Below are 227585 nucleotides of genomic sequence, written 5' to 3'. Positions count from 1 at the left end.
CCACCTGGGCGGCTGGTACTGGAACATCCAGACCGACGATTGCGCCTGGACCGACGAGGCCTATCGCATCTTCGGCTGGGCCCCGCAGGCGTTCAAGGTGACCATGGAGCGCTACCTGGCGTCGATCGTCGAGGAGGACCGCCCGCGCGTGCAGGCCGCGATCCGCGCCGCCATCGTCGACAAGGCGCCGTATCGCGTCGACTACCGCATCCAGCTGCCGGACGGCAGCCATCGCGACATCCACGAGGAAGGCGAGGTCACGCTGGACGAGCACGGCAACGCGCTGACGATGGTGGGGGCGTCGCAGGACGTTACGCCCGGGTAGGGCTGCTAGCACAGGCTGGCCGGCAGCGGCCGGGTCATTGAAAGGCGGCATTGCCGCCCTTTTTCATTGCCGGATGCGCAGGGCGATCTCTGGGTGAGTGTAACGAATGTTGCGTGACGCAGATTGTCTTGCTTGCCGGCCTTTGCTCGCAGGCTGCCCGAATGAATGGCGCATTTGTGAGGTGGTTGAAACAAACGTTGCATTGGCCGCGGCAGTGCCCCTATACTGCAAACGTTTGACCGAGCGCACTGCCACCCACCACCTCATCATGACCCACGTATTCCATCGCAACCCACGCCAGCAATTGCCCGTTGCCGTCGCCGGGCAAGGCATCGAACTGATCGACAGCACCGGCCGGCGCTATCTCGATGCCTCGGGCGGCGCCGCCGTGTCGTGCCTCGGGCACGGCCATCCGCGCGTGATCGAGGCGATCAAGGCGCAGCTCGACACCATCGCCTATGCACACACCTCGTTCTTCACCACCGAGGTGTCGGAGACGCTGGCCCAGACCCTGGCGCAGGCCGCGCCGGGCGATCTCGACCATGTCTATTTCGTCTCGGGCGGGTCCGAGGCGGTGGAATCGGCGCTGAAGCTGGCGCGCCAGTACTTTGTCGAGGTGGGGCAGCCCGCGCGCCGCCACTTCATCGCGCGCCGCCAGAGCTATCACGGCAATACGCTCGGCGCGCTCGCCATCGGCGGCAATGCCTGGCGGCGCGAGCCGTTTCTGCCGCTGCTGGTGCCGGCGCACCACGTGTCGCCTTGCTATGCCTACCGCGAGCGGCTGCCGGGCGAGAGCGATGCGCAATATGCGCAGCGCCTGGCCGAGGAACTGGAAGCGAAGATCGTGGACCTCGGTCCCGAAGGCGTCGCCGCGTTCGTCGCCGAAACCGTGGTGGGCGCCACTGCCGGCGCGGTGCCGCCGGTGGGCGACTACCTGAAGCGCATCCGCGCGGTGTGCGACAAGTATGGCGTGCTGCTGATCCTCGATGAAGTGATGTCGGGCATGGGCCGCACCGGCTACCTGTTCGCGTGCGAAGAGGACGGCGTGGTGCCTGACATCGTCACCATCGCCAAGGGACTCGGCGCCGGCTACCAGCCCATCGGCGCGATGCTGTCGACGCGCCGGATCTATGACGCCATTGTCGGCGGCAGCGGCTTCTTCCAGCATGGCCATACCTATATCGGCCACGCTACCGCCTGCGCCGCGGCCCTGGCGGTGCAGCGCACCATCGCCGAGGACAAGCTGCTGGCCAACGTGCTGGCCCGCGGCGAGCAGCTGCGCACCCGGCTGCGCGAGGCGCTGGGCGACCACCCCAACCTGGGCGATGTGCGGGGGCGCGGCCTGTTCGTCGGCGTGGAATTCGTCGCCGACCGCGACAGCAAGGCCGCGCTCGATCCCGCGCTGAAGACGCACGCGCGGCTGAAATCCGCGGCGATGCAGAACGGGCTGCTGGTTTATCCGATGGGCGGCACCGTCGATGGCGTGCATGGCGACCACGTGCTGTTCGCACCGCCGTTCATTTGCACGCCGCGGGATATCGACAATATCGTCGACCGTTTCGCCGCGGCAGTACAGGCGGTTCTACCGGTGAGCGTCACGGCGTGATTCACTGAAAGCCACCAGCTTGCTGGTGGCTCCCCTCCCGCAAGCGGGAGAGGGAGCACACAAGCGGGCCGGCTATGCCGGCTCCGCATCCAGCCGGAACTCTCCCACCACCTGCTGCAACTCCGTCGCCCGTCCCGCCAGCGCCTGCGATGCGCTGGCTGCCTGCTCCACCAGCGCCGCGTTCTGCTGCGTGACGGTGTCCATCTGTGCGACCGCTTCGTTGACCTGGGCGATGCCGGCGCTTTGCTGTTCCGACGCCGCGGTGATCTCGCCCAGCAGGCCGGTGACGCTGGCCACCGCCTGTACGATTTCCTGCATGGTGGCGCCGGCCTGGCCGACCAGGGCCGAGCCGCTGTCGACCTGCTGCACCGAATCGTCGATCAGCTGCTTGATCTCGCGCGCCGCGGCGGCGCTGCGCTGGGCCAGCGTGCGCACCTCGCCCGCGACCACGGCGAAGCCGCGGCCCTGTTCGCCGGCGCGCGCTGCTTCGACCGCGGCGTTCAGTGCCAGGATATTGGTCTGGAAGGCGATGCCTTCGATCACTTCGATGATGTCGGTGACCTTGCGCGAGCTGGCGCTGATCGCCGACATGGTCTGCACCACGTTGCCGACCACTTCGCCACCGCGCGCGGCGATGCCCGAGGCGCTGGCGGCCATGCCGTTGGCGGCGCGGGCTCGTTCGGTGTTCTGCTGCACCATCGCGGTCAGCTCACCCATGCTCGATGCCGTTTGCTGCAGCGCCGCGGCCTGCTCTTCGGTACGTTGCGACAGGTCGGTATTGCCGGCGGCAATCTGGTGCGAGGCGTCGGTAATGGAGTCGGTGGCGGTGCGGATGCGCGTCACCAGGTCGGTCAGCATGTCCTCCATCTCGCCCAGCCCGCCGAGCAGCCGCCCGAACTCGCCGCCGCGGTCGGTGTTGAACTCCTGGCTGAGGTCGCCTGCCGCCACGGTTTCGGCAATGTGGACGGCTTCGGACAGCGGCGCCTCGATGCTGCGCGACAATCCCCAGACCGCGCCTATCGCCAGGCATAGCGCGGCCGCGGCCAGCGCGATCAGCAGGCGCCGCGCATCGGCGGCGTCCTGCATGCGTGGCATGGCCACCGCGGTCCCGATCGCCATCAGCGACCACATGGCGCCAAACGCCGCGCCCAGGCGTATCCGAATGCCAAGATTCTGCATCTCTGTCTCCCCGTCTCCGTCCCATGCAATGCCATTGCGACCCCATTGCTTAACGGACGGGAGGGGCGAGGGCTTTAGCCTTCTGGCGAGCGGCGCGGCTTACATTTGCAATTGAGTTGCGTTATGATGGCGCCCGTCGAAACCGCCAGCGCCACCTTCAATGCGTCTGCATGCGAACCTCGTGCGTCTCGCCTGGGCCGTGCTCCTGCTCGTTCTCGTGCAGGCGTGGGCCGCGGTGACGCACGTGCACGCAGTGCCGGAAGCGCGGCCGCTCGCGTCTAGCTCGGCCGTGGCCGCGACTGCGGACCCGTCCCACGCCGCCGCCGCCACCGGATCCGAGCGTGCGCCCGCCGACGACGAGACCGAGTGCGATTGCCTGTGGTGTTCGCCCCGGCTGCACCTGTTCCTGTGCATCGCGTTCGCGGCCCAGCTGCTGGGCGTGATCCGGCGCTTGCTGTCGCGGATCCGGCCGGTCGATGTCACCACGCCGCCCTGGCGTACCCGCTTCCTTTCTCCCCCTGCCTTGCGCGCGCCTCCCGCGCTGCCCTGCGCCGCCGGCTGATCGCCGCGGCGCCGCCTTCCGCTTACGTTTGATTCCGCGCCCGCCATGCAGTCGGGCGGCTTGCTCACGTCTGGATTTGGTACGGCCCCCCCGGTGCCCGCAGCGGCTGCCGGTCGCGCCGCCGCAAGGGTTCATGAACAACAACAACGAAAACACGGGTACCGCGCGCGCCTTCGCTTGCGCGCTGTTGCCGCTGGCGGCGGGCGTCGCCAGTCCGGCCGCCTCGGCCGAAGCCGGTCACGCCACGCTGCCCCAAGTCAGCGTGGTGGCGACGCAGGACGAGCGGCCGCACGACCAGCGCAACGTCGTCACTACCGACAGCGCGGGCCTGCCGGCAGCGGTGTCGGTGATCACGGCCGACGAGCTGGCCACCATCAATATCGGCCGGGACATCTCCAACATGTTCCGCCGCGTTCCCGGCGTGGTCGCCAACAATATCGACCAGGGCGATACCGGCAATGGCTTCCGCATGCGCGGCTTTGCCACCCAGGGCACGCACGGTGCCGACACCGCGGTCTATGTCGACGGGGTGCCGCAGAACATGCCGTCCAGCCAGGCGGGGGCGGGGCACGGTCCGGCCTTCCTGGAATGGCTGACGCCGGACATGATCGGGCAGATCGACGTCATCAAGGGGCCGGTGTCGGCGCTGTACGGCGACCAGAACCGCGCGGGCGCGGTGCCGATCCAGACCCAGTCCGGCGAGGTGCCGTCCAGCTTCGGCATCGGGCTGGACCGCTACGACGGCAAGCGCGCCACCCTGGTGCTGTCGGGCCGCCACGCGCTGCGGCCGGAGGCGGAACCGATCCAGTCGCTGTTCGTCGCCGACCTGTACCGCACCCACAGCTACCGCTATGACGGCAGCACCGAGCGCGACAACCTGTTCTGGAAGCTGTCGACCCGCATCGGCGAAGGCCTCTACAGCCTGCGCCTGAATCACTATCGCGCCGAATCGACGGCGGCCGGCTACCTGCTGCTGAGCGACCTGCAGTCGGGCAAGGTGGATCCGCGCTCGACCCAGTACGGCCTGCCTGGCTTTGGCAGCGGCAAGCGCTCGATGTTCGCGCTGAACCGCGCGCCCGCGCACGGCGAGGAAGGCTGGTACGCGACGCTGTACGGCGAAGCCTTCGAGCGCGAGCGCGGCATCGCCACCAGCAGCGTGCAGCATACCGTCGGCTCCGACGACCGCAATATCTTTGGCGGCCGGCTGGCGGGCAACGTTACCTTCGGCGACCGCGCCGCGCTGATGGCCGGCCTCGAAGTGCGCCGCGACCACGGCGACGCGCAACGGCAGATCTGGCTGCGCGGCGTGCCGACCGCCAACTATGTCAATGCCCAGCGGCTGACCCTGCTGACCTACGGGCTGTTCGTGCAGGGGCAGTTCAAGCCGGTCGATTCGGTCAAGCTGAGTGCCGGGCTGCGGCGCGACTGGTTCGACTACGACATCGTCAACCGCAAGCTGCCGGCAGCTAGCACGGATTATTTCAAGGGGGTGACCACGCCGAAGCTCGGCGCGGCCTGGACCGTGCTGCCCGGGCTCGACCTGTTCGCCAATGTCGCCCAGGGCTTCCGCTCGCCGGCCGCCGAGCAGATCAGCAGCAGCGGCGCGCCCGGGCCGCTGGGCGCGCCCGGCGGGTCGGTCTATGACGTATCGCCGTCGAAGGTGAAGTCCTACGACGTGGGCTTCACCGCGACCCCGGCCCGCAACCTGACGGTCACCGCGGCGGCCTATTACACCCTCAACGAGGACGAGATCGTCGGGCAGCCGGACGGCTCGTTCCGCTCGGTGGGCGACACCACCCGCAAGGGCTATGAGGTCGAGGCGCGCTGGCGGCCGGTGCGACCGGTCTCGCTCTATGCCAGCTACGGCCACATCATCCAGGCCGAAGCCAACAACCCGCTGCCCAACACCGGCGCCAGGCTGTCGGTGCCGCGCCACCAGCTCAAGCTGGGGGCGGAGTACCGGCAGCGGCTGCAGGGCGTGCAGCTGACCGTCAATGCCGACGCCTACCTGACCACCGGCATCCCGTACTACATGGGAACGCCGCAGACCCAGCTGCGCTTCATGCCGGCCTACACGCGCTTCGACCTGCGCGGGGTGCTGGACTGGAAGCAATACCAGCTGTCGCTGTTCGCGGTGCTGCAGCCGCACCGGTTCTCGACCGAGGCCGCCTATGGCGCGGCGGCCGGACTGCTGGTGTCGCCGCAGCCGAAATGGCAGTTCGGCATGGCGGCGCGCTACTTCTTCTAACTGCCCGACGGAGATACCAGATGCTTGAAATCCGTGACCTGGTGGTCCTGCGCGACGGCCGTCGCGTGGTCGACGGCCTGCAGCTTTGCGTGCCCACGGGCCGCGTCTATGCCTTGCTGGGCGGCAACGGCGCGGGCAAGACCACCACCATCGACGCGATCCTGGGCTTTGTCCCGGCGGCCGGCGGCATGGTGCGCGTGGACGGGCTGTCGCCGGCGGACGATGCGGTGGCGGTCAGGCGGCGCGTGGCCTACCTGCCGGAGAATGTCGCGCTGTACCCCTATCTGTCCGGCGTGGAGAACCTGGACTATTTCTGCGCGATGGCGGGGATTGCGCTGTCGCGCGCCGACGCCGCCGCGCTGCTGGACCGCGCTGGCCTGGCGCACGAGGCGCAGGGCCGGCGCGTGAGCGGCTATTCGAAGGGCATGCGGCAGAAGGTCGGGCTGGCGATCGCACAGGCCAGGTCGGCGTCGCTGCTGCTGCTCGACGAACCGACTTCGGGGCTGGACCCGGCCGCCGCCGACGACATGGCGCGCAGCGTGCGCGCTGCTGCCGATGCCGGCATGGCGGTGCTGATGGCCACGCATGACCTGTTCAATGCCAGGCAGCTGGCCGACCGCATCGGCATCCTGCGTGCCGGCGTGCTGGTGGCCGAGTTCGACGCGTCCACGCTCGACCACCAGGCGCTGACCGCGGCCTACCTGGCGCATGCACGCGCAGCGGGAGCCGCATCAGGATCGGAGCCGTGCTGCGCAAGGAACTCAAGGCGATGGTCAGGGAAGGGCGGGCCGTGGCGCTGCTGGGCATCGGTGCCGTGGTGCTGGCGATCGCCGTGCTGGTGTCGCTGCAGCGGCATGCCACGGTCGCCGGCGAGATGGCGCAGGCGGCCGCGGCGACGCGCCAGCAGTGGGACGACCAGGGCGACAAGCATCCGCATCGCGGCGCGCACTTTGGCCTGTATGCGTTCCGGCCGGCCTCGGCGCTGGCGGCGATCGAGCCCGGACTGGGCGATTACTTCGGCCAGGCGCTGTGGCTGGAGCCGCACCGGCGCAATCTCGCGCGCTTCGAGCCGGCGCAGGACGCGCTGCCCGCGGCGCGCTTTGGCGACCTGAGCGCCGGCTTCGTGTTCGCTGCGCTGTTGCCGCTGCTGGTGCTGGCGGTCAGCTTCGATGCCGTCAGCGGCGAGCGCCAGCGCGGCACGCTGCGCATGCTGCATGGCGCCGGCATGGCGCCGAAGAGCCTGCTGGCGGGCAAGTTCCTGGCGCTGGCCGCGGGCTTCGCCGGATTTTCGGTCGTGCTGGCGCTGGCGCCGGTGGTGGCCAGCCATGCGCAGGGTACGCTCGATGCCGGGGTGTGGTGGCGCGCCGCCGGCCTCGGCGCCGGCTACCTGCTCTACACGGCGGTCCTGGCGGGCCTGGGGCTGGCGGTGTCGGCGTGGATGGCCGACGGCCGGAGCGCGTTGCTGGCGCTGGCCGGGCTGTGGCTGGCCTTTGTCTTCGTCATCCCCGGCGCGGGCGCGGCGCTGGCACGGCATGCGGTGCCGCTGCCATCGGCGCAAGCGTTCTGGGCCGGGATCCAGCACGACTACCTGGAGGGGCTGCCGGGCGACGGCAACCTGGAGGCACGCACCGCGCGCCATGACGCGGCGCTGCTGGCGCGCTACGGCGTGACGCGCCTGGCAGACTTGCCGGTGGGGGCGGCGCCGCTGCGCCGGCTGCATCGCGACGCCTATGCCGACCGCGTCCACGCCCTGCATTTCGATGCGCTGTGGCAGCGCTACGCGGCGCAGGAGAACGTGATGCGCGCGGCCGCGCTGCTGAGCCCGACGCTGGCGATGCGCAACTTTGCGATGAAGATGGCCGGCACCGACCTGGCGCACCAGCGCCACTACGAGGCCGCCGCGGAACGCTATCGGCAGACCGTCAATACCGCCATCGATAGCTGGGATGCCAGCCATACGCGCGGCCTGACCTCGTTCGACGACAAGTATGCGGGCGCGTCGCTGTGGCGCGCGATCCGGCCCTTTGACTACACCATGCCCCCGGCGGGCTTCGCGCTGCGCGCGGCATGGCCCGAGATCGCCTGCCTGCTGTGGTGGTGTGCGGTGGCGCTGGCCGGGCTTTACGGTTGCCTGCGGAGGATGCGGCCATGAACCAGATCAGACCGACCGGGCGCCTGCTGGCGGCCCAATGGCGCGCCCTGTGGGGCGCGCGTGGCGCCCGCTGGGCGCTGCTGCTGTGCGCTGCCGTGATGTGCGCCTGCGCGGTGGCATCGGGGCTGGGCGCGCGCGCCTGGCATGGCAAGTTCCAGCAGCTGGAAGCCGGCGCGCAGGCAGCGTTGCGCCAGGCCGGCGCGCAGCCGTTGCCGGCCGCGGGGGACCAGGCCGCGATGGCGGCGTTCCGTTTTGCCCGCGCGCACGCGCCTGCGGCGCTGCTGCCCGCCGCCGGCGGCCGCGCGCTGGCCAGCGGCATGCTAGAGCTGCTGCCGCCGGCCATCCGCGTCACCGTGGAAAGCCGCCATACCGACGCCCGCAACGAGGAGAAGCTGGGCAATCCGCTGCTGCAGCGCTACGGCATGGCGGACCTGGCGACGGCACTGGCGCTGCTGGTGCCGCTGCTGCTGGTGTGCCTGTGCGCGGGCATGGTCCAGGGCGAGCGCGAGCACGGCACGTGGCGAATGTCGCTGGCGCAGGGCGCGGCCGGCTGGCGCCTGCTGCTTGCCGGGATGGCGGTGCGGGCGGGTGCGGTGTGGGCGGTGGCGGTGCTGGCTTCGCTGCTGGCGTTCCTGCTGGATCCGGCGGCGACGCTGCGCGCCTTCGGCGCGTGGGTGTTCTGCCTGAGCGCGTTCGTGTTGTTCTGGAGTGCGGCGAGCGCATGGCTGAACCTGCTGCCGGGTTCCGCCGCCACGGCCGTGCTGGCCGGCCTGGGCCTGTGGGCGGTGATCACCTTCGGCGCACCGGCCGTAATCGCGGCGGCGACCGACCGCATGGCGCCGATGCCGTCGCGGCTGGCTGCGATCGTGCAGGTGCGCGCCGCCCAGCAGGAGGCCGAAGCTGCCGCGGCGGACCTGGTGCGGGCGTGGTACCGCGCCAATCCGCAATGGGCGCCGGCCGCGCCGCGCCAGCACAGCTGGCCGGTGTCATTCATGCCGCGCTATCTCGACCAGGCCGCGCGCATCGAGCCGATCGCGGCCGAATTCGAGCGCGTGCGCGCGCAGCGCTTCGAGCGTGCGGAACGCTGGGCCTGGCTGTCGCCGCCGCTGTCACTGCTGCTCGCGGCCGACCGGCTGGCGGGGCACGACGCCCCGCGCTACGCCCGCTTCATGGCGCAGGTGAACCGCTACGAAGCCGAATGGCGCGCGTTCTTCGTGCCGCGCATCATGAGCTATCACGGCGTGGCGCTGCACGACTACGCCAACGCGCCGCGCTTCGCCTGGGTGGACAACCCCCGCTGGCATGCGGTGTGGCGCGCCGGGCTGCAGCAACTGGCACTGGCCGCGGTGCTGCTGGGCCTGCTGTGGCGGTGCCGGGCCCGGCTGGCCCGGCCGTGACACGGCCCTTACGCGGCCTCAGGCCGCTTCCTTCAGCGCCGCCAGCGCCTGCCGCCCCGCGACCAGCTGCTGCGCGACTTCGGCCACGCGCGCACCCAGGTGTTCGGCGGTGCGCAGGTCGGCGGGCGGCGGCGCGACCTCGGCGCTGACATCCGCATCCGACTGCGCGGCCGCGCCGAGGAAGAAGCCGTGGCGGTTCAGCGTATCCTCGGTCGACCTGGAATTGTTGTGGCCCGAAGTCAGGCCCAGGTTGACCCAGTGCATGCCGTGCTGCGCCGCGAAGATCGCGATCTGCTGCAGCGTCGCCAGCTTGTCGCCGGAGCGCGAGGCCGCGTTGGTAAAGCCGGCGGCGACCTTGTTGGCCCACTTGCCGCCCTTGGCGAACACATTGCGCGAGGTCGCGTCCATAAAGCCCTTGAACTGGGCCGAGGCGCTGCCCATGTAGGTCGGCGCGCCGAAGATGATGGCGTCGACCTGTTCCAGCGTATCCCAGTGCTGGTCGATGTCCTCGACCGGGATCAGCAGGCTTTCGGCACCCGCGACGCTGCCGGCGCCGCGCGCGACGGCCTGGGCCTGGCGCGCGGTGTGGCCGTAGCCGCTGTGGTAGACGATGGCAACGCGGGTGGAGGCGGTGGTCATGATTTCGATCCTTTTGATTTCGAAAATCTGAATATCGTTATGCTGCATTGCCTGGGTGGAAGTTTGCGGGCTGCAGCGGCTGGTGGAGGAAGTGTAGGGGCGCGAAGCGGCACCAGCTGGGGCGGTTCCGAAATAAGTTGTTGAAATTTTCTGAATGTTGGATGCGTAGTGTCCCCGGCGCCGGTCCACGGGTTTTCCCCGCGCCTTGGCGCGTAGCCATCGCGCCACGGCCGGGATAAAGTTGCGCCATATCCACCCACGCCCCGGCGCTGCCCGACTTCGCGCCCCCAACCGCTTCCGATTCCCATGAACCCAGGCGGCAGGCAGATCCCGGCGATGCGGCAGCAGCGCCGCTCCCTTCATCGTTTCCCGACCCTTTCGACGCTGGCGTGCGCGGCGATGCTGCTGGCCAGCGCCGCCGCGCGGGCGGCCGACGCGCCCGGCACGGCCGTTGCCGCGGCCACCGGCGAGACCCTGCCGGACGTGGTGGTCAGCGCCACGCGCAGCGAGCAGCGCCGCTTCGACGCGCCCGCCGCGGTCGACAGCGTGCCGGTCGACCCGCTGCGCAGCGCCACGCCGCTGGTGAACCTGTCGGAGGTGCTGGCCGGCGTGCCCGGCGTGGCGGTGCGCGACCGGCAGAACTATTCGCAGGACCTGCAGCTGGCGGTGCGCGGCTTCGGCACGCGCTCGACCTTCGGCGTGCGCGGCGTGCGGCTGTATGTCGACGGCATTCCCGCCACCATGCCGGATGGGCAGGGCCAGGCGTCGACGGCGGATCTCGCCAATGCCAGCCGGGTCGAGGTGCTGCGCGGCCCGTTCGCGCAGCTGTATGGCAATGCCTCGGGCGGGGTGGTGCAGGTGTTTACTCCCGATCCGCCCAAGGACGGGTTCACCGGGCGCGCTTCGACTGGCTTCGGTTCCGACGGCCAGTGGCAGGCCGGCGTGGCGCTGGCCGGCGGCAATGAGCGGCTCGGCGGCTCGCTCGATGCGTGGACCTACCAGACCGACGGCTATCGCGAGCACAGCGCGGCACGCCGCTACCAGCTCAATGCCAGGGTGGTGGCGCAGCCGGCCAGCGGCACGCGCGTGACCGGCCAGTTCAATTACTTCAACCAGCCGCTGGCGCAGGACCCGCTTGGCCTGACCCGCGCGCAGGCCGATGCCAACCCGCGCCAGGCGGTGGCCGCGGCCACGCAGTTCGATACCGGCAAGACCGTCGAACAGGCCCAGGCAGGGGTGGTGGTGGACCACCAGCTCAGCGGCACCGACAGCCTGTCGGCACGGCTGTACGGCGGCACGCGCAACCTGTACCAGCGGCTGGGCTTCAGCGGCGCCGCGCCGACGTCGTCCGGCGGCATCGTCGACCTCGACCGCACCTTCGGCGGTGCGGCGCTGTCGTGGAGCCGGCGCACCACCACGGCTGCGGGTCTGCCCTTGCTGTGGAGCGCCGGACTCGAAGCCAACGGCATGCGCGATGGCCGCAACGGCTACGTGAACCAGAACGGCACGCAGGGGGCGCTGCGCCGCGACGAGACCAATACCGCGACCGACCTCGGCGCCTTCGCGCAGTTCGACTGGAGCTTCCATCCGGCCTGGCAACTGGTGGGCGGCGCGCGCGTGAGCCGGGTGCGGCTGGGCATCGACGACCATTTCATCACCGCGGCCAGCCCCGACGACAGCGGCCACGCCAGCTACAGCAACGTCAGCCCGGTGCTCGGCGTGGTCTGGCATGCGCTGGATTCGCTCAACGTCTACGCCAACCTCGGCCGCGGCTTCGAGACCCCGACGCTGACCGAGGTCGCCTACGGCCCCGGTGGCGTTGGCAGCAACCTGGGTTTGCAGGCATCGACCAGCCGCCAGGGCGAGATCGGCATCAAGTGGCAAGGGTCGGGACAGCGCCTGGAAGCGGCGCTGTTCGATGCCGACAGCCATGACGAGGTGGTGCCGCAATCGAACAACGCCGGGCGCACCGTCTACCAGAACGTCAGCGGCGTGCGCCGGCGCGGCCTGGAGCTGGGCTGGCGCGGGGGCTTTCTCCACCAGGTCGGCACGCCGGGCCAGGGCGGCGGCAGCCGGATCGAGGCGGGGCTGGCCTATACCTGGCTCGATGCGTACTTCGGTGATGGCTTTATCAATGCGCAGGGGCAGGCGGTGGCGGCCGGCAACCGCCTGCCCGGCACCGCGCGCCACAGCCTGGCCGCCGAGCTGTCGTGGCGGCCGCTCGCGCCGCTGACGCTGGGGGCCGAGCTGCGTGTCGACAGCCGGGTCTATGCCGACGACCTCAACACGCAGGCGGCGCCGGGCTATGCCGTGATCAACCTGCGCGCCGGCTATGCCTTCCGCATCGGCCCGACGCGCTTCTACCTGTTCGGCCGCATCGACAACCTGGCCGACCGGCGCTACCTCGGCTCGGTCATCGTCAACGAGGCCAACGGGCGCTACTTCGAGCCGGCACCGGGCCGGCGCTTCTTCATCGGGCTGCGAGCCGCGCTGTAAGCCTGGCGCCGATTGCCTCGGCGGTCGTTGCCCTTTAAGGTGCTAGCTTTGGCCGGCGCGCGGGTCACCGTGGCGCCGGCCGGACCCGGAGCCGCACCATGACCTCGCCCGCGCCCGACGACCGCACCCGCCGCATCATGCTGTGGGTGGTGGCAGTCGGCTTCTTCATGCAGACGCTGGACTCGACCATCGTCAACACCGCGCTGCCGTCGATGGCGCACAGCCTGGGCGAGAGCCCGCTGCGGATGCAGTCGGTGGTGATCGCCTACTCGCTGACGATGGCGGTGATCATCCCGGCCTCGGGCTGGCTGGCCGACCGCTTCGGCACCCGCACCATCTTCCAGACCGCGATCGCGCTGTTCGTGGCCGGCTCATTGCTGTGCGCCTATGCGCCGACGCTGAACTTCCTGATCGGCGCGCGCGTGGTGCAGGGCGTGGGCGGCGCGATGCTGCTGCCGGTGGGGCGGCTCTCGGTGCTGCGCACCTTCCCGCGCGAGCAGTACCTGCAGGCGCTGAGCTTCGTCGCCATCCCCGGCATGATCGGCCCGCTGATCGGCCCCACGCTGGGGGGCTGGCTGACGCAGGCGCTGTCGTGGCACTGGATCTTCCTGATCAACGTGCCGGTCGGCGTGCTGGGCGCGCTCGCCACCGTGCGCTACATGCCCAATGCGCGACTGGCCGGCGTCGGCCGCTTCGACATCGCCGGCTACCTGCTGCTGGCCACCGCCATGCTGGCGCTGTCGTTCTCGCTCGACGGGCTGGCCGGGCTGGGCTTCCAGCACGCCACCGTATTGATGCTGCTGATCGCCAGCATGGCCGCGCTGACCGCCTACGGGCTGCATGCCAACCGCCGCAAGCAGCCACTGTTCCCGTTGCGGCTGTTCCGCATCCACAGCTTCAGCGTCGGGCTGCTGGGCAACCTGTTCGCGCGCATCGGCAACGGCTCGATGCCGTTCCTGATCCCGCTGACGCTGCAGGTCAGCCTGGGCTATGCGCCGCTCGACGCCGGCCTGATGATGCTGCCGGTCACCGCCGCCGGCATGGCGTCCAAGCGGCTTGCCACGCGGCTGATCCAGCGCCATGGCTACCGGCGCGTGCTGGTGTCGAACACCTTCGTGGTAGGCGTGGTGATGGCGGCCTTTGCGCTGATCACGCCGCAGCTGCCGCTGTGGCTGCTGGTGCCGCTGCTGGCGTTGTTCGGCATGGTCAATTCGATCCAGTTCACGGCGATGAACACGGTCACGCTGAAGGATCTGAGCGGCGCCGGCGCCAGCAGCGGCAACAGCATGCTGTCGATGGTACAGATGCTGTCGATGAGCCTGGCGGTGACGGCGGCGGGAGCGTTGCTGGCGACGTTCCAGCACCGTTTTGGCGGGGATCCCGCCGCGGTGCTGCCGGCCTTCCATGCCACCTTTATCTGCATGGGGCTGATCACCTGCGCGTCGGCCTGGATCTTCATGCAGCTGGGCGTGCGCGAGGCCGCGCCGGCGATCCCGGTGCAGCACGGCGAGAAGGAGGTGTAGCACGCATGGGCTGGTCCCGGCGTGGCACATGCGCCGCTTTGCGGCCCGGCGGCGAAACTTACGATGCGCGGCGCGGCTCCTATTTCTAAACATCGGAGCCGGCCGCGGCCGGTACAAGGAGGCGTCCATGCGGCCGACCGGCAAGCCTGATACCGAATCCGCGGTGCCGCCGTCGCCCGCCGCCGCAAGCGGCAGCACGGTGCCGCGCAGCGCCCCGGCCACGCCCGACGGGGCTGGCGCCGTGGCCGGCCCGGCCGCGGCGCCCGGCAAGATCCACAGGGCGGCGCAGCCGCACTTGATCACGCACCGCGACTGCCCGCCGCCGCACACGCTGCCGGGCTGCGCCTGCGCCGACATGCTGTCGCCCGCGGCGCGCTATTGCGAGCTGTTCGTCGACGTCCAGCACAGCGGCCTGTTCGCCGACAGCAAGACCTTCCCGGACTGCATTCCCAACTGCGACCCCGACCTGATCGTGGCGCGCTATCGCGAGGCGCGCGTCACGCCCGGCTTCTCGCTGGCGGATTTCGTGCAGGCGTATTTCACGCGCGCCACGGTGCCGGACAGCCACTACGTGTCCGATCCCGACAGCACCCTGCGCGAGCATATCGACAGCCTGTGGCCGGTGCTGACGCGCGCGCCCGTGGCCCATCCGCCGCTGTCGTCGCTGTTGCCGCTGCCGCACCGCTACGTGGTGCCGGGCGGGCGCTTCGGTGAACTCTATTACTGGGATTCCTACTTCACCATGCAGGGGCTGGCCCGCAGCGGGCTCGGCGACCTGATGGTGGAGATGACGCGGAATTTCGCCTACCTGATCGACACCTACGGCCTGGTGCCGAACGGCACCCGCAACTACTACCTGAGCCGCTCGCAGCCGCCGGTGTTCGCGCTGATGGTGGACCTGCTTGAGCGCGAGCAACTGGCCAGCGCGCTCGATTTCCTGCCGCAGCTGCGCCGCGAATATGCCTTCTGGATGGACGGCGCCGAGCGCCTGTGCCCCGGCCACGCGCACCGCCGCGTGGTGTGCCTGCCCGACGGCGCGCTGCTCAACCGCTACTGGGACGATCGCCCATGGCCGCGCGAGGAGGCCTTCCTGGAAGACATGGAGACCGCGCTGCGCAGTGGCCGCCCGCACCATATGGTGTTCCGCGACCTGCGCGCCGCAGCGGAGTCGGGCTGGGACTTCAGCTCGCGCTGGCTCGATGCACCGGACCCGCGCGCCGGCCAGCCCGCCGACCTGGCCACCATCCGCACCACGGCGATGCTGCCGGTCGACCTCAATGCGCTGCTGTGGCACCTGGAAACGCGGCTCGCCGCGCTGTGCGAGCAGGCCGGCGATGCCGCGTCGGAGGTTTATCGCGCCGCGGCGCAGCGGCGCGAGGCGGCGATCCTGCAATACCTGTGGGACGGCGCCGCGGGCGTCTTCGTCGACTACGACTGGTGCCGTGGCGCACCGCGCCGGTACCTGACCGCGGCCACCGTGATGCCGCTCTATCTCGGCCTGGCCAGTGCGGCGCAGGCGCAAGCGGTGGCGCAGGCGGTGCAGGAGCGGCTGCTGGTCGACGGCGGCCTGGCCACCACGGAGTGCACCTCGGGCCAGCAATGGGACCAGCCCAATGGCTGGGCGCCGCTGCAGTGGCTGGCGGTATGCGGCCTGGAGCGCTATGGGCACGAGGCCCTGGCGCGCGAGATCGCGCAACGCTGGCTGGCCACAGTGGCCAGCCTGTACACCCACGAATGCAAGTTGGTCGAGAAATACCGCATCCGGCGTATCGAAGGCGCTGCACAGGGCGGCGGCGGCGGCGAGTATCCGCTGCAGGACGGGTTTGGGTGGACCAATGCGGTGGCCGGGGCGATGATGGCACGCTACGGCGAGGTGCCGGCAACGTGCCGCGCGGATGATGTGGGGGCTTCGAGGTGAGGGTACCGTGCCCCAAACCTCAAAACCCCATCATTCAAAACTTGACCGCCACGCTCATCCAGTAGCGTCGGCCGTCCTCGACATAGCCGTAGTCGGTGTAGTTCACCTGCTTGTCGAACAGGTTATAGATGCCGGCGAACACCGACACGTTCCTGGTCAGCGCATAGGTCGCGCCCAGGTCGACGAAGGTGTATGACCGCGCCACCACGGTGCTGGAAGATGGCCCGGTGATGGGCTGGCTTTCCTTGCCGCGATAGTTGACGCGGGCCCAGGCGTTGATCTTTTCCGACGGGCGCCAGTTCAGCGTGGCCACCAGCAGGTGCATCGGCAACTGGTTCAGCGGCTGGCCCTGGTACTGCCCGGACTTCTGTTCCGAGCGGGTGTAGGTATAGCTGCCGGTCAGCGACCACGCCTGCGCGATGGGCCAGCGCAGGCTGGCTTCGACGCCGCGCGAGTAGGCGCGGTCGACGTTCATGTACGTGGTCGGGGCGGCGCCGAACTTGTTGGGCCCGTCGGTGCATTGCGTGGGCGGGCAGGCCACGCGCGTGATCTTGTCCTTGAAGTCATTGTTGAACAGCGTCACGCCGGCCTGCAGGCCGTTGCCCTTGTCGTAGAGCAGGCCCAGCTCCTGCGACACCATGGTCTCGGGCTTCAGGTCCGGATTGCCGTACATATTGCCGCCGCGGCTGGTCTGGCCCCAGCCGGCCACGGTCTGGCGCAGGTCCGGCGCGCGGAAGCCGGTGGACACGCCGCCCTTGACGGTCCAGCGCTCGGCCGCGTGCCAGACGCCGTACAGGCGCGGGCTGTAGTGCTGGCCGAAGTTCTGGTCATGGTCCATGCGCACGCCGCCGGTCAGCGCAAAGCTCTTTGCGAGGCGCCATTCGTCCTCGGCAAACAGCGCCCACTGGTAGCGCTCGACCCGGTTCGGGCCGCCCGCGATCTGGTTGCCGGTCTGGTCGTTCAGGCGCTGGTTCAGGTATTCGGCGCCGACCGACAGCATGTGGTTGCCCAGCGGCATGGCCCAGCTGGTGCGCGCATCCAGGTTCTTGATCTTCATCTGCCGGCTGCGGTTGTCGAACTCCTCCTGCTGGATATAGCTGTCGGAGACGCCGAAGCCCCAGCGGCCGGTGTGCGACAACGCGTATTTCTCGCTGCGGTAGTCGGTCTCGGACGACGCGGGGCAGCCGGTGCGCGGGCACGGCGTGCCCGGCGGCAGCGGCGGCACGGTCTTGCCCAGGGTCTCGCTGCGTTGCTGGCGCATGCCGGTGGCTTCGAACACGATGTCGTGCTGGCGCGTGGGCGTCAGCGCCAGCTTGGCGGTCAGGCTCTCGGCGCGGCGGCCGCGGAAGCCGTGGTCGATCTCGTCCTCGATGCGGTGCGTGCTCTGGCCGTACAGCTGCAGCCCGAGCAGGTCGCTCTTGAGCGGCCCGGCCAGGTAGAAGTTGCCCTGGTACTGGTTGCCCGAGTCGCTGTGCTGCTGCAGCGTGGCATCGCCGCGCAGCTCGCCGGTCCATTGCTTCGGCACCTTGCGCGTGATGATGTTGACCACGCCGCCCATGGCATCGGACCCATACAGCGACGACATCGGGCCGCGCACCACCTCGATCCGCTCGATCGCGGCCAGCGGCGGGGTCCAGCTGCTTTCGACGCCGGACGAGTCGGAATTGGTGCGGGTCTCGCGCGAACTCTGGCGCTTGCCGTCGATCAGCACCTGGGTGTACTTGGCGCCCATGCCGCGCAGGCTGATATCGGTGCGGTCGCCGCCGCCGCTGACGATCACGCCCGGCACTTCGACCAGCGCGTCGTTGATGTCGCGGTAAGCCTTGTTTTCCAGTTCCGAGCGCGTGACCACGCTGATCGACGCGGGTGCATCGCGGATATCCTGCGCACTGCCCGCCGCGGTCACCACCACGGTGGCGAGGGTGGCTTCCGTCTTGGGGTCCTGCGCCTGGGCCCACGCCCCGGTCATGCCCGAGGCCGCGCATATTGCCGCCAGGCCGGTCACCCATTGACCCCTCGGCGTGCCCCCCGTTGCTGCCGTCCCAACCACTGCCCGTGCTGCCGCCTTCAATGCCCACCCGCTTCCGGCGGCCTGCCTGTCCTTCATTATTTTCCCCGCTGTATGCAAATAACAATCATTCTCATATTAGAATCGGGGATGCAAATTGCTAACCAGTCACTTTGGAAAGCTTTTGTTTTCTTGACGTTTCTTGACGGAACCGGAGGCCGGCGGCCCGCTCCTTGCCCGCCAGGGCCCCGGCAAGCTGCATGCTGATGTGCTCTCACACGCCGCCCGCGCGCGTGCTGCTGATCGACGACGACCTGGAACTGGCGCAGATGCTGCGCGAATACCTGGAGCCCGACCACTGCACCGTCACGCTGGCGCACACCCGCGAGCAGGGCGAGACCCTGCTGGCCCGCAACGACTACGACGTCGCGCTGCTCGACCTGATGCTGCCCGACGGCAACGGCCTGGAGCTGCTGCGGCTGCACCGCGCGCGCTCGCAGCGCCCGGTGATCATGTTTACCGCGCATGGCGACGAGACCGACCGCGTGCTCGGGCTGGAACTCGGTGCCGACGACTACCTGAGCAAGCCCTTCAGCCCGCGCGAACTGCGCGCACGCATGCACGCGGTGCTGCGCCGGTTCCAGTGCGCCACGCCGGCCACCGGCGCCAGCCCGTGGCTGGAGGCCGGCGCGCTGCGCCTGAACCTGGCCTCCGGCGAAGCCATGCACGGACCGGCGCAGGCCACGCTGACCGGCGCGGAACAGCGCGTACTGGAAATCCTGATGCGTTCGGCGGGCCGCGTGGTCACGCGGGAAGAGATCGGGCGCTTCGCGCTGGGACGCGCTCCCGAGCGCTACGACCGCAGCCTCGACACCCACGTCAGCGCGCTGCGCCGCAAGCTGGCGCTGGACGGCACGGCCTCGCCGCTGCGGATCCGCAACCTGCGCGGCCAGGGCTACCTGCTGGTGCAGGCGCCGTGAACGGCTGGCGCCGCGTGCGCGCGCTGTTTCCGCTGCCGCTGTTCTGGCGCAACTTCCTGGCGTTCTGGCTGGGCATGGCCGCGATCGTCGGCATCGGCATGGCGCTGACGGCGGCGGTGGCCTGGTACCGCTTCGCGGCGCTCGACGGCCTGAGCCCCGCCGCGCTCACCGAAGACGCGGTCGAGGTGGCGCGGACCCAGGGGCGCCCCGGACTGCGGCGCTGGCTGCGGGCGATGGATTCGTACGCGTCGGCGCTGGATGTCTATATCGTCGACCATGCGCTGAACGACATGCTGGGCCGGCAGTTGCCGGCGCGGCTGCGCAACCATCTGGCCGACCGCATCGTGCCGATGTGGGGCGCGGGCATGATCGGCCATGCGGCCGCGCATGTGCCGCGGCCCGGCGCGCGCGTGTCGTGGTGGGACCCGCAACCGATCGCGCTGCCGGACGGCGGCGAGGTGCTGCTGCTGTTCCTGCCGTTCGACTCGTCGCGCTGGGAGGTGCTGCACCTGTCGCCGGTGGCGCTGGCGCTGGGCCTGTTCGCGCTGGCGGTGTCGGCGCCGCTGTGCTGGGCCCTGACGCGGCACGTGACCGGCCCGGTGCGGCGCCTGCGCGAAGCCACGCAGGCGCTCGCCGAAGGGCAGCTGGCCACGCGCACGCCACCGGTGCTGGCCCGCCGCGCCGACGAGCTTGGCCAGCTGGCGCGCGATTTCGATGCCATGGCCGATCGGCTGCAGCGCCTGGTGGACTGGCGCGAGCAGTTGCTGCGCAATATTGCGCATGAGCTGCGCTCGCCGCTGGGGCGGTTGCGCCTGTCGCTGGAGCTGGCGCGCCGCCGCGATGCCACGCTAGCGCTGCAGCTTGACCGCATCGAGCGCGAGACCGGGCGGCTCGATGCCCTGGTCGAGCGCACGCTGCAACTGGCGCGACTGCATGCGATGACGCCGGTGCGCAGCCCCATCGACCTTGCCGGACTGGTCGACGTGATCGTCGCCGATGCCCGCTTCGAGGCCGCGGCCCGCGGCGTGGCGATCCACTGGAGCACGCCCGAAGAACTGGTCTTCGACGCCGATGCCGCGGCGCTGGGCAGCGCCATCGAGAACATCCTGCGCAACGCCATCCGCTACACCGACCCGGCGGCGCCGGTCAGCGTGACGCTGCGGGCCGACGCGCACGAGATCCGCCTCGATATCGTCGACGGCGGCCCCGGCGTGCCGGCCGAAGCGCTGGCGAGCCTGTTCGAGCCGTTCTATCGCGTGCGCAGCGGCCCGGGCCATCCGGCCGGCGCCGGGCTCGGGCTCAGCATCGCGCATGCGGGCATCGCGGCGCATGGCGGCACGGTATCGGCCCGCAACGCGCAGCCGCGCGGGCTGGCGGTATCGGTGCGCCTGCCGCGCCAGGCCTGACGCGCGCAGCGGCGGCCCTGCAACGGGGCTGCCGGTGGTGTCAACGCATCATGGCGTGATGCTGGCATGTCAAAGGGAAAATTCCGAACAAGATCTAAGGCTTGCCTGATTGGTGGCATTAAGCCCCATCCCTATATTCCACCTTGTCCCCGGGGCGGCCGGAACTGCACAAGCTGATCGGCAGTTGCACGCGGCACGGGGCAGGCGGGATCCGCCGGATCCGCAAGCCATTGACCTACCAACCTCTGAATCACCCCATCATGACCAAAAACAAGCTTCTCGCCGCTCTGATCGTCGCCGGTACCACCATGGGCGTGCAGTCTGCGCATGCCGTCGATGGCACCATTACTTTCAATGGCAATGTCATCGGCCAGTCCTGCAAGATCAACGGCAACGGCAAAGGCCCCGGCGAAGCCAGCTTTGCTGTACAGTTGCCGACGGTCTCGACCTCGACCCTGAACGCGCCCGGCAACACAGCCGGACAGACGCCCTTCTACATCGAGCTGACCGACTGCACGCCGGACAGCGGTAGCGTGCATACGTTCTTCGAGGCAGGCCCGACCACCGATGCCACCACCGGCAACCTGATCCTGGAGGCGGGCGGCGCAGAGAACGTGCAGATCCGGCTGCTGAACGGCGGCACCGCCAACACCGCGATCAAGGCCGGCTTCACCGATTCGGCGCAGAACTCGAAATCTGTTCCCATTTCCAACGGCGCGGCCACGCTGTGGTACTACGCGCAGTACTACGCTACCGGCAAGGCCACTCCTGGTGCCGCCAACTCCAGCGTGATGTACTCCATCGCCTACGAGTAAGCCTCGTGCCCCAGGCGCGGAGCGTGATACCGGCGCGCTCCGCGCCTTGCACTAGCTGACGTCGCGCCGGTAAATCAATTTGGCGGCCGATCCGGCTGCCGGTTCACCCGAGCTGGCGACCGCTGCCAGCAAGAACATGACGATCAAGTCCCTGATTTACGCCGGCGTTGTTGCGCTGGGACTCCTGAATGCAGTGCAAGCGCAGGCCTCCGTGGTCATCGCCGGTACGCGGGTCATCTATCGCGCGCAGGAGAGCGAGACCACCATCAAGCTGACCAACGAAGGCAAGGTTCCTGCATTGACGCAGGCATGGATCGACAAGGGCGATGCCAAGGCCGCGCCCGCAGCCATCGAGGTGCCGTTCACCGTGACGCCGCCGGTGTCGCGCATCGACCCGGGCAAGGGCCAGACGCTCCGCATCCTCTACACCGGCGAGCCGCTGGCGCAGAACCGCGAATCCGTGTTCTGGCTCAACGTGCTCGAGATCCCGCCCAAGCCGGGCGCGGACCAGGCCGATACCAACAAGCTGCAACTGGCGTTTCGCTCGCGCATCAAGCTGTTCTTCCGTCCCGCCGGCCTGAAGGGCAGGGCCGAGGAAGCGCCGGCCATGATCCGCTGGCGCCTGGTCCAGGCCGACGGCAAGCCTGCGCTGGAAGGCAGCAACCCGAGCGCGTATCACGTTTCCTTTTCAAAGATCGAACTGGTCGGCGGCGGCAGGACCGCCCGCTTTGAAGACGGCGGCATGATCGGTCCGGGCGAAACCAGGAGCTTTCCGCTGACCGGCGAGGTGCCGCAAGGCCCCGACGCCAGGGTCCGCTTCAACACCATCAACGATTACGGCGGTGCCGCCCGCGGCGAAGCCGCGCTCGACAGCGGCACCGCCCAGGCCGCTTCACGCTGACCTCGCGCCGGGCCGCGCCCGGCGATCTCCCAGGCTGAATGCCTTCGATTGACGATGCCGCGCAGGCGGCAGGGGCAAGTCTTGCCAGCGCAGTGCCAGTTATCCGGCATAAACCATGAAAACCCAGAAGACCTCGTCGTTCCCGTCGCGGCTGCGTCCGGCCAGCGCGGTGGTGTTGTCCTTGTTTGCCAGTGTGAATGCGTGGGGTGCGCCGGGCAGTGCCGGCGCCTCGACCATGCTCGCCGAAGTCGAGTTCAACGACACCTTCCTGCAGCAGCCGGGCGGGGTCCGCATCGACGTGAGCCGCTTCAACAAGGGCAACGTGGCCTTGCCGGGCACCTATCGCGCAGAACTCTATGTGAACGATGTCTGGCTGGGACGGGCCGAGGCAACGCTGCGCCAGGTCGGCGATGACGCCCGCAATGTGCAGCCCTGCTTCGACCGCGCCGGGATCGAGCGCATCGGCATCGACCTGTCGAAACTCTCGCCCGAGGCCTCGGCTAAGCTGGTGGCGGGCTACGTGGCACTGCCGGAGCTGGTGCCCGATGCCACCGCCAGCTTCGACAACGGCGAGCAGCGCCTGGACGTGTCGGTGCCGCAGATCGCCATGTCGCGCACGGCGCGCGGCTATGTCGATCCCAAGTACTGGGACGAGGGCGTGACCGCGGCGCGGCTGCAGTACAACGCCAACGTCTACCACTCGGATGCGGCCGGATTTTCGACCACGCAGAGCTACGTCGGGCTGAATGCCGGCTTCAACTTCGGCGGCTGGCGCTTCCGCCATGTCGGCAACCTGACCCATGGCGATTTCGGGGGCAGCCGCTACCAGAGCGTGCAGACCAGCCTGCAGCGCTCGCTGGCACCGATCCGCAGCCAGCTGGTGATCGGCGAGGCCTATACCGACGGCGCGCTGTTCGACAGCTTCGGGTTTCGCGGCGTGCAGATCGCCAGCGACGACCGCATGTATCCTGAATCGCAACGCGGCTATGCGCCGGTGGTGCGCGGCATTGCCAACAGCAATGCCCGGGTGCAGGTGCGCCAGAGCGGCAGCATCATCTACGAAACCACGGTCGCGCCCGGCGCGTTCGAGATCACCGACCTGTATCCGACCGGATACGGGGGCGACCTGGAACTGGTGATCACCGAAGCCGACGGCAGCGTGCGCACCTCGCGCCTGCCCTTTGCCGCGGCCGTCAACGCGCTGCGCCCGGGCATCACGCGCTACAGCCTTACCGTCGGGCAGTACCGTAATGTGTCGCTCAACAGCCGGCCGATGATGATGCAGGCCACGGTCCAGCACGGCATCAACAATATGGTGACCGGCTACGGCGGCTTTATCGTGGCGCAGGACTACACCGCGGTGATGGGCGGCGGCGCGCTGAACACGGACCTGGGCGCCTTCGGCGCCGATATCACGCAAGCCTGGACCACGCTGCAGGACGCGGGCAGCCGCGACGGCCAGAGCGTGCGGCTGTCGTACAGCAAGCTGGTGGCGCCGACCAACACCAACCTGACGCTGGCCGCGTACCGCTACTCCAGCAGCGGCTATCTCAGCATGGCCGATGCCATGGCGCTGCGCGACCTGGAACAGCGCGGCATGGCCGCGGGCATGTTCATGGGCGGGATCCAGCGTGGCCGGCTGCAGGTGACCATCAACCAGATGCTGCCGCAGGGCTACGGCTCGTTCTACCTGACCGGCTCCACGCAAAACTACTGGAACCGCAGCGGCAGCGACACCCAGTTCCAGGCCGGCTACAACAACAGCTACAAGCGCATCAACTACGGGATCTCGGCGTCGCGCCAGTTCAATATCAACGCCGGCAAATGGGATAACCGGGTGATGCTGACGGTAGGCATCCCGCTCGGCACCGGCCAGCACGCGCCGTACTCGATGACCAGCCTGTCGCACGACACCAGCGGCGGCACTTCGCTGCAGGAATCGGTGACCGGCACGCTCGGCGACGACAACGCCTTCACTTACGGCATCAACGCCGGCTACAGCGGCGGCGGCAACAGCGCCGACACCGCCACCGTCGGCGCCAACATCGGCTATGTGTCGCCCTTTGCCACCGTCACCGCCAGCGCCAGCAAGGGCCGCAACTACTCGCAGGCCGGTCTTGGCATCAGCGGCGGCATCGTCGCCTATGCCGGCGGCGTGGCGTTCACGCCGATGCCGGGCGATACCATGGCCATCATCGAGGCCGCGGACGCCGCCGGCGCGCGCGTGACCAATGGCAGCGGGCTGCGCGTGGATCCGTGGGGCCACGCCATCGTGCCGAGCCTGACGCCGTTCTCGACCAACCAGGTCGAGATCGATCCCAAGGGGCTGCCGATCAGCGTGGCGCTGAAGACCACGCAGCAGAACACGGCACCCACCGCCGGTGCCATCGTGAAGATGAAGTTCGAGACCGAGAACCCGGGGCGCGCCGCGATCCTGCGGGTGATGGGCCCGGATGGGGCGCCGCTGCCGTTCGGGGCCGAAGTCACCGACGCGCAGGGCCAGGCGGCCGGCACCGTGGGACAGGGCGGGCGCATCATCGTGCGCGGGCTGAAGCAGGACAGCGGCGAACTGCTGGTGAAGTGGGGCAGCGATGCGAAATCCTCGTGCGCGCTGCGTTATGCGCTGCCGCCGGAATCGGCGCGCCCGGCCAACCCGCTGGCGGTGCTCGACGCGGCGTGCGTGGCAGCGGCGGCGCGCTGACCCGCGACCACGACCTCGTCCATGGTGCCAGCCGTCGCGACACGGCGGCGTGACTGGGACAGCCGGGATGTTGATGCATAATCCATGGGCAGATCGCCGGCCGTCGGGCGCCGGTCGACGCCCGGTTCCCGAACAGCGTTACCGCGCAGCGCCGGGCAGGTTGCTGAGAAGGAGCTTCGCCAATGCCCAATTGGCTGTCTCGCGCAAACAGGCAGTTCCCCGGTCGCCTTCTCGCCGTGGTTGCCGCCTTGCTGATCGTGGTCATCAGCGGCTGCCTCGCCTTGTTTCTGCACAGCAGGTTCCAGCGCCTCGTATGGGAACAGGCGTGGGCCGCGCGCCAGCACTTTGGCGCGGTGATGGCGGCCAAGGCCACCCACGAGTACTTTATCCGGCGCATGGCCGAGATCACCGGGCCCGAGTACCGGCTGGTGCGCAGCGACCGGCCCGCGACCCAGCTGGAAGCGGCGCTGATGGCGGTGCCCGCGGGCAGTGCGCGCGCGGTCGACCTGCCCGGTCTGATCAATCCCGCGACGCTGATGCGCGGCGCGCCGGTGCCGGGCGCGGACCGGTCCGCGGCGGTGTCGCACATCATCCGCTTTGCCATGTTCGAGCGCGCGTACTGGGGCACGGCGCCGCAAGGCGTGCGCTCGGTGTTTCTGATGGCGGACGGCAGCGAGGCGCTGCTGACCCCCGCGCTGCCGGCGGCGCTGTCGCTGAGCGGGCCGCTGGTTGCCGATGCCGTCAGCAACTGGGCCAAGGCGCTGGCGCGCCGGTCGCGCGAGGCGCGCGCCTCAACGTCTCCCGGCACGTCTCCCGGCACGTCTCCCGGCACGTCTCCCGGCACGTCTCCCGGCACGCCGCCCGGCACGCCGCCCGGCACGCCGCTGTGGGCCGGCCCCTATCCGGGCCTGGCCGGGCAGGAGCCGATGCTGAGCTGCTTCCTCCCGGTTCGCACCGCCACGGGAACGCTGCTGGGCTACGCCGCGACCGCGATTCCGATCCGTGCGTTGATGGGTGATGTCAGCCTGCCGGGCGCAACCCAGGCGGCGCAGCGGGTATCGGGCAATCGTGCCGTGTTTTTCGATGAGCGCGGCAAGCTGCTGTTCCAGGGCCGCGATGCTGGCTGGCTGCACACGCAGGCCATGGGCCAACGGGTCGCGCGCGAGCTGGCTGCCGGCGAGCAGGACGCGGCCTACTGGTTCGAGCAAGGCAGCCTGATGATCGGCAGCATGGCGCGCGACCAGAGCTGGCGCGCGGCCTATGCCTACCCGCTGTCGCAAGCCCTGGCCGACCACGGGCTGGCGCTGGGGGTGGCGCTGCTGCTCTACGGCCTCGGCATCGCCGCGGTGCTGCAAGGCGCGCGCATGGTCCGGCGCCGGGTGCTGGTGCCGATGCGGCGCAACGCCGAACGCATCGAGGACAGCGAGCGCTTCAACCGCACCGTGATGCAGGCCGCGCCGGTGGGCCTGCGGGTGGTGCGCACCGCCGACGCGCATGTGCGCGCCGAGAACGCGCTGGCCGCGCAATGGCTGCCGCTCGATGCGCGCACGCAAGGCCGGCCCTGGCTGGATGCCATCCTGGCGCGGCGCGGCGAGACCCCGGTGCGGCTCGAGGTGCGGGTGCCGGCGGGCGCCGGCGGCGCGCGCGACGTGCTGGTGGTCGGCCGCCGTACCCGCTTCGAAGGCGAGGACGTGTTGCTGTGCGCGATCCATGACGTCACGGAAGAACGCGAGGCGCACCGCGAGCTCGCCCGCGCGCGCCAGCTTGCCGACGAGGCCAGCGCCGCCAAGCTGCGCTTCCTGGCCACCATGAGCCATGAGATCCGCACGCCGTTGTACGGCATGCTGGGCACGCTGGAACTGCTGTCGCTGACCAGCCTTGCGCACAGCCAGCGCGAGATGCTGTCGACCATCCAGTCGTCGTCGCAGGTGCTGCTGCAGATCCTGGACGACCTGCTCGACTACTCGCGCGCGGAAGCGGGCCAGATGCAGCTGGACAGCGTGCCGTTCGATCCGGTCGACCTGCTCGAGTCGACGGTGCGGGCGCATGCGCCGATCGCGCTGCAAAAGGGGATTGCGCTGTCGTGCTATCCGGAGCCGGGCCTGCCGTGCCTGGCCGGCGACCCGGTGCGCGTGCGCCAGATCATCGGCAACCTGATTGGCAATGCGCTGAAGTTTACTGCCGAAGGCCATGTCATCGTGCGCCTGGGCCGGGCGCCGCAGGCAGAGGTGGCCGCTGTCCCGGAGACTGCCGATGCGGCCGGCAGGATCACGATCCAGCTCGAGGTGGCGGATACCGGGCCGGGCATCGCGCCCGAGGTACAGGAGAAGCTGTTCGAGCCCTTCGTGCAGGCCGACCCGTCCACCGCCAGGCGCTATGGCGGCACGGGCCTGGGCTTGTCGATCTGCCGGCGCCTGGCCGCGCTGATGGATGGCAGCGTTTCCGTGCACAGCGAGCCTGGCAAGGGGAGCGTGTTCCGGGTCTTGCTGCGCTTGCCGCAGGCAGGGCCGCGCACGGCACTGGAGCCGGTGCTGCCGCCGGTGGCCGTGCTGACCGAGGACGACGAGATCCGCAACCATGCCATCGACACCCTGCGCGCGACGGGGTGCAAGGCGATCGCCTGCGAGGGGCCGGCGCCGGGACCCGGCATGGTGCTGTTCGTCGCTACCCGACGTATCGCGGCGATTCCGCCCGGCTATGCCGGCGTGGTGTTCGGGCGTGCCGATGGCCCGGCCGAACCGCAGCTGGTCGGCGGCAGCTGGCTGGTCAGCGCCTACCACCAGGCCGGCATCCTGCGCGCACTATGCCTGGCCGCCGGCATGACGCCGGCCAGCGCGCCGCCGATGGCGACCGCAGCCGATCCCGTGCCGCAGCTGGGCCTGGAAATCCTGGTGGTCGACGACCACCCCTACAACCGGCTGCTGATGCAGCAGCAGCTTGGCCGCCTTGGCTGCCGCGCCACGCTGGCGAGTGGCGGCGAGGAAGCGCTGGCGCTGTGGCAGCAGCGCAAGTTCGACCTGGTGCTCACCGACGTCCACATGCCCGGCATGGACGGTAACGAACTTTGCCGCAGGCTGCGCGCGCAAGGCGTGACCGTGCCGATCGTCGGGCTGACCGCCAGCATCGCGCAGGGCGAGGCCGAGCGCTGCCTGGAAGCCGGCATGGACCGCTACCTGTCCAAGCCCGTCCTGCTCGGCCCCCTGGCCGAGTGCCTGCGGGCGGTGCTGCCGGAGCATGCGCCGGGGCCGATGCCACCGGCCGCCGACGAAGCCGGGTTGGCCCGCATCCCCGACAGCGCCGCCAGCCTGGCGCTGCTGGCGCATACCATGCGCGAAGATTTCGCGGCGCTGTCCGCCGCCGCGCGCAGCGGGGAATGGAAGGCGATCCGCCACCACGCCCATCGGATGCGCGGCGCCATGGCGATGGCCGAAGACGGCGAGGAGATCGTGGCGTTGTGCCGGGAACTGGAACTGGATGTGGCACAGGCGCAGCAGGCCGTGCAGGCCCATGTCGACAATCTGGCCTTGTATCTTGCAGCGTACTTTGAGGAGCCCGATGCGTCGGCAAGCGCCCGGAACGACAGCCAGGACGGCAGTCAGGGGAACCATCCTGGTGATTGGCGGAGTACTATTTAAGGAATGTCTTAATTCGGGTTTTTCGGAATACTCCTAATATTCAAGTCAGCAAAGATGACCGGTACTGAAATACCGGCTCGGTTCCACGGCACGCCGCTGCGTGGCCACGGAGCCGAAGAATCAGGGGGTAAGAATGATCAAGATAATCATTGCCGATGACCACCCCGTCGTCCTGGACGGCATGAGTCGTGTGCTGGCGCTCGAAGTAGGCATGCAGGTCGTGGGCAGCGCGACCAATTCGACGCAACTGGTGGCGTTGCTCGAAAGCACCGACTGCGACGTCATCGTCACCGATTACTCCATGCCAGGCGGGCAGTTTGGCGACGGCCTGCCGATGCTGCAGATGCTGCGGCGCCGCTATCCCACCACGCGCATCGTGGTGATGACCATGCTCGATAATCCGGCGCTGATCCGCAATATCCAGAAGGTCGGCATTTCGGTGATCCTCAACAAGACCGATCCGGTCCAGGAACTGATTCCCGCGGTGCGTGCCGCGTTTAGCGGCCTGAGCTACCAGCCGGCCTCGGTGCGCGCCATCCTCGCCTCGGGCGGGCTCGATGAACTGTCGCGCCGCCCGATCCTGACGCGGCGTGAGCTCGAAGTGATCCGCCAATGCGCGGCCGGCGTGCCGGTCATCGAGATTGCGCGCCAGGCCAATCGCAGCAGCAAGACCATCAGCGCGCAAAAAAGCATTGCCATGAAAAAACTGGGCCTGGCAAACGATTATGAGCTTTACGAATATGCCCGCACCAACGGCCTGCTGGGTGGAGCGGGATAATCGCGGCCGCGTGAGCATTTGGGTTTAGGCTTCGCTTCTTCCGTTTCTCCTTCCCTCTCACATTTTCCCTGCCGATTTGCACCGGGCGCTGACCCGCGCCGTTATAGCGGGCCTGCACCCGACGCGCAGCCCCTCGGCAGCTGCTGATCAGAAAATACCGCGGACATTTCAGGCTTGGCTGATTTCGAAAGCCCGGCGCATGGCCCATGCTGAGACCGGGACAACGCTGGAGCGTAAAGCGGTCATGGAAAAAATCCGGGTGATCGTCGCGGACTCGCAACCTGTGGCGCGGCGGCTGTTGGGTCGGCGGCTCGCGGCCAACGCCTGCATCGAGGTGTCGGGCCTGGTTTCGGACGAACGCGGCCTGGTGCAGGCGCTGGGTCAGGGCGGTTGCGATGTGGTGGCGCTGCGGTTCCCGCTCGGCAAAGGCCACGAGACGCGTTCCGGCGGCTACGCGCGCCTGGGCGGGCGGCTGGCCTCGCTGGGGCGGCAACGCGTGGTCGCCATCGCCAACATCGCGGATCGCGCCGGCGTGCTGCAGCTGATCAAGGATGGCTGCCGCAATGTCGTGACCGCCCGCGACCACTCCGACGAGGTCGTGAAGGCGGTGCGGATGGCGCACCTGGATCTCGCCTCGGTTTCGGAGATCGCCTGCGACCTGATCTGGGGCCGGCGCTGCCGCGGCCTGGGCGATTACGACGACTGGGCCGAACTGCTCACCACCCGCGAAAGCGAAGTGCTGCGGCTCTACCTGTCCGGCCTGTCCGTGACCGAAATCGCGGTGCGCACCGGGCGCACCGTCAAGACCATCAGCACGCAGAAGCAGAGCGTCATGCGCAAGGTCGGCGCCGACAACGACGTCGAGCTTGCCGCCTTCGCCATCCAGCGCGGCATGTTGTGAGCAGCCCGCGCGCAACTCGCGCCCGCGCCCGGCGGTTCGACGTGAATACGAGGTAATCAATGAAAAGGCTGATGCCGGCCGACAGCAGCGCCGCATTGCCGTTGAGCATTCGCCAGATCCGCTATCTGGTTTATCTGTTCTCGGCCTGCGTGGTGGGGCTGACCGTATTGTCCTGGGGCGTGCTGCTCCATTACCGCCTGCGCGAGGCGATCGACCGGCAAGGCATGGTGCTGCGCGCACAATCCGAAGACCTGCAGTCGACGCTGCACCGGGCCGAAGCGCTGACCGTGCGCGCGCAGGGATCGCTGACGCGGCTGTCCGATATCGGCCTGGCCGACGATGTCGCGGCGGTCCGCGACACGCAGTGGACCGACCGCCTGCAGCGCCGCGGCGACCGGCCCTACATCGCGTTGCTGGTGCCACCCGCGAGCGCCGGCGTGCCGCGCAAACGGCTGAAGGAACTGGCCGAGGTGATGACGTTCACCTTCCGCCTCAACAACCTGCAATACCGCGAGGTGCAGAACGCCTACCTGATCGACCTGCAGGCCGACCAGCTGTACGTCATCCCGCGCCGGCTCGATCCGGCGCGCATGCTGTTGCAGCGCGACGACGCGCGCCAGGCCTTCCTGCGCGACACCCTGCAGCGGCTGCGCAGCGAGGCGCTGCTGGCGCGCCTGCTTGCCCATCCGGGCCAGGCGGTGATGCTGCCGCCGGCGCAGGACTGGATCAGCGGCATCCGCACGGTGACCTTTGCCACGCTGGTGCAGGACGGTGGCGAGCCGGCCGCGGTGCTCGCCATGGAGTTCCCGCTGTCACCGATGCTGCCCGACGGCCAGGCCGTGGATGGCGACTTCATGCTGGTGACCGATGCCGGCATGGTGCTGGGCCCCGGCGGCATGCCGGCCGGCCCGCTGGCGGCGCCCGTGGCCGCGGCGCTTGCGGCGGACGGCGCACGGCCGGGTACGGTGCGATCGTCGCTGGTGCGGCACGGGCTGCTGCAGCATGACGTGGTGCTGGAGTATCCGCTCGACGCCTGGGGCTGGCGCACCGTGGCCGTGGTCGAGCTCGGCCGCGTGTGGGGGCAGTTCCGGGACAACACCTTGTGGATGCTGGGGCTGACCAGCTCGGTGTCGTTGCTGATCTTCGCGTGGATCTGGCTGGTCGACCGGCGCATCATGCGCCCGGCGCAGCGCCAGTCCCAGCGCCTGCAGGAGAGCGATGCGCTGGGCCGCTTCGTGATCGAGGTGGCGGGGGTGGGGCTGATGATCGTCGAGCGCAGCACGCGCCAGGTACTGCGGTCCAATGCCGCGGCGCAGTCGCTGATCGACCAGGCTACGCCCGCCGGGCTGGCGCAGCTGCAGGACGCGTGCGAGGCCCGCCTGGCCAGCAGCGGTGCCAACGCCGAAGGACCGCCGCAGGTGCTGCCTTGCTTCGATGTCGACATGGCCTGCCGCAACGGCGAGACGCGCTACCTGGAAGTGCGCCTGGTGCAGATCACCTACGAAGTGCGCGCGGCACTGCTGTGCGCGCTCAACGACGTCACCGAGGCACGCCGCGGCGAAGCACGCCTGCGCGAGGCGATCCGCGCGGCCGACGCCGCCAACCGGGCCAAGTCCGCGTTCCTGGCCACCATGAGCCATGAAATCCGCACGCCGCTGAACGGCATGCTGGGCAGCATCGAACTGCTGAGCCTGACCCGGCTCGAGCCGCGCCAGCGCGACCAGCTGGCCGTGATGCAGCACGCCTCGCAATCGCTGATCGACATCATCAACGACGTGCTCGACTTCAGCAAGATCGAGGCCGGGCAGATGTCGCTGCAGCCGCGGCCGTGCCGGCTCGACGAGGTGGTCGAGGAAGTGACGCGGGGCTTTGCCGCCGAAGCCGCGCGCAAGCACCTGCGCCTGCTGTGCATCAACGATCCGTCGCTGTCCGAGCCGGTGATGGCCGACGTGGTCAAGCTGGAGCAGATCCTGAACAACCTGGTCAGCAACGCGGTCAAGTTCACCGAGCAGGGCAAGGTGATCGTCACGGCCAGGCGCCTGCGCTCTGCCCAGGGCGGCGGCGCCGAAGGCGTCGAGATCCGCGTGGTCGATACCGGCATCGGCATTGCGGCGCACGACCAGCGCCGCCTGTTCGAGCCGTTCGTGCAGGCCGAGCAGCCCGATACGCGCCACTATGGCGGCACCGGGCTGGGCTTGTCGATCTGCAGGCGGCTGGTCGAGCTGATGCGCGGCGAGATCCGCGTGGTCAGCGAGCCGGGCCTGGGCAGCTGCTTTATCGTGAGCCTGCCGCTGGCCAGCGCCGGCATCCCAGCGCCCGCGGAGCCCTGGCCGCAGGCCGCGTTGCGCGGGCTGACCGTCGGCCTGAACGTCACCTTGCAGGAGCTCTACCAGGGCGTCGAGCAGCTGCTGCGGTACTACGGCGCACGCGCGGTCAGGTTCGATCCCGGCGCGCCCCCGGTGACGCCGGTCGACGTGCTGGTCTGCGACGAAGAAGCATTGTCCCAATGCCCGGATGCCGATGTCGTGATTTCCGCGCTGGCGCCGATCGCACCGGACCTGACCCAGACCCCCGTGGTGGCCTCGCCTTACGCCTGGCAAGGCCTGGTCGCGGCCATCGCGGCCGCCGCGGGCGCGGAGGTTGAGGCGGTGCCCGCCTGCGCGCCGGCACGTGCCGAGGCGCCCGCTGCGCAGCTGGCCTTGCTGCTGGTGGAGGACCATCCCATCAACCAGGTGGTCATGCGCGAGCAGCTGGAAAGCCTGGGGCAATCGGTCGACCTGGCCGGCGACGGTCCCGAGGCGCTGTCGCTGGCGTCGGGCCGGCACTACGACCTGATCCTGACCGACCTGCAGATGCCCGGCATGGATGGCTTCACCTTGGCGCGGCGCCTGCGCGAGGCGGGACATGGCATGCCCATCGTCGCCATTACGGCCAGCGTGGGGCCCGATGTGGCCGAGCGCTGCCGGCACGCCGGCATCGATCGCTGCCTGACCAAGCCGGTCGGCCTGGCCACGCTGCGCGAGCTGCTCGAAGACTTCTCCGGCACCCGCGTGACCGCACGCACGGTGCCCGACCTGCACGCCGGCGGCGCCGTGCTGCATGCCGATGCGCTGCGCAGCGACCAGCGCGCGCTGGCCGAGGCGCTGCGCGCCGGCGATGCCGAAACCTTCGCCCAGCGCCTGCACGGGCTCGCCGGCGCGCTGTCGGTGATGGGCCATCCGGTGCAAAGCCAGGCCTGCCGCTGGCTGGAACAGACCGTGCGGCGCGCCGGGCTGGGCGCAGTCGGCGCCGACTGGCAAGCCATCGATGCCGAACTCGAGCAACTGGCGGAGCGGCTGGAGGCGCAGTGCGGCAGCCATGCCGCCTGAGGAAGTCGCCGCAGCCGTGTCCCCGTTACAGCAGACCGGCCAGGCGCTGGCGACACAGGCTGACGAACTGCTGTGCCGCGGTCGATTGTCCCAGGCCCGGATGGAAGGCCAGGATGGCGCGGAACCGAACCGGAGCGGTCAGCGGTACGCTACGCAGGCCGAGCGCCACATAGGTACGGGCGACCAGCGGATTGGTGATCGCCAGGCCGGCACCGGCCAGCGCCAGCGAGCATTGCGTATGGCTGTACGGGGTCGTTGTCACGAAGCGCGGCGCGATGCCGAGTTCGGCAAAGCACGCCTGCAGCCGGCGTTGGGCGGGGTCGGCGGCGTCTAGCCCGATCAGCGGTACGTCGGCGAGGTCCTCGATGCCGATCTTCGTGCGCGCCGCGAACGGATGCGTTGCCGGCGCGACGCAGACGGCGTGCACGGCGTAGAACTCGGAAGCGGTCAGTCCGCTGGTGTCCGCTTCATCGCCCATGAAGGCGATATCGAGTTCGCGTTGCAGCAAGCGCTCGCGCAGGCCGCGCGAGCTGTCGACCTCCAGCTGGCAACGCACGCGTGGATAGCTGTGGATGAAGTCCGCCACCGCCGCCGGCATTACGCTGGATGCCATGGCGTGCAACACCCCCACGCGCAGCACCGTATCCTCATGCGCGCGCAGTTGATCGATCCGGCGCTGCACGGCGTCGAGGCCGACATAGACCCGTTCGACTTCATCCATCAGGGACGCCGCCTCGGGCGTCGGCACCATGCGCCCCTTGCTGCGGTCGAACAGCCTCAGCCGCGCCGCCTTTTCCAGCTGCAGCACGATCTGGGTCACGGCGGGCTGGCTGATATGCAGCGCTTCGGCGGCACGGCGCGCCGAGCCCAGGCGCATGACCATGCGGAACACTTCGACCTGGCGGGCGCTGATACCTGAATCGTCGGCGGCTGTCTCCATCTCTACCCTATAAGTTTTACTTAAGTCGATCATCGGCACGCCTGCGCAATGGCGTCGTGGGCTGGCATAGACTCGAGCCACTTTCACTCCGGCCATCAGTCTTTACCATGCGCGCCAGCGGCAATCCGCCTCCGACCCAACCGCTCATCAACCCGGCCATGCAGGCGCTGCGATGCATCACCTGCCACGCGCGCTATCCGCTCGACGACATGCCGGAAGGCTGCCCGGCCTGCGCCGCCGCCGGCCAGCCAAGCAGCCTTGAAGCGGTCTACGACGCCCAGGCACTGGATTTTGCACCGAAAAGCGGAAGTTATACATGGGGCCACTGGCAGCCCTACCTGGACGGCGTGTCCCTGGGGGAGGGCGCCACGCCCTGCATTCCGGTGCCGGCGCTGGCGTTGCTGGCCGACGTGGCGTCGGTCTGGATCAAGAACGAAGGCGCGAACCCGACCGGCTCGCACAAGGACCGCATGTCGGCGCAGGCCGTCAGCCGGGCCCTCGATACCGGCGCGCGCGAGGTGGTGCTGGCATCCAGCGGCAACGCCGCGGTTTCGGCGGCGGCCTATTGCGCCGCCGCGGGGCTGGACTGCGAAGTCGCGACCTACCAGGCGCTGCCCGCCGTGTTCGACGCGGCGTTACGCCATTACGGCGCACGGCGCGTCGTTTGCGATAACGGCCATGCGCGCTGGGCGCATGTGCGCCGGCGCGTCCGGGACGACGGCGCCTTCGCGCTGACCAACTACAGCGTGCCCGCGGTGGGCAGTCCGGTATTCGGCGTGGAAGGCTACCGGGCCGTTGCGCTGGAATGGGTGGCGCAAGGGTGCCGGCCCGACCATGTGATCGTGCCGACCGCGCGCGGCGACCTGCTGTGGGGCATCTACAGCGCACTGCGGGACCTGGTTGCGCTGGGGCACCTGCCGAAGCTGCCGCGCCTGTGGGCGGTCGAGCCGTTTCCACGGCTGTCGCGGGTGCTGGCGGGCGCGTCGCAGCAGGCCGACTTCGCCGGCACGACGCTTCAGTTCTCCACCGCCGGCTCCACCGTGACCGCCCAGCAGGTCCTTGCCGTCAGGCGCTCGGGCGGCGGTGCGGTGGTGGTCGACGACGCGGCGGCACGCAACGGCACCCGCCATCTTTCAGCCGCGGGATTCTGGGTCGAACTGTGCGCCGGCGCGGGCCTTGCCGCGGCACAGGCGCTACGCGCCGACGGGCGCATCGACCGGACCGAAGCCGTGATGCTGATGCTGACCGCGCGCGGCGACCGCGATCCGGGCCAGGCATAAATTCAAACACCTTGGGGAGACACTCATGAAGCTGCGTTACCTGCTGACTGCCATCACCTGCTGCCTCGCGGCGCATATGCCGGCGGCGCTGGCGGCCTATCCGGAAAAGTCGATCCGCCTGATCGTGCCCTGGGCCGCCGGCGGCAGTACCGATGCGCTGGCGCGTGCGGTGGCGCAGCGCATGAGCGAATCGATGGGCCAGCCGGTGGTAGTCGACAACCGCGCCGGCGCCTCCGGCCGCATCGGCGCCGACACGCTGGCCAAGTCCGCGCCGGACGGCTACACGCTGGGCGTGATCGAACTGGCGCACACCGTTGCGCCGTCGGTATTCCGCCAGATGCCCTACGACGTGTTGCGCGACTTCACGCCGGTCTCGCTGCTGGGCGAGGCGCCGCTGGTGCTGTTCGCGGACAGCACGCAGTACCGCGCCGGAGAGATCCAGCGCTTCCTGGCGGATTCGCGCAAGGCGGGAACGCCGCTGCAGCTTGCCACCAGCGGCAACGGCTCGATCAGCCACCTGGCCGCCAAGATGCTGGAAAGCCAGGCCGGCATCCCGGTCGACCCGGTGCCGTACCGGGGCTCGGCGCCGGCGCTGACCGATGTCTCCGCACAACTGGTCAAGGGGCATTTCGCCACGCTGGCAAGCGGCAGCAGCCTGCTTGGCGGCAACAAGATCTCGGCGCTGATGGTGACCGGCCCGGCGCGCGCGGCCGCGCTGCCCGGCGTGCCGACTGCCGCCGAGGCCAGGTTGCCCGGCATGCAGGTCAGCCAGTGGTGGGCCCTGGTCGCGCCGGCGCGGACACCGACGGCGGTGGTGAACCGGCTTGCCGACGAAGTCCGCGCGGCGCTGGCGAGCCCGCAGACCAAGGCGCGGCTGGACAGCCAGGGCATCGACCTGAAGGCGTCGACGCCCGCCCAACTCGGTGACCGGCTGCGCGCGGAGGTAGAGCGCTGGGGGAGTCTAGTGAAGCAATCCGGAATCCAGCCAGAATAGTGTCTACGTCCAGTCCGTCCGGCTCAGGCGATAGATGCGCACGCTGTGGATCGCCAGCGCAAGCGGGAACAGCATCAGCGCTGCCACGGCAACGAACCAGACGAAATCGGCGACGATGGTTGGCCGGATCTGTTCCAGGTACTCCGCCGAAGCGCCGCCTGCCGCCGAAGCGGCGATATAGAGCCCGACCACCAGCAGCCCGGGCGCACCGGCCAGCCAGGCGCAAACGCACAGCAATACCAGGATCCAGCACAATTTGTACCACCACAGGCACTTCCGCATCGGTGCAGGCATGGCGACCTCCGTTTGCGGGGATGGTACATCACCACGCTATGGAAAGCCGAGCGCACATGCTGGCGCAGATCGCGCCTTGACTTCGCCCTGCTGCACACTAGATTCAAGCCAGACTGCCCATCGTGCGGGGACGATAAGCAGGCGCTCTAGACGTCAAGCGCAAGGAGGACTGCCATGACCCCCTGGGAAATCCAAGGCACCGAGCTGATCAACTGCAATTGCTCCTACGGTTGCCCCTGCCAATTCAACGCACTGCCAACCAGGGGCTTCTGCGAAGCCATGGGCGCGATCTCGATCCACGATGGCTACTACGGCGACGTGCGGCTCGACGGCCTCAACATCGCGGTGGTGTTCCAGTGGCCCGGCCCGATCCACGAAGGGAGGGGCAAGTGCCAGCCGATCGTCGATGAACGGGCTACCCCGGACCAGCGCGAAGCCGTGCTGAAGATCATGACAGGGCAGGACACCGAGCCGTTCGCGACCATGTTCGCGGTATTCGCGTCGACGCTCGAGCAAGCCTTCGATCCGATCTTCACGAAGATCGATTTCGACGTCGATGTCGATGCCCGCCGCGGCCGGATCCATGTCGAAGGCGTGTTCGACACCGTCGGCGAACCGATCCGCAACCCGGTGACGGGCGCCGAACATCGTGCCCGGATCGAGCTACCGCACGGCTTCGAGTACGAGCTTGCCGAGATCGGCTCGGGCACCAGCCGCTCGCAAGGCAATATCGCAGTGGACCTAAACGGCACCTACGCGCAATTCGCACGATTGCACATGAATAACAAGGGACTGATCCGGCATCGCACTACGGCATGAGCAGTTTCGGATGATCAGTCTTGAATACGTCCTCGTACGCGAGCGCGCCATCACGTCGCTCGCCATCGTTGCCATTGTCGCGTTGTCGTGGGGTTATCTGTGGACGGGGGCGGGCACCGGCATGTCTGCGCTCGACATGACGGCAGTCACGCTTTTCCCGCATCGGCTGGCGGGTGGCATGGGTGGCATGGATACGCCGTTGTCCACCGTCATCCTGATGTGGTGGGTGATGATGATCGCGATGATGACGCCCAGCGCGGCGCCGGTCGTCTTGCTGTATCGGCGGGTATTGCGGCATCACGATGCTTCCGTGGGCGGGTCTGCTGCCGCGTCGATGCTTCTGCTGGCCGGTTACCTCACCGCATGGCTCGCGTTCGCCATCGGCGCGGCATCGCTGCAGCTGGCGCTGCAACCGACCGGCCTCATTTCAGCAATGATGCTGTGGTCGAAGAGCGCTCTGCTTTCCGCAACCGTGCTGCTCGCGGCGGGCGTCTACCAGTTTTTGCCGCTCAAGCGAGCCTGCCTGGCGCAGTGCCGCGCGCCGGCAGCGTTCCTCGTGGCGCACTGGCGTCCCGGCGCTGCCGGCAGCTTCGTGCTCGGACTGCGCCACGGCGCTTACTGCGTCGGCTGCTGCTGGGTGCTGATGGCGCTGCTGTTCGTCGGCGGCATCATGAACGTCGTGTGGATCGCCGCGTTGTCCCTGGTGGTCTTTGTTGAAAAAGTCCTGCCTGGCGGCGAGCGCGCGGGCCGTGTGCTGGGTGTCGTGCTGATCGTCTGGGCGGGCGCCACCTTGTTGGTGTAGTGGGGCCTCTGCGAGCTTATTGCGGCGCTCGCCGGCATGACGACCGAGCCTGAGACAGCAGAGCAAGGCCGCGCAAGTTGCCCTATAATTCTTGACAATGCAACGATTGATCGAGCAATAAAATGACCTCCGAACCACATAGTCCCCAGCCCGCCGGCCAGGTGCTGCCGTTTCGCGAATCGTTGCTGGCCATGCTGGGGGTGGCGTTCGTGGTGATGCTGGTGGCGCTGGACCAGACGGTGGTCGGCACGGCGCTGCCCACGGTGGTGGCGGAGCTGCAGGGGTTCGAATACTACGCGTGGGTGGCCACGGCCTACCTGCTCACCTCGGTGATCACCGTGCCGGTGTTCGGCCGGCTGGGTGACTACTACGGACGCAAGCCGTTCGTGCTGGCGTCGATCGTGGTGTTCTCGGTGGCCTCGGCCCTGTGCGGCATGGCGCCGAACATGCCGTTCCTGGTGGCGGCGCGCGCGCTGCAGGGCATCGGCGGCGGCATGCTGGTCGGTACGGCGTTTGCCTGCATCGCCGACCTGTTTCCGGATTCGCACGTGCGGCTGCGCTGGCAGGTGATGCTGAGCGCGGCGTTCGGCATTGCCAATGCGGTCGGACCGTCGCTCGGCGGCCTGCTGACGGAGTGGTATGGCTGGCGCGCGGTGTTCTACGTCAACCTGCCGGTGGGCGTGCTCGGGCTGTGGTTTGCGTGGCGCTACCTGCCGCACCTGCGCCAGCAGGCGCATCGCGGGCCGATCCGCGTGGACTGGCTGGGGGCGCTGCTGATCGCGGCGGGGCTTGGCAGTCTGCAGATGAGCGTGGAATTGTTGCCGGCGCGCGGCCTCGACGCCTATACCGCGGGCCTGCTCGTGCTGGCGGCGGTGGCGCTGGTGGCACTGTGGCAGTGGGAGCGGCGCTGCGCCAATCCGATCCTGCCCGTCGAGATGTTCCGCGATCCGGGGCTGGCGCCGCTGTTCAGGCTCTCGGTGTTCGCCGGTTTCACCATGTTTGCGCTGCTGCTGTATGCGCCGCTGCTGTTCCAGGGCGGCTTCGGCTACTCGCCGAAGGAGGCCGGGGTATTGATCACGCCGCTGGTGGTCTGCATCACCATCGGCAGCATCCTGAACGGCCGCATCGTGACGCGCATCCGCCGGCCGAACACCATGCTCTATGCCGGCTTCGGCATGCTGGCGCTGTCATGCCTGGGGCTGTCGCAGGCCACGCGCGGCATGCCGCATGGCGTGCTGATGGTCATCATGCTGATCGGCGGCCTGGGTCTTGGCTTTATCATGCCGAACCTGACGGTGTTCGCGCAGCAGACCGCGGGGCGCGAGCACCTTGGCATCGCCACGGCCATGCTGCAGTCGCTGCGCATGGTGGGCGGCATGGTCGGCACCGCGATCGTGGGCACGCTGGTGACGCGCAGCTATACCGGCGGCGTTGAACAGGCGCTGTCCGGCGCCAATGCGACCCAGTGGGTGTCGCGCATGGCGGACCCGCAGGTGCTGATCGACAAGGCGTCGCAGCTGGCGCTGCTCGGCCAGCTGGAGCAGGCCGGGCACAATGGCGCATTGCTGCTGGAGCAGGCGCGCGTGTCGCTGGTGGGGTCTATCCATCTCGGCCTGGTGGTGGCGGGCGCGGCGGCCGCGCTGGGCGTGTGGTGCGCGCGCCAGGTGCCGTCGATCAAGCTGACCCGCAGCCCCGCGCCGGCGATGGCGGCGGAGTGAAGCCCGGCGGCAACTTACCCTGAGGAGAATGGATGGAACTGGAGCGACAGAGCGTGGCCGTATTGCAGCAGTTCGGCCGAACCTACCGCGCCTATGCGGGGGCGTTCGAGCAGCGCATGGGACTGCCCTTGCCGCGCTGGCGCATCCTGCATGCGCTGCATCACCAGGAGGGCGCCATCGGCCAGAAGGCGCTGGCCGACCTCGTCGTCATGGACCCCGGTGCGCTGACGCGCCAGCTCAAGGCGATGCAGGAACTTGGCTGGGTCGAGCGCACCACGTCCGAGCGCGACAACCGCGTGACCCATGTCACGCTGTCGCCGGCCGGACGCGAGGTAGTGGCACGCGCCATGCCGCTGCGCTCCGCCTTTCTCGAGGACGTGCTGTCCGAGGTCTCGCCCACCACCATGCGCGAACTGTCGCGCGGCCTGGCGCGCCTGGAGGCGGGAATCGCCCACGCACAGGCCCGCGCGGCGGAGCAGGCCGACGCGGCCTGATGTCGGGGCAGCGTTGCGCTCAGCCGCTCAGCCGCTCAGCCGCTCAGCCGCTCAGCAGCAGCCCGTTGAGCGCGGCAAACTCGAACAGCTCGCGGTCGTTGGTGACGCCGAGCTTCTGCATGGCGCAGTTCTTCTGCCGGCTGATGGTCTTGACGCTGCGGCACAGCTGGATTGCGATCTCGCTGACCGAGCGCCCGGTCAGGTATAGCCGCAGGACTTCCATTTCACGCCGCGACAGGCGTTCCGCGCCAGCCCGGCCCGCGCCCACCAGGCTGCCGGGGTCAGCCTGCGACAGTACTTCCATGGCCGACTTGCCGATGTAATGAAAACCGCGCTGGATGCGGTACACCACCGTGACCAGTTCGGTCAGCGGGGCGTCCTTCAGCACCAGTCCGTGCACCTGGGTGTCGAGGATCGAGCGCAGCACCAGCGGGTTGGTGATCATGGTCAGCACGATCACCGCCAGCGACGGATACCGCCGCCGCAGGCTTGCCAGCAGCCGCAGTCCGTCGCTGTTGCGTTCGCCTTGCGCGGGCATGTGGTAGTCCGTGATGACGACATCGGGGCGCAGGCTGTCGATGCTGTTGAGCAGCGCCATCGCGCTGGTCACGCTGCCGCAGACTTCCCAGCCGGTCTGGGTATGCAATCGGTCGGCGACGGCCGCCGCGACCAGCGGGTGGTCGTCGGCAAGCAGGATCCTCAATGCCATCAGGTTGCTCCTCGGTTCTGGTTCACGCGGCGCAGCCTTTGGCAACGTCAAGAAAACGCCGCACGCCTGGGCGACGTGCGGCGCAAAAATGACGCCAGACTTGGAGGCGCCGGACAACTGCTCGCATGACCGCCGGTCCGGGCCAGACGGGAGATGACCGGACTGCGGCAATGCCATGGCAGCATAGCGGCGAGTGCGTGCGGCGGAACTAGGAGGATTCGTAAATCGCGCGCCGAAAAGATCCTTGCGCCTTCCAGCGCGCGCGCGCGTGTAGCGCGGGCGGTCAGTCCAGAAAACTCATCTCGGCAATCGGATAAGCGACATGGCTGTCGCCGATCCGTGACAACGGCCGGTGATAACAAAGAGCGCTGCCGCCTTGCGGCGAGCAGCGCTCGTTGGCACGCGGGTGATTGCGTCTTGCTTCAGGTCGTCGCGGCCTCGGCCGGGACTGCGGGACGCCCGTTGCGGCGCCCGTCGATGGCCTTGAGCGGGTCGCGCAGCACCGCGCTGCCGACTTCCATGACATCGCGCAGCACGCCCTGGTCGCGGCTGCGCTCCGGCCCCCAGAAATGCAGCGCGGCCCATTCGGGGAAGCTGCTTGGCGGTGCCAGCAGCCGGGTCTTGCGCTCGCGCGTGACCAGCGGCACGTTGAAATCCAGCACCGGGCAGATACCGCCGGCGGAATGCAGCAGCGTGATCTGCGTATGCCAGGACGGCACCACCGTCTCGCGATGCCCGGGCGTGCTGGCCTGCCGGCTCAGGAACGCTCGCAGCGGGCTGCCGGCCTCGCTGTCTTCCTGCAACAGGATCCACGCGCTCTCGCTTTCATCCGGGCTGCCGCCGCGCGTGGCGCTGACCAGCCGGCGCGGCGTGGCCATGATGTTGTGCTGGCGCACGCGTTCGGGATCATGGCCGCTGTCGACGACGAAGGCGCAGTCGAGTTCGCCATCACCCAGTTGCCCGGCGAGGGCGGCGTCGGCAATCACCGGGCGCGTGACAAAGCTGTCTTGCGGAAACTGCTCGCACAGCGCGGTCAGGATTTCGGTGATGACGGGATCGCCGATCGATGAGGAAAAGCCGATGGAAACGCGCCTGCCGCCTTCGCGGCGTTTGCTCAGGCCCGGTTCGCCGGGCCGTACCAGGTGGTTCCACTTGGCCAGGATCTGGCGCGCCGTCTGTTCCAGGCGCAGCGCGTGCGGCGTGGGCTCGAGCATGCCGTTGCGCTTGACGAACAGCGGGTCGCCGGTGATCTCGCGCAAGCGCGCCAGGCTGTACGCCACCGTGGGCACGCGTCCCTGGGTGCAAGCCGCAACCGCGCTCAGGTCACGGTACTCCATGACCAGGACAAAGACATGCAATAACTTTGTGCTGACATGACGCATTCCGACTTCTCCCGATACATGACTTCGCGTTCTTCGTTGTCGGCCTGATGCAAACAGCGATGCGCCAGTGATGGCGCGCATGAAACCAGGGCGCATCGCGGCGCATTCGCCACGGTTGCTCGCGGATCGGTGCCACGCCATGTGAGCCCGTGGGCCAGCATGAGGTCCCGCGCCGAGGGCTCTTGCAGGATGTTTCACTGCACGCGTGACACGCCAGTGCCCACAGTGGCAGGGTCCACAGTGTAGCTACGCTTCGATTCACTAAATCCCGCGCATGCCGACGGCCGGGATGGGTACCGGCATGCAGGGCGATATCTGGGTGGTGCGCTACCGGACCGCGCTTCTGCCGGCACCGCATGGGCGTCGTGCGAACGCGTGTGAAATTTAGTTATGCCGGGGAATCTTAATACATGCTTAGAGAAAGTCCTAGAAACTTGAATTGATGACAGACCTGTCAATTCTTTTTTGACGCTCTTGTATCGCTGCGCAGACATGGCTTGGCATCAGTGTTTGCGGGCCGGGCTGGCGTCAAATGCCGGTACGGGAAACGGTATTCCATCCCCCGCTTGGGTGACCTTTGCATGCAATCAGTTCATGCAATTTCCAAATTGGAATAACGAAATTTGGTGACGCCTGCCAAGCGGTAGTACCGGTGCGTCGCGATAATTTTCTTAACTCGCACTGCGAAGACACTGAATTGCCTTTTGCGGCGGGGCTGGGCTAACTTACGGCGAGAGTCGGCACGGTTGGCGTCGCGGCTGTGCGACGCCTGGGCCCCCGCCGTTGCGAAGCGGAGAGATCGTGAATAGACGCTATTCGGAAGAACAGATCCGCGGTTATCTCGCCGAGGCGGCCAGCGGCGTGCCGGTGCGCGAGTTGTGCGCGCGCTATGGCTTCAGCGATGCATCGTTCTACGGATGGCGCAGCCGCTACGGCCAGCCAGGCAACGGCGAGGCGCGCGATGGTCGCAAGCTGCGCGAACTGCAGGAAGAGAATGCCAGGCTGAAGAGTATGCTTGCGGATGCGCTGCTCAAGCTTGAGTTGATGCGCAACCGTACCGGCCGCCGCGGCGGCAACAGCAAGGACCGCTAGCGACGGACGGTTCCCGCAACATGCCCACGGCGAGACCTTGCCGTGGTTGGCTCTGGAGTCATGGGTTTGATGAAGTTTCTGTTCAAGGCGGGCGTGCTGGCATGCGCCGCCATGGTGGCTGCGCCGTTGTGCGCGGCCGGGAATGCCAGCGCGGCCGCGGCTGCTTCTGCTTCTGCTGCTGCTACGCCGATGGTCGCGCCGCCACCGCCGCGGATGCTGGACGAGGCCACCGCGGTGGTGGAAGGGCCTGGCGGCACGCTGTCGGCATCGCAGCGGCAGCACTGCCAGGACTTGCTTGACCAGATCAACGCACTGCCTGGCGGGCCGCAGTGGTCTGCCGGCAAGGGTTCGGTCACCACGGCTGACGGGCGCAGCTACCCGACACTGGAACGCCAGGCGGATCGCAAGCGCCTGGAAGAAGCGTATCGCCAGCAGTGCGCGCAGGAGCGCCGCTGAGCGGAGCCCTGCGGCGGCCGGCTGTCACTTGCGGACTTGTGGAGCGTCAACATGCATCGTCTTCAACGGCTTTTCGCATGGTGCCTGGCACTGATGCTGATGGCGCCCCTGCAGCCGGCGCTGGCGCAAACCACGCTGAGCCAGGCCCAGCTGGACCAGCTCACCGCGCCGGTGGCGCTGTATCCCGATGCGCTGCTGTCACAGGTGCTGATGGCCGCCACCTATCCGGCCGACGTGGCCGCGGCGGCGCAATGGTCCAAGGCCAATCCCAGCCTGTCGGGCGACGCTGCAACCAAGGCCGTGGCCGGCCAGAACTGGGACCCCAGCGTGCAATCGCTGGCCGCCTTCCCGTCGGTGCTCGACATGATGGGACGCCAGCCGCAGTGGGTGCAGTCGATCGGCGATGCCTTCCTGGCGCAGCCCAATGACGTGATGGACTCGGTGCAGCGCTTGCGCTTGCAGGCGCAGAAGGCGGGCACGCTCAAGACTACCGAACAGCAGAAGGTGGTGACGCAGAGCACCGGCGGCACCACCATCGTGCAGATCGAGCCCGCCAATCCGCAGGTGGTCTACGTGCCGACCTATAACCCGACCACGGTCTACGGCACCTGGCCGTATCCGGCTTATCCGCCGGCGTATTATCCGCCGCCGCCCGGCTCGGTGTTCGCCACGGCACTGGTGTCGGGCATCGGCTTCGGGCTGGGTGTGGCCGCGGTCGATGCGATGTGGGGCGGATTCGACTGGCACGACCACGATGTCAACATCAACGTGAATCGCTACAACAACATCAATGTCAACCAGCGCCTGGACGTGAACCGTGCCAACGTGAACTGGCAGCACAACCCGGCCCGGCGCGGCAACGTGCCTTACAACAACGCGGCGGTGCGCGGCCGCTATGACCAGCAGCGCCAGGCCGGCCTGGCCAATCGCCAGGCGGGCGCGCAAGCGGGCCAGCGCATCGGCGGTGCCGGCGCCGTGCAGCGTGAGCCGTCGGCGCGCGACCAGGCGCGCGATCGCGCCGCGCGCTCGTTCGAAGGCCGTACCGGTCAGGCCATTCCTGGCCATGCCGGCGGCGTGGCTGGCCGCACCGAAGGCGCGCGGCCGGGCGCGGCCGGTGCCGGCACGCGCAATCCGCGTCCTGCCGGTGCCGAGCACCAGCGCGCCGACCAGGCCGCGGCGCGCGATCGGGCACGCAATGCCAATCGCGACAGCGCACTGCGCGACGCCGGCAACGGCGACCGCATGCGCCAGCAGACGCAGCGCGCCGGTTTGTCGCAGCGCCAGGCAGCGCCGGTGCGGCAGGCCGGGTTCAGCCAGGGCGGCATGCGTCACGGCGGCGCGCCGGCAGGCGGAGGCAGGCGTGGCGGCGGCGAACATTTTGGCCATGGCCGGAGGTAATGCATGATGCGCAAGACCGGTACCCTGATCTCCAGCGTCGCCTTCGTCCGCGGTGCGCGCGCGCTGCCCGTCGCGGCCGCGGCCCTGGCCCTGTCGCTGGCCGTTCCCGTCGCGGCCCAGCAGGTCTACCCGAGCCCCGAAGCAGCGGCCGATGCGCTCGGCGACGCCATCGCGCGCAGCGATGGCGACGCACTGCGGCGCGTGCTGGGCAAGCAATACCAGTTGCTGGTGCCGCAGGGCTCGATCGACCAGGACGACGTCTATGACTTCCTGGGCGCCTGGGCGCGCCACCATGCCGTGCAGCCCGAAGGCGATAACCGCGCACGCATTGCAGTGGGAGAGAGCGGGTGGACCTTCCCCGTACCGCTGGCCCGGCAGAAGGGCGGCTGGCAGTTCGACCTGCCTGCCGGCCAGCAGGAAGTGCGCCGCCGCCGCCTTGGTCGCAACGAACTGGTCACCATGGAGACCTTGCTGCAACTGGCCGACGCCCAGCAGCGCTATGCCGAACAAGTGGGCCAGGGCCGCTACGCCAGGCGGCTGATCAGCACGCCCGGCAAGACCGACGGCCTCTACTGGCCCGCGGCCAGCGAACAGGACGCCAGCCCGCTCGGTCCCGATGCACTGGCGATGAGTCCCGAAACGCCTGCCGCCGAAGCGTTCTACGGCTATCACTACCGCATCCTGCCGGCCGCACAAGGCAGCGACGGCGGCTACGGCCTGGTCGCGTGGCCGGCGCGCTACGGCGATACCGGCGTCCACACCTTCCTGCTCGGCAGCGACCGTGTGTTCTACGAACGGGATCTGGGGCCCGGTACGGCATCCCGCGCCCGGGCCATGCGCAGCTTCTCGCCCGAGGGCTGGAAGCGGGTGGCGGATCGCTGACATCTGTATTGCATGCCCGGCGGCGATGGGTCGCCGGGGTCCTCTGCACTGTCAAGGCTTCGTTTCGTTTTTCCGACGCGGACTCGACCATGGCGGGTACGCGGCTCATGCCTGTGGTATGCTGCAACGCAACAATAAAGGCATAGGGGGAGATTCCGTCACACAGGAGTCCTCATGACGAAAAGCCTTGCAGCAGACTGGCATGCCCGCATGCGGCGTTTGAGCCGCGTGCAGAACCGCACCGAGGCCCAGGTGAAATCCTGGCTCCGGCGCATGGATTCGCTGAATCCGCTCACACCGACGCGCCTGCCCGACCCGCCCCGGCCCGCCCGACCCGCGCGTCCGGTCGCCGATCCCGGCATCCTGCCCGGCACCTGGCAGGCGCACCGGCTGCGCCTGGCACCCATGCCGGGCGAACTGGTGCCGCAACTGTCTTATCACCTCTACATCCCGTCGAAGGTCCATCGCGGACCGCTGCCTGTAGTAGTGGTGCTGCACGGCTGTCGCCAGACGCCGGATGACCTGGCTGCGGGCACGCGCCTGAATGCACTGGCCGAACGCGAAGGCTTTATCGTCGCCTACCCGCAACAGCCGTTGCGCCGCCAGGTGCAGCGCTGCTGGCAGTGGTTCGACCTGGGCGCGGCCGACGGCGGACGCGAGGCCCAGGCGGTGGCCGCATTGGTCGACGCGCTGGCGGCACGCCATGACGTATGCGAGCGCGAGATCTACCTGGCCGGCATGTCCGCCGGCGCGGCCATGGCCGCGGTGGTGGCACTGCGCTACCCGGACAAGGTGGCCGCCGTGGCGCTCCATTCCGGCGTGGTCATCGGCGCCGCCGCCAACCCGCGCGCCGGCCTGCGCGCCATGCAGGAAGGCTCCGAGGCCGAGCCCGCCTGGCTGCTCGATGCCGCCGGCGTAACGCCGGGCGGCCCCGAGATGCCCGCACTGGTGATCCACGGCCTGGCCGACGAAGCGGTGCATCCGGTCAACGGCCGCCTGCTGGCGCGGCAGTTCCTCGCCTACAACGGCCTGGAAGACCGCCTCGCCGGCCGCCCCGCGCGCTTCGATCCGGAAGGCGACATGCCGGGCCGCTCGCATGAATACCGCTTCGGGCGCTGGCACCGTGACCTGGTGACGCTGGTCGAGGTGGAGGGTTTGGGGCATGCGTGGAGCGGCGGCGACGACCGCTACAGCTACCACAGTGAAATCGGGCCGGATGCGAGTGGGATGATGTGGGGGTTTTTGAGGCAGTATCGGCGGTGAGGCGCAGTGCGTGGTAGACGCCTGCGTCTGTGCCTGCGGATACTCGCCCGGCGTCGCACCGATCGGCACATGGAAAGCAAAACATGCGAAGCCAAACCACAATCACCTGCGAACTTCGCTCGCTCGGAGTCAATGCCGGCGACCTTGTGATGGTGCATGCCTCGCTAAAGGCCATAGGGCCTATCGAGGGAGGCGCTGTTGGTCTTGTGGCAGCACTTCGCGACGCCGTTGGCACGGAAGGCACGCTGCTAGGTTATGCCTCCTGGGATCGGTCTCCCTACGACGAGACGCTGCATGGTGCGAAGATGGATGATCAGCAGCGGCGCAACTGGCCGCCTTTCGATCCTGCAACGGCAGGCACGTATCGCGGCTTCGGTTTGCTCAACCATTACCTCGCCACATCCCCGGGTGCCTTGCGAAGCGGACATCCTGACGCTTCCATGGTCGCGCTCGGGCCGCGCGCAAGATTCCTGATCGAGCCACATCGGCTTGGTGAAGCCTTTGGCAATGGCTCTCCAATCGAGCGCTTTGTTAACGAGGGTGGCAAAGTGCTGCTGCTTGGCGCTGGTCTCGATGCTCTGACCGTCCTGCACTACGCCGAGGCCATTGCGGAGATCCCCGGCAAGCGCCGCGTCACCTATGAGATGCCCCTGCAAGGCGCGGACGGGCAGACCGTGTGGGAGGCCGTAGAGGACTTTGACTCGAACGGGATTCTGGATTGCTTTGCCATCGAAGGGCAGCCGGACGGGGTAGAAACCATCGCCAGGGCCTATGTGCCCTTAGGCCGGCACACCCAAGGCCAGGTGGGGTGTGCCCACTGCTATCTGTTCGACGCCCGGGATATCGTGGCGTTCGGCGTGAGCTACCTGGAACAGCGCTATTTCGCGCCGTCCGCGAAACCGGGACGCTGATCGAATCCCGGTTTCACTACCAAAAGGGCGTCTGCCCTCCCGCTGTATCTGCCGAGATCGTCCTATTACCCCCGCCCCCTCTCCTTCACAAACAACGCCGTCACCATCCCCACCACACACAGCGCCACCACATAATGCGCCGGCGCCAGCGGATCGTTCTTCAACATCAGCGTCACCACCATCGGCGTCAGGCCGCCGAAGATCGCATAGGACACGTTGTAGGAGAACGATAGCCCCGAGAACCGCACCTGCGCCGGGAACGCGTTGACCAGCACGAACGGCACCGCGCCGATGGTGCCGACCAGGAAGCCCGCGAGCGCGTATAGCGGCAGCAGCAGGTCGGGGCGGGTGAAGATGGTGGTGTAGAACGCGTAGGCGCAGACTGCCAGCAGCAGGCCGCCGAAGAACAGCGTGCGGCGTGCGCCGATGCGGTCGGCCAGCGCGCCGGAGACGATGCAGCCGACGGTCAGGCACAGCGTGGCGACGCTGTTGGCGACCAGCGCGGTGCGGGCGTCGAAGCCGTACAGCTTCTGCAGGAAGGTCGGGGTCATCAGGATTACCACCACGATGCCGGCCGACAGCATCCAGGTCAGCAGCATCGATACCGCGACGCTGCCGCCGTGGTCGCGCATCACTGACTTCAGCGGCATTTCTGCTGCCAGCGCCTTGCGTTGCTGCAGTTCGGCAAAGACCGGGGTCTCGTGCAGCCAGCGCCGCAGGTACATCGAGGCGATGCCGAACACGCCGCCGATCAGGAAGGGCACGCGCCAGCCGTAGTCGGCCAGCTCGGCCGGGGTGAAGACGGTGTTGATGCCGGTTGCCACCAGCGAGCCGAGCAGGATACCGGCGGTCAGCCCCGCGGTCAGGGTGCCGCAGGCGTAGCCGACATGGCGCGCCGGCACGTGCTCGGAGACGAAGACCCAGGCGCCCGGCACTTCGCCGCCGACGGCCGCGCCCTGCAGGATGCGCAGCACCAGCAGCAGCACCGGCGCGGCCAGTCCGATCGACTGGTAGGTCGGCATCAGGCCCATCAGCAGCGTGGGCACGGACATCAGCAGGATCGACAGCGTGAACATCTTCTTGCGGCCGAGCAGGTCGCCGAAGTGCGCCATGATGATGCCTCCCAGCGGCCGCGCCAGGTAGCCGGCGGCGAAGATGCCGAAGGTCTGCAGCTGGCGCAGCCAGTCTGGCACCGACGGCGGGAAGAACAGCTGGCCGATCACCGTCGCGAAGAACACGAAGATGATGAAGTCGTAGAATTCGAGCGCGCCGCCCAGGGCGGCAAGGGAAAGCGTCTTGTAATCCTGGCCGGTAAGGGCGCGCGCGCCGGCGTGCGGCGTGCCGGCACCCGCGGCGGTACTGCTGGTGGTAGACATGGAATGGACTCGCATGGAAGAGAACGCATGCGAAGCGCACAGCACGGAATAACGTGATGGGTGTGGCCGGAGGGTACAGCGCGGGAGAGGCAGGCACGGCGCGGCGGGTAAGCCACAGGCTTGCGACGGAACGCTTCGCAAAGGACGTAAAGATACCAGATCGGCGCACGCGCCGTTGAGCGGTCAAGGCCGGCCGCGGACCGGCGACCGGGTCTGGTCGGGGCGATTTCTTTGCTTTGTATGAAACCGTTGCCATAATGTCGAAAAATGTGAAATCCGGGGCACAAAGCAGCGTGTAACGCCGGATTGCGGGGTCGGAATTTCTGGAACGTCATGGCATTCAAGCAATCCATCCAGGCGGCGGCCACTGTGGCTGCCACGCCGCGCGGCCGGCTGGCCGTGCGCATTGCGGGCGGCGTGGCGGCGGCGCTGGCGGTGTTCGGGCTGGCGGGGTATTTCGGCGGCCCGCCGCTGATCAAGTACCTGGTCGAAAAGAACGCGACCGAGGCGCTCGGGCGCAAGGTCACGCTGGGGCAGGCCCATGTGCGGCCGTTCGAGCTGGCGGCCACGCTGACCGACCTGACCATCTACGAGCGCGACGGCAAGACCCCGGCGCTGACGCTGGGCGAGGCGCAGGCCAATACCTCGCTGGCCTCGCTCTGGCACCTGGCGCCGGTGGTGGACAATCTGCATGTCGACCGCCTGGCGGTGCACGTGGTGCGCGGCGCCGACGGCCGCATGAGCTTTGCCGATGTGCAGGAGAAGTTCGCGGCGCTGCCGCCCAGGCCGGCCGATGCCAAGCCGGCGCGCTTCTCGGTCAACAACATCGCGGTGACCGGCAGCAGCCTGCGCTATGACGACAAGCTGCTCGATACCACCCTGCGCGTCGACAACCTGACGCTGACGCTGCCGTTCCTGTCCAACCTGCCGCACGACGTCGAGATCGTGACCCGGCCCACGCTGAGCGCGCAGGTCAACGGCACGCCGCTGGCGCTGGATGGCGAAGTGCTGCCTTTCGCCGATTCGCGCCAGACCCGGCTCAACATCAACCTCGACGGGCTCGAGGTGGCGCGGATGATGGCGTTCGCGCCGCCGTTGCGCGATGCCGAGGTCAAGTCCGGCAAGCTCGATACGCGGCTGACGGTGGCGTTCCGCCAGCAAAAGGACACGCAGGAGATGGTGGTGCTGGGCACCGCCGCGCTGCGCGAAGCCGACGTCCGCACGCGCGCCGGCCAGCCGCTGATCCGCAGCGGCAAGCTGGTGGTAGATATCGCCAGGCTGGAGCCGCTGGCGCACCGCGCGCAGCTGCGCAGCGTCGAGATCGACGGGCTGGCGGTGGAGGCGGCACGGCGCGCGGATGGCTCGCTGAACCTGGCCACGGCATTCCTGCCGCAGGCGGTGAGCCGGTCCACCGATGGCGTGGCGCCGGCACCGGCGCCGGCCTCGGCTCCGGCTGCTGCGTCGGCGGGCCCGGCCGCGCCCGCAGCCCCCGCGACGGCCGCCGCCAAGGAAGTGCCGTGGCGCTATGCGGTCGACCGCATCGTCGTCAGGCAGGCCCGGGTGGGATTCGAAGACGCGCTGGCGCCATCGGGCCCGGGCAAGCTCGCGCTCGGGCCGCTCGATGCCGAGATCAAGGGCTTTGCCGGCACCGATGGCGACAAGCCCGTGCGCGTCGAGGCCACGCTGACCGTGGCCGACGGCCAGACCCTGCACCACAGCGGCGACCTGCTGCTGCGCGACGGCTCGATGGCCGGCACGCTGGAAACCACCGGCTTGCGCCCGCAGGGGTTTGCCGCCTGGTGGCCGCGCGAGCTGCGCAGCCAGTTCGGCGCCACCGCGGTCAATGCCGAACTGCATTACCGCATGGCGTGGGGCGCTCCGCAGTTCCAGTTCGTGCTGGAAAAATCGCGTCTGGAACTGGCGCCGCTCTATGTCGCCACGCGTGACCCGGTGGTGATGCCGGCGGCCGCGGCAACGCGCGCCAGCGCAGCCGATGCGCATGTCGCGGACAAGACACAGGGCGCCGGCCGCCGCACGCGCGATCGCACCGCCACCCGCAGCAGTGACCGGGATGGCGCCGCGCTGCCGCTGTTGCAGGCGCAGAAGCTGGTGCTCGACGATATCCAGTTCGACCTCGCCAAACAGACCTTCGCCACCAGCCAGGTTACGCTGGCGCAGCCGCAGATCGCCGCCACGCGCGACCATCGCGGCGAGCTGATCGAGATGGCGCGGCTGTGGGCGAACGAATCCGCGCAGCAGGCACGCGCCGCGCCGCGGCGCACGGCCAGCGCTAACGGAGCCAACGGCGGTGGCTGGAAGGCCAATATCGGCAAGGTCGTGGTCGAAGGCGGCAGCGCCCGCCTCGCTGACTACCAGCCGGCGCAGGCCAACCGCGGCCGCCCGGTGATCCACCAGTTCCGCAATATCGGCCTGAGCACCGGCGCGGTCGCCTGGCCGCTGACGCCGGCAGCGGTGCCGGTCAAGCTGCATGCCGAATCCGGCCGCCGTGGCGTGATCGGCATCGATGGCACGGTGTTGCCGGCGCTGCCGGCGAGCCGCCTGCAGCTGGACCTGCGCCAGGTCGACGTGAGCCCGCTCCAGCCTTACCTGGCCGACCGCTTCAACGCCGCGCTGCGCAGCGGCACGCTCACGGTCAAGGGCCGGCTCAATGTCGATGCGCCGGCCGGCAAGCCGCTCGCCGCGCATTTCAACGGCAATGTGCAGGCCGGCAATGTGCGCACGGTGGACCGCGTCAGCGGCGACGACTTCCTGCGCTGGCGCTCGCTGGCGGTGTCGGGCATCGACTTCGCGATGGACGAGCGCAAGGGGCCGATGCGCGTCAGCCTGGGCAATATCGCACTGTCCGATTTCTATGCCCGCGTGATCCTGAATGCCAACGGCCGCCTGAACCTGCAGGACGTGATGGCAGGCGGCGCGGAGAAGGGCGAGGCGGCGCCATCCACCAGCCTGACTCAGGCCAACCCGGCCTCGGCGCCGGCCGCGCCGCCGGTGCAGGCCGGCGACACGCGCACCGCGGAGGTCGAGCAGAAGCCGGGCGGGCCCAAGCCGCAGATCCGCATCGGCGGGGTCTCGGTCGACAAGGGCAACATCAATTTCTCGGACTTCTTCGTCAAGCCCAACTACACCGCCAACCTGACCGGCATGAAGGGCTCGGTGTCCAAGGTATCGTCGGGCGACCCCACCCCCGCCGACCTGGTGCTGGACGGCCGCATCGACGACGATGCGCCGGTCAATATCAGCGGCAAGCTCAATCCGCTGGGCGAGCAGCTGTTCCTCGACATTGCCGCCAAGGCTGCGGGCGTCGAGCTGACGCGGCTCACGCCGTATGCCGCCAAGTACGCGGGCTACCCGATCACCAAGGGCAAGCTGACCGTGGACGTGGCCTACAAGATCGAGAACGGCAAGCTCGATGCGCGCAACCACCTGTTCCTCGACCAGCTTACCTTCGGCGAGCGCGTCGACAGCCCCGATGCGACCAAGCTGCCGGTGCTGCTGGCGGTGTCGCTGCTCAAGGACCGCAATGGCGTGATCGATGTGAACCTGCCGGTGTCGGGCTCTCTGTCGGATCCGGAGTTCAGCATCGGCGGCGTGATCGTACGCGTGATCGTCAACCTGCTGACCAAGGCGATCACCTCGCCGTTCTCGCTGATCGCTTCGGCCTTCGGCGGCAGCGGCGAGGAGCTGGGCTATGTCGAGTTCGCGCCCGGCACCGCCACGCTGACGCCGGCGGCGAAGGACAAGATCGCCAAGCTGGGCCAGGCGCTCAATGACCGGCCCTCGCTGCGGCTGGAAATCAGCGGCCGCATCGATCCCGCCACCGATGAAGCCGGCGCGCGCCGCGCCTGGCTGGATGCGCGCGTGGCCGAGCAGAAGCGGCGCGACCTGCGCGACAACGCGCAGGCCGGTGCCGAAGCCGGCGACGACGAGGCCGGCGAGCAGGGCGCCGAGGTCAAGGTGTCGAAGGCGGAGTATCCCAAGTACCTTGAGCAGGTCTACAAGCGCACCTCGATGAAGAAGCCGCGCAACTTCGTCGGCTTCGCCAAGACCCTGCCGCCCGAGGAGATGGAGAAGCTGCTGATGGCCAATGCCACCGTGACCGAGGCCGACCTCAAGCGCCTGGCCGAGCAGCGTGCGCTGGTGGTCAAGCAGTCGCTCGAACGCGAGGGCAAGGTGCCCGAGAGCCGGCTGTTCCTGACCGCGCCCAAGCTCAGCGCCGAGGGCATCAAGGACAAGGGCACGCCCAACCGCGTGGACTTTTCCATCCGCGGCTAGCGCGGGTGGCGGCGCCGCACCGCGCGGCGCCGCCACGGGCCCTGACGGGAAAACCGGTATGATTCGGCCCGGACAATCCGTTCCATCGCCGAATCAGGAGTGAATTTTGCAGCAGGAGCCAATGGAAGCCGCCGTCGCCTACAAGACGTGGGTGTGCGTGATCTGCGGCTGGGTGTACGACGAAGAGCAGGGCTGGCCGGAAGACGGCATCGCCCCCGGCACGCGTTGGGAGGACATCCCCGATGACTGGCGCTGCCCGGAATGCGACGTCGGCAAGGGCGAATTCGCGATGATCGAGCTGTAACGCTGCAGGCACTTCTCAGGAGTTGGAAGGGGCAGCCACCTGGTTTGCCTTCCACGCTGCGAGTTCCGAAGGGCGCAATCCGTAGCGGGCCAGTACGCCCTCATGCAACCGTCGGAGCTCTTCTATGATCAGCGCTTGCACGTTGTCACGATCGACCTCCGGCACTTTAGCCAGGACGGCCTGCCGAATAACGGCCAGCGCATCCTGATCGGGATGAAGCACGACGTCCCGTATTGATTGTTTGATCACATCACGCCAGGCAAGGCGGAGGGGATCAGGCTCCGCCAGGTCCTGCTTGATGGCCACGTACTCCTGGGTTGAGCGTTCGTAGGCCCAAACGAAGACATCGCGCAGCAATTCGACGCGGGTCATCTCGTACACGCCAAGGATGGCGCGACTATAAGCTGGCTCCGGTACATCCAGGAAAGTCAGGGGGCAGAGGTTCGCACGGAACAGCGGCAGATTGGCAATGAGGCGCGAGGTGCGTTTGTTGACGTCCGCAAATGGTTGCAGGTATGGCAGGTGCACCAGCACGAAGAACGACTGTTCGAAAGGATCATCGATCTGATCCGCTTTCCCGAGCAGGACCTCTAGTGCCTCCTCAATTTGCTGTGGTGCTGACAGGGGCCGGTAAACACTTTGGCCAATGTCCACGACATGCTGTCGGATCCGGCCTTCATCGGCTGGGTTGGGTAGCAGGTTCTCCGACAACGCGCTATGCAGGTTCAGCAAGGTATAGCGGTCGAAACCTACCGTACCGATGTTCTCCACCAGCAGTTCGATGGCTGTCTTGTGGTTGAGGATCATCTGGGTTTCGATGGCCGCTTTGCCTTGCGCCGCCTTCCCGTGCTCGATCAACTTACGGGTGTCGAGGCGGGAATAGGTATTGCCCTCCAAATGACTCGATGCCCATGACAGGTCGATCAGCAGCCGGTTCAGGATGGCCCTGCTGTAGGTTCCGGCGGGCGCATCAGCTTGCGCCGTCTTGCCCATCTTGTGCAACTGACGCCGAAGCGATTCCGAAAGGTATCGCGTGACGTTGGGCTGATAGGCGTCAAGGAAGTCGCGTTGATAGCCCACGGGCTTGCGTGCTTCCGGAGGCTGATCGATATACGTCGCGATGTCGCGGCTGTCGGCCGAAAGTGGAATGTAATCCGGGAAGCGGTCTCGCTCGGGTAAGGGTGCAGAAGCTTCTGTCATGCCCGCTCTGAAATAACGACGTGCGCGCCCTTCGCCGCTTGCTGTGACCTGTCCGTCCTCGATCCATTGGCTGATCCAGCGTTGGGCAGTCCGCCGTGGAACGTCGGGATGCTGGGCGAGCAACTCGGCGAGCATCAACCCGCCAGAGGCGTTCCTGAGGCTCTCAAGGAGGGAATGGGCGGTCGACATAGGGGCGTGGCGCAGTTCGCTTGAGCGGTGGCGCGATTGTGGCGCAGTTTTATAAACTGCGCCACAAACTGCGCCAGAAATGGCGCAGTTTTGTCAACCAAGTGATCCAGGGGATACGTGACTTTCAGCCGTGCCTACGCGGCACCTGCCGGCACAGCCCCGCGCGCTGCCGCTGCACCGCGCACCGCCGATACCGCATCCGGTACGGATGACTGCAGCGCCACAGCGCGCGCAACACGGTAATGCACAGCAACGCCGCCATGATGGCGGCAAGCAGGCCGATCGACATAGCGGGCCCTCCTCCCACTACGTGTGAACCGGACTCCCGGCGGGAGTCAGATCAGCAGCGGTAGTGCCTCCAGCACCAGCACCGCGACCAGTGCGCCGATCAGCGCGCCCATGGTGCGGCAACTGATGCGCAGGAACTTGGCGGTCACCGGGATCGAGCCCATGGCGATCACGCCCACCAGCGCCATCGGAATCAGGAATACAAGATCATGCGCGGTGAAGTGCATGGCGGTCTCCTGTCTCTCTCTTTTGTGATTCCAGTATAGGCAGTGTGTGCGGTATGGACGGTGTGCGCATCGGGATTGTCCCGGATGCGGCGCTTGCGCTTGTGCGCGCAGGTATCCGGGGCCGCACTTGCCTCGGGCGGCCGTTGCGTGACGTACGCAATCCGAGTCTTTTTTCGGCTGGTCGCCCCTGAAGCGCCAAACGCGTGTCCTATGCTGAGCAGAGACGCGGGGCGTGTTTCCCCTTTCGTGCGATGCCCCGCCGACGAGAGAGACGGAGGTGGCTATGGAACTTCACATGCAATCGCACCACTACGTGCGACGCCTGCCGGACTGGACCGCGGCAGCGGTGTCCGGGCTGGCGGCGGGCGCGTTGCTGCTGGTGCTGGAACTGTTCTGGTCGTCGATGGTGTCGGGCGTTAACCCCTGGGTGGCCACGCGCATGATCGCGGCGATCGTGATGGGGCCGGAGGTGCTGCAGACCTCGCTGTTCAGCGTCGGCACGGTGGCCGCGGCACTGGTGATCCACTTCGTGCTGGGCGCGGTGCTCGGCATGATCCTCGCGTTGATCCTGGCGCCGTTCACGCTTGATTCCAGCTTGGGCCTGGCGATGCTGGCGGGCGCGGTGTTCGGGGTGCTGGTCTACGTCTTCAATTTCTATGTGATGACGCGGGCGTTCCCATGGTTTGTCGAGGTGCGCGGCTGGCATACCTTCGTCGGCCACCTGATCTTCGGCATCGCGGCGGCGGCGTGCTACTGGAAGCTGGAAAGCAAGGACGTCTCGCACTGAGCGCGAGCCGGCCGGCACACCGGACCGGCACACCGCAGCAGCGGCGGCGGGGAACCACGGGTTCCCGCCGCCGCTTTTTTCTTGTGCGGCGCACTTGTGCAGCGCGACACCAATGCTGCGGCGTGTCGCCTTGCAGTGACCTGACGGCATGCACTAGTCTTATCTCTACCTGCGTGACTTGCGCATCCCTCGCCGCGCGCGAGGAGGAGGGTGGATATGGCGATGGCCATCGCACTCGTCGTCATGGTTGCCGCATCGGTGCTCTTTCATTTCCTGAGCCCGTGGTGGGCAACGCCGCTGGCGTCCAACTGGAAACAGATGGACGACACGCTGACCATTACCCTCGTCATCACCGGCATCTTCTTTATCGGCATCAACCTGTTCGTCGGCTACATCGTCTGGCGCTTTCGCCATGATGCGCCGCATCCCAACGGCGGCAGCGGCCACCGCGCGTCCTACCACCCCGAGAACAGCCGGCTCGAACTGTGGCTGATCGGCGGCACCACGCTGGGCGTGATCCTGCTGCTGGCGCCGGGGTTGTTCGTCTACGCCGACTACGTGCGCCCGCCGCGCGAGGCGATGGTGATGGAGGTGGTCGGCCAGCAATGGTCGTGGGCGTTCCGCTTTCCCGGCAAGAGCGGGCAGCTGGGCGCGTCGGACGCGCGCTTCGTCACCGGCGCCAATCCGCTCGGGCTGGACCCGGACGATCCGCGCGGACTCGACAACATCGTCATCGTCGGCCCGGAGGTGCATTTGCCGCTGAACCAGCCGGTCAAGGTGCTGCTGCGCTCCAAGGACGTGCTGCATGACTTCTACGTGCCGCCGTTCCGCGCGCGCATGAACATGGTGCCGGGCATGGTGACGTCGTTCTGGTTCACGCCGACGCAGGCAGGTCGCTTCGACATCCTGTGCGCGCAGCTGTGCGGCGTCGGGCATTACAACATGCGCGGCACGGTGGTGGTGGAAGAACCGGCCGCGTTCCAGGCGTGGCTCGCAAAGCAGCAGACCTTCGCCATGACGCTGGCGAAGGCGGCGGCGCCTCCAGCGGCGATGGGCGCGGCAGCGCCCGGTGCTGCGGGTGCGGCCGGCACCGTCGAGAAGGGCCGCGCGCTGGCGCAGAGCAAGGGCTGCGTCGGCTGCCACAGCATCGACGGCAATCCGGGCGTGGGGCCGACCTGGAAAGGCCTGTACGGCAAGACCGAGAGCTTTGCCGACGGCACTAGCGCCAAGGTGGACGATGCCTTCCTGCACAAGGAGATTGCGGACCCGCATGCGCGCCTGGTCAAGGGCTACGGCCCGGTGATGCCCAAGGTGCCGATCAGCGACGACGAGATCGCGGCGCTGACCGCGTATATCAAGTCGGTCGGCAGCGGCGCGGCGGACGCCGGCATGGTAGCGCCGGTGGCGCCGGCCGACGTGCCGCCCGGAGCGGCCGCCACCACCAGCGCCGCGACCACGGCAGCGGCCGGATCGGCAGCGCCCGCGGCGACGGCCGGCGCGGCGTCCGGCAGCTATACGACTTCGACGGCCATCGCGGTGCCGCCTACGGCCGCGCCCGCGCCGCCGCGCCAGTGAGGAGACTTGCATGGCCTACGCCGATGACGCTGCCCATCACGCGCCGCAGAGCTTCTGGACGCGCTATATCTGGAGCCAGGACCACAAGGTCATCGCCGTGCAGTACACCATCGTGGCGATCGTGGTGGGCCTGGTGGGCGTGGCGCTGTCCAACCTGATGCGCATGCAGCTGGGCTTCCCCGGCCGCTTCGAGTTCATCGACGCCAACCGCTACTACCAGTTCGTCACCATGCACGGCATGATCATGGTGATCTACCTGCTGACCGCGCTGTTCCTGGGCGGCTTCGGCAACTACCTGATCCCGCTGATGGTGGGGGCGCGCGACATGGTGTTCCCCTTCCTCAACATGCTCAGCTTCTGGGTCTACCTGCTGTCGGTGATCGTGCTGCTGGCCAGCTTCTTCGTGCCGGGCGGGCCCACCGGCGCGGGCTGGACGCTATACCCGCCGCAGGCCATCCTGCCCGGCACGCCGGGGCATGACTGGGGCATCATCCTGATGCTGGTATCGCTGGCGATCTTCATCGTCGCGGCGACGATGGGCGGGCTCAACTACGTCACCACCGTGCTGCAGGCGCGCACCGAGGGCATGACGCTGCTGCGCATGCCGCTGTCGGTGTGGGGCATCTTCATGGCGACGATCCTGGCGCTGCTGGCGTTCCCGGCGCTGTTCGTGTCGGCGGTGATGATGCTGCTCGACAAGACCATGGGCACCAGCTTCTTCATGCCGGCGATGGTGTCGATGGGCCAGCAGCTGCAGTACAAGGGCGGCAGCCCGCTGCTGTTCCAGCACCTGTTCTGGTTCTTCGGCCACCCCGAGGTCTATATCGTCGCGCTGCCGGCCTTCGGCATCGTCTCGGACCTGATCAGCGTGCATTCGCGCAAGAGCATCTTCGGCTACCGCACCATGGTCTGGGCGATCCTGGCGATCGGCGTGCTGTCGGTGGTGGTGTGGGCGCACCATATGTTCGTCAGCGGCATGAACCCGTACTTCGGCTTCTTCTTCGCCACCACCACGCTGATCATCGCGATCCCGACCGCGATCAAGGTCTACAACTGGGTCATCACGCTGTGGCGCGGCGATATCCACTTCACCGTGCCGATGCTGTTCGCGATCGCCTTCATCAGCACCTTCATCATCGGCGGGCTGACCGGGCTGTTCCTGGGCAATGTCAGCGTCGACATCCCGCTGTCGAACACCTACTTCGTGGTGGCGCACTTCCACATGGTGATGGGCGTGTCGCCGATCCTGGTGGTGTTCGGCGGGCTCTACCACTGGTATCCCAAGGTGACCGGGCGGATGCTGAACGACACCATGGGCAGCATCCACTTCTGGGTGACCTTCGTCGGTACCTATGCCATCTTCTTTCCGATGCACTACCTGGGCGTGCTGGGGATGCCGCGGCGCTACTACGCCTGGGAGAACTACGCCTTTATCCCGGAATCGGCGCATGTTATGAACATGTATATCTCGGTAGCGGCGTTCGTCGTCGCCACGGCGCAGCTGCTCTTTGTCTACAACCTGTTCTGGAGCCTGCGGCACGGGCGCAAGGCCGACGGCAACCCGTGGCGCGCGGCCTCGCTGGAATGGCAGACGCCGCAGACCCCGCCCGCGCACGGCAACTGGGGCCCGCACCTGCCGGTGGTGTACCGCTGGGCCTATGCCTACAGCGTGCCCGGCGCGCGCGAGGACTTTATCGCGCAGAACGCGCCGCCCGAAGAAGGCGGATCCGAGCCCGAACCGCACGCCAGCCGTGGAGCCGTAGCATGAACGCCGACGCCGTCTACAAGGTCAGCCGCGACGACTTCGGCGGCAACCCGTCCGGCGAGAACGCCGCCAACCGCCATCCGCAGCGCCGCGCGCCGGCCAGCATCGGCCTGTGGGTGTTCATGGGCGTGGTCACGTCGCTGTTCGCGCTGTTCCTGACCGCCTACGCGCTGCGCATGGACAGCCCGGACTGGCACCGCATCGCGCTGCCGTGGCAGGTATGGCTGTCGACCGCGCTGCTGGCCGCGGGCAGCGTGGCGATGGCGGTGGCCGCGCGCGCGGCGGGCCGGGGCGAGATGGCCGCGGCCAGGCGTGCGTTGCGCCTGGGCGGGCTGGGGGCTGCCGCGTTCGTCGCGTCGCAGCTGTGGGCGTGGCAGGCGCTGGGCGCGATGCAGGTGATGCCGGCGGGCAATCCGGCCGGCAGCTTCTTCTACCTGCTGACCGCGATGCACGGGCTGCACGTGCTGGGCGGCCTGGCCGGCTGGGGCTTTGCCATGTCGGCGCGCGGCAGCGGCGAGGCCGCGGTGCTGCGCCTGCGGCTGTGTGCGCGCTACTGGCATTTCCTGCTGGCGGTGTGGGCGGTGCTGCTGGCGGCGCTGGGATGGCTCACGCCCGAACTGGTGCGCTATATCTGCGGCACGGCCTAGCGCCGTCGGCAAGGAGGACCGGCATGTCCACGCAACTGTCTTCACCATCGGCCGCCCCCGCGGTGGCGCCCGCGGCGCCCGCGGCGCCCGCGACCCCGGTCGGCGGCGTGCGCGGCATGCTGGCCGACTGGTCGTCGGACCAGCAGGCCTTCAAGGTGTCGTGGGGCAAGGCCATGATGTGGATCTTCCTGCTGTCCGACACCTTCGTCTTCAGCTGCTTCCTGACCGGCTACATGACCGTGCGCATGTCGACCACGGTGCCGTGGCCCAACCCGAGCGAGGTGTTCGCGCTGCATGTAGGCGGCGCCGACATCCCGCTGCTGCTGATCGCGATCATGACCTTCGTGCTGATTACCAGCAGCGGCACCATGGCGATGGCGGTCAACTTCGCCTACCGGCGCGCGCGGCGCGAATGCGCGACGCTGATGTTCGTCACCGCGGCGTTCGGCGCGCTGTTCGTCGGCATGCAGGCGTTCGAATGGACCAAGCTGATCGTCGACGAGGGCGTGCGGCCCTGGGGCAACCCGATGGGCGCGGCGCAGTTCGGCTCGACCTTCTTCATGATCACGGGCTTCCACGGCCTGCACGTGTCGTGTGGCGTGATCTACCTGCTGGTGGTGGCCATGCGCGTGCTGCGCGGGCGCTACGAGGCCACCGGCAACTACCAGATCGTCGAGATCGCCGGCCTGTACTGGCACTTCGTCGACCTGGTGTGGGTGTTTATCTTTGCGCTGTTCTATCTCTGGTGAGGGTGGCCATGGCATCGAACCCTGCAACCCCCGCGGCGCCGGCAACGCCCGCGCATGCCACGGGCGCGGACGCCGCGCACCACGGCCAGCAGCATCCGATCGGGCTGTACCTGAAGATCTGGCTGCTGCTGTTCGTGCTGTCCGCGCTATCCTACATGGTCGACTACTTCCATGTCAGCGGCTACCTGCGCTGGGCCCTGATCCTGCTGTTCATGGGGCTGAAGGCGGGTCTGATCGTGGCGGTGTTCATGCACATGGCATGGGAGCGCATGGCGCTGATCTGCGCCATCCTGATCCCGCCGCTATGCCTGCTGGTGCTGGTCTGGCTGATGGCGGAAGAAGCGAATCATACGTTCGTGACGCGCGGCCTCTTCTTCCGCTGACGGGGAGGCGCCGCCGGCCTCGGGGAGGGCGCCGGCGGCAGGCCGCCCTGCAGAGCGCCCCGGGGTGCTCAGACCTGGGTGATGAACTTGGTCACTAGGTAGCCATCGAAAGTCTCCATGCCGCCTTCGCTGCCGATGCCCGAATCCTTGATGCCGCCGAACGGGGTCTCGGCCAGCGCCATGCCGAAGTGGTTGATGTTGACCATGCCGGCTTCGAGGCCGTTGGACACTTCGGTCGCGGTCTTCAGCGAGTTGGTGAACACATACGACGCCAGGCCGTATGGCAGGCTGTTGGCGCGGCGCAGCACTTCGGCGGTGTCCTTGAAGCGCGTCACCGGCGCCACCGGGCCGAACGGTTCGTCGGTCATCAGGCGCGCGTCGTCGGGCAGGTCGGTGACCACGGTGGGCGCGAAGAAGTAGCCCTTGTCACCAAGGCGCGAGCCGCCCGCCACCACCTTGCCGCCGCGCTGGCTGGCATCGTCCAGGAACTGCTCCATCGACAGCACGCGGCGCTCGTGCGCCAGCGGGCCCATCTGGGTGCCGTCTTCCAGGCCGTTGCCGACCTTGATCGAGCCGATCACCTCGGTAAAGCGCGCCAGGAAACGGTCATAGGCCTTCTCCTGGACGTAGAAGCGGGTGGGCGACACGCACACCTGGCCGGCATTGCGCAGCTTGAAGCGCGCCAGCATCTCGGCTGCCGGGTCGATATCGGCATCGTCGAACACCAGCACCGGCGAATGCCCGCCCAGCTCCATGGTCACGCGCTTCATGTGCGCGCCGGCCAGCGCCGCCAGCTGCTTGCCCACCGGCACCGAGCCGGTGAACGAGATCTTGCGCACGATCGGCGATTCGATCAGGTAGGTCGAGACCTCGGCCGGCACGCCCCAGACGATGTTGAGCACGCCCGGCGGCAGGCCGGCATCGTGGAACAGCTGCGCCAGCGCCACCACCGCGCTGGGCGAGTCCTCGGGGCCCTTCAGGATCAGCGTGCAGCCCGCGCCCACCGCGGCGACGATCTTGCGGATGGCCTGGTTGAAGGGGAAGTTCCACGGCGTGAACGCGGCGCACACGCCGATCGGCTCGCGCACCACCAGCTGGCGCACATTGGGCTGGCGCGGCGGGATCACGCGGCCGTAGATGCGGCGGCATTCCTCGGCGTGCCAGTCGGCGTGCTCGGCGCAGACCATGATCTCGCCGACCGCCTCGGCCAGCGGCTTGCCCTGGTCCAGCGTGATATTGCGGCCGATGTCGCGGGCGCGCTCGCGCGCCAGTTCGCCGACACGGCGCAGGATCTTGCCGCGCTCCAGCGGCGAGGTCTTCTTCCAGCTTTCGAAGGCGCGCTGCGCGGCGGCCAGGGCGCGGTCCAGGTCGGCGCACGTGGCGTGCGGCAGCTGGCCCAGCACTTCCTGCGTGGCCGGATTGATGACCTCCTGCTCGCGCCGGTCGCCTCCCTTGATGAATTCTCCGTCGATATAGAGGGCGAGATCCTGGTACATGCGTGTTCTCCTGGTGGGCGGTGAAAGCGCAAGCTTAACCCGGCCGCCGCGTTCATGCAGCGCGCCGGGTGAGTGCCCAGCAGAAATGTGCGGGAATGGCCCCGCCGGGAGAGCGTTGGACTCAGGCCGTGTCGCGCGTCCTTGCCACCGCCAGTGCATCCGCGCCGCTGCGGGTGGCCTCCACCACCAGGATCACCAGCAGCGTGATCAGGCTGAGCCCGAACACAGCATAGCCGATGCTGTCGCCCTCGATCGCAAACAGGCTGGGCGCATAGGTCGGGCTGGTGCAAATCATGGTGCCGGCCGACATGCCGGTGTAGTGCATGCCGCAGACCGCCACCCCCATCACCACGGCCGCGGCCAGCTGCTTGCCGCCGGTCTTCACCGTGATCGCCAGCCACAGTGCCACCACCGACACCACCACGGCGATCACCACCGACAGCCCGATGATGGCGAGATCCCAGTCGAAGCGGGTATTGGAGCGGATCGCCGCCATGCCGGTGTAGTGCATTGCCACCACGCCCAGCCCGGTCAGCACGCCGCCCTGGACCACGTTGGCGCTGCGGCTGCCGCGCGGGCGCGACGCAATCGCCAGGCCGGCCCCGGCCAGCACCATCACCACCAGCAGCGAGGCCAGCGTGGTGAACAGCCCGAACTCGCGATGGGTCGGGGTCTGGTAGGCCACCATGCCGATGAAATGCATCGACCAGACCGCGCCGCCGCCCAGCGCCACGCTGGCGCACAGCAGCCGGTCGACGTCCAGGCGCCCGTCGGGCAGGCGCACCCGGCGCGACCAGCGCAGGCCGACATAGGCGCCGCACACCGAGATCAGGAACGACAGGCCCACCATCGGCCAGTCATAGGCATACGGCACCAGGGCGCCGGCAACAGGCTCGAAACCGACAAACATGACCCCACCTCCTTGTTTTGACTGCGACGGAAGGCGCTCGCGCATGCCGGATCCATCCGGATAAGCCCGGATGACCCCGTCCGGCAGCCGGCCCGGGACGCGCTGGTCCCAGCCGGAGTATGCGGCGGCGGCCATCGGCCGGAAATAACTCATTCAGGTAAAAAGCCGGGCGAGGCGCCGCGGCCGGCCGGCGCTGGCGGCGGTGCGGATGCCGCGGCATGCTTGTAGGCCCCCGGAGGCAGGAATAGACTGGCCGGATTTCCGCCGCGCGACACCCCATGAAGCCCGATGCCAGACTGACCACCGGCCCGATCGGCCGGACCCTGCTGCTGTTCTCGCTGCCGGTGCTCGGCAGCAACATCCTGCAGTCGCTGAACGCCTCGATCAATTCGGTCTGGGTCGGGCGCTTCCTGGGCGAGGCCGCGCTGACCGCCACCTCCAACGCCAACATCATCCTGTTCTTCCTGCTGGGCGTGGTGTTCGGCATCAGCATGGCCAACACCATCATGATCGGCCAGGCCGTCGGCGCGCGCGATGTCGACGAGGCGCGCCGCGTGGTCGGCACCAGCACCACCTTCTTCGTCGCGCTGTCGGTGCTGGCTTCGGCGCTCGGCTATTTCTACACCCCCGACATCCTGGCGGCGATGCGGACCCCGCCCGATGCCGCGCCGCTGGCGGTGGCCTACCTGCGCATCATCTTCCTGGCGCTGCCGTTCATGTACTTCTACAACTTCGTGATGATGACGCTGCGCGGCGCCGGCGATTCGCGCACGCCGTTCTGGTTCATGCTGCTGTCGGTGGTGCTGGACGTGGTGCTCAACCCGGTGCTGATCTTCGGCGTGGGCCCGATCCCGGCCATGGGCATTGCCGGCTCGGCGCTGGCCACGCTGATCGCCCAGCTGGCGAGCCTGGCGGCGATGATGGCGCTGCTGTACCGGCGCCGGCATTTCCTGCTGCTGCATCGCGGCCAGCTGGCGCTGCTGGTGCCGGACCCGGCAATCCTGCGCGCGCTGGTGGTCAAGGGACTGCCGATGGGCCTGCAGATGGTGGTGATCTCGTCGTCCGCGATCGTGATGATGGCGCTGGTCAACGCCTATGGCTCGCAGACCACCGCCGCCTATGGCGTGGCGTCGCAGCTGTGGACCTATGTGCAGATGCCCGCGCTGGCAGTGGGCGCGAGCGTGTCGTCGATGGTGGCGCAGAACGTCGGCGCCGGGCTGTGGCAGCGCGTGGCGCGCATCACGCGCATGGGGCTGCTGTTCAACGTCGCCATGACCGGCGCGCTGGTGGCGCTGATCTACCTGTTCAACCGCCATTCGCTGGGGCTGTTTCTCGGCACCGACGGGGTCGCCATCGGCATCGCGCAGCATATCAACGTGGTGGTGCTGTGGTCGTTTATCCTGTTCGGCTTCACCATCGTCATCTTCGGCACGGTGCGCGCCACCGGCGCGGTGATGGCGCCGCTGGTGATCCTGTTCCTGTCGATGTGGGTGATCCGGCTGCCGTTCGCCTGGGCGCTGGGCCCGCGCCTCGGCGCCGACGCGATCTGGTGGAGCTTCCCGCTCGGCTCGGTGGTGTCGCTGGCGCTGGCGCTTGGCTACTACCGCTTCGGCAACTGGCGCGGCAGCCGCATCCTGCCCGCCGCGCCGCATCCGGCGCAGGCGGTGGGGCAGGCGCCCGATACCAGCATGGGCACGCCCTGCGAAGATGCGGGCGAGGTCGTCGAGGCGGCGGACAACGCCAGGCCAGCGGCCGAAGCCGCGCGCTGATCGCGCTGCGACTTCCGCATTGAAAGCCTTCCGAAAGATCGATGTGTCATCGTGTCACCGCTGACACTCCTTCCCAGCACGCGCGTGGCCTGCCGCCAGGGCATCGGCACGCGTCTTTGCGGCCGCGCCCTGCATTGATGCCAGGGCGCGCGCCGTCTTGTTTGGCCTGACGTTCCAGTCGACTTTCCCTTCGGATTCCTTGCGTCCAAATACATCACAACGTGATGTATTTGCGCGTGCCTTATCGCCGGATTTGCCTTGTTTTCAGGGGTTATTGGTGAATACCCCTAAAACAGGACAAATGAAAGGCACCTGAAAGATCACGTCTCTAAGGTTCGGGTCAACCGTCGGGGAGCCTGTCCGCTTGCATGGCTATTGCACCTGAGCCGGTGCGCCCCCGGCATGGCATTTCTTGAACTTTGAGGAGAATCGTTTTGCGCATACGCAGCCAAAAGGACTTTGCCTCCGGCCTGATGTTCATTCTGGTCGGGCTGGGCTTTTCCTGGGTCGCTCGCGGCTATTCCATGGGGACGGCCGCCAAGATGGGACCCGGATACTTTCCATTCCTGCTGGGCCTGGTACTCGCGGTGCTGGGGGCGGTGGTGCTGCTGGCCTCGATGTCGCCCAAGGGCGAGCAGGACCACCTGGCCCGCTGGGACCTGAAGACGCTGCTGTGGATCCTCGGCTCGGTGGTGCTGTTCGGCCTGCTGCTCAAGCCGCTGGGCATGGTGCTGTCGGTGTTCGTGCTGGTGCTGGTGTCGTCGATGGCCAGCCACGAGTTCAGCTGGAAGGGCGCGCTGCTCAACGCGGTGGTGCTGGTGCTGATCAGCCTGGGCGCCTTCGTGTACGGCATCAACCTGCAGATGCCGGTGTGGCCGGCCTTCATCACCGGTTAAGGAGCGCCGCATCATGGAATTGTTTGAACACCTTGCGCTGGGCTTTTCCACCGCGCTGTCGCTGCAGAACCTGGCCTACGCCTTCCTGGGCTGCGTGCTGGGCACGCTGATCGGGGTGCTGCCGGGCCTGGGGCCGCTGGCCACCATCGCCATGCTGCTGCCGATCACCTACACGCTGCCGCCGGTGGCCGCGCTGATCATGCTGGCCGGGATCTACTACGGCGCGCAGTATGGCGGCTCGACCACCGCCATCCTGGTGAACCTGCCCGGTGAATCGTCGTCGGTGGTGACCACCATCGACGGCTACCAGATGGCAAGGCGCGGCCGGGCCGGGGTGGCGCTGGCCACCGCCGGGCTGGGCTCGTTCTTCGCCGGCTGCGTGGCCACGCTGATCCTGGCCGCTTTCGCCACGCCGCTGTCGGAGATCGCCTTCAAGTTCGGCCCGGCCGAGTACTTCTCGCTGATGGTGCTGGGCCTGATCGGCGCCGTGGTGCTGGCTTCCGGCTCGCTGCCCAAGGCGATCGCGATGATCGTGCTGGGCCTGCTGCTGGGCCTGATCGGCACCGACGTGAACTCGGGCGCCGCGCGCTTCTCGTTCGACGTGCCCGAGCTGACCGACGGCATCGACTTCGTCGCGCTGGCAATGGGCATGTTCGGCTTTGCCGAGATCATCGCCAACCTGGAGCAGAAGGAAGCCCGCGAGACCTTCACCAACAAGGTCACCAACCTGTTTCCGACCAGGGAAGACTTCAGGCGCATGATCCCGGCCGTGCTGCGCGGCACGGCGCTGGGCTCGGCGCTGGGCATCCTGCCGGGCGGCGGTGCCTCGCTGGCTTCGTTCGCGGCGTACTCGCTGGAGAAGAAGACTTCCAAGAATGCGCATGAATTCGGCAAGGGTGCGATCGAAGGCGTCGCGGGTCCGGAATCGGCCAACAACGCCGCGGCGCAGACCTCGTTCATCCCGCTGCTGACGCTGGGCATTCCGCCCAATGCGGTGATGGCGCTGATGGTGGGGGCGATGACCATCCACAACATCCAGCCCGGCCCGCAGGTGATGACCAGCAACCCGTCGCTGTTCTGGGGCCTGATCGCGTCGATGTGGATCGGCAACCTGATGCTGATCATCCTGAACCTGCCGATGATCGGCATCTGGGTGAAGCTGCTGACCGTGCCGTACCGCTTCCTGTACCCGGCGATCCTGGTGTTCTGCGGCATCGGCGTGTACTCGGTCAACAACCAGACCTTCGACGTGTTCATGGCCGCGGGCTTCGGCGTGATCGGCTACCTGTTCCTGAAGCTCAAGTGCGAACCGGCGCCGCTGCTGCTCGGCTTCGTGCTGGGGCCGATGATGGAAGAGAACTTCCGCCGCACGCTGCTGCTGTCGCGTGGCGACTTCAGCGTGTTCGTGACGCGTCCGCTGTCGGTGGGCCTGCTGATCGCAGCCGCCGCGCTGGTGGCGGTGGTGGCGCTGCCGTCGATCAAGGCCAAGCGCGAGGAAGCGTTCCAGGAAGACTAGCGCCCGCGCGCGCCCCGGAATGGCGCCGGCCCGCAAGGCGGCCGGCGCAAGCAACGCAAGCTGACGGGGTGCCTTCGCGCACCCCGTTGTCTTTTGCGGGCGCGACGCGCGCCGCGCGTCCTGCCCGCCTTATTCCCAGAGAGTGCCCGACTGCGGCAGCAGTCATGGGCTGCGCATGATGATCAGGATTCCCGCACCATCGGGTGCGCCGACAGCGCCCATGAAACCGCCTACCCTTGACCGGTTTTTCTCCAGAATCTATGTGCTCAAGCTGGTCCAGTCGAGCCCGTCGACGGTGCTCAGCCTGGTCGACCGGCTGCGCGAGCGCGGCATCGACAAGAACATCCGCTCGCTGCGGCCGATCCTGCGCAGCCTGATGATGGCGCGCGCCATCACCGCCGAACTGGTCGAAGGCAGCGGCCGCGTCTATTGCATCACCGCGCAGGGGCGGGCCGAACTGGAAACGTATATCTCGCACCTGGCGGTGCTGAAGGCGGAGCTGGAGCCGGCCGCCGAAGCCCCGGCGCGGCCTGACCCCGAGCTTTAAAAAAAAGGCCGGTCCCTCCGGACCGGCCTCCCGCATGCTGCCCGCCTGCCACGGGCAACCGCGACAGCGTTATTGCGTCGTCACCAGTTCCAGGCCGGCTTGCGACTCGTCGTCGCCGCGCGCCACCAGCACCTTGATCTTGTTCGGCGTCAGGCCGGCGATGCCATCCGACGGGATGGTGGTGATCAGCCAGTCGGCGTTGTTCGCCAGCGTCAGCGCGCCCGAGTCGAAGATCACGGTCTTGGTACCGGCCGGCGTGATGCGCAGGCGGTAGGTGGTGTTGCCGTCCAGGTCGATCGAATCCTGACCCGATGCCGGCGAGGCCTGCTTGTAGCCCACCGCGGCAAAGGTCGGCGCCACCGAGTTCAGGTCGATCGCCGGCAGGGTCACGTAGATGTCGATATTCTGCGCGTTGAACGAGGCGTTGAGCGAGCGCACGCGCGCCTTGTTCGACAGCAGGCCCTTGCCGAACGGATCGTCGATCGTCACCGTTTCCGCGGCCGACGCACCCGGCACCGCCACCACGGTGTACTTGTGGCCGGTGGCCGCCACCAGGCTGCCGCGGGCCAGTTCGGTCTGCGTGCCGGCGGCGTTGAACGAGATCAGCTGGTTGCCGGTTTCCACATTGAAGTAGGTCGAGACGAACTTGTAGGGCTTGTTGACCATGCTGGTGAGCGTGCCGTTCTGCAGCACGTCGACATTGGGGCCGCCGGTGACGGCGTGGATCACGCGCACGCTCGGCTTGCTCAGGCCGATGCGGTCGTCGATGCCGTCATCGCCGCCGCCGCACGCTGTCAGCACCGCGGTCGCGGCCAGCGCGAGGCCTAGGAAAAGGGTCTTGGATCGAAGCATGGGTCACCTCTTGCTGTTAGAGTCAGAGACGAGCTGGCCCATGCCGGCGCGGATCGCGGCGGCCCCGTGGCCAGTTGCTATCTGGTATGCAGGCGCGGGATCACGCTTGCCGTGATGCAACGATAGGTTTGAAGCCGTAGGCCAGACAGGCGCGACGCTCCGAATTCAATGTCGGACGATTCCGACAGGAAGTGATGCCTGCGCGAGGATCCAGTGTGACCGGGGTTGGCAGCGCAAGGCGCGCGTGCGCACCAGCCCATGCCTAGCACGACCATGGCCTGTGCGCACACGTGTAACCGGTTGTTGCCGGACCGGCGTGCCGGTGTGGGGCCCTCGTGCATCGGGGGCGCTTCGTATGGACACTGTTCGCGCCCGGCCAGCCGGCAGGGCGGGGTAGGGTACTGTATGTGGCGGACATATTCAACGCGCAGCGACGCCTGCTGATGCCCGGCGTTGCGCCGGCGCCTAGGGGTTTTCGCGAGTCCCGGGACCTGCTTGATTTTTTCCAAGTTTTCGTCACACTTGCTAAATTGCTAGCGGGTAACAATGTCGACAATTACAGATGGGGCAGGGATGGTGGCCAAGTCGGGGGCGAAGTCGGCTGGCGCCTCGCCAGGCTCGGATCTCGATCCGCTGACCGGCGCTGACAATCGCCAGGGCTTTCTGAAACGGCTGGAGGCACGCCTGCATAGCGAGGCAGTGCCGCGCTGCGCATTGCTGCTGGTCGGCATCGACGACTTCCGCGCCTTCAACGACATGCATGGCCATGCCGAAGGCGACATCATCCTGCAACGCGTGGCCCGCCGCCTGCGCGATGCCTCGCCCCGCGACGCCGTGATCGGCCGCATCGGCAGCGATGAATTCGGCGTGCTGCTGCCCTCCATTGCCGATCCCACGCTGGTGCGCCACGTCAGCGCCGCGATCCTGTCGATGCTGTCCTCCCCCCACGAACATGCCGGCCGCCGCCATCACGTGCTGGCCAGCATCGGCGCGTGCGTCGCGCCCGCGGCCGGCGAACAGGCCTCGGACATGCTGGCGGCCGCAAGCCTGGCGCTGGCACGGGCCAAGCACGATGGCGGCCGCACCATCCGCTTTTTCAAGCCGCAGATGCGCTCGGACGTGACCACGCGGCTGTCGCTGGTGCAGGCCCTGCACGAAGCCTACGCCCAGCGCCAGTTCGAGCTGCTGTACCAGCCCCAGGTCGACCTGCGCGACGGCCGCGTCCACGGCGCCGAGGCGCTGATGCGCTGGCGCCATCCCACCCGCGGGCTGCTGTCGCCGGCCGCCTTTATCGACGCGCTGGCCGGCAGCAGCATCGCCAGCGATGTCGGCATGTGGCTGCTGCAGACTGCGTGCGCCCAGGCCCGCGCCTGGGCGCTGGCATTTCCGCGGCCGCCGCGGGTGGCGATCAACCTGTTCGCGGCCCAGCTGTCCGAAAGCCGGCTGCTGACCGAGGTCCGCCACGTGCTGCGGGCGCTGGAGCTGGCGCCGGACTGCCTAGAGATCGAGATCACCGAGACCATCGCCCTGCAGCAGGGCGACGAGGTCTCGGACCAGCTGCAGGCGCTGCGCCGCGACGGCATCACGCTGACCTGCGATGACTTCGGCACGGGCTATGCGTCGCTCAGCTTCCTCAAGTCGTTCCCGGTGGACCGGCTCAAGATCGACCAGTCCTTTATCCGCAACGTGACCGAAGACCCGGTCGACGCGGCGATCGTGCGCTCGGTGATCAATGTGGGCGCCAGCCTGCACATCGGCGTGGTCGCCGAAGGCGTTGAAACCCCGGAGCAGCGCGATTTCCTGCTCGCCAACGGCTGCCATGAAGCGCAGGGCTACCTGTACGGGCGCCCGATGCCGGCCGAGCGCCTGACCGAGATGCTGCGCCAGCAAGCCGCCGGCTGAGCGGCAGCCGGCCCGGACCCGTCTGTCCGGCGCACCGAAGTTGTTTCCACCTTTGACTGCCAAGCGGCCCTGGCCCGGGCGGTGTCGCCCGCCGGCCCGCCCGCAGCCTGCCGCGCGCACCGGCAGGGCGGCGCCGCCCGGGCGCCAGGCGAAATACGAGCTTACAAACTGTGCCGCGCCGGACGCGCCGGCGGCATCCGCGGCCATGTATGGTGACAATAGGGTGGCCGCCGGCGTGGGCCGGCCTGCCCGCCGACCCATGCCGGGTTCCGCTCCTGCCCTTCCATGCCTGATCCTTTCCAATCCGCTGGCCGCAATCCAGGTCGCAATCCAGGTCGCTATCCACGTCACCTCGGCGGCCGGCTGGCGCTGACCGCGCTGGCGGCCGCAACCGGCCTTGCAGTGGCGGCTGCTGCACTGGCGCAGGTGCCCGCCGCGCCGGGCGAACCCTATCTCGATGCCCCGGTGGCCGACGCCGCGCAGCAGCAGGCCGATCCTTCGTCGCGCATCGCCACGCTGACCGCGGTCGACGGCAATCTCAGCTTCGCGCCCGCCGGCTCGGACGCCTGGGCCGCGGCCGGGCTGAACCGGCCGGTCACCACCGGCGACCGGCTGTGGCTGGAGCCGGGCGGACGCGCCGAACTGCACGCCGGCACGGTGGCGCTGCGCTTGGGCGGCGCCACCGCCGCCAGCATCCTGAACCTCGACGACAGCACCACCCAGGTCAAGCTGACGCAAGGCACGCTGCAGGTGCGCGTGCGCGCGTTGCCGGCGGGCCAGACGGTCGAGATCGATACCCCCAACCTGGCCTTCGTGCCGCGCGAGCCCGGCGACTACCGGCTCGACGTGGCGCCCGACGGCAGCACCACCACCGTCACCATGCGCCATGGCAGCGCGGTGGTCTACGGCGACAGCCGCACCATCGAACTGCAGCGCGGCGACCGCATGCGCTTTGCCGGCACCGACCTGGCCGACGCGGGCGGCGGCCCGGTGGCGGACGATGCGTTCGACCGCTGGACCGCGGCGCGCGACGCGCGCGAGGACGCTTCGCAGTCCGCGCGCTATGTGCCGCGCGAGATGCCGGGCTACGCCGCGCTGGACGGCTATGGCGACTGGCAGGAAGACCCGGGCTACGGCGCGATCTGGTTCCCGCGCGTGGTCAGCGCGGGATGGGTGCCGTACAGCGCCGGCCACTGGGCCTGGATCGCGCCATGGGGCTGGACCTGGATCGACGACGCGCCGTGGGGCTTCGCGCCGTCGCACTATGGCCGCTGGGCCTATGTGGGCTCGCGCTGGGGCTGGGTGCCCGGGCCGCGTGTGCGCCCGTGCTATGCCCCGGCGCTGGTCGCCTTCGTCGGCGCCGCCGGCCCCGGCTGGAGCGTGCGCGTCGGCAGCGGACCGGGCGTGGCCTGGTATCCGCTGGGACCGCGCGACGCCTACCGGCCGGTCTATCGCGCCAGCCCGACCTACGTTGCCCGCATCAACCGGGTCACGGTCAACAACTTCGTGATGGGCGACCGCCGCCCGCCGCCCTACGCCAACCGCAACGTGCCCGGCGCCATCACCGGCATGCCGGCGCGCAGCTTTGTCGAAGGACGGCCGGCGCGGGGCCTGCACCGCCCCGAATGGCGCAACCTGCCGACGGGCGAGGCCCACGGCGCGCCGCCGGTGGCGCCGGTCAAGGGCAGCCTGGTGGGTGCGGCGCCGCTGCGGCCGCTGCCGCCGCAGGCGCGCCATGGCTTTGAACGCCAGGCCATCGCCGCGCGCGCGCCGGGCCGCCCGGCCACGGAAGAGCTGGCGCGGCGCTTGGCGCGCGAGGGCGGGGTCGTGCCCGGTGCCGGCCCGGCCTGGCGCGGCGGCAACGAGCGCCGGCCCGGCCGCGACGCCCGGCCGGTGCCGGACGTGCGCATGAGCCAGGCGGCGATCGCAGCGCGCGATCACGCCCCGGTCCAGCCGCGCCCCGGACGTATCGATGCCGACGGCGACGGCCGCGCGGATCGCAACGATGCGCAGGCCCGCGGCGAGCCGTGGCGCGGCCCTGGCCGCGGCCAGAGCACCCGGCCCGACGAGGCGCGCGGCTTTGCCGGGCAGCCTGGCGTGCCGGGCGACGCCCAGCGGCAGCAACAGGCGATGCAGCGCGAACAGCAGCGCCAGCAGGTCGAGCAGCAGCGCGCGCTGCGCGAGCAGCAACGGCAGCTGGAAGAGCAGCGCCAGCAGCGCATGCCGCCGCGCCAGTGGGCCGACGGGCAGGAACGCCCGGATCCGGCGCGGCAATCGCAGGAGATGCAGCGCCAGCGCTTCGAACAGCAGCGCCAGATGCAGGAAGCGCAGCAGCGCCAGGCCGAACAGCAGCCGCGGCAGATGCAGGAGCAGCAGCGCGCGGCACAGGAGCAGGTGCGCCAGCAATCCATGCAGCGGCAGGCGGACCAGCAGCGGCAGATGCAGGAGCAGCAGCGCGCGGTGCAGGAGCAGCAACGGCAGCAGGCCATGCAGCGGCAAGCGGACCAGCAACGGCAGATGCAGGACCAGCAGCGCGCGGTGCAGGAGCAGCAACGGCAGCAGGCCATGCAGCGGCAAGCCGAGCAGCAGCGGCAGATGCATGAGCAGCAACGGGCCATGCAGGAGCAGCAACGCCAGCAAGCGATGCAGCGGCAAGCCGAACAGCAGCAGCGCCAGGCCGAACAGCAGCAGCGCCATATGCAAGAGCAGCAACGCGCGATGCAGGAACAGCAGCGGGCGATGCATGAGCAGCAGCGCCAGCAGGCCATGCAGCGCCAGGCCGAACAGCAGCAACGGCAGATGCAGGAGCGCCAGCGCCAGCAAATGGACCAGCAGCGGCAAATGCATCAGCAGCAACGCGCGCAGCAGGAGCGTGGCCAGATGGAGGCGCGCCAGGGCCGCGACGGCGATCGCCGCTAGCCGCGCCCGGCCGCCGCAATAAAAAACCCCGGCATGCCTCGCGGCATGCCGGGGTTTGTGCTGGCCCGGTGCGGTACCGGCAGCGGGTCTCGCCTTACTTCGCCAGCTCGGACAAGCGGACCTGCGAGATCTTGCCGTTCTGCACCCAGCCGACCACGGTGTCGGCCATCGAGCCGCCCTTGGCGTCGATGCCGTCGACTTCGTTGGGATTGACCTCCTTGGCCAGGCCCTTGACCGCATCCGGCATCTTCGCGCGGATCGCCGCCGCGTCGCTGGTGGTGCCGGCCAGCTTCATCGCCCCGGCCAGCGCATACACCATGGTGTAGTTCAGCGACATCTCGGTGGTGGCATCGCGCCCGTCATGCAGCTTCTTGTAGCGGGCGTTGAAGGCCTGCGCAGCGGGACGGCTGTCGTTGACCAGCGGCAGCACGCCGATCGAGCCCTCCAGCATGCCCAGGCCGTTGGTGACGCGGGCCATCTCGTCCATCTTGGCCTGGTCCATCACGATAAAGCCGCCCTTGAAGCCCAGCTCGCGCGCCTGCTTGACCACCAGCGCGGTCGGCTCCGACGGGCCGCCGACGAACATCACGTCCGGCTTTTCGCTGATGGCGCGCGACACGCCGCTGTAGAAGTCGGTGGCCTTGGTGTACGACATCGGGTTGTTCGCCACCACCTTGCCGCCGGCGGCCTCCCACGCGGGCAGGAAGGCCTGCACCCAGGCCTTGGCGTAGTCGTGGTCGGCCGGGGCCAGCGCCACGTTCTTGCCGTAGCGCTTCATCTGCGCCTTGATAAACGGCTCGATATAGCCGGTATAGGCCGGCGGGATGCGGATGGTCAGCTTGTTGCCGGCGTCGGTGATGCGCGGCACGCTGGAGTAGGCCATCACCAGGAATTTCTCCTGTTCGTTGAAGGCCTGCAGCGCGAAGATGCCGCCCGAATGCGGCACGAACACCGCCGGGGTCTTGTGCTGCTGCACCAGGCGGCGCCCGTTGATGGCGGCCTCGGCGGGCGAGTACTTGTCGTCCAGCGCCACCACCTCCAGCTTGACCTTCTTGCCCTTGACTTCCAGGCCCGCGGCATTGATCTCGTCGACGGCCATCTGCACGCCCGACAGCACGTTCTTGCCATACAGCGCGGCGCCGCCGGAAAGCGGGCCGGTGTAGCCGATCTTGACCACTTCCTGCGCCAGCGCGGCGCCCGAGGCCAGCATCGCGGCCACGGCGGTGGCGGCCAGCGGGAAGATGCGGCGCATGAGGTTGTTTTGCATGGTGTTGTCTCCTGAAAGTACTGCGCTTTGTTTGTTCCGCGGTCCGTGATCGACCGCTTGTTTTCTCCCCTCTCCCGCTTGCGGGAGAGGGGCGGGGGAGAGGGCAGGACGTCGTTATGCCAACGGGTTCACTTCGTTGCGACGCCGGCCCTCTCCCCAACCCTCTCCCGCAAGCGGGAGAGGGAGTACGCAATCGCAACGGGTAAGGCCGTTGCTTCTATCCTCCGATATACGCCTTGCGTATCCCTTCATCCTTCAACAGCGCATCGCGATCCCCCTCCATCACGATCCTGCCGCTTTCGATCACATAGGCGCGATGCGCGATGCCCAGCGCCGCATAGGCGTTCTGCTCCGCCAGCAGCACCGTGGTGCCCGCGCGGTTGATGCGCTGGATGATCTCGAACATCTGCTTGACCACCAGCGGCGCCAGCCCCAGCGACGGTTCGTCGAGCAGCAGCGCGCGCGGGCGGCTCATCAGCGCGCGTCCCAGCGCCACCATCTGCTGCTGCCCGCCGGACAGCGAGCCGGCCGCATCGTCCTTCTTCTGCCGCAGGATCGGGAACAGTTCATAGACTTCGTCCAGCGTCTTGCGGATGCCAGCGCCGTCGCGCCGGTGCACGTAGGCGCCCAGCACCAGGTTCTTCTCCACGCTCATCGCCGGGAACAGCTTGCGGCCCTCGGGGCAATGCACCAGCCCCGCCTGCACGATCTGCGACGGCTTCATGCCGGACAGCTCGCGCCCGTCGAAGCGCATGCTGCCGCCGCTGATGCGGTGGATCGCGCTCATCGCCAGGAAGATCGAGCTCTTGCCGGCGCCGTTGGCGCCGAGCAGCACCACCAGCTCGCCGGCGCCGGCGTGCAGGGTGATGTTGTCGAGGGCGCGGAAGCTGCCGTACGACAGCGAGACGCGTTCAAGCTGCAACATGGTCGGCTCCCAGGTAGGCCTCGATGACATGCGGATCCTGCTGGATCTGCGCGGGCGTGCCTTCGGCGATCTTCTCGCCGTAGTTCAGCACCATGATCTTGTCGGCCAGCCGCATGATCATGTCCATCTTGTGTTCGATCAGGCAGACCGTCTTGCCATGGCGCACCATTTTGCGGATCAGTTCAGCCAGGCCGACGGTCTCTTCCGGGTTGACGCCGCCAGCAGGCTCGTCGAGCAGCAGCAGTTCCGGGTCGGTCGCCAGCGCCAGCGCGAACGCCACGCGCTTGCGCGCCTCCTGCGTGATGTCGGCGGCGACCTCGTGCGCCAGGTGCGACAGGCCGACGAAGTCCAGCGCGGCCTCGGCCTTGTCGCGGCACAGCCGCTCTTCCTCGCGCAGGCGGCGGGTGTTGAACAGCACGTCGCCCAGGCCGGAACGGGTGCGCAGCCGGTGGCCGACGATCAGGTTGTCGAGCACGGTGGCGCGGTCGAACAGCGCGGTAGCCTGGAAGGTGCGGGCCACGCCCAGCCGCGCGATCTGGTCGGCGCGCAGGCCGGCGATGTCCTGGCCCTTGAACAGGATCTGTCCGGAGGAGGGCGCATGGGTGCCGGCGACCAGGTTGAAGAAGGTGGTCTTGCCGGCGCCGTTGGGGCCGATGATGGCGTTGATATGGCCCTGTTCGAAGGTGACCGAGACATCGTGCACCGCGGTCAGGCCGCCGAATTTCTTGGTCAGGTTGCGGATCTCAAGCATGGTCGGCTCCGGCGCGGGTGGTCGGTACAGAGGCGGCGTTGGTCGCGGCATTGCTCGCGGCAGCGGGCTGTGAGAGCTTGCCGCGGCGCTCGGCGGCGGCCTTGCGCGCCTGCCTCTTCAGGTAAGAGCCGACGATGCCGTCGGGCACGAAGATGATCAGCAGCACCAGCACCGGCCCGAACACCAGCATGCGGTAGTCCTGCATGAACTGCAGCGACTGCGTGATCCACGGCACCAGCACCGCGCCCAGCAGCGGCCCGAACAGCGTGCCAATGCCGCCCACCAGCATCGACATCACCATGTCGAAGGTCAGGTCGGTGCGGGCGATGTCCGGGCCCAGGAAGCGCACCTGTCCCGCGTACAGCGCGCCCGCAAGGCCGGCGTAGCCCACCGACAGCACGAACGACAGCACCTTGGTGCGCATCAGGTTGATGCCCAGCGCCTCGGCCAGCGCGTCGCTGTTGCGCACGGCCATGAAGCTGCGCCCCAGCAGCGACGTGACGATGCGGTGCATCAGGAATACGCCGACCGCCAGGAACGCCAGCACCAGGTAGTACTGCGCCTGCACGCTGTCGAAGCTGAGCGGCCCGATCGCCGCCGGCACCGGGATGCCGATCAGCCCCACCGTGCCGTGGGTCAGGCTTTCCCACTTCTCGATCAGCAGGTAGATGATGTAGCCCACGCACATGGTGAAGATCGAGAAGTAATGGCCCTTCAGGCGCAGCGACACCACGCCGACCACATAGCCCAGCACCATGCACAGCACCCCGGCCAGCACGAACGCCAGCCAGAACGGCACCTGGTAGTCCACGGTCAGAATGCCCAGCGTATAGGCGCCGATCGCCATGAAACCGCCGTGCGCCAGGTTCAGTTGCCCGGTATAGCCGGTGATCAGGTTCAGCCCGAGCGTGGCGATGGCATAGATAAAGGCCAGCGTCATCACGGTCAGGTAGTAGCTGTTGGGCGTGACCAGCGGGAACGCGATGGCCAGCGCCAGCAGCAGCATCCAGCCGGTCTTTCCTTGCAGTGCTTTCATGTCTTGCTCCTCAGGCTGCCTTGCCGGCAAACAGGCCCTGCGGCCGGATCGACAGGATCACCACCAGCAGCACGAAGGCGATGATGTCCTTGTAGTCGGTGGAAACGTAGAAGCCGCCGAAGCTCTCGGCCATGCCGATGATCAGTCCGCCGACGATGGCGCCGGGTATGCTGCCCATGCCGCCGAGGATGATGATGACGAAGGCCTTGGTGATCACCAGGTTGCCCATGCTGGGGTAGACCAGGTTGATCGGCGCGTACAGCGTGGCGGCGATCGCGGCCAGCGCGCCGGAGATGGCAAACACCAGCAGGGTCACGCGCGTGGCATCGATGCCGACCAGCGCTGCACCTTCGCGGTTCTGCGCCATCGCCATGATGGTGGCGCCGGTCATGGTGCGGGTCAGGAACAGGTGCAGCAGCACCATCAGCGCAAACGCGGCGCCGATGATCAGCAGGCGCTGCAGCGGCGCGGTCAGGCCGAAGATGTCGACGATCTGCCCGTACGGCGTGGGCATGCGGTGGAAGTCTGCGCCCCACAGCGCCTGCGCGCCGGCTTCCAGAAACAGCAGGATGCCGATGGCGGCGATCATGTCGTGCAGCTCGGGCGAATTGCGCAGCGGGTGGAACACCAGCCGGTCGGCCAGCATCGACAGCACCGCCACCACCAGCGCCGCGCCCAGCATCGCCAGCCAGTAATTCACGCCCAGCGCGGTCATCAGGTAGTACGACACATAGGCGCCGGCCATGTAGAAGGCGCCGTGCGCGAAGTTGGGCACGTGCAGGATGCCGTAGACCAGCGTCAGGCCAAGTGCCACCAGGCTGTACACGCCGCCCAGCGTCAGGCCGTTCAGGATCTGTTGAAGGAACAATGCCACGGGGATACCTCTTGCGGTTCAGGAAACCAGGCACGCGCCGGCAATGGCCGTGCGTGTTCCGGCGCGGCGGTGCCAGGCGGCCGCGCAGATCAAATCAGGCGTCGGGAATCAGGCCGGCGGCAGCGCCGGCTGTCGTGCGTGGCAATGGCGGTGCGTAATGGGGTGCTGCGGATACTGCATGGCGGTGTCTCCTGTGCGATGCGGCGCGATGGCCGCCCGGCAAGCCGGACAGCGTTGCCGCCCGGTGACGCCGTGTCGGGAAAGCGTTCCCGCACGGTCGTTCGTTTTCGCCGACTTTTGCATAGGCCCGCGGGCACCGTCAAGGAAAGCGGCCCGCTATTCCGCACCGCGAAATAGCAGTGTCCGCGCCTCCGGGTAAGCCCTGACGGACAGGGCCGCCACCATCGCTGCGCTACATGGTTTCCATGCCGCGCCTGCATGGTCCGGACCAGCTTGAAAAAGCCCCCGCCGCTTTCTATGGTGCCTTCATCAGCCCCAGGCACTGTCGCGGCAATCCACCCTGCAGTTTGCTGATGACCAGGGGGGAGAGCCGATGAAGATTGCGCAGATTGCACCACTCGCCGAACGCTGCCCGCCCAGCCTGTATGGCGGCACCGAGCGCATCGTTTCGTACCTGACGGAAGAACTGGTGCGCCAGGGCCACGAGGTCACGCTGTTCGCCAGCGGCGACTCGGTCACCGGCGCCGAACTGGTGCCGTGCTGCGACATGGCACTGCGCCTGGATGCGGACGTCGGCGACCATCTGCCCTACTACGTGATGATGCTGGACCGCGTGATGGCAGCCGCCACGCGCTTCGACGTGCTGCATTTCCATATCGACATGCTGCAATGCCCGCTGCTGCGGCGCCTGCCGGTGCGCGCGGTGACCACCTTGCACGGGCGGCTGGACCTGCCGGAGCTGCAGCCCTTCTACGCGCATTTCCCGCAATTCCCGCTGGTGTCGGTGTCCGACGCGCAGCGCGCGCCGATGCCGCCGGTGAACTGGGTCGGCACGGTCCACCACGGCATCCCGGCGACGCTGCTGGACTACTGCGCCAGCCCGGCGGGCGACTACCTGGCATTCCTCGGCCGCATCTCGCCGGAGAAGCGCCCGGACCATGCCATCGAGGTGGCCGCGCGCGCGGGCTTGCCGCTGAAGATGGCGGCCAAGGTCGACCGGGTCGACTGCAGCTACTGGCAGGAAGTGATCCGCCCGCTGGTGGCGGCGCACGCCAACGTCGAGTACATCGGTGAAATCGACGAGCGCGCCAAGTCGGCCTTCCTCGGCAATGCGCGCGCGCTGCTGTTCCCGATCGCGTGGCCCGAGCCGTTCGGCCTGGTGATGATCGAGGCCATGGCGTGCGGCACGCCGGTGATTGCGTTCGACTGCGGTTCGGTGCCCGAGGTGATCGAGCCGGGAATCAGCGGCTATATCGTGCACAGCGTCGACGAAGCGGTGGCCGCCGTCGCCAGCGTGGCCACGCTGCCGCGCGCCGGCGTGCGCGCCGCGTTCGATGCGCGCTTTACCGCGGCGCGGATGGCGCGCGACTACGTGCGCATCTACCAGGGCCTGCCGAACCCCGGCGACGCGGGCCAGGCACATGGCGAGGCCGACGGACTGGCGCTCGCATAACCGCACACGACCACTGCTGGAGAGACTCCCTCATGCCTGCAGAATCCACGGAACATCCCAACCGCTCGGTGGCGGTCGCCGGCGCCGGCGACGTCGCGCAGTTCTATATCCCCGCGGCGGCATCGCTGCAGGAGCGGCGCCCGCGCACGCTCAAGCATGGCGACACCTTCGCGCTGTTCGACCATAACGGTGATGCGATCGGCGCGCCGGGCAGCCCCGAGGGGCTGTTCCATTTCGACACGCGCCACCTGTCCTTCCTGCGGCTGACGGTGGAAGGGCAGCGCCCGATGCTGCTGTCGTCAACGCTGCGCGACGACAACGCCGCGCTGACCTGCGACCTGACCAATCCGGACCTGTTCGACCAGGAGGGTGCGCTATGGCTGGAGCACGACCTGATCCACCTGCGCCGCTCGCGCTTCCTGTGGAACGGCGCCTGCTATGAACGCCTGAGCGTGCGCAACTTCGACGACCGGCCGCGGCGCGTGTGCATTGACATCGCTTTCGATGCGGACTTTGCCGACCTGTTCGAAGTGCGCGGCACGCAGCGGCTGCGGCGCGGCACCATGCACCCGCCGCAAGTCAACGGCGCGGCGGTCACGCTGAGCTACACCGGCCTGGACGAGGCGCGGCGCGAAACCCGGATCTCGTTCGACCCGGTGCCACAGGCGCTGAGCGGCAGCCGCGCCAGCTTCACGCTGCTGCTCAAGCCGTCGTGCATGCAGCTGCTGCGCATGGAGATCCGCTGCCAGTCGGTCGATCATGAAGAGCGCGAGGCCCAGTCCTTTCTCGGCGCGCTGCTGCAGTCCCGGCGCGAACTGCGGCGCTCGTCCGGGCGCGCGGCATCGATCACCACCTCGAACGAGCTGTTCAACGAAGTCGCGCGGCGCAGCATCTCCGACCTGTACATGCTGCTGACCAACACCGTGCACGGACCTTACCCGTATGCCGGCATCCCGTGGTTCAGCACGGTATTCGGCCGCGATGCGCTGATCACCGCGCTGCAGACGCTATGGCTCGATCCCGAGATCGCGCGCGGCGTGCTGCAGTACCTCGCCGCGATGCAGGCCGAGACGGTCGACCCGAATGCCGATGCCGAGCCCGGCAAGATCCTGCACGAGATGCGCCATGGCGAAATGGCGCGCCTGGGCGAGGTGCCGTTCGCGCTCTACTACGGCAGCGTCGATGCCACGCCGCTGTTCGTGCTGCTGGCCGGCGCCTACCTGCGGCGCACCGGCGATGTCGACACCGTGCGCGCGCTGTGGCCCAGGCTGCAGGCCGCGCTGGACTGGATCAGCGAATACGGCGACCGCGACGGCGACGGGTTCGTCGAATACGGCCGGCAGTCGCCCGAGGGCCTGATCAACCAGGGCTGGAAAGACAGCCGCGATTCGGTGTTCCACGAGGACGGGCGGCTCGCCGCCGGCCCGATCGCGCTGGCCGAGGTCCAGGCCTACACCTACGGCGCCTGGCAGGCCGCGGCGCAGATCCGCGCGGCGCTGGACGACAGCGAAGGCGCGGCCCGCTATGTCGCCCGGGCGGAAGTGCTGCGCGACGCCTTCGACAAGCACTTCTATGACCCCGCGCTCGGCACTTACGTGCTGGCGCTCGATGGCAGCAAGCAGCCGTGCCGCATCCGCGGCTCCAACGCGGGCCATACGTTGTTTACCGGCATCGCGCTGCCGGAGCGCGTGCCGTCCGTGGTCGGCACGCTGATGCAAAGCACCTCCTTCTGCGGCTGGGGCATCCGCACCGTCGCCGCGGACGCGGCGCGCTTCAACCCGATGAGCTACCACAACGGCTCGGTCTGGCCGCATGACAATGCCCTGATCGCGGCGGGCATGGCGCGCTACGGCTACCACCCCGAAGCCAGCCGCATTTTCGAGGGCCTGTTCGCGGCATCGAGCTATATCGACCTGCGGCGCCTGCCCGAACTGTTCTGCGGCTTCGCGCGCCAGCGCAGCCAGGGCCCGACCTTCTATCCGGTAGCGTGCGCGCCGCAGGCCTGGGCCGCGGCCGCGCCGCTGCTGATGCTGCAGGCCTGCCTGGGGCTGGACTTCGACACGCAGGAGCCGGCGATCACGTTCGAGAACCCGTCGCTGCCGCCGTTCCTGGACGAGGTGGTGTTCCGCAACCTCGGCGTCGGCGGCGGCAGTGCCGACGTCGCGGTGCGGCGTTCGGGCGAGCGCGTGGTGGTAGACGTGCTGGAGCGGCGCGGGCCGGTGCGGGTGCTGACGCGGAATTGATGCCTGGCCGCGAGCGCGCACGGGTCTTGCCCGGGCGCCTGCCGCAGACTAGCTGAGGTCTGCCGGCAGCGCGCGCAGGCACGCCACCAGCGCCGCGACCACATCGTCCTCCACCGGCTGGCGCCGCCACATCACGCCCACCGGCGGCAGGTCCCAGCTCAGCGCATGCGGCAGCACCACCGCACCCCTGGCCTCGACCAGTTCGTTCGCGACCGCCCTGGGCACAATGGTCGTCGCTGCCGGATGCCGGCGCATCAGCGTGGCCATGGTCTTGATCGAATACGTTTCGACCATCGGCGTCGGCTGCGCCACCCCGGCGACCGCGAAGATGGTGTTGATGGTGCGCCGGATCGGCGTGTTGGGCGGCGGCAGGATCCAGTCGCGTTCGGCCAGCCGGTGCCAGTCGAGCGCGCCGCGCGCCAGCCGCGTCGCGGCCGCGGCGGGCACGACCAGTGCCGGCTCTTCGCGATACAGCGGCTGCTGCACGATGTCCGCGCCTGGGGCAAAGAAGGTGCGCGCGATGACGCAGTCCAGTTCGTGCTCGCGCAGTGCGCTGACCAGCTCGTCGGTGGTGCCTTCGCGCACCAGCACCGACACCCGCGGAGTCTGCGCCAGGCCGAAGGTGCAAGCCGTATCCAGCACGCCGCGGCTGATGTAGGGAATCACGCCCAGGCGCAGCCGGCCGGACAATCCCGCTTCGATCGCCGCCAGTTCGCGCCCCAGCGCATCGGCATCGGCCAGGGTCAGCCTGGCATGTGCCAGCACCGCCAGGCCGGTGGGCGTGGGTTCCAGTCCGCGCCGGGTACGGGTGAACAGCGGCACCATGAAGATGTCTTCGATCTCGCGCAGGGTCTTGGTGACGGCGGGCTGCGACAGGTTGAGCTCGGCCGCGACGCGCGACACCGAGCGCTGCCGCGCCAGCGCGAGCAGCAGCGGCAGGTGGCGCAGGCGCAGCCGCGATACCAGGTTGTGGACCAGCTTGTCGGGGGCGACGGACATGGGGGCTTGCTGCGCCGGGCGCTTGGCCGGCGCGATGAAGGTATTACCGGATGGTAATACCACAATAACCAAACAGGCACAGCTGGTTATTCCGCAAACCTATACTGGCCGGCATCACAGGAGCGTTCCCATGTTCACCACCCGTCCCGAGATTGTCGGCACCTTTGGCGTTGCGGCGTCCACCCACTGGCTGGCCACGCAGACCGCCATGGGCGTGCTGGAGCGCGGCGGCAACGCCTTCGATGCCGCGGTCGCCGCGGGCTTTGTGCTGCAGGTGGTCGAGCCGCACCTGAACGGCCCCGGCGGCGAAGTGCCGATCCTGTACTGGAGCGAGCGCGAGCGCGCCATGCGCTCGGTGTGCGGGCAGGGCCCGGCGCCGGCGCTGGCCGATCCCGCCACGCTGCGCGCCATGGGCCTGGACCTGGTGCCCGGCATCGGCCTGATACCGGCCGCCGTGCCCGGTGCCTTCGGCGCATGGCTGACGATGCTGCGCGAACATGGCAGCTGGACCCTCGCCGAGGTGCTGGCACCCGCCATCGGCTATGCGCGCGACGGCTTTCCGCTGGTGCCGCGCATCGCGCGCGCGATCCTGGCGGTGCAGGCGCTGTTCCGCGACGAATGGCACAGCTCGGCCCGGACCTGGCTGCCCGACGGCAAGGTGCCGCGCCCCGGCAGCCTGCATACGCTGCCGGTGCTGGCGGCCACCTATACCCGCATCGTCGAAGAAGCGCAGCGCCGCAGCGAGACCCGCACCGGCCAGATCGATGCGGCGCTGGACTGCTGGTACCGCGGTTTCGTCGCGCAGGAAATCGATGCGTATTGCCGCAGTACGCCGGTGCGCGACACCACCGGCGACAAGCACGCCGGCCTGCTGCGCCGTGAAGACATGGCAAGCTGGACGCCCGAGATCGAGGCGCCCGCGACCCTGGATTTCGGCCGCTATACCGTGGCCAAGTGCGGCATCTGGAGCCAGGGGCCGGTGTTCCTGCAGCAACTCGGCATGCTGCGCCATGCCGGCCTGGAACAGCACGCGGCGGATTCACCCGAGTTCGTGCACCGCATTGCCGAGGCCGCCAAGCTGGCCATGGCTGACCGGCTGGCGTGGTACGGCGATCCCCGTTTCGCCGCGAGCCCGCTCGCCGGTTTGCTGGACGATGGCTACCTGGCCACGCGCGCGCAGCGCATCGGCGCGCAGGCGGCGCTGACGCTCGAGCCCGGCACGGTCAACGGCATCGCGCCGCGCCTGCCCGACCTGGCCGCGGCCACGCGCACGCTTGAGCGCGCCGACGTGCGCTTCGGCGTGGGCGAGCCCACCTTTGCAGAACTGCCGCCGGTGGCCGAATGGGCCGAGCAGGAGATCTTTGTCGGCGATACCTGCCATATCGACGTGATCGACCGCCACGGCAACATGGTCGCTGCCACGCCGTCGGGTGGGTGGCTGTCGTCGAGCCCGACCATCCCGGCGCTCGGCTTCGCGCTCAATACCCGCCTGCAGATGACATGGCTCGAGCCAGGACTGCCCAACACGCTGGCGCCCGGCAAGCGTCCCTGCACCACGCTGTCGCCATCGCTGGCGCTGCGCGATGGCGAACCCTACATGGTGTTCGGCACGCCCGGCGGCGACCAGCAAGACCAGTGGTCGCTGGCATTCTTCCTGCGCCATGCCGTGCATGGCATGAACCTGCAGGAGGCGATCGACGCGCCGGCCTGGCATGTCGACCACTTCCCGGCGTCGTTCTGGCCGCGCCAGACCGTGCTCAACCGCATCAGCATCGAATCGCGCTTCCCGGACAGCACGCTCGCGGCACTGCGCGAGCGCGGCCACGACGTGCGCGTGGGCGAGCCATGGTCCGAGGGCCGCATGTCGGCCTGCACGCGCCAGTTCGACGCCCGCGGCCGGCTGGTGCTGCGCGCAGGCGCCAATCCGCGCGGCATGCAGGGCTATGCCGCCGGACGCTGACGATCCAACCGGTTCCACCCAATAGACAGGCAAAAACGAAGACGGAGGAGTAACACCATGCGATGGATGACCAAGACCCTGCTGGGCGGCATGGCCGCACTGGCGATGTGCCTGGGCGGCGCCGCAAGCGCCGCCGACAACTGGCCGCAGAAGCCGATCACGCTGATCGTGCCTTGGGCTGCCGGCGGCTCGACCGATATCCTGGCGCGCGTGCTGTCCGAACACCTGACGCGCTCGCTCGGCCAGCCGGTGATCGTCGACAACAAGCCCGGCGCCTCCGGCAATATCGGCTCGGCCATGGTGGCGCGTGCCAGGCCCGACGGCTACACGCTGCTGGTCGGTTCGATGAGCACCCACGCGATGAACCCTGCGCTGATGCCGAACATGCCGTTCCGCGGCGTGGAGGATTTCACGCCGCTGGGCCTGCTGGCTTATGTGACCAACACGATGGTGGTGCATCCGTCGGTGCCGGCGCACAACGTCAAGGAACTGATCGCCTACGCCAGGGCCAATCCGGGCAAGCTGGCCTACGCCAGCGCCGGACCGGGTTCCACCAACCACCTGAGCGCGGTGCTGTTCGAGAAGATGGCCGGCGTGCAGATGCTGCACGTGCCGTACAAGGGCGGCGCGCCCGCCGTGGTCGATACCGTCGCGGGCCAGACCCAGCTGCTGTTCTCGGCCGGCACCCAGACGCTGCCGCACGTGAAGGGCGGCAAGCTGCGCCTGCTGGCGGTTACGGAGGGCAAGCGCTCACCATTGCTGCCCAATGTGCCGACCGTGGCCGAAGCCGTGCCCGGCTATGAACTGGCGGTCTGGTACGGTGCCTTCGGTCCCAAAGGCATGCCGGCGGAGCTGGCCGCGCGCCTGAACCGCGAGATCAACGCGGTGATGTCGTTGCCCGAGGTCAAGTCCAAGATGAACGCCATCGGCGTCGAGACCGCGACCTCCACGCCGCAGCAGTTCGGCACCATCCTGCAGCGCGATGCCGAGCGCTACGGCAAGCTGATCCGCGAACTCGGCATCAAGGGGGAATGACATGAGCCTGCTGCGCACCGCCTCGCTGGTGGCCGCGGCCAATGTGCTGTGCGACCAGCTGCAGCAGGCCCGCGATCCCGGCGCCGCGTTCGATGCGATCGGCGCCGCCACGCTGCAGGCGCTGGGCCCCGGTCTGCTGACCATCAACGCCTGGCACGCCGGGCCGGCCCAGATCGAACGCCTGTGGTCGTCCCACCCATCCGCTTATCCGATAGGCGGACGCAAGCAGAAGGGCGACAGTCCATGGCGGCGCCACTTGCTCGAGCGCGGCGAGGTCTTTGTCGGCGAGGGCGATGCCGCGCTGGCGGAGGTGTTCGATGACGTGCAGCTCATCCGCGCGCTCGGCTGCACGGCGGTGGTCAATGTGCCGCTGTGCTGCCACTCGCGCGTGATCGGGACCTTCAACTATCTGGCGGATCGGTCCGTGTGGTCGCCGGCGGAGGTGGCGGCGTTGCGTGTGATGGGGGCGCTGGCCACGCCCGCCGTGGGCGACTTGCTGGCGGTCCAGCGCTGACGGCAGCGCCGGGTAACGCTGCCAGGCGCTGCATGACAGGTTGGCGCTGCCCTGTGTGCCAGCGTTGTCTGATACCCCGATCGCGTCACGGCGCGGGATTCAGGATACGCTCGGTATCCTCGCCCAGGTTAGGCGCGGGCTTATAGATCGACGCAGGCGTTTTCGAGAAAAGCGCTGTCGGCCGGGTCGTCACCACTTCGTCTTCGGTGGGGTGCGCCATGGTCTGGAACAAGCCTGTGCTTTGCACCTGGGGATGGTTCTGGATGGAGTGGATCGAGTACATCTCCGCGACCGGGATGTCCATTTTCCGGCAAACGTCCATCATTTCCCTGGTGGTGTACTGCGCGGTGATCTTGCGCAACTCGGCGTAGATTGCCTGGATGTTCTTGCAGTCGGTCACCGAATCGGAGGCGGTCAGGAATGTGCGCGAGCAGTTGGGCAGTCAGGACACGCCGCTGACCGGTGAAGCGCTGCAGCAGTTCATCGGCCGCACCTGGCCGACCTACCAGGCCATGACGAAGGCGGTCGGGCTCAAGATGGAGTGATGGCGGTGGCGCAGCCGGTGCTGCTACCCCTTGGCATGCATCGGTTCGCCAGCTATACGGCCGCGCTCTGGCGGGCCCTGGGCTGGAGCTCTGATCCGTCCCGCGTGTCAGGCAACACCGGGATCTGTGCAAGCTCAGTTGTTCAGAGACCTGATGGCCCCTCGATTCCCGGCTGTGTGCGCCCCTCTCCCGCCTGCGGGAGAGGGGCGGGGGTGAGGGCCGGCGCTGGCAATGCGAGGACCTTCACTTCGTGGTAGCGCCCGCCCTCACCCCAACCCTCTCCCAGAGGGAGAGGGAGTACTCAATCGGCAAGCATCAGGTGCCGGAGCGCAGTGCGAAACTGCGGGATTTCTCTCCTCTTCCGCGTGCGGGAGAGGGGCGGAGCCGCATGACCGTGCGTCATAACGACTCAGCCTCAGGCTGCAACGCCTCAGCCATCTGATCCACCTGCATCTTGATCATCGCCAGCAGGCAATGGACGCCATGACATCCCTCGGACCGTTCGCTTTCCACTTCCAGCAGCGACAGGATGCTACCGAGGCCGGCCTGGATGCGGTCGAGCGATTCCAGGGTTTCCGCCGGAATGCCGATGAAGATGGCTTCGTGCTGCGGATGGGGTTTCTCTTGCATTGCGTTCTCCTGAAGAAAGGTGGGAGACCCGCCTGATGCAAACGATAGAGGGTGGCGGGCCTGACAGCGGGGGTCGCAATACCGGCTCTCTGACGAACACCGGTCAGCCTTATCGGCTGCCCCGCCCGGCCCGCCATGGTGAAGCGACGCGCGCGTGCGTGTTGGGATGGTCGCATGAGCGACCATCCGTCAGAGAGAAAAGCGGGTTGCGACGCCCGATCACCGTTGTTTCGGTGATGCGCTTAGTTTTGCTTTTTTGAGGGGGGAGGGCGATGAGACGATTCGCAATGTTCCGTTGGGGGTGTCGAGAAAGGGGGGGCGGTGTAGCCGGCACCCTGAGCGAAGCGGCGCGCTTATTTCGACCGCGACGCGTGCGGCCCGCGCTCCAGGATTTTGTACAGATGCGAACGGGAAATCTTCAATTGCTCGGCCGCACGCTTCTTGTTGCCGCCATGGCGCGCAACGGCGTCCATCACTGCGGCGTAGGCCAGCTCCCGCATGCCCGCGGCGGGCTCGGCCGGTAAGCGATGTGCGGGAGAGAGCGATGGCAGGTCGTCCGCGGTAGTCTCGTAGGGATACGCATCTTCGGGTGCATGCACAGCGGGCTGGTTTTGCAGCCCCGATAGCTCCCGCGCCGACTCGCCGCGTGCGAAATCCGCCACGCGCAGCGTGCGGCCATCGCAGAAGACCAGTGCCTCCTCGATGCGCTGGCGCAGCTGGCGCACATTCCCTGGCCATGGCTGGCCGGCGAGGTAACGCGCCACTTCATGGTCGATGCCCGGCGCGGGCATCGCGTTGCGCGTACAGAAAGCGTCGACGAAATGCTGCAGCAGCGCTGGAATATCCTCGCGCCGCTGGCGCAGCGCGGGGATGCGCAACACCACGCCGCTGAGCCGGTAGTACAGGTCGAGGCGAAACCGTCCGGCGTCGATCAGTTCGGGGATGTCGCGGTTGGTGGCCGAGACCAGCCGGAAGTCGACCCGCTGCGCGCGGCGGCTGCCCAGGCGTTCGACCATGTGGTCTTCCAGCACGCGCAACAGCTTGACTTGCATTTCCAGCGGGATGTCGGCGACTTCGTCGAGAAAGACCGTGCCGCCCGCCGCCAGTTCGAGCTTGCCCGCCTGTCCCTGGCGCTGGCTGCCGGTAAAGGCGCCAGGCGCATGGCCGAACAGCTCGGACTCGATCAGCGTGGCGGGCAGGGCAGCGAGGTTCAGGCTGACCAGTGGCCGCGCGCTGGCCGGTTCGGCCCCGGCGCCGTGGATGGCGCGGGCCACCAGTTCCTTGCCGGTGCCGCTTTCGCCCAGGATCAGCACCGGCACGTCGAGGCGGGCCACGGTCTGGATTTCGCGGCGCAGGCGTTGCATCGGTGCGCTTTCGCCGATCAGGCCGAAGTTTGATTGCCGTTCGTGCAGGCCGTGGCGAAGGCCATCGACCTCGCGCTGGTAGCGCGCTACCTCGGAGCGTAGTTCAACCAGCTCCTTGTGCATGCGGACAAGGGCTTCCGGCCCCTTGAACATGACCTGGCCGATGGCGCCCACCACCTCGCCGTCCTGGCGGATCGGCATGCGGTTGACCACGCGGGTGGCGCCGTCAAGCTGCTGCAACTGCCCGATCTCTGCCTTGCCGCTAGCCACCACCTGCGGCAGCCGCGAATTGGGGATGACCTCGGCCGCCGGACGGCCGATACCGCCGCCGGTGTCGAGGCCCAGGAATTTCTCGTGGACGGGACTGATGAAGCGCACCCGTCCCGCCTTGTCGACCACGGTGATGGCCTGGTACGGGTCGTTCAGGAAGTAATCCAGGATCGCGCCGGCGAAGGGCACCGTGGCCAGGAAGTCGAGCAGCACGGCCTGCGTGTCAGCGTGATGTAAGACGATCAGCTGACGGTCGCTGTCTTCCAGGCACAGTCCGATGAAGCGCTGGTTGGCTGCGTCAACGGGAAAGAGCCTTCGTCCGGAATCCGGCGTGGCTGCGCGGGCGCATGCCGCGAGCGCCGCGCCGGCGATGGCGGCGTCGGTACAGGCACCGAGCGCTGCCTCGAGCGTCCCGTCGCGGGAACAGACGAGCACGCCGAGCGCGAACCTGTCTCCATCTTGTGTCGTCATTGAGGACAACTGCGTCTCCGCGCGTGCCTTCAGTGTGGACACGCTGTGTAGTCATTGGAGGCATCGTAATGGTGTCAGAAAAATTATTCAATGAAATCAATGCATAAGTGAGGCCTAAAGGGCTGGCACGGCTCCTGCGAGATGCTGGCGACACATGTATCGCGCGAAGACACAGGAGAGCACAGTGAGCTGGCAGCCCGAAATCGATGAACTGGCCCACCGTCGACGGCTCGCAGCCCGGATGGGCGGCGAAGGCAAGGTCGAGCGCCACAAGGCCGCCGGCAAGCTGACGGTGCGCGAGCGCATCGACGCCCTGGCGGACCCCGGCTCGTTTCGCGAGGTCGGCGGCCTGACCGGCAGCGGCCGCTACGACAGCAACGGGCGGCTGGTGGACCTGGTTCCGTCGAACATGGTGATGGGCCGTGCGCAGGTCGGCGGCCGCCCGGCGGTGCTGGTGGGGGACGACTTCACCGTGCGCGGCGGTGCCAACGAGGGCGCAGTGGGCGACAAGCTGATCCACGCCGAGAAGATGGCGCACGACCTGCGGCTGCCGATGATCCGGCTGGTCGACGGCACCGGCGGCGGCGGGTCGGTGCGCAATATCGAGATCAAGGGCCATACCCTGATTCCCACCATGAAGGTCTGGCAACACGTGGTGGAGAACATGTCGGTGGTGCCGGTGGTGTCGCTGGCATTGGGCTCGGTGGCGGGCATGGGCGCGGCGCGCGTGGCCGCGAGCCACTATTCGGTGATGGTCAGGGAAACCTCGCAACTGTTCAGCGAGGGCCCGCCCTCGGTCGTGGCCCGCGTGGGCGAGGCGCTGAGCAAGAACGAGCTGGGCGGCAGCCAGATCCACACCCGCAACGGCGTGGTCGACGATGAGGTCGGCACCGAACCGGAGGCCTTCGCGCGCGCGCGCCAGTTCCTGTCCTATCTGCCGCCTTCCGTCTTTGAGCTGCCGCCGCGCTGCGAACCCGTGGACGACCCCGCGCGCCGCGATGAATGGCTGTTGTCGGCGATTCCGCGGGACAGCCGCGCGGACTACAAGATCCGGCCGATCCTGCAGGCGCTGGTGGATGCCGGCTCCTGCTTCGAGATCGGCAGGCACTGGGGCTGCGCCGTCATCACTGCGCTGGCCCGCCTGGATGGCTGGCCGGTGGCGGTGATCGCCAGCGACCCGTCCTTCCATGGCGGCAGCTGGGACAGCGACAGCGCCGAGAAATTCACGCGCTTCGTCGACATGGCCCAGGTCTTCCACCTGCCGGTGGTCAACCTGGTCGATACCGCCGGGTTCCAGGTCGGCCTGGACGCCGAGAAGGCCGGGATCATGCGCTACGGCGTGCGCGCGCTGTCGGCGCTCTACCAGGCCACGGTGCCGTGGTGCTCGGTGATCCTGCGCCGCGCCTATGGCGTGTCGGCGGCCGGCCACCAGCACATGGGGCGCTTCAATTTCCGCTATGCCTGGCCATCCGCCAACTGGGGCGCATTGCCGCTCGAAGGCGGCCTCGACGTCGCCTACAAGGCGGAGATCGAAGGCGCCGACGATCCGGTGCAGAAGCGCGCCGAGATCGAACTGCGCGTGCGCAGCCTGACGTCGCCGTTCCGCAGCGCGGAAGCCTTCGTCATCGAGGACATCATCGACCCGCGCGACACCCGCACGCTGCTGTGCGAATTCGCCAACCTGGCGGCGCCGCTGCGCGAGGCCGGCATCAGCCGCTTTGGCATCCGGCCCTGAACGGCCAGGCACCCGCAGCACAGACATCGAAAGACAAACAAGGAGACTGCATTGAAGAAGCTGTTGATCGCCAATCGAGGAGAGATCGCACTGCGCGTGCTGCGCGCCGCACGCGATCTCGAGATCGGGACCGTCTCGGTCTATTCGCAGGACGACCAGGGCGCGCTGCACCGGATCCTGGCCGACGAGGCGGTTGCCCTCGACGGCGCCGGGCCGGCTGCGTACCTCGACATGGCGGGCATCATCGCCGCGGCGCAGGCATCCGGTTGCGATGCGATCCATCCGGGCTATGGCTTCCTCAGCGAACGGGCCGACTTTGCCCAGGCCTGCCACGACGCCGGCATCCGCTTCATCGGCCCCACCGTCGAGCAGCTCGCGCTGTTCGGCGACAAGGGGCGAGCGCTTGAACTGGCGGCCGACTGCGACGTGCGCGTCATGCCGGCAACGCGCGGCGCGGCGTCGCTGGAGGAAATCGCCAGCTTCTTCGACCAGCAAGGCGGCGCGGGCGTGGTGATCAAGGCGGTCGGCGGCGGCGGCGGCCGTGGCATGCGCGTGGTCCGCCGGCGCGAAGACCTCGCCGAAGCCTATGCGCGCTGCCGTTCCGAGGCGGGCTCGGCGTTTGGCATCGATGCCGTCTACGCCGAGCGGCTGGTTGCGCGCGCGCGCCATATCGAAGTGCAGATCGCCGGCGACGGCGCGCAGGTGATTGCCCTGGGCGAACGCGACTGCACGCTGCAGCGCCGCTTCCAGAAGCTGGTGGAGATCGCCCCCAGCCCGGTGCTGAAGCCGCAGCTGCGCGAGCAGATCATCAAGGCGGCGCTCAGGCTGGCGCGCCGCGTCAACTACCAGAGCCTGGGCACCTTCGAGTTCCTGGTCGAGGAAACCGAATCGGGCGAGCAGAAGGACTTTGTCTTTATCGAAGCCAACCCGCGCCTGCAGGTCGAGCACACCATCACCGAGCAGGTCACCGGCGTCGACCTGGTCGCGCTGCAGATCGGCATCGCCGCGGGACAGACGCTCTCCGATCTCGGCCTGGATCCCGCTGCGCCGCCGCAAGCGAGGGGCTATGCCATCCAGGTGCGCATCAACGCCGAGATGACCGATGCTCAGGGCCTGGCGCGTCCCGCGCACGGCCGCCTGGAGCGCTTCGATCCGCCTTCGGGTCCCGACGTCCGCGTCGATTCGCATGGCTACACCGGCTATGAACCGTCGCCCCATTTCGACACCCTGCTGGCCAAGCTGATCGTAAGCAGCGCCGCGCCGAAGTTTGACGCGGCGGTGCGGCGCCTGCAGCGCAGCCTGGCGGAGTTCCGCATCGCCGGTGTGCCGACCAACCTCAACCTGCTGCGTGCGCTGGTGCAGCGCGAAGATTTCCTCGCGCAGGACGTCCACACCCGGCACTTCGAGGCGATCGTGCCGGAGCTGGCCGCGGCGGCGGAAGCGATTGCGCAGGCCGGCCAAGCGCACGAAGCCTTGCTGGGCGGCGCGGCCCGTCCATCGCAGGCGCTCGCGCCGCGCCACGCCGATCCGGAAGAGGAAATCGGCGACGGCCTGGTGGCGATCCGTGCGCCGCTGACGGGCAGGGTGGTGGAGATCGGCGTCGCGCTGGACGAAATCGTCAAGCCCGGCCAGACCGTCGCGGTGCTCGACGCCATGAAGATGGAGCACGCCATCGTCGCCGAATGCGGCGGGCGCGTGGTCGACCTGCGGCTGGAGCCGGGCGCGCTGGCGTCCGAAAACCAGGTGCTGATCGTGCTGGAGCAGCTCGAGGCCGAGGGCATCGCCGTGGCCGCCGCGCACCAGGCCGATCCCGATGCGATCCGCACCGACCTGCAGCGCGTGCTGGACCGGCATGCCTACCTGGACGACGCCGCGCGTCCCGATGCCGTCGCCAGGCGCCGCTCGCGCGGCCAGCGCACCGCGCGCGAGAACGTCGCCGACCTGTGCGATCCGGATAGCTTCGTCGAGTACGGCGCGCTGGCGCTCGCCGCGCAGTCGTCGCGCCGCACACAGCAGGATCTGATCGAGAACACGCCGGCGGATGGCCTGATCACCGGCATCGGCCATATCAACGGCGAACTGGTCGGCAAGGAGCGGGCACGCAGCGCGGTGATGGCCTACGACGCCACGGTGATGGCCGGCACGCAGGGCAAACGCAACCACATCAAGACCGACCGCATCGTCGAGGTGGCGCTGCGCGACGAGCTGCCCCTGGTGCTGTTTGGTGAAGGCGGTGGCGGCCGTCCCGGGGACGTGGATTTCCCTTCGGTATCCGGGCTGTACCAGCCGTCGTTCGCCGCCTTTGCCGAGCTGAGCGGCAATGTGCCGGTGGTGGGCATTGTCTCGGGGCGCTGCTTCGCCGGCAATGCGGCCTTCGTCGGCTGCTGCGACGTCATCATTGCCGACAAGTCGGCCAATATCGGCATGGCGGGACCGGCCATGATCGAGGGCGGCGGGCTCGGCGTTTTCCGCCCGGAGGAAGTCGGTCCCGCCTCGGTGCAGGTTGCCAACGGCGTGGTCGATATCCTGGTCGACAACGAGGCCGAGGCCGTGCAGGCGGCGAAGCACTACCTGTCGATGTTCCAGGGGCGCGTGGCGCACTGGAGCGCACCGGAAGCGCTGGCGCTGCGCCACGTCGTGCCCGAGAACCGGCTGCGCGTGTACGACACCCGCAAGGCCATCGAGGGCATCGCCGACGTCGGCAGCGTGCTGATGCTGCGCAGCGGCTTCGGCGCGGGTATCCACACCGCACTGGCGCGCGTGGAAGGCCAGCCCGTCGGCATCATGGCCAACAACCCCTATCACCTTGGCGGCGCCATCGATGCGGACGCCGCGGACAAGGCGTCGCGCTTCATGCAGCTGTGCGATGCGCACGGTCTGCCGATCATCTCGCTGATCGACACCCCCGGGTTCATGGTGGGGCCGGAATGCGAGGCCCGGGCGCAGGTGCGGCACGTGTCGCGCATGTTCCTGACGGCGGCCAAGCTGCGGGTTGCGTTGCTGGCCGTGACGCTGCGCAAGGGCTATGGTCTTGGCGCGATGGCCATGGCGGGCGGTGGCTTCCGCTCGGCAAGCTTCACCGTGTCGTGGCCGACCGGGGAGTTCGGGCCGATGGGTCTCGAGGGCGCGGTCCGGCTGGGCTTCAAGAAAGAGCTCGAGGCCGTGCCGGATGGCCCCGAGCGCAAGGCGCTGTTCGACAGGCTGGTCGCCCAGTCCTACGAGCGCGGCCACGCGATCAACACCGCGGCCGCCGTCGAGATCGATGCGGTGATCGATCCCGCGCAGACACGGAAGTGGATCGCACAGGGCATCGCTTCGGCGGACTTGCGCGGCCGCAGGGAGCGCCGCGGATTCATCGATGCGTGGTAAGCGCCGTGCCTGACCAATCCCTACACAGAGCCAGGAGGTTGCCATGATCAAGCATGGGTTTGACCCGGCGCAGCTGGCGCTGGGCGGCTTGCGCGTGCTCGAGGTCGGCAGCGGCCCCGCGCTGGCGTACGCGGGCAAGCTGTTCTCCGACTTCGGCGCCGAAGTCATCAAGGTGGAGAGCCCGGCGGGCGACGCATGGCGCCGGATGCCGCCGCTGGTCAGCGCAGCGGGCGCCGCCGAGCCGGAAAGCGCGCTGTTTGCGTGGCTGAACACCAACAAGCGCAGCGTTACCGCCGACGACCGGAACGTAGAGGATGGCGCCTGGCTGGCGCAGCTGGCGCTGACGTGCGACGTGGTGCTGGACGCCCGTGCGCTGGCTGCAGGCCCGGGCATTCTCGGCACGCCGGTCTGGCAGCAGGCGGCCGACGCAACGCCACCGCACGAGCCGATCGAGGTGGCGCTCACCTGGTTCGGCGAGAGCGGGCCGTACAGCCGTTACGCCGGCGCCGAAGCCGTATGCCGCGCGCTTGCCGGCGCTGTACACGGCAGCGGCCCGGCGGACGGACCACCGCACATGCCGCACGACGTGCAATCGGCGATCGTGGTCGGGCTGAGCGCATTCTCGGCTGCTGTCTCGGCGCTGATCGGAAGCGGGCAGGGCAGCCGCCGCTATGTGCTGAGCGCTCACGAAGCGATCTTCGGCGTGGTCGAGATGGAAGCGGGCATGGTGCAGGACCAGCGCCATCCGCTGCAGCGCCTCGGCGTCAACCGGTTCTGTGGCACGCATCCGGCGGGGATCTACCAGACTGCCGAAGGGTGGATCGGCATCTTTACGCATACCCTGCCGCAATGGAAGGGCCTGTGCGCGGCCATCGGCCGTCCGGATCTGGGCGACGATCCACGCTATGCAAGCGGACCGGAGCGGATGGAACGCGCGGACGAGATCGACGCGCTGCTAATGCCCGCGTTCCTGACGCGCACGGCCCGACAGTGGTTCGAGATTCTGGGCGACAAGAAGCATCCGGCCGTGATCGTGCCGACCATGGAGACCCTGCTTGGCCAGGCAGTGCACCGGCAGCGCGGCGCCTTCGTGCCGGTCGGCGTCGGCGGCGCTTCGTTCGAGGGCCCGGTGGTACCGCTGCGCCTCGATGCGGCAGGCCCGCTGCCCGGTGGCAATGCGCCGGCAAAGGGTGCGCATGACTTGCACTACCGCACCGCGGGACTGGACTATCGCCCGCGCCAGACGTTGAAGCGCACGGCCGGCGAGCGCTTGCCGCTGCAGGGCATTCGTGTCGTCGACCTGACCATGGGCTGGGCGGGGCCGCTGGCGGCGCGCACGCTGGCTGACTTTGGCGCGGAGATCATCAAGGTCGAAAGCACAGGCTATCCCGACTGGTGGCGCGGTGCCAATTTCACCGAAGCGTTCTATCGGGACAGGCTGTACGAGAAGAACTCGAACTTCAACCTGATGAACCGCAACAAGCTCGGGATCACGCTGGACCTGACACGTCCCGAAGGCAGGCAGCTGCTGCTGCAGCTGGTCGAAGGTGCCGACGCGGTCATCGAGAATTATTCCGCCGAGGTCCTGCCCAAGCTCGGGCTGGACTACGAAGCACTGCGTGCCAGGAACGAACGGCTGGTGATGCTGTCGATGCCGGCTTTCGGGCTCGGCAACGCGTGGAGCAATACCCGTGCGTACGGCGGCACGCTCGAGCAGGCCAGCGGGCTGCCGCTTTACACCGGGCACCCCGATGGTCCGCCCGCCATGACGTCGTACGCCTATGGCGATCCGGTCGGCGGCCTGAACGGCGGCGCGGCGATCCTGCTTGCGCTGTTCGTCCAGCAAGCGACCGGGCAGGGGCGGCACATCAACCTGTCGCAAGTGGAGGCGATGTTGCCGATGGCCGCACCGTTCATCCTGGAGCAATCCGTCTCCGGCGCCGTGTCGCCGCGGCAGGGAAATCGTCATCCGATGCATTCCCCGCATGGATGCTTCCGTTGCGCGGGCGACGATGCGTGGATCGTGCTGACGGTAACCGACGCGGACTGGCCCGCGCTGTGCGGGGCGATCGGCCGGGCGGACCTTGCGGCCGACCCCCGCCTGGCGCACGCCTCGGGACGGCGCGCCGAGGAGGACCGGATCGAGCAGGCGATCAAGTCCTGGTCCGTGGTCCGCGACGCCGAAGCGGCAATGCAGCAACTGCAACAAGCCGGAATCGCCGCCGGCGTGGCTCGGCCCATGTCGCAGGTGCTGCAGGACCCGCACCTGCGCGCGCGCGGGTTCTGGCGCGAAGTCGAGCGCGCCCACATCGGCACCTACATATCCAGCACCGCATGGTTCAGGAGCGGGCCGGACCCCGTACCCATCCGCCATGTCGCGCCGACGCTGGGCGAACACACCGAAGCGGTGCTGCGCCGCGTGCTCGGGCTGAGCGCGGACCGGATCGCAAGCCTGGCACAACAGGGCATCACCGGCACCGTCGCGAAACCCAGGCAGGCAACGCCAATGCCATAAGCCCTGCAAGTATTCAGAAACACCATTATTACGATACGGAGACGACATGAACAAACCGACATGGATCCAGCGCTGCCAGGCAGGCGCAAAGGCCGGCAAACTCAGCATGGCGGCAGCCGCGCTTGGCATCCTGGCCACGACCATGGCCGCGCCGGCCGCGGCCCAGAATAACGGCTGGCCCAGCAAGCCGATCCGGATGATCGTTCCCTTTCCGGCGGGCTCATTCACGGATACCGTGGCCCGGGTGCTTTCGGAGCGCCTGACCAGGTCCCTCGGCCAGCCTGTGGTGGTGGAAAACAAGGCGGGCGCGAACGGACTGATCGGCGTGGGCGAGGCCGCCAGGGCCGCGCCTGACGGTTATACCTTGCTGGTCACCAACTCCAGCAGCATCACCATCAATCCGCAGATCTACAAGAAGGGCACCTATTCGCCGAAGGACTTCACGCCGGTCACGCTGGTCCTCGAGGCGCCGTTCATCCTGGTCACCAATCCTGACTGGTCGCAGAAGAACGCGGTCGGTTCGGTGCCGGAGCTGGTGCGCTACGCGACGCAGCATCCCGGCAAGGTCAGCTATGGCTCGGCCGGGCCGGGCAATATCGCGCATCTCAGCTTTGCCATGCTGAACAACCGGACCAGGATCAAGACCACGCACATTCCGTATAAGTCCGCGGCCCAGGCGCAACTGGCCGTGATCAGCGGTGAGCTGGATACGGCCTTCGACACGTGGACGGCGCTGCCTCAGATCAAGGCGGGCAAGCTCAAGCCCCTCGCCGTCAGCGCACCGAAGCGCATGGCGCAGTTGCCGGACGTGCCAACGCTGGAGGAGCTGGGCATTTCGCCGTTCGACGTGACTTTCTGGATCGGCATGCTGGTGCCGGCCGGCACGCCGCCGCAGATCGTCCAGAAGCTTCATTCGGTCGCGCAAGGGCTGCTCGAGGACAGCAAGGCGAAGACCGCGCTGGGCCAGCAAGGCGATGTCGTAATGATCGATCCGACCAGTTTCGCCAAGCGCGTGGCAAGGGAGGAGGGCAACTGGACGGCCGTGATCCAGCGCGAAGCCATCACGCTGGATTGAGCCGGCAGACGGCGCGGCGAGAATCGCGAATCCTGCGAGCAATGTGCACTTTGGTGGATGTTGCCTGATAGCGCCAGGCGGTCTTGCGGCAGACTGGCCTGGCGCTGTCCGGTGCACGCCGCGAGACGCCCGCGTGCATGACCTGGTCAGGTCGTTGCAACCACTTGCACCTCGACAAGGAAGCCGGGCGCGAAAAGCGTCTGGACTCCGACGACGGTACTCGTGGGCGGAACGGATCCTGGCGGCCGTTCCGATGCAAGCGCTGCCACCAGTTCCCCGGCGGTATCAGGCGAATAGTCAACCAGGTAGATCACCTCGTTCACGATCTTTTCCCGCGAAGACCCGGCGGCCTGAAGCAAGAGATCTATGTTTGCATAGGCCCGGCGCAACTGCTCGATCATCGTTCCTTCAACCAATGCACCGCTCTCATCCCATGAAAGCTGGCCGGAGGTATAGACCAAGCCCGTCGGCTCCACGATGAGCGCGTGCGAGATCACGCTGTCAAGTTGCGGAAGCCCCCGGGGACTAATCCTGCGTACACGGTTTCCCATCAACTCAACTCCCTAGGTGCGCTGTCGCCCTTGATGTTGACGACTTGAATCTGGGTAAACTCCAGAAGTCCTTCGCCGCCAAGTTCGACGCCGAACCCGGACTGCTTTGCGCCCGCCTGAGGAATATGCGGGGCCAGATCAAGATGCTGGTTGATCCAGACGCTGCCGCATACCAGTCGTTCCGCCACATCGCGGGCCCGGCTGACGTCCGAGGACCACACCGACGCACCGAGACCGTATTCGCTGGCATTCGCGCGCCGAATGGCGTCGTCGAGGTCGGTATAACGAATTAGCGGAAGCGCCGGGCCAAACTGCTCCTCGTCGACCAGGCGGGCGCCTTCCTCGATGTCAGCGACAATGGTCGGACGGATGAAGTAGCCTTCGTTATCCTCGATTGGGCCGCCAGTCAAAATCCGTCCCTTGGTAGCGGCGTCCGCCAGGATGCTCTTGACCTTTTCATACTGGGCACGATTCTGGAGTGGCCCCATGGTCGTCCGGCTGTCCAATCCATCGCCAACCGTGACGTCCGTGGCAAGCCTGACCAGCTCAGCGCAAAGTTCGTCGTAGATGGATGAGTGGATGTACAGACGTTTGATGGCAATGCACGCCTGACCTGCATTGAAGAAGGCGGCACGGAAGATGCCCTGCGCGATGTCTGCCGGAACGGCATCGTCAAGTACGATGGCCGGGTCGTTTCCGCCCAGCTCGAGGGTGACACGCTTCAGCGTTTTCGCCGCATTGGCCATTACCAAATACCCGGTTGCGGTGGACCCGGTAAACGACACCTTCGCGACATCCGGATGCGAGGTCAGAATGCTGCCCAGGTCGTTGCTGTCGGTTATCACATTGAGAACGCCGGCCGGGACGATGGAGGCAACCAGCCCGGCGAACATCAGTGTCGTCAGCGGGGTCGTCGCGGCGGGCTTGATCACGACAGTGTTACCGGTCAGCAGCGCCCCAGGAACCTTGAAGGCCATCAGCAGCAAGGGGAAATTCCAGGGCACGATCACCGCGACTACACCCAGCGGACGTCGATGCAGTTCGACCTGGCGGACCCCACTGTGTTCGAGGGAAGTCGGCACCAGTTCGGCGTCGGCGACATGCCGAAAGAACGTGGCTGTGCCCCGGACTTCCATCATCGCATCGGCAATGGGTTTGCCCTGTTCCTGCGTGAGCAGGCATGCAAGCTGGCTGGCATTCGCATCGACGACGTCGGCAATGTCCCGTAGCACAAGGCGCCGGTGCGTCAGATCGCTGCGCGACCACTTTTCCAGCGCTGCTTTTGCGCTGGCTATGGCCTCCTCAACCTGGTTGGCCGATGCGCGCGGCGCGACACCCAGGACCATGCCAGTGGCCGGATTCACTACGTCCATGGTGGCGGCGCCTTTAACTAGGACGCCGCCAATAAGCATGCAGTCGGGCAAGGCTGTTGAGCCGTCGTTGGCCTTGAGCTGTTGTGGCGAGTAAGCGTTCATCAGCGGACCTCCGCGGTGATCGATGCTGAGACTGGCGCAAACGTTGCGCTGCCAATCTTGGCTAACTCGGCTTTTAGTGCTGCCGTCTCGTGGTCCTCGCTCGCCCAGGCCAGATAGCCATCAGGACGCACCAGCATGGCGGTGAGACCGGCCCAGGGGGCGGGCGCCTCTGGCGTCAACGCAGTGAGATGCATGTCCACGCAAGCGCTGGCGTGGGGCCCAAGGTCATCGCCGCTGAGCGGGCTGGACAACGCCGTATCGGCTCGCAGATCGAGCATGACATAGCGCCCGTTGTGAAGCTTCTGGAACATGCCCTCGCTTGAACGTTGGAACATCAGGTTGGGAACACGCTGTCCGACGAGAGCATGAGCCGGGCCGGCGGACGGGTAGGCAACCGACAGACCAGTCAGCCGCTTGACCAGGCTTATCTCGAGCGCCGGGTTCTCCAGGATCAACTTCTGGAGCAATGAACGCAGATCCCGGCACTCATTGGTGAAGACGCTCATCAGGAGCGTCTGCGCCTGAGTGTGCTCAAGCAGGTTCTGGCCGACCGGATGGCGTTCGGCGTGGTAGCTGTCGAGCAGTCCTGCCGGCGCCCAGCCATTGATCGTTGCTGCGAGCTTCCATCCAAGGTTCATGGCGTCCTGGATGCCGACGTTCAGGCCGACGCCGCCGGCCGGCATATGCTGGTGCGCAGCGTCGCCGGCCAGCAGGATGCGTCCCTTTCGGTAAGCCTGCGCCTGCCGGGCGGTATTGTTATAACGCGACAGCCACGAAGGACTGTGCATGCCATAGTCAGTCCCCATGATCGCGACAGTTTTTGCCCGCAGTTCCTCGAGCGTGAACGCGCCGGGACGATCCGTCCGGACGTCATCGGGAGAAATTCCGACCAGCCGATGACGCTCTCCCGGGAGCTTGACTACCGCAATCGCTCCGGCGGACGTCCATTTGTTGATGGCAACGTCGTCCGGTGGGGAGTCCAGAATGACGTCACCCAGCCATCCGTAGACGGTGGCATCGGTACCGGGGAAGGGAATCCCGGCGCAGTTCCGTACCGTGCTGCGCACGCCATCGCAGCCGACGAGGTACTCGGTGTCCACGGAGTAGGGCCCGTTCGGACCCTGCACTGCGACGGTGACCGTCGAGTCGGTTTCGGTGAACGACTGGACTTTGTGCCCGCGTCGGATCTCGGCGCCGAGATCGCATGCGCGCTGTTGCAACAACTCGGTCGTCCGCGCTTGAAGAATGGCCAGCGTAAAGGGATAGGGCGACTCAAGCGGACGAAAGTTGAGGCGATAGTCCAGCAGCCCAAAATGTCCGGCGGGGATTGCAACCCCCTCATCGAGAAACGCCTTTTCTACGCCTCGCGATGCGAAGGTCTCGATCGTGCGTGGGTGCACTGTCAGAGCCCGCGACTGAGGATCAATCGATTCGCTTTGTTCCAGCACTAGTGTCGAAATTCCGGCGAGTTGCAATTCTCCCGCCAGCCAGCACCCTACCGGACCAGCACCGGCAATGACGACTTGATATTCCTTAAGCATCTTTTCTAACTCTCGAAAATATTGGTTCTTGGGTTGGAAGTCGTTGTTCAGCGGAGCTTCAGGACGTACGGCTACCCCATGGCGTTGGCAAAATTGCGCGGAGTGCCCGTCGGGCGAACATGGCGAAGCTCGCCTGGACAATTTCCGGGCGTAGCAGAAAGTCATGTGACTCTCTTGCAAGGTCAGGGTCGAGTTCAGTAATCGAACCGGTCGACTCAGCCATCAGTTGTAGCTGTGCCGCGTTCTCGATCAGCATCGACAGATAGGCCGACTCCTCTATGGAGCCGGTGGCGCAGAGAAAACCGTGATGGGCAAGCAGCACGCTTCGGTTTTTGCCGAGCGCCGTGGCAATGATCTTGCCTTCGCTGTCGGCGATCGGCAGTCCGGGCCATTCAGCGAGAAAGCCGCAGTCATCGGCAAACGGCGTTGCATCCATGTGGGCAACGCGCAAGCGCGTCCCGGTCATGGACAGGGCCGATACGTAGGGCGGGTGTGTATGGATGATGCAATTGACGTCCGGACGCTCGCGGTATATCCAGAGGTGAAACCGAATCGCTGGATTGGCAGCGCCCCTGCCTTCGATCACGTTGATCGATTCGTCGATGCGAATGATCTGGTCGGTGTCGATCTCGTCGAAACCCACCGCCAGTGGCGTTGTCAGGAACGTGCCCTTGGCGCTTCTTACCGTAATTTGCCCCGCAAGTGTGCGCGAGTGCCCTTCGAGCGCCAGCATGCGACATGCAAGCGTGATCTTCTCCTCGTCCGTCCAGGCGCCGAGTCGAAGGCCGCCGGCCAGCCGTTTGACCTGATCGTCCGTGAAGCGCTTCCGGTCTTCATGTTTCATCTCTTGCCTCCTTGGTTTTCCTGCTATTTCTCGCTCAGCGGACGCTCGTCCGTGGGGCGTGGCTCGGCCGGGCGTGAAATCTAACGATGTTAGGTAATCGTGGTCGATGGTACACTAACGCTGTTAGATTGCAAACACGGATGTGAATGAAAGCCCCGAAAATTCGACGTGATCAGGTCATTCAGGCTGCGCTAGACCTTTTGGATCAGGAGGGTCTCGAGGGATTGACGCTGCGCAAGCTGGCGTTGGCCCTCGACATACAGGCCCCTTCGCTCTATTGGCATTTCAGCGGGAAACAAGCACTGATTGATGCTATTGCGGACGCGCTCGTGATGGATGTTGTGCTGCCCCACGGCCCGGATCAGCAGTGGGACAGCCGACTCAGGCAAATTGCCGCGGCGCTGCGGCAGGCGTTACTGAAGCACCGTGATGGCGCCCGTGTCTTTGCGGGGACTTATGTCGTGTCGGACAACGTGCTGCGCATTAACGAGTCGATGCTGGAAGCATTCGCGCTGGCCGGCGTCGATGTGTCCCGTGCTTCGACGTATTCCTTCAGCGTGCTCTACTACATCCTGGGTTTTGTGATGGAAGAACAGGCACTCGGACCTCACAGCGAGTTCGATGTCGCTTCACGCAAGTCTGCCTTCGAGGAGCTGGCGAAGCGCAGCTATCCGAGGAATTTGGCTGCTCGGGAGGCCATCTTTTCTACCGATTTCGACGCACGCTTCAGTACGGGGCTGGAACTGATCATCTCTGGCGTCAAGCAACAGGCGAGCGAGACCGCGAGTAAAGCCGCGCCACCCCTGACTGCAGGACCGGGCGGCGCCAGTTCGGTTAAAAGACGCTCTGCACGACGCGGATAACTGGCGCGAGCGATGTAACCGGCGCCCGCACCGGGCGGTCGGATGGGTCCATGAACACCGTTTCTAGGCCACATGCTTTCCCTACATAGCGCCCCTGCGGCCGCTGCCTTTGCTGCAATCTAATGGGCCCGCCCCAAGCGCCGCCCATGAAACGCACCACCACCATTCCCACGCCGCCGCCCGATGCCGCGCACATCCTGGTGCCGGCCGACGCGCCGGCGGGCAATGGCTGTGCCGATGACCGCAATTTCGTCACGGCGCTGGCGCGCGGCATGGAGCTGCTGCGCGCATTCGGGCCGCAGGACGATTACCTGGGCAACGCCGAGCTGTCGCGGCGCACGGGCATTCCGCGGCCGACGGTGTCGCGGCTGACCTATACGCTGGCGACGCTGGGCTACCTGACCTATATCGAAGCGACCGAGAAATACCGGCTGGGGCAGGGCGCGATGGTGCTGGGGCATCGCTATGTCGCGGGCGCCGGCATCCGCGAGATCGCGCAGCCGCTGATGCAGTCGCTGGCGTTCGCGACGGATTGCACGGTGGCGCTGGCAATGCCGGACCGCCATGCCATGGTCTACCTGGAAAGCTGCCAGCCGCGCGGCGCGCTGGTGATCCGGCTGGCGCCGGGCGCGCGGCTGCCGATGGCTACGTCGGCGATCGGGCGGGCGTGGCTGGCGGGTCTCGATGCGGATCACCGCGAGGCCGCGCTGGCCGAGCTGGCCCGGCACTACGGCGCGCGCTGGCCGGCGGTACGCGTGGGCGTGGAGCGCGCGCTGCGCGACCATGCGCGGCGCGGCTTCTGCGTGGCGCACGCGGAATGGGACCGCACCGTCAGCGGCGCCGCCGCGCCGCTGCGGCTGGCGGGCAGCAGCGAGGTGCTGGCGCTGAATATCGGCGGCGCCGCGGCGCGGCTGTCGCCGGAAATCCTGGAAGCCAACCTGGGCCCGCGCGTGCGCGAGCTGGCGCAGACCCTGCAGGCGCGGCTGTGGCAGCCTGGCGGCGCGCGCGCGACCGCGCGCTTTGCCTCCGAGCAGCCGGAACCGGGGCCCGAGCCCGGCGCGATGAAGCGGGCCTGATGCGGCCGGCGGCAGACGCCGGCATTCGAATTCAACGAGGAGACCACCCATGGAAGTACGCAACAAGACCGTCGTCGTGACCGGCGCGGCCACCGGCATCGGCCGTGCGCTGGCACTGGCCTTTGCGCAGGCCGGCGCGCGCGGCGTGGCCGTGGCTGACCTGAACGCAGCCGGCGCCGCCACGGTGGCGGCCGAGGTCCAGGCCGCCGCGCCCGCTTGCCAGGTGTTTGCCCAGCCGGTCGACGTGGCCGACGCGGCCGCGGTGCAGGGGCTGGCCGACATGGCCACGCAGCGCTTCGGCCAGGTCGACATCTTCTGTTCCAACGCCGGCATCATCCTGCGCAAGGGCCTGGAAGCCAGCGCCGGCGACTGGCAGCGCATCTGGGAAATCAACGTGATGGCGCACATCCATGCGGCAAAGGCGGTGCTGCCGCAGATGCTGGAGCGCGGCGACGGCTACTTCGTCAACACGGTGTCGGCGGCGGGCCTGCTGTCGCAGATCGGCTCGGCGCCTTACGCGGTGACCAAGCACGCCGCGATCGGCTTTGCCGAGTGGCTGTCGATCACCTACGGCGAGCGCGGTATCAAGGTCAGCTGCATCTGCCCGCAGGGCGTGCAGACCAATATGCTGTTCGGCGAGAACGGCGAGCGCAAGGGCTTCCTGCAGGAAGGCTCGGTCACCGCCGAGCATGTCGCCGCGGTGACGCTGGAGGGCGTGGCCGACGAGCGCTTCCTGATCTTGCCGCATCCCGAAGTGCTTGAGTACTATCGGCGCAAGGGCCAGGACTATGACCGCTGGCTGCGCGGCATGCGCCGGCTGCACGACAAGGTGATGCAGGAGTTCGGCGGCATCGCGGTCTGATCGTGGTCTGAAGGGGCGGACAGCCTGACAGGTTCCGGCGGCGGCATTGCCGCCGCCTTCACAATGCGCGCGGCCACGCAGCTGCGCGCAACCGGAGGAGCATCCCATGCGTTTCGGTACCGTTGCCGCGGCGGCAGTGCTTGCCGCATCCTTCCTGACCGGCCCCGTCGCCGCGCAGGCACAGGGCTACCCCGCCAAGCCCATCCGCATCGTGGTCGGCTTCCCCACCGGCGGCGCGCCCGACACGCTGGCGCGCATCGTCTCGGAGAAAATCTCGCCCGCCTGGGGCCAGCCGGTGGTGGTCGACAACAAGCCCGGCGCCGGCGGCAATATCGGCGCCGAGGCGGTGGCGCACGCGCCGGCCGACGGCCACACGCTGGCGCTCGGCACCGTCGGCACGCATTCGATCAACGGCGCGTTGTACAGCAAGATGCCGTACGACATGGTCAAGGACTTCACGCCGGTGATGCTGATTGCCTCGACGCCCAACGTGCTGGTGGTCAATCCCGGCGTGCCGGCGAAGAACGTGGCGGAACTGATCGCGCTGGCCAAGGCACGGCCGGGCGGCCTGACCTTCGGCACGCCGGGCATCGGCACCTCGCCGCACGTGGCGGGGGAAATGTTCAATGCGATGGCGGGCGTCAAGATCACACATGTCCCTTACAAGGGCCGCGCCATGGCCATTCCCGACCTGCTCGGCGGCCATATCACCATGATGTTCGACAACCTGCCCTCGGCCCTGCCGGTGGTTCGCGAAGGCAAGCTGCGCGCGCTGGGCATCACCAGCGCCAGGCGCTCGGCCTCGGCACCGGATATCCCGACGCTGGCCGAGCAGGGCCTGCCGGGCTTCGAAGCGGATTCGTGGTTCGCGGTGTTCGCGCCGGCGAACACGCCAAAGGAGGTCGTGGCCAAACTGAATGCCGAGCTCAACCGCATCTTCACGCTGCCTGATGTGCAGGCGAAGCTGAAGACGCTGGGACTGGACCCGGTGCTGGGCACGCCGGAAAAACTGGCCGCGTACCAGCGCCAGGAAATCGCCAAGTGGGCGAGGGTGGTGAAGGAATCGGGGGCGAAGGCGGAGTAAGCCGACTTACCACCGGCCTTGCCACTGCCGCTTGTGTACTCCCTCTCCCGCTTGCGGGAGAGGGGAAGCAAGCGGTATCGGAGCAGTCAGTAGTGCTGCCGGTCGCCATTACTCGCAACTGGAATGCTCACGCATCCGGCTCCACCGCCTCCCGCCCCACCGTCTCGCCACTCGGCCCGCGCAACCGGCTCAAACTGATCATCGCCCCCACCGCCGCCACGCCCGCTGCCAGATACAACGCCATCCGCGCCGCGCCCGCCGGCGACAGGCTGAACAGCAGCGCCACCAGTGCCGTGCCCGTGGTCTGCCCCAGCAGTCGCGTGGTCGCCTGCGCGCCGCTGGCGCCGCCGCTGCGTTCCGGCGGCGTGGCGCCGATCATGGCACGGTTGTTGGGGGACTGGAAGAAGCCGAAGCCGGTGCCGCACATGGCCATGCGCCAGGCGATGTCGAAGCTGCCGGCGTCAGGCCCCAGCGTGGCCAGGCCGACCAGGCCGCCGCCGAGCATGGCCAGTCCGATGCCGGCGAGGATGCTGGCCGGATAGCGGTCCGACAGCCGGCCCGAGACCGCCGCCATCACCGCCACCATCAGCGGCCACGGCGTGATCAGCAGGCCGGTCTCCTGCAGCGAGCGGCCGAGCTGGTATTCGAGGAAGAACGGCAGCGCGATAAAGGACAGCATCTGCGTCATGAACGAGCAGAACGAAGTCCCCACCGCCAGCGTAAACGCGCGGCTGGCGAACAGGTCGACAGGCACCAGCGGTGCGGCGCGTCCGCGCTGGCGCCGCACCAGCAGCCAGCCCAGCCCCACCGCGAGCGCCACGCCTGCGCAGCCGGCCACGCGCCAGCCGGGGTGGCCGAGTCCGTCGACGCTCAGGATAAACATGCCGAATACCAGCGCCGACAGCAGCGCGCTGGGGTAGTCGAAACTGCGCGGCTGCGGCGGCGTATCCGGCAGCGCGGTGCGGCTCAGCGCCAGCGCGGCGATCGCCACCGGCACATTGACCGCAAACAGCCAGGGCCAGCTCGCCACCGCCAGGATCAGCGCGCCCAGCGACGGCCCCACGGCGATGGTCACGCCCACCACCAGCGCATTGAGGCCGATGCCGCGGCCCAGCCGCGTGGGCGGGTAGATAAAGCGCACCAGCGCGGTGTTGACGCTCATGATGCCGGCGCCGCCGATGCCCTGCAGCACGCGCGCGGCCACCAGCATCGGCAGGTTGACCGACAGCGCGCACAGCAGCGACCCCACCAGGAAAGTTGCCAGACCGGCGCGGTAGACCCGCTTGTAGCCCAGGATGTCCCCCAGCGACGACAGCGGCAGCAGGCACACGGTCACCGTCAGCTGGTAGGCGTTGACGACCCAGATGGTGCGGGCGGGATCGGCCTGCAGTTCGCGCGAGATCGACGGCAGCGCGATATTGGCGATCGAGCCGTCGAGCACGGCCATGATCAGGCCGAAGAAAACGGTGAGGATGGCCCAGGTGCGCTGGGGCTGGGGTAGGCCTTGTTCTGGCGGCATGGGCGAGACATTGGAGACAATGCCGCGCCCGGGTCGGATCAGCTTGGCCAGGCGGGCCACGGCGCGGCGTTGCCATTATGGTCGCGCGCGGGGCTGCTCGCAAATCCGCCAATTGTGGTAATGCGGTGCGGTCAGCGCTCAGGGCCCCGCCGTGGCGCCCTGCGCGTAGCGCTGCAGCCGCTTGTACAAGGTGTCTGCGGCTTCGGCCATGGCCGGGCCCCAGCCGGTGGCCGCCTCGCACAGTGCCTCCAGGTCCCTGCATTCCCTGACGATGGACTGGCGCCGCACGATCATGAAGGCGCCCGCCGCGGCATGCATCCAGTGGCGCAGGCCGGCCAGGTCCTGCTGCGCGAGGATGCGGGCCAGCGCCGGCAGGTCTTGCTGCAGTTGCCGGCGCAGCATGTCTTCGTAGCGGCGGCGCGGGGCCTCCACCGCGGTGGCCGGCTCGCGCGGCTGCGCGCACGGGGTGGCATCGCTGGCGGAGCGAGCCAGGCCGCGCAGGCAGGCGTCCAGGTCCTGCAACGAGGCCGGCTTGGCCAGGTAGCCGGAGAAGCCGCACAGGCGCCAGTCATGCTCGGGGTCGCTGCAGGCCACGGCGCTGAAGGCGATGACCGGCAGGCCCGGATACTTCGCCTGAACGGCGTGCAGCAAGGCGTGGCCGTCCATTCCAGGCATATGCAGGTCGGTCAGCAGCGCGTCGACGCGCGTGCGCGCCAGCACCGCCAGTGCCTGTTTGCCGTTGCCCGTGACGATGGGATGGCAGCCGATTGCCTGCAGTTGCTCGGCGACCAGCGACTGGTTCAGCGGGTTGTCCTCGGCCACCAGGATGGTCAGGGGCGTGGCCGTGGCCGTGGGTGCGGGCAGCGCAGGGGTGGCAGTGGCGGGCATGGGCAACGTCGCCTGCTGCGTTGCGCCGCTGGCGGCCGCCACGGCGTCGAGCAGCGCGCGATGGCTGAATGCCGACGCCTCCAGCATGCCGGCGCTATGCTGCCGCGGGCGATGCGGGCCGTCGGCCGTCAGCCACACCAGCGGCGCGGACTGGCGCAGCGCGTCCAGCGCCGCTGGCGCAAAGTCTTCGGTCGCCACCACGGCAGCGGGCGCGTTGCGCGGCACGCTGTCCTGCGCCGCGGCGATGGAGGCCGCCGTCTCGGTGTGCCAGCCCGCGGTCCTGAGCCATGCTTGGATCGATGCGCCGGTGCGTTGGTCCTGCGACAGCACCAGTACGCGGCCGCTGTACGTCAAGCCGGCCGCCGCTGGTGCGTGCGGCGCGGTATCGGCCGGCGCCAGCGGCACCGACACCGTGAACGCGCTGCCCACCTCCGGCACGCTATTGACGACGATGCTGCCGCCCATCAGTTCGCACAGCCTGGCGCAGATCGACAAGCCCAGCCCGGTGCCGCCATAGCGGCTGTCGGCCGCGGCATCGCCCTGCACGAACGGCTGGAACACGCGCGCCGCCAGTGCCGGCGTCATGCCGATGCCGGAATCGCTGACGCGGCAGACCAGCCGCTGCATGCCATGGGCATCGGCATGCAGTTCGCCGCTCAGCGTGATGCGGCCGCTGGCGGTGAACTTGAAGGCGTTGTTCAGCAGGTTGTTGAAGACCTGCACCAGCCGCGCGCGATCGCCCACCACTTCCGTGTCCAGCGTCGGCGACAGCTGCAGGCAGAAGCGCAGCGGACGGCCCGCGACCATGGGCGCATAGGCCAGTGCCAGGCTCTCCAGCGCCTCGACGGGACGGAACGGCGCATTGACCAGCGCCAGTTGCCCCGCGTCGATCTTGGAGAAGTCGAGCACATCGTTGACGATGCGGCGCAGCGAGCCGGCGGCGGTCTCCAGCGCTTGCAGCCGCGCCGCGTGCGGCTCCATGCCGCCGCTGCGCGCCAGCAGTTCCAGATTGCCGAGCAGCGCGTTCAGCGGCGTGCGGATCTCGTGGCTCATCGCCGCAAAGAAGGTCGAGCGCACCCGCAGCATCGCTTCGGTGGCCTGCTGGGCGGAGCGCAGCTGCTGCTGCAGCGCCTGTTGCGCGGTGCAGTCCAGCACCGCGCAGAACAGCACGGCTTCTTCGCGGTAGCGCGCCGGGGCATAGGTGAGCTGCAGGAAGCGCGGTGCCGCTTCGGCAGGGCCGGGCGCTTCCGCGGCCGCGACGGTGATGCTGCAGACCGATGCAGGTCCGCCGGCGGCGCCGCAAGGCTGCCGGGCCAGCGCCCCGGCTATCGCGGCGGGCAGCGGTTGGTGCGGTTGCGCCGGCAGCAGCGATGCCGCCAGCGGATTGCAGGCCAGCACGGTGTAGTCGTGCCGGCGCACGATGCACAGGCCGACCGGCGTGGCGCTGACCAGCACCTGGTTCATCAGCTCGTTTTCCAGCGCGCGCCGGGCTTCGGCATGCGAGCGCCGCAGCAGCTGCCGGCTCCAGTAGTGCGCCGCGAGCACGATGGCGCCGGTCAGCAGCAGCATGGCGGCGCCGATCACCGCCAGTTCGGCCGCCAGCGCGTTGAACAGCAGCCGGTATGGCAGGTGGTAGACCAGCAGGCCGAAGCCGGGCTGCAACGGCTGCACCAGCGCCACGCCCGAGCGCGTCAGGCGAAGCGCGTTGTGCGGCAGGCCGCTGACCCGCGCGGCGATGTCGCGGGCGCTGGCCGAGGTCAGCGTGCCGGCATGCGGCCACACGTCGATCAGGCGGTCCGCGTCATTGAGCAGCGCCAGGCCGGCGTGGTCCTGTGGCGGCGGCAGGCCGGCCAGGAACGCCTGCACCGGCACGCAGGCGGCCACCAGCATGGTGGCTGAGTCGCCGGCATAGGCGGCGCCGGCCAGGACCATGATCGGGCTGTCGTCGACGGGGTCGCGCAGCGGCCCAAGCCAGACCGGCTGGTCGCGCGCCGGCACGGCGTGGCCGGTGCGGTCCAGCAGCGCGCCAGTCAGTGCCGTACGCAGGCGCGGGATCAGCGCCGGATCGAGCGCCAGCGGTGCGCGCGCGCCGGCCTCGGGCTGGCGGATCACGACCGCGCTGTCCTCGTCCAGCGAGACCGCGTAGGCGCCATGGTCCAGGTCGAAGGCCTGCTGCGTTGCCACCGTGGCCAGCGCAACCTGCCGCAGCCGCGCGAACTGCGCTGGCAGCTCCGCGCCCCAGGCCTGGCGCGTGGCGTCGGCGGCCAGCAGATGGTAGTCCTTGCCCACGGCCTCGACATGGACCGCGGCGGCGCCGGTGCGGCGCAAGGCGTCGACGTCGGGGTCGCGCGACGGCGCCGCGACGGCGGCGCGCAGATGGTAGCGGATGCTGAGCGCGGTGCGGCGCACGAACGAGGCCTCGTTATGCAGCCGCTGCGACACCGTGCCGACATACTGCGCGACCTGGCTGCGCCGGTAGTCCAGGTGCTGGTCCGCCGCCAGCCCGGCCAGCAGCGTGCCCGAGCACAGCACGATGGCGATCAGCGCCGCGATGGTCACCGAGTACAGGTGCTGCTGCCGGCGGGCGTGGTCGGCCAGCGCGTCGAAGGTGCTGGCCAGGCTGTCGCGGGTGCGGTCGGGGTCTTGCTGCATGGCCCGGGGCAGTCAGATCAACCCGCTTTCATAGGCGTAGCGGATCAGGCCGGTATTGGTCTGCACGCCCAGCTTGCGCATGGCCACGGTCTTCTGGCTGGAGATGGTGCTGACCGAGCGGCCCAGCTTGGCGGCGATCTCGGTCAGCTGCGCGCCCTGCGCATAGAGCCGGATGACCTCGAGCTCGCGCTGGGTCGGCTCCCGCGCCGGCGTGCCGGGCAGCGCCGCGCGCTGGAGCACCGCGTGCACCGCGGGCGAGCAGAAGCAGCCGCGGCCGAACGCAGCGTGGGCGCAGGCGCGCACCACTTCCTCGAGCGGATCCTCCTTGCTGACGAAGCCGCGCACGCCCAGCTTGATCGCGCGGCGCACGATGGCGGCATTGGAGCGGGCGCTGATCACCACCACCCGCGTCGTCGGATGACGCCGCGCCAGCCGGCCGAGCAGGTTGAAGCCGTCCAGCGAGGCATCGCCGAGGCCCATGCAGAAATCGGTGATGGCGATATCGGCCGGCTGCCGCGCCAGCGTGCCGAGCAGCTCGGTGCCGTTGCGGCATTCGGCGCTGATCTGGACGCGCGCGCTGCGCTGCAGGCAGTCGCGCAGCGCGGCCACCACCAGCGGGTGGTCGTCGGCCAGGGCAACGCGCAGGACTTGGTCGTTCATGGGCAATCTCCGGGTGAGACGGCAACCGGGTTCGGCTGCTGGCGCCGTGCGGTGGCGTCATCACAAGACTCGGATTCTGGCCAGTTTCCGCGCCTCGCTGAATCGGAATTCGGCTAGTTCGCGGAGGCCGCGGGATCGCGCAGCGGACCGGATCCGGCCAATGCAATGACGTCTCCGGAAGATAAGCGGCAGGGCGCGACGGCCTGACGCGGGTTTGCGCAGGATTGCGGCCCTTGTCTCGCGATACAGCCATTGCGGGAGATCAATGCACGCTAAAGTGCCGCGGTGGCGACTTCACTGGCCACGCACGATAGCGACATTCCGGCGGCGCGGCATTTTGGCGCTTGGCGGCGCGGACCGCTGTCCTAGAATGAAGCTGACACGCGCCCCGCGGCGTGTGCACCGCGTGGGGGAATGCCATGCCCGTCTATCAATACCGCTGCGAGAAGTGCGGCCATGTCTTCGAAAAGACCGAACATCTCGCGGAACATGCCTCTGCCCATCCACCCTGCCCGAATTGCGGCAGCCAGTCCGTTCAGCACGCACCGGCGCCGTTCGTGGCAGTGACCCAGCGCAAGAGCTGAGTCTCGAACAACAAGATCCCAGGAGGGTGCGCACGCCACCGGCCAGATGCCGGCGCGCGTGCTGCTTCATGCGTGGCGCCTGCCGTGCCACGCGCGTTCGCGCTGCGCGCAAGCGGCGATCTCAACCTTGACGGAGGATGCCATGGCAACGAGACCGTTCACTGAATTTCCCGCCGACGAGCAGCAGCAGGTCCTGGACGCGTGCAGGCATGTCGGGCTGGCGGCGGAGATGTTCGAGATTACCGACGAGCGCGACGGCGCTGGCGCGCGGCGCGTCAGCGTGCGCCGCGTCGGCACCGACAAGACCAGCGTCTATGAAGCCGGCGCCGGCACGGCATGGATGGAAGAGTTCGAGAGCGACCTCGAATGCGGCCTGTACGGGCCGGTCACGGTGTAGCGGCGCCGCCGGCGCGGTTCAGTGCCGTCCGCGCTCGCCGGTGCGCGACACCACCGACGCGCCGGCGATCAGCTCCTTGAGCAGCGCCAGCGAGGCCGCGCCGCCGGTGCGGTAGGGGTCGAGCTCGGCGCGCGCGGAGAACTTGAGCAGGGTGGCGGTATTGAGCCGCGCCGCATTGACCTGCCCCATCGCCCAGCCGGCGAAGTCGCGCGTGCAGGTTTCCTCGAAATGCAGCAGGGTCACGTCGTGGTGGCGCGGATCGCGCGCGATCGACTGGAACAGCTGCGACACCTCCTGCCGGTCGCCTTCCAGCGCCTGCAGGAAGATGCCGTTGCCATGGCACAGCACGCCGGTGATGCCGTGGCGCGGATTGCGTTCCAGGCTGGCGGCCAGGATGGCATCGAGCAGTGCGGCATCGATGGCCTGGCGGGCACGGCTGGCATAGAGCAGGCGGACTAGCATGGTGGTGGCGCTCCGGTAATGGCGCTCCGTGTGGCGGCAGGGCCCGGGCGGTCAGCCGCGGTTATTGTTCAGCAGCGTGAGGAATTCGCGGCGCAGGCTGTCGTCCTTCAGGAACGAGCCGCGCATCACGCTGTTGGTCATCTTGGCGTCGGTGTCGCGCACGCCGCGCCAGTGCATGCAGAAGTGCTCGGCCTCCATCACGATGGCGAGGCCGTCGGGACTCATCTTTTCCTGCAGCAGGTCGGCGACCTGCGCCACCGCTTCTTCCTGGATCTGCGGGCGGCACATGATCCATTCGGCCAGCCGCGCGTACTTGGACAGCCCGATCAGGTTGGAATGCTGGTTCGGCATCACCCCGATCCACAGCTTGCCGATGATCGGGCACAGGTGGTGCGAGCAGGCGCTGCGCACGCGCAGCGGGCCCACGATCATCAGCTCGTTGAGCTGGCCGACGTTGGGGAATTCCGTCACCGGCGGGGCCTTGGCATAGCGGCCGGCAAAGATTTCCTTCAAATACATCTTGGCCACGCGGCGCGCGGTTTCCTGCGTGTTGTGGTCGTTGTCGACGTCGATCACCAGCGCCCGCAGCACGTCCTGCAGCCGGGCCTGGACTTCGGCCTGCAGCTGCTCCATTTCACCGGGCTCGATATAGCGGGCGATATTGTCGTTGGCGTGGAAGCGCTCCTGCGCGGCCTCCAGCCGCGCGCGGATGCGGGCCGAGACGCTGGCGGCGGGATGGCCGGCTCTCTCGCTGGTGGTATCGCCGGCGTTGCTGTCCTTGGCGCGATGCGCTGCGTCCTTGCTGTTCATTGGATGGGGCGGTGATGGCGTGAATGGCTGCGCAGCGGGTGTGTGCCGGATTCACTATATGGCAGATGCGGTGGCCTCACAACCCGCGCGGTGGCTGGAAAACGAGGTTGCGGTGGGCCGGATACGCCACAACGGAAGCGCTTTCCATGAAGAGTTCGTGACATCGCTCAAGCCCGCCACGCACGGCGCCGACAAGCCCACATAATGTCTGCACAACACCAGGCAGCCCGTTGCAGGCTGCCGGCACCCGGCCGCGGCCAAGCGCGGCCTGACGCTTTGTCGGGATCCACCTCATCATGCCGATCGCCTTTCCGTGCAGCAGCCTGATGTTGCTCCATGTGGTGACAGTGCCGGTACCGGCCACGCCGGTGGAAACCGGCGTCGCGGAACATCATGCCAGTGCCGTGCGCCACGGCGCGGGCGGACTGCGGCGGCCCTTGTCGCCGGCGCCGCGCAGCCCCGCGGCGCAGGTTCCCGCCAGCGGCTGAGGCCGACGGCCTAAAGGCCTAAAGGCCTAAAGGCCTAAAGCAGCAGCAGCGCCAGTGCCGGCAGCATGGCCGCCGGCATCACTACCGCGCCCACGCGCAGGAACTGGCCGGCGCTGACCTGCAGCCCTTCGCGGCGCAGCGCCGTCAGCCACAGCAGCGTGGCGAGCGAGCCGGTGACGGACAGGTTGGGGCCCAGGTCGATGCCAACCAGCACCGCGCCGCTGACCGCGTGCGAGGCGTGTCCGGCGTCGAGCGCAGACGCCGCGATCAGCCCCGCCGGCAGGTTGTTGGCCACGTTGCCCGCCAGTGCCACCAGCGCACCCACGCCCAGCAGCGCCAGTGCGCCGCCGTCGCGCGACGCGGCCGCGACCGCGTCGGCAAGATGGCGGATCACCGCGGTCTGCTCCAGCGCCGCCACCAGCACGAACAGGCCGGCCACCATCGGCAGCACGCCCCACGACACCTCGCGCAGCGTCGGCCACAGCAGTTCGCGCCGGGTGGCGCAGACCAGCAGCAGCGTGGCCACGCCCGCGGCGCAGGTGGGCCAGCCCAGCGCGTCGCCGCGCAGCGAGGCCAGCAGCAGCACCAGCCCGGTCAGCACGATGCCCAGCGCGCTCAGCCGCGCCTGCAGCGACAGCGGCGGCACCGGCACGTCAGCGGCGATGGGCTCGGCCAGCGCCGCGCGCTGGGTCCACCACAACGCTGCCAGCGTGGCCAGGATCGCCGCTGCCGACGGCAGCGCGAAGCTCGCCAGCCAGCCGGCCAGCGGCGGCATGCGCTCGCCGAAGATCACCAGGTTGGCCGGGTTGGAGATCGGCAGCACGAAGCTGGCCGCGTTGGCGATAAAGGCGCAGGCGTACAGGTAGGGCAGCGGCTGGCGCACGCGCGCGGCGCGGGTCGCGGCCAGCACCGCGGGCGTCAGCACCACGGCAGTGGCGTCGTTGGACATGAACGCCGTCACCAGCGTGCCGAAGCCGTACACCAGCAGAAACAGCCGCGGCGCCGAGCCGCGCGCCTGGCGCACGGCGAGCGCGGCAACGTGGTCGAACAGCCCGGTCTTGCGGGCCAGTTCCGCGATCAGCATCATGCCGGCCAGAAACAGGTACACGTCGTAGCCGCGCAGCACCGCGGCCAAGGCCTCGGGCAGCGCCATCAGGCCGGTGGCGCACAGCAGCAGGGCGCCGCCGGCGGCCCAGAAGGCTTCGGGCAGGCGGAAGGGTCGGAACAGCACGCCGGCGGTGGTCAGCGCGGCGACCGACCAGATCAGCAGCGGGCTGTGGCTGGACATCAGGAACGGGGCGGAAAGCGGGAAAGCCGGGAGTTTACAGCGGATTCCCGGCAGGCGCTGCGGGCGTGGCGGCTGGCGCAGCGCTGGTGACGGGGGTGGGAGTCGCCGGAGTGGCCGGAGCCGCCGGAGCCGCCGGCGACGCCTGCGAAGTGCCGTCGAGGTTACTTGCGACGGGATCCGTCAAGGGCTGGCTGGCCGGCGCCGCGGGGGGCGCCGGCGGCGGGAAGCCGATCGTGGCGATGCCCTGGCTGCCGTCGGCATTCTCGGCGTAGATCCAGTCGCCGCCCGCTTGCACCAGGCCGGCGGGCGCCTGCACGCCGGCCTCCGGCACGCCGGCCAGGCGGCCTTCCATGTAGGCCGCCCACACCGGCAGCGCGGTGGTCGCGCCGAACTCATGCTCGCCCAGGCTGCGGTTGTCGTCATAGCCCATCCATGCCACCGTGATCACGCCGCCGCCATAGCCGGCGAACCAGCCGTCGACCGAGTCGTTGGTGGTGCCGGTCTTGCCGGCCACGTCGTCGCGGCGCAGGTAGCGGCGCACGCCGATGCCGGTGCCGGTGTCGACCACGCTGCGCAGCAGGCTGTCCATCACGAAGGCATTGCGCGCGCTGATCACCGGCGGCGGCGCCGGGCGTTCCTCCGCGTCCTGCGCGGCGCTGAACAGCACGTTGCCGTCGCTGTCGGTGATGCGCTCGATCAGGTAGGGCTCGACGCGGTGGCCGCCGTTGGCGAACACGCCATAGGCCGCGGCCAGGCGCAGCGGCGAGGTGGTGCCGGTGCCCAGCGCCAGCGGCAGGTAGCGCGGCAGCCGCCTGGGCGAGAAGCCGAAGCGGCTGGCGAATTCCACCGCATAGGGGATGCCGATCGCCTGCAGCGTGCGGATCGCGGGCAGGTTGCGCGATTCGGCCAGCGCCTGGCGCACGCTGATCGGGCCGACAAAGCGCCCGTCGTCGTTGGCCGGCTGCCAGCGCGAACCAGCCGGCAGCGGCGCGTCGTTGATCAGGGTGCCGGGCGACACACCGCGCTCCAGCGCCGCGGCATAGATAAAGGGCTTGAAGGTCGAGCCCGGCTGGCGCAGCGCCTGGGTGGCGTGGTTGAAGCGGCTGGCGGCAAAATCGGCGCCGCCGACCATGGCCTCGATCGCGCCGGTGCCGGTGTCGAGCGACACCAGCGCGGCCTGCGGCCCTTGCGACAGGTCCTTGACGAACTTGCGGTGGCGGCGCGCGTAGCGCTCCAGCCCGCCATGCACGGCATCGTAGGCCAGCGTCTGGCGCACCGACGACACCGTGGTGTAGACGTTCAGGCCGCGCGTGTAGGCGTCGTCGCCGAAGCGCTCGCGCGCCAGCTGCCGCGCCAGCTCGGCCACGTATTCCGCATGGCCGGCAAAGCTGCCGGGGCTGTCGTCGCTGATGGCCAGGCGCGCGGCGCGGGCTGCGCGGTAATCGTCCTGGCTGATCATGCCCAGCGCCAGCATGCGCCCCAGCACATATTCCTGGCGCCGCTTGGCGCGCGCGAAATTGACCACCGGGTTGACCGCCGAAGGCGCCTTCGGCAGGCCCGCCAGCATCGCGGTCTCGGCCAGCGACAGCGACGCCAGCGGCTTGCCGAAGTACGCATGCGCGGCGCTGCCGAAGCCATAGGCATGCTCGCCCAGGTAGACCTGGTTCATATACAGCTCGAGGATGCGGTCCTTGGGCAGCGCGTGGTCGATGCGCCAGGCCAGCAGCATCTCGTACCATTTGCGCGCCAGCGTCTTCTCGCGCGACAGGTAGAAGGCGCGCGCCACCTGCATGGTGATGGTGGAAGCGCCCTGGGCGTAGCCCTGGCCGAGGTTGGCCAGCGCGGCGCGGAACACGCCGGGGATGTCGATGCCCTGGTGCTGGTAGAACTGGTCGTCCTCGGCCGCGAGCAGCGCCTGCACCATTTGCCTCGGGATCTGCTCGAAGGGAATGAACTCGCGGTGCTCGCTGCCGAACTCGCCGATCTGGACGTTGTCGCTGGTGTAGATGCGCAGCGGCACATCGGGCCGGTAGTCGCGCAGCGCATCGACCGGGGGAAGCTGCCGCAGGCTGACCACGGCGGCAAAACCGGCCAGCAAGGCACCGGCGGCAGCCAGCGCCAGCGCGGCGCCGCCTGCCTTGACTGCGATTTTTTTCATGGGCCGCATTTTACCTGCTGCAACTGGCCGATCCGGCGACCGGCTCAGCGGTTGGCCGCCAGCGGCAGCGGATTGCCCAGTTCGTCATGGTCGTCCGGCTGCGGCGGCGAGACCTCCGGCGATACATCCGGCGATACCTCCGGCGATACCGGCCGCGGTGCTGGCTGCGGCTCTGTCTGGACCACCGCCACGCGCAGGCGCGTCTGGCTGTGCTGGCGCGCGAATTCGCACAGCGAGAGCCAGGTTTCCTCGCGTTCGATGATGGTGAAGTGATCGGTGTCCGGCATGGTCTGCAGCGCCACCGGGCCGGGCCACGCCGCCATCAGCCGTTCGGAGCAGGCGTGCGGCACCACTTCGTCGGTGGCGGCCAGCAGCACCTTCGTGCTCTGCACGACCTTTTTGCAATGCGAGATCGAGTCGAAGTGGTGGCGCATCAGCTGGCGCAGCGGCACCAGCGGAAAGCGCTTGCGCACCAGCTCGAGCAGCGAGTCGTAGGGGGTGATCAGCTGCAGGCTCTCGAAATCCTGCAGGTCGGCCAGCTGGATCGCCACGCCTGTTCCCAGGCTGCGACCCACCACGTGCACGCGCGCGTCCGGGAACACGCGCCGCACATGCAGCAGGAACTGGCTGGCGTCGGCCACCGCGGCGCTTTCGGACGGGCGCCCGTCGGAATGGCCCAGGCCGCGGTAATCGTAGGTGGCGAAGCCCATGCCGGCAGGCAGCCAGCGCGCGTATTGCAGCGTTTCCAGCACATCTTCGCCGCGGCCGGGCAGGTAGAACAGCAGGTCGCGCACGGCGTCGCCGGGCGCGTGGTAGATGTAGCCGCGCACCACGCCGCCGGGGATCAGGTGCGAATAACCGATGATGCCGTCGGGCAGGTCGCGCGGGGGGCGCCGGCGCGCGTCGAACAGCAGCCGGTCCTGGTTCAGCGTCAGGTAGGTCCAGTAGCAGGCGAAGCCGCTGGCGGTCATCAGCGCGGCCGCCAGCGCGCGGCGGGTGGTCAGTGGCATGGCATTCGTCAGTGGCCGCGGCCAGGCGTGGCGCGTGTGCGCCGGCCTTGCCGCCCAGCCGCGCAGCCTACCTTATTTTTGCCGTCGGCGTGGCCGCGGCGCAAGCCGGCCGGCGCAGTTCTTGTACGATATGCCTCATTCGGGCGCGCGTACCCCACCGGGACGACGCGCCTTCACGGAGCCAAGGGAGCCAAGGAGCCAACCGGCATGAGCGAACAGAAACACGAGCAATACCGCGCCGAAGAGGCGCAGGCCATGGAACGCGTGGTTGCGGCCACGCGGCAGGTGCAGGTCGCCTTCACCGCGCTGCAGGCCCACTATCCGCCGCAGGGCAGCGGCAAGCCGTCGAAACTGGCGCTGCAGACCTTTGACGCGGCACTGCAGGCGCTGGAGGACGCGCAGGCTGCGTTCGACGAGATCCTGAACGACCTGCTCGACGAGAAACGCTGAGGCGCCGCGGACAAAACCACCCTCGCCGTTCCCGCCTTCGCGGGAACGGCGAGCGCAACGGCATGACGCCGCTACCGCGGATCGTGTTCGCCAACCCCCGCCACAAAATCCTCCCCCTCCGGCAACCCCAACGAGAACTTCACCGGAAAGTTCACCGTAATCCCGCCCCCGATCGGCCGCACCACCCCCCGCGCCCGCACCTGCGCATCGTCGAACAACTCGCCCGCCCCCAGCACCGGCGAGAACGGAATATCCAGCGGCGCAAAGAAGTCCTCCCATTCCGCCAGATCCCGCGTGCGAAACACCGCCGCCAGCAGATCATTGACCTCCACCTTGTGCCCGCCGCGCCCGGCGCGCGTGGCGAAGCGCGGATCGCGCAGGGCCGGGAACGCGTCGCCCAGCGCCGCGCACAGGTTGTCCCAGAACTTGTTCTCGAGGATGCCCAGCGCCAGGTGCCGCCGGTCGCGGGTTTCGAACAGGTCGTTTTCCGGCATCACGGTGGATGATGCAAGGGGCGAGGCCTGGTGCGCGCGCGCGGTCCAGGCGCCATGCGCGGTCCACGACAGCACGGCGTCGTGGATCGAGACATCGAGATGCTGCCCCTGTCCGTTCTGCCGCGCGCTCATGATCGCCACGGCCAGCGATAACGCGGCGTAGCCTGACGCTGCGTAATCCGACAACCGCACGCGCGGGCGCGAGACCGCATCGTGCACCTGCACCGGCGTGGCCCAGTATCCCGCCAGCGCCAGGTAGTTCAGGTCATGCCCGGCGTGGCTGGCGTACGGTCCGGTCTGGCCGAAGCCCGAGACCGAACACAGCACGATGGCCGGATTGACCGCCGCCAGCGCGTCATAGCCCAGTCCCAGGCGCGCCATCACGCCGGGCCGGAAGCCTTCGACCACGGCGTCGGCATCGCGCACCAGCTCCAGGAAGGCTGCACGGCCGGCGTCCGATTTCAGGTCCAGCGCCACCGAGCGCTTGCCGCGGTTGAACTGCGCATACACATGCGCGCCCAGTTGCCGCGCGGTGTCGCCGCTGCCGGGCTGCTCGACCTTGATCACCTCCGCGCCAAGCTGGCGCAGCAGGCTGCAGGCGTGCGGGCCGGGCAGCAACTGGCTGACGTCGAGGATGGTGACGTCGTTCAGGCAAGACCATGCTGGCTTCATGCGGAGCCTCGGGGAAAGGGGAAAACACAAGCGCCGCACGCGCGGCGTGGCGTGCGGCGCAGGGAGCAGGCCAGCCGTATCAGCCCAGGTCGCCGGTCATGCCGATCGACTTCATCAGGTCGCCATAGCGCGCGTTGTCGCTGGCCACCAGGGTGCCGAACTGCGCCGGCGATGCGCTGCGGCGCAGCTCGCCGGCATTGGCCTTGAGCTGGGCGTCGAACACGCCGGCGGTCTGCAGCGTGCGCACCGCGGCGTGCAGCTTCTGCGCCAGCTCGGGCGGGAAGTTGGCCGGCGCGAACAGGCCGCTCCAGTTGTCGATGACAAAGCCGGGCGGCAGCGCTTCGGCCATGGTCGGCACGTCGGGGAAATACGGGGAGCGCGCGGCTGCGGTGACGGCCAGCACCCGGACCTGGTTGTTGCGCACGTACTGGGTCGCGGTGCCCAGCACCGGCATGCCGAACTGGGTCTGCCCGGTCAGCATCGAGGTAATGATCTCCGGCGCGCCCTTGTAGGGAATATGCACCGCGTCGCAACCGGTCTGGTGCAGCATGGTCTCCACCGCCAGATGGGCGATGCTGCCCTTGCCGCCGGAGCCGTAGTTGAACTTGCCCGGCTCCTTCTTCATCGCCGCGACCAGCTCGGCCGCGCTCTTGTACGGCGACGACAGCGGCACCACCAGCGCCGACGGCCCGCCCGACAACGCCGTGATCGGCGTGAAGTCCTGGGTCGGGTCGTACGGCATCTTGCGGTACATATGCACGTTGATGACGTGCGAGTTGGCCAGGATGCCGAGCGTGTAGCCGTCGGGCGCGGCGCGGCGCAGCGCGCCGGCGCCGATGATGCCGCCGGCGCCGGGCATGTTCTCGACCACCAGCGGCTGGCCGAGCTTCTTGCCCAGCTCTGCCGACAGCGTGCGCGCGATATTGTCCGGCGTGCTGCCGGCGATAAACGGCACGATCAGCCGGATCGGGCGGCTGGGGTAAGAGGATGCGGGGGATGCGGCGCTGGCGGCGCGGGCCGGCAGCAGCAGGCTGCCCAGCGCGGCGGCGCCGGCGGTGGCAAGCCAGTTTCGGCGGTTCATGCTTGGTCTCCGTGGTCTTGTCGTATTGTGCTGTGGCCGGGATCCGGATGCCGGCGGCGACCGCGCCGCCGGCACGGTCAGGCTTTCTGTTGCAGCGGTTCCAGGATAGCCCGCGCGATGGTGTTGCGCTGGATCTCGCTGGTGCCGGTAAAGATGCGAAACATGCGCAGCTTGCGAAAGGTCTGCTCGATCGGATGGCCGCGCGTGACGCCGACATTGCCGTGGATCTGCACGGCCTTGTCCGCCACCTCGAAGCAGCGCTCCGAGACAAAGAGCTTGCACGCCGCGGCCTTCATGCGCAGGTCGGCGCCGGCGTCGGCCAGCGCGGCGGTGTGCGCGATCATGCTTTCGCAGGCCCACAGCGCCGCGGCCATGTCGGCCAGCATGTGCTGGATCGCCTGGAAGCGCGCGATCGGGCCGCCGAACTGGCGGCGCTGGCCGGCATATTCGACCGACGACTGATAGGCGCGCATGGCCAGCCCCAGCATGCTGGGGCAGTGCAGCAGGCGGTTCACGTTGATGCGCGACATGCCCAGCTTGAAGCCGTTGCCTTCGCCGCCAAAGATGTTGGCGCGCGGCACGCGCACGTTGTCGAAGCGGATATCGCCGTCGATATGCTGGCCGGACATCGGCACGTATTCGTTGGTGACGGTCACGCCCGGCAGGTCCAGGTCGACCAGCACCGCGGTGATGGCCGGCGGCGTCGAGGTGGCGTCGGTCACGCACATGACGATGGCAAAGTCGGCAAACGGCGCGCCGCTGATGTAGTGCTTGCCGCCGTTGATGACCAGGTCATCGCCGTCGGCCACGGCCGAGGTCTTGATGCTCTGCGCATCGGAGCCGGAATGCGTTTCCGTCAGCGCGAAGCAGGTCGATTTCTCGCCGCGGATCACCGGCTTGAAATACCGCTCGAGCTGCCCGGGCGTGGCGTATTTCAGCATGTTGCCCACGCGCGGCGGGCCGCCCAGGTCGCCCAGCACGTGCGCGGCCAGGGTCGAGCCGCTCGCGGCCAGGTCGGCCTTGAGCGCGCATTGCTCCTGGATGTTCAGGCCCTTGCCGCCGAGCGCGGTGGGCAGGCAGGCGGCGTAGAAGCCCAGCTCGCTGGAGCGGCGCCAGACCTGGCGCAGGGTCTCGCGCGGCCACGGGTCCTCGGAACCCAGGCCGAGTTCGTGTTCAAGCGGGCGCAGCTCTTCGTCGATAAAGCGGCGGATGCCGGCGCGGATTTCCAGCAGGACGGGGTTGGTCAGGTGGTCGAACATGGCGGTTTCCTCGGTGCGGTTCCGGTTCAGTTGACGCGGCGTCCGACGCCTTGCCAGTAGCGTTCGCGCACGATCTTGCGGGCCAGCTTGCCGCTGGCGTTCTTGGGCAGCTCGGCGACAAAGTCGACCGAGCGCGGCGACTTGTAGTCGGCGATGCGCTCGCGGCAATGCGCGATCAGCTGCTGCGCGGTGGCCTCGCGCCCGGGACGCAGCGTGACCACGGCCTTGACGCTTTCGCCCCAGGTGTCGTCCGGCACGCTGATGACGCAGGCCTCGAGCACGTCGGGGTGCTGGTACAGCGTGGCCTCGACCTCGGTCGGGTAGACGTTGAAGCCGCCGGAGATGATCATGTCCTTCTTGCGGTCGACCAGGTACAGGTAGCCGGCCTCGTCGACGCGCGCCATGTCGCCGGTATGCAGCCAGCCGTCGACCAGGACCTCGCGCGTCAGCTCGGGCGCGTTCCAGTAGCCGTGGAACACGTCTTCGCCGCGGATCACCAGTTCGCCGATCTCGCCCACCGCGACTTCCTTGCCGTGCTCGTCGACCACGCGCACTTCGGTCTCGCCCAGCGCGCGGCCGCACGAGGCCAGGCGTTCCGGATGGCTGGCGATCGCATCGGCATGATCGCTGGTGGACAGCCGCGTGACGCCCGAGGTCGATTCGCTGGCGCCATAGCCCTGCGACAGGATCGGGCCGATGCGCTCCCAGGCCTCGCGGATGCGTGCCGGCGCCATCGGCGCGGCGCCGTAGGCCAGCGTCTTCAGGCTCGACAGGTCGGCCTGCGCCAGCGTGGGCTCGGCCAGCAGCATGTTGATCATCGCCGGCACCATGAACACATGGGTGATGCGCAGGCGCGCGACTTCGGCCAGGAAGTGCGCCGGCTCGAATTTGTCGAACAGCACCAGGGTCGCGCCCACGTACAGGTAGGGCTGCATCAGCATGCCGGACGCATGCGTGACCGGGCCGATCAGCGCCAGCCGGTCGCCGGGGCGGGCGGGGCGGTCCATGCCCAACACCACCTTGCGCAGCGCCGCCATGCGGTTGCCGTAGCTCTGCATGGCGGCCTTGATCTTGCCGGTGGAGCCCGACGAGAAATGCAGCACGGCGAGGTCGTCGGCCGCCGGGGTGATGTCGGGCGCGGTGGTGCCGGCGTTGGCCAGCAGCGCCTCGTATTCGACATAGCCGGCGGGCGCCGCGCCGATGGCGATAAAGGTCTCGATGCTGCCGAAGCCTGCCGTGGTGCGGTCATAGCCGGTATAGCCCGGGCCCGCGATCAGCACGCGCGGGGTGCAGTTCTCGACCACGTCGCTGGCCTCGGCCGCGGTAAAGCGCGGGTTGAGCGCGGCCTTGACCAGGCCGGCCTTGTACAGCGCGCATTCCAGTTCGACCAGCTCGGGCCGGTTGCGCGACTGCACCGCGACGCGGTCGCCTGGACGCAGGCCCAGCGCCAGCAGCGCATTGGCCAGCCGCGTCGAGCGTTCGTCGAGCTGGCGATAGGTCACCACCTGGTCCTGGTAGAGGATGGCGGGCTGGTCGCCCCAGTAACGCGCGGCGCGGCGCAGGAAATACGCGAAACCCATGCTGTCTCCGTGAAGGCTGAAGGATGTTGCTGCACGCTCGGTGGTGTGCTCATGCGCTGTAGTCTGTAAGATCACGGTCATCACCACAATGACGCATTGGCTATAAAGCCATAACCGTCGGGAATGTGAGGCAATGGAGACGCGGGATATCGAATACATCCTCGCCGTGGCGGCGCACGGCGGCATCGGCCGCGCCGCCGAGGCGCTGGGGATCAGCCAGCCGGCGCTGACCAAGGCGGTGCAGCGGGTGGAAGCGCAGGCGGGGTTGCCGCTGTTCGAACGCACCGCCAACGGCATCGCCGCGACCTACGCCGGCACCCGCTTCCTCGAGCGCGCGCGGCGCATCCAGCTGGAGTACCAGGACGGCATCAAGGAGATGCTGGGCATCCGCACCGGCGAGCAGGGCATCCTGCGGGTGGGCTATTCACCGTCGATCCCGGTCGATGTTGTGCTGGGCGCGTGCCAGCAGCTGGTGCGCGAGCGCCCGGTGGCGCGGCTGCGGCTGCGCCGCCGGCTCGCGCGCGACCTGCTGGACCTGCTTGCGGACGGGGAGCTGGACATGGCGGTGGCGCCCACCCCGTCCGGCGCGCTGGCGGACACCTTCGCGGTGCAGCCGCTGTTCGATGACCGGCTGGTGGTGGTGGCCGACCAGGGCCACGCGCTGCTGCGGCGGCGCAAGCTGCGGCTGGCAGATCTGGCCGACCAGGAATGGCTGCTGCCCGAGCGGCATATCACGCTGCGCCAGCAGGTCGACGCGGCGTTCCGCCAGCGCGGCCTGCCGGAGCCGCAGCCGCGCATCGAGATCGACTTTGGCAGCAGCTCGCTGTTCGCGCTGATGCAGGGCACGCAGATGCTGAGCATCGCCAACGCCAGCGGCGACGCCATGCAGCGCGGCCTGCGCGTGCTGCCGCTGGGCGTGGAGGAACTGGACCTGCGCCGGCGCATCGGCGTGGTCACGCGCGAAGGCGCCTACCTGTCGCCGCTGGCGCAGCGGCTGACGGTGCTGCTGCGCGAGCATAGCGGCTAGTTGGCTAGTTGGGGGCGCGCTTACTGCAGCGGGATCTTCGCCACGGCCGCAAGCCGCTTCCAGCGCTCGATTTCATCCTTCTGGTATTGCCGCATCTCGGCCGGCGACGACAGGATCAGCTTGGTCGACTGGCGCGTGTAGTACTCGCGCACATCCGGGGCATTGCCGGCCTGCGTGAACAGGTCCTGCAGCCGCTTCACCACCGCCGGCGGCGTTTTGGCCGACACCGCCGCCGCGACCCAGTTGTAGGCCAGGAAGTCCGGCAGGCCGGCTTCGACGATGGACGGCACGTCCGGCAGCAGCGGCGAGCGCTGCGGTGCGGTGTAGGCCAGTGCGCGCACCTTGCCACCGCGGGCCAGCTCGATCGCGCCGGTGGCATCGACCACGGCGAAATCGACATTGGCCGCCATCACGCCATTGATGGCATCGCCCGCGCCCTTGTACGGCACCGCCGTGGTCTTGATGCGGGCCAGCTCGTTGAGCCATTCCGAATACAGCGTGTACGAGATCGAGCCCGTGCCGTAGTTCAGCGCGCCCGGACGCTTGCGCGCGTCGTCCAGCAGCTCGGCCAGCGTGCGGTAGGGCGAGCCGGCCGGCACGATGATCACGCACGGGCCGCGCGACAGCAGCGTGATCGGCGCGAAGTCGGTCAGCGGGTCATACGGCAGCTTGCGGAAGGTGGCGGCATTGGTCGACAGCGTGGAGTTGCTGCCGAGAAAGACGGTATAGCCGTCGGCCGGCGCGTTCAGCGCGGTCTGCACGCCGATAAAGCCGTTGCCGCCGGGCTTGTTTTCGACCACCACGCCCTGGCCGGTCAGCTCGCCGATCTTCTTGGCGAACATGCGCGCGGTGGTGTCGGTGCCGCTGCCCGAAGGGAAGGGCACGATGAAGCGGATCGGCCGGGCCGGAAAGGCGTCGGTCTCGGCTGCGCGCGCTACCGGCGGCGTGGCTGCGCCCAGCAGCGCCAGCGCGGCCGGAAAGATTCCGAGGAAGCGGCGGCGGGAACGGAATGCCTGTTGCATGGTGGTCTCCTGACGGTGGAATGCCCGGCGTGTCTCCGCCGGTGCAAGGGATCGGCGCGGGCCTAGCGGCGCAGCCCGAGCAGGTCGCGCGCAATGACCCAGCGGTGCACTTCGCTGGGGCCTTCGTAGATGCGCATCAGCCGGGTCTCGTTGGCCATCTGCTGCAGCGGCAGCTCCTTGGTCATGCCCATCGCGCCGAAGGTCTGCATGGCCTGGTCGATCACGTCCCAGGCCATTTCGGTGGCGAACACCTTGATCATCGACACCTGCGTGCGGGCTTCCTCGCCGGCGTCGATGCGGCTGGCGGCTTCGTAGGTCATCAGCCGGCAGGCATGGATGCGCGTGGCGGCGTCGGCCACCCACCACTGGATCGCCTGGCGCTGCGCCAGCGGCGCGCCGAAGGTCTGGCGCTGCGGGGCGTACTCGCAGATCATGTCCAGCGCGCGCTGGGCGCGGCCGATGCACCAGGCCGCCATCTGCACGCGCCGCGTCGACAGCCGCGCCTGCATCGGCGCAAAGCCCTGTCCTTCGGCGCCGAGCAATTGCGTGGCGGGGATGCGGCAGTCTTCCAGCACCACTTCATAGGTCGAGGCGCCGCCGATCATCGGGATGCGCCGCTCGACCCGCAGCCCGGGCGTGCCGCGCTCGACGATAAACGCCGAGATGCCGCCGCGCGCGCCGCGGGCCTTGTCGGTCACGGCCATGACGATGGTCCAGTCGGCGCGCGCCGCTCGGCTGATCCAGATCTTGCGCCCGTTCAGCACCCAGTGGTCGCCATCGCGCTCGGCGCGCGTGGCCATCATGGCCGGATCGCCGCCGGCGCCCGGTTCCGAGATGGCGATGGCCGACACGGTCTCGCCGCGCGCATACGGGGCCAGGTAGCGCTCGCGCTGGGCCGCGCTCGCGGTCAGCATCAGCATGCGCAGGTTGGGCGAATCCGGCGGCAGGTCATAGGGGGTGATGGTCTTGCCCAGTTCTTCATTGACCCCCACCATCGCCACCGTCGGCAGGTCGGAGCCGCCCAGCTCGGTCGGGGCATCCAGGCCCCACAGGCCCAGTTCGCGCGACATCGCGTCCAGGCGCGCCTGCTCTTCGGGCAGCAGCGCCATCTGGCCGCCAGCGGCTTCGCGCGCCAGCACCGTGGGTTCCAGCGGGATCAGCTGCTCGCGCACGAAACGCGCGACCAGGTCCTTGAGCATGCGGTGTTCTTCGTCCAGTTCAAAGTTCATGACGGTCTCCTCCTGATTCGTTATGACTGCCGCGCATCCTGGGCGATGCCCAGTTCTCGCAAGACCTCGTCGGTGTGCTCGCCGAGCGCCGGCGCATGGCGGCGCAGCGACAGCGGCGTGGCCGAGAAGCGCGCGGCCGGACGCAGTTCGCGCAACGGGCCTTCGGTAGGGTGCTGGGTTTGCTGGAACAGCCCGACCGCGCGCAGGTGCGGGTGGTCGACCAGCGCATCGAGGCCGTAGATGGGCGTGGCGGGAATGTCGAGCGACTCGAACAGCTGCATCCATTCGTCCGTGCTGCGCGCCGGCGTCAACTCCGCCAGGTGGCCGTACAGCGCGCGGATATTGGCGTTGCGCTGCGCGCGGTCGGCCACGTCGTAGCGCTCGGCCAGGTCGTCGCGGCCCACCGCGCGGAAGAAGGCCTGCCAGTGGCGCTCGGTGTAGGGCAGCGCGCAGATCCAGCCGTCGCGGGTCGGCGCGGGGCGCCGCCCGCCTTGCAGCAGGCGCGCGTAGCCGGCGCCGGCCGGGGGCGGGTCGAAGGTCAGGCCGCCCAGGTGCTCGGTCATCACGAAGGCGGTCATGGTTTCGAGCATCGGCACCTCGACCAGCTGGCCCACGCCGTGGCGCTCGCGGTACAGCAGCGCGGCCAGCACGGCATTGGCCAGCGCCAGCCCGGTGGTCTTGTCGGCAAGCAGGCTGGGCACGTATTCCGGGCGCTCGCCGCCTGCGGAGCCCAGCGCGACCAGGCCGCAGCCGGCCTGGATGATGTCGTCGAAGGCCGGCTTGTCGCGGTGCGGGCCGTCCTGGCCGAAGCCGGTGGCCATGCAATAGACGATGCGCGGGTTGATGCGCGCGACCTCGGCATAGCCGAAGCCCAGCCGCTCGATCGCCGCGACGCGCATGTTGTGCACCAGCACGTCGGCGCCGGCAATCAGGCCGCGCAGCGCCGCCGCGCCCTCGGCGGTCTTCAGGTCGAGCACGACCGAGCGCTTGTTGCGGTTCAGCGCCAGGTAGATCGAGCTCATGCCGGCGTGCTGCGACACGCCATTGGCGCGCATCAGGTCGCCCTCGGGGCCTTCGACCTTGATCACGTCGGCGCCGAAGTCGGCCAGCACCTGCGTTGCCAGCGGGCCGAGCACGACCGCGGTCAGGTCGAGCACACGGATGCCGTCGAGCGGGCCGGCCGGTGCCGCGCGCTTGTCCGCTTCGCTGTCTGCTGCGCTCATCGATGCCTCCTTCAACGGCGCTGGAACACGGGGGCGCGGCGCGCGGCCATGGCGGCGACGCCCTCGCGGAAATCCTCGCTGAGGAACTGTCCGCGCTGGATCGCCAGCTCGCGCTGGTTGATCTCGGCAATGCGGTCGGCCAGCCCGTCGCGCAGCGTGGCGCGCGTGGTTTCCACCGCGAGCGGGGCCGAGGCAGCGATCTCCTGCGCCAGCGCCATGGCGCGGGCATCGACCTCGTCCCGGGCGACCAGTTCGTCGGCCAGGCCGATGCTGACTGCCTCGGTCCCGGTGATGCGCCGGCCGGTGTAGCACAGCAGCGCTGCCTGCTGCTCGCCCACCAGGCGCGGCAGCGTCAGGCTCAGGCCGAAACCCGGATGGAAGCCCAGTCGGTTGAAGTTGGCGCTGAAGCGCGCCTCGGCGCAGGTCACGCGGAAGTCCGCCACCAGCGCCAGCCCCAGCCCCGCGCCGATGGCGGCGCCCGCCACCGCGGCGACGATCGGCTTGCGGTTGCGGTACAGCTTCATCGCATGCACATAGAAGGCGGCGGGGTCGCTTGCGACTTCATCCTGGCCGGTGCCGCTGAAGTCGGCACCGGCGCAGAACGCGCCGACGCCAGAGGCCAGCACGATGGCGCGGCAATGGTGGTCGTCGTCGAGCGCCAGCAGGGTATCGGCCAGGCGCCGCATCACCTCGGCATCGACAAAGTTGTGCGGCGGGCGGGACAGCACCACGCGGGCGACGTGGCCGTCGCGGGTGACGTGGATCTCGGCAGCGGATGACATGCGGGGGCTCCTGTGGGGGTGGCCGGCTCGGGGCCGCGTGTCCACAGTATTCGCGCGGTGCTGCCGCGCCGCTATACTCGAATTTCACTCACTGAAATTGACAGCGATGCCTGGCTCCCCCCCGCCGCCGGACTCCACGCGCAGCGTGACCCATCGGACCGGCCGCTTTACCCGGGCACCGCGGGCAGCCAGTCGCTGGAGCGCGGGCTGGTGCTGCTGCGTGCCTTCCGTGTCGGCACCACCAGCCTGACCAATGCGGAACTGGCCGGGCGCACCGGCCTGCCGCGCCCGACCGTGAGCCGGCTGACGCGTTCGCTGGTCGATGCCGGTTTCCTGCGCTACGACGTCAACGAGCGCGCCTACCGGCTGGCGCCGGTGGTGCTGAGCCTGGCCGATGCCTTCCACCAGTCCAGCCGCGCGCCGGAGATTGCGCTGCCGCTGATGCGCAAGGTGGCCGAGGCCGGCAAGGTCAACGTGGGGCTGGCGGTGGGGGACCAGCTGGAGATGGTGTACCTGGCGTCGATCCGGCACAGCCGCGACAGCGTCTCGCGCACGCGCCGCGTGGTGCCGGGCTCGCGCGTGCCGATGGAGCTGACGGCGATCGGCCTGTCATGGCTGGCGGCGCAGCCGGAGGAGGTGCGCAGGGACCTGCTGGCCGGCATCGCCGCCCGCCAGGGCGAGGCCTGGCCGGGCATGCGCGCGCGCGTGCTGCGCGGCATCGCGCAGGCTCAGCGGCACGGCCATTGCACCGCGGCCTACCAGCCGGGGCATCTGCTGGCCGTGGGCGCGGCCTTCTCGGGTCCGGACCAGCAGCTGTACGGGCTCAACATCAGCTACCCGTTCAGCGACACCGAGCGTCGCCGCGACCACGCGCGCCATGCCGCGCAGCTGACGCGGCTGGTGGCCGAGATCCAGCAAGCCTGGCGGCGCGCCGCCGGCTAGCCGTCAGTACACCGACGGCATGCCTTCCGGCCGGTTCTTGAAGCGCCGGTGGATCCAGTAATACTGCTCCGGCATGGTGGCGATCTGGGTTTCGAGGAAGGCGTTCATGCGGCGCGAGTCCTCTTCGACGCAGCCGGAAGGAAAGCCTTCGAGCGGGTCGAACACGCGCAGCCGGTAGCCGCGGTAGTCGGGCAGCACTTCGGTGGTGAACGGCACCACGCGCGCGCCGGTCATGCTGGCCAGGCGCGAGGCCGAGGTCAGCGTGCACGCCGGCACGCCGAAGAACGGCACGAACACCGAATCGTTGATGCCGAAGTCCATGTCGGCCGCCAGCATTACCGGGCAGCCGGCGCGCAGCGTGCGCACCACCTGCTTGCCGCTGCCGTTGCGCGGGATCATCTCGGCGCCGAAGCGTCCGCGCTGGGTGCGCGAGATCTGCTCCAGCAGCGGGCTCGACATGCGCGTGTACAGCGATGCCACCGGGTGGCGCATCGAATAGAACATGCAGCCGGCCTCGATGCCGACGAAATGGAAGCCCATGAAGATGGTCGGATGCTCGGCGCACGAGGCCAGGTCGATGCGCGAATCCAGCTCGACCAGCTTGCCCAGCCGCTCGGCGTTGCCGAACCACTGCACGCCGCGTTCCAGGTAGCTGCGCAGCACGTGGCCGAAGTGGTCGCGCGCCAGCCGCTCGCGCTCGCCCGGATCCATGTCCGGGAAGCACAGCGCCAGGTTGGTGTGGACGATGCGCCGGCGGCGGCTGGGGATACGGTACAGCAGCCTGCCGAGGGCGTCGCCCAGCCGGGCGGTCACGCCGTAGGGCAAGGCGGCAAAGAGCTTGAAGGCTGCAATGGTGAGCGCGGCCTGGAGCTGGTGCGTCATGAAGATCCTGGGGGCGGCAGCGACGGCCGGGGCGGACCCCGGGGGCAGGCGGCTGCGCGGCGATGGTTCGGCGCCACAACGGTGGCGAGCGGCAAGCGCGCGCTACGCTGGCGCGCCATCCCCGCGGCGCCCGGTTGCGGGCCGCTGGAGTGCGCTATGCGCCGCTGCGCAGCTTTGTGCTGAGGGCGCACTGTAGCACGATGGCAGGGGGCCAGGAACGGCAGTTACGACCGGTATCAACCGGCACCCGATGCCGGGCTATGCGCAAGCCTGTGCCGTCAGCGTTGCTTCAGCTCGCCCAGGTAGTAATTGACCTCGGCCAGCAGCGCCGTGTGGAATTCGGCCGGCAGCACGTGGTCGTCGGTCAGCGACAGTAACTGGTCGATGCGCTGCCGGAACTGCCGCTGGGCGCTGGCGCGCGCGTCGGGCGGCAGCGCCACCGCCATGGCGCACAGCATCTCGCGCATCACCAGCAGCCGCGCGCCGTACTGGATCATGGCGTCGCCCTGGGTCTTGAGGTTCTGCGCAAGCTGTTCCGGCATGCCCTTGCGCGGCACGCTGGTGCCGGGGGGCGCGGAAGGTGACTCGGCGCTGGCCTTGCCGCGGGCCTCGGGCGCGGGTGTGCCCAGCCTCTTGCCGAGCATGGGGATCTTGAACATGGGCGAGGCTCCGGATGCGCCAGGGGCGGGTGGTCGGGTGCATCCATCATGGAAGGGTGCGGGTGGCCGGACTGTGCGGCAGCAGACAATGGCGCCGGCGCGGCACCGATGTTCACGTGCCGGCGGGTCCGGGCTTGCGGCACTTGCCCGCGCGTGCCGGCGGCAGGCACAGGCCGCAGATGTAGCGCTGGCGCGCATCGTTGGCGCACACCACGAATTCGCCGCGGCAACACTGGCAGCGCGCCAGCTGCAGCATGCCGCGCTCATAGAAGCGGACCAGCATCCAGGCGCGGGTAAAGCTGAGCTGGGCGGCCTCGCCGGTGACGCTCAGGTGTTCGCGATACATGCGGAAGCCGGCGAGGGTGGCACGGACGCCGTCGAGGTGGCCGGCACGGACCATGTGGCGGTAGGCGCCGAGCAGCATCGAGGCATGGGCGTTGGGGCGCCAGCTCAGGAACCAGTCGGTCGAGAACGGCAGCATTCCCTTGGGCGGCGACGTTCCGCAAAGCTCCTTGTACAGGCGGGTCAGCCGCTCGCGCGGGAGCGAGACTTCTGCTTCCAGCACCTGCAGGCGCGCGCCCAGGCCGATCATCTCGATCGCGAGCAGGGTTTGCTCCAGTTCGTGCAGCACGCTCTTTGGGCCGTGTGCCGGCAATGGGCCGGAAGCCGCCGCCGCGGAGCCGCCGGTGGCAACGACAGGGTGTGTGTCCATGGTCTCCTCCTGCCCCGGCGCGTCACAGTGCGGCGCTGTCCGCATGCGTCCCGCCGGGTCTGGCTTTGCGTCATTGACGAGGATTCTTGGATCGCAGCGCGGCTATATCCGTGATTCTTGTCAACAATCGCAATTCCGCGATCGACGGCAGCGATTTGCCCTCGTCCGTTGTTGGCGCAATTTGTCGGTGCCCGGCACGCCATCCGCGACGACTGTAGGAGAAGCGCCCACACGCTATCGGACAGACGCCGATTTAACGGTTCTGTCCATGGGCTACGCTGCAAGAACACCAACGACAGGGAGCAACCCATGGCTGCAAACTTCCTGATCAGGCAGACCGCGCAGGGCTGGGAACTGACGGTCGAAAGCGCGCGCAAGGGCCTGGTCCAGTGCGACGACCGCGACGTCGCCGTCAACATCGGCATGGCCGCGGCCAAGCGGCGCGGTGTGGTGCTGATCGTGCATGAAGACGAGGACGATGCCCCGCGCGGCCTCACTCCCCTGGCCGCATGACGAGCCCCCCGGCAACCCCGCAGCAACCCGGCTTTCATGACAACGGCGGGCGCCCCATACCGGTGGCGCCCGCCTTTGCTTTGGTGTGCTTTGGTGTGCTTTGGTGCGGGGCGCGCGGCATGCATGCCGCCCTCCATGCCCGCCAATGGTATGGAACTTGCGCCCCGGTGACTGGCTGCGCGGCCCGCCTGGCCGCGCCGGAAGCTCAACCCTTGGAGACAGCGATGCATCCATTCCGAAATGAAGGCGGCGGCTCCTGGTGGCGCGAGGACCGCGACGCCGATGAATTCCGCCGCAATCGCGGCAACGACCCGCGCAGCAACGACCCGCGCAGCGACGACCCGCGCGGCTACGGCGAGGGGCGCTACGGCCAGCGCGGCGGCCCCGCGCGCGACTACGGCGAAGGCCGCTATGAAGGCCGCCAGCGGCACGACAGCGACGTGCGCGAGTCCGGCTACTACGGCGGACGCTCGAGCCCGGCGCAGCGTGTCTGGGAAACCTCTTCGCGGCGCCCGCCATGGGAAGAGGACGAAGCCTGGCGCCGCGGCAGCGAGGTGCGTGACGAGTGGGGCGAGAGCGGTGGCGACAGCCGCGGCAATGCGTGGCGCGACCTGCCGCGCGGGCGCGACCGCGTCGGCCCCAAGGGCTACCAGCGCAGCGACGAGCGCATCCGCGAGGACATCTGCGAGCGGCTCGCGCATGCGCGCCATGTCGATGTGCGCGACGTGGAGGTCGAAGTGCAGGGCGGCGTGGTGCGCCTGACCGGCAACGTGCGCGACCGGCGCCAGAAGTACTGCATCGAGGACATCGTCGACGATGTCTTCGGCGTGCAGGAGATCCATAACGCGGTGCGCCTGGGCGCGCCGGGCGCGTTCGGCGTGTCCGGGATCACCGAAGGGGCGCAGTCCGGCCCATCGGGCCAGGGGCGCGTCAGCGGCGTCAGCAGTTCAGGCAGTGCCACCGGCTCCAGCGCCAGCAGCTATGGCGGCGGCATGGAAACCGGCAGCGGCGGTCCCGGCCAGGGACGCGACAGCACCGGCGGCACCACGCGCATGGGCTGATCCTGGCCGCAGCACTAGGCGGCCGGCGGCTTGTCCGCCGGCGCCTGCTGCGGCTCGGCCATGCGGCGATGCTGCTCGGCCAGCACGTCGGCGGGCGTCACCATGGCAATGGCGGCGCGCAGCTTGTTCTGCCAGCCCGGCACCACTTCGCCCTCGCCGCGCATCATGGCATCGAAGCCGATCCGCGCCACCTCGGCGGGATCGCCCTTCTTCTGCTGGCCGAGCCGGGTATCGAGCAGGTCCGCACGTTCGAAGAAATCGGTTTCGGTGGCACCCGGCATCAGGCAGGTGACGGTCACGCCGGTGTGCTGCAGCTCATGCCGCAGCGCGTAGGAGAAGGAATCCAGGAAGGCCTTGGACGCGTTGTACACGGCCTGGCAGGTGCCCGGGACGAAGCCGGCGATCGATCCCGTGATCAGGATGCGCCCCTCGTGCTGCGCGCGCATGAGCCGACCGACCCGGTGCAGCAGATGCAGGGTGCCGGTCACGTTGGTCTCCACCACGCGCTGGATCGCCGCGAAGTCCTGGTCCAGGAAGGCGTGGCCCAGGCCGCGGCCGGCATTGGCGCACAGCACGTCGACGCGGCGCCCGCCGAGTGCGGCGCAGACCTGCTCGACGCCTTCAGGCGTGGACAGGTCTGCCTGCAGCGCGGTCACCTCGGTGCCTTCGTCGCGCAGCTGCCTGGCGGCGATCTCGATCTGCGGCTCGTCCGCGGCGATCAGCAGGTCATAGCCGCGCTGCGCGCAGCAGCGCGCCAACTCGTAGCCGATGCCGGAGGATGCCCCGGTGACGACGGCAAGCAGGCCGGTACGGCGAAGCAAAGTGTCGGGCACCGTATCTCCTCGGGTTTGTGGCGAGTTTTTACTGTGGCGTTGTAAGGATTAGCGACGCATCAGCCAACCCGCCGCCAGGTGCGCACGCCCATCCAGACCCCCAGCAGCGCCACCAGCGTCACCAGCACCGCCAGCGTCACCGCGGTGCCGGGGCCGAGCCCGCCGAACCACGCATAGGCATCGGAACGGCGCCACAGCGCCCACGCCAGCGTGGCGGTGGCGACCACCAGCGCGGTCTGCGTCAGCGCATCGACCACGCGCATCACGCCGCGCGCCGTGCCGGCCAGCGGATCGCGCCGGGCTTCAGAAGCGGTAATTTCGGGGTCTTCCATGGCAAAGGGGGCGCAGAGGGATTGTGTGGGTCGTGCAAGTCCCGTTCCCGGTCCCGCGCTCCCGTTGTCCGATGGCCGGAAGCGTCTCAGAACACCCCCAGGCCCAGCCCCGCGGCGAGTCCCTCGCCAAGCTCCGCGCATCGCGCCAGATCGGCGGTTTCGATCTGCTTGGGGGCGAGGATGCGCTCCGGCGTCTGCGCATGGGTGCAGACGATCAGCCCGGGCGCGACGCGGTTCAGGCGCCAGCCGGTGGCGATGCGCTCGAGCTGGCGCAGCGCGTTCTGGCCATCGCTGCCGGCGCAGATCATGGCGGCGTAGGGCCGGCCGTTGATGCGGTCCAGCGCGGGGTAATAGCAGCGGTCGAAGAAGTCCTTCATCATGCCCGCGATCGCGGCCAGGTTCTCCGGGGTGGCGAACAGGTAGCCGTCGGCGGCCAGCACATCGTCGGGGCCGGCCTCGGCGGCGGTCTTGAGCACGACCGTGACGCCGGGCTGCCGGCGTGCTGCATCGGCGGCGGCCGCGGCCATCTGGCGCGTGCCGCCGGTCATGGTGTGGTAGACGATGAGCAGCGTTTTCATGCGGGCGGGGGACTGGTGCGTCGGTCTGACGCACGCTGTCGACTGTAGCACGGCAGCTTTGCCGGGTCGTGCCCCGGTCACTCAGGGCCATGGCGGGTATCGTAGAATCCCGGGCTGGCGCCCCTGCCATGACTCCATGCCGAAATCCAGCCCTCCCGCCATCGACCGCTCTGCCAGCGAGCAGGCCATCCAGCTGCTGGATGCCGCCACCGAACATGTCCTTGCCCACGGCCTGGGCGATCTTTCACTGCGCAGCGTCGCCGAGGCGCTGGGCACCAGCCACCGCATGCTGATCTACTACTTCGGCTCGGGCGATGGCTTCTGGCAGGCGCTGTTGCATCGTATCCGCCATGCCGAGCAAGCGGCGCGCCAGCGCATGGAAGTGGCGGGCATGGATCCGCAGGCCGCGATGGTCGCGGCGTGGGAGCGCTATTCCGCGCCGGGCTACCTGCCGATCATGCAGCTGATGTTCGAGATCTATGGCCGCGCGATCCGCGATCGAGAGCGCTTTAGCGGTTTTCTCGAAGATGTCATCGGCAGCTGGACCGCCACGCTGGCTGCTCGCCTGCAGCGCGATCAGGGCCTTGGCGCGGCCGAGGCCAGGCTGCGCGCACGAGTCGAGTTGGCCACGGTGCGCGGGCTGTTGCTGGACCTGGTCACCACAGGCGACCGCAAGGGCACGACGGCCGCACTGAAGTACTTCGCCGCCATGATGGCGGCGCCTCCCCAAGCCGGAAAGTAAGCGGCTCCGCCGCCGGTACTTCGCCGAAATTGCCGTGGGCATCGGCGTAAACCCCGATTTTGCCGGTTCGTGTACCACATGGTACATTGCGTTCCGCACGCTGCGGAAAGCGCGGCGTATCGTGGCAAAACAACAGGATGCAATATGGATCGGCGACAACTTCTGGCCGGGCTGGCCGCAACCGCGGTAGCGATGACGCTGCCTGGTATCGGGCACGCGCAGGCCTTCCCTTCGAAACCGGTGCGGCTGGTCGTGCCGCAAGCCGGCGGTACCGGCAACGACGTGCTGGCGCGCGCACTGGCGGAGAAGCTCAGCCGCGCGTGGCAGCAGCCGGTGGTGGTCGAGAACAAGCCCGGTGCCAACGGCACGCTGGCGATCACCTATGTGATCGGCCAGCCCGCTGACGGCTACACCCTGTTCTTTGCCGGCGTGTCGAACCTGAGCTTCAACCCGTTCCTGTATCCGAAGCTGCCGTACGATCCCGGCCGCGACCTGACCGGCGTGGCGATGCTCGCCAACTCGCCGTTCGTCTTTGTCGCGGCGCCATCGCTCAAGGTCGACTCGTTCAAGGACTTCGTGCAGATGGCCAAGGCCCGGCCGGGCGAAATCAGCTTTGCGTCGGGCGGCATCGGCAACTCCACCCACCTGGCGATGGAACTGGTTGCACAGCGCACCGGGATCAAGCTGCAGCATGTGCCGTTCAATGGCACCGGCGGCTCGACCAGCCTGATGAACGGGCAGACGCCGGTGATGATGAACGTCGTCGCCGGCGTGCAGCCCTTCATTGCCGGCAAGAAGCTGGTTCCGCTGGCGGTCACCGGCGACAAGCGGCTGCAGGCGTTGCCGTCGGTGCCGACCTTCAGGGAACTCGGCTACGACGTGCAGGTACCGGGCTGGTACGCCATCGTGGCGCGCTCGGGCACGCCCGCTTCCGTGATCAGCAAGGTCAATGCCGACATCAACCAGATCCTGGACGATCCACAGTTCAGGGAGAAGCTCGGCTTCCAGTTCCTGGACCCGATCAAGGGCCCGCCGTCCGAGGTCGGGCGCTACATGAAGCGCGACGCCGACACCTGGGGCCCCATCATCCGCAAGCTGGGCATTACGCTCTGAGGACCGCGGCCATGGCACATCTCACCAAAGCCGTACACGACTATCGCCGCGCGGCCATGCACCGGCTGATGGACCGCCTGCGCGTCGACGCGCTGGTCTTCGGCACCCCCGACTTCTTCCAGTACGCCACCAACTTCCAGCTCGACGTGTGGCCGTGGGAGCGGCCGGTATTCGTGGTGGTACCGCGCAACGGCGACACCTTCGCGGTCATGAACGAACTGTCGACCAACCACATGCGCTTCGCCACGGAGCGCGGCACGGTCTGGCTCACGGACGTGAGCTATTACGCCGAGCATCCGCGCGTGTCCAACCGGCTGCCGCTGCCGTCGCAGCTGCCGGAGGTGGTGGCCGCCTTGCTGGGGGCGAAAGGGCTGGGCATGTCCCGCATTGCAGTCGATGTCCAGCATCCGATCCTGGCGGCGGCGCAGCGCTACCTGCCCGAACTGACGCTGCGCCCTGCCATGGCAGAGATGCGTAGCCTGCGCTGGGTCAAGCATGCGGAAGAGCTCCAGGTCATGCGTGAGCTGGGGGCGCTGACGGACTGGGTGCAGGATCGCTATCGCGAGAATATCCGCCCTGGCCGGCTGGTCCAGGAACTCGACCATGCCATGGCGGCGCTGATGTCCGAAGAGGCGGCGCGGCGCTTCCCCGGCGAGGATTTCGACATCCTCAAGTGCTGGACGCTGAGCGGGCCCGCTTCCGCATCGCCGCATGGCGACGGCGCCGCGTGCGGTGCGCGCATCAGCGCCGGCGATACCATCGTCAACCTGGTGTTGCCGCGCCTGAACGGGCTCTATGTCGAGAACGAGCGCACCTGGTTTTGCGGCCGGCCCGGCGACGAGCAGGCGCGGCTCTACCAGGTCGCCGCCAGGGCCACCGACGCCGCGGTCGCCGCGGCGGTGGTCGGCAGGCGGGTGTGCGACATGGACGCGGCCGCGCAGGCCGTGATCGAGCAGGCCGGCTGCGGTGACTACGTATTCCACCGCACCGGCCACGCGGTCGGGCTGATGCTGCACGAATACCCGGAAGACATGGCCTTCAACACCCGCCCGCTGCTGGCGGGCGAGGTGTATTCGGCGGAACCCGGCCTCTATGTCTACGGCCTCGGCGGCTTCCGTCTCGACGACACCGTGGTGGTCGGCGAGCAGCCCGAAGTCATCGTCAGGACGCCGAAGACGCTGGAGTACGCCACCGTGGCTTAGCCGGGTCCGCCGCCCCCTCAGTCCAGCGTCACCCCCGTATCCGCCGTCAGCTTCAGCACCACCGGCAGGTAGGCCTTGTAGGCCGCCTCGGCCTGCGCCGGCGTGGTGCCGAGCGGCTCCGCGCCCATGTCGACGATGCGCCGCTGCATGTCGGCGCTGGCGATCAGGCTCGCGGTCTCGCGGCCAAGGCGGTCGATGATGTCCTGCGGTGTCCTGGCGGGCGCCATCAGCGTGATGGGGCCGGTCAGCCGGAACGGCTCGTCGGCGTAGCCGGCCTCGGTGAAGGTGGGCACGTCCGGCAGCGCCTGCGCGCGCCGCGTGCCGGTGACTGCCAGCGGACGCAGCTTGCCGGTGGCGAAATGCTGCTTGAGCGCGGTCACCGAGCCCACCGTCACGTTGACCTGGCCGGCCAGCAGGTCGGTCACCATCGGCCCTTCGCCGCGGTAGGGCACGTGCAGCATGTCGACCTGGTATTGCCTGGCGAAATAGGTCTGGATGGTATGCGGCTGCGTGCCCGCGCCCCATGAGCCCATGCGCAGCTTGCCGGGCGAGGCCTTGGCATAGGCCAGCAGCTCGGCGACGGTCCTGGCCGGCACGCTGCTGTTGACCGCCAGCACCGTGCGCGCGGTGGCAATGTCGGAGACCGGGCGAAGGTCGGTGCGGGGATCGTAGGGCAGCTTCTTGTACAGCGCCAGGTTTGCGGTGATCGGGCCCGGTATGGTCATCAGCAGGGTATAGCCGTCCGGCGCGGCCTTGGCGACATAGTCGGTGCCGATGATGCCGCCGGCACCGCCCTTGTTCTCGACCACCACGGTCTTGCCGAGCTGGCGCGACAGGCCGTCGCCGACAGCGCGCGCCAGCGTGTCGGTGAGGCCGCCCGGCGGATAGGCGACGATCAGGTGGATCGGTTTGGCTGGATAGGCGCCTTGCGCGGCCGCCGCAATCGGCGCGACGGCAAGCGCCGCGACGCCGAGCCAGCGCAGCGCGGCCTGCAGCAGCGTGCCGCGCTGCCGCGGCGAAAAACGGGCAACAGTCATCATGATGGTTTGGTCTCCTGTTTATGCGATGTCACGGTGGCCTGACTCTGGCGCCTTGCGCCCCTGCGCTAGTCCAGCTTGATGCCGCGCGCCTGGATCAGCTTGCCCCACTTGCCGATCTCCTGGTCGATAAAGGCCGAAAATGCGCTGCCGCGCTCGGGATGCGGCTCCAGGCCCAGGCCAAGCAGCTTGTTGCGGGTTTCCGCATCGGCCAGCACGGCCGAGGCCTCGCGGTTCAGGCGCTCGGTGACGGCGGGCGGCGTGCCGGCCGGCGCGACCAGCCCGAACCAGCCGTAGCCGACCATGCCCGGATAGCCCTGTTCGGCGAAGGTCGGCGCATCGGGATAGACCGGCGTGCGCTGCTCCGACGCCACCGCCAGCACGCGCAGCTTGCCGGCCTTGATAAAGGGCAGCGCCGCGGTGATGGCGGTCAGCGTGGCGTCGGCGCGGCCCGCCAGCAGTTCGGTGTAGGCGGTGGCGTCGCCGCGGTAGTGCACGCTCAGCAGCTTGAACTTGCCCACCTGCCCGAACAGCTCGGCGGTCAGGTGCGGGCCCGAGCCGGCGCCCGGCGAGGCCACCGTCACGCCGTCGGGCTTCTCCCTGGCCATGCGCACGAAGTCGGCCACGCTGCGCGCCGGCGAGCTGGCATTGACGATCAGGAAGATCGGCCCCAGCACGCGCGGCCCCACCGCGACGAAGTCCTTGCGCACGTCGTAGCGCTGCGCGATGCCGGCGGCGGTGTTGATGGCGAAGGGCGCGGCCGCCCACAGCAGCGTATAGCCGTCCGGCGCGGCATGCGCCACCTGCTCCGTGGCCAGGCGCGTGCCGGCGCCGGGCTTGTTCTCGACCACCACCTGCTGGCCGAGCTTGCCGCCCAGCGCCTCGGCCAGGATGCGCGCCGAGATGTCGTTGGAGCCGCCGGCGCCGTAGGGCGACACCAGCTTGACCGGCCGCGACGGATAGCTTTGCGCCTGCGCCTGGCCGGCCAGGCACAGCAGCGCCGCGCCGGCCGCCAGCACGGCCCGGGCGAAGACAACGGTTCGGTTCATGACGCCTCCTTGATGCGGCGGATGGCGGGGTAGCGGAAGGTCCGTTCCAGGTGCGCGCTGCCGGGGACGTACAGCCGCAACGCCACGTAGAACGGTTCGGGCGGCGCGGGCAGCCAGTTGCCGGAGTCAGCCGGGTCCGCCGGGCCGCGTGCGCCCAGCACGATGCGCAGGCTGCCGTCCGGCGCCGCGCGCAGGCCCGGCGAGCGGTCGCCCAGCGAATAGCGCTGCAGCGGATTCTCCGCCAGCATGCAGTCTGACTTGCGATACATGGTCAGCGACCAGAACGCGCCCACCTGCGGCAAGCCTTGCGCGGGGAACACCAGCTCGTACTGGTGCGTGCCGTCCAGCGGCAGGCCGTCGGCATCGCAATCGGCCATCAGGTACATGGCTTCCTCGATGCCCAGCGCGCCGATGTAGTTGCGCGCCACCTCGGCACGCAGCGCGTATTGCGTGCCGAACGAGTTGCGGATTTCCACCGGCAGGGACCAGCCGCCGCCCAGCGCGGAAGCCCGGGGCGCGGCCAGTTCGGCATCGACGTGCGCCAGCGCGGCTGCCAGCGCGGTGCGTTGCACCGGCGTCAGCGGCGTCGCGCTGCCGATGCCGGCGTCGGCAAAGTTGCGCACCAGCTCCGCTTCGTCCGCGGGCGGCGGGTTCTCGGCCAGCATGCGCCGGACGATGGTGGCGTAGCGGTCCGGGTCGCCGGGGCGCTCGCCGGCGTGCATGCCGGCGTCGATCACGCTCGCCGCGGCGGTGCCGTCGGGCCGGCGCAGGCGGATGCCGTCCTGCAGGGCGTGCGCGCCCGCCAGGTCGGCGTCGCCGTCGGCCAGGATGCGGCCGATGATCCAGACCGCATCGGTGGGGCAGGGCAGCGGCGTGGCGCCGGCGGGCACTTCGCCGCGCCAGGCCGGCCCGTGCAGCAGCCAGGTGCCGCCCTGCGTGCCGGTGGTGCGGGTGCCGATGTAGCCGAACGGGTTGGTATAGGCGTCGAGCAGCCCGAGCACGTAATAGCGGCCGTGGCAGTCCGGCACGTCCAGCAGCAGCGGGCCGCGCGACAGGTCGAGCCAGGCGTTGGTGTAGAGCGTGTCGTTGTTCGGTGTGACCACCTGCCGGTGCTGCGGGCCGAGCAGCGCGCGCACGTGCGTGACGGTGTTGATCCAGCGCAGCGTGGAGTCGGGACCATCGCCGGCAAAGGTGCCGGCGCTGTCGCGGCGCGGGCAGGTGGCGGCGCGCATGCGCGCCATTTCGTACAGCGGCAGCGTGTAGCGCACCGCGTCGCGGGCCAGCGCGTCGAGGGAACTGTCATGGGTTGCCATGGGCGGGCTCCTTCAGGCGATGCGCCGCAGCGGCGGGATCACGTAGTCGCCGGCGATAAAGCCGTCGGTGGGGTGGTACAGGCGCAGGATCAGGTAGAACGGCGCGTCCGGCGCCGGCAGCCAGTTGTCCTCTGCCTGCGCTGGGCGCCGGTGCGAGATGGTCAGCGTGAGCCCGCCATCGGCGTCGTATTGCAGCCCCGGGCTGCGGTCGCCCAGCGCATAGCGGCCGATCGCGTTGTCGGTGAAAAAGCTGTCGGCGCCGTAGAGCGAGACCGACCAGAACGCCTGCGCCGGCGGCAGGTGTCCGGCCGGGAAGTGCAGCGCGTAGCTGTGGCGGCCGTGCAGCAGTTCGCCGTCGGCATCGTAGTCGGCGGCGGCGTAGACGGCTTCGTCGGCGCGCAGCGCGCCCAGGCCCTTCATCGCGGTCACGGCGCGCTGCATCCAGTCGTCGCCATAGCGGCCCAGCAGCAGGCTGTAGGTCCAGCTCTTGCGCGCATGGCTGCGGGTATTGGCTTCGATCAGCGCCATGCCTTCGCGCCAGGCGCGCACCAGGCCCTGCTGCACCGCGGGCCGCAGCGCGCCCACGTCGACCGGCGCGCCCGCACGGATGCCGCACTTGCGCAGCAGCGACAGCAGGCCCGCCATCGAAGGCTCGGCCGGATACTCGCGCAGCGCGTTGAAGACGTTGGCGAAGAAGTCGAGCGCGGGCTCGCCGCCGTCCTGCCAGTCGCGCACGCAGGCGGGCTGCCGCGCGCTGCCGCCGGACAGGCGGAAGCCCTGCTCGAAGGCGCTGGCGGCGGGCAGGTCGTCGGTGCCGGTCACCAGCACGCGGCCCAGCAGCCAGACCAGCGAAGTGGGGCAATGCACCACATGCGCGCCGTCGGCATGCTGGCCCGGGCCGGCCAGCACGATGTCGGCGCCTTCGGCGGGCACGTTGCGCGGACCCAGGTTCTCGAAGTTGTTGGTCCAGGCATCGAGCAGTTCCACCACGTAGTAGCGGCGTGCGTCCGGCAGCGCGGGCACGTGCAGCGTGACTGGGCCGTCGGCCAGGTTGACCCAGGCGCAGAAGTAGAGCAGGTCATTGGCCGGCGTGACGATGTCGCGATCGCGGTGCGTCCACGGCTGCGTGCTCGCCGACAGCGTGTTGACCGGTGCGCGCCCGTAGCCGGTGGCCTGCGCCACCGAAGTCTGCAGCCGACAGGTGCGCAGGCTTTCGAACAACGGATACGTGGCCAGCACCAGCGGCAGTGCCGCCGCGGCGGTCAGCGCTTCCTGCGGGGTGTCGATGGGGGCGCCGGCAAGGAAAGGCGCAGCGGGTTGGTTCATCGGGTGGTCTCCTCGGTGGGTCTGTTCGTGTGGCGGTCGGGCGCTTCCGCATGCAGGGTCACCACGGCATCGGCGGCGACCACGCCGCGGGCGGTGACGATCAGCGGGTTGAGTTCGAGTGTGTCCAGCCGCGGCCCGAGCGCGGCCGCGGCCTGCGAGACGCGCACCAGCACCTCGGCCACGGCCCCGGCATCGATCGCGGGATGACCGCGGTGGCCCGACAGCAGGGCCTCGGCACGGCTCGCGCGCAGCATGGTGCGGGCGCGGGCATGGCTCAGCGGCGCCAGGCCGAATGCGGTCTGGCGGAAGATCTCTACCGCGGTGCCGCCGATGCCGGCCAGCGCCACCAGCCCGAACACCGGGTCGCGCCGCACACCCACCATCAGTTCGCCCCAGCCGCGCACCATGCCGGCGACCAGCGCGCCGTCGAAGCGCGCCGGCGTGCCGTGGCTGGCCGCGGCGGCCTGCACCTGGGCAAAGGCGGCGCGTGCCGCCTGCGCGTCAGCCACGTTCAGCACCACGCCGCCGACATCGCTCTTGTGCAGGATGTCGGGCGAGCACAGCTTGATCGCGACCGGATAGCCGATGGTGTCGGCGATGCGCACGGCCTCGTCGGCATCGCGCGCCAGGCCGTGCGGCGCGGTGGGGATGCCGCACGCGGCCAGCCACTGCATGGCTTCGAACTCGGACAAGGCGGTGGTGCCGGGCGGGACATCGGGAACGGGCAAGCTTCCTGCGGCGGCCGCTGCGGGGATGGGCGCCGCTGCCGCTGCCGCTTGCGCTGCGGCACGGGCCAGCACGGCCACTGCGTGCACCGCGTGCGCCGGTTCGCGGAACGCCAGCGCGCCGCGTGCTTCCAGCCAGCGGCGCTTGTCGTCATCGGCCAGGCCGCTGAACAGCAATGGCGCCGCGGTGCCGCTGCGGTACAGGGTGTCGACGGTGTCCTGCAGGCCGGGCCAGATTCGCGGCGAGCCCACGCCGCCCGCCCGGAAGGCCACCACGCTGCCGTAGTCCGGGCTTTGTGCCGCGGCGGCAATGGCGTCCAGCAATACCTCGGGCTGCGCCACCACCTGGCCAGTGACGTCGATGGGGTTGGCGGTGCTGGCGAACGGAATCGCGCTGCGCAGCGCCGCCGCCGGGCCTTCGGGCATCGGCGGCAGCGGCAGGTCGAGTGCCTCGGCCTGGTCGGCCATCATGATGCCTACGCCGCCGGAGACAGTGACCAGCGCGACCGGGGTAACGGCATTGGCCGGCTCCTTTGCCGAAGGCTGCCACCGCGCCGGCCGGCGCCCGCGCGACAGCACGTATCCAAGGCGGAAGAATTCTTCCAGCGTATCGGCGCGGAACACGCCGTACTCGTCGAACACCGCCTGGTAGACCGCATCTTCGCCGGCCAGGCTGGCGGTATGCGATTGCGCGGAGCGCGCGCCGGCTTCGGTGGTGCCTACCTTGGTCACCACCACCGGCTTGCCCGCGGCGCGCGCGGCCGCCAGCGCACGGCGCAGGCGGGTGCCGTCGCGGCAGCCTTCCAGGTAGGCCAGGATCACGCGCGTGGCGTCGTCGCGGGCCAGCCATTCGATCACGTCCGCCACATGCAGGCCGGCTTCGTTGCCGGTGGTGACCCAGTGGCTCAGGCCCAGCTGGGCCTCGCGCGCCAGCGCAAAGGCATAGGCCCCGAACGCGCCGCTCTGGCTGACCAGCCCGACCTCGCCGACGGGCGGCAGCCCGCCGAGCGGGATCGGCGAGAAGGTGGCGAACACGCGCTCGCGCAGGTTCATCGCGCCCAGGCAGTTCGGTCCCAGCAGTGTGATGCCATGGGCCTGCGCCAGCGCCGCCAGTTCGGCCTGCAGCGCGATGCCATTGCCGCCGGTCTCGGCAAAGCCGGAGGTGAAGAACACCGCGGCGCGCGTGCCGTTGCGCGCCAGCTGGCGCATCGCGTCGAGGCTGGCACTGACCGGCAGCGCCACGATGGCGAGGTCGGCCGGCACGTCCAGTGCATCCAGCGTCGGCACCGCGGCCAGCCCCTGCACTTCGCTGGCGGTGGCGTGGACCGGGACGATGCGGCCGGCGTAGCCGAGTTCGCTCAGCAGCCGCACCGGCATGCCGCCGACCTTGTCGGGCTGGGTGGAAGCGCCGATCACGGCGATGGTGCGCGGTTGCAGCAATGCGCTCAGGTCTGGCATCGGTGTCTCCGTATGCGTGCGCCGTCACGTAGCGCCCTTGCGGGCCGGCGCCGCTGGTCTTGTCATGGTTGATGCCGGCCGATGTTGTCATAACATGTTATGATGAGTCAACGTTGTTATGATAAGTGGATGCCCGCATGGGCCATGCCCCCATGAATCCCTCGAATCTCGTGACAACCAGCTCATTGCCCCGCTTCAAGCAGATCGAAGGCGCGCTGCGCCAGCGCATCGTCAATAACGAATGGACCCCGGGCATCAAGCTGCCGTCGGAAGCCGAGCTGATGGCGGAGTTCGGCGTCAGCCGCATCACCGTGCGCCAGTCGCTGGCATCGCTGCTGGCGGAGGGGCTGATCGAAACCGTCCATGGCAAGGGCAGCTTTGTCAGCCGCCCGGCCGGGCAGGCAGACCTGGGGCCGCTGACCGGCTTCTATGACTACATGCGCGCCCGTGGCCACGAAGCGCACGGCAAGCTGCTGTCGACGCGGCTGATCACCGCGCCCGCCATCGCCGCCGACGCGCTGCGCATGCCGCCCGGCAGCAAGCTGCTAAGCGTGACCACGCTCAAGTCCGTGGCCGGCACGCCGGTGGCGGTCGGCGTGACCATGGCGCCCGAAGCGCTGATGCGCGCCATCCTCGAGCACGACCTCGAAAACAACGACGCGCTGATGATCGTGGAGGCGCGGCTGGGCTATCGCCTCAAGTACCTGCACACAGAAAGCGCGGCGATCCCCGCCACCGCGGAAAACGCGCGCCGGCTCAAGGTCGAGCCGGGCGAGCCGCTGCTGCGCATCCGCTTCACGCCCCACGACATCGACGAGCGGCCGCTGGCGTTCTCGGAATTCATGTTCCGCGGCGACAAGTTCACCTACAAGGCCTGCGTGCGGCGTTAGGGCCGCTGCTTGTGGCGGCAAGGGAACTTTTGCACCCGCACAGCGGCCTGAACTGCATCGGCGCCGGCGCCAGGGTGGTGCAGTCCGGCGCCGCCCAGCCGCAGGAGTCCAGGATGTTGTCGCCGCTTTCCCCACGTTTGCTGTCTGCCGCGCTCGCGGTAGCGTTGTCCGCGGGCGTGCCGGTCGCGCTGGCTGCGGCCCGGCAGGATGCATCCCGGCCGGCTGCCCGCGAGGGCGCGCCCGAGGCCGCCTGCAAGCACGCGGTCAAGGCGGCGCTGCCTAATCCCGGCAGCTTCAAGTGGGTGGCCGCCACCGCGCGCCAGATCGACAAGGACAACTACAGCGTGGTGGCCGATGTCGAATACCTGGCCAAAGACGGTGCCGTGCGCGAAGCCAAGGTCCAGTGCGACGTACGGCGCGAGCAGGGCAACCGCTACGCCGTGCCGAAGATGCGGCTGCCGCATTAACCCCAGACTGTCTCGCCTGCGCCCGCTGTTGCAATTTAATGTGGACACTGTCCAGTTCGTTTGCTAGTCTATGTGTACAGCATCCACAAATGCTCGCGGCAGGCGCCGCATCCCGGCCGTTACCCACTCACTGGAGACCGAATATGCAAATCGAAGCACAAAAGGAACACCGCTGGCTGCAACGTCTGATTGGCAACTGGATGGCGGAGGGCGAGGCCGTGATGGGACCGGACCAGCCGGTGCAGACCTGGCAGATTCCGGAACGGGTCAGCGCCATCGGCGACGTCTGGGTGCAGTGCGTGGCCCAGGGCGATATGCCCGGCTGCGGCCCGGCTACGACGGTCATGACGCTGGGCTACGATCCCGCGCGCAAGCACTTTGTCGGCACCTTCATCGGCTCGATGATGACCCACCTGTGGGTCTACGAGGGCGACCTCGACGCCGGCGGCCAGCAGCTGACGCTGCGCGCCGAAGGGCCGGACTGCTCGGGCAACGGCCGCATGGTGCAGTACCGCGACGTGATCACGTTCCGCGACGACAACCACCGCGAACTGACTTCGTACATGCAGGGCGAAAACGGCGAGTGGACGCAGATCGTGAAGGCTACCTACCGCCGCCAGCCCTGAGCGTCAGGAGCGCTCCCCGGCCATCCGTGCCAGCCGCGACAGGCGTGAGCCGGGGCCGGGGGGATCGTCGTGGCGGCCCCCGCGCTGCCGCGCCGCATTGCGTCGGCGCCTGCGCAGCACCAGCAGCAGCGATGCAGGCACCAGCAGCACCAGTGCCAGCAGCGCAAAGGTGACCAGACCCGGGTCGCGCGCCGCCGCGGCGACCCGGTCGACCAGCAAGGCACTGACCACGATGCCGGGCAACATACCCAGCGCGGTGCCGATCAGGCAATCGCGCAGGCTGATGCGCGAGGCGCCCACCACCAGGTTGACCAGCGAGAACGGTGCGATCGGCACCAGCCGCAGCACCACCATGGCGACCACGCCGTGCTTGCCCAGCTGGTGGCTGACGCGGTTCAGCCGCCTGCCGCCAAAGCGGCGCACCGCCTGGCGCCCCAGCAGCCGGCCGGCCAGGTAGCCCGCGCCGGTGCTCAGCACCGTGCCCCCCAGCGCCAGCACGGCACCATAGAGCGGGCCGAACACCACCACCGTGACCAGGATCAGCAGCGTCACGGGCAGCATCGTCACCGCGCCGGCCAGGTAGACCCCCATCATCGCCAGCGGCGCCAGCGGCATCTGGTCGACGCGCTCGATCGCGCCCAGCAGCGCGCGGAAATCCGCCCACTCGCGCAGCGGCGTATAGCGCCACGCAAAGGCCATCCCCGCCATCAGCAGCGCCAGCGCCACCATCGCGCCGACGCGCCCGAGCACGCGCGGGCGCGCTTCGTGGCTGACGAACTCGGCCAGCACCTGGTCGCTGTCGATCGGCTCGATCGGGTCCAGCAGGTTGGCAGCCGGCGACGCGGCATCGACGTCGTCGGGCAGCGGCGGCACATAATCTTCGAGCGAGCGGCCGTCGCTGCGCTGCAGGTTGCGGATCGCGCCGAGCACGCTGCGGGTGCGTGCCACCTCGGCCTGGAACGCTTCGGGCGCCACCTCCAGGTGTTCGCCCAGCAGCCGCGCGCGCATCGCGGCGATGGCGGCCTGGATGCGCGGCTCGCCGCCGGAGACCACCACGATATTGCACTCGGTGTCGAGTCCCAGCGAACGGTTGCTGAGGTTGGCGGAACCGATGGTGAGGAAGTCGTCGTCGATCACCGTGACCTTGCTGTGGACATTGACGCAGTCGGGCAGCAGGCCGGGAATGGTCGGGCAGTACAGGCGGAAGCGATCGAACCGGTCGGCCGCGCGCAGCTGCCGGTACAGGCGCGCGCGCAGCACGCCCATGCTGTGCGCCTCGAGCCAGCCGCTCTCGTTGCGGCGCGACACCAGCACGATATCCGGGCCGTCCTCGTGCCCCAGCCGCGCGGCCAGCGCCTTGGCGATCTCGCCGGAGCTGAAGTACTGGTTCTCCATGTAGATGCTGTGCCGGGCCGAGGCGATGGCATCGCGCAGCAGCATGCGCACCTCGCTCACGCCGGGCTCGTCCTCGCACATGGGCATGGTGCGGGCAATGCCCACGCGCACGTCGGTCAGCTCTGGCGCCAGGCTCGGCGGCCATGGATCCGACGAAGTCGCCGCCACTGGCCGCGGGTGGCTGCCGCTGGCGCGCAGCCAGCGTTCCGCGCACAGCTTGCCGAGCGCGGCGGCCGCGCTGCCGTCGACCGCGCACTGCACGTCATGGAAGGGCGCGTACGGCCGGCCCTCGGCCATGCGCAGCGGTGCGCCGGGCGCGTGCTGGTTGTCGTCCCAGCGGCGCAGCGTCAGGTCCAGCCCGCCGACGAAGGCAACCTTGTTGTCGATCACCACCACCTTCTGATGATGCGATGCGCCTGGCGGATGATTGCCGTCGAGCAGAAACGACAGGTGCCGGTGCGCCTGCCAGTGCGCGCTGGCCGAGGGCAGCCACTCGCGCTCCATCGCCATCACCATGGCGTAATCCCAGCTCAGGATGTAGATGCGCAGGTTGGGGCGACGGTCGGCCAGCGCGCACAGGAAGTCGCGCAGCCCGGGCGGCAGGCCGTCCTGCACGCCGGCGGGGACCAGTTCCATGCGGCTGTCGATGTCCCAGCCCAGGATGAAGATGGTGTGTTCGGCCAGTGGCAGCGCCTCGCGCAGCGCGCGGAAATAGGCGTCGGCATCGACCAGCATGGCAAAGCGCCGGCACGGTTCGACGCGCCAGCAGTTGCGCCCGGGTTCGAGCTGGAAGCCGGGCGGCGAGGCGGGATCATGCGGTGGTGGCGACGCCGGGGGCGCGGGGGACGCCGTGGTGCCGGGCGGATTGTATTGCCTCATTGCGCACGCTCAGGGGAAAGCGAAAGCCATAGCCTGAAGCGTCGCGCAAGTTCCGTACCCTGCGCAAGCGCCCGTTGGTGCCGCGCCGGGCGCGGCTTTTGCGTGTGCGCCTTACCTGCCTTTGTAAGAACGGCACGCGCGCCAGCGTGCCGGAGGGCGTCGAACGTGTCAGGAAGCCTGCTCGCGCCGCAGCGTGGCGGGCCGGGCGATGCCCCAGACATCCAGCAGCGGCTCGAAGTGCGGGGTGTTGTCGCGCGGCGCGGGTGCGACGCGCCGTGGCGGCGGCAAAGGACGGCCGGTCAGCACCAGCGGAGTTTCGGCTTCCGGCGGCAGTTCGGGCTCGCCTTCGTAGGCCACGACGCCCATCTGGCGGGCGGATTTGAGCGCGCGGGTCAGTTCGGCGGCGCTCAGGCGGCTGGTGGTGGCGAGCCGGTGCCGGGGCATGGGCCCATTGGCACGCAGGCTCGAAATCAACGCCATCACGCATTCCCGGGTGGTTCGATTCATGTCGCTGCGTCAGAAAAATGGTGCGGCAGCGAACCCGCCGATCGGGTTCCTTGCCTGCGGATAACCATTCTTCAGCAGGGGTCATGGTCTTGCCAACCCGATATGACACTTGTTCACATTCCTGCAAGGGAAGTCAACGTCTTCGCAACGCCCCCTTCATGGGACGTCAGTGCCGCGTTTTCGGGTCGCCGGTGGCAAAGCCGGACGGCGCGCCGTCATGCCGGGTCAGCATGGAGCCATGCCGGCGCCACTTGCGGGCGTGGCGATCCTGGATGTCTTCGGCAAGGTCGTGCAGTTCCGCCACCCTGGCGTCGATCGGGTCGGGATAGATGTCCAGCGGACGATATCGGAGAAGAAAACGCATGACGGGTCTCGGTTGTCTGGTCGTCGGCCTGTGGCCTGACTCCAGTATTGGCGGTGGACCCGGGGTTTTCAGCAGAAGATGCGCGACGCTTTGATGCGACTCAATGCATCTCGCGCAATGTACTGTTGCAGCCCGCTGGGTCAGCGGGCACGCAAGGCAGTGATGGCGGGGCGGCCGGCCGGGACGGCGCTAGCGGCCGAGGCGGGCGTTGCCGCGGGCATCGCGGCAGTAGATCTTGCGTTCACGCACCAGGCCGTCGCGGCCATGGATGCACAGCGATACGCCGTCTGCGCGGGCACGCATCCAGCCGGCGGCAATCGCGGCTTCCTGCGTCGGGAAGTGCAGTGCCGTGTCGTCGGGGCCGCTTTCCAGGCCCTCGATGGTGAGCGCCCATTCGCCGTCGCTGGCGTATTCGGAGTCGCCGCTGGCGGCGGGAAGCACGTGGATGCTGCGTGACGTCATGGTGTTCTCCGTGATGGCTGGCAGTGACATTGGGTTTTATAGGATCCCGCGAGCGCGGGCTATCGGTCGCAGTCCTACAAGCATTTTCGGGACCAGCCGGCGCGCCGGGCGCGGCACCGCGGTAGTGCGGCATGCCGCCGTGGCATGTCGCGCGTTCTGCTGACATCGCGGTAGGACGAATGCCGACTTTTCGTACTGCCACGGCTTGCTACGATCCAATTGCCGGTTGGGCAACAGGCTGCCCGGTCAAGCCATTCCGAGCTCTTCCATCCTGGCGGCGCATGCCGCATCCACACGAAGCAAGGAGATCATCATGAGAAAGCTATACGCACTGTTTGCCCTCGCTGGCATGCTGCTGGTCACGGGCTGCAACACCATGGCCGGTGCCGGCAAGGATATCGAGCGCGGCGGCGAGAAGGTGCAGGGCGCGGCGGAAAGCACCAAGCAGAAAATGTAAGACACGGACGGCCACAGGGTGGCCGGCCGACGGCCCGTGCCCCAGGCGCGGGCCGTTTTTATTTGCGTGTGATCATCCGTGGTTCATGCATGCGCCGCTTCGGTGCAGTTGCGCCGCCAGCTGGCCGGCGGCAATCCGAATTCTCGCTTGAAGGCCCGGCTGAAGGCGGCCTCCGAGTCATAGCCGACCGCGCCGGCGACCTCGCTGATCGAGCGGTTGCCGCTGCGCAGCTCGGCCGCGGCGGTGCGCAGCCGCCAGTGCGCGAGGTACTGCATCGGCGGCTGCCCCAGCAGGTCGGTGAAGCGTTGCGCCAGCGCCGAGCGCGACAGTCCCACGTTGCCGGCCAGCTCGTCGACGGTCCACGGATAGGCCGGCCGCGCATGCATGCGCGACAGCGCACGCGCCACGTAGCGGTCGCGCAGCGCGGCGAGCCAGCCGCTTTCATTGGCCGGCAGGGTGTCGATGCAGCGCCGCACCGCCTGTACGAACAGCAGTTCCGACAGCTTGGCCAGCACGGTGGCGCTGCCGGCGCGCGGTTCGGCCGCCTCCGAGGTGGCGAAGGCCAGCGCCGACGCCAGCCACGCGGATTCCAGCCCGCTGCCCAGCCCCACCTTGAACAGCCGCGGCAACGATGTCAGCAGCGGATTGCCGATGGTGTCGTCGAAGCCGAGAAAGCCGCAGACCATGCGCGTGTGTTCGCCGCCGCCGCCGTACGAGACCCGCATGACTTCGCCCGGGCTGTTGCGCAGCAGGTCATACACCAGCGGCGCCGACGGCAAGGGCTGCAGGTGGAGGTCGCTGCCGAGCACATGCGGCTCGCCCTGCGGCACCACCAGCAGCTCGCCGGCTTCCACCCGCACCCCGGGGCCGGTGTCGTCGACCAGGCGCGCCCAGCAGATGCCTTCGGTGATCAGGTGATACGAGACCACGCGATCGGCGCGCGGCAGGAACGCGGCGCGCAATTCAGCATCGGCTTCACTGATCAGGCACCACGGGGATTTGAATTCGCCGTTCAGGAACACGGCACCGCTCAGCTGCACGGCGCGCAAGAGGTCGGACAAGGCATCCATGGCCACATTCCTCCAGATCCGGGGTTTCGCGCAAGAAAGCCGGACGCCCGATCATACGGGCGAGGGGACCGGGCTCCGATACTAGCACCGTGCCCGTGACCGTACAACGGCGCGGGGCACGCACCATAACCGGACGGAGACAACACCATGGAAACCCTTTCCGCAGCGGATGCCAGCGCCGGCGCACAGGCCGACTGGATCGGCCTTGCCGCCACGCTGGGCCGCACCTTCGATGGCCGCGCGCCCGAGATCGACGCGAGCGAGCAGTTCGTCAGCGCCAACTATGACGACCTGCGCGCGCACCGCTTCTTTGCCGCGGCGGTGCCGCAGGAGCTGGGCGGCGTCGGGCTGTCGCACCCGCAGCTTGGCGCGGTGCTGCGTGAACTGGGCAAGTATTGCGGCTCGACCGCGCTGGCCTTTGCCATGCATACGCACCCGGTGGCCACGGCCGCATGGCGCTGGCGCAATCAGCAAGCGCCGGTGGAAGGCCTGCTCAAGCGCGTCGGCGCCGAGCAACTGGTGTTGCTCGGCAGTGGCGGCTCTGACTGGCTGCAGGGCAGCGGCAAGGCCACGCGCGTCGACGGCGGCTATCGCGTCGACGCGCGCAAGATCTTCGCCAGCGGCGCGCCGGTGGCGGACCTGTTCATGACCTGCGCGGTCTATGACGACCCCGAGGCCGGCCCCACCGTGCTGCATTTCGCTCTGCCGATGAAGACGCCGGGCGTGCGCGTGCTGTCGAACTGGCACACACTGGGCATGCGCGGCACCGGCTCGCACGATGTCATGCTCGAAGGCGTGCTGGTGCCCGACACCGCCATTGCCGCGCGCCGCCCGCAAGGCGTATGGCATCCGATGATGCATACGGTGGCGATGATCGCGTTGCCGCTGATCTACGCCGTCTATGTCGGCATCGCCGAGGCCGCGCGCGATATCGCGCTGCAGCTGGCGCGCCAGCGGCGCCTGAACGCGCATGCGGTCGAGGCTGCGGGACGCCTGTGCAATGAAGCCGATGCCGCGCAGCTGGCGCTCGATGCAATGTTCGCTGCCGCCGCCGGCCAGGCACCCGGCGCGATCACCACCAACCGCATCATGAGCGCGCGCACGCTGGCGGCACGCGCGGTGCTGGCGACCGTGGAAGCGGCGATGGACCTGGCCGGCGGCGCGGGCTTCTATCGCGATGCCGGACTGGAGCGGCGCTTCCGCGATGCGCAGGGCGCGCGCTTCCATCCGCTGCAGGCCGGCGCCCAGCAGGAGTACGCCGGACGCATGGCGCTGGGGCTGGATATCGATGCGCCGACCGGCGAGGTGCGCACGGCAGCGCAATGATGTCCGCGCTGGCCCAGCTCTCCTACGACACCGAGGCCTGCAATGACAGCGGCCAGGGCCAGGACGCCTGCGCCATCGGCCACGATGGCGCGGCGCGCCGCGCCTTGCGCGATGCGCTGGGGCAGTTTGCCACCGGGGTCACCGTGGTCACGGCCGCCGGCGCCGATGGCCGCCCGGTCGGCGTAACCATCAATGCGTTCGCTTCCGTGTCGCTCGCGCCGCCGTTGCTGCTGTGGTGCCTGGCGCAAAGCTCGGGCAGCCTGCCGGCGTTGCGCGCCGCGCCCTGCCATGCGATCAACGTGCTGGGCAGCGCGCAGCTGGAGGTGTGCCGGCGCTTTGCGTCGCGTGCCGGCGATCGCTTCGCCGGCATCGCCCATCGCCCCGGCCCGTGCGGCACGGTGCTGATCGACGGCACGCTGGCGTACTTTATCTGCCGGCATCGCTCCGTGCGCACGGTGGGGGACCATGTGTTGTTCGTCGTGGAAGTGGTGGCCTATGGCGCCGCGCCGGGCACGCCGCTGGTGTTCCATGGCGGCGGCTTTGCCGACGCGCGCGAACCCGGCGCCGGCTAGGCGCGCTCGGCCCGCTTGCCCAGGATGACCAGTGCGATGCCGCCCAGCACCGCCGCCGCGCTCAGCGCCAGCCGCAAAGTCAGCGCTTCGCCCAGCAACGCGATGCCACCGGCCGCGGCAATGACGGGCACGCTCAGCTGCACGGTCGCCGCGGTAGCCGCGCGCAGGCGCGGCACCGCGGCGTACCAGATCACATAGCCAAGCCCGGAGGTGATGGCGCCGGACACCACCGCATAGGCAAGCCCCGGGGCATCCAGCGAGCGCTGCGCCTGGATCGCGGCACCCAGCGCCAGCGCCATGGGTACGGCGCGCACGAAGTTGCCCGCGGTGGTCTCGACCGGATCCGCGGCGCGCTTGCCGCGCAGCGAATAAACACCCCAGGCGATTCCCGCCGCAATCATCAGCAGCGATGAGGCCAGCGGCGGCGTCGCCACGCTCGGCAGCATCAGCCACACCAGTCCGGTCAGCGCCAGCGCCAGGCCCACCCACTGCTGCGCGCGCATCGGCTCGCCGTTGTAGAGCCCGTAGCCGGTCATGGTGGCCTGCACCGCGGCGAACAGCAGCAGCGCGCCGGTGCCCGCGCTCAGGCGCTCATACGCGAACGAAAACGCGGCCGCATAGCAGAACAGCGCCAGCGCCGATACCCAGTTGCCGCCCAGCGCCATCGCGCCCGCGCCGGGGCGTGCGGCCTGCCGACGCGCCATCACGATCAGCCACAGCACCGCCGCCGCTGCCGCGACGCGCGCCAGCGTGAACGTGCCGGCGTCGATGGTGGTGCCTTTCAGCGCGAGCCGGCACAGCAGCGAATTGCCGGCGAACGCCAGCATCGCCAGCGCGGTCAGCAGCGCGGTGTTGGCATGCGGCATGCGGGCCGGACCTTGCGCTTAGCCGGCTGGCGGAGCGTCGCCGATGGCGAACGAGGATAGGTGCTCGATCGCCTTGACCAGCCCGGAATGGTCCCAGGCCGCGCCGCCCAGCCCGTTGCAGACGTTGAACAGCTGCTGGCACGACGCCGTATTGGGCAGGCTCACGCCAAGCTCGCGCGCGGTCGACAGCGCCAGCTCCAGGTCCTTCTGGTGCAGCGCGATGCGAAAGCCGGGGTCGAAGGTGTGGCGGATCATCCGTTCGCCATGCACTTCCAGGATGCGCGAACTGGCAAAGCCGCCCATCAGCGCCTCGCGCACGCGCGCCGGATCGGCGCCGGCGCGGGCTGCCAGCACCAGCGCCTCGCTGACCGCCTCGATGGTCAGCGCCACGATCACCTGGTTGGCCACCTTGGCCACCTGTCCGTCGCCGGCCGCGCCCACGCGCGTGATGTTCTTGCCCATCAGCTGCAGGATGGGCAGCACGCGGTCGAACACCTCCTGCTTGCCGCCCGCCATGATCGACAAGGTGCCGGCCTTCGCGCCGACTTCACCGCCCGATACCGGCGCGTCGATATAGTCCGCGCCAAGGGCTTCGATGCAACGCGCGAACTCGCGCGTGGCGATCGGCGAGATCGAGCTCATGTCGATCACCGTGACGCCGCCCGCGGTATCGGCCAGGCCGTCGGCCACGCCGCGCTCGCCGAACAGCACCTTTTCCACATCGGGCGTGTCGGGCAGCATCAGGATGATGGTCTCCGACTGCCTGGCCACGTCCTCGGCGCTGGCACAGGGCCTGACGCCGGCATCCTGCAGGTCTTGCGGCACGCCGCTGCGGCTATGGGCGAATACGGCATGCCCGCCATCGACCAGGTGCCGCACCATGGGCTTGCCCATCACGCCAAGCCCGATAAAGCCGATCTTGCTCATGTCAGTGTCCGGTAGTGAATCAGGCATCGACCCGGGCGTGCATGGCGCACCGCGCCGGGCGCATATCTGATGATAGTCAGCCGCGCGCCAGCGCAGACAGCGGACCTGGCGCGGGATGCGCGCTGGCCCGCGCCGCCGCCACGCGCGCGGCGGCGTCGTCCAGCTGCGCCAGCGTGCCGGCATCGATGGGGATCTGCTCCGCGCGGGCGGCGCGGCATGCGCGCTCCGGTTCGCCGGGCAGCTGGATGCCGGCCTGCCCGGGCTGCAGCCGTGCGCTTTTCATCCAGTCGGCAAAGGCCGCGACTTCATGGCCGAACGAGGTGCTGGTGCCGAGCCGCGCGGGATCGAACACGATCGCCAGCATGTTGTTCCAGACCGCGTGCTCGTGCCGCAGCGTTTCCGGGCGGATGGTATGGCCGCCGGTCACTGCGGCGCCGAGCAGTTCGCACATCACCGCCAGCACGTGGCCCTTGTGCTCGCCGAAGGGCCGCAGGGCGCCCTGCGGCATGCCGGCGGACGGGTACATCACGGCGGCATCGGTAGTGGGCTGGCCCTGCGCATCGAGCAGGCAGCCGGCCCCGACCGGCACGCCCTTGTTATGGGCCACGCGTACCTTGCCCAGCGCGATGGCGCTGGTGGCGAAGTCCAGCACCAGCGGCGGCTCGCCCGCCATCGGCACGCCGATGGTGAACGGGTTGGTGCCGTAGCGCGCGTCGTAGCCGCCGTGGGGTGCGACGATCGGCTTGGACAGCACGTTGACGAAGTGGATCGAGATCATGCCGGCGGCCGTGGCCTGCTCGGCCCAGTGGCCGACGCGCCCGAGGTGGTGCGACTGGCGCAGCCCCAGCACGCAGACGCCGTGCTCGCCCGCGCGGGCGATGGCCATCTCCATGGCCTGCGCCGTCACTGCCTGTCCCATGCCGCGGTTGCCGTCCAGGCTGAGCAGGCTGCCGCCGTCCTGCAGCACGCTGACCTGCCGGTTCAGCTGCAGTTCGTCCGCCTGCCACGCCAGCACGTAGCGCGGGATCATGCCGACGCCGTGGGAGTCATGTCCGCTCAGGTTGGCGCCGACCAGGTGGTCGGCCGTCTGTTGCGCTTCCTTGGGGCTGCTGCCGGCGGCAAGCCAGAGATCGGTAACCCACTGGTGCAGCGCGCGGGTGGGAATGCGGAGTTCGCTCATGTCGGCCTTGGAGGGAGGAATATGTTGCGAAACAAAAAGCCCCGCTGCCGTGTGACGGCAACGGGGCTTTCATGATACGTCCGACGCGTGCGCGAGGGTCCGCGCCTGGCCGGTGATCGGCAAATGCCTACTGGTGGGGGGACGCTTGCGCCGGGCCTTTCGCCAGGATTTCCCTGATGCGAGCCAGGTAGCTGTCGCCTACCGCGCGGTGGATGCGCGATGTCTCGGCGGCGAACTGGCGCCGGCTGGGCGGGCGGATGCCCAGGCTGCGGCAGATCGTGGACAGGTAGGGCTTGCTTGAACCTGCCAGGCGCTGCACCGCGCTTTGCAGCGCGGCATCGCCGATGCGGCGGCGCAGCCAGGCCAGCACCTGGCGGTCATAGTCGTTTTGCACGCGGATCAGGTGTTCCATGCCGGGACTCCACTGTTTATCCATACAGGTACTGTAAATATATACAGTATCCGCGAGGAGGCAAGAAAAATCCGGGCCTGGCTGGGAAAAAGGCTGCCGCTGCGTCTACGCGTCGGTCGTTTTAAGAAGATTCTTGGCCTCAGTACCGTCACCCGACACCAGCGGCAGTACCGCGTCGCGCTTTTCCAGCAAGTGGCGCTTCAGCACCGCCGCCAGCCGCTTGCCGTCGCGGGCCTCCAGCGCCCGGATCATCTCTTCATGGTCCTCGACCGCGTCGTCCCACTTGCCGCTTTGCTGGTTGGAGCGGAAGCGCAGCGCCTGCAGGCGGCGGTTGATCGATTGATAGGTCTGCCGCAGCGCCCCGTTGCGCGCGGCCTCGTTGATGCGGTCGTGAATCTCCTGGTTGCGGCTGTAGTAGCCCGGCAGGTCGTTCTGCGCGCGGCAGGCCAGCATCCCGTAGTGCAGCGCCTTGATCTGCGCGAGTTCGGCCGCGGTGATGCGCTCGCAGGCCAGTTCGCCGGAAAACGCCTCGAGCCCGCTCATCAGCTCGAAGCTCTCCCTGACTTCGGCCTCGCTCATGCGCGAGATGCTGGCGCCGCGGTTGGGCGCCAGGTCGATCAGGCCTTCGGCCGCCAGCACCTTGAGCGCTTCGCGCAGCGGCGTGCGCGAGATGCCCAGGGTGTCGCATAGCTCGCGCTCATTGAGCTTGGTGCCCGGCGCGAACACGCCTTCGACGATGCACTGGCGCAGGTGCCCGACTACGGTGTCATGCAGGCGCGGGCGTTCCAGGCGCGGCAGCGACGGCGGCGGAATGGGTCCGGCAACGCCTGTGGCCCGGTCATCGTTATATGAGTTTTGCATTCAATATCCTCTGTCCGCTTCGCGCGGATTCTACTGTATCTTGCCTTTTTCGTTCAAAACACGGGTTAACCACGACAACATGCCGTCAATTTTCGCCTTGGATCATCCGGATCGCCCTGCTATAGTAGATTGCATTCAAAATTCATAAAACAACGAGGAGACACGATTTCATGGTTCAGCTCGATTTCCATCCCTCTGGCCGCCACTTCCTGCAGATCCCGGGCCCGAGCCCGGTGCCGGACCGTATCCTGCGCGCGATGAGCTATCCGACCATCGACCACCGTGGCCCGGAGTTCGGCGCGCTCGGCCGCAAGGTGCTGGCCGGCATCAAGGAAATCTTCAAGACCCGGCACCCTGTGATCATCTATCCGGCGTCGGGCACCGGTGCCTGGGAAGCGGCGCTGACCAACACGCTCAGCCCGGGCGACCACGTGCTGATGTTCGAGACCGGGCATTTCGCCACGCTGTGGAAGAAGATGGCCGAGGCGCTGGGCCTGCGCCCGGAATTCCTGGGTCTGCCCGGTATCGAAGGCTGGCGCCGCGGGGTGCAGGCAGACATGATCGAGGCGCGCTTGCGCGAGGACAGCGGCCACACGATTCGCGCCGTCTGCGTGGTGCACAACGAGACCTCGACCGGCGTGACCTCGGATATCGCCGCGGTGCGCCGGGCCATCGATGCCGCCGGGCACCCGGCGCTGTTGCTGGTGGACACGATCTCGGGCCTGGGCTCGGCCGACTATCGCCATGACGAGTGGGGCGTCGACGTGACCGTGTCGGGCTCGCAGAAAGGCCTGATGCTGCCGCCGGGGATCAGCTTCAACGCGTTGTCGCCCAAGGCGATCGCCGCCAGCCAGCACGCCACGCTGCCGCGCGCGTTCTGGGGCTGGGCCGAAATCATCGAGTCCAATAAGAACGGCTACTGGCCGTACACGCCCAACACCAACCTGCTGTACGGACTGTCCGAAGCGCTCGACATGATCCTGGGCGAGGGCCTGGAGCAGGTGTTCGCCCGCCACCAGCGGCTGGCCGAGGCGACACGCCAGGCCGTGCGCGCCTGGGGCCTGCAGATCCAGTGCGCGGACCCGGCGGTGTACAGCCCGGTGCTGACCGGCGTGATGATGCCCGACGGCGTCGACGCGGACGCGGTGCGCAAGCTGATCTATGAGCGCTTCGACATGTCGCTGGGGCAGGCGCTGGGCAAGATGCGCGGCCGCATGTTCCGCATCGGCCATCTCGGCGATTGCAACGACCTGACCCTGATGGCCACGCTCGCCGGTTGCGAGATGGGGCTGCAGCTGGCAGGCGTGCCGCTTGCCGGCAGCGGCGTGGCCGCGGCGATGGCCTCGCTCGCCGCGCACGCCGGCAAGCCGGTGCTCAAGGCCGCCGCCTGAGCGCAGCCAACCGAGCGGCGCAACGAGGGCGGGCGCGGCACGGTCCGCCGCCTGCCTGATTTTCCTGCCAGAGCATCACCACGACATGCGCCCACCGCAGGCGGCCGCATGCATCGCCGTGGGCGCGCAGCCCTTGTTTCTTGCATGCCATGAACATGACTTCGTCCTCCCTGCTGGTCAAGCCGATCCACCTGGTGCCCGCGCAGCGCCGGGCTACCTCTTCGCTCTCGCCGCTATCGGCGCTGCTGCGCAAGGAGTTGCGCGGCGACGTGCTGTTCGACCGCGCCGCGCGCGGCCGCTATGCCACCGATGCTTCGATTTACCAGATCATGCCGCTCGGCGTGGTGGTGCCGCGCGACCAGGCCGACCTGGTACGCGCGCTCGACATCGCGCGCGACCAGCGCGTGCCGGTGCTGGCCCGCGGCGCCGGCACCAGCCAGTGCGGCCAGACCGTGGGCGAGGCGCTGGTCATCGACACCAGCAAGTGGCTCAACAACGTGGTCGCCTTCGATGCCGGCGCGCGCACGGTGACGGTGGAGCCCGGCATCGTGCTGGACCACCTGAACGCCTGGCTCAAGCCGCACGGGCTGTGGTTCCCGGTCGACGTCTCCACCGGGGCGCAATGCACCATCGGCGGCATGGCCGGCAACAACTCGTGCGGCTCGCGTTCGATCGCCTACGGCAACATGGTGCATAACGTGCTGGCCATCGATGCGGTGCTGGCGGACGGCAGCGAGTGCCACTTCGGTTCGCTGGCGCAGCCGGTGGCATCGGGGCGAGCCGAAGGCATCCTGCATGGCCTGCAGCGCATCGCCACGCGCGAGCGCGGCGAGATTGCCGAGCGCATGCCCAAGGTGCTGCGCCGCGTCGCCGGCTACAACATCGACCTGTTCGACTGCCAGAACCCGCGCGCCTATACCGACGACGGGCACGCCAACCTGGCGCATATCCTGGTCGGCTCCGAGGGCACGCTGGCCTGCAGCCGCCAGCTCACGCTGAAGCTGGCGCCGCTGCCGGCGCACAAGGTGCTGGGCGTGGTCAACTTCCCCACCTTCTACCAGGCGATGGACCTGACGCAGCATATCGTCACGCTGCAACCGGTGGCGGTGGAACTGGTCGACCGCACCATGATCGATCTGTCGATGGAAAACCCCGCCTTCCGCCCGGTGGTGGAGCGCGCGCTGGCCGGCGATCCGCAGGCCATCCTGCTGGTGGAATTCGCCGGCGACGACCGCCAGGCGCTGCTGGCGCAACTGGACCGGCTGGCCGAGCTGATGGCCGACCTGGGCCTGCCGGGCGCGGTGGTGAAGATGCCGGAAGAGAAGGCGCAGAAGGCGTTGTGGGACGTGCGCAAGGCCGGCCTGAACATCATGATGAGCATGAAGGGCGACGGCAAGCCGGTCTCGTTCATCGAGGACTGCGCGGTGCCGCTCGAGCACCTGGCCGAATACACCCGCCGCCTCACCGAGGTCTTCCACAAGCACGAGACCGAGGGCACCTGGTACGCCCATGCCAGCGTCGGCACGCTGCACGTGCGGCCGATCCTGGACATGCGCCGCGACGGCGCGCTGCGCATGCGCGAGATCGCGGAAGAGGCGGCCGAGCTGGTGCGCGAATACAAGGGCGCCTATTCCGGCGAGCACGGCGACGGCCTGTGCCGCGGCGAGTGGGTGGCCTGGCAATACGGCCCGCGCATCAACGCCGCGTTCAGCGAGATCAAGGCGCTGTTCGATCCCGACAACCGCTTCAACCCCGACAAGATCGTGCGCCCGCCACGCATGGATGCGCGGGAGAACTTCCGCTTCGCGCCCGGCTACGCCGCGCTGCCGCTGACCCCGGCGCTGGACTGGTCGGCATGGAACGTGCGGCGCGACCCGAAGACGGGCGCCGAGACCGCGCCGGGCACCGGCAACGATACCGCCACGCACGGCCTCGCATCGGCGGTGGAGATGTGCAACAACAACGGCCACTGCCGCAAGTTCGACGCCGGCACCATGTGCCCCAGCTATCGCGTGACCAAGGACGAGCAGCACGTCACGCGCGGCCGCGCCAACACGCTGCGGCTGGCGCTGACCGGGCAGCTCGGCAGCGACGGGCTGGCCAGCGCCGAAGTGAAGGAGGCGCTGGACCTGTGCGTCTCGTGCAAGGGCTGCAAGCGCGACTGCCCGACCGGCGTCGACATGGCGAAGTTCAAGATCGAGGCGCGCCATGCGTGGACCAGCCGGCACGGCATCAGCCTGCGCGAGCGCATGGTCGCCTTCCTGCCGCGCTATGCGCCGGCGGCGAGCCGAGTGCCGGGCCTGCTGGCGCTGGCCGACAGCCTGCCCGGGGTCTCCGGCTGGATCAAGCGCGCGCTCGGGTTTGCCCCGCAGCGGTCGCTGCCACGCTTCGCCGCGCCGTTCCTGGCGGGACGCCACAGCACATCCAACGATGCCGGCAGCAAGGCCGATGGCCGCGAGGTACTGCTCTTCGTCGACACCTTCAGCAACTACATGGAGCCCGACAATGCGCGCGCCGCGCAGGCCGTGCTCGAAGCCGCGGGCTATACCGTGCACTTCAACACCCGCGCCGGCGAACGCCCGCTGTGCTGCGGCCGGACGTTCCTGGCCGCGGGACTGGTCGAGCAGGCGAAGGCCGAGGCGCGGCGCCTGCTCGATACGCTGCGCCCGTTCGTCGAGCGCGGCGTGCCGGTGGTCGGCCTGGAGCCGTCGTGCCTGCTGTCGCTGCGCGACGAGTTCCTCGGCTATGGCTATGGCGACGAGGCGCGCCAGCTCGCCAGCCTGTCGTTCCTGTTCGAGGAGTTCCTGGTGCGCGAGCGCGAGGCCGGCCGGCTGGCGTTGCCGCTGCGGCCGCTGCAGGTCTCCGAGGCCATCGTGCACGGGCACTGCCACCAGAAGGCCTTCGATGCCTTCACGCCGGTGCAGACCGTGCTGGGCTGGATACCGGACCTGAAGGTGGCGCCGGTGGAATCATCGTGCTGCGGCATGGCCGGCAGCTTCGGCTATGAGGCCGAGCATTTCGAAGCCTCGCAGGCGATGGCCGAGCTGTCGCTGCTGCCGGCGGTGCGCCGGCGCAGCGCCGATGCCATTGTGGTCGCGGACGGCACCAGCTGCCGCCACCAGATCCGCGACGGCGCCCAGGCCGAGGCGATGCATGTGGCGCGGGTGCTGGCGATGGCGCTGGAGGGCGGCCGCCATGATTGAGCCGATGCGCAATCCGGTCCACGATCGTGCCCGCCTGCAGCCGCCGGCGCCGGCAAGGATCGGCGATCGCGTCGAGGACGTCGGCACACCGGCGCTGCTGGTCGACCTCGACGCCTTCGACCAGAACGTGGCGCGGATGCAGGCGCTTGCCGATGCCGCCGGCGTCGCGCTGCGCCCGCATGCCAAGGCGCACAAGTCGGTCGCGATTGCGCAGCGGCAGATCGCCGCCGGCGCGGTGGGCATCTGCTGCCAGAAGCTCAGCGAGGCCTATCCGTTTGCCGCCGCCGGCATTGCCAGAATCCATATCAGCAACGAGTTCGTCGGCGCCGACAAGCTCGCGATGGCGGTGGAACTGGCCCGGCATGTGGACCTGAGCGTGTGCGTGGACGACCTGCGCCAGGTGGCCGCGATTGCCGCCGCGGCGACCACCGGCGGAGTGCGCATCACCGTGCTGGCGGAAGCCGATGTCGGGCAGGGGCGCTGTGGTGTCGACAGCCCCGAAGCGCTGAGCCGGCTGGCCGATGCCATCGGCGCGGCGCCGTCGCTGCGTTTCGGCGGGCTGCAGGCGTATCACGGCGGCGCCCAGCACCTGGCGCACTGGACGCAGCGCCGCGACGCGGCCCGGCGCGCCGCCGAACAGGCGGGCGCCTACGTGGCGCACCTGCGTGCCCGCGGCATCGCCTGCCCGGTCGTTACCGGCGGCGGCAGCGGCACCGCGGAGTTCGATTGCGAGAGCGGCGTCTATACCGAGATCCAGCCCGGCAGCTACGTGTTCCTGGACGGCCACTATGGCGCCAGCGAATGGCCCGGCCGCTTCCAGCCGCGGCACGGCCTGTTCCTGTCGACCACGGTGATGAGCACCGCGCGCGCCGGCGTGGCGGTGTGCGATGCGGGCCTGAAGTCGCTCGCGGTGGATTCGGGGCTGCCGCGGCTGTGGTCCGGTCCGGGCAGCCAGTGGCTGCGCTATGTCGCGGCCAACGACGAGCACGGCGTGCTGCAGGTGCTGGACCAAGACGGCCAGAGCCTGCTGGGCAGCAAGCTCTGGCTGGTGCCCGGCCATTGCGACCCCACCGCGAACCTGCGCGCGCAATACGTGTGCTGCCGCGACGGGCATGTGGCCGAGCTGTGGGACATCGCGGCGCGCGGCCTGAGCTGCTGATGCCGCGCGGCAGCGCAGCAAGGAAAGATAAGAGAGAAGAAAGAAGAGCCGCATCAAGCGGCGGGTAGTCAAAGCCAAAGGAGACCAACGATGCAATGCAACACAGTCAGGAAGACCCTGGCGGCCGTGGTGGGTGCCACGGCCTGCTTCAGCGCATGGGCATGGGAGCCGGCCAAGCCGGTCGAGATCGTGGTGCCGTTCAGCGCCGGTGGCGCCTCGGACCAGATGGCGCGGTCGATCCAGGGCATCATCGCCAAGCACAAGCTGATGAGCCAGCCGGTGATCGTGCTGAACAAGGCGGGCGCCAGCGGCGCCGAAGGGCTGATGGATACCAAGGCATCGCAGGGCAATCCGCACAAGCTGCTGGTGGCCTCGTCGGCGCTCTACACGGTGCCGATGGTCAGCCACCTGCCGTTCAGCTGGCGCGACCTGACCCCGGTGGCGATGATCGCGCAGGACGAGTTCGTGCTGTGGACCAATGCCGCGGCGCCGTACAAGACCATCGCCCAGTTCATCGATGCGTCCAAAGCGAGCGCGGGCAAGATCAAGGTCGGCGGCACCAGTTCCAAGCGCGAAGACCAGATCATCAGCGCGCTGGTGCAGAAGAAGACCGGCACCCGCTTTATCTACGTGCCGTACAAGGGCGGCGGCGAAGCCGCCACGCAGCTGTCGGGCCAGCATATCGACGCCAACGTCAACAACCCGTCCGAATCGATCGGCCAGTGGCGCGCCGGCGAGCATCGCGCACTGTGCGTGTTCGCGCCGGAGCGCATGGCCTACAACGCCAAGGTCACGCAGACCCAGAGCTGGTACGACGTGCCGACCTGCAAGGAGCAGGGCCTCGACGTGCAATACCAGATGCTGCGCGTGTTCATGATGCCGGGCGGCGTGACTCCCGAGCAGCAGAAGTACTACGTCGACCTGATGCAGAAGATCGTGGCCACGCCGGAGTGGAAGGAATACCTGGAGAAGAGCGCGCTGAAGAACGAGTTCCTGACCGGCAAGGCCCTGACCGACTTCCTGGCGCGCGACGAAGCCGCGCACCGCGACATCATCAAGGAGGCGGGCTTCGTCGCCGCGCGCTGACGCTGGCACGGATCACCAACGGGCTGCGCCGCGCGGCGCAGCCGATGGCCTGAAGCAAGGCGGGGGGACAACATGGATTCACAACAGGAAGCGGCGCATGCGGGCGCCGGCATCTCGGTCAAGGCGGTGGAGCTGGCAGTGGCGCTGTGCCTGCTGGCCGGCGCGCTGGTGGTGATCTGGAGCAACTACGCCATCGGCGCCGGCTGGGCGCCGGACGGGCCGGAAGCGGGCTATTTCCCGATGCGGGTCGGGATCATCATCCTGGTCTGCAGCGTGCTGGTCGGCGTGCAGGCGCTGCGAGCGGACCGCACCGTCGTGTTTGCAACGTGGCAGCAACTGCGGCAGGTCGGCGTGATCCTGCTGCCGCTGACCGTGTATGTCGGGCTGATCGGGCTGCTTGGGATCTACGTGGCATCGGCGGCCTTCATCGCCGGCTTCATGGTGTGGGTAGGCAAGGCGGCGTGGTGGAAGGCCGCGCTGACCGGCGTCGGGATCAATGCCTTGCTGTTCTGGATCTTCGAGATCCAGTTCCGCGTACCGCTGCCCAAGGGCCCGCTCGAAGCGGCGCTGGGCTACTAGGGAGGAGCGGATCATGGAGGAACTCAATGCATTGATGGGCGGCTTCGCCGTGGCGCTGTCGTGGCAGAACGTCGGCCTGATGTTCGTCGGCATCCTGCTTGGCATCGTGGTCGGCGTGCTGCCAGGCCTGGGCGGGCCCAACGGCGTGGCGATCCTGCTGCCGCTGACGTTTTCGATGGACCCGGTGTCGGCCATCATCATGCTGTCCTGCATCTACTGGGGCGCATTGTTCGGCGGGGCGATCACCTCGATCCTGTTCAATATTCCGGGCGAAGCCTGGTCGGTGGCCACCACCTTCGACGGCTACCCGATGGCGCAGCGCGGCGAGGCCGGCAAGGCGTTGACCTCGGCCTTCACCGGCTCGTGCCTGGGCGCGCTGGCCGGCGTACTGTTGATCACCTTCCTGGCGCCGCTGGTGGCAAAGTTCGCGCTGCGCTTCGGCCCGCCCGAGTTCTTCGCGGTGTACCTGCTGACCTTCTGCAGCTTCGTCGGCATGGGCAAGGAGTCCAAGCCCAAGATCCTGATCGCGATGTGCCTGGGCTTCGTGCTGGCGGCAGTCGGCATGGACACGGTATCGGGCACGCTGCGCATGACCTTCGGCTCGACCGAGCTGCTGCGCGGCTTCGACTTCCTGGTGGCGGTGATCGGCCTGTTCGGCATCAGCGAGATCCTGATGACGATGGAAGAGGGCGTCGCCTTCCGCGGCAAGCAGGCCCGCATCGACCTGAAGGTGGTGCTGAAGACCTGGGCCGAACTGCCGCGCTACTGGCTGACGGTGCTGCGCTCGTCGGTGATCGGCTGCTGGCTGGGCATCACCCCGGGCGGCGCCACCGCGGCGTCGTTCATGGGCTATGGCGTGGCCAAGCGCATGGCCAGGGATCCCGATTCGTTCGGGCAGGGCAATGTCGAAGGCGTGGTCGCACCCGAGACCGCAGCACACGCGGCAGGCACCAGCGCGCTGCTGCCAATGCTGGCCCTGGGCATTCCCGGTTCCGCCACCGCGGCGGTGCTGCTGGGCGGCCTGATGATCTGGGGCCTGCAGCCCGGACCGCTGCTGTTCGCCGAGCAGGGGCCGTTCGTCTGGGGGCTGATCGCCAGCATGTACCTGGGCAATATCGTCGGACTGATCGTGGTGCTGTCGACCGTGCCACTGTTCGCGGCAATCCTGCGCATTCCGTTCTCGATCATCGCGCCACTGATCCTGGTGATCTGCGCCATCGGCGCTTACACCGTCAACGGCGCGTTGTTCGACGTCTGGCTGATGCTGGGCTTCGGCGTGGTGGGCTATGTGTTGAAGAAGTTGGATTACCCGTTGGCGCCGATGGTGCTGGCGCTGGTGCTGGGGGACCGGGCCGAGGACGCGTTCCGGCAAACGATGCTGGTGTCGTCCGGGGCGTTGGATGTGTTCTGGTCGAACGGGCTGGTGGGGACGATCATGGGGCTGGCGGTGTTCGTGCTGGTGTGGCCGGTGGTTAGTGATTTGAGGATGCGGGGCAGGAAGGGGGTTGCCTGAAGGTCGGGTCGCCGTGCTTGGGCGGGCCAGCCCGACGAGCCGACCCTCCCGCATGTTTTCGCCCCTCCCGCTTGCGGGAGAGGGGCGGGGGAGAGGGCAGGAGTATCAACGAAGTCACGACCGCCAATCTGCCACTTCACCAGCCAAGGCATGTCTTGAGGAATTGTTTCGGAGATCGGCTATTTGCGAACGGGTGCAGCGACGGCACGATGCCGCGTCCGCTCAGGAATGGGAACTGTCTTATCGAGTTCCTGACTCTAATGCGGGAGACTGACACGGTCATCGCACACAACGGTGGCCGGGCGTGGAAGCCCGAACTGCAAGCACCACAGGTCGGCGTCTTCGACGCCGCCTGTCTCCGCATACGCGCTTGTCATCCATGGCGGGCCGGACACGAGGCAGCCGCAAGGCTGGCCGGCTTGGTGTTTGCATCGGTCTTCCACCCTCGTCGTCAGGCCCGCCGCCCTCCGCTAGCGTCGCGCGGCCTTCTTGATGTGGATCGGGGGCGGATTTGAGTAGTTGCTGTTGGTGACATGCTGTCGGCGCTTGAACCGCGTGGTTCCGCCCTGCTGGGCGGGTCACTTTTTGGCCGAGCCCCAAAAAGTAACCAAAAAACGCGTCGCCTGTGCGGCTGGCAATCAATTCCGCGGCGTTGGTGGGTCGGGCGGTGGTGATTTCCGTTTGGCGTGGGTGCCCGTTCGAACCTGCTGACGCTATGTGAGTCAGGGGCGGTGCCTACGATCACTGACTATTGAACGATCCCAACAGGGTGTAGGCAGCCTGCTGCGGGCGATATCGCGGGGACGCCTGCGGCTGCTGCGCAGGCTCGATATGGGCTGACGGTCTTTTGGTGTTTGCGCGTAGCGCAGGCAAAGGCGTTGATGGGGTAACGGCAGATTGCCTGGGCCACCGCCGTGCATGGGCCTGTCAGCGTTTTTGTGTTCAGGGCAGTTAAAGGCTCACCGTCGACGTAACCGGTGAGCCAGCATTATCTCAGTGATGCGGGTGGGTAAAGCGTTCCTCATAGAGAATCGCGAACTGGTTCATGGCAGCTTTCCAGTCATGCGTTGAGCTGCCCCACTTGCCGGTGATGTTGCGCAGGGCCAGCCATAGCAGCTTCGTTGCCGCCTCGTCACTGGGGAAGTGCCCCCGCGTCTTGATGATCTTACGTAGTTGCGCGTTGATGCTCTCGATCGCGTTCGTCGTGTAGATGATCTTGCGGATCGCCGGCGGAAACGTAAAGAACGGGATCACTTGATCCCAGGCGCGACGCCAGGACGCGGCGATCGGGGGGTACTTCTTAGCCCATTCGCTCTGCTCGAATGCCGCCAGTTCGGCCAGCGCCGCCTCAACAGTGGGCGCGGTGTACACGGGCTTAAGCGCCGCAGCCACGGCCCGGCGCTCTTTCCAACCGGCGTAGCTCAAGCTGTTTCGGATCAGATGCACGATGCAGGTCTGTAGCGTCGTGGCCGGGAACACCGCATTCAGGGCCTGTTCCATGCCCTTGAGCCCGTCGGTCACTGCAATCAGGATGTCCTGCGTGCCACGGGTCTTCAGGTCGTTGAACACCTTCATCCAGAACTTGGCGCCTTCGGTGCTCTCGATCCACAGGCCAAGGATGTCGCGCGTGCCGTCGGGCAGCACGCCCAAGGCCAGATAGACGGCCTTGTTGCGTACCACGCCGTCCTCGCGCATCTTGACCCGCAGCGCGTCGAAGAACACCACCGGGTACATCGCCTCCAGCGGGCGGGCTTGCCAGGTGGTGACTTCGTCCATGACCGCATCGGTGACCGAACTGATGAATTCTGGCGACACCTCGGTGCCGTACTGCTCGCCCAGAAAAGCCTGGATCTCGCGCACGGTCATGCCGCGGGCGTACATGGCCACGATCTTGTCGTCGAACCCGGTGAAGCGCCGCTCGTGCTTGGGAATCAGGATCGGATCGAAGCTGCCGTCGCGGTCGCGCGGTATGTCCACTCGCAGCGGCCCGTCCTCGGTCAAAACCGTCTTAGCGCTCTTGCCATTGCGTTGATTGGCTGTGCCGGCTGGGCGCTCAGCGCCAGCCGGGTAACCCAGATGATGGCCGAGCTCGGCGCCCAACGCCCGCTCGATCAGGGCCTTCTTGAATGCCATTGAGGCGTCCTGCACGGCCTCGGCAGTCATCGGACCCTTTACGAAATGGGCGATCAGATCCTCGGGAATGGTCGGCAGCTCACGATCGGCGGCCTGGCTCGTCTTGTTTCTACGTGGCATGACATGCTCCTTGGCGACATGTTATGCCCTAAACACAAAATTTCTGACAGGCCCCCGTGCATAGGCCCGACTTCGTCGAGGCGCCCGCCCTCACCCCCGCCCCGCGCGCGGGAGAGGGGAGCAAACAAGCGGGCAATAAAAACCAGAAGGCTCGCCCGCGTCAACGCGTGCGAGCGCAGCGACGCACTCCGTGCCAGTGCCCAAGACCTGAGATAGGGAGCGCGCGCAGCGCAGCCGAAGGCGTCCCACCAATAACGCCGTTAGAAGGCGGCCACCGACCTAAAGTCGGGTTCGTCCATCCGACCTCGAACGCCAGGCACATCCAGGTAGCGTCAGCAGGGTGGAACCACCACCAGCACGACCGCAAGTCACCACCGCCCGAACTACCAACGCCGCCTTAGCCAGCCGCTTAGGCGACGCGCTCTTTGCCTCCTTTCTGTCGCTCGGACAGAAAGGAGGTCGCCGGCTACGCCGGCGAAACAGCAGCGCCCGCCAAGCACGACCACCGACCGCAGTGCCAACGAATCCCAAAAACACTCACACCGTAGCAACCGGCGTAACCGGCGACCCCACGGCGCCAGGCAACCTCAACGGCGGCGCCGTCAACTGAAACCGCGTCCGCCCATTCCCCCGCAGCCAATCCGCCAGCTCCCGCAAATACCACAGCTCCCCCAGCGGCAATCCCAGCTTGAACAGGCAATGGTGATGCAGCGGCAGCAAAGGATGGTGCGATTCGCCCTCGGGCGCAGGCCGGGCAGGGTACCGCTCCACCGCATAGTTATCCGCGATCAGCGCCGCGATCCCCGCATCGGTGATCCAGTCCAGCAGCTTGTCGTCACGCCCGTCGAGCGCGCAGCAGCTGTGATGCAGCACGGCCTCATCGGGCTCACGCTGCATCGACAGCACCACTTCGGCAAAGCCGGTGCGCAGCAGCAGCATGTCGCCGCGTTCGACCTCCACCTTGCCGGTTTCCATCGCGCGCATCAGGTCGTCGTAGCCGACGTTGCGAAAGTCCATGCCAAACACGTGCGCCAGGTCCACCAGCACGCCGCGTCCCTGCATGCCCTTGACCGCGAAGTTCTCGATGCCGAGCGCGTGCGCCGCGCTGTGGTCGTGGCCGCACGGGTGCGCCGCGAAGTTGTCGTCCTCGGCGTAGTCGACCGGCCCGACGATATGCTCGTTGGCGCGGTAGCCGTTGTAGTAGACCCGTTCGGCGCGGCCATCGCCGTCGGCGTCGAAGAGCGCGCCCACATGCGCCAGCGCGTCCCATTGCGTGCTGTACTGCAGGCACATCAGCACCTGGTCGTCGCTGATCACATCGGTCGCGGCAGGATCCATCTTCGCCAGCGGGAAGTTGGTGTAGGGCGAGTCGTCGCGAAAGGTCGGGCGCAGCACCGGCGGATGGCGGCGCGGATTGAGCTTGTTGCCGCCCGGGTAGTCCAGCGGCAGCGACAGGCAGAAGCTCAGGCCGGCCTGCACCTCGCGCGCGCCCTTGATGACCTGTTCGGGCCCGATCAGGTTGATGCGGCCGAGCTGGTCGTCGGGGCCGAAGTCGCCCCAGTTGGAACCTTGCGGACGTTGCTTCCAGCGCATGAGTGGTGCCTCCTGTCGTGTGCCTGGCCGCGGGAAACGGCCAGGCGTGCGGAATGGAATTTGGCGCCGGGCAGGGGTGTGACTTGGGGCCGGCGCGTAGACTGGCCGGCGTCATCTGGCATGAAACCGGTTGCACTCTTATAGGCCATGTCGCAGGGAACGGTCATTTTGCGGTGCAGCAATGGCGGCTTTTGCCTGATCGTGGCGTGGCTGCGGCATATGTGTTGTCGTACAACAAGGGGTAAATGTGTGACACGGTGCGCCCAAAACTGGCCCGATCAAGGGATAACCCGCAGCCGAAGAACCAATGAAATCGGTAAAATGTTGTCAGACAACGTAACACATGCCCTTGGTTTAATTGCCGGGCTGGAGCAGACATGGCAGTGACCCCTACCGCGGCCCCGCAGGCGTCGCGCCCCCTCTACATCACGATGCATGCGCACGACAACGTCGCCATCGTTGCCAATGACGATGGCCTGCCCGCAGGCACCACCTTCCCCTGCGGCCTGGCGCTGGCCGAGGCCGTCCCGCAAGGCCACAAGGTGGCGCTGGCGGACCTGCGCGAAGGCGACGCGGTGATCCGCTACAACGTCGTGATCGGCTACGCGCTCAGGGACCTGCCGCGCGGCAGCTGGGTCAACGAGCGCGTGATCCGCATGCCGGCCGCGCCTGGACTGGACGACCTGCCGGTCGGCACGCGCGTGACGCCGCTGCCGCCGCTGGGCGGCTATACCTTCGAGGGCTACCGCAATGCCGACGGCTCGGTCGGCACGCGCAACATCCTGGGCATTACCACCACGGTGCAGTGCGTCGAGGGCGTGGTCGAGTTCGCGGTGCGCCGGATCAAGGAAGAGCTGCTGCTGAAGTACCCCAACGTCGACGACGTGGTCGGGCTGGAGCACACCTATGGCTGCGGCGTGGCTATCGACGCGCCCGATGCCGGCATCCCGATCCGCACCATCCGCAATATCGCGCTGAACCCCAACTTCGGCGGCGAGGTGATGATCGTCAGCCTGGGCTGCGAGAAGCTGCAGCCGGCGCGCCTGATCGGCGCCGGCACCATCCCGATCCAGAGGGAGGGCGAGCCCGATGTGGTGTGCCTGCAGGCCGAGCAGCACGTGGGCTTCGCCTCGATGATCGATTCGATCATGGCCACCGCGGAAAAGCACCTCGCGCGCCTGAACGCGCGCCGGCGCGAGACCTGTCCGGCGTCGGACCTGGTGGTGGGCGTCCAGTGCGGCGGCAGCGATGCGTTCTCCGGCGTCACCGCCAACCCGGCGGTGGGCTTTGCTACCGACCTGCTGGTGCGCGCCGGCGCCACCGTGATGTTCTCCGAGGTGACCGAGGTGCGCGACGGCATCGACCAGCTCACCGCACGCGCCGCCACGCCCGCGGTGGCCGAGGCGCTGGTGCGGCAGATGGCCTGGTATGACCGCTACCTGGAGCAGGGCCAGGTCGACCGCAGCGCCAACACCACGCCCGGCAACAAGAAGGGCGGCCTGTCCAATATCGTCGAAAAGGCGATGGGCTCGATCGTCAAGTCCGGCACCGGCCCGATCCACGGCGTCAGCGGCCCGGGCGAAAAGGTCACGCAGAAGGGCCTGATCTACGCCGCCACGCCCGCCGGCGACTTTGTCTGCGGCACGTTGCAACTCGCCGCCGGCATGAACCTGCACGTATTCACCACCGGGCGCGGCACCCCGTACGGGCTGGCGGAAGTGCCGGTGATCAAGGTCTCCACCCGCAATGACCTGGCGCGGCGCTGGCACGACCTGATGGACGTCAACGCCGGCCGCATCGCCACCGGCGAGGCCACCATCGAGGAAGTGGGCTGGGAGCTGTTCCACACGCTGCTGGCGGTGGCCAGCGGCAGGAGGTCATGGGCGGAGCATTGGAAGATCCGCAATGCGCTGGTGTTGTTCAATCCGGCGCCGGTGACCTGAGTTTCGGCCCGAGCGGCCGGCACACAGTCAGTCCCGCTATCCGCTGATCGCCTTCAGCCGCGGAATCAGTTCCTGCAGGAACTTGCGCGTAGCCAGCGTCGGCCGGCCAAGCCGGCGCTGGATCAGCGACAGGCGATGCGCATCGGCCGGAATGTCGACGATGGCAATCGTGCGCATGCCCCATTCCTCGGCAATCTTCGCGGCATAGGAGGGGGCGATCAGCACGCTGTCGCCTTGCTTGACCAGCCCTAGCGCCGAGGTCAAGGTGCCGACTTCCACCCCGCTCGGCAGCACTACGCCCTTGTCCGCAACCAGCTGGTCCAGCGTCCTGCGCACGCTGAAGAAGCGCCGCAGGCTGATGTGGTTGAAGCGCGCAAGGTCGGCCAGCCGTATCCGCTCGCGGCTTGCCAGCGGGCTATCCTTGCTCACCACGGCGCGCATGCGTCCCTGGTAGACCACCTCCGAGGCCACGCCCGGCAGCTCGCCCTCGACCGCACCCAGGCCGAAGTCGACCGCGCCGGCGCGCACGCTTGCCACCGTCTCGTCGGTGGAAAGCTCGTGAAGCTCGAAACGCACGCCTGGAAACCGCTTCCTGTACTCGGTAATGGGCGCGGCGAGCAGGCCATAGATCATCAATGGCGACGCGGCAATGCTGACCTTGCCGCGCTTCAGCGCCGCGAGCTCCTCGACGCTGCGTGTCGCCGCCTGCATGGTGGCGATGACGTCGACGGCAAAGGCATGGAACTCGATGGCCGCATCGGTCGGCTCCACCCGCCGCGTGGTGCGGTCGAACAGCGCAAAGCCGAGCTGGGTCTCGAGTTCGGCAATCACCTTGCTCGCCGCGGATTGCGTGATGTTCTGCCTGGCCGCAGCAGCGGTAATGCTTTGCGTTTCAAAGACCGCCAGGAACAGGCGCAACTGCCGCAAGGTTATGTTCATTCCTGCACCGACTGGATTCATGAGAAGAAGTCGATTGTGTCATGAATGCATCTGTCTCTACCATCAGGCCTTGCAGTGATTCGACGCGGGCAAACCGCGCGCCAGATGGAGGAGACACGAAATGTTCCGGACCTTGTCGTTGCGGCGCTGCCTGGCCAGCGTCTGCCTGCTGCTGTTTTCGTCAGGCGCACTGGCGGGCGGCGATTATCCGCAGAAGCCGGTGACGCTGGTGGTTCCATTCGTCGCCGGCGGCATGACCGACGTGCTGGCCCGACAACTGGCCGCAACGATGCAGAAGGCCACGGGCCAGCCGGTGCTGGTGGAAAACCGCCCCGGCGCGGGCGGCATCATCGGCGCGGAGAAGGTCGCCCGTGCGCAGCCTGACGGCTATACCCTGCTTGTCACCACCACGGCCCATGTGGTGAATCCGGCGATCACCAGGCGCCTGCCTTATGACACGGAGCGAGACTTCGCACCGATTGCGCTGCTGGCTAGCACGCCGAGTGTGCTGGTGGTCAATCCGTCGGTTCCCGCGCGCAATCTGCAGGAATTGCTCGCGTTCGCACGCCGCTCCGGCAGCGTCAGTTACGGGTCGGCGGGAACCGGCGGCACTACGCACCTGTCGGGCGCCTTGCTCGCCAGCCGCACCGGTGCGCCGCTGCTGCACGTGCCGTACAAAGGCACGGCCGCGGCCGTCAATGACTTGCTGGGCGGACAGATACAGGCTTCGTTCGTCGATGCACTGACTGCGCTCAAGTACATCCAGGCCGGCAAGCTCACGCCGGTGGCCGTCACGACGAAGACTCGCGCGGCGGTCCTGCCCGATGTGCCGACGGTCGCGGAGCAGGGCGTGCCGGGCTACGAAACCGAGATCTGGATCGGATTCTACGGCCCCGCAAGGCTGCCGCCCGCGATCCAGGCGCGGCTGAACGAGCTCGCGCGCAGCGCGATGAACGAGCCGTCATTCCGGGAAATGCTGCGGCAGCAAGGCACGACGCCGGGCCGCATGCCGGTCGCCGATTTCCAGCACTTCGTGAGCCAGGAAATCCGCAAGTGGGGCGACATCGTCGAGCGCAGCGGCGTCGAACCGCAATAGCAGGCATCGCGAGCACGGTCGCGGCCGCGTCATAACACCAGGAGACTCCATTGAAATCCGCACTTCCCTTTGCCATCGCGGCGTTCGCCACCGTTGCGCACGCCGGCGAAACCTACCCCGCCAAGCCCGTCACACTGGTGGTGGCCTACGCCGCCGGCGGCATGACCGACATCCTCGCGCGTCGGGTTGCGGCCGATCTGCAGGCGCAGACCGGGCAGCCATTCGTGGTGGACAACAAGCCCGGCGCGACCGGACAGATCGCCACCGATTATGTGGCGCGGCGGCCCGCGGACGGATACACCATCCTGGTCGGCGCGACCAGCCACGTCATCAATCCCGCGTTGAAGAAGGCGCTTCCGTACGATGCCAGGAAGGCATTCGACCCGGTCGCGCTGCTGGCCATCAGCCCCAACTTCGTGCTGGTGAACGCGAACCTGAACCTGAAGACGTTCGCCGACCTGAAAACCTATGCGCGCACGCATCCGTCGATTCCGTATGGCACCGCCGGGATCGGCGGCGCCCCACATGTGGTTGGCGAGCTGTTGCGTGTCCAGAGCGGCCTGCCGCTGGTGCATGTCGCGTACAAGGGCGCAGGCCCTGCGATGGGCGATCTGGTGTCGGGGCAGGTGCCTTTCGGCGTCGCGGAGTCGGTCACGGCCAATGCTTACCTCAAATCCGGAAAGATCGTGCCGCTCGCGGTGGCCTCGGCGCGCCGCAGCGAGCAGTACCCGGCGGTGCCGACGCTGAACGAGCTCGGCTACAAGGGCTTCGACCTGACCACCTGGGTCGGCGTCTACGCGCCAGCCGGCACGCCGCCGCAGGTCCTGGCCACGCTCAACCAGGGCTTTCGCAAGGCCATCGCCAGCCAGGCGACTTCCGACTACATCCGCTCGACCGGATCAGAGCCCGGCAACATGGACCTGCCCACCTACAAGGCGTTCGTGCAGTCGGAGATGGACAAGTGGAAGGCTGTGATCCAGCAGGCGGGGGTCAAGGATGAGTAATCGCGACTACGCATCCGTGCGCAGTGTGGAGTCGCCCGAACTGGCGTTCTTCGCGGCGCTTCGCTCGGGCACGCCGAAGGTGCAGTGCTGCCAGCGATGCGGCAAGCGCTTCTTTATCCCGCGTACGCATTGCCCGGTGTGCCGCAGCACGGACTACCAGTGGGTGCCGATGACGACCGCCGGCACGCTTTACTCCTACTCCGAGATTCCGCCGCAGGGCGCCAGCCCGGGCAGGAATGTCGTGCTGGTCGACATGGCCGACGGCTTCCGCATGATGTCGACGGTTCCGGCCGCCGGCCCCGGCGAGCTGGTAATCGGCATGGGCTTGATTGCCCGCGTCGACGCGAGCACGGAACCGCCGCGCATTGTCTTTGAGGAGGGCGGCAAATGATCGATTGGGAGCAATCGTTGCGCGGCAGCATCGCCATCGCCGGCAGTGCCACTGCGGGCATTGGCGATGCCGGCGGACAGACCGACCTGGAGATTACCTCGCGCGCCGTGCACGCCGCCGTCGCAGACGCCGGACTGGCGATGACAGAGATCGATGGATTGATGAGTGCCAGCCTGGCTTCGTCGATGTGGGTGGTGAAGCTGGCCGAGTACCTCGACCTCAGGCCGGCGTTTTCGGACAGCACGCAGATTGGCGGCGCGTCTTTCGTCGGCCATCTGCTGACGGCGGCCGCGGCGATTCGCGCGGGCCTGTGTCGCAACATCGTGATTGCGTACGGCGCGACGCCGCGCGGTGGGAACAGCGTCTCGGCAACGTCGCCCGCACGCGCCAGGCTGGACCCCTATCCGTTCGAAGACCCGTTCCAGCCCTTCAATCCACCGACCAGCTATGCGCTGGCCGCGATGCGGCATATGCATATGTACGGCACCACGCGCGAGCAGCTCGCGGAGGTCGCGGTGTCGGCGCGCAAATGGGCGCAACTGAACCCGGAAGCGTTCCGGCGCGAGCCGCTGACGATCGACGAGGTGCTCGGTGCCAAGCCGGTGTCGTCGCCGTTCACGGTACGCGACTGCTGCCTGGTGACGGATGGCGCGGGCGCCATCGTGGTGACGAGTGCGGATCGCGCCAGCAGCCTGAGACGCCAGCCGGTCTACGTACTGGGGACGGCCACCTCGCATCACCATCGCCAGATCTCGTGCATGGACGACCTGACCGTGACCGGCGCGCGCATCACCGGCGCCCAGGCCCTGAAGCGGGCCGGGGCGAGCCTGGACCAGATCGACGTGGTGCAGCTCTACGACGCGTTCACGATCAATCCGATTCTTTTCCTCGAAGACCTTGGGTTCTGCGAGAAGGGCGAAGGCGGCCGCTTTGTCGAGGACGGGCGGATCGCCCCGGGCGGCGCGCTGCCGGTGAATACCAATGGCGGCGGCCTGTCCTGCGTCCACCCCGGCATGTACAGCATGTTTGGCCTGGTCGAGGCCGTGCGCCAGTTGCGTGGCGAGTGCGGCGAGCGCCAGGTGCGCAACGCCAGGACCTGCCTGGTCCATGGCAACGGCGGCGTGCTGAGCGCACAAGCCACAACCATCCTTTCAACTGAGAGATAAAGCAATGCTGAACGGTAAAGTCGTCTTGGTAACGGGCGCGGGCAACGGCATCGGCCGTGCCGCGGCCATCGAACTGGCGCGGCAGGGCGCGGCGGTGGTGGTCAACGACCTCAGCGTCTCGCTGGACGGCCAGCAGGCCGGCGCAGACGCCGCGGCGAGCGTGGTCGACGAGATCGTGCGGGCTGGCGGCAAGGCCGTCGCAAACGGCGACTCGGTGGCCGACTATGCCGGCGCGCAGCGCATGATCGAGGCGGCGGTGAAGAATTTCGGACACATCGACGCCGTGGTCAACAACGCGGGCATCGTGCGCGACAAGATGTTCCACAAGCTGACGCCGGAGGATTTCGATGCGGTCGTGAAGGTGCATTTGTACGGCACCTTCAACGTGAGCCACGCCGCGGCACAGCACTTCAAGGACCAGTCGGGCGGCAGCCTGATCCACATGACGTCGAATTCCGCGGTCATCGGCAACCGCGGCCAGGCCAACTACTGCGCCGCCAAGCTCGGCATCGTCGGCCTGTCCAAGGCGATCGCGCTGGACATGCAGCGCTTCAACGTACGCTCGAACTGCATCGCGCCGCTTGCCTGGAGCCGGATGACCGAAACGATTCCGGCCAAGACCGCCGAGCAGGCGCGCCATATCGAGAAGATCCGGCGCATGGGGCCGGAAACCATTGCGCCGTTGATCGCGTATCTGGCGTCCGACGAATCGGCCAGCGTGTCGGGCCAGGTCTTTGCGATCCGCCTCAATGAGATCTTCCTGATGAGCCAGTCGCGCCCGGCCAAATCGGTCCACCGTTCCGACGGCTGGACCCCGCAGGCGATTGCCAGCCACGGCATGCCGGCGCTGCGCCAGTCGTTCATGCCGCTCGATACCTCCGCGGAAGTGTTCGCGTGGGACCCGGTGTGAGCGCACCATGGCGATCGATTACCACCGGCTCAAGTCAGCCGCGTTCGCACCGCTGCGCCACGCCTACGGCCCGGATGACTGCATTCTTTATGCGCTGGGCGTTGGCGCCGGGCTGAGCGATGATCCCGCGATCGGCGATGAGGTCGAGTACCTGTATGAGGAAAGGCTGAAGATGCTGCCATCGATGGTCGCGGTCCTCGCGTATCCCGGCTTCTGGATGCGCGACGCGGTACACGGCATCGACTGGCGCCGGGTCGTGAACGGCGAGATGCGGATGACGCTGCTGCGCCGGCTTGCGACTTCCGGCGAAGTCGTCAGCCGCAGCCGCGTGACGCGGATCACGGACAAGGGCGCGCGCGGAGGCGCGCTGGTCGTGACCGAACGGTCCCTGTTCGACGCGCAGACCGGGCAACCGGTCGCGCGCGTGGACCAGGTCAACGTGTGCCGCGGCGACGGCGCCTATTCGGCGGGAGACGCCTCGCAGTCGGACGATGCCTTGCCGCCGATCCCGCGCCCCCCGGAGCGCAAGCCCGACGATCGCCTGGTGCTTCCCGTCAGCAGGAACCAGGCCGCCATCTACCGGCTCACCGGAGACAGGAATCCGCTGCATATCGATCCCGACAGCGCGAAGCTGGCCGGCCTGGATGCGCCGATCCTGCATGGCGCGTCGATGGCGGGCCTGGCGGCCAGGGCGGTGATGACGACGCCGCCGTGCGCGGACGCCTTCGTCTGCCGGCTCGACATCCGCTTTAGCGGGATGGCGTATCCGGGGCGCGCCGTTGCGGTCGAGCTCTGGCGGTCGCCCGAAGCGACGCGCTTCCGTTGCAGCGAGGCCGATAGCGGCAGGGAACTGGCGTTCGGCGTTGCCGCGTGGCAATCATCGGCTTCCGTGGAGGCATGACCATGCAGGACAAAGTGATCGCATCCGCGGCAGAGGCGGTTGCTGACATCCGCTCTGGCGCGTCGATATTCGTGGGGGGATTCGGTGGCTCCGGCATCCCGACGCAGCTGCTCGCGGCATTGCTCGCGCGCACCAGCGTGACCGACCTGACCCTCGTCAACAACAACGCCGGCGCGGGCGACGCCAGTTTCGTGGCGCTGGTGCGCGCCGGGCGCGTGCGGCGCATTGTCTGCTCGTATCCGCGCATGCCGGGCTCTGAAGTCCTGCGCGAACTCGTGCTGGCCGGAAAGCTGCAGGTGGACGTGATGCCGCAGGGAACGCTGGTCGAACGCATCCGCGCCGCCGGAGCAGGACTGGGCCCGTTTTTTACGCCGACCGGATACGGCACGCCGTTCGCATCGGGCAAGGAGTCGCGGGTCATCAACGGACGGGGGTACATCCTGGAGCAACCGCTGCATGCCGACTACGCCTTCATCAACGCCTGGCGTGCCGACCGGCTCGGCAACCTGGAATACCGGTACGCCCAGCGCAATTTCGGGCCGGTCATGTGTACGGCGGCGAAGACCACCATCGTCGAGGCCGACACCATCGTGGCAACCGGCGCCCTCGACCCCTGCCACATCGTGACGGCCAGTGTCTTTGTCAGCCGTGTTGTCCGGAGGGAATCATGCGCTACCTGACCCGAGACGAGATCGCCCGCATGGTGGCGGAAGATTTCCCGCGGTATGCCGTTGTAAATCTAGGGATCGGCATGCCGACGCTGGTGACTGAGCATATTGCGCCGGGCCTCGGCATTCACCTGCATAGCGAGAACGGCATTCTCGGCATGGCGCAACGCGATCCGCAAGTCCCGCCGGACCCCGACCTGATCAACGCCAGCAAGGAGCACGTGGCGCTCCAGCCTGGCGCTTCGATTTGCGATCACGCCTTGTCCTTCACCATGATGCGGGGTGGGCACCTCGACATCACCGTGCTGGGCGCATTCGAAGTCGCGGCCAACGGTGACATCGCCAACTGGGCGCTGGGCGAGGGCGATCCGCTGCCTTCCGTTGGCGGTGCCATGGACCTTGCGGTCGGCACGCCAACGGTGTGGGTGATGATGGAGACGCTGACGCGTTGCGCGGCTTCGCGCCTGGTTTCCCGCTGTTCGCTGCCGCTGACTGCGCAGGGCGTGGTCAGCCGGGTGTATTCGGAGATCGGCGTCTTCGACGTGGAAGACGACCACTTCGTGCCCCGGCGCCTGATTGCGGGGGTGGGGCCTGAATCGTTGTCCCGGTGGGTATCCGGACCGGTCGCGTGGCCGGTCGACAGGCCAGCCGTGATCGCGTTGCCACCGGACGGGCGAGGCGGCTGACATGGAGCGTAATGACATGAAGCAAGACATCGTCGCGGAAGCCACGGCATGGCTGGAGCAGGCCCTGGCAGTGCTGCGCGAGGAATTTCCGGCGCATGCCAATCCTGGCCAGCCGTGCCGCATCCGATGGAATGCACTGCTCTGCGACGCCGACTTGGTCGCGCTGACCTGGCCGCAAGCGCTGGGCGGCCGCGGCTTGCCGACGTCGGACCTGATTGCCTTTCACGCGCTGTGCGCCAGGTTCGGCGCACCGCAACCGATCAACAGCATTGCGCATTCGATTCTCGCGCCGACGCTGCTGCAGTTCGGCACGGACGCGCAGAAGGCGAAGTTTCTTCCCGGCATTCGCGCGGGTACGGAGATCTGGTGCCAGGGATACTCCGAGCCGGGCTCCGGCTCCGACCTGGCCTCGGTCCGCACGCGGGCAGCCAGGACGGACGGCGGCTGGGTCGTCAATGGCCACAAGATCTGGACCACCCAGGCGCACCTGGCGCGATGGTGCTTCGCCCTGGTCCGTACCGAAGCCGGAAGCGTTGGACACCGGGGCCTGAGCTTCATGCTGGTGGACATGCGGTCGCCCGGGGTGCGCGTCGAGCCGATCCGCCAGCTGACCGGTGAGGCCGATTACAACGAGGTTTTCTTCGAGGACGTGCGGGTACCGGACGGGCACATCGTTGGCGAGGTTGGTGACGGCTGGCGCATTGCGATGGCGGCTGCCGAATTCGAGCGCGGCATCTATTTCCTGCCCCGGGTGGTGCAGCTCGAGCACGAACTGGATCGGGCCAGAACGCTGCTGGAGCAGGCGCAGCTTGACGACGCGGATACCGGCGCTTATCGCCATCGGCTGCTCGAGGTCAGCGACAGCTGCCAGGTCATTCGCTGGCGTGTCGAACAGGTGGTAAGCCAGGTCGCGGCAGGAAAGACGCCTGGCACGGATGGCGCGATTCTCAAGCTGCTATGGAGCGAAACGCGCCAGAAGGTGATCGAGCTGCAGCTGGACCTGCTGGGCGAGCGCGGCATGGTCGGGCCTGACGCTGCCGGTGCGTACTGCGAAGACGCCGCGGTCGTCAGGGAGTTCTTGTGGTCTCGGGCCGAGACAATCGTGGCCGGCACCTCCGAGATCCAGCGAAACATCATTGCGGAGCGCATCCTGGGGCTTCCGAAGGACAAACATGCCAATCCAAGCTGAAGCGGAAGACATGCTGCTCGCGTCGTTCGACCGGCTCATGCGCGAGCAGCACCCGGTCGCCTATGCACGCAGCGGCCCTACGCTGGATGAGCCGGGGCACTATGCAAAGTGGGCGCTCCTCGACGAGGGCGGCTGGCTTGAACTCGCAGACTGCGAGACCGAACCGCAGGCGTATTACCCGCTTGCCCTGGGTGAAATGATGGGGCGGTCCTTGCTCAACCTGCCGCTGGCCTTTTCCGCCTACGTGCTGCATCCGCTGTGCCAGCAGGTTCCGGAACTGCTCGGTGCCGGCACCGTATTGCCATGGCGCCAGCATCCCGGCGTCGGCCGCGTGGACCCGGCAGGGCAGGATGGCGCGAGCGGGCGCTTCATCGATTTCCATGGGCGGCGCGCGTGCTACTACAGGCTAGCGCGCGCCGATGGTCGCGACGATGCCTGGCACATCCGGCGTTATGACGGCGCCGAGGTCGAGGTGGTCACAGGCCTGGACGTGTGCGGAGCGCTCGCAAGCCTTCCGGCTGGCAATCCGGCGGCGCAAGCCGGCTTTCACCTGCCATTGGGCAGCATGCAGGCGCTGTTGCGCAGGTATCTGGCAGTGGAACTGGCGCAGACCCTTGGCACGGCGGCTGCCGCGCTGGATATGGCTGTCGCGTACGCAACAGAACGCCGCCAGTTTGGCAAGCCGATCGGCCAGTACCAGGCCATCAAGCATCCGCTGGCCAATGCCTGGGTCGCGCTGGACAACGGGCGCTATGCCATCCGTGCCCTGTTGGACGACGGCGCGGCGCCGGGCGTGGCGGGCATCGCGGCGCGCCTTGTGGTGGCGGCCGCCACGCAGGCGACCAGGCTGACGATCCAGGTCCATGGCGGCATTGGCTTTGCCTGGGAGCATGACGCGCATCTGTTCCTGAAGCGCGTTTATCACAAGCGAACGCAGGTTCAGCGGCTGGCGAGCGTACTGTGAACATATTCCAGATCTCGATAATTGTATGAACACAATTCGCTTGTTGGCATGAGTGTTCCGGGCCGAACATGGCGGCTGTCAGACAAGGAGACATGGATGAAGGCCCTGATTGCCGCCCTGGTTGCCCCGATGACCGCAATGGTCATCGCCCCCACTGCCTTCGCGCAAGGCGATTCCTACCCCAGCCGTCCCGTCAAGCTGGTGGTGCCGTTTACCGCCGGGAGCGCCTCGGATACCGCGGCCCGCATCGTTGCCGAAGAAGTGCGCAATTCGCTGGGTACCGTTGTCGTCGACAACCGGCCCGGTGCCAACGGCATCATCGGCGCGACCTATGTGGCGAAGTCGCCGGCGGACGGCTACACGCTGCTGCTGACCAGCAGTTCCACCCATTCCGGCATCGAGGCGCTGTACAAGCGGCCCGGCTACGATCCGATCAAGGACTTCGTCCACATCTCCCGCATCGCCACCATTCCGATGGTGCTGGTGACGCGCCCCGATGCGCCCTACAAGTCGGCGCGGGACATGGCCTCTCACGCGCAGAAGAGCCGCCTGCGCTATGGCTATGGCAGCGGATCGGCGCAAATCGCCGCAGCGACCTTCTCGCAACTGGCCAACGTGCCTGCCGATGCGATTCCCTACAAGAGCCAGCCTCCGGCAGTGACGGATCTGCTCGGCAGCCAGATCGACTTCATGGTCGCCGACACCTCGGTGGTGATGAGTTTCCTGAACGGCGGGAAACTGAATGGCCTGGCGATTACCAGCCCGAAGCGCCTGCCCGAGCTGCCGAACGTGCCGACCATGGCCGAAGCCGGCTACAAGCAGTTCGACCTGGTGGTGTGGGTCGGCCTGGCGGCGCCGGCCGGAACGCCCGCGGCGATCGTGGAGCGATGGAACCAGGCGGTGAACCAGGCGGTTACCCGCCCGGCCGTCGTGGAGAAGCTGGCGCGACTCGGCATGGTCGCCGCGCCGGCGACTACGCGCGAGTTCGCGGCATTCACCGTCGCGCAACGCGGCATCTGGACATCCCGTGCTGCCAAGGCCGGCGTGGAGCAGCAATGACGAACGAAGCAGCGCAGAATGCCGGACCGCTGGCCGGCGTGCGCGTGCTGGACCTGACCTCGGTCATCATGGGACCGGTCTGCACGCAGATCCTGGCCGACTACGGCGCCACCGTGGTCAAGGTCGAGCCGCCGGAAGGCGACGTGATGCGCCACGCCGGCAACAAGCGCGCGCCCGGATTGGGCGCGATGTTCCTGCACGCCAACCAGGGCAAGCAGTCGCTCATCCTCGACCTCAAGCGCGAGGCGGATATCGCCACGCTCAGGGAGATGCTGCCGACGTTCGACGTGCTGGTGCACAACGTCCGGCCGCAGGCCATGCGCAGGCTCGGCCTGGACCACGAGGCGGTGCGCAGGCTGAACCCCGGCCTGGTATATGTCGAACTGTCGGGCTATGCCGGGGGCGGCCCGATGCGCGGACGCGCCGCCTATGACGACGTGATCCAGGCCCAGGCCGGGCTGGCGGATTTGTTCGCCCGGCAGACCGGCGGCCCGCCCCAGTATGTGCCGACGCTGATTGCCGACCGCGTGACCGGTCTGACCGCCGCGCACGCCACCATCGCAGCGCTCTACAGCCGGCAGCGCAGCGGACGCGGCGATACCATCCGCGTCTCCATGTTCGAGACCATGGCCGCGTTCGTGCTGGGCGACCACCTGGGCGGCGCTTCCTTCGAACCCGCAGCCGGCGCCATGGGCTACAGCCGCCTGCTCACGCCGCACCGCAAGCCCTACCAGACCAAAGACGGGTACATCGCCGCGGTGGTCTACAACGACAAGCACTGGCGCTCGTTCTTCGAGGCCATCGGCGAGGTCCCGAGGTTCGAGGCCGACCCGAGATTCCAGACGGCCGCTGCGCGCGCCGACAATTACGACACCATCTACGGCTACCTGGCCGAAGTCATGGCAACACGCACCACGCAAGAGTGGATGGAGTTGCTGGAAGGCGCGGATATTCCCCACGCCCGCGTCAATCGTGTCGAGGACCTGGTGGATGACGCCCAGCTCCGGGCCGTCGGGTTCTTCGACGAACGCGACTTCGGCGATGCCGGGCAACGGCGCATCGTTGCGCGCTTCCGCTCACCGGCAGCCACGAACGACTTTCCCGCACCCGCCCCGACGCTGGGCGGCGGCACAACGAACCCTGGACACTGACGATGGAAAACCTGAAACACCTGGCGCTGCAGGTCTCGGATCAAGGCGTGGCGACGCTGCGGATTGCCAACGGCACCAGCCTCAATATCCTGGACTCCGACACGATCGTCGAATTCACCGGCACGCTGCGCCGGCTGGCAAGGCGCCAGGACGTGCGCGTGCTGGTGTTGCGCGGCACCGGCGACAAAGCGTTCATTGGTGGCGCGAACATCAAGGAGCTGGCGAAGCTCGACCCCGAGACAGCGGTGGCCTTCATCACGCGCCTGCACGATCTGTGCGAAGCGGTGCGCGACTTTCCCGTGCCGACGATTGCGCGCCTGTCCGGCTGGTGCATGGGCGGCGGGATGGAGTTTGCCGCGGCATGCGACATCCGTATCGCGGATGACCAGGCCAACTTTGCCATGCCGGAAGTGCGGATCGGGATCCCTTCCGTCATTCATGCCAACATCCTGCCGCGGCTGATCGGCGAGGGCAACACGCGCTGGCTGCTGTTGACGGGTGCGTCGGTTGACGCGGCGCGGGCGCAGGCGTGGGGCTTCCTGCACCAGGTCGTGCCGAACAGCGGACTGGATGATGCCGTTGCGCATACGGTTGCCGAAATCCTCGAATGCGGTCCCGCAGCGGTGCGCGCGCAGAAGGCCTTGCTGCGCGCCTGGGAAGACCCCGTTATCGAGCGCGGGCTGAAGCACAGCATCGAAGTGTTCGGGCAATGCTACGCCGGCCCCGAGCCGGACGCCTACATGACCCGCTTCTTCGAGCGCAAGCGGCAACGATGAAAGGCGCGGGGCCGTCGGGTATGATCAACGGCTCTGCCAAGCCTGTGCTGCCCATGAACTTCACGCTCCGGGAGTTTCGCGTCTTTCGCGTCGTCTACGAACTCCGCAGTTTCAGCGGCGCTTCGCAGACGCTCCACATGACGCAGTCCGCGGTCAGCAAGGTATGCCAGGAGATGGAGTCGAAGGTCGGTCAGCGGCTGTTCGAGCGCTCGACGCGCAAGGTGGTACCGACGCTCCTTGCCGACCAGCTGTACCGGCATGTCTGCGAGGTGCTCGGGACCATGGATGCCGCCGAACGCAGCATGCGCAGCCTGCTCAACATGGAAGCCGGCGAGGTGAGCGTCGCTGCTTCGCCGATGCTTTGCGTGGGGCTGCTGCGCAAGGCGGTCACCGCGTTCCACCACGCTTATCCCGCGATTCGCATCGGCCTGCATGAATTGTCCACCGATGAAACCATCGACTATGTCGTCAACGGCAAGGCGGACTTCGGCCTGGCATCGATCGAGGGCGCGCACCCGAAGCTGACCATCGAGCACGTCTTCAACGAAACGATGTTTGTCGTCTGCGCCGCGGATCACGCGTTGGCGCGCAAGCGCTCGGTAAGCTGGGAGCAGCTGGCGGCCTGGCCGCAGATTTCATTGCATCCGACCTTCAGTACGCGGCGCACCGTGGACCGGGTCTTCGCGTCCCGGCGCCTGGCTTATGCCACCGCGATCGAGGTCGGCACGGTGCTGTCGGCCATCAGCTTTGCCAAGGCGGGTGTCGGCGTGGCGGTGCTGCCGGGCTATGTCACCGAGCTGGTAGGCGAGTTCGGCATGGTGGCGAAGGCCTTGCCGGCCGAAGGCGTCGAGCATCCGATCGCCATCATCACCCGGCACAACGCCATGTTGTCGGCGCCGGCAGCGCGTTTGCTGGACGACGTAAGGCAGTCGCTGGAACAAGGACCGCGCGCCACGTCATAGTGGGGGACGCTTGTCGGCGTCAGCCAGTGCCAGTCCCCCGCAACGGCTTCAGCAAATACCCCAGCCCGTTGTGATCCAGTTCATGCATCAGCGCCAGCAGTGCACCGATCTGTCCCGGCGGAAAGCCTTCGCGCGCGAACCAGTTCAGGTAGTTGCCCGGCAGGTCGGCGATCAGCGTGCCCTTGTGCTTGCCAAAGGGCATGGTGACGGTGACCAGGCGTTTCAGGGCGTCGGCGTCGAAATCGGTCATGGGAGCAAGCAAAGCGGAAAGCGCCACGCTACCACAGTGGCGCTGGCGATAACGGAACTCAGATAGCGCGTGGGCGCGCGTGGGCAGAGGCGGCGGTTGCCTCTGCCACGGCGGCGCGCACGCATTCGGCCAGCAACTCCGCGGCACGTGAACGCGTGGCGCGCGCCGCGCGCGCGATCACCAGCGGCTGGCGCACGGTGTCTTCGCGGATCGGTTTCTCGACCACGGCGGTGATCTGCGACGATGCGGGCGCCTGCGTGATCAGCAGCGCTACGCCCAGGCCGTTGGCGACCATGCCGCGCGCCAGTTCCAGCGAGGTGGCGCGGTAGCGCACCTCGGGCTGCAGCCCGTATTGCCAGAACGGCGCCATCAGGAATTCGCGGCTGTGCGGCAGGTCGATCAGGATCAGCGGCTCCTGCGCCAGCTCGTGCAGCGAAACGCCGCCACGGCGCCGTGCCAGCCGCGAGCCGGCGGGCACCAGGCCGTAGGGCCGCAGCTCGGCCAGCAATTCGCGCTCGAGGTCGTCGGGCATGCCGACGTCGTAGCTCAGCGCCAGCTCGATCTGGCCGCCATGCAGCCAGTCTTCCAGCTGGGCCAGGTCACCCTCGACAAAACGCACCGCCAGGTTCGGATAGCGCTCGCGCGCCAGGCGCAGCAGCACCGGCAGGTAGACCGGCGCCAGCGTGCGGAACACCCCGATCTGCACTTCGCCGGCCGCGCCGTCGCCGCTCTTGTCGACTTCGAACGCCGTGGCCGCGCCCAGGATGTGGCGGGCTTCGGCCAGCTTGCGCACGCCGAAGCGGGTCAGGGTCATGCGCGCGCCGGCGTCGCGGGCAAACAGCGCTTCCTCGAACAGCGTCTCCAGCTCGCGGATGGCGACGGAGATCGACGGCTGCGACACGTTGAGCAGCCGCGCCGCCGCCGTGGTGCTGCCGGTTTCCGCGGTCGCGGCGAAGTAGCGCAATAGCCGCAGCGAGATACGCGAGACAGGCATCAGGAAATCCTATAGGTGCTAGTCGAATTCCATATTTTACTTGATAGCTTGCGCTGCGCAGAATCGGGCTACTGAAACGCAAGCCATGCGCTTGCAAGCCATCGAGGAGCAAGCCTTGGATCCTTCCAGCGATTCCACGCATTCCAGCCATTCCGACCTGCCGCTGGCCGGCATCCGCGTGATCGATTTTTCGCGGGTGCTGGCGGGCCCTTATTGCACGGCGCTGCTGGGCGACCTGGGCGCCGAGGTGATCAAGGTCGAGCCGCCCGGCGGCGACGACTACCGCGCTGTCGGGCCTTTCGTCGACGGCAGGAGCGGGCTGTTCGCGGCGATGAACCGCAACAAGCAGAGCATCGTCATCGATCTGAAGACGGCGGCAGGGCTGGAGCTGGCCCGCGCGCTGTGCGCGCGCGCCGACGTGGTGGTGGAGAACTTCCGCCCGGGCGTGGCGGACAAGCTCGGCATCGGCTACGAGGCGTTGCGGGCGCTGAATCCGTCCCTCGTCTATGCGAGCGTGTCGGGCTTCGGCCAGACCGGGCCGGAATCGCACCGGCCGGCCTACGACATCATCCTGCAGGCGATGTGCGGGCTGATGGATGCCACCGGCGCGCCCGACGGTGCGCCGACCATGCTCGGCGAGGCGGTCTCCGATGCGGTCAGCGGGCTTTTTGCCTCCTGGGGCGTGCTGGCGGCGCTGCTGGCGCGCGAGAAGAACGGGCGCGGCACGCATGTCGATGTGTCGATGTTCGACGCCACGCTGAGCCTGAGCGCGACGCTGGTCGCGCGCTATGCCGCCACCGGGCGCGCGCCGCAGCGGGTCGGCAACCGCCATCCGTCGTCCGCGCCGTTCGGCGTGTACCGCGCCGCGGACGGGTTCTACGTGGTGGCGGTGCTCAACAACAAGCTGTTCCACACGCTCGTCGAGACCATCGGCTGCCCGGAGATGGCGCACGACCCGCGCTTTGCCGATGACGAATCGCGCTGCCGCTTCGAGCCCGCGCTGCGCGCCGGGCTGGAGGCGTGGTCGTCAGGCCTGACCGTCGCCGAGGTGAACCGCCTGCTGGGCGCGGCCGGCATTCCGGTGGCGCCGATCCGCAATGTCAGGCAGGCGCTGGAAAGCGAACAGGCTGTCCATCGCGGCCTGCTGACCGAAGTGGCCGGGCCGGACGGAAGCACGCTGCGGCTGCCGTCGCAGCCGGTGAAGTTCTCGGGGTATGGCCCCAACCGAGTCACGCCCGCGCCTGAACTGGGGCAGCACACCGGGGCCATCCTGGCCGCGCACGATTTCAGCAAGGAGACACAACATGCTTAACAGGCTCAAGCGACTTGGGGTCGAGCCGGCCGACCTGGAAATTGCCGATGCCGTCGGCCGCTTCGCGCAGAGCGAACTGGCGCCGAAGGCGGCCGAAGTGGACCGCGCGGAAACGTCGACCACGCGCTATGTGCCGCAGCTGGCGGAACTCGGCCTGATGGGGATGAACCTGCCGGAACGCTGGGGCGGCACGGAGACTTCGCCGGTGGCGCTGATCCTGTCGCTGGTGGAGGTCGCCAAAGCCTGCGCTTCGACATCATCGATGCTCGGCGCACACTACCTGGCCACCGATTCCATCCTGATCGGCGGCGACGACAGCCAGCGTGGGCGCTATCTGCCCGACGCGGCGGCCGGCACCCGGCTGGGCGCGTTTGCACTGACCGAGCCGCGCGCCGGTTCCAACCCGGCCGACATGGCCACACGCGCCACGCCCGAAGGCGATGGCTACCGGCTGCGCGGGGTCAAGCACTTCATCTCCAACGCCGAGGCGGCGGACTTTATCGTGGTCTATGCCAAGACCGACCCGGCCGCGGGCACGCGCGGCATCAGCGCCTTCGTGGTCGACCGCCGCAGCGACGGCGTACAGGTGGCGCCGGCCGAGAAACTGATGGGCATCCATGGCGCGCCGGCCCATGAGGTGGCGCTCGACTGCTTCGTGCCCGCCGCCAACCGGCTCGGGCCGGAGGGCACGGGATTCCGCACCGCGATGAAGGTGCTCGACAACAGCCGGCTCGACGTGGCCGCCACCAGCCTGGGCATCGCCGAGGCGGCGCTGGCCTGCGCGGTGGACTGGGCCCGGCAGCGCCAGGTGGGCGGCGAGCCGCTGGCGCGCAAGCAGGGCCTGCAATGGATGTTCGCGGACATGCGCACGCGGCTGGAGGCGGCGTGGCTGCTGACGCTGCAGGCCGCGGCGCGGCGCCGCGACGGCGAGCCCTTTACCGAGCAGGCGTCGATGGCCAAGCTCTATGCGTCGGAGATGGTGGGCTTCGTTACCGATGCCGCGCTGCAGATCCACGGCGGCTACGGCTTTACGCGCGAAATGCCGCTGGAGCGGCTGGTGCGCGATGCGCGCATCCTCCGCATCTACGAGGGCTCGTCGGAAATCCAGCGGACGGTGATCGCGCGCGCGGTGCTGGGGTAGGCGCCGCCGGAAGGCGGGCGGCTAGGGTCAGGGCGTTTCCGGGGTATCAGGTGCGGAGGGCGTCGCCGGTGCCTGTGCTTCGGCAGGCGCCTGCGCTGGCTCAGCCGCGGCCGCAGCGGCGGGCGCGGCAGTGGCCGCAGGCGCGGCAGCCTTGGCCTTCTGGCGTGCGGCGCCGGCGCGGCGCGCCTTCAGTTGCTGGGCGCGCTTGGCGTCCGCCAGCGTGACCACGCCGGCCTCGTTGCCGTCCAGGTCCAGCCGCTTGGCGCCTTCCACCATGCATGACCAGTAGCGCGTGCCGCTGCACCAGGTGCGGATCGCCTCGCGCAGCTCGGCCTCGTCCAGGCCCAGCTTTGCCGCATGCTGGGTCAGGTCTTCGAAAGTGCCGATCTTCAGCGGCACCTTGGGCGCCGGGTTCTTTGGGAAGGCCTTGGGAAAGTGTTTCTGCAGCCGGGCAATGGAATGCACCACCGGATCGACCTGCTTTCCCGGCGCGGCGGCAGGCGCCGCACCGCGGCCCTTGGCGCCCGCGGCAGCGCCCGCACCCGCGCCGCCGGTACGCTCGCCGTCCCGGGGGCGCTTCGGCGCGTCCTTGGATGCGCCCTTGGACTTGCCCTTCGATGCGTCGCCGGTCGCGCCTTGGCGCGGGCCCTTGCGCTCGCCCTTCCTCGATTCGGCGGCCGCCTTCTTGGCGAGTTGGTCCCTGAGTGCTGCCAGTTGTTCGAAGCCCATGATGTCTGCCGTTGTGTGAACCGGGATTGTATCAAGGCCGGGCAACGGGGCGGCAACGGCAGGTGAGTCGCCGGCGTCAGGCAGGCTGGTCCACGCGCGCGACCTGGCGGGATACCCGGCAACTGGCTGCATGCGGCCCCGCGTAGACCACGGCCGCGCCGGGGTAGCGCGCGGTATGGGCCTCCACGCTGGCGAAGGAATCAAAACCGGTCACGCCGCCTCTGGACCCGTCGGCAAAGACCGGGGTCGCATACCAGCGGCCGCATAACGGCCCTTGCAGGATGAATTTGACGATATTGGGCACATCCGCTCCCGATTGAGGCGCCCGGGGCCGATACATTGAGGAAACACCATGCCTGGGTTGCGGCCGGGCGGATTCCGGAACGGCGGGCAAGGCCGCCCGCCGGCTTCTTCAGTTGGTGCGCTTGCCGGTCTTGCGCTGCGCGCCGCGAATGTCGGTATAGCCAAGCTCGCGCATGTCGATCCACACCTTGCCCCAGGCAATGCCTTCCGCCATGGCGCGTTCCAGGGTGCGGTGGCTGCCGAGCGGACCCGACAGGATCACGGTCTGGCCGTCGCGCTCGACCGATACGGAAGCTTCGAACAAGGCATCGGCCAGCGGGCGGGCGTTGCCGCGCACGACGTAGCCAAAATAGTTTTGTGTGGCCATCGCTGCTCTCCTTGTCTACCCATCGTCTGTGCGGCGTCGCGTCGTGGGCATGCTTTTGCATCGAGTGCCGGGGCGTGGGACGCCTGCATCTCCTTGCCATGCTAGCGAACTCGGCACGCTGTCGGAGCATGCCGGGCATGTACGGAATCTTGCCTTTCGTACCGGGAGGGGCACTCGGCCACGGGAGGGCGATAGCGGTTGGCGCGACCACCGCCACCGCCACCGCCACCGCGCTTGCTGATGTACATTGCCTTCATTCGCTGCGGTCGTGCGCCAGGCACGATCGGCGGCCATGTGCCTGCATCGGAGTTCCTGCCCCCGTCCCCGTACCGGACCCGCCATGCCGTCGACCTTTATTTATTCAAACCGAGCCCGCAACCCGGAGGCTATGGAGGCCGAACTGCAGCTGGCCGATCGCGCCGGATATATCGTGGATCTGAGCCGGGCCTTCTGGGAACACCAGCCGGCGTCGGTGCTGATCGCGGATCGGCCCAGGCTGCAGGCGATGCTGCGGCAAGTCCGGCACGGCGACACGGTGGTGGTGATGTCGTTGCGCTGCCTGGGCTCGACCGTGGCGGAAACGCTCGACACCATCGGCCGGATGCGGCTGCTTGGCGCTGCGCTGTATTGCATGCAGCTCGGGCAGGTCAATCTGGCCAGCGCCACGCCGCCGCAAGCCGTGAAGGTGCTGCGCGCCGCGGCCTCGCTGGAAGGCTCCAGGCGCAGCGCGCGCATACGTGAAAGCCTGGCCGCGGCCAAGGCGGTTGGCCACTCCGTCGGCCGTCCGCCGAAACACACGCCCGAACAGCGCGATGCCATCCTGCAGGCGTTGCAAGCCGGGGAATCGGTCAGCGCCACCGCGAGGCGCTTCCATACCACGCGCCAGACCGTGATGCGCATCCGCGCCGGCAGCGGTGCCCCCGCGCCCGAGGCCGCCAAGGCCTGAAGCGAAGTTCGTCGACTCCCGGCGCCGCCGGATGGACATTGCGTTTGGAACGATACTTGCGTGAATCCGGTATTTCCACGCGAAGTAGCGAGGCTCCCATGATGCGCGACACCGTTGTGGTCGGTACCTCAACCGGAGGGGTAGATGCCTTGCGGCAGCTTGCCGCGGGCCTGCCGGCCCGCTTCGATGCCGCGATACTGGTGGTGCTGCACATCGGCGCCAACCCGAGCATGCTGCCGCAGATGTTGATGCAGGCGGGGCCGCTGCCGGCGCATCACGCACGCGATGACGAAGCCGTGCTGCCCGGCGTGATCTATGTCGCGCCGCCCGACCACCACCTGATGATCGACGGCGAGCGCACCATGCTGCGGCGCGGGCCGAAGGAGAACTTTGCGCGCCCGGCCATCGACCCGTTGTTCCGCAGCGCGGCGATCAGCCGGCGCAACCGGGTCATCGGGGCCATCCTGACCGGGCAGCTCGACGACGGCTCCGCCGGCCTGCATGCGGTGCACGAGTGCGGCGGCATCACCATCGTCCAGGACCCCGACAGCGCCTATGCCCCCGACATGCCGCGCAACGCGCTGCGCGCCGTCACCCCGCATTACGTGCTGCCGCTTGATGGCATTGCGTCAGAGCTGGCAAGGCTCGCGGGCAGCCCGGCGCATGCCACGCCCGTGCCCCCCGCGCCGCTGGTGATGGAACATGCACTGTCGACCGGTCCCTCGTCCATCGATGCAGTCCAGCAGATTGCGTTGCCTTCGGCCCTTACTTGCCCCGAATGCGGCGGTGCGCTCTGGGAGATACGCGACGCAGTGCCGCCGCGCTTCCGCTGCCATACCGGCCACACCTTCGGGCTGCTGACCCTGCGCCACGCTTGCAATAACGCACTCGAGCACATGCTTTACGATGCGCTGCGGGCGCTGCACGAGCAGAATGAACTTTATACACGTATTGCGGCGTATCATATGCAAATTGGGGACACTGACGTGGCACGTCAGTACACCGAGGCAGCTGGCCGCGCGGCAGCGTCCGCGAAGCGTATCGAAGGTTGGCTTCGCGAGAGCTAGCGCCCGGACCGGCCGGCGCATTCCTATCTTTCCGTGCAGCAATGGCCAAACACCGCGAACGTTCTTTGCCGAGCCAGCTCGCCTTCCCCGTGGTGGGGATCGGCGCGTCGGCCGGAGGCATCGAAGCCCTGATCCAGATTTTTGAAGGGATGCCCAGCACCACCGGGGCAGCCTTTGTCCTGGTCATTCACCTTTCCCCCGACCATGCCAGCCACCTCGCCGACGTGCTGCAGGCGCGCACCGGCATGCGGGTGCAGCAGGTCACCGCTTCGGTGCCGATCGAGGCGAATCACGTTTATGTCATCGCGCCGAACCACAACCTGACCATGGTGGACGGCTATCTTCGCGTAGCTCGGCAGGAACTCGGCGCAAAACGCAGCACGGCGAACATCGATTTGTTCTTCCGCTCGCTTGCCGAGGCACACCGGGAACGCGCGGTGTCGGTGGTGTTGTCGGGCGCCGGCTCGGACGGCTCGGTGGGCCTGACCCGCGTGAAAGAACTGGGTGGCATCGCCATCGCCCAGGAGCCGGAGGATGCCGAATACTCGAGCATGCCGCGTTCGGCCATCCGCACCGGCCTGGTCGACTTCGTCGTACGCGCCAGCGACATTCCGCAGCGCCTGATGGACCTGTGGAGCGCCGCCAGCCATATCCGGTTGCCACAGGCGATCGATGACGCGGAACCCGCGGCGCCCCCGACGCCGCAGTCGGAAAGCAGCGAGCGCGCGCTGCGCGAGATCATGGTGATCCTGCGCACCCGCACCTCGCACGATTTCCGGCATTACAAGCGCGCTACCGTACTGCGCCGCATCGAACGCCGGCTGCAGGTCAACGGGCTGACCGACTTGCAGCAATACCGCGACTACCTGCACCTGCACCCGGAAGAAACCCCGGCGCTGCTGCAGGACATGCTGATCAGCGTCACCAACTTCTTCCGCGACAAGGAGGCGTTCGACGCGCTGCGTGCGCAAGTGCTGCCGCAGCTGTTCGAGAACCGTGCCGAAGGGGAAGTGATTCGCGCCTGGACCCCCGGCTGTGCCACCGGCGAAGAAGCGTATTCGCTCGCCATGCTGCTGCAGGAAGCGTCGGCACAGACTCCGGAGCAGGTGCGCTTCCAGGTCTTCGCCACCGATATCGACGAGCGCGCCGTGGCCATTGCGCGCAACGGCCTGTATCCGGAGCCGATCGCGGCAGACATCGACCCGGCCCGGATCCGGCAGTTCTTTACGAAGGAAGCCTCGCACCTGCGCGTGCGCAAGGAACTGCGCGAGCGGGTATTGTTCGCGCTGCACAACGTGTTGAGCGATCCGCCGTTTTCGCGCCTGGACCTGATCTGCTGCCGCAACCTGCTGATCTACCTGGACCGCGATGCGCAGGCCGATATCCTGCGTACCTTCCATTTCGCGCTGCGGCCCGGCGGCTACCTGTTCCTCGGCAACTCCGAAGCGGCCGACAGCGTAACCAACCTGTTTGCTGTGGTCGACAAGAAGGCGCGCATCTACCGTGCCAATGTCGCGGTGCGCTCCGATACGCCCATGCCGCTCGCCATCGCCGGCGCCGCCGCGACGCGTGCGCCGATATCGGTGCTGCAGCCGCCGGGCAAGCGCAAGTTTTCCTTTGGCGACCTGCACCAGCGGCTGATCGAGCAGCATGCGCCGCCCAGCGTGCTGGTCAGCCGCGAGTCCGAGATCGTGCACCTGTCGGACCGCGCCGGGCGCTTCCTGCAGTACGTCGATGGCGAGCCCTCGCATAACATCATCGCGGTGGTACGGCCCGAGTTGCGGCTGGAGCTGCGCACCGCGATCTACCAGGCCCTGCAGACCAACCACAGTGTCGAGGCCAGGCGCGTGCAGCTGGAACGCGACGGCAAGCACTTCTTCGTCAACATGACGGCACGGCCGGTGCACGACGCCGAGGCCAATGGCGACTTCGTGCTGGTGCTGTTCGACGAGGTCGAAGACAGCATGAGCGCCGCGCCGACCGGCCAGCCGGGCGAGGAGCGCGATCCGATGATCGCGCAGCTGGAGCGCGAACTGCAGCGCACCAAGGAACAGCTGCAAGCCACGATCGAGCAGTCCGAGACCTCGACCGAAGAGCTGAAGGCCTCCAACGAAGAGCTGCAGGCGATCAACGAAGAGCTGCGCTCGGCCACCGAGGAGCTCGAGACCAGCAAGGAAGAGCTGCAATCGATCAACGAGGAACTCACCACCGTCAATGCCGAGCTCAAGTCCAAGGTCGAGGAGACCGGCAAGATCAACGACGACCTGCAGAACCTGATCACGGCCAACGACATCGGTACCGTGTTCGTCGACCGCAGCATGTGCATCAAGCGCTTTACCCCGCGCGCGACCGATGTCTTCAGCATCATCCCGTCCGACATTGGCCGTTCGCTGCTCGACATCACGCACCGGCTCGAGTACGACAAGCTCGCCGACGACGCCGCCGAGGCCTTCGATTCCTTGCGCCTGATCGAACGCGAAGTGCGCAGCAACGACGGCCGCTGGTACCTGGCGCGCTTCCTGCCCTATCGCACCACCGAAGACCGCATCGACGGAGCGGTGCTTTCCTTCATCGACATCACCTCGCGGCGTGCCGCCGAGGAGCGCCTGCGCGAAGGCGAAAAGCGCATGAACATCGTCGCCGAGAGCACGCGCGACTACGCCATCATCACCTTCGACGACCAGGGCCGCGTCAACAGCTGGAACACCGGGGCCGAGCGCATCTTCGGGGTCGGCGAAGCCGACATGCTGGGCGCGCCGGCGGACGTGCTGTACACGCCGGAAGACCGCGCCGCGGGCGTGCCGCAGGAAGAGATGGCGCAGGCGCGCATGTACGGCCGGGTCGAGGAAGATCGCTGGCACGTACGCAAGGACGGCAGCCGCTTCCGTACCACCGGCGTGCTGTCGCGCCTGGACAAGGGCGGGGTGAGCGGCTTTGCCAAGATCATGCGTGATCTCGACGAGCTGGCCCTGACCCGCATCGCCACCCGGGCCAGCCGTCCTGGCGAGGCTGCCAGCGAGCCGGCCAACGAATCGCTGGAGGGGCGCGCCGAACGGCTGCGTGACGAGTTCCTTGCGGTGGTGTCGCATGAGCTGAAGCATCCGCTCAACCTGATCAGCGCCAGCGCGGAACTGATCAGCCGTTCTCCCGATGCGCGCGGCAGCGACGTGATCCAGCGTGCCGCCGCCACCATCCGGCGCACGGTAATGGGCCAGGCGCATATCATCGACGACCTGCTCGACATGTCACGTCTGCGTACCGGCAAGCTGTCGATCGCGCATGCGCCGCTGGACTGGAACGAGGTGGTCGCCCGCGTCTGCAGCGCCATCGAAGAAGAGGTGGCGCGCAAGCAGATTGTGCTGGAGCGCTCGCTGCCGGCGCGGCCGGTGATGATCGACGCGGACCTGACGCGCATCGAGCAGATCGTGTGGAACCTGGTCAGCAACGCCATCAAGTACACCAGTGCCGGCGGCACCATCCAGGTGTCGCTGACGCAGGCGAACGGCAAGGGCGTGCTGGAGGTGCGCGACACCGGTGTCGGCATCGATGCGCAGACCCTGCCGCACATCTTCGACATGTTCCGCCAGGGCGCAGCCCCCACCGCGCGCAAGGGCGGGCTCGGCATCGGCCTGTCGCTGGTGCGTGAGCTGGTCACCGTGCAGGGCGGGACCGTGCGGGCCGAATCGGAAGGCCAGGGCAAGGGGGCGTTGTTTACCGTGTCGTTCCCGATCTGCACCAGCGTGCCGCTGGAGGCCAGCACCAGCCAGACGCCGACGCGGCCGCTGGAAAACACCACCATCCTGCTGGTCGACGATGATCCGGGCACGGTCGAGACCTTCAAGCTGCTGCTGGAAATGGAGGGCGCGCAGGTTGAGGTCGCCACCAGCGCGCACGACGCCATGCGCCAGCTCGAGACGCTGCATCCCGACCTGCTTCTGTCGGACATCGGCATGCCTGACATGGACGGCCTGGAGTTCATCCGGGCCATCCGGAACAACCAGCAGCTGAACAAGGTGACCGCATTCGCGCTCAGCGGCTACGGTCGGCCCGACGATATCCGGCGCTCGATGCACGCGGGCTTCGACGCCCACCTGACCAAGCCGGTATCGCTCGATGCGCTGATCAACGCCATCGACGAACTGCGCGCCAGCTAACGCGCAGTCCAGCGCGGCAGCGCATCCGCTGCCGCGCGGCTTACATCCGCCCCTTCCAGGGCACCAGCCACTTGGCCAGCTTGCGCATCAGCAGGTCGAACACATAGGCGATCAGCCCGATCAGCACGATGCCCATGATCACCACGTCGGTGCGCAGGAAGTTGGATGCGTTCAGCACCATCTGGCCCAGCCCGGCCGTGGCCGCGACCATCTCGGCGGCGACCAGCGTGGTCCAGCCGAAGCCGATGGCGATGCGCATGCCGGTCAGGATATCGGGCAGCGCCGCGGGGATCACCACATGGCGCACCACCTGCCACGGGCTTGCCCCCATCGAGTACGCCGCGTTGATCTGCTCGATCGTGACCGAGCGCACGCCCGCCTGCGCCGACATCGCCAGCGGGGCGAAGCAGGCCAGGAAGATCAGCAGCACCTTCGAGGTCTCGTCGATGCCGAACCAGATTACGATCAGCGGCAGGTAGGCCAGCGGTGGCAGCGGGCGGTAGAACTCGATCGGCGGATCGAAGATGCCGCGGGCGATGCGCGACACGCCCATCATCACGCCGATCGGCACCGCGGTGGCGACTGCCAGCGCGAATGCGCCGAACACGCGCAGCATGCTCGCCGCGAAATGCTCGGTCAGCGGCTGGCCGCCCTGCAGGTTGCCCTGCCAGGCATCGATAAAGGCGGTGAAGATCGACTCGGGCGTGGGCAGGAACAGCGGCGGCAGCCAGCGCAGGTGGCTGGCCAGCCACCACAGCGCCAGCAGCAGCACCACGGTGATGGTGGAAATGCGCGAGCTGGACCCTTCGCCCGGCAGGCGGTAGCCCGACACGGTCTTCATGGGTCGGCTTGGTGTGGCCGCAGAGGCCGCGGCGGCATGCGGCGGCGGCTCGATGCGTTGGACGGTGGCGGACATCTGCTTCTCCTCAGGCGGTGGCATGGATCAGGTCGACGATCTCTTCGCGGTAGCGGATGAATTCCGGGTCGGACTTGACCGCGCGGGCGTCGCCGCATTCGATGAAGCGGCGCGCGAACGGCAGTTCATAGGTGTGGGCGATGCGTCCGGGCGAGGGCGTCATCACGATCAGCCGCGTGGCCAGGAACAGCGCCTCTTCCACGCTGTGCGTGATGAAGAAGACGATCTTCTGCTCGCGCGCCCACAGCTTCAGGATCAGCGCCTGGATCGACTCGCGCGTGAGCGCGTCGAGCGCGCCCAGCGGTTCGTCCATCAGCATCACCGCCGGATCGCAGGCGAGCGCGCGGGCAATCCCCACGCGCTGCTGCATGCCACCCGAGAGCTGGTAGACCGGCTTGGCGGCGACGCTTTCCAGCCCGACCGCGGCCAATTTTTCATGGGCGATGCGCAGCCGCTCGGCACGGTTGACGCCGCGCAGGCGCAGGCCCAGCGCAACGTTGTCCTCGACACTGAGCCACGGCATCAGCGCATGCTTCTGGAACACCACGCCGCGCTCGGCGCCGGGGCCGTGCACGGGCTTGCCGCTCAGCCGGATCTCGCCCTCCGACGGCTCCATGAAGCCTGCAATGCATGACAGCAGGGTGGTCTTGCCGCAGCCCGAGGCACCCAGCGCGACCACGAAATCGCCGCGCTCCATGGTGAGGTTGACCTGCGACAGTGCCAGCGTCTTCGCGCCGCCGGCCGTGCCGTAGTTGACACTGACATTATCGATTTCGAGTTGGTACATGATGGGCTTCCGCAACAGGATCTCCGGGACCGCCGCATGAAAGCAGGGGAGCGGCGGCCAGCATCAGCAACTGGGGTGCGTGGTCAGCGCAGCGCCCGCTTTGCCCATTCCGCGTTGACGCCGGGACCGTAGTCCGGCAGCACGGTCTGGATGGTGCCCTGCTCCTTGAGGAACTGCGCCGCCGACTGCAGCGCGCGCGCGGCGCCGCCGCCGAGCCAGCGCTCGGAGACCTGCTCCTGCAGCGTGGGGAAGCTGTACAGCGCCATGCTGGCGGGAACGGTCTCGGGCTTGGCGCCGGAGACCTTGGCCACGGCCTTCACCATGGGCGAATCCGCGGTCCACGACGCCTTGTTCTTGCGGTAGTTCTCATCCGCCGCAGCCAGCACGCGTACCAGCTTGACCATGAACTCGGGGTTCTCGCGCGCGAACTTCTTGTTGGCGATCATCCCGTCGAAGGTGGCCTTGCCGGTGTCGGCGGCGATCTGTCCCGAGGTGGTCAGCACCGTGCCGGACTGCTTGAGCTTGGCCAGCACCGGATCCCAGATAAAGGTGGCGTCGATATCGCCGCGCTCCCATGCGGCGGCCACTTCGGGCGGGCGCATGTTGACGATGCGCACGTCCTTCGGATTGATCTTCGCCCGCTCCAGTGCGACCAGCGTGTGGTAATGCGTGGTCGACACGAACGGCACGCCGATGCGCTTGCCCTTCAGGTCGGCGACGCTGGCGATCTTGCTGCCGTTGCGCGCGACCATGGCCTCGGCCGCGTTGATATCGTCCAGGATCCAGAACAGCTCGACATCGAGCCCTTGCGACAGCGCCGACGCGATCGGCGAGGTGCCGGCCTCGCCGATGGCAATCTGGCCCGACGCCATGGCGCGGATCACATCGCCGCCGCCGCCGAACTGCCGGAACGAGACCGTGTAGCCGGTCTGCTTTTCCAGCTCCTTCATGTCCTGCGCATAGCGCCAGGGCACGACCATGTCCTGGTAAGCAATCACTACATTCTTGCCTTGCGCATGCACGGTCTGTGCGGCCGGCACCAGCGCCGCCGCCAGGGCGAAATACACTGCGATCTGCTTGATCCACCGCATGGTTGTACTCCTCGGATGAGAAATGGGTTTGGGGGTCACGGCTTTATAGGTGAGCCCGATTCCGGGCCTATAGGACCAGTTGCCGGAATTCGGTGGGGCCAGAATGGCCGCGCGCGCGCAGGCCGCGCCGGGCCGCGGGGAGCGGTGGCGCGGGGCTGCGTCAATCATGGAATTCCTGTACCGGCCGCGGCGGGCGCCGGGGTCGCGCCAGCGTCGCTTGCGCCGTCAACGCGCCGGGCTCGCGCGCTCAGGCGCTCAGGGAGAACCCGGAGTCGAAGGTCTGCCGCACATCGAGCCGCTGCCTGAGTAGCCCGGCCTTCAGGTAGAAATCGGCGGTGCGCTGCTGCTCGGCGATCAGCGCCGCGTCGATGTTGCGCCACTGCGTGCGGCGCCGCTCGAACTGCAGCCGCGCCGCCTGCGGCGAGATGCCGATGATGCGGGCCAGTGTTGCCGAGAACTCCGGCACATGCTGATAGGACCACTGCTGCGCGCGCACCACGCGGTGCAGGAAGTCCTGCAGCACCGCGCGCTTGCTTGCCAGCGCGGCGTCGGTCGCGGCCAGGTAGCTCAGGCCGGACCACAGCCCGCGGCCGCTGACCAGCACGCGCGCGTGCTGGCTCGTTTCCGCCATCGCCGTATAGGGTTCCCACGTGGCCCAGGCATCGATCGAGCCGCTGCTCAGCGCCAGCTTGGCATCCGCTGGTGGCAGGAAGCGCAGGTTGGCGTCGTCCGGTTTCAGCCCGGCCGATTCCAGCGCCTTGAGCGCGATCAGATGCCCGATCGAGCCGCGGTTGGTGCCGATGCTCTTGCCTTTCAGGTCTGCCGCCTGCCGCAGTGGCGAGTCGGGACGCACCAGCACCGCGGTGCCGTAGGGGTCCGAGCGGTTGGCGCCGATCAGCCGGATGCGCGTGCCGGCGGCCAGCGCGAAGATGGCCGGCGCATCGCCGATCGGGCCGCTGTCGACCGCGCCCGCGTTGAGCGCCTCGGCCAGCGGTGCCGCGGCCGGGAATTCGGTCCACTGGATGTCATAGGCCAGGCCCTCCAGCGCGTTGGCGGATTCGAGCAATGCGCGCAGGCCACCCTTCTGGTCGCCGGCCTTCAGCACCGGGCGGCCCTGTGCCTGCGCATCGCCGGCGGCGAAGGTGGTGAAGGTGAGGAGGGGGCCGGAGGCGAGCGCGGCCGTGGCGGCGGCGCCGCTGCGCAGGAACTGGCGTCGGGAAGCGGTCATGGCGTTTCGGGGAGTTCAATATCGGAACTCCCGAACGTACGCGGAACGCGCCCCCGAACCAACGAATAAATCCGCGCTTCGATATGCGCGGCAGGCGGCGGTCATGGCCGCCGCCTGCCGCGCATTCAGTCGGGTCCGGCGGACTCGGCGGGATCCCGTTGCGAACGGATGTCTTCCGGACTCAGCAGGATATAGCCCAGCGACTTGAGCAGCTGCACGGCCTCCAGTTCGGCGTCGAGATACACCGTGCGTTCCGGGGCGCGCGCGCGCTGCGCTGGCAGCGGCCACGGGGCGCTGCCATGCGCGGCCGATGGCGTCAGTGGCGCCAGCGGCGCCGTGTCCTGCAGCCAGCGCGCGGTCAGGATGCGGCAGTGCTCCAGGTTGGGTTTCCACGACACGTCGACGGCCGCATTGAACCGGCCGGTGCAAAGGCGCAGCCGCTTGAGCGCTTTGAGCCAGCCGACGAAGGCTTCGGGCTCGGCCGGCTGGTAGCCGCGCAGCAGGGTCGCGAGATCGTCCTGCGCCGTGCCGCTGTCGAGCGCCGGGTCGTCGTCGAGCAAGGTGATTTCAAGCGCCACGTGCTTGCGGCCATCGTGGTCGTAGATGGTGCATTCGCTGTCGACCACGCCTTCGCGCAGCAGCTCGCACAAGAGCGCCCAGGCCCTGGGGTTCTTGTCGAGCCGGCTTTCCAGCGTGGGGTCGATGCGCGCAAGCAGTTCCGGCATGGTGCGCGCCTCGCCGGACTGGGCCGCCGCGGCGAACGCCATCGCGTTGGCCGAGGGCTTGTCCCCATGTGCAATCCGTTGCAGCGAGGCATCCTTGAGCTCGCCGATCTCCGCGGCGGTGTCCACCGCGTGCATCCACGCATAGTCTTCCAGGCTGGCGCACAGCTTGCGCGCGGCCCGCGCCAGCTGGCCCGCCAGCGACTGGACAAAGCCGGTGCACAGCGCGCACCGGCATTCGAGCCGGCCCGCGTGCAGGAAGCCGGCATAGAGCCGCTCCCGGTGTCCGCAATGCGCGCATTCGAGCGAAAAGCCGCCCTGGCGCACCGGCCGCTGCGATGCCAGCAAGCCATCGACCTGATACTGCGCCCGGCCGCCGCAACATGGGCAGAGCCACTGCAGCCTGTGCGCGCCGTCGCGCGCGGCGGCGGCGCGCTCGAACTGGCGCGCGATGGCGCTGCGCGGGATGCCCTGGGCGCGCCCGACCACATCGGCGCAATAGCACCAGTAGCAGTACGAGTGGGCCAGCGCGGCCTGTTCCGCGGACAGCCGCCGCAGTGCCGGCAGCACGGCGGCGCTGCGGCGGATCTCGGGCGCGAGCGCGTCGATCAGTTCCGGCCCGCCCGGCATCGCGGCCTCGAGGGCGGCGCGGCTTTGCTCGACGAAGTCAGGCACGTAGACCCGACGGATGAAATCCTCGTTCTCCAGCCAGAACAGGTGGCCGGGAAGTGTTTCCAGTGCCTCGATGCCGTCCCTGACTTCCGTCATGCCGGCGCAGGCGAGAAACGTGAACGGCTTGCTGAACAGGAATTGGTCTGTCATGTTGTCGTCAACGGCGTATCGCGCCCACGGGCCCCACATGCTCGTGTGCGATCGACTCACCCCGTGACCAGGCCAATGCAATGCGCGGAACGCGCCAGCCGGCAGCGCTTCCCGCTGTGGGGGACTTGCCCCTTCTTGTTGTTCAGTGCATGCGAATGCTGCGCCGGATTTTTATCCGTCGCACTGGAAAGCATAGGCGACGCGGCGGCTTCGATACAGGGGAATCGAGAAGCATTGCGCAATGGCCCGTGCTACGGGTGCCGCGCTTGCAGTGATGATCTCGGCGCCCCGAGACCGCTGTGACACGGCCCGGCAAGTCCGCGTCGCCGCAATCCCGCTTACAGCGGCGCAGGCTGGGGCGCTGCCGCGGGCTTCTTGCCGCCGCCGCTGTAGGAGAAGTACTTGGCCTTGGCGCCCCTGGCCCAGTAAGCCACGGTGAAGTGCTTGCTGTCGCGCCCGTAGAGCAGCTCCAGGCTGCCATTGGCGGCGCTCCATTCGGCATAGCCGTTCTCGGCCGCGCCTTCGGTCTTGCGCACGGCGGCATAGCGCTCGTCCAGCTTCCTGCGCACGTCTTCCATTGCCGGGCGCTCGAAGGTCATGGTGATCAACGCCACCGCATCCTGCGCATCGCAGTTCAGCACCACCCGCGACAGGCCGGGCAGATGGAAGCGCTCCAGGTGCTTCAGCTCCACCGTATCGCCGCCGGCCCATTCGGAGGTGCCGGTCCTGGCATGGTTCTGCGGCGGCGACAGGCGCGAGCATTTGGCCTTGCCCAGCTCCAGGCCCAGCGGCGCCGCGGTATTGCCGGCCGGCTCGGGCTGGGCCGCGGTGGTGGCGGCGTGGACGGAAACGGTGGCCAGCAGTGCGGCGCAGAGCAGGGAGAGCTGCTTCATGTTGAGGCGGGTAAGGACTTTCACGGGATCGAACCAGGTTGGATGCGAGATTCTAAAGCCTTATTGCGCGGATTTTCCCCTGCTTGCGCGCAGCTTTGGCCTGAACGGATGAGGCGGCGCTATGGCGTGGCCTGCGCCGGCATCCAGTGCCGTGTGCCGGCCCAGAACAACAGCGCCAGCAAGCTGACTCCCGCACCGAGCATGCACACGCCGCGCCAGCCGGCAGCATCGTAGGTCGCCGTGGTGGCAAGCGCGCCCAGGCCGCTGCCGGTCGCATAGAACAGCATGTAGGCACCGACCAGCCGGCTGTGCGCGGTGGCATCGGCGCGGAAGATCATGCTCTGGTTGGTGACGTGGATGGCCTGGCCGCCCAGGTCGAGCAGCACGATGCCGAGCGCGAGCGGCCACAGCGAAGTGCCCAGCCATGACAGCGGCAGCCATGCGACCACCAGCAGCACCAGGGCCGCGAACGTGGTGCGCTGACCGAGGCCCTGGTCGGCCCAGCGCCCCGCGCGCGCAGCGGCCAGCGCACCGGCCGCGCCGACCAGCCCGAAGGCGCCGATGGCGGTGTGCGACAGCTGGTAGGGCGGGGCGCTGAGCGGCAGCACCAGCGCGCTCCAGAAGATATTGAACGCGGCGAACATCAGCAGCGCGATCATGCCGCGGATCTGCAGGACCCGGTCGCGGCACAGCAGCGCGAACAGCGACCACACCAGGCTGGCATAGCGCATCCGCTGCGCGGGGCCGGGCAGCACCGGCAGCGAGCGCCACAGCAGCAGCGCCAGCACCAGCATGACCGCGGCGGCGCAGACATAGACGCTGCGCCATCCGGCCAGGTCGCTGACGCCGCCGGCCACCACGCGCGCCAGCAGCAAGCCGGCAAACACGCCGCCCTGCGCGGTGCCGACCACGTGCCCGCGTTCGCGCGGGGCTGCCGCGGCGGCCGCGTAGGCGATCAGTCCCTGCGTCATGGCGGTGCCGAGCAGGCCGGTCAGCAGCATCCCCGCCAGCAGCATCGTCACCGATGGCGCCAGCGCCACCACCGCCAGCGCGCCGGCCAGCGCCAGCACCTGCGCCAGCATCAGGCGGCGGCGCGGCAGCAGGTCGCCCAGCGGCACCAGCAACAGCAGCGCCAGCGCGCAGCCGGCCTGGGTGGCGGTGACGACGCCGCCGATGGCGGCGGCACCGATGCCGAAGTCCGCCATCAGCGCGTCCAGCAGCGGCTGCGCGTAATAGACGTTGGCCACGCTGAGCCCGCTGGCGCAGGCGAACAACAGCACCGCACTGCGCGGCAGTGGCGTGGCCGCGGGGCGGGGTGGGGGCGATGCCGTGTCCGGCGCGCGCGTGCAGGTTTCCATATCGCTTCGAAGTGGTTGCAAATCAAAACCGGTTGAAGCGTAAGCCGGCTAGTTTTAAAATGCAACCACTTTGACAGCGGGCGATGCGCCCAAGGCTAGCCAGACATGGTCACCCGCAAGGACCCGAGCGAAGATACCTGCCCCGTGGCGCGCGCGCTGGCGCTGGTCGGCGACCGCTGGTCGCTGATGATCGTGCGCGATGCCTTCGACGGCATGCACCGCTTCAGCGACTTCCAGCGCAGCCTGGCGGTGGCGCGCAATATCTTGTCCGACCGCCTGCGCCGTCTGGTGGAAGCCGGCATCCTGTCGACGCGACCCGCTTCGGACGGCAGTGCCTACCAGGAGTACGTGCTGACGGAAATGGGGGAGAGCCTGTTCCCCATCGTGGTGGCGTTGCGCCAGTGGGGGGAACACCACCTGTTCGCGCGCGGCGAGCGGCGCTCACAACTGGTGGAAAAGCGCACCGGCAAGCCGGTGCCGCCGATGATGCCGCGCTCGGGTGACGGCAAGGTGCTGTCGCCAGATGAGGCGGAGGTGCGCAAGCCGCGATAGCGGCGAGGCGAGGTGGCCCTTGAATAAGGTTCTTCGAGGAATTCTTGGGGATGAGGTGGTGCGCAGCAGTTGATGCTGTTGACTTCGTGGATGCGCCGGCCCTCTCCCCCGCCCCTCTCCCGCAAGCGGGAGAGGGGAGAAAACAAGCGGGCAATAAAAGCCAGGGGATCGCCAGCGACAACGTGTGCGAGCGCAGCGACGCACTCCGTGCCAGAGCCCAAGACCTGAGATAGGGCGTGCGCGCAGCGCAGCCGAAGGCGTCCCACCGACAACGCAGTTAGAAGGCGGCCACCGACCTAAAGTCGGGTTCGTCCATCCGACCTCGAACGCCAGGCACATCCAGGTAGCGTCAGCAGGGTGGAACCACCACCAGCACGACCGAAAGTCACCACCGCCCGAACTACCAACGCCGCCTTAGCCAGCCGCTTAGGCGACGCGTTTCTTGCCTACTTCTTGGCGCTCGGCCAAGAAGTAGGTCGCCGGCTGCGCCGGCGAAACAGCCACGCCCGCCAAGCACGACACCCCATCAAAACACCAATCAAAATTTCAACTCCCCCGATACGTGCCAAAACTCCACGGCGAACACAGCAGCGGCACATGGTAGTGCTGCGCCGCATCCGCGATGGTAAAGCGCACCGGCACGATGTCGGCGAACACGTCCGGGGTGCGGAAGTAGTCCGCCACCCAGAAGCGCAGCTCGAACTCGCCGGTGCGCGCCTGCGCCGGCGGCAGCATCGGCGCATCGGTGCGGCCGTCGTGGTTGGTGCGGGTGCGTGCCAGCAGCCGGGGCGGCTGCACCGCGACGTCGAACAGCTCGACCTGCATGCCGGCCACCGGGCGGCCCAGCGATACGTCGAGCACATGGGTGCTGATACCTGCCATGATGCGATCTCTCCGGATAGGGCCGCGCGCTCAGCTGCCGCGGTAGTAGTTGTAGCTCCACGGCCCGAACAGCACGGGCAAGTGGATGCGCTGCCCGGCGTCGGTGACACGCACGCGCAGCGGGATCTTCGACAGGAACGACGGCTGCGGCAGGCTGGCCTTGCGCGCGGCGAAGTACTCGTCGGCGTGCAGGATCAGTTCGTAGGTGCCGGTGCGGTAGCTGTCGCCGATCAGCAGCGGCGGCTCGCTGCGGCCGTTGGCGGCCAGCGTGACGGTCTGCAGCGGCGTGCGTTGCCCATTGTCGATGCGGAACATCTCCACGCGCATGCCGGCCGCGGGCGTGCCGTGGTAGGTGTCGAGTGCATGCAGCGTCAGGCGCGGGCTCAGGCCGCCTTGCTGTACCGGCGCGGCGGTCTGGTTGGGCGCGTCCGGCGTGGCGCCCCAGCTGGCGCCGGCCAGCAGCGCGCCGCCACCCAGCGTCATCGATTGCAGCGCGAAGCGCCGGCGCGCGGGATCAAAGCTATGGTCGTCCATCTCAGGCTCCTTAACGTACAGGCGCAGGGGCAGGCTTGCTGCGCAGCTGGCGGATGCCCACCAGAACCAGCACCGCGGCCAGCACTTCGATCACTGCCACCAGGTACAGCCCGGAGGTGAGCTTGCCGGTGGCGTTCTTGACCAGCCCCATCACGTACGGGGCGCCGAAGCCGGCCAGGTTGGCCACCGAGTTGATCAGCGCCACGCCCACCGCGGCGGCGCTGCCGGCCAGGTAGCGGTTGGGCAGCTGCCAGAACACCGGGATCGCGCTCATGGTGCCGACCAGCGCGGCGGTCATCGCCAGCAGCGCGATCACCGGCGACAGCACCTGCGCGCCCAGCAGCACCGCCAGTACGGCCATGGCACCGCCGCCGACCAGCGCGGCGCCGCTGAAGTGCCAGCGCACTTCATTGCGGCGGTCGGAATGCGCGCCGTTGAGGATCATGCCGGCGGCGCCGCACAGGTAGGCCACCGCGGCGATCCAGCCCACCGCCATCGGCGTGGTGAAGCCCACGTCCTTGATGATGGTCGGGATCCAGAAGGTCAGCGTCGAGTTGGCGCACAGCAGGCAGAAGAAGATCGCGATCAGCAGCCAGACCTTGGGGTTGGTGAAGAGCGTGCGCCAGTCGTGGCCGCGCTCGCCCATGGCGGCGTGGTCGCGCCTGAGCGCGTCCTGCACCACGCGCTTCTCGGCGTCGGACAGCCAGTGCGCCTGCTCGGGCTTGTCGGTCATGTAGAACCAGGCAAAGATGCCGGCCAGCACCGACGGGATGCCCTCCAGGATGAACAGCCACTGCCAGCCGTGCATGCCGCTGACACCCGCCATGCCGGTCATGATCCAGCCCGCCAGCGGCCCGCCCAGCACGCCGGCAATGGCCGATGCCGACATGAAGGTGCCGAACGCGCGTGCGCGGCGCTGCGACGGATACCAGTAGGTCAGGTACAGGATCACGCCGGGGTAGAAGCCGGCCTCGAACGCGCCCAGCAGGAAGCGCAGGATGTAGAACTGCGTGGGCGTGGTGACGTAGCTCTGCAGCATGCAGATCACGCCCCAGCAGATGGTAATGCGCATGATGGTCTTCTTGGCGCCGATCTTCTGCAGCAGCATGTTCGACGGCACTTCGAAGAAGAAGTAACCCAGGAAGAAGATGCCCGCGCCCAGCCCGTACACGGCCTCGCTGAAGCGCAGCGCGTCCAGCATCTGCAGCTTGGCGAAGCCGATGTTGACGCGGTCCAGCCACGCCAGCACCCACAGCACCCCGAGGAAGGGCAGCAGGCGCCAGGTTACCTTGCGGTAGACGCTGTCCTCGGCGTCTTCGGCGGTGCCGGCGAAGACCGGTACGCCTTGTTTCGTGATCGACATGATGTCTCCTGTCTTGTGGTGTTCTGCCAGGCCGGGCCTGGTGGCGGTGCATGCGGTCCGCCGGGTTGGGAGCAAGTATATGAATGGCCCGCCGATGCGAAACGAGGGGGCTGGTATAGGCCCCATAGCAGCGTCGATATGGGCCGCTATCCCTTGCCTGGCGCGGGTTTGCGGGCCTCCGCGGCGGCCGCCGGCCGACCTATGGATTACCCTGATCGGCCCGCCGCGGCGATGGCGCGTGCGCGGCTCGGCGGCGCCGGTCCGGGTTCCACCGGTTGCCGTGCGGTGCGCGACACGCTACAAAGTCGCCATGGCCTGGCATGCCGGCACTGTCGCGAGCGGCGGCAGCCGCACCCGCCATGCCTTCTTTGTTCCCCTGCCTTTGTTCCCCTGCCACGGACCCAACATGATTCGCGCCGACGACCCGTTCGACACCTACCTGCTGCGCGTGCTGTGCATCCTGATCGCCGAGCAGAGCGTGTCGCGCACGGCGATCCGCCTGAACCAGTCGCAGCCGGCCATCAGCGCCGCGCTCAAGCGCCTGCGCGCGATCTTCAACGACCCGTTGCTGACGCGCGAGAAGAACGTGATGGTGCCGACCGAGCGCGCGCTGCAGCTGGCGCGCAACGCGCAGGCCGCGCTCAGCGCGCTCGACAACCTGCTGGTGTCGGACGACCGCTTCGACCCGGCCACCACCGAGCAGAGCTTCGTGGTGGCGATGCCGGACTACCTGGCGCCGCCGTTCTTTGCGCATGTGGTGCGCGCCGTGCGCCGCGCCGCGCCGCATGCGCGGCTGTCGGCGCTGCCGCTGGGGACCAGCTTCGATTATGAGCAGGCGCTGTCGGCGGGCGCGGTCGATATCGTCATCGGCAACTGGCCCAATCCGCCCGAGCACCTGCACCTGTCGGTGCTGCTGGAGGACGAGGTGGTGTGCGTGGTGGCGCAGGACAGCGTGCATGCGCAGCCCGGCAAGTTCACCGCGCAGGCTTACCTGGGCGCATCGCATATCGTGCCGACGCCGTATTCGCGCGACCAGCGCGGACTGGTCGATGCAGGCCTGAGCACGCTGCGCGTGCACCGCGACAACCGGGTCAGCTGTCCGTACTTCAACCTCGCGCCCAGCCTGATCCCCGGCACCGACCTGATCCTGACCACCGCGCGCCATTTCGCCAACTACCATGCGCAGCATGTGCCGCTGGCGGTGCTGGAGCCGCCGATCGAGTTCCCGTTCATGCGCTTCTACCAGTTGTGGCACCCGTCGCGCCACCGCTCGGCCGCCCATGTCTGGCTGCGCGGCATGCTGAGCGCGGCCTCGCAGGAACTGCGCGACCTGCGCGACATGCATCGCTAGCGGTATCGGTTTCTGTTATGCGATCTATAGGACGCGGGCTCTCGCCGCTGCGGCGGGGCGTTCCTATACTCGGCCCCGTATCCAACGATCCGCCTTGCGCGGGATCCCTACGGGAGAAGCCTCCATGTCTCACCCCCTCGACCTGGCGTCGGTCAACGCCCTGGACGAAGCGGCCTTTGCCGAGGCCTTCGGCAGCGTGTTCGAACACTTTCCGCAGGCCGCGGCAGGCGCCTGGGCGCAGCGGCCGTTCGCCTCGGTGGCGGCGCTGCATGGCGCGATGATGGACGTGGTGCGCAAGCTCGACGCGCCGCGCCAGTGCGATTTCCTGAACCTGCACCCGCAGCTGTCGGCGCGCAATATCCGCGCGGGCACCATGACGGCGGATTCCAACGCCGAGCAGAAGAGCGCCGGACTGGATGCGATGTCGGTGCAGCAGGAGGCCGCGCTGGACCAGCTCAACGCCGATTACCAGGCGCGCCACGGCTTCCCCTTCATCATCTGCGTGCGCCACTACACCCGCGAAGGCATCTTTGCCGCGTTCGAGCGCCGCATCGGCCGCAGCACGCAGCAGGAGCTGGACGAGGCGCTGGCGCAGATCGCGGCCATCACGCGCGGACGGCTGGCGGCGCGGCTGGCCGGCTGAGCCTGGCGCCTAGCCAAAGGCTTCAAGCCCCAGCGCCAGCATCCCCACCAGCATCAGGCTGAGGGCCCAGACCGCCTCCAGGTTGAACCAGCTGCGCGAGACGAACTGCAGCCCCAGGTAGCGGTAGACCAGCCACGCCATGCCGCCGCCCATGGCAAACATGGCCAGCGTATGCAGCAGCGCGACCGCTAGCGCCATGCCCAGGTTGGCACCGGCAAGCGTGGCGGCCGCCTGGTGCCCCGGCTCGCTATTGGTGCGGCACAGGCCAAGATAGATCGGCACCAGCATCAGCCCGGCGCCATGCGCGATCGCCACCGCGAACGACCACAGCGCCAGGCGCGATGGCGCGATGCGCACCAGTGCGCGCGGATGGCCGCGCCTGAGCAGCAGTGCGATGCCGCCGGCGATCAGCAGCAGGCTGGCGCCGATGCGGATCTGCGCCTGCCAGGCGACCAGCGCGGACAGCATGCCGAACGGCAGCGTCACCGCCAGCACCGCCAGCGCGTGCCCGGCCGCCAGATACCCCAGCGCCGCAAGCAGGGCGCGGCCGCTGTGCGCCAGCAGACCGTTCGATACCGCCAGCGGCCATCCCATCGCCGGGTTGACGCCGTGATAGAGCCCGCTGGCCAGCACCGCCGACCACAGGCCCAGCTGTTCCCAGTCGTGCCCGCTCAAGCCCTGGCCGAGGGATAGCAGAACGAATCGGTCGAGCAGTCGCCGCCTTCCAGACGGATCTGGTGCGCGCGGTAGCCTTCGGGAAACTCGACCCAGTAGTCGTCGGCCAGCACCAGGCCGCCGTCCGCTCCGGCGCGGGCCATGACCTGCGCGCCTGGAATGCCGTCGGGATAGAACTGCTGGTCCCAGGTGGAATACAGCGAGTTGGTCCAGTAGACGCGCTCGCCGTCGCGACTGATCTCCACCATCTGCGGGCCGCCGGCGAAGGGCTTGCCGTTGGGGTGCGGAGTGCGGCGGACCATGCCGCCGAGATGGACCGAGCCGGCGAGCCGGGGCTTGCGCGGATCGGTGACGTCGTACTGGCGCATCTCGCCCGTGCCCCAGCACGACACGTAGAGGAACCTGTCGTCCAGCGACAGGTCGATATCGGTCACCAGCGGCGGCACCGCGCCGAAGCCTTGCAGCAGCGGCGGCAACTGGCTGGCGTCGGCGGGCTCGGCCGGGATCGTCGCAGTTTTCTCGGCGTGGAACTTGCCATCCTCGCGCCACCAGGTCCAGATCGAGCCTTCCAGGTTGGTGGTGTCGACCACCACGCCGACGAAGCCGTACTCGCGCACCGGATCATGCGCGGGCCGGACTTCCAGCGCCATCTGGTGATTGGCGCCCAGGTCGATGGTCTGCACGTTGCGCCGTGCGCGCAGGTCCCAGAAATGCAGCTTGTGGCCGTAGCGGTTGCCGAGCAAATCCTCGGGCACCAGCCCGTTCTCGAACTGCGGCGGCAGGGCCCATTCGCTCGACACCATGTAGTCGCGCGGCAGGTTCCACCAGAAGTCGTAGTGCTTCTGCTGCTCGCCGCGGTCGATCTCCCAGCGGCCCAGCACCTCGAAGGTCTCGCAGTCCATGATGAAGATGCCGGGCGGGCCATCGGTGCCATCCGGCCCGCTGCCGCCCAGCGTGCTGACATAGATGCCCTCCGGGCCGCAATGCACGGTATGCGGCCGCGAATAGCCGGTCTTGCGGAAGATCTCGTCGGGCTCGACGATCTTGTGGATGCGCGCCTGGGTCGGGTGCGGTTTAGTGTCGACGATATACAGGCGCGACGAGCGCATCCCCGGAATGATCAGGTAGCGCCGCTCCAGGAACGCATGGCCGGTCAGCGGCGACAGCGCCGACGAACAGGCGTTCCAGCCGAAGTGATGCAGTTCATCGCCCTTGTGCGTCATCGGCACGGTATGCACCACCTGGCTGTAGGTCGGCGATCCGGGCTTGACGTCGATCACCGCGAGCGCGTCGAGCTGCGCGCCGTCGGGGCTGAGCAGCACGGTATAGGCAAAGGATTCCGCTGGCGCGTGGATCGCAAGCTCCGGCGAGGCGTGAAACGTCGGATCTGGCCGCATGTTCATGGTGAGCCCCTCCCTGGTCCTGGCGGACCGTGCGACATCGCCGCTACGTCACCTGGCGCGTGGCCGAGTGCGCGGTAAGCCTACCTAGCCTAGGTCGTTCTGCATGCCGAGTCAAAGCCGCGCGTGCCGCGGCGCATGCGTGGATTCATGCGGGCGGAAGGTCCGGTTCGCGAAATACAGATTGTCGGAAACACGCGGATCGCGCACAAAGGAGGCTTGATCAGGCAAAGGAACATCCGGGCGATGGACGCGGCAATCGTGGAAGACAAGGACGAGGCATACAGCCTCGACAATCCGGCACTGGAAAGCATCGGGGTCAGGATTACCGATTGGCGCGACGACTACGTCGAGCTGGAACTGCCGCTCGCGCCGAATATGCTGAACCGCAGCCGCGTCGTGCATGGCGGCACGATCTGCACCTTGCTCGATGCCGCCACGGGCTATGCCGGCCTCTACTCCGCGCCGGGCGAGGCCCCGCGGCACGCGGTCACGCTGTCGCTGACGTCGAACTTCCTCAGCAACGGGACCGGCAAGCTGCTGACGGCGAAAGGCATGGTTGATCGCCGCGGGCGTTCGATCTTCTTTTCGCGGGCCGAGGTGTGGCTCGATGGGGAAGTGCTGGTGGCAACCGGTGTGGCGACGCTGAAATACCTGAAGTAGTGGCCTATGCGGGTGGAGCCCCTGCGCGGGCTCGCGGCGGCAACCACAAGACTTGTTCCCACGCGCGCGGTCATGCCTCGCGCCGCGCGAACGCCAGGAACGTGCCCAGCCCCACCATCGTGACTCCCGAGGCACGGGTCATCAGCCGCGCGCGTGCCGCGCTCGCGGCTTCGGACCTGAGCAGGCGGTGCGCGGCAAAGACCACGACCACATCGACCAGCGTGTTGAGCGCGACGCAGATGCTGCCCAGCAGCGCGAGTTGCGACACTGCCGCTGCACCCGGCGCGACGAACTGCGGCAGGAACGCAAGGAAGAACAGCGCGGTCTTGACGTTCAGCACCTCGACCACCACGCCCTCGACCAGCGCGCGGCGTGCCCCGCGCGATGGCACGGCCGCGACGGTGGCGGGCTGCTCCTTGCGCAGCAGCATGCGCAGCCCCAGGTACACCAGGTAGGCCGCCCCCAGGTACTTGAGCACGCTGAACGCGACCGCAGACTGGGCGATGAGCAACGACAGGCCCGCCGCCGCGGCCAGCACGTGCAGCAATCCACCGAGGCCGGTGCCCAGGCATGAAGCCAGGCCCTCCGACCGTCCGCCGGCGACCGTTCGGGCGACGACATAGGCGATGGCCGGGCCGGGGGTGATGGCAAGCACGACCGCGGCGATCAGGAAGGGAATCAGCGACATGGTTCGGGGTTCCTTGTTGATGAGGCAGAGTTGCGGCTGCGCGCGCGTGGATTGCGGCGATGCCAGATCAGACCGCGTCGCGCATCGACTGCGCCAGTTCCGGGCAGCCGCGCGCCTCGAGCGCGTCGACCACGCCAAGACGGTCGCGCGTGTCCTTGTTCTGGCTGAGCTTGCGCTTGCCCACCAGCGACGTCACGGCGATCTCGAGGCCGACGATGCCGCGCAGCATGGCGTCGAGGTAGTCGGGCGGGGCGTCGCCCATCTTCCACGGCCGGGCCTCGGCGGCCTCATGCCGGCGCGTCAGGCGCGCGACCAGGCCGCGCACGAAGCGCTCTTCGTCGCGCACGGTGAGCGTGCCGTGCGCGTGCACCACCTCGTAGTTCCAGGTCGGCACCTGCCGGTGCGTCTCATGCTTGCCCGGGTACCAGTTCGGCGAGACGTAGGCCTCGGCGCCGCGGAACACCACCATCACCGGCGTGCCGGTCGGGCACCGCTGCCACACCGGGTTGGCTCGCGCCACGTGCGCAGTGAGCACGCCGTGGAAGCCGGCGCCCGGGTCGAATTCGAAGGGAAGATGGTCGGCATCCAGGCCGTGCTGGCTGTGCGTGACCAGCATGCCCAGCGGGTGCGCATGGATGATGCGGGCAAGGGCGTCGGGGCGGGTCTCGGCGAAATGGTCGGGGAGGTACATCGTGGGGCTCGGGGCGATCGGATGCTCGATACTGTCGCCGACAACTGGCACAATCGGAAGGTCCAGTTTCCGGGAATTTGAATGGGCCAGTTCGATCAGTCTGCCGGCAGGCATTCCGGCGCCAGGGGCGCCACGGGTGCGGGACGCCGCATCTATGACCTGCTGCGCGCGCAGATCGCCGACGGCACACTGCCGCCGGGCGCGCCGGCGCCGTCCACGCGCGGCCTGGCGGCCGAGCTGGGGGTATCGCGCACCACCGTGACCGCCGCCTATGAACAGCTGGCGGCCGAGGGCTTCCTGGTCACGGCGAGGGGACGGGCGGCCCGCATTGCAAGCCCGCTGGCGGCTTCCCCGCCCGCCCGGCCGCATGCCGCGCGGCGCGCCAGGGTACCCGCGCTGTCGCAGTTCGGCCGCCGCGTGGCGGCACTGAGTCTGCCGGAACCGCCGCCGGCCGAGCCGGTGCGCTTCGATTTCCTGTACGGCGCGGTGGCGTGGCGCGACTTCCCGGCGCTGGCGTGGCGGCGCGCCTGGCAGGCCGAGCTGCTGCGCCAGCACGACAGCCTGTCCTATGCCGCCCCCGAAGGCGAGGCATCGCTGCGGCGCGCGCTGCAAGGCTACCTGCGCCGCGCGCGCGGGCTGGCCTGCGACGCCGGGCAGATCGTGGTGGTGCATGGCTCGCAGCAGGCCATCGACCTGTGCGCGCGGCTGCTGCTGGACCACGGCGATACCTTCGCCTTCGAAGACCCCGGCTACCTGATGGCCAGGCGCTGCTTCGAGGCCACCGGCGCGACTTGCCTGCCAGTCCCGGTGGACGGGCATGGCATGGACACCGCCAGCCTGCCCACGGCGGACCGGGTCCGGCTGGCCTACGTGACGCCGTCGCACCAGTTCCCGCTGGGCGGCGTGCTGCCGATCGGGCGCCGCCAGGCCTTGCTGCAATGGGCCCGACGCCATGATGCGTGGATCGTCGAGGACGACTACGACGGCGAATTCCGCTACGGCCAGCGCCCGATCGACACCCTGCGCGCGATCGACAACGATGGCCGCGTGATCTATGTCGGCACCTTCTCCAAGGCGCTGTCGCCGCAACTGCGGCTCGGCTACCTGGTGCTGCCGCCGGAACTGGTGCCGGTGTTCCGGCAGGCCAAGCGGCTGGCCGACCGCCACGCGCCCGTGCTGGAGCAGCGCGTGCTGGCCGCGCTGATCGACAGCGGCGCCTACGAGCGCCACGTGCGCCGCATGCGCCGCGAGAACGAGCGCCGCCGCGCGGCCCTGCTCGATGGCATTGCGCACCACCTGCCCGCCGATGCCGAGGTCAGCGGCACCGCGGCCGGTCTGCACGTGGTGCTGTGGCTGCCGTCGCTGCGGCCGCGGGACGAGCCGGCACTGGTGGCCGCCGCGCGCGGCGCCGGCGTGGGCGTCTACCCGGTCTCGGCGCTGTATGCCCGGCCGCACGGGGCAGGCCGGCCACGCGCGGCCGGCCTGGTGCTGGGCTATGCCAGCCTGACCACCGCGCAGATAGAGCAGGGCGTGCGCGTGCTGGGCGCAGTGGTTGCGACGATGGCGGCGTGAAGCGGCCGGCTCCGCATCCCGGGCGTTTCTGCCAATGACATTGAACAGAACGGCAATTGGCCCGCCTGGCGCAACGCTCTAACGTCTGTCGAAAACGACCGCGGCCGGCACGCCGGGCGGCAACACCAGAACGACAACCAGGAGACAGCGCATGGCTATCACAAGGCGTGGAATGGGAGGGCGTTTGCTATCGGTCGTGGCCAGGGCCGTGGCGGCAGCGGCGATCTGCGCGGCGGCAGCGCCGGCCGCGACGGCGGCGGGCGATTTCCCGGCCAAGCCCATCGAGTTCTGGATTCCGTTTCCGCCCGGCGGTCCCACCGACGGCTCGCTGCGCACGCTGCTGGCAGCCGCCGGCAAGGAGCTGGACCAGCGCGTGGTGCCGATCAACAAGCCCGGTGCGGGCGCCACGCTGGCGGCGCAGGTGATGTCCCAGACCGCGGCGCCGAACGGCTACACGCTGTCGATGGTCGCGGCCAATATCTTCCGCATGCCGCACCTGCAAAAGACGCCATACGACCCGCTCAGGGACTTTACCTACATCATCGGTCTGACCAACTACCGCTATGGCCTGGTGGTCCGCGCCGACGCGCGCTGGAAGACGCTGGAAGAATTCCTTGCCTACGCCAGGGCGAACCCGGGCAAAGTGACCTACGGTGCGGTCGGCATCGGCAGCTCGGGGCATATCTCGATGGAAAAGCTCGGCCGTGCCGCCGGCGCGAAGTTCACCTTCGTGCCCTACAAGGGCGGCGCCGAGGAAATGATGGCGCTGATGGGCGGCGACATCGACGCGGTGCTGGACCCGGGCTGGGGGCAGTTCGCCGTCGCCGGCAAGGTGCGGCCGCTGGCCATCGTCGGCGACACGCGCTTTGCGCGCTTCAAGGATGTGCCGACGCTGAAGGAGCGGGGCTACGACATCACCGCCAGCTCGCTGGTGGGCATCGTCGGCCCGCGCGGCATGGACCCGGCGGTGGTCAGGAAGCTGCACGACGCGTTCTTCCGCGCGGCGCAGGATCCGGCCTACCTGCGCTCGCTCGAGGCCATCGACCTGGAGCCGGTCCACCTCAACAGCGCGGACTACACCAGGTTCGCGGCCGAACAGTTCGAGCGCGAGAAGCGCGTGGTGCAGCAGCTCGATATCAGCCTGCAGTGATCGGCGTGCGATCATCGCGCGGCCGGCTGCACTGTCTTAGTGCGGCCAGCCATGCAGGCGCGTCCGTGGCTCGGGTTAGCGCTGCTTCTTTGGTACGCTGGTGGTATGCCTGCCGCTGCCATTGCAGCTTGCGCCCCGAGTGCGCCTGATTTCTGCACTCCCCCGGCTGGCAGCGGCCAAAGGAGTGATCATGCAAGAGCTGAGCTTTAGCGCCCTGCTGTACCGCTATTTCTTCTTCGGCTGGCTGTTCCGGGACGCCAGCCGCGGCAACCGCGCCGAACGCGCGCGCGCCTGGCACTTCAACCAGGCGCGCGCGCATTGGCTGCTGACCTACATGCGGCGCTGGCTCTGGTGCGGCGTGTTCTTCTACGCGCTGGGCAGCGCGGTGGAGCTGATGTTGTCCGCGCCCGCGCTGTCGGCGCTGTTCTACGTGCCCGGTGCGCTGTGCGTGCCGGTCAACGTTGTCATCGGCGTGCTGTGGCTGGGGCTGAAGACGCTGCCGGGGCCGCTGTGAGCATATGGAGTTGGCCTGCACGCCGCCACCGGCTTCGTTGTCCCTCTGCTATGGTTAACAGGCCTTTCCATCACGCGCCCCGGCCCCTTGCCGGCATCGCGCACGGTGGCCCATGGAAAACTCGGAACCAGGGAGAACGGCATGAAACCCGGCAAGCTCATGGTGGCGGCGGCGCTTGCCGCCGCGTCGCTCGCGCCCGCCATGGCGATGGCGCAACCCGAGACCCGCGTCGACTCGGTTTCCGGCGTGGGCGCGTCGCGCACCACCGGCACGGTCAAGGCCACGGCCACGGTGGCGGCCATCGATGCCGCCACGCGCACCATCACCCTCAAGGACGAGCAGGGCAAGCTTACCGACGTGCAGGTGGGCGACGATGTGCGCAACTTCGGGCAGCTGCGCGTGGGCGATGCGGTCACGGCGGAATACACGCAGGCCTTGTCGGTGAGCCTGAACCGCCAGAGCGGCATCCGCTCCAGCAGCGAGCGCGAGATCACGCAGCGCGCCGCGCCGGGCGCCAAGCCGGGCGGCATGGTCGGGCGCGAGGTCACGGTTACCGCCGACGTGGTGGCGGTCGACACCAAGACCGGCATGGTGACGCTGAAGGGCCCGCAGGGCCGGATGGTGGACGTGCATGTCGCCGACCCGAAGCAGCTGAAGGCGGTTCGCGCCGGCGAGCAGGTGCAGGCGGTCTATACCGAGGCGATCGCGATCTCGGTCACGCCGCGCACTGCGCGCTAATTTGCCGGCGGCCGTTCGCTACATCACGCGCCCGAACCACCACAGCGACAGCAGCCCCGCGCACGCCGCCAGCAGCGCGCCGAGCGCGGCGAACAGCGCGGTGATCTCGACCTGGCTGCGCTTGTCGAACGCCAGCCGCGCGTTGAGCGCGCGGTATACGCGCTTCAGTTCGGTGGCGTCCTCCAGCCGGAAGTACTCGGCCCCGGTGGCGTCGGCGACTTCCTTCAGCACCTTCTCGTCGAGCCTGACGCGGGCCGACCAGCCGTCGACCGACAGCACCACGCCTTCGGGCGTGCCCACGCCCACGGTATAGATGCGCACGCCGTGCTCGGCGGCAAGCTGGGCCGCGCGCATCGCCGCCGGGCCGGCGTTGCTTTCGCCGTCGGAGAACAGCACGATCGCGCCGGCGGTATAAGAACCCGGCTGCACCGGCTCGCTGTCGCCGGGCGGATTGGCCAGGCCTCGCGATCGTCTTGGCGGCGGCGTGTCGTCGTTCATCAGCCGCTCGGCATCGGGCGTGAGCTCCGGCAGCAGCGTGGTCAGCGCAATCAGCATGCCGTTGCCCAGCGCGGTGCCGCCCTGCGGCTGCAGGCGTTCGATCGCGGTGGCCACGGCCTCCCTGGCGCGGGTGGGCGCCTGCGCCACGGCGGCGGTGCCGGCCATCGCCACCACGCCGACGCTGACGCCCGCGGGTTGCGCCTCCAGCAGCGTGGTGGCGGCCTGCTGTGCGGCGCCCAGGCGGCTGGGTTTGACGTCCTGGGCCCGCATGCTGCCGGACAGGTCCATCACCATCACCACCGTCTCGATGCGCGAAGGCAGCATCATCACGGCCTGCGGCCGCGCGATCGCCGCGATCAGCGCCGCCAGCGCCAGCAGGATCAGCACCGGCGCCACGTGGCGACGCCAGCCGCTGCCGCTGCGGGTGGCAATGCCAGCGGTTTTCAGCGCCGGGTAATGCACGGCTGCGTGCCGCCTGCGCCGGTCGAGCCAGACATAGCCTGCCGCCAGCCCACCGACCAGCGCGAACAGCCACAGCATGCCTGGCCACAGGAAGCTGAACACGGGCAGGCGGCTGATGGCATCGATCATGCGGCCCCCCCTGCAATGTTGGCGGCCCTGGCGCTGCCTTGCTGGCGCCGGCGCTGGCGCGCGAAGCTCAGCAGTGCCAGGTCGAGCCGGGCGTAGGTCGACAGCGTCAGGCACGCCACCCCGGCGCGCGCGAAGGCGTGGCGCAGCTCGGCCTCGCGCGCCTCGGCGGCGGCGGCGAAGCGCTTGCGGAAGGACGGGTCGTGCGTATCGACGAACAACTGCTCGCCGGTCTCGGCGTCCTGCAGCACCACCAGACCCAGGTCGGGCAACGCGGTTTCGAGCGGATCGACCAGCCTTACCGCGACCACTTCATGCCGCCGCGCCAGCATGCCCAGCGATGCCTGCCAGCCCGGCGCGCTGATGAAATCCGACACCACGAACACCACCGAGCGCCGCCTGGCCACCGCCCGGGCGCGCTCGAGCAGGTCGCGCAGGCGGGTGTCGCCCGGCGATGCGGCGGGCGTGGACCGCAAGCGGTGCAGCAGGTGCAGCAGCTGGCGGCGCCCGGCGCGCGCCGGCACCACCGTGGCGTCGGCATTGGTCCCGCCGCCATAGAGCACGGCGCCCACCCGATTGCCATAGCGCGTCAGCAGCAGCGCCATCACGGTGGTGAAGTCGCTCAGCAGGTCGCGCTTGCGCACGCTGCCCGAGCCGAAATCGATCGAGCCGCTCAGGTCCAGCAAGAACCAGGCCGCGACCTCGCGGTCTTCCTGGTACTCGCGCACATGCGGCGTCTGCAGCCGCGCGGTCACGTTCCAGTCGATATGGCGCACGTCGTCGCCGGGGTGGTATTCGCGCAGGTCCGCCAGGTCCAGGCCAAAGCCGCGGAACAGCGTGCGGTAGTCGCCTTGCAGCAGCCCGTCGAGGCGGCGGACCACGGTCCATTCCAGGCGCCGCAGCAGCGCGTCGGTCTGGTTGGCGCCGACGCCGGCCAGCGCGACAGCGGGCGCGGCGCCAGCTGTGGCGCCGGGCGCGCTGTCTGGCTCGCGCCGCCTAGTCCGCCGCCCGAACATGGGATTCCATGGGCCGCTCGGGTACCGGCAGCGCCTGCGTGATGCGCGTGATGAGCTGGTCGGCGGTCACGCCGTCGGACATGGCCTCGTACGAAAGCGACAGCCGATGGCGCAACACGTCCGGCACCAGGTCGGCCACGTCCTCGGGCAGGGCGTAGTGGCGGCCGCGCAGGTAAGCCAGCGCGCGCGCGCCTTCGACCAGGCCGATGGTGGCACGCGGGCTGGCGCCGAACGACACGTAGCGGTCCAGGTCCGCCAGGCCGAAGTTGCCCGGCTTGCGCGTGGCCGCGACCACGCGCACCGCGTACTGGACCAGGCTGGGATCGACATACACCTTGCGGCAGGCCTCCTGCAGCGCGGTCAGGTGCTCGGGCGTGGCCACCGGGCTGACGCTGATGCGCGGGCCGGTGACGCGGTTGACGATCACCACCTCTTCCTCTTCCGACGGATAGCCCACCAGCACCTTCATCATGAAGCGGTCGACCTGCGCCTCGGGCAGCGGGTAGGTGCCCTCGGTCTCGATCGGGTTCTGCGTCGCCATGACCAGGAACGGCGCGGGCACGCGATGGGTCTCGCCGGCGATGGTGACCTGCTTTTCCTGCATCACCTCCAGCAGCGCGCTCTGCACCTTGGCCGGCGCCCGGTTGATCTCGTCGGCCAGCAGCAGGTTGGCAAAGACCGGGCCGCGCACCGTGGAGAACTCGCCCGTGCCCTGGTTGTACATGCGCGTGCCGACCAGGTCGGCCGGCAGCAGGTCAGGGGTGAACTGGATGCGCTTGAAGGTGCCGCTCATGGTCCGCGCCAGCGTATTGACGGTCAGGGTCTTGGCCAGCCCCGGCACGCCCTCCACCAGCAGGTGGCCGCCGGACAGGATGGCCACCAGCACCCGTTCGAGAAAGTGGTCTTGCCCGACCACCACGCGTTTTACCTCGTACAGCAGGCGTTCCATCAAGTTGGCGCTGTCGGCTGCGCCCCTGGCTTGGTCGTTCATAGGTCCCCGCGTCAGAAAGGAGAAGTTCCGATGGCTACGCCGGCGCTTTCGATCGTGGTGGCGAAGCCGATGCCGATGAAGGTGCCGCTGTTGCCCGGGTTGAGGATGGCGGTGACGATGCCCACCACCTCGCCATTCATGTTCACCAGCGGGCCGCCCGAGTTGCCCGGATTGACCGCGGCGTCGAACTGGATCAGCTTGTCCAGGCTGCGCTTGTTGTCCGGCGCGACGAACTCGCGGTCCAGCCCGGACACCACGCCGGCGGATACCGACGGCCCGATGCCGAACGGAAAGCCCACGGCGACCACCTCGGAGCCGGGCATCAGGTCCCGGCTGGAACCCAGTGTCGCCGCGGGCAGGTCGTCGGGTATCGACTTGGCCTGGATCACCGCCAGGTCTTTCTCGGGAATCGTCTGCAGCACCGTGGCCTCGGACGTGTGCCCGTCATGGAAGGTCAGCTCCAGGCGCCGCGCTCCGGCAATCACATGGAGACTGGTAAGGATCACGCCGCGCTCGGTCACCACCACGCCGGAGCCGATGTGGCGGGATTCGGGCTTGTTCTCCGCGCTGTCTGCGGGCGGGCGTTCATTGGGCAGGGGCGGGACGGCCGGGGCGGGGGGCGTCGAAGGTGAGGCTTCGGGCGGCGTGGCCGGGGGATCACGCCCGGCCTGCGGCGCGGACGCCGCATCGGCGGTTTTCTCGGGCGCGGGGAAGTTGCGGATTTCGACCACCGATTCACGCACCGCCTCGGCCGCCATGGCGGTGCGCGACGGCAGGGGCTTGGTCTCGAGTGTGTGCAGCACGGCCGCGTCGATGTCCTTCTGCGTCAGCGCGCGCGCCTTGGGCTGCAATAGCCACGCCGAGCCCACGCC

199 protein-coding genes and 1 pseudogene (2 of these 200 cut by a window edge) are annotated in these 227585 nt (G+C 68.4%); 110 read left to right on the top strand and 90 right to left on the bottom strand.

The annotated features are described in order from the left end of the window. Positions 1-325: the end of a helix-turn-helix domain-containing protein gene (locus tag A2G96_RS28625; protein WP_062803522.1), read on the top strand. The gene continues 692 nt to the left of window position 1, outside the view; only the last 325 of its 1017 coding nucleotides appear in the window; its start codon lies beyond the left edge, outside the window; the stop codon is at positions 323-325. Between the two features lie 268 nt (positions 326-593). Next, positions 594-1931, top strand: a complete 1338-nt coding sequence (locus A2G96_RS28620; protein ID WP_062804182.1) for an aspartate aminotransferase family protein — start codon at positions 594-596, stop codon at positions 1929-1931. A gap of 72 nt (positions 1932-2003) precedes the next feature. On the opposite strand, the gene A2G96_RS28615 is transcribed toward A2G96_RS28620, so the two are convergent. Further along, complete coding sequence (locus A2G96_RS28615) at positions 2004-3110, bottom strand: methyl-accepting chemotaxis protein (protein ID WP_062803521.1); 1107 nt, start codon at positions 3108-3110, stop codon at positions 2004-2006. Between the two features lie 199 nt (positions 3111-3309). Here A2G96_RS28615 and A2G96_RS28610 point away from each other — a divergent pair, with 199 nt between their 5' ends. The 5 genes and pseudogenes from A2G96_RS28610 to A2G96_RS28590 all read left to right on the top strand — a co-directional run bounded on the left by A2G96_RS28610 (position 3310) and on the right by A2G96_RS28590 (position 9469). After that, positions 3310-3672 (top strand): hypothetical protein, encoded by a 363-nt coding sequence (locus A2G96_RS28610; RefSeq protein ID WP_150124278.1) that lies wholly within the window; start codon positions 3310-3312, stop codon positions 3670-3672. A gap of 133 nt (positions 3673-3805) precedes the next feature. Continuing rightward, positions 3806-5920 (top strand): TonB-dependent receptor, encoded by a 2115-nt coding sequence (locus tag A2G96_RS28605; RefSeq protein ID WP_062803519.1) that lies wholly within the window; start codon positions 3806-3808, stop codon positions 5918-5920. After that, a pseudogene (locus tag A2G96_RS32865) lies at positions 5884-6501 on the top strand (ABC transporter ATP-binding protein); the annotation flags it as partial. The gene A2G96_RS28605 and the pseudogene A2G96_RS32865, both read left to right, overlap by 37 nt. Positions 6502-6665: 164 nt before the next feature. After that, complete coding sequence (locus A2G96_RS28595; RefSeq protein ID WP_167354404.1) at positions 6666-8072, top strand: ABC transporter permease; 1407 nt, start codon at positions 6666-6668, stop codon at positions 8070-8072. Continuing rightward, a complete protein-coding gene (locus A2G96_RS28590; protein ID WP_062803517.1) occupies positions 8069-9469 on the top strand; it encodes a DUF3526 domain-containing protein in 1401 nt (466 codons plus the stop codon). Before A2G96_RS28595 ends, A2G96_RS28590 begins: the two co-directional genes overlap by 4 nt. Positions 9470-9487: 18 nt before the next feature. On the opposite strand, the gene A2G96_RS34335 is transcribed toward A2G96_RS28590, so the two are convergent. Further along, positions 9488-10108 (bottom strand): flavodoxin family protein, encoded by a 621-nt coding sequence (locus tag A2G96_RS34335; RefSeq protein ID WP_062804180.1) that lies wholly within the window; start codon positions 10106-10108, stop codon positions 9488-9490. 306 nt (positions 10109-10414) lie between these two features. Here A2G96_RS34335 and A2G96_RS28580 point away from each other — a divergent pair, with 306 nt between their 5' ends. The 3 genes from A2G96_RS28580 to treF all read left to right on the top strand — a co-directional run bounded on the left by A2G96_RS28580 (position 10415) and on the right by treF (position 16045). Continuing rightward, positions 10415-12604: a TonB-dependent receptor family protein gene (locus tag A2G96_RS28580; protein WP_062803516.1), complete on the top strand. Its 2190-nt coding sequence runs from the start codon at positions 10415-10417 to the stop codon at positions 12602-12604. A 98-nt stretch (positions 12605-12702) separates the two neighbouring features. Continuing rightward, positions 12703-14127: a multidrug transporter subunit MdtD gene (gene mdtD / locus A2G96_RS28575; RefSeq protein ID WP_062803515.1), complete on the top strand. Its 1425-nt coding sequence runs from the start codon at positions 12703-12705 to the stop codon at positions 14125-14127. A gap of 127 nt (positions 14128-14254) precedes the next feature. Continuing rightward, the gene (treF, locus tag A2G96_RS28570) at positions 14255-16045 is read left to right on the top strand and encodes an alpha,alpha-trehalase TreF (protein WP_062803514.1); all 1791 of its coding nucleotides are present in this window, start codon (positions 14255-14257) and stop codon (positions 16043-16045) included. Positions 16046-16079: 34 nt separating this feature from the next. On the opposite strand, the gene A2G96_RS28565 is transcribed toward treF, so the two are convergent. Continuing rightward, complete coding sequence (locus tag A2G96_RS28565; protein WP_082819133.1) at positions 16080-18050, bottom strand: ligand-gated channel protein; 1971 nt, start codon at positions 18048-18050, stop codon at positions 16080-16082. Between the two features lie 263 nt (positions 18051-18313). Between A2G96_RS28565 and A2G96_RS28560 the strand changes: the two genes are divergently transcribed. The 9 genes from A2G96_RS28560 to A2G96_RS28520 all read left to right on the top strand — a co-directional run bounded on the left by A2G96_RS28560 (position 18314) and on the right by A2G96_RS28520 (position 33538). Then, the gene (locus A2G96_RS28560) at positions 18314-19033 is read left to right on the top strand and encodes a response regulator transcription factor (RefSeq protein WP_062803512.1); all 720 of its coding nucleotides are present in this window, start codon (positions 18314-18316) and stop codon (positions 19031-19033) included. Continuing rightward, entirely contained in the window at positions 19030-20439 is a 1410-nt protein-coding gene (locus tag A2G96_RS28555; protein WP_062803511.1) for a sensor histidine kinase, read from the top strand. Before A2G96_RS28560 ends, A2G96_RS28555 begins: the two co-directional genes overlap by 4 nt. Before the next feature lie 260 nt (positions 20440-20699). Beyond that, positions 20700-21254 (top strand): fimbrial protein, encoded by a 555-nt coding sequence (locus A2G96_RS28550; RefSeq protein ID WP_062803510.1) that lies wholly within the window; start codon positions 20700-20702, stop codon positions 21252-21254. 136 nt (positions 21255-21390) lie between these two features. After that, positions 21391-22155: a fimbria/pilus periplasmic chaperone gene (locus tag A2G96_RS28545; protein WP_062804179.1), complete on the top strand. Its 765-nt coding sequence runs from the start codon at positions 21391-21393 to the stop codon at positions 22153-22155. Positions 22156-22270: 115 nt separating this feature from the next. After that, positions 22271-24856, top strand: a complete 2586-nt coding sequence (locus A2G96_RS28540) for a fimbria/pilus outer membrane usher protein (RefSeq protein WP_062803509.1) — start codon at positions 22271-22273, stop codon at positions 24854-24856. Between the two features lie 182 nt (positions 24857-25038). Further along, complete coding sequence (locus tag A2G96_RS28535; protein WP_062803508.1) at positions 25039-28491, top strand: ATP-binding protein; 3453 nt, start codon at positions 25039-25041, stop codon at positions 28489-28491. A gap of 133 nt (positions 28492-28624) precedes the next feature. Continuing rightward, entirely contained in the window at positions 28625-29269 is a 645-nt protein-coding gene (locus tag A2G96_RS28530; RefSeq protein ID WP_062803507.1) for a response regulator, read from the top strand. Between the two features lie 199 nt (positions 29270-29468). Continuing rightward, entirely contained in the window at positions 29469-30170 is a 702-nt protein-coding gene (locus A2G96_RS28525) for a response regulator transcription factor (protein WP_231909681.1), read from the top strand. A 59-nt stretch (positions 30171-30229) separates the two neighbouring features. After that, complete coding sequence (locus A2G96_RS28520) at positions 30230-33538, top strand: hybrid sensor histidine kinase/response regulator (protein WP_062803505.1); 3309 nt, start codon at positions 30230-30232, stop codon at positions 33536-33538. 25 nt (positions 33539-33563) lie between these two features. On the opposite strand, the gene A2G96_RS28515 is transcribed toward A2G96_RS28520, so the two are convergent. Further along, a complete protein-coding gene (locus A2G96_RS28515) occupies positions 33564-34478 on the bottom strand; it encodes a LysR family transcriptional regulator (RefSeq protein ID WP_062803504.1) in 915 nt (304 codons plus the stop codon). Between the two features lie 107 nt (positions 34479-34585). On the opposite strand from A2G96_RS28515, the gene A2G96_RS28510 reads away from it, so the two are divergent. Beyond that, positions 34586-35758: a pyridoxal-phosphate dependent enzyme gene (locus A2G96_RS28510; protein ID WP_062803503.1), complete on the top strand. Its 1173-nt coding sequence runs from the start codon at positions 34586-34588 to the stop codon at positions 35756-35758. Positions 35759-35783: 25 nt separating this feature from the next. Next, positions 35784-36752: a tripartite tricarboxylate transporter substrate binding protein gene (locus tag A2G96_RS28505; protein WP_062803502.1), complete on the top strand. Its 969-nt coding sequence runs from the start codon at positions 35784-35786 to the stop codon at positions 36750-36752. Between the two features lie 3 nt (positions 36753-36755). Here A2G96_RS28505 and A2G96_RS28500 read toward each other — a convergent pair whose 3' ends face one another. Continuing rightward, positions 36756-37046, bottom strand: coding sequence for a hypothetical protein (locus tag A2G96_RS28500; protein ID WP_150124277.1), 291 nt, complete (start codon positions 37044-37046; stop codon positions 36756-36758). Between the two features lie 174 nt (positions 37047-37220). Between A2G96_RS28500 and A2G96_RS28495 the strand changes: the two genes are divergently transcribed. From A2G96_RS28495 to A2G96_RS28480, 4 genes are all read left to right on the top strand, one after another. Continuing rightward, positions 37221-37865, top strand: coding sequence for a DUF1326 domain-containing protein (locus tag A2G96_RS28495; RefSeq protein WP_062803500.1), 645 nt, complete (start codon positions 37221-37223; stop codon positions 37863-37865). Between the two features lie 10 nt (positions 37866-37875). Beyond that, positions 37876-38667: a DUF2182 domain-containing protein gene (locus A2G96_RS28490; RefSeq protein WP_062803499.1), complete on the top strand. Its 792-nt coding sequence runs from the start codon at positions 37876-37878 to the stop codon at positions 38665-38667. Between the two features lie 122 nt (positions 38668-38789). Further along, positions 38790-40385 (top strand): MDR family MFS transporter, encoded by a 1596-nt coding sequence (locus A2G96_RS28485; RefSeq protein ID WP_062803498.1) that lies wholly within the window; start codon positions 38790-38792, stop codon positions 40383-40385. A 32-nt stretch (positions 40386-40417) separates the two neighbouring features. Next, complete coding sequence (locus A2G96_RS28480) at positions 40418-40879, top strand: MarR family winged helix-turn-helix transcriptional regulator (RefSeq protein ID WP_062803497.1); 462 nt, start codon at positions 40418-40420, stop codon at positions 40877-40879. A gap of 43 nt (positions 40880-40922) precedes the next feature. On the opposite strand, the gene A2G96_RS28475 is transcribed toward A2G96_RS28480, so the two are convergent. Together A2G96_RS28475 and A2G96_RS28470 are read right to left on the bottom strand one after the other, a co-directional pair. Further along, entirely contained in the window at positions 40923-41588 is a 666-nt protein-coding gene (locus A2G96_RS28475; protein ID WP_062803496.1) for a response regulator, read from the bottom strand. A gap of 422 nt (positions 41589-42010) precedes the next feature. After that, positions 42011-42970, bottom strand: coding sequence for a LysR family transcriptional regulator (locus A2G96_RS28470; protein WP_062803495.1), 960 nt, complete (start codon positions 42968-42970; stop codon positions 42011-42013). 801 nt (positions 42971-43771) lie between these two features. Between A2G96_RS28470 and A2G96_RS28465 the strand changes: the two genes are divergently transcribed. From A2G96_RS28465 to aac(3), 6 genes are all read left to right on the top strand, one after another. Further along, on the top strand, positions 43772-44062 hold the full coding sequence (locus A2G96_RS28465) for a transposase (RefSeq protein WP_062803494.1): 291 nt from the start codon (positions 43772-43774) through the stop codon (positions 44060-44062). A 66-nt stretch (positions 44063-44128) separates the two neighbouring features. Continuing rightward, positions 44129-44518, top strand: coding sequence for a hypothetical protein (locus A2G96_RS28460; protein ID WP_082819132.1), 390 nt, complete (start codon positions 44129-44131; stop codon positions 44516-44518). 51 nt (positions 44519-44569) lie between these two features. Next, a complete protein-coding gene (locus A2G96_RS28455) occupies positions 44570-45916 on the top strand; it encodes a DUF3300 domain-containing protein (protein WP_062803492.1) in 1347 nt (448 codons plus the stop codon). 3 nt (positions 45917-45919) lie between these two features. Then, positions 45920-46798: a DUF2950 domain-containing protein gene (locus A2G96_RS28450; protein WP_082819131.1), complete on the top strand. Its 879-nt coding sequence runs from the start codon at positions 45920-45922 to the stop codon at positions 46796-46798. A gap of 174 nt (positions 46799-46972) precedes the next feature. After that, positions 46973-48061, top strand: a complete 1089-nt coding sequence (locus A2G96_RS28445) for an extracellular catalytic domain type 1 short-chain-length polyhydroxyalkanoate depolymerase (protein ID WP_062803491.1) — start codon at positions 46973-46975, stop codon at positions 48059-48061. Positions 48062-48144: 83 nt separating this feature from the next. Next, positions 48145-48972 (top strand): aminoglycoside 3-N-acetyltransferase, encoded by an 828-nt coding sequence (gene aac(3) / locus A2G96_RS28440; RefSeq protein ID WP_062803490.1) that lies wholly within the window; start codon positions 48145-48147, stop codon positions 48970-48972. A 65-nt stretch (positions 48973-49037) separates the two neighbouring features. Here aac(3) and A2G96_RS28435 read toward each other — a convergent pair whose 3' ends face one another. Continuing rightward, positions 49038-50348: an MFS transporter gene (locus A2G96_RS28435; RefSeq protein WP_062803489.1), complete on the bottom strand. Its 1311-nt coding sequence runs from the start codon at positions 50346-50348 to the stop codon at positions 49038-49040. 333 nt (positions 50349-50681) lie between these two features. Between A2G96_RS28435 and A2G96_RS28430 the strand changes: the two genes are divergently transcribed. Further along, positions 50682-54641 (top strand): DUF748 domain-containing protein, encoded by a 3960-nt coding sequence (locus A2G96_RS28430; RefSeq protein ID WP_062803488.1) that lies wholly within the window; start codon positions 50682-50684, stop codon positions 54639-54641. 106 nt (positions 54642-54747) lie between these two features. Beyond that, positions 54748-54945 carry a rubredoxin gene (locus tag A2G96_RS28425; RefSeq protein ID WP_018008339.1) on the top strand — a complete coding sequence of 66 codons (198 nt, stop codon included), beginning with the start codon at positions 54748-54750 and terminating at the stop codon, positions 54943-54945. 15 nt (positions 54946-54960) lie between these two features. On the opposite strand, the gene A2G96_RS28420 is transcribed toward A2G96_RS28425, so the two are convergent. The 3 genes from A2G96_RS28420 to A2G96_RS28415 form a co-directional block, all read right to left on the bottom strand. Beyond that, complete coding sequence (locus tag A2G96_RS28420; protein ID WP_231909679.1) at positions 54961-56280, bottom strand: Fic family protein; 1320 nt, start codon at positions 56278-56280, stop codon at positions 54961-54963. A gap of 178 nt (positions 56281-56458) precedes the next feature. After that, positions 56459-56623 (bottom strand): hypothetical protein, encoded by a 165-nt coding sequence (locus A2G96_RS33940; RefSeq protein ID WP_167354403.1) that lies wholly within the window; start codon positions 56621-56623, stop codon positions 56459-56461. A gap of 46 nt (positions 56624-56669) precedes the next feature. Then, positions 56670-56849, bottom strand: a complete 180-nt coding sequence (locus A2G96_RS28415; protein ID WP_041228702.1) for a hypothetical protein — start codon at positions 56847-56849, stop codon at positions 56670-56672. Positions 56850-57132: 283 nt separating this feature from the next. On the opposite strand from A2G96_RS28415, the gene A2G96_RS28410 reads away from it, so the two are divergent. The 6 genes from A2G96_RS28410 to A2G96_RS28385 all read left to right on the top strand — a co-directional run bounded on the left by A2G96_RS28410 (position 57133) and on the right by A2G96_RS28385 (position 62755). Then, complete coding sequence (locus A2G96_RS28410) at positions 57133-57636, top strand: hypothetical protein (RefSeq protein ID WP_062803486.1); 504 nt, start codon at positions 57133-57135, stop codon at positions 57634-57636. A gap of 216 nt (positions 57637-57852) precedes the next feature. Next, positions 57853-59211 (top strand): cytochrome c oxidase subunit II, encoded by a 1359-nt coding sequence (locus A2G96_RS28405; protein ID WP_062803485.1) that lies wholly within the window; start codon positions 57853-57855, stop codon positions 59209-59211. Between the two features lie 10 nt (positions 59212-59221). After that, the gene (gene ctaD, locus A2G96_RS28400; RefSeq protein ID WP_062803484.1) at positions 59222-60979 is read left to right on the top strand and encodes a cytochrome c oxidase subunit I; all 1758 of its coding nucleotides are present in this window, start codon (positions 59222-59224) and stop codon (positions 60977-60979) included. Beyond that, positions 60976-61623, top strand: a complete 648-nt coding sequence (locus A2G96_RS28395) for a cytochrome c oxidase subunit 3 family protein (protein WP_062803483.1) — start codon at positions 60976-60978, stop codon at positions 61621-61623. The genes ctaD and A2G96_RS28395 overlap by 4 nt, the downstream gene beginning before the upstream one ends. 23 nt (positions 61624-61646) lie before the next feature. Further along, positions 61647-62372, top strand: a complete 726-nt coding sequence (locus tag A2G96_RS28390; RefSeq protein ID WP_062803482.1) for a heme-copper oxidase subunit III family protein — start codon at positions 61647-61649, stop codon at positions 62370-62372. Between the two features lie 8 nt (positions 62373-62380). Beyond that, positions 62381-62755, top strand: coding sequence for a cytochrome C oxidase subunit IV family protein (locus tag A2G96_RS28385; protein WP_062803481.1), 375 nt, complete (start codon positions 62381-62383; stop codon positions 62753-62755). A gap of 68 nt (positions 62756-62823) precedes the next feature. Here the strand turns inward: A2G96_RS28385 and A2G96_RS28380 are convergent, their stop codons facing one another. Together A2G96_RS28380 and A2G96_RS28375 are read right to left on the bottom strand one after the other, a co-directional pair. Beyond that, positions 62824-64251, bottom strand: a complete 1428-nt coding sequence (locus tag A2G96_RS28380; protein ID WP_062803480.1) for an NAD-dependent succinate-semialdehyde dehydrogenase — start codon at positions 64249-64251, stop codon at positions 62824-62826. A gap of 121 nt (positions 64252-64372) precedes the next feature. Then, complete coding sequence (locus tag A2G96_RS28375) at positions 64373-65161, bottom strand: MHYT domain-containing protein (RefSeq protein WP_062803479.1); 789 nt, start codon at positions 65159-65161, stop codon at positions 64373-64375. Positions 65162-65439: 278 nt separating this feature from the next. Here A2G96_RS28375 and A2G96_RS28370 point away from each other — a divergent pair, with 278 nt between their 5' ends. The 4 genes from A2G96_RS28370 (at position 65440) to A2G96_RS28355 (ending at position 69889) form a co-directional block, all read left to right on the top strand. Continuing rightward, on the top strand, positions 65440-66930 hold the full coding sequence (locus A2G96_RS28370; RefSeq protein ID WP_062803478.1) for an MATE family efflux transporter: 1491 nt from the start codon (positions 65440-65442) through the stop codon (positions 66928-66930). Positions 66931-67364: 434 nt separating this feature from the next. Next, entirely contained in the window at positions 67365-67826 is a 462-nt protein-coding gene (locus A2G96_RS28365) for a tripartite tricarboxylate transporter TctB family protein (RefSeq protein WP_062803477.1), read from the top strand. 13 nt (positions 67827-67839) lie between these two features. Continuing rightward, on the top strand, positions 67840-69342 hold the full coding sequence (locus A2G96_RS28360; RefSeq protein WP_062803476.1) for a tripartite tricarboxylate transporter permease: 1503 nt from the start codon (positions 67840-67842) through the stop codon (positions 69340-69342). 220 nt (positions 69343-69562) lie between these two features. Further along, positions 69563-69889 carry a helix-turn-helix transcriptional regulator gene (locus A2G96_RS28355; RefSeq protein WP_062803475.1) on the top strand — a complete coding sequence of 109 codons (327 nt, stop codon included), beginning with the start codon at positions 69563-69565 and terminating at the stop codon, positions 69887-69889. Between the two features lie 69 nt (positions 69890-69958). Here the strand turns inward: A2G96_RS28355 and A2G96_RS28350 are convergent, their stop codons facing one another. Continuing rightward, positions 69959-70741 carry a DUF4397 domain-containing protein gene (locus A2G96_RS28350; RefSeq protein ID WP_062803474.1) on the bottom strand — a complete coding sequence of 261 codons (783 nt, stop codon included), beginning with the start codon at positions 70739-70741 and terminating at the stop codon, positions 69959-69961. Between the two features lie 573 nt (positions 70742-71314). Here A2G96_RS28350 and A2G96_RS28345 point away from each other — a divergent pair. Further along, entirely contained in the window at positions 71315-72643 is a 1329-nt protein-coding gene (locus A2G96_RS28345; protein WP_062803473.1) for a putative bifunctional diguanylate cyclase/phosphodiesterase, read from the top strand. A 285-nt stretch (positions 72644-72928) separates the two neighbouring features. Continuing rightward, a complete protein-coding gene (locus tag A2G96_RS28340; RefSeq protein ID WP_231909678.1) occupies positions 72929-75562 on the top strand; it encodes a DUF6600 domain-containing protein in 2634 nt (877 codons plus the stop codon). A gap of 94 nt (positions 75563-75656) precedes the next feature. On the opposite strand, the gene A2G96_RS28335 is transcribed toward A2G96_RS28340, so the two are convergent. The 5 genes from A2G96_RS28335 to A2G96_RS28315 form a co-directional block, all read right to left on the bottom strand. Further along, entirely contained in the window at positions 75657-76829 is a 1173-nt protein-coding gene (locus tag A2G96_RS28335) for an ABC transporter substrate-binding protein (RefSeq protein ID WP_062803472.1), read from the bottom strand. A 217-nt stretch (positions 76830-77046) separates the two neighbouring features. Then, positions 77047-77754 carry an ABC transporter ATP-binding protein gene (locus A2G96_RS28330; protein WP_062803471.1) on the bottom strand — a complete coding sequence of 236 codons (708 nt, stop codon included), beginning with the start codon at positions 77752-77754 and terminating at the stop codon, positions 77047-77049. After that, positions 77741-78505 carry an ABC transporter ATP-binding protein gene (locus A2G96_RS28325; protein ID WP_062803470.1) on the bottom strand — a complete coding sequence of 255 codons (765 nt, stop codon included), beginning with the start codon at positions 78503-78505 and terminating at the stop codon, positions 77741-77743. The genes A2G96_RS28330 and A2G96_RS28325 overlap by 14 nt, the downstream gene beginning before the upstream one ends. Beyond that, entirely contained in the window at positions 78498-79541 is a 1044-nt protein-coding gene (locus A2G96_RS28320; protein WP_062803469.1) for a branched-chain amino acid ABC transporter permease, read from the bottom strand. The genes A2G96_RS28325 and A2G96_RS28320 overlap by 8 nt, the downstream gene beginning before the upstream one ends. A 10-nt stretch (positions 79542-79551) precedes the next feature. After that, complete coding sequence (locus A2G96_RS28315; RefSeq protein ID WP_062803468.1) at positions 79552-80415, bottom strand: branched-chain amino acid ABC transporter permease; 864 nt, start codon at positions 80413-80415, stop codon at positions 79552-79554. 553 nt (positions 80416-80968) lie between these two features. Here A2G96_RS28315 and A2G96_RS28310 point away from each other — a divergent pair. Together A2G96_RS28310 and A2G96_RS28305 are read left to right on the top strand one after the other, a co-directional pair. After that, the gene (locus A2G96_RS28310) at positions 80969-82048 is read left to right on the top strand and encodes a glycosyltransferase family 4 protein (protein WP_062803467.1); all 1080 of its coding nucleotides are present in this window, start codon (positions 80969-80971) and stop codon (positions 82046-82048) included. Positions 82049-82080: 32 nt separating this feature from the next. Further along, positions 82081-84291, top strand: coding sequence for an amylo-alpha-1,6-glucosidase (locus A2G96_RS28305; protein WP_062803466.1), 2211 nt, complete (start codon positions 82081-82083; stop codon positions 84289-84291). A gap of 48 nt (positions 84292-84339) precedes the next feature. On the opposite strand, the gene A2G96_RS28300 is transcribed toward A2G96_RS28305, so the two are convergent. Next, a complete protein-coding gene (locus A2G96_RS28300; protein WP_062803465.1) occupies positions 84340-85290 on the bottom strand; it encodes a LysR family transcriptional regulator in 951 nt (316 codons plus the stop codon). Positions 85291-85420: 130 nt separating this feature from the next. On the opposite strand from A2G96_RS28300, the gene A2G96_RS28295 reads away from it, so the two are divergent. From A2G96_RS28295 to A2G96_RS28285, 3 genes are all read left to right on the top strand, one after another. Further along, on the top strand, positions 85421-87250 hold the full coding sequence (locus tag A2G96_RS28295; protein ID WP_062803464.1) for a gamma-glutamyltransferase family protein: 1830 nt from the start codon (positions 85421-85423) through the stop codon (positions 87248-87250). Between the two features lie 66 nt (positions 87251-87316). After that, positions 87317-88285: a Bug family tripartite tricarboxylate transporter substrate binding protein gene (locus tag A2G96_RS28290; RefSeq protein WP_417926447.1), complete on the top strand. Its 969-nt coding sequence runs from the start codon at positions 87317-87319 to the stop codon at positions 88283-88285. A 1-nt stretch (position 88286) separates the two neighbouring features. Further along, positions 88287-88799: a GAF domain-containing protein gene (locus A2G96_RS28285; protein ID WP_062803462.1), complete on the top strand. Its 513-nt coding sequence runs from the start codon at positions 88287-88289 to the stop codon at positions 88797-88799. 85 nt (positions 88800-88884) lie between these two features. On the opposite strand, the gene A2G96_RS28280 is transcribed toward A2G96_RS28285, so the two are convergent. Then, entirely contained in the window at positions 88885-89199 is a 315-nt protein-coding gene (locus A2G96_RS28280) for a CoA transferase (protein WP_231909677.1), read from the bottom strand. Between A2G96_RS28280 and A2G96_RS33595 the strand changes: the two genes are divergently transcribed. Then, positions 89180-89344, top strand: coding sequence for a hypothetical protein (locus A2G96_RS33595; protein ID WP_174549331.1), 165 nt, complete (start codon positions 89180-89182; stop codon positions 89342-89344). The genes A2G96_RS28280 and A2G96_RS33595 overlap by 20 nt on opposite strands. 399 nt (positions 89345-89743) lie before the next feature. On the opposite strand, the gene A2G96_RS28275 is transcribed toward A2G96_RS33595, so the two are convergent. Together A2G96_RS28275 and A2G96_RS28270 are read right to left on the bottom strand one after the other, a co-directional pair. Further along, the gene (locus A2G96_RS28275; protein WP_062803460.1) at positions 89744-89974 is read right to left on the bottom strand and encodes a DUF1484 family protein; all 231 of its coding nucleotides are present in this window, start codon (positions 89972-89974) and stop codon (positions 89744-89746) included. Between the two features lie 353 nt (positions 89975-90327). Continuing rightward, complete coding sequence (locus tag A2G96_RS28270; RefSeq protein WP_082819129.1) at positions 90328-92079, bottom strand: sigma-54 interaction domain-containing protein; 1752 nt, start codon at positions 92077-92079, stop codon at positions 90328-90330. A 184-nt stretch (positions 92080-92263) separates the two neighbouring features. Between A2G96_RS28270 and A2G96_RS28265 the strand changes: the two genes are divergently transcribed. Genes A2G96_RS28265 through A2G96_RS28250 form a run of 4 tightly spaced genes read left to right on the top strand, consistent with a single transcriptional unit; the run spans position 92264 to position 100773 of the window. Further along, positions 92264-93814 carry an acyl-CoA carboxylase subunit beta gene (locus A2G96_RS28265; protein WP_062803458.1) on the top strand — a complete coding sequence of 517 codons (1551 nt, stop codon included), beginning with the start codon at positions 92264-92266 and terminating at the stop codon, positions 93812-93814. Between the two features lie 51 nt (positions 93815-93865). Next, complete coding sequence (locus A2G96_RS28260) at positions 93866-97183, top strand: acetyl-CoA carboxylase family protein (protein WP_062803457.1); 3318 nt, start codon at positions 93866-93868, stop codon at positions 97181-97183. A gap of 43 nt (positions 97184-97226) precedes the next feature. Beyond that, positions 97227-99698 carry a CaiB/BaiF CoA-transferase family protein gene (locus tag A2G96_RS28255; RefSeq protein WP_062803456.1) on the top strand — a complete coding sequence of 824 codons (2472 nt, stop codon included), beginning with the start codon at positions 97227-97229 and terminating at the stop codon, positions 99696-99698. A 46-nt stretch (positions 99699-99744) separates the two neighbouring features. Further along, on the top strand, positions 99745-100773 hold the full coding sequence (locus A2G96_RS28250; protein WP_082819128.1) for a tripartite tricarboxylate transporter substrate binding protein: 1029 nt from the start codon (positions 99745-99747) through the stop codon (positions 100771-100773). A 146-nt stretch (positions 100774-100919) separates the two neighbouring features. Here A2G96_RS28250 and A2G96_RS28245 read toward each other — a convergent pair whose 3' ends face one another. From A2G96_RS28245 to A2G96_RS28230, 4 genes are read right to left on the bottom strand one after another with little or no spacing between them, the layout of a single operon-like run. Beyond that, positions 100920-101324: a RidA family protein gene (locus A2G96_RS28245; RefSeq protein WP_062803455.1), complete on the bottom strand. Its 405-nt coding sequence runs from the start codon at positions 101322-101324 to the stop codon at positions 100920-100922. Beyond that, positions 101324-102799: an aldehyde dehydrogenase family protein gene (locus A2G96_RS28240; RefSeq protein WP_231909675.1), complete on the bottom strand. Its 1476-nt coding sequence runs from the start codon at positions 102797-102799 to the stop codon at positions 101324-101326. The genes A2G96_RS28245 and A2G96_RS28240 overlap by 1 nt, the downstream gene beginning before the upstream one ends. Beyond that, on the bottom strand, positions 102799-104340 hold the full coding sequence (locus A2G96_RS28235) for an FAD-dependent monooxygenase (RefSeq protein ID WP_062803454.1): 1542 nt from the start codon (positions 104338-104340) through the stop codon (positions 102799-102801). The genes A2G96_RS28240 and A2G96_RS28235 overlap by 1 nt, the downstream gene beginning before the upstream one ends. A 58-nt stretch (positions 104341-104398) precedes the next feature. Then, positions 104399-105184 (bottom strand): aldolase, encoded by a 786-nt coding sequence (locus A2G96_RS28230; RefSeq protein WP_062803453.1) that lies wholly within the window; start codon positions 105182-105184, stop codon positions 104399-104401. Positions 105185-105330: 146 nt separating this feature from the next. On the opposite strand from A2G96_RS28230, the gene A2G96_RS28225 reads away from it, so the two are divergent. The 4 genes from A2G96_RS28225 to A2G96_RS28210 all read left to right on the top strand — a co-directional run bounded on the left by A2G96_RS28225 (position 105331) and on the right by A2G96_RS28210 (position 109069). After that, on the top strand, positions 105331-106047 hold the full coding sequence (locus tag A2G96_RS28225; RefSeq protein ID WP_082819127.1) for a TetR/AcrR family transcriptional regulator C-terminal domain-containing protein: 717 nt from the start codon (positions 105331-105333) through the stop codon (positions 106045-106047). A 146-nt stretch (positions 106048-106193) separates the two neighbouring features. Further along, positions 106194-107123: an IclR family transcriptional regulator gene (locus A2G96_RS28220; RefSeq protein WP_062803452.1), complete on the top strand. Its 930-nt coding sequence runs from the start codon at positions 106194-106196 to the stop codon at positions 107121-107123. Between the two features lie 49 nt (positions 107124-107172). Beyond that, the gene (locus A2G96_RS28215) at positions 107173-107985 is read left to right on the top strand and encodes an SDR family oxidoreductase (RefSeq protein ID WP_062803451.1); all 813 of its coding nucleotides are present in this window, start codon (positions 107173-107175) and stop codon (positions 107983-107985) included. 106 nt (positions 107986-108091) lie between these two features. Beyond that, the gene (locus A2G96_RS28210; protein ID WP_062803450.1) at positions 108092-109069 is read left to right on the top strand and encodes a Bug family tripartite tricarboxylate transporter substrate binding protein; all 978 of its coding nucleotides are present in this window, start codon (positions 108092-108094) and stop codon (positions 109067-109069) included. 127 nt (positions 109070-109196) lie between these two features. Here the strand turns inward: A2G96_RS28210 and A2G96_RS28205 are convergent, their stop codons facing one another. From A2G96_RS28205 to A2G96_RS28195, 3 genes are all read right to left on the bottom strand, one after another. Beyond that, the gene (locus A2G96_RS28205; RefSeq protein WP_062804174.1) at positions 109197-110588 is read right to left on the bottom strand and encodes an MFS transporter; all 1392 of its coding nucleotides are present in this window, start codon (positions 110586-110588) and stop codon (positions 109197-109199) included. 138 nt (positions 110589-110726) lie between these two features. Then, positions 110727-114128, bottom strand: a complete 3402-nt coding sequence (locus A2G96_RS28200) for an ATP-binding protein (RefSeq protein WP_062803449.1) — start codon at positions 114126-114128, stop codon at positions 110727-110729. Between the two features lie 12 nt (positions 114129-114140). Further along, positions 114141-114788, bottom strand: coding sequence for a response regulator (locus A2G96_RS28195; RefSeq protein ID WP_062803448.1), 648 nt, complete (start codon positions 114786-114788; stop codon positions 114141-114143). A 419-nt stretch (positions 114789-115207) separates the two neighbouring features. Here A2G96_RS28195 and A2G96_RS32860 point away from each other — a divergent pair, with 419 nt between their 5' ends. Both A2G96_RS32860 and A2G96_RS28190 read left to right on the top strand, forming a co-directional pair. Beyond that, entirely contained in the window at positions 115208-115372 is a 165-nt protein-coding gene (locus A2G96_RS32860) for an FmdB family zinc ribbon protein (RefSeq protein WP_018008406.1), read from the top strand. 142 nt (positions 115373-115514) lie between these two features. Next, a complete protein-coding gene (locus A2G96_RS28190; RefSeq protein WP_062804173.1) occupies positions 115515-115769 on the top strand; it encodes a hypothetical protein in 255 nt (84 codons plus the stop codon). Positions 115770-115787: 18 nt separating this feature from the next. Here the strand turns inward: A2G96_RS28190 and A2G96_RS28185 are convergent, their stop codons facing one another. Both A2G96_RS28185 and folE read right to left on the bottom strand, forming a co-directional pair. Beyond that, positions 115788-116231, bottom strand: a complete 444-nt coding sequence (locus A2G96_RS28185) for a BLUF domain-containing protein (protein WP_018008408.1) — start codon at positions 116229-116231, stop codon at positions 115788-115790. Between the two features lie 51 nt (positions 116232-116282). Next, entirely contained in the window at positions 116283-117041 is a 759-nt protein-coding gene (folE, locus tag A2G96_RS28180) for a GTP cyclohydrolase I (RefSeq protein ID WP_062803447.1), read from the bottom strand. A gap of 296 nt (positions 117042-117337) precedes the next feature. Here folE and A2G96_RS28175 point away from each other — a divergent pair, with 296 nt between their 5' ends. Next, positions 117338-117529 carry a hypothetical protein gene (locus A2G96_RS28175; RefSeq protein ID WP_062803446.1) on the top strand — a complete coding sequence of 64 codons (192 nt, stop codon included), beginning with the start codon at positions 117338-117340 and terminating at the stop codon, positions 117527-117529. 34 nt (positions 117530-117563) lie between these two features. Here A2G96_RS28175 and A2G96_RS28170 read toward each other — a convergent pair whose 3' ends face one another. From A2G96_RS28170 to A2G96_RS28160, 3 genes are read right to left on the bottom strand one after another with little or no spacing between them, the layout of a single operon-like run. Further along, entirely contained in the window at positions 117564-118817 is a 1254-nt protein-coding gene (locus A2G96_RS28170; protein WP_062803445.1) for an arsenic transporter, read from the bottom strand. A 34-nt stretch (positions 118818-118851) separates the two neighbouring features. Further along, on the bottom strand, positions 118852-120975 hold the full coding sequence (locus tag A2G96_RS28165) for a penicillin-binding protein 1A (RefSeq protein WP_062803444.1): 2124 nt from the start codon (positions 120973-120975) through the stop codon (positions 118852-118854). A 44-nt stretch (positions 120976-121019) separates the two neighbouring features. Then, positions 121020-121985, bottom strand: a complete 966-nt coding sequence (locus A2G96_RS28160; RefSeq protein ID WP_062803443.1) for an alpha/beta hydrolase — start codon at positions 121983-121985, stop codon at positions 121020-121022. A 207-nt stretch (positions 121986-122192) separates the two neighbouring features. Between A2G96_RS28160 and A2G96_RS28155 the strand changes: the two genes are divergently transcribed. Then, the gene (locus A2G96_RS28155) at positions 122193-122435 is read left to right on the top strand and encodes a hypothetical protein (RefSeq protein ID WP_042879660.1); all 243 of its coding nucleotides are present in this window, start codon (positions 122193-122195) and stop codon (positions 122433-122435) included. Positions 122436-122506: 71 nt separating this feature from the next. Here the strand turns inward: A2G96_RS28155 and A2G96_RS28150 are convergent, their stop codons facing one another. The 4 genes from A2G96_RS28150 to A2G96_RS28135 form a co-directional block, all read right to left on the bottom strand. Next, the gene (locus A2G96_RS28150; protein WP_062803442.1) at positions 122507-123601 is read right to left on the bottom strand and encodes a CaiB/BaiF CoA transferase family protein; all 1095 of its coding nucleotides are present in this window, start codon (positions 123599-123601) and stop codon (positions 122507-122509) included. Positions 123602-123680: 79 nt separating this feature from the next. After that, positions 123681-124682, bottom strand: coding sequence for a tripartite tricarboxylate transporter substrate binding protein (locus tag A2G96_RS28145; protein ID WP_062803441.1), 1002 nt, complete (start codon positions 124680-124682; stop codon positions 123681-123683). A gap of 77 nt (positions 124683-124759) precedes the next feature. Continuing rightward, positions 124760-125941 carry an acyl-CoA dehydrogenase family protein gene (locus tag A2G96_RS28140; protein WP_062803440.1) on the bottom strand — a complete coding sequence of 394 codons (1182 nt, stop codon included), beginning with the start codon at positions 125939-125941 and terminating at the stop codon, positions 124760-124762. Positions 125942-125967: 26 nt separating this feature from the next. Next, positions 125968-127521 (bottom strand): acyl-CoA synthetase, encoded by a 1554-nt coding sequence (locus tag A2G96_RS28135; RefSeq protein ID WP_062803439.1) that lies wholly within the window; start codon positions 127519-127521, stop codon positions 125968-125970. A 133-nt stretch (positions 127522-127654) separates the two neighbouring features. On the opposite strand from A2G96_RS28135, the gene A2G96_RS28130 reads away from it, so the two are divergent. Next, complete coding sequence (locus tag A2G96_RS28130; RefSeq protein ID WP_062803438.1) at positions 127655-128548, top strand: LysR family transcriptional regulator; 894 nt, start codon at positions 127655-127657, stop codon at positions 128546-128548. Positions 128549-128568: 20 nt separating this feature from the next. On the opposite strand, the gene A2G96_RS28125 is transcribed toward A2G96_RS28130, so the two are convergent. The 4 genes from A2G96_RS28125 to A2G96_RS28110 all read right to left on the bottom strand — a co-directional run bounded on the left by A2G96_RS28125 (position 128569) and on the right by A2G96_RS28110 (position 132804). Next, a complete protein-coding gene (locus A2G96_RS28125) occupies positions 128569-129570 on the bottom strand; it encodes a Bug family tripartite tricarboxylate transporter substrate binding protein (RefSeq protein ID WP_062803437.1) in 1002 nt (333 codons plus the stop codon). A gap of 62 nt (positions 129571-129632) precedes the next feature. Next, positions 129633-130799, bottom strand: coding sequence for an acyl-CoA dehydrogenase family protein (locus tag A2G96_RS28120; RefSeq protein WP_062803436.1), 1167 nt, complete (start codon positions 130797-130799; stop codon positions 129633-129635). A 20-nt stretch (positions 130800-130819) separates the two neighbouring features. Continuing rightward, the gene (locus A2G96_RS28115) at positions 130820-132022 is read right to left on the bottom strand and encodes a CaiB/BaiF CoA transferase family protein (protein WP_062803435.1); all 1203 of its coding nucleotides are present in this window, start codon (positions 132020-132022) and stop codon (positions 130820-130822) included. A gap of 11 nt (positions 132023-132033) precedes the next feature. After that, positions 132034-132804, bottom strand: coding sequence for an enoyl-CoA hydratase/isomerase family protein (locus A2G96_RS28110; RefSeq protein ID WP_062803434.1), 771 nt, complete (start codon positions 132802-132804; stop codon positions 132034-132036). Positions 132805-133014: 210 nt separating this feature from the next. On the opposite strand from A2G96_RS28110, the gene A2G96_RS28105 reads away from it, so the two are divergent. Continuing rightward, positions 133015-133746, top strand: coding sequence for an IclR family transcriptional regulator (locus A2G96_RS28105; RefSeq protein ID WP_231909674.1), 732 nt, complete (start codon positions 133015-133017; stop codon positions 133744-133746). A gap of 3 nt (positions 133747-133749) precedes the next feature. On the opposite strand, the gene A2G96_RS28100 is transcribed toward A2G96_RS28105, so the two are convergent. The 3 genes from A2G96_RS28100 to flhC all read right to left on the bottom strand — a co-directional run bounded on the left by A2G96_RS28100 (position 133750) and on the right by flhC (position 135999). Then, entirely contained in the window at positions 133750-134628 is an 879-nt protein-coding gene (locus A2G96_RS28100; RefSeq protein WP_062803433.1) for a lipid A biosynthesis lauroyl acyltransferase, read from the bottom strand. Between the two features lie 278 nt (positions 134629-134906). Continuing rightward, the gene (locus A2G96_RS28095) at positions 134907-135287 is read right to left on the bottom strand and encodes a hypothetical protein (RefSeq protein ID WP_062803432.1); all 381 of its coding nucleotides are present in this window, start codon (positions 135285-135287) and stop codon (positions 134907-134909) included. Between the two features lie 112 nt (positions 135288-135399). Next, positions 135400-135999 carry a flagellar transcriptional regulator FlhC gene (flhC, locus tag A2G96_RS28090; RefSeq protein ID WP_062803431.1) on the bottom strand — a complete coding sequence of 200 codons (600 nt, stop codon included), beginning with the start codon at positions 135997-135999 and terminating at the stop codon, positions 135400-135402. Between the two features lie 309 nt (positions 136000-136308). Here flhC and A2G96_RS28085 point away from each other — a divergent pair, with 309 nt between their 5' ends. Together A2G96_RS28085 and A2G96_RS28080 are read left to right on the top strand one after the other, a co-directional pair. Continuing rightward, positions 136309-136512, top strand: a complete 204-nt coding sequence (locus A2G96_RS28085) for a hypothetical protein (RefSeq protein WP_062803430.1) — start codon at positions 136309-136311, stop codon at positions 136510-136512. A 224-nt stretch (positions 136513-136736) separates the two neighbouring features. Next, positions 136737-137573, top strand: a complete 837-nt coding sequence (locus A2G96_RS28080; protein WP_062803429.1) for a BON domain-containing protein — start codon at positions 136737-136739, stop codon at positions 137571-137573. Between the two features lie 14 nt (positions 137574-137587). On the opposite strand, the gene A2G96_RS28075 is transcribed toward A2G96_RS28080, so the two are convergent. From A2G96_RS28075 to A2G96_RS28065, 3 genes are all read right to left on the bottom strand, one after another. After that, positions 137588-138406 (bottom strand): SDR family NAD(P)-dependent oxidoreductase, encoded by an 819-nt coding sequence (locus tag A2G96_RS28075; protein WP_062803428.1) that lies wholly within the window; start codon positions 138404-138406, stop codon positions 137588-137590. A 59-nt stretch (positions 138407-138465) separates the two neighbouring features. Further along, entirely contained in the window at positions 138466-138738 is a 273-nt protein-coding gene (locus A2G96_RS28070; RefSeq protein ID WP_062803427.1) for a hypothetical protein, read from the bottom strand. An 86-nt stretch (positions 138739-138824) separates the two neighbouring features. Next, a complete protein-coding gene (locus A2G96_RS28065; RefSeq protein WP_062803426.1) occupies positions 138825-139316 on the bottom strand; it encodes a flavodoxin family protein in 492 nt (163 codons plus the stop codon). A gap of 136 nt (positions 139317-139452) precedes the next feature. Between A2G96_RS28065 and A2G96_RS28060 the strand changes: the two genes are divergently transcribed. The 3 genes from A2G96_RS28060 to A2G96_RS28050 all read left to right on the top strand — a co-directional run bounded on the left by A2G96_RS28060 (position 139453) and on the right by A2G96_RS28050 (position 142373). Next, positions 139453-140058, top strand: coding sequence for a TetR/AcrR family transcriptional regulator (locus tag A2G96_RS28060; RefSeq protein WP_062803425.1), 606 nt, complete (start codon positions 139453-139455; stop codon positions 140056-140058). Positions 140059-140202: 144 nt separating this feature from the next. Continuing rightward, positions 140203-141171 (top strand): Bug family tripartite tricarboxylate transporter substrate binding protein, encoded by a 969-nt coding sequence (locus tag A2G96_RS28055; protein WP_062803424.1) that lies wholly within the window; start codon positions 140203-140205, stop codon positions 141169-141171. Between the two features lie 11 nt (positions 141172-141182). Then, a complete protein-coding gene (locus tag A2G96_RS28050) occupies positions 141183-142373 on the top strand; it encodes a M24 family metallopeptidase (RefSeq protein WP_062803423.1) in 1191 nt (396 codons plus the stop codon). Between the two features lie 17 nt (positions 142374-142390). Here A2G96_RS28050 and A2G96_RS28045 read toward each other — a convergent pair whose 3' ends face one another. The 5 genes from A2G96_RS28045 to A2G96_RS28025 all read right to left on the bottom strand — a co-directional run bounded on the left by A2G96_RS28045 (position 142391) and on the right by A2G96_RS28025 (position 149281). Further along, positions 142391-143413 (bottom strand): Bug family tripartite tricarboxylate transporter substrate binding protein, encoded by a 1023-nt coding sequence (locus A2G96_RS28045; protein ID WP_062803422.1) that lies wholly within the window; start codon positions 143411-143413, stop codon positions 142391-142393. Positions 143414-143478: 65 nt separating this feature from the next. Then, positions 143479-144459, bottom strand: a complete 981-nt coding sequence (locus A2G96_RS28040; RefSeq protein ID WP_062803421.1) for a Bug family tripartite tricarboxylate transporter substrate binding protein — start codon at positions 144457-144459, stop codon at positions 143479-143481. Further along, a complete protein-coding gene (locus A2G96_RS28035; RefSeq protein WP_062803420.1) occupies positions 144456-145772 on the bottom strand; it encodes a DUF1254 domain-containing protein in 1317 nt (438 codons plus the stop codon). Before A2G96_RS28035 ends, A2G96_RS28040 begins: the two co-directional genes overlap by 4 nt. A 12-nt stretch (positions 145773-145784) precedes the next feature. Continuing rightward, entirely contained in the window at positions 145785-147098 is a 1314-nt protein-coding gene (locus tag A2G96_RS28030) for a DUF1254 domain-containing protein (RefSeq protein ID WP_062803419.1), read from the bottom strand. Beyond that, positions 147095-149281, bottom strand: a complete 2187-nt coding sequence (locus A2G96_RS28025; RefSeq protein ID WP_062803418.1) for an acetate--CoA ligase family protein — start codon at positions 149279-149281, stop codon at positions 147095-147097. Before A2G96_RS28025 ends, A2G96_RS28030 begins: the two co-directional genes overlap by 4 nt. Before the next feature lie 152 nt (positions 149282-149433). On the opposite strand from A2G96_RS28025, the gene A2G96_RS28020 reads away from it, so the two are divergent. The 3 genes from A2G96_RS28020 (at position 149434) to A2G96_RS28010 (ending at position 151264) form a co-directional block, all read left to right on the top strand. Then, entirely contained in the window at positions 149434-150171 is a 738-nt protein-coding gene (locus A2G96_RS28020) for a GntR family transcriptional regulator (protein ID WP_062804172.1), read from the top strand. 29 nt (positions 150172-150200) lie between these two features. Next, a complete protein-coding gene (locus A2G96_RS28015; RefSeq protein ID WP_231909673.1) occupies positions 150201-150638 on the top strand; it encodes a DUF2880 domain-containing protein in 438 nt (145 codons plus the stop codon). Between the two features lie 143 nt (positions 150639-150781). Continuing rightward, positions 150782-151264 carry a DUF1579 domain-containing protein gene (locus A2G96_RS28010; RefSeq protein ID WP_062803417.1) on the top strand — a complete coding sequence of 161 codons (483 nt, stop codon included), beginning with the start codon at positions 150782-150784 and terminating at the stop codon, positions 151262-151264. A gap of 3 nt (positions 151265-151267) precedes the next feature. Here A2G96_RS28010 and A2G96_RS28005 read toward each other — a convergent pair whose 3' ends face one another. From A2G96_RS28005 to A2G96_RS27990, 4 genes are all read right to left on the bottom strand, one after another. Then, positions 151268-153538, bottom strand: coding sequence for a VTT domain-containing protein (locus A2G96_RS28005; protein WP_062803416.1), 2271 nt, complete (start codon positions 153536-153538; stop codon positions 151268-151270). Positions 153539-153706: 168 nt separating this feature from the next. Further along, positions 153707-154018: a hypothetical protein gene (locus tag A2G96_RS28000; protein ID WP_062803415.1), complete on the bottom strand. Its 312-nt coding sequence runs from the start codon at positions 154016-154018 to the stop codon at positions 153707-153709. A 193-nt stretch (positions 154019-154211) separates the two neighbouring features. Further along, on the bottom strand, positions 154212-154409 hold the full coding sequence (locus A2G96_RS27995; RefSeq protein WP_062803414.1) for a hypothetical protein: 198 nt from the start codon (positions 154407-154409) through the stop codon (positions 154212-154214). 189 nt (positions 154410-154598) lie between these two features. Then, positions 154599-154871, bottom strand: coding sequence for a DUF2188 domain-containing protein (locus tag A2G96_RS27990; RefSeq protein WP_062803413.1), 273 nt, complete (start codon positions 154869-154871; stop codon positions 154599-154601). A gap of 313 nt (positions 154872-155184) precedes the next feature. Between A2G96_RS27990 and A2G96_RS27985 the strand changes: the two genes are divergently transcribed. Then, positions 155185-155328 carry an entericidin A/B family lipoprotein gene (locus tag A2G96_RS27985; protein ID WP_012355598.1) on the top strand — a complete coding sequence of 48 codons (144 nt, stop codon included), beginning with the start codon at positions 155185-155187 and terminating at the stop codon, positions 155326-155328. 83 nt (positions 155329-155411) lie between these two features. On the opposite strand, the gene A2G96_RS27980 is transcribed toward A2G96_RS27985, so the two are convergent. Further along, positions 155412-156398, bottom strand: a complete 987-nt coding sequence (locus tag A2G96_RS27980) for an AraC family transcriptional regulator (protein ID WP_062803412.1) — start codon at positions 156396-156398, stop codon at positions 155412-155414. Positions 156399-156545: 147 nt separating this feature from the next. Between A2G96_RS27980 and A2G96_RS27975 the strand changes: the two genes are divergently transcribed. Together A2G96_RS27975 and A2G96_RS27970 are read left to right on the top strand one after the other, a co-directional pair. Next, positions 156546-157724, top strand: coding sequence for an acyl-CoA dehydrogenase family protein (locus A2G96_RS27975; RefSeq protein WP_062803411.1), 1179 nt, complete (start codon positions 156546-156548; stop codon positions 157722-157724). Then, positions 157721-158296 carry a flavin reductase family protein gene (locus tag A2G96_RS27970; RefSeq protein WP_082819126.1) on the top strand — a complete coding sequence of 192 codons (576 nt, stop codon included), beginning with the start codon at positions 157721-157723 and terminating at the stop codon, positions 158294-158296. The genes A2G96_RS27975 and A2G96_RS27970 overlap by 4 nt, the downstream gene beginning before the upstream one ends. On the opposite strand, the gene A2G96_RS27965 is transcribed toward A2G96_RS27970, so the two are convergent. From A2G96_RS27965 to A2G96_RS27945, 5 genes are all read right to left on the bottom strand, one after another. Continuing rightward, positions 158293-159162 (bottom strand): DMT family transporter, encoded by an 870-nt coding sequence (locus A2G96_RS27965; protein WP_062803410.1) that lies wholly within the window; start codon positions 159160-159162, stop codon positions 158293-158295. The two genes, A2G96_RS27970 and A2G96_RS27965, sit on opposite strands and share 4 nt — an antisense overlap. Positions 159163-159180: 18 nt before the next feature. Beyond that, positions 159181-160089 carry a 2-hydroxy-3-oxopropionate reductase gene (locus tag A2G96_RS27960; protein WP_062803409.1) on the bottom strand — a complete coding sequence of 303 codons (909 nt, stop codon included), beginning with the start codon at positions 160087-160089 and terminating at the stop codon, positions 159181-159183. Between the two features lie 76 nt (positions 160090-160165). Beyond that, complete coding sequence (locus A2G96_RS27955) at positions 160166-161269, bottom strand: malate/lactate/ureidoglycolate dehydrogenase (RefSeq protein WP_062803408.1); 1104 nt, start codon at positions 161267-161269, stop codon at positions 160166-160168. 127 nt (positions 161270-161396) lie between these two features. Next, entirely contained in the window at positions 161397-161681 is a 285-nt protein-coding gene (locus tag A2G96_RS27950; RefSeq protein ID WP_062803407.1) for a CppA family protein, read from the bottom strand. A gap of 105 nt (positions 161682-161786) precedes the next feature. Further along, on the bottom strand, positions 161787-162542 hold the full coding sequence (locus tag A2G96_RS27945; RefSeq protein ID WP_062803406.1) for a GntR family transcriptional regulator: 756 nt from the start codon (positions 162540-162542) through the stop codon (positions 161787-161789). A gap of 170 nt (positions 162543-162712) precedes the next feature. Here A2G96_RS27945 and A2G96_RS27940 point away from each other — a divergent pair, with 170 nt between their 5' ends. The 6 genes from A2G96_RS27940 to A2G96_RS27915 all read left to right on the top strand — a co-directional run bounded on the left by A2G96_RS27940 (position 162713) and on the right by A2G96_RS27915 (position 171473). Continuing rightward, complete coding sequence (locus A2G96_RS27940; RefSeq protein ID WP_062803405.1) at positions 162713-163933, top strand: pyridoxal-phosphate-dependent aminotransferase family protein; 1221 nt, start codon at positions 162713-162715, stop codon at positions 163931-163933. 149 nt (positions 163934-164082) lie between these two features. Further along, the gene (locus A2G96_RS27935; protein ID WP_062803404.1) at positions 164083-167136 is read left to right on the top strand and encodes an FAD-binding and (Fe-S)-binding domain-containing protein; all 3054 of its coding nucleotides are present in this window, start codon (positions 164083-164085) and stop codon (positions 167134-167136) included. Beyond that, positions 167129-168295, top strand: coding sequence for a DSD1 family PLP-dependent enzyme (locus A2G96_RS27930; RefSeq protein ID WP_231909672.1), 1167 nt, complete (start codon positions 167129-167131; stop codon positions 168293-168295). The genes A2G96_RS27935 and A2G96_RS27930 overlap by 8 nt, the downstream gene beginning before the upstream one ends. A gap of 90 nt (positions 168296-168385) precedes the next feature. Then, the gene (locus A2G96_RS27925) at positions 168386-169381 is read left to right on the top strand and encodes a tripartite tricarboxylate transporter substrate binding protein (RefSeq protein ID WP_062803402.1); all 996 of its coding nucleotides are present in this window, start codon (positions 168386-168388) and stop codon (positions 169379-169381) included. A 72-nt stretch (positions 169382-169453) separates the two neighbouring features. Beyond that, complete coding sequence (locus A2G96_RS27920) at positions 169454-169960, top strand: tripartite tricarboxylate transporter TctB family protein (RefSeq protein ID WP_062803401.1); 507 nt, start codon at positions 169454-169456, stop codon at positions 169958-169960. Between the two features lie 13 nt (positions 169961-169973). Beyond that, positions 169974-171473 (top strand): tripartite tricarboxylate transporter permease, encoded by a 1500-nt coding sequence (locus A2G96_RS27915; RefSeq protein ID WP_062803400.1) that lies wholly within the window; start codon positions 169974-169976, stop codon positions 171471-171473. Between the two features lie 993 nt (positions 171474-172466). Here A2G96_RS27915 and A2G96_RS27910 read toward each other — a convergent pair. Next, positions 172467-173726, bottom strand: a complete 1260-nt coding sequence (locus A2G96_RS27910; RefSeq protein ID WP_062803399.1) for an IS256 family transposase — start codon at positions 173724-173726, stop codon at positions 172467-172469. 537 nt (positions 173727-174263) lie between these two features. Continuing rightward, positions 174264-175319: a cyclase family protein gene (locus A2G96_RS27905; RefSeq protein WP_062803398.1), complete on the bottom strand. Its 1056-nt coding sequence runs from the start codon at positions 175317-175319 to the stop codon at positions 174264-174266. Positions 175320-175696: 377 nt separating this feature from the next. Here A2G96_RS27905 and garD point away from each other — a divergent pair, with 377 nt between their 5' ends. After that, on the top strand, positions 175697-177262 hold the full coding sequence (gene garD / locus A2G96_RS27900; RefSeq protein WP_062803397.1) for a galactarate dehydratase: 1566 nt from the start codon (positions 175697-175699) through the stop codon (positions 177260-177262). A gap of 36 nt (positions 177263-177298) precedes the next feature. On the opposite strand, the gene A2G96_RS27895 is transcribed toward garD, so the two are convergent. Beyond that, entirely contained in the window at positions 177299-178201 is a 903-nt protein-coding gene (locus A2G96_RS27895) for a LysR family transcriptional regulator (protein ID WP_167354401.1), read from the bottom strand. 121 nt (positions 178202-178322) lie between these two features. On the opposite strand from A2G96_RS27895, the gene A2G96_RS27890 reads away from it, so the two are divergent. The 14 genes from A2G96_RS27890 to A2G96_RS27825 all read left to right on the top strand — a co-directional run bounded on the left by A2G96_RS27890 (position 178323) and on the right by A2G96_RS27825 (position 191124). Next, entirely contained in the window at positions 178323-179297 is a 975-nt protein-coding gene (locus A2G96_RS27890; protein WP_062803395.1) for a Bug family tripartite tricarboxylate transporter substrate binding protein, read from the top strand. Positions 179298-179347: 50 nt separating this feature from the next. Beyond that, on the top strand, positions 179348-180301 hold the full coding sequence (locus tag A2G96_RS27885; RefSeq protein ID WP_062803394.1) for a Bug family tripartite tricarboxylate transporter substrate binding protein: 954 nt from the start codon (positions 179348-179350) through the stop codon (positions 180299-180301). Next, a complete protein-coding gene (locus A2G96_RS27880; RefSeq protein ID WP_150124275.1) occupies positions 180294-180692 on the top strand; it encodes a Zn-ribbon domain-containing OB-fold protein in 399 nt (132 codons plus the stop codon). The genes A2G96_RS27885 and A2G96_RS27880 overlap by 8 nt, the downstream gene beginning before the upstream one ends. Continuing rightward, positions 180689-181858, top strand: coding sequence for a thiolase (locus tag A2G96_RS27875; RefSeq protein WP_062803392.1), 1170 nt, complete (start codon positions 180689-180691; stop codon positions 181856-181858). The genes A2G96_RS27880 and A2G96_RS27875 overlap by 4 nt, the downstream gene beginning before the upstream one ends. Positions 181859-181862: 4 nt before the next feature. After that, a complete protein-coding gene (locus tag A2G96_RS27870) occupies positions 181863-182768 on the top strand; it encodes an SDR family NAD(P)-dependent oxidoreductase (RefSeq protein ID WP_062803391.1) in 906 nt (301 codons plus the stop codon). A gap of 7 nt (positions 182769-182775) precedes the next feature. Beyond that, a complete protein-coding gene (locus A2G96_RS27865; protein WP_062803390.1) occupies positions 182776-183669 on the top strand; it encodes a MaoC/PaaZ C-terminal domain-containing protein in 894 nt (297 codons plus the stop codon). Between the two features lie 2 nt (positions 183670-183671). Further along, the gene (locus A2G96_RS27860) at positions 183672-184349 is read left to right on the top strand and encodes a 3-oxoacid CoA-transferase subunit A (protein WP_062803389.1); all 678 of its coding nucleotides are present in this window, start codon (positions 183672-183674) and stop codon (positions 184347-184349) included. After that, positions 184337-185023, top strand: coding sequence for a CoA-transferase (locus tag A2G96_RS27855; protein ID WP_062803388.1), 687 nt, complete (start codon positions 184337-184339; stop codon positions 185021-185023). The genes A2G96_RS27860 and A2G96_RS27855 overlap by 13 nt, the downstream gene beginning before the upstream one ends. A gap of 16 nt (positions 185024-185039) precedes the next feature. Continuing rightward, positions 185040-186212, top strand: a complete 1173-nt coding sequence (locus tag A2G96_RS27850; RefSeq protein WP_150124274.1) for an acyl-CoA dehydrogenase family protein — start codon at positions 185040-185042, stop codon at positions 186210-186212. Beyond that, positions 186196-187176 carry an acyl-CoA dehydrogenase family protein gene (locus A2G96_RS27845; protein ID WP_082819124.1) on the top strand — a complete coding sequence of 327 codons (981 nt, stop codon included), beginning with the start codon at positions 186196-186198 and terminating at the stop codon, positions 187174-187176. Before A2G96_RS27850 ends, A2G96_RS27845 begins: the two co-directional genes overlap by 17 nt. A gap of 96 nt (positions 187177-187272) precedes the next feature. After that, positions 187273-188235 carry a Bug family tripartite tricarboxylate transporter substrate binding protein gene (locus tag A2G96_RS27840; RefSeq protein ID WP_062803385.1) on the top strand — a complete coding sequence of 321 codons (963 nt, stop codon included), beginning with the start codon at positions 187273-187275 and terminating at the stop codon, positions 188233-188235. After that, positions 188232-189386: a CaiB/BaiF CoA transferase family protein gene (locus A2G96_RS27835; RefSeq protein WP_062803384.1), complete on the top strand. Its 1155-nt coding sequence runs from the start codon at positions 188232-188234 to the stop codon at positions 189384-189386. Before A2G96_RS27840 ends, A2G96_RS27835 begins: the two co-directional genes overlap by 4 nt. Positions 189387-189388: 2 nt before the next feature. Next, complete coding sequence (locus tag A2G96_RS27830; RefSeq protein WP_062803383.1) at positions 189389-190162, top strand: enoyl-CoA hydratase; 774 nt, start codon at positions 189389-189391, stop codon at positions 190160-190162. After that, positions 190159-191124, top strand: coding sequence for a LysR family transcriptional regulator (locus A2G96_RS27825; protein ID WP_335340569.1), 966 nt, complete (start codon positions 190159-190161; stop codon positions 191122-191124). The genes A2G96_RS27830 and A2G96_RS27825 overlap by 4 nt, the downstream gene beginning before the upstream one ends. Positions 191125-191143: 19 nt before the next feature. Here A2G96_RS27825 and A2G96_RS27820 read toward each other — a convergent pair whose 3' ends face one another. Further along, a complete protein-coding gene (locus A2G96_RS27820; RefSeq protein WP_062803381.1) occupies positions 191144-191374 on the bottom strand; it encodes a DUF3820 family protein in 231 nt (76 codons plus the stop codon). 58 nt (positions 191375-191432) lie between these two features. Next, entirely contained in the window at positions 191433-192368 is a 936-nt protein-coding gene (locus A2G96_RS27815; protein WP_062803380.1) for a LysR family transcriptional regulator, read from the bottom strand. 85 nt (positions 192369-192453) lie between these two features. Between A2G96_RS27815 and A2G96_RS27810 the strand changes: the two genes are divergently transcribed. Both A2G96_RS27810 and A2G96_RS27805 read left to right on the top strand, forming a co-directional pair. Continuing rightward, entirely contained in the window at positions 192454-193680 is a 1227-nt protein-coding gene (locus A2G96_RS27810; protein WP_062803379.1) for a CaiB/BaiF CoA transferase family protein, read from the top strand. Further along, positions 193673-194821 (top strand): acyl-CoA dehydrogenase family protein, encoded by a 1149-nt coding sequence (locus A2G96_RS27805; RefSeq protein WP_062803378.1) that lies wholly within the window; start codon positions 193673-193675, stop codon positions 194819-194821. Before A2G96_RS27810 ends, A2G96_RS27805 begins: the two co-directional genes overlap by 8 nt. Before the next feature lie 27 nt (positions 194822-194848). Here the strand turns inward: A2G96_RS27805 and A2G96_RS27800 are convergent, their stop codons facing one another. From A2G96_RS27800 to A2G96_RS27795, 3 genes are all read right to left on the bottom strand, one after another. Continuing rightward, positions 194849-195550 carry a ProQ/FinO family protein gene (locus A2G96_RS27800; RefSeq protein ID WP_062803377.1) on the bottom strand — a complete coding sequence of 234 codons (702 nt, stop codon included), beginning with the start codon at positions 195548-195550 and terminating at the stop codon, positions 194849-194851. A 76-nt stretch (positions 195551-195626) separates the two neighbouring features. Further along, a complete protein-coding gene (locus A2G96_RS32850) occupies positions 195627-195854 on the bottom strand; it encodes a hypothetical protein (protein WP_082819123.1) in 228 nt (75 codons plus the stop codon). Between the two features lie 108 nt (positions 195855-195962). After that, positions 195963-196220, bottom strand: coding sequence for a hypothetical protein (locus A2G96_RS27795; protein ID WP_062803376.1), 258 nt, complete (start codon positions 196218-196220; stop codon positions 195963-195965). A gap of 388 nt (positions 196221-196608) precedes the next feature. Between A2G96_RS27795 and A2G96_RS27790 the strand changes: the two genes are divergently transcribed. The 3 genes from A2G96_RS27790 to A2G96_RS27780 all read left to right on the top strand — a co-directional run bounded on the left by A2G96_RS27790 (position 196609) and on the right by A2G96_RS27780 (position 202387). Next, the gene (locus A2G96_RS27790) at positions 196609-197166 is read left to right on the top strand and encodes a recombinase family protein (protein ID WP_082819122.1); all 558 of its coding nucleotides are present in this window, start codon (positions 196609-196611) and stop codon (positions 197164-197166) included. Between the two features lie 98 nt (positions 197167-197264). After that, on the top strand, positions 197265-198233 hold the full coding sequence (locus A2G96_RS27785; protein ID WP_062803374.1) for a chemotaxis protein CheB: 969 nt from the start codon (positions 197265-197267) through the stop codon (positions 198231-198233). A 41-nt stretch (positions 198234-198274) separates the two neighbouring features. Further along, complete coding sequence (locus A2G96_RS27780) at positions 198275-202387, top strand: CheR family methyltransferase (protein WP_062803373.1); 4113 nt, start codon at positions 198275-198277, stop codon at positions 202385-202387. Positions 202388-202427: 40 nt separating this feature from the next. Here the strand turns inward: A2G96_RS27780 and A2G96_RS27775 are convergent, their stop codons facing one another. The 7 genes from A2G96_RS27775 to A2G96_RS27745 form a co-directional block, all read right to left on the bottom strand. Next, positions 202428-203303 (bottom strand): ABC transporter permease subunit, encoded by an 876-nt coding sequence (locus tag A2G96_RS27775; RefSeq protein WP_062803372.1) that lies wholly within the window; start codon positions 203301-203303, stop codon positions 202428-202430. Positions 203304-203313: 10 nt separating this feature from the next. Then, a complete protein-coding gene (locus A2G96_RS27770) occupies positions 203314-204090 on the bottom strand; it encodes a taurine ABC transporter ATP-binding protein (RefSeq protein WP_062804169.1) in 777 nt (258 codons plus the stop codon). Positions 204091-204173: 83 nt separating this feature from the next. Then, entirely contained in the window at positions 204174-205181 is a 1008-nt protein-coding gene (tauA, locus tag A2G96_RS27765) for a taurine ABC transporter substrate-binding protein (protein WP_062803371.1), read from the bottom strand. A 247-nt stretch (positions 205182-205428) separates the two neighbouring features. After that, entirely contained in the window at positions 205429-206409 is a 981-nt protein-coding gene (locus tag A2G96_RS27760) for an ABC transporter substrate-binding protein (protein ID WP_062803370.1), read from the bottom strand. Between the two features lie 125 nt (positions 206410-206534). Further along, positions 206535-207953 (bottom strand): hypothetical protein, encoded by a 1419-nt coding sequence (locus tag A2G96_RS27755; RefSeq protein WP_062803369.1) that lies wholly within the window; start codon positions 207951-207953, stop codon positions 206535-206537. A gap of 338 nt (positions 207954-208291) precedes the next feature. Next, positions 208292-208846, bottom strand: coding sequence for a hypothetical protein (locus A2G96_RS27750; RefSeq protein ID WP_062803368.1), 555 nt, complete (start codon positions 208844-208846; stop codon positions 208292-208294). A 119-nt stretch (positions 208847-208965) separates the two neighbouring features. Next, positions 208966-210204, bottom strand: coding sequence for an MFS transporter (locus tag A2G96_RS27745; RefSeq protein WP_062803367.1), 1239 nt, complete (start codon positions 210202-210204; stop codon positions 208966-208968). A gap of 105 nt (positions 210205-210309) precedes the next feature. Here A2G96_RS27745 and A2G96_RS27740 point away from each other — a divergent pair, with 105 nt between their 5' ends. Further along, positions 210310-210756, top strand: a complete 447-nt coding sequence (locus A2G96_RS27740; RefSeq protein ID WP_062803366.1) for a winged helix-turn-helix transcriptional regulator — start codon at positions 210310-210312, stop codon at positions 210754-210756. A gap of 546 nt (positions 210757-211302) precedes the next feature. Here A2G96_RS27740 and uraH (A2G96_RS27735) read toward each other — a convergent pair. Genes uraH (A2G96_RS27735) through A2G96_RS27725 form a run of 3 tightly spaced genes read right to left on the bottom strand, consistent with a single transcriptional unit; the run spans position 211303 to position 213535 of the window. Beyond that, entirely contained in the window at positions 211303-211638 is a 336-nt protein-coding gene (gene uraH / locus A2G96_RS27735; protein WP_012355646.1) for a hydroxyisourate hydrolase, read from the bottom strand. Between the two features lie 30 nt (positions 211639-211668). Further along, complete coding sequence (gene uraH / locus A2G96_RS27730) at positions 211669-212172, bottom strand: hydroxyisourate hydrolase (protein WP_062803365.1); 504 nt, start codon at positions 212170-212172, stop codon at positions 211669-211671. A 10-nt stretch (positions 212173-212182) separates the two neighbouring features. Continuing rightward, entirely contained in the window at positions 212183-213535 is a 1353-nt protein-coding gene (locus A2G96_RS27725; protein ID WP_062803364.1) for an MFS transporter, read from the bottom strand. A 406-nt stretch (positions 213536-213941) separates the two neighbouring features. Between A2G96_RS27725 and A2G96_RS27720 the strand changes: the two genes are divergently transcribed. Further along, positions 213942-214886 carry a LysR family transcriptional regulator gene (locus A2G96_RS27720; protein WP_062804168.1) on the top strand — a complete coding sequence of 315 codons (945 nt, stop codon included), beginning with the start codon at positions 213942-213944 and terminating at the stop codon, positions 214884-214886. 124 nt (positions 214887-215010) lie between these two features. After that, a complete protein-coding gene (gene uraD, locus A2G96_RS27715) occupies positions 215011-215529 on the top strand; it encodes a 2-oxo-4-hydroxy-4-carboxy-5-ureidoimidazoline decarboxylase (protein WP_062803363.1) in 519 nt (172 codons plus the stop codon). 9 nt (positions 215530-215538) lie between these two features. On the opposite strand, the gene A2G96_RS27710 is transcribed toward uraD, so the two are convergent. Together A2G96_RS27710 and A2G96_RS27705 are read right to left on the bottom strand one after the other, a co-directional pair. Further along, on the bottom strand, positions 215539-216204 hold the full coding sequence (locus tag A2G96_RS27710; protein WP_062803362.1) for a hypothetical protein: 666 nt from the start codon (positions 216202-216204) through the stop codon (positions 215539-215541). Beyond that, complete coding sequence (locus A2G96_RS27705) at positions 216201-217607, bottom strand: selenium-binding protein SBP56-related protein (RefSeq protein ID WP_062803361.1); 1407 nt, start codon at positions 217605-217607, stop codon at positions 216201-216203. Before A2G96_RS27705 ends, A2G96_RS27710 begins: the two co-directional genes overlap by 4 nt. A 243-nt stretch (positions 217608-217850) precedes the next feature. On the opposite strand from A2G96_RS27705, the gene A2G96_RS27700 reads away from it, so the two are divergent. Further along, the gene (locus tag A2G96_RS27700; protein WP_062803360.1) at positions 217851-218267 is read left to right on the top strand and encodes a PaaI family thioesterase; all 417 of its coding nucleotides are present in this window, start codon (positions 217851-217853) and stop codon (positions 218265-218267) included. Positions 218268-218337: 70 nt separating this feature from the next. On the opposite strand, the gene A2G96_RS27695 is transcribed toward A2G96_RS27700, so the two are convergent. Both A2G96_RS27695 and A2G96_RS27690 read right to left on the bottom strand, forming a co-directional pair. After that, a complete protein-coding gene (locus A2G96_RS27695; RefSeq protein WP_062803359.1) occupies positions 218338-218955 on the bottom strand; it encodes a LysE family translocator in 618 nt (205 codons plus the stop codon). A 67-nt stretch (positions 218956-219022) separates the two neighbouring features. Continuing rightward, on the bottom strand, positions 219023-219646 hold the full coding sequence (locus A2G96_RS27690) for an FMN-binding negative transcriptional regulator (RefSeq protein WP_062803358.1): 624 nt from the start codon (positions 219644-219646) through the stop codon (positions 219023-219025). Between the two features lie 81 nt (positions 219647-219727). On the opposite strand from A2G96_RS27690, the gene pdxR reads away from it, so the two are divergent. The 4 genes from pdxR to A2G96_RS27670 all read left to right on the top strand — a co-directional run bounded on the left by pdxR (position 219728) and on the right by A2G96_RS27670 (position 223620). Beyond that, positions 219728-221218 (top strand): MocR-like pyridoxine biosynthesis transcription factor PdxR, encoded by a 1491-nt coding sequence (pdxR, locus tag A2G96_RS27685; RefSeq protein ID WP_062803357.1) that lies wholly within the window; start codon positions 219728-219730, stop codon positions 221216-221218. A 151-nt stretch (positions 221219-221369) separates the two neighbouring features. Beyond that, a complete protein-coding gene (locus tag A2G96_RS27680; RefSeq protein ID WP_231909671.1) occupies positions 221370-222368 on the top strand; it encodes a tripartite tricarboxylate transporter substrate binding protein in 999 nt (332 codons plus the stop codon). 190 nt (positions 222369-222558) lie between these two features. Continuing rightward, positions 222559-222882: a hypothetical protein gene (locus tag A2G96_RS27675; protein ID WP_062803356.1), complete on the top strand. Its 324-nt coding sequence runs from the start codon at positions 222559-222561 to the stop codon at positions 222880-222882. Between the two features lie 141 nt (positions 222883-223023). Next, complete coding sequence (locus A2G96_RS27670) at positions 223024-223620, top strand: hypothetical protein (RefSeq protein WP_062803355.1); 597 nt, start codon at positions 223024-223026, stop codon at positions 223618-223620. A gap of 18 nt (positions 223621-223638) precedes the next feature. Here the strand turns inward: A2G96_RS27670 and A2G96_RS27665 are convergent, their stop codons facing one another. The 4 genes in view from A2G96_RS27665 to A2G96_RS27650 are tightly spaced (at most 11 nt apart) and all read right to left on the bottom strand, a layout consistent with a single transcriptional unit that may run on beyond the window. Beyond that, on the bottom strand, positions 223639-224709 hold the full coding sequence (locus A2G96_RS27665) for a VWA domain-containing protein (protein WP_062803354.1): 1071 nt from the start codon (positions 224707-224709) through the stop codon (positions 223639-223641). Continuing rightward, entirely contained in the window at positions 224706-225722 is a 1017-nt protein-coding gene (locus A2G96_RS27660) for a DUF58 domain-containing protein (RefSeq protein WP_062803353.1), read from the bottom strand. Before A2G96_RS27660 ends, A2G96_RS27665 begins: the two co-directional genes overlap by 4 nt. Further along, a complete protein-coding gene (locus A2G96_RS27655) occupies positions 225703-226713 on the bottom strand; it encodes an AAA family ATPase (protein ID WP_062803352.1) in 1011 nt (336 codons plus the stop codon). The genes A2G96_RS27660 and A2G96_RS27655 overlap by 20 nt, the downstream gene beginning before the upstream one ends. A gap of 11 nt (positions 226714-226724) precedes the next feature. After that, positions 226725-227585 carry the 3' portion of a S1C family serine protease gene (locus tag A2G96_RS27650; protein WP_062803351.1) on the bottom strand. Its footprint extends 60 nt past the window's final position, so the window shows 861 of its 921 coding nt (coding positions 61-921); its start codon lies off the right edge, out of view; its stop codon occupies positions 226725-226727.

The sequence above is a fragment of the Cupriavidus nantongensis genome (genome assembly GCF_001598055.1).
Lineage (GTDB): Bacteria > Pseudomonadota > Gammaproteobacteria > Burkholderiales > Burkholderiaceae > Cupriavidus > Cupriavidus nantongensis.
This window is presented reverse-complemented; position numbering and strand designations above follow the sequence as displayed.

Coding starts and splice junctions, on each gene's coding strand:
- A2G96_RS28620 (WP_062804182.1), top strand. CDS start 594: ATGACCCACGTATTCCATCGCAACCCACGCCAGCAATTGCCCGTTGCC.
- A2G96_RS28615 (WP_062803521.1), bottom strand. CDS start 3,110: ATGCAGAATCTTGGCATTCGGATACGCCTGGGCGCGGCGTTTGGCGCC.
- A2G96_RS28605 (WP_062803519.1), top strand. CDS start 3,806: ATGAACAACAACAACGAAAACACGGGTACCGCGCGCGCCTTCGCTTGC.
- A2G96_RS28590 (WP_062803517.1), top strand. CDS start 8,069: ATGAACCAGATCAGACCGACCGGGCGCCTGCTGGCGGCCCAATGGCGC.
- A2G96_RS34335 (WP_062804180.1), bottom strand. CDS start 10,108: ATGACCACCGCCTCCACCCGCGTTGCCATCGTCTACCACAGCGGCTAC.
- A2G96_RS28580 (WP_062803516.1), top strand. CDS start 10,415: ATGAACCCAGGCGGCAGGCAGATCCCGGCGATGCGGCAGCAGCGCCGC.
- mdtD (WP_062803515.1), top strand. CDS start 12,703: ATGACCTCGCCCGCGCCCGACGACCGCACCCGCCGCATCATGCTGTGG.
- treF (WP_062803514.1), top strand. CDS start 14,255: ATGCGGCCGACCGGCAAGCCTGATACCGAATCCGCGGTGCCGCCGTCG.
- A2G96_RS28560 (WP_062803512.1), top strand. CDS start 18,314: ATGCTGATGTGCTCTCACACGCCGCCCGCGCGCGTGCTGCTGATCGAC.
- A2G96_RS28550 (WP_062803510.1), top strand. CDS start 20,700: ATGACCAAAAACAAGCTTCTCGCCGCTCTGATCGTCGCCGGTACCACC.
- A2G96_RS28545 (WP_062804179.1), top strand. CDS start 21,391: ATGACGATCAAGTCCCTGATTTACGCCGGCGTTGTTGCGCTGGGACTC.
- A2G96_RS28540 (WP_062803509.1), top strand. CDS start 22,271: ATGAAAACCCAGAAGACCTCGTCGTTCCCGTCGCGGCTGCGTCCGGCC.
- A2G96_RS28535 (WP_062803508.1), top strand. CDS start 25,039: ATGCCCAATTGGCTGTCTCGCGCAAACAGGCAGTTCCCCGGTCGCCTT.
- A2G96_RS28530 (WP_062803507.1), top strand. CDS start 28,625: ATGATCAAGATAATCATTGCCGATGACCACCCCGTCGTCCTGGACGGC.
- A2G96_RS28525 (WP_231909681.1), top strand. CDS start 29,469: ATGGCCCATGCTGAGACCGGGACAACGCTGGAGCGTAAAGCGGTCATG.
- A2G96_RS28520 (WP_062803505.1), top strand. CDS start 30,230: ATGAAAAGGCTGATGCCGGCCGACAGCAGCGCCGCATTGCCGTTGAGC.
- A2G96_RS28515 (WP_062803504.1), bottom strand. CDS start 34,478: ATGGAGACAGCCGCCGACGATTCAGGTATCAGCGCCCGCCAGGTCGAA.
- A2G96_RS28510 (WP_062803503.1), top strand. CDS start 34,586: ATGCGCGCCAGCGGCAATCCGCCTCCGACCCAACCGCTCATCAACCCG.
- A2G96_RS28505 (WP_062803502.1), top strand. CDS start 35,784: ATGAAGCTGCGTTACCTGCTGACTGCCATCACCTGCTGCCTCGCGGCG.
- A2G96_RS28500 (WP_150124277.1), bottom strand. CDS start 37,046: ATGCCTGCACCGATGCGGAAGTGCCTGTGGTGGTACAAATTGTGCTGG.
- A2G96_RS28495 (WP_062803500.1), top strand. CDS start 37,221: ATGACCCCCTGGGAAATCCAAGGCACCGAGCTGATCAACTGCAATTGC.
- A2G96_RS28490 (WP_062803499.1), top strand. CDS start 37,876: ATGATCAGTCTTGAATACGTCCTCGTACGCGAGCGCGCCATCACGTCG.
- A2G96_RS28485 (WP_062803498.1), top strand. CDS start 38,790: ATGACCTCCGAACCACATAGTCCCCAGCCCGCCGGCCAGGTGCTGCCG.
- A2G96_RS28480 (WP_062803497.1), top strand. CDS start 40,418: ATGGAACTGGAGCGACAGAGCGTGGCCGTATTGCAGCAGTTCGGCCGA.
- A2G96_RS28475 (WP_062803496.1), bottom strand. CDS start 41,588: ATGGCATTGAGGATCCTGCTTGCCGACGACCACCCGCTGGTCGCGGCG.
- A2G96_RS28470 (WP_062803495.1), bottom strand. CDS start 42,970: ATGCGTCATGTCAGCACAAAGTTATTGCATGTCTTTGTCCTGGTCATG.
- A2G96_RS28455 (WP_062803492.1), top strand. CDS start 44,570: ATGCATCGTCTTCAACGGCTTTTCGCATGGTGCCTGGCACTGATGCTG.
- A2G96_RS28450 (WP_082819131.1), top strand. CDS start 45,920: ATGATGCGCAAGACCGGTACCCTGATCTCCAGCGTCGCCTTCGTCCGC.
- A2G96_RS28445 (WP_062803491.1), top strand. CDS start 46,973: ATGACGAAAAGCCTTGCAGCAGACTGGCATGCCCGCATGCGGCGTTTG.
- A2G96_RS28435 (WP_062803489.1), bottom strand. CDS start 50,348: ATGTCTACCACCAGCAGTACCGCCGCGGGTGCCGGCACGCCGCACGCC.
- A2G96_RS28430 (WP_062803488.1), top strand. CDS start 50,682: ATGGCATTCAAGCAATCCATCCAGGCGGCGGCCACTGTGGCTGCCACG.
- A2G96_RS28420 (WP_231909679.1), bottom strand. CDS start 56,280: ATGCTCGCCGAGTTGCTCGCCCAGCATCCCGACGTTCCACGGCGGACT.
- A2G96_RS33940 (WP_167354403.1), bottom strand. CDS start 56,623: ATGTCGATCGGCCTGCTTGCCGCCATCATGGCGGCGTTGCTGTGCATT.
- A2G96_RS28415 (WP_041228702.1), bottom strand. CDS start 56,849: ATGCACTTCACCGCGCATGATCTTGTATTCCTGATTCCGATGGCGCTG.
- A2G96_RS28410 (WP_062803486.1), top strand. CDS start 57,133: ATGGAACTTCACATGCAATCGCACCACTACGTGCGACGCCTGCCGGAC.
- A2G96_RS28405 (WP_062803485.1), top strand. CDS start 57,853: ATGGCGATGGCCATCGCACTCGTCGTCATGGTTGCCGCATCGGTGCTC.
- ctaD (WP_062803484.1), top strand. CDS start 59,222: ATGGCCTACGCCGATGACGCTGCCCATCACGCGCCGCAGAGCTTCTGG.
- A2G96_RS28395 (WP_062803483.1), top strand. CDS start 60,976: ATGAACGCCGACGCCGTCTACAAGGTCAGCCGCGACGACTTCGGCGGC.
- A2G96_RS28390 (WP_062803482.1), top strand. CDS start 61,647: ATGTCCACGCAACTGTCTTCACCATCGGCCGCCCCCGCGGTGGCGCCC.
- A2G96_RS28385 (WP_062803481.1), top strand. CDS start 62,381: ATGGCATCGAACCCTGCAACCCCCGCGGCGCCGGCAACGCCCGCGCAT.
- A2G96_RS28380 (WP_062803480.1), bottom strand. CDS start 64,251: ATGTACCAGGATCTCGCCCTCTATATCGACGGAGAATTCATCAAGGGA.
- A2G96_RS28375 (WP_062803479.1), bottom strand. CDS start 65,161: ATGTTTGTCGGTTTCGAGCCTGTTGCCGGCGCCCTGGTGCCGTATGCC.
- A2G96_RS28370 (WP_062803478.1), top strand. CDS start 65,440: ATGAAGCCCGATGCCAGACTGACCACCGGCCCGATCGGCCGGACCCTG.
- A2G96_RS28360 (WP_062803476.1), top strand. CDS start 67,840: ATGGAATTGTTTGAACACCTTGCGCTGGGCTTTTCCACCGCGCTGTCG.
- A2G96_RS28355 (WP_062803475.1), top strand. CDS start 69,563: ATGAAACCGCCTACCCTTGACCGGTTTTTCTCCAGAATCTATGTGCTC.
- A2G96_RS28350 (WP_062803474.1), bottom strand. CDS start 70,741: ATGCTTCGATCCAAGACCCTTTTCCTAGGCCTCGCGCTGGCCGCGACC.
- A2G96_RS28345 (WP_062803473.1), top strand. CDS start 71,315: ATGGTGGCCAAGTCGGGGGCGAAGTCGGCTGGCGCCTCGCCAGGCTCG.
- A2G96_RS28340 (WP_231909678.1), top strand. CDS start 72,929: ATGCCTGATCCTTTCCAATCCGCTGGCCGCAATCCAGGTCGCAATCCA.
- A2G96_RS28335 (WP_062803472.1), bottom strand. CDS start 76,829: ATGCAAAACAACCTCATGCGCCGCATCTTCCCGCTGGCCGCCACCGCC.
- A2G96_RS28330 (WP_062803471.1), bottom strand. CDS start 77,754: ATGTTGCAGCTTGAACGCGTCTCGCTGTCGTACGGCAGCTTCCGCGCC.
- A2G96_RS28325 (WP_062803470.1), bottom strand. CDS start 78,505: ATGCTTGAGATCCGCAACCTGACCAAGAAATTCGGCGGCCTGACCGCG.
- A2G96_RS28320 (WP_062803469.1), bottom strand. CDS start 79,541: ATGAAAGCACTGCAAGGAAAGACCGGCTGGATGCTGCTGCTGGCGCTG.
- A2G96_RS28310 (WP_062803467.1), top strand. CDS start 80,969: ATGAAGATTGCGCAGATTGCACCACTCGCCGAACGCTGCCCGCCCAGC.
- A2G96_RS28305 (WP_062803466.1), top strand. CDS start 82,081: ATGCCTGCAGAATCCACGGAACATCCCAACCGCTCGGTGGCGGTCGCC.
- A2G96_RS28300 (WP_062803465.1), bottom strand. CDS start 85,290: ATGTCCGTCGCCCCCGACAAGCTGGTCCACAACCTGGTATCGCGGCTG.
- A2G96_RS28295 (WP_062803464.1), top strand. CDS start 85,421: ATGTTCACCACCCGTCCCGAGATTGTCGGCACCTTTGGCGTTGCGGCG.
- A2G96_RS28290 (WP_417926447.1), top strand. CDS start 87,317: ATGACCAAGACCCTGCTGGGCGGCATGGCCGCACTGGCGATGTGCCTG.
- A2G96_RS28285 (WP_062803462.1), top strand. CDS start 88,287: ATGAGCCTGCTGCGCACCGCCTCGCTGGTGGCCGCGGCCAATGTGCTG.
- A2G96_RS33595 (WP_174549331.1), top strand. CDS start 89,180: ATGTTCTTGCAGTCGGTCACCGAATCGGAGGCGGTCAGGAATGTGCGC.
- A2G96_RS28275 (WP_062803460.1), bottom strand. CDS start 89,974: ATGCAAGAGAAACCCCATCCGCAGCACGAAGCCATCTTCATCGGCATT.
- A2G96_RS28270 (WP_082819129.1), bottom strand. CDS start 92,079: ATGACGACACAAGATGGAGACAGGTTCGCGCTCGGCGTGCTCGTCTGT.
- A2G96_RS28255 (WP_062803456.1), top strand. CDS start 97,227: ATGATCAAGCATGGGTTTGACCCGGCGCAGCTGGCGCTGGGCGGCTTG.
- A2G96_RS28250 (WP_082819128.1), top strand. CDS start 99,745: ATGAACAAACCGACATGGATCCAGCGCTGCCAGGCAGGCGCAAAGGCC.
- A2G96_RS28245 (WP_062803455.1), bottom strand. CDS start 101,324: ATGGGAAACCGTGTACGCAGGATTAGTCCCCGGGGGCTTCCGCAACTT.
- A2G96_RS28240 (WP_231909675.1), bottom strand. CDS start 102,799: ATGAACGCTTACTCGCCACAACAGCTCAAGGCCAACGACGGCTCAACA.
- A2G96_RS28235 (WP_062803454.1), bottom strand. CDS start 104,340: ATGCTTAAGGAATATCAAGTCGTCATTGCCGGTGCTGGTCCGGTAGGG.
- A2G96_RS28230 (WP_062803453.1), bottom strand. CDS start 105,184: ATGAAACATGAAGACCGGAAGCGCTTCACGGACGATCAGGTCAAACGG.
- A2G96_RS28225 (WP_082819127.1), top strand. CDS start 105,331: ATGAAAGCCCCGAAAATTCGACGTGATCAGGTCATTCAGGCTGCGCTA.
- A2G96_RS28220 (WP_062803452.1), top strand. CDS start 106,194: ATGAAACGCACCACCACCATTCCCACGCCGCCGCCCGATGCCGCGCAC.
- A2G96_RS28215 (WP_062803451.1), top strand. CDS start 107,173: ATGGAAGTACGCAACAAGACCGTCGTCGTGACCGGCGCGGCCACCGGC.
- A2G96_RS28210 (WP_062803450.1), top strand. CDS start 108,092: ATGCGTTTCGGTACCGTTGCCGCGGCGGCAGTGCTTGCCGCATCCTTC.
- A2G96_RS28205 (WP_062804174.1), bottom strand. CDS start 110,588: ATGCCGCCAGAACAAGGCCTACCCCAGCCCCAGCGCACCTGGGCCATC.
- A2G96_RS28200 (WP_062803449.1), bottom strand. CDS start 114,128: ATGCAGCAAGACCCCGACCGCACCCGCGACAGCCTGGCCAGCACCTTC.
- A2G96_RS28195 (WP_062803448.1), bottom strand. CDS start 114,788: ATGAACGACCAAGTCCTGCGCGTTGCCCTGGCCGACGACCACCCGCTG.
- A2G96_RS32860 (WP_018008406.1), top strand. CDS start 115,208: ATGCCCGTCTATCAATACCGCTGCGAGAAGTGCGGCCATGTCTTCGAA.
- A2G96_RS28190 (WP_062804173.1), top strand. CDS start 115,515: ATGGCAACGAGACCGTTCACTGAATTTCCCGCCGACGAGCAGCAGCAG.
- A2G96_RS28185 (WP_018008408.1), bottom strand. CDS start 116,231: ATGCTAGTCCGCCTGCTCTATGCCAGCCGTGCCCGCCAGGCCATCGAT.
- folE (WP_062803447.1), bottom strand. CDS start 117,041: ATGAACAGCAAGGACGCAGCGCATCGCGCCAAGGACAGCAACGCCGGC.
- A2G96_RS28175 (WP_062803446.1), top strand. CDS start 117,338: ATGCCGATCGCCTTTCCGTGCAGCAGCCTGATGTTGCTCCATGTGGTG.
- A2G96_RS28170 (WP_062803445.1), bottom strand. CDS start 118,817: ATGTCCAGCCACAGCCCGCTGCTGATCTGGTCGGTCGCCGCGCTGACC.
- A2G96_RS28165 (WP_062803444.1), bottom strand. CDS start 120,975: ATGAAAAAAATCGCAGTCAAGGCAGGCGGCGCCGCGCTGGCGCTGGCT.
- A2G96_RS28160 (WP_062803443.1), bottom strand. CDS start 121,985: ATGCCACTGACCACCCGCCGCGCGCTGGCGGCCGCGCTGATGACCGCC.
- A2G96_RS28155 (WP_042879660.1), top strand. CDS start 122,193: ATGAGCGAACAGAAACACGAGCAATACCGCGCCGAAGAGGCGCAGGCC.
- A2G96_RS28150 (WP_062803442.1), bottom strand. CDS start 123,601: ATGAAGCCAGCATGGTCTTGCCTGAACGACGTCACCATCCTCGACGTC.
- A2G96_RS28145 (WP_062803441.1), bottom strand. CDS start 124,682: ATGAACCGCCGAAACTGGCTTGCCACCGCCGGCGCCGCCGCGCTGGGC.
- A2G96_RS28140 (WP_062803440.1), bottom strand. CDS start 125,941: ATGTTCGACCACCTGACCAACCCCGTCCTGCTGGAAATCCGCGCCGGC.
- A2G96_RS28135 (WP_062803439.1), bottom strand. CDS start 127,521: ATGGGTTTCGCGTATTTCCTGCGCCGCGCCGCGCGTTACTGGGGCGAC.
- A2G96_RS28130 (WP_062803438.1), top strand. CDS start 127,655: ATGGAGACGCGGGATATCGAATACATCCTCGCCGTGGCGGCGCACGGC.
- A2G96_RS28125 (WP_062803437.1), bottom strand. CDS start 129,570: ATGCAACAGGCATTCCGTTCCCGCCGCCGCTTCCTCGGAATCTTTCCG.
- A2G96_RS28120 (WP_062803436.1), bottom strand. CDS start 130,799: ATGAACTTTGAACTGGACGAAGAACACCGCATGCTCAAGGACCTGGTC.
- A2G96_RS28115 (WP_062803435.1), bottom strand. CDS start 132,022: ATGAGCGCAGCAGACAGCGAAGCGGACAAGCGCGCGGCACCGGCCGGC.
- A2G96_RS28110 (WP_062803434.1), bottom strand. CDS start 132,804: ATGTCATCCGCTGCCGAGATCCACGTCACCCGCGACGGCCACGTCGCC.
- A2G96_RS28100 (WP_062803433.1), bottom strand. CDS start 134,628: ATGACGCACCAGCTCCAGGCCGCGCTCACCATTGCAGCCTTCAAGCTC.
- A2G96_RS28095 (WP_062803432.1), bottom strand. CDS start 135,287: ATGTTCAAGATCCCCATGCTCGGCAAGAGGCTGGGCACACCCGCGCCC.
- flhC (WP_062803431.1), bottom strand. CDS start 135,999: ATGGACACACACCCTGTCGTTGCCACCGGCGGCTCCGCGGCGGCGGCT.
- A2G96_RS28085 (WP_062803430.1), top strand. CDS start 136,309: ATGGCTGCAAACTTCCTGATCAGGCAGACCGCGCAGGGCTGGGAACTG.
- A2G96_RS28080 (WP_062803429.1), top strand. CDS start 136,737: ATGCATCCATTCCGAAATGAAGGCGGCGGCTCCTGGTGGCGCGAGGAC.
- A2G96_RS28070 (WP_062803427.1), bottom strand. CDS start 138,738: ATGGAAGACCCCGAAATTACCGCTTCTGAAGCCCGGCGCGATCCGCTG.
- A2G96_RS28065 (WP_062803426.1), bottom strand. CDS start 139,316: ATGAAAACGCTGCTCATCGTCTACCACACCATGACCGGCGGCACGCGC.
- A2G96_RS28060 (WP_062803425.1), top strand. CDS start 139,453: ATGCCGAAATCCAGCCCTCCCGCCATCGACCGCTCTGCCAGCGAGCAG.
- A2G96_RS28055 (WP_062803424.1), top strand. CDS start 140,203: ATGGATCGGCGACAACTTCTGGCCGGGCTGGCCGCAACCGCGGTAGCG.
- A2G96_RS28050 (WP_062803423.1), top strand. CDS start 141,183: ATGGCACATCTCACCAAAGCCGTACACGACTATCGCCGCGCGGCCATG.
- A2G96_RS28045 (WP_062803422.1), bottom strand. CDS start 143,413: ATGATGACTGTTGCCCGTTTTTCGCCGCGGCAGCGCGGCACGCTGCTG.
- A2G96_RS28040 (WP_062803421.1), bottom strand. CDS start 144,459: ATGAACCGAACCGTTGTCTTCGCCCGGGCCGTGCTGGCGGCCGGCGCG.
- A2G96_RS28035 (WP_062803420.1), bottom strand. CDS start 145,772: ATGGCAACCCATGACAGTTCCCTCGACGCGCTGGCCCGCGACGCGGTG.
- A2G96_RS28030 (WP_062803419.1), bottom strand. CDS start 147,098: ATGAACCAACCCGCTGCGCCTTTCCTTGCCGGCGCCCCCATCGACACC.
- A2G96_RS28025 (WP_062803418.1), bottom strand. CDS start 149,281: ATGCCAGACCTGAGCGCATTGCTGCAACCGCGCACCATCGCCGTGATC.
- A2G96_RS28020 (WP_062804172.1), top strand. CDS start 149,434: ATGAATCCCTCGAATCTCGTGACAACCAGCTCATTGCCCCGCTTCAAG.
- A2G96_RS28010 (WP_062803417.1), top strand. CDS start 150,782: ATGCAAATCGAAGCACAAAAGGAACACCGCTGGCTGCAACGTCTGATT.
- A2G96_RS28005 (WP_062803416.1), bottom strand. CDS start 153,538: ATGAGGCAATACAATCCGCCCGGCACCACGGCGTCCCCCGCGCCCCCG.
- A2G96_RS28000 (WP_062803415.1), bottom strand. CDS start 154,018: ATGGCGTTGATTTCGAGCCTGCGTGCCAATGGGCCCATGCCCCGGCAC.
- A2G96_RS27995 (WP_062803414.1), bottom strand. CDS start 154,409: ATGCGTTTTCTTCTCCGATATCGTCCGCTGGACATCTATCCCGACCCG.
- A2G96_RS27990 (WP_062803413.1), bottom strand. CDS start 154,871: ATGACGTCACGCAGCATCCACGTGCTTCCCGCCGCCAGCGGCGACTCC.
- A2G96_RS27985 (WP_012355598.1), top strand. CDS start 155,185: ATGAGAAAGCTATACGCACTGTTTGCCCTCGCTGGCATGCTGCTGGTC.
- A2G96_RS27980 (WP_062803412.1), bottom strand. CDS start 156,398: ATGGATGCCTTGTCCGACCTCTTGCGCGCCGTGCAGCTGAGCGGTGCC.
- A2G96_RS27975 (WP_062803411.1), top strand. CDS start 156,546: ATGGAAACCCTTTCCGCAGCGGATGCCAGCGCCGGCGCACAGGCCGAC.
- A2G96_RS27970 (WP_082819126.1), top strand. CDS start 157,721: ATGATGTCCGCGCTGGCCCAGCTCTCCTACGACACCGAGGCCTGCAAT.
- A2G96_RS27965 (WP_062803410.1), bottom strand. CDS start 159,162: ATGCCGCATGCCAACACCGCGCTGCTGACCGCGCTGGCGATGCTGGCG.
- A2G96_RS27960 (WP_062803409.1), bottom strand. CDS start 160,089: ATGAGCAAGATCGGCTTTATCGGGCTTGGCGTGATGGGCAAGCCCATG.
- A2G96_RS27955 (WP_062803408.1), bottom strand. CDS start 161,269: ATGAGCGAACTCCGCATTCCCACCCGCGCGCTGCACCAGTGGGTTACC.
- A2G96_RS27950 (WP_062803407.1), bottom strand. CDS start 161,681: ATGGAACACCTGATCCGCGTGCAAAACGACTATGACCGCCAGGTGCTG.
- A2G96_RS27945 (WP_062803406.1), bottom strand. CDS start 162,542: ATGCAAAACTCATATAACGATGACCGGGCCACAGGCGTTGCCGGACCC.
- A2G96_RS27940 (WP_062803405.1), top strand. CDS start 162,713: ATGGTTCAGCTCGATTTCCATCCCTCTGGCCGCCACTTCCTGCAGATC.
- A2G96_RS27935 (WP_062803404.1), top strand. CDS start 164,083: ATGAACATGACTTCGTCCTCCCTGCTGGTCAAGCCGATCCACCTGGTG.
- A2G96_RS27930 (WP_231909672.1), top strand. CDS start 167,129: ATGATTGAGCCGATGCGCAATCCGGTCCACGATCGTGCCCGCCTGCAG.
- A2G96_RS27925 (WP_062803402.1), top strand. CDS start 168,386: ATGCAATGCAACACAGTCAGGAAGACCCTGGCGGCCGTGGTGGGTGCC.
- A2G96_RS27920 (WP_062803401.1), top strand. CDS start 169,454: ATGGATTCACAACAGGAAGCGGCGCATGCGGGCGCCGGCATCTCGGTC.
- A2G96_RS27915 (WP_062803400.1), top strand. CDS start 169,974: ATGGAGGAACTCAATGCATTGATGGGCGGCTTCGCCGTGGCGCTGTCG.
- A2G96_RS27910 (WP_062803399.1), bottom strand. CDS start 173,726: ATGCCACGTAGAAACAAGACGAGCCAGGCCGCCGATCGTGAGCTGCCG.
- A2G96_RS27905 (WP_062803398.1), bottom strand. CDS start 175,319: ATGCGCTGGAAGCAACGTCCGCAAGGTTCCAACTGGGGCGACTTCGGC.
- garD (WP_062803397.1), top strand. CDS start 175,697: ATGGCAGTGACCCCTACCGCGGCCCCGCAGGCGTCGCGCCCCCTCTAC.
- A2G96_RS27895 (WP_167354401.1), bottom strand. CDS start 178,201: ATGAACATAACCTTGCGGCAGTTGCGCCTGTTCCTGGCGGTCTTTGAA.
- A2G96_RS27890 (WP_062803395.1), top strand. CDS start 178,323: ATGTTCCGGACCTTGTCGTTGCGGCGCTGCCTGGCCAGCGTCTGCCTG.
- A2G96_RS27880 (WP_150124275.1), top strand. CDS start 180,294: ATGAGTAATCGCGACTACGCATCCGTGCGCAGTGTGGAGTCGCCCGAA.
- A2G96_RS27875 (WP_062803392.1), top strand. CDS start 180,689: ATGATCGATTGGGAGCAATCGTTGCGCGGCAGCATCGCCATCGCCGGC.
- A2G96_RS27870 (WP_062803391.1), top strand. CDS start 181,863: ATGCTGAACGGTAAAGTCGTCTTGGTAACGGGCGCGGGCAACGGCATC.
- A2G96_RS27865 (WP_062803390.1), top strand. CDS start 182,776: ATGGCGATCGATTACCACCGGCTCAAGTCAGCCGCGTTCGCACCGCTG.
- A2G96_RS27860 (WP_062803389.1), top strand. CDS start 183,672: ATGCAGGACAAAGTGATCGCATCCGCGGCAGAGGCGGTTGCTGACATC.
- A2G96_RS27855 (WP_062803388.1), top strand. CDS start 184,337: ATGCGCTACCTGACCCGAGACGAGATCGCCCGCATGGTGGCGGAAGAT.
- A2G96_RS27850 (WP_150124274.1), top strand. CDS start 185,040: ATGAAGCAAGACATCGTCGCGGAAGCCACGGCATGGCTGGAGCAGGCC.
- A2G96_RS27845 (WP_082819124.1), top strand. CDS start 186,196: ATGCCAATCCAAGCTGAAGCGGAAGACATGCTGCTCGCGTCGTTCGAC.
- A2G96_RS27840 (WP_062803385.1), top strand. CDS start 187,273: ATGAAGGCCCTGATTGCCGCCCTGGTTGCCCCGATGACCGCAATGGTC.
- A2G96_RS27835 (WP_062803384.1), top strand. CDS start 188,232: ATGACGAACGAAGCAGCGCAGAATGCCGGACCGCTGGCCGGCGTGCGC.
- A2G96_RS27830 (WP_062803383.1), top strand. CDS start 189,389: ATGGAAAACCTGAAACACCTGGCGCTGCAGGTCTCGGATCAAGGCGTG.
- A2G96_RS27825 (WP_335340569.1), top strand. CDS start 190,159: ATGAAAGGCGCGGGGCCGTCGGGTATGATCAACGGCTCTGCCAAGCCT.
- A2G96_RS27820 (WP_062803381.1), bottom strand. CDS start 191,374: ATGACCGATTTCGACGCCGACGCCCTGAAACGCCTGGTCACCGTCACC.
- A2G96_RS27815 (WP_062803380.1), bottom strand. CDS start 192,368: ATGCCTGTCTCGCGTATCTCGCTGCGGCTATTGCGCTACTTCGCCGCG.
- A2G96_RS27810 (WP_062803379.1), top strand. CDS start 192,454: ATGCGCTTGCAAGCCATCGAGGAGCAAGCCTTGGATCCTTCCAGCGAT.
- A2G96_RS27805 (WP_062803378.1), top strand. CDS start 193,673: ATGCTTAACAGGCTCAAGCGACTTGGGGTCGAGCCGGCCGACCTGGAA.
- A2G96_RS27800 (WP_062803377.1), bottom strand. CDS start 195,550: ATGGGCTTCGAACAACTGGCAGCACTCAGGGACCAACTCGCCAAGAAG.
- A2G96_RS27795 (WP_062803376.1), bottom strand. CDS start 196,220: ATGGCCACACAAAACTATTTTGGCTACGTCGTGCGCGGCAACGCCCGC.
- A2G96_RS27790 (WP_082819122.1), top strand. CDS start 196,609: ATGGAGGCCGAACTGCAGCTGGCCGATCGCGCCGGATATATCGTGGAT.
- A2G96_RS27785 (WP_062803374.1), top strand. CDS start 197,265: ATGATGCGCGACACCGTTGTGGTCGGTACCTCAACCGGAGGGGTAGAT.
- A2G96_RS27780 (WP_062803373.1), top strand. CDS start 198,275: ATGGCCAAACACCGCGAACGTTCTTTGCCGAGCCAGCTCGCCTTCCCC.
- A2G96_RS27775 (WP_062803372.1), bottom strand. CDS start 203,303: ATGTCCGCCACCGTCCAACGCATCGAGCCGCCGCCGCATGCCGCCGCG.
- A2G96_RS27770 (WP_062804169.1), bottom strand. CDS start 204,090: ATGTACCAACTCGAAATCGATAATGTCAGTGTCAACTACGGCACGGCC.
- tauA (WP_062803371.1), bottom strand. CDS start 205,181: ATGCGGTGGATCAAGCAGATCGCAGTGTATTTCGCCCTGGCGGCGGCG.
- A2G96_RS27760 (WP_062803370.1), bottom strand. CDS start 206,409: ATGACCGCTTCCCGACGCCAGTTCCTGCGCAGCGGCGCCGCCGCCACG.
- A2G96_RS27755 (WP_062803369.1), bottom strand. CDS start 207,953: ATGACAGACCAATTCCTGTTCAGCAAGCCGTTCACGTTTCTCGCCTGC.
- A2G96_RS27750 (WP_062803368.1), bottom strand. CDS start 208,846: ATGAAGCAGCTCTCCCTGCTCTGCGCCGCACTGCTGGCCACCGTTTCC.
- A2G96_RS27745 (WP_062803367.1), bottom strand. CDS start 210,204: ATGGAAACCTGCACGCGCGCGCCGGACACGGCATCGCCCCCACCCCGC.
- A2G96_RS27740 (WP_062803366.1), top strand. CDS start 210,310: ATGGTCACCCGCAAGGACCCGAGCGAAGATACCTGCCCCGTGGCGCGC.
- uraH (WP_012355646.1), bottom strand. CDS start 211,638: ATGGCAGGTATCAGCACCCATGTGCTCGACGTATCGCTGGGCCGCCCG.
- uraH (WP_062803365.1), bottom strand. CDS start 212,172: ATGGACGACCATAGCTTTGATCCCGCGCGCCGGCGCTTCGCGCTGCAA.
- A2G96_RS27725 (WP_062803364.1), bottom strand. CDS start 213,535: ATGTCGATCACGAAACAAGGCGTACCGGTCTTCGCCGGCACCGCCGAA.
- A2G96_RS27720 (WP_062804168.1), top strand. CDS start 213,942: ATGATTCGCGCCGACGACCCGTTCGACACCTACCTGCTGCGCGTGCTG.
- uraD (WP_062803363.1), top strand. CDS start 215,011: ATGTCTCACCCCCTCGACCTGGCGTCGGTCAACGCCCTGGACGAAGCG.
- A2G96_RS27705 (WP_062803361.1), bottom strand. CDS start 217,607: ATGAACATGCGGCCAGATCCGACGTTTCACGCCTCGCCGGAGCTTGCG.
- A2G96_RS27700 (WP_062803360.1), top strand. CDS start 217,851: ATGGACGCGGCAATCGTGGAAGACAAGGACGAGGCATACAGCCTCGAC.
- A2G96_RS27695 (WP_062803359.1), bottom strand. CDS start 218,955: ATGTCGCTGATTCCCTTCCTGATCGCCGCGGTCGTGCTTGCCATCACC.
- A2G96_RS27690 (WP_062803358.1), bottom strand. CDS start 219,646: ATGTACCTCCCCGACCATTTCGCCGAGACCCGCCCCGACGCCCTTGCC.
- pdxR (WP_062803357.1), top strand. CDS start 219,728: ATGGGCCAGTTCGATCAGTCTGCCGGCAGGCATTCCGGCGCCAGGGGC.
- A2G96_RS27680 (WP_231909671.1), top strand. CDS start 221,370: ATGGCTATCACAAGGCGTGGAATGGGAGGGCGTTTGCTATCGGTCGTG.
- A2G96_RS27675 (WP_062803356.1), top strand. CDS start 222,559: ATGCAAGAGCTGAGCTTTAGCGCCCTGCTGTACCGCTATTTCTTCTTC.
- A2G96_RS27670 (WP_062803355.1), top strand. CDS start 223,024: ATGAAACCCGGCAAGCTCATGGTGGCGGCGGCGCTTGCCGCCGCGTCG.
- A2G96_RS27665 (WP_062803354.1), bottom strand. CDS start 224,709: ATGATCGATGCCATCAGCCGCCTGCCCGTGTTCAGCTTCCTGTGGCCA.
- A2G96_RS27660 (WP_062803353.1), bottom strand. CDS start 225,722: ATGTTCGGGCGGCGGACTAGGCGGCGCGAGCCAGACAGCGCGCCCGGC.
- A2G96_RS27655 (WP_062803352.1), bottom strand. CDS start 226,713: ATGAACGACCAAGCCAGGGGCGCAGCCGACAGCGCCAACTTGATGGAA.